The organism is Pseudomonas sp. GW821-FHT11G12 (assembly GCF_058808055.1).
The window spans coordinates 230,687-461,372 of the sequence record NZ_JBXARH010000004.1 but is presented as its reverse complement, the minus strand read 5'-3'; the positions used below and the strand labels follow the sequence as shown (position 1 = coordinate 461,372).

The 230,686-nt window shown below is 61.2% G+C and carries 193 protein-coding genes and 2 pseudogenes (1 of these 195 only partly in view); 104 read left to right on the top strand and 91 right to left on the bottom strand.

What is annotated here, in order from left to right:
• Both AC1RR7_RS16180 and AC1RR7_RS16175 read left to right on the top strand, forming a co-directional pair.
• Window positions 1-209, top strand: partial view of a chalcone isomerase family protein gene (locus tag AC1RR7_RS16180; protein WP_096822894.1) — the 3' end only. It extends 331 nt beyond the left edge of the window; only the last 209 of its 540 coding nucleotides appear in the window; the start codon falls outside the window, past its left edge; the stop codon is at window positions 207-209.
• A gap of 76 nt (window positions 210-285) precedes the next feature.
• A complete protein-coding gene (locus AC1RR7_RS16175) occupies window positions 286-1,605 on the top strand; it encodes an Nramp family divalent metal transporter (protein WP_102619580.1) in 1,320 nt (439 codons plus the stop codon).
• Here the strand turns inward: AC1RR7_RS16175 and AC1RR7_RS16170 are convergent.
• Window positions 1,602-2,495, bottom strand: a complete 894-nt coding sequence (locus AC1RR7_RS16170) for a LysR family transcriptional regulator (RefSeq protein ID WP_102619618.1) — start codon at window positions 2,493-2,495, stop codon at window positions 1,602-1,604. The genes AC1RR7_RS16175 and AC1RR7_RS16170 overlap by 4 nt on opposite strands.
• Window positions 2,496-2,609: 114 nt before the next feature.
• Here AC1RR7_RS16170 and AC1RR7_RS16165 point away from each other — a divergent pair, with 114 nt between their 5' ends.
• Window positions 2,610-3,212 carry an NADPH-dependent F420 reductase gene (locus AC1RR7_RS16165; protein ID WP_493157976.1) on the top strand — a complete coding sequence of 201 codons (603 nt, stop codon included), beginning with the start codon at window positions 2,610-2,612 and terminating at the stop codon, window positions 3,210-3,212.
• 106 nt (window positions 3,213-3,318) lie between these two features.
• Here the strand turns inward: AC1RR7_RS16165 and AC1RR7_RS16160 are convergent, their stop codons facing one another.
• From AC1RR7_RS16160 to AC1RR7_RS16150, 3 genes are read right to left on the bottom strand one after another with little or no spacing between them, the layout of a single operon-like run.
• Window positions 3,319-4,500, bottom strand: a complete 1,182-nt coding sequence (locus AC1RR7_RS16160; RefSeq protein ID WP_493066083.1) for an acetyl-CoA C-acetyltransferase — start codon at window positions 4,498-4,500, stop codon at window positions 3,319-3,321.
• Between the two features lie 11 nt (window positions 4,501-4,511).
• Window positions 4,512-5,177 (bottom strand): CoA transferase subunit B, encoded by a 666-nt coding sequence (locus AC1RR7_RS16155; RefSeq protein WP_085648845.1) that lies wholly within the window; start codon window positions 5,175-5,177, stop codon window positions 4,512-4,514.
• A 24-nt stretch (window positions 5,178-5,201) separates the two neighbouring features.
• Entirely contained in the window at window positions 5,202-5,900 is a 699-nt protein-coding gene (locus AC1RR7_RS16150; protein WP_085698663.1) for a CoA transferase subunit A, read from the bottom strand.
• Window positions 5,901-6,121: 221 nt separating this feature from the next.
• Between AC1RR7_RS16150 and AC1RR7_RS16145 the strand changes: the two genes are divergently transcribed.
• On the top strand, window positions 6,122-7,012 hold the full coding sequence (locus tag AC1RR7_RS16145; RefSeq protein ID WP_493157975.1) for a LysR family transcriptional regulator: 891 nt from the start codon (window positions 6,122-6,124) through the stop codon (window positions 7,010-7,012).
• Window positions 7,013-7,247: 235 nt separating this feature from the next.
• On the opposite strand, the gene AC1RR7_RS16140 is transcribed toward AC1RR7_RS16145, so the two are convergent.
• From AC1RR7_RS16140 to AC1RR7_RS16130, 3 genes are all read right to left on the bottom strand, one after another.
• Entirely contained in the window at window positions 7,248-8,090 is an 843-nt protein-coding gene (locus AC1RR7_RS16140) for an NAD-dependent protein deacetylase (protein WP_493157974.1), read from the bottom strand.
• Window positions 8,091-8,170: 80 nt separating this feature from the next.
• The gene (locus tag AC1RR7_RS16135) at window positions 8,171-9,217 is read right to left on the bottom strand and encodes a class I SAM-dependent methyltransferase (protein ID WP_096822889.1); all 1,047 of its coding nucleotides are present in this window, start codon (window positions 9,215-9,217) and stop codon (window positions 8,171-8,173) included.
• A 53-nt stretch (window positions 9,218-9,270) separates the two neighbouring features.
• Entirely contained in the window at window positions 9,271-9,537 is a 267-nt protein-coding gene (locus AC1RR7_RS16130; RefSeq protein WP_102619584.1) for a DUF3077 domain-containing protein, read from the bottom strand.
• Window positions 9,538-9,822: 285 nt separating this feature from the next.
• Between AC1RR7_RS16130 and AC1RR7_RS16125 the strand changes: the two genes are divergently transcribed.
• From AC1RR7_RS16125 to AC1RR7_RS16115, 3 genes are all read left to right on the top strand, one after another.
• The gene (locus AC1RR7_RS16125; protein ID WP_493157973.1) at window positions 9,823-10,356 is read left to right on the top strand and encodes a YjaZ family protein; all 534 of its coding nucleotides are present in this window, start codon (window positions 9,823-9,825) and stop codon (window positions 10,354-10,356) included.
• 360 nt (window positions 10,357-10,716) lie between these two features.
• Complete coding sequence (locus AC1RR7_RS16120; RefSeq protein WP_493157972.1) at window positions 10,717-11,556, top strand: HvfB family MNIO-type RiPP peptide maturase; 840 nt, start codon at window positions 10,717-10,719, stop codon at window positions 11,554-11,556.
• Window positions 11,549-12,298: an HvfC family RiPP maturation protein gene (locus tag AC1RR7_RS16115; RefSeq protein WP_493157971.1), complete on the top strand. Its 750-nt coding sequence runs from the start codon at window positions 11,549-11,551 to the stop codon at window positions 12,296-12,298. Before AC1RR7_RS16120 ends, AC1RR7_RS16115 begins: the two co-directional genes overlap by 8 nt.
• A 5-nt stretch (window positions 12,299-12,303) precedes the next feature.
• Here AC1RR7_RS16115 and AC1RR7_RS16110 read toward each other — a convergent pair whose 3' ends face one another.
• From AC1RR7_RS16110 to AC1RR7_RS16095, 4 genes are all read right to left on the bottom strand, one after another.
• Window positions 12,304-13,338, bottom strand: coding sequence for an NAD(P)/FAD-dependent oxidoreductase (locus AC1RR7_RS16110; protein WP_493157970.1), 1,035 nt, complete (start codon window positions 13,336-13,338; stop codon window positions 12,304-12,306).
• Complete coding sequence (locus tag AC1RR7_RS16105) at window positions 13,325-15,508, bottom strand: hypothetical protein (protein WP_493157969.1); 2,184 nt, start codon at window positions 15,506-15,508, stop codon at window positions 13,325-13,327. The genes AC1RR7_RS16110 and AC1RR7_RS16105 overlap by 14 nt, the downstream gene beginning before the upstream one ends.
• Before the next feature lie 230 nt (window positions 15,509-15,738).
• Window positions 15,739-17,046: a sensor histidine kinase gene (locus tag AC1RR7_RS16100; protein WP_192560405.1), complete on the bottom strand. Its 1,308-nt coding sequence runs from the start codon at window positions 17,044-17,046 to the stop codon at window positions 15,739-15,741.
• The gene (locus tag AC1RR7_RS16095; RefSeq protein ID WP_085708690.1) at window positions 17,043-17,783 is read right to left on the bottom strand and encodes a response regulator; all 741 of its coding nucleotides are present in this window, start codon (window positions 17,781-17,783) and stop codon (window positions 17,043-17,045) included. Before AC1RR7_RS16095 ends, AC1RR7_RS16100 begins: the two co-directional genes overlap by 4 nt.
• 294 nt (window positions 17,784-18,077) lie before the next feature.
• On the opposite strand from AC1RR7_RS16095, the gene AC1RR7_RS16090 reads away from it, so the two are divergent.
• The 3 genes from AC1RR7_RS16090 (at window position 18,078) to AC1RR7_RS16080 (ending at window position 19,960) form a co-directional block, all read left to right on the top strand.
• A complete protein-coding gene (locus AC1RR7_RS16090) occupies window positions 18,078-18,341 on the top strand; it encodes a DUF2790 domain-containing protein (protein WP_096822885.1) in 264 nt (87 codons plus the stop codon).
• A gap of 29 nt (window positions 18,342-18,370) precedes the next feature.
• Entirely contained in the window at window positions 18,371-18,667 is a 297-nt protein-coding gene (locus AC1RR7_RS16085) for a hypothetical protein (protein WP_493157968.1), read from the top strand.
• A 78-nt stretch (window positions 18,668-18,745) separates the two neighbouring features.
• Complete coding sequence (locus tag AC1RR7_RS16080) at window positions 18,746-19,960, top strand: cytochrome c biogenesis protein DipZ (RefSeq protein WP_493066090.1); 1,215 nt, start codon at window positions 18,746-18,748, stop codon at window positions 19,958-19,960.
• A gap of 18 nt (window positions 19,961-19,978) precedes the next feature.
• On the opposite strand, the gene AC1RR7_RS16075 is transcribed toward AC1RR7_RS16080, so the two are convergent.
• Entirely contained in the window at window positions 19,979-20,440 is a 462-nt protein-coding gene (locus AC1RR7_RS16075; RefSeq protein ID WP_169429817.1) for a GNAT family N-acetyltransferase, read from the bottom strand.
• 225 nt (window positions 20,441-20,665) lie between these two features.
• On the opposite strand from AC1RR7_RS16075, the gene AC1RR7_RS16070 reads away from it, so the two are divergent.
• Both AC1RR7_RS16070 and AC1RR7_RS16065 read left to right on the top strand, forming a co-directional pair.
• Window positions 20,666-20,938, top strand: a complete 273-nt coding sequence (locus tag AC1RR7_RS16070) for a DUF4242 domain-containing protein (RefSeq protein WP_102619593.1) — start codon at window positions 20,666-20,668, stop codon at window positions 20,936-20,938.
• Between the two features lie 33 nt (window positions 20,939-20,971).
• Window positions 20,972-21,784, top strand: a complete 813-nt coding sequence (locus AC1RR7_RS16065) for a class I SAM-dependent methyltransferase (RefSeq protein WP_096822880.1) — start codon at window positions 20,972-20,974, stop codon at window positions 21,782-21,784.
• 45 nt (window positions 21,785-21,829) lie between these two features.
• Here the strand turns inward: AC1RR7_RS16065 and pcsA are convergent, their stop codons facing one another.
• Window positions 21,830-22,552, bottom strand: a complete 723-nt coding sequence (gene pcsA / locus AC1RR7_RS16060) for a phosphatidylcholine synthase (RefSeq protein ID WP_102619594.1) — start codon at window positions 22,550-22,552, stop codon at window positions 21,830-21,832.
• A 259-nt stretch (window positions 22,553-22,811) separates the two neighbouring features.
• Between pcsA and AC1RR7_RS16055 the strand changes: the two genes are divergently transcribed.
• Together AC1RR7_RS16055 and ligD are read left to right on the top strand one after the other, a co-directional pair.
• The gene (locus AC1RR7_RS16055) at window positions 22,812-23,555 is read left to right on the top strand and encodes a tellurite resistance TerB family protein (RefSeq protein WP_493073456.1); all 744 of its coding nucleotides are present in this window, start codon (window positions 22,812-22,814) and stop codon (window positions 23,553-23,555) included.
• Between the two features lie 122 nt (window positions 23,556-23,677).
• Complete coding sequence (gene ligD, locus AC1RR7_RS16050; protein WP_493157967.1) at window positions 23,678-26,197, top strand: DNA ligase D; 2,520 nt, start codon at window positions 23,678-23,680, stop codon at window positions 26,195-26,197.
• Here the strand turns inward: ligD and AC1RR7_RS16045 are convergent, their stop codons facing one another.
• Window positions 26,198-26,599: a hypothetical protein gene (locus AC1RR7_RS16045; protein ID WP_273539430.1), complete on the bottom strand. Its 402-nt coding sequence runs from the start codon at window positions 26,597-26,599 to the stop codon at window positions 26,198-26,200. It lies immediately after the preceding gene.
• A gap of 96 nt (window positions 26,600-26,695) precedes the next feature.
• A complete protein-coding gene (locus AC1RR7_RS16040; protein WP_096822876.1) occupies window positions 26,696-27,010 on the bottom strand; it encodes a DUF2388 domain-containing protein in 315 nt (104 codons plus the stop codon).
• A gap of 247 nt (window positions 27,011-27,257) precedes the next feature.
• On the opposite strand from AC1RR7_RS16040, the pseudogene AC1RR7_RS16035 reads away from it, so the two are divergent.
• From AC1RR7_RS16035 to mqo, 3 genes and pseudogenes are all read left to right on the top strand, one after another.
• Window positions 27,258-28,016: pseudogene (locus AC1RR7_RS16035) on the top strand (MCP four helix bundle domain-containing protein); the annotation flags it as partial.
• Window positions 28,008-28,871 (top strand): methyl-accepting chemotaxis protein, encoded by an 864-nt coding sequence (locus AC1RR7_RS16030; RefSeq protein WP_371858598.1) that lies wholly within the window; start codon window positions 28,008-28,010, stop codon window positions 28,869-28,871. The pseudogene AC1RR7_RS16035 and the gene AC1RR7_RS16030, both read left to right, overlap by 9 nt.
• A gap of 491 nt (window positions 28,872-29,362) precedes the next feature.
• A complete protein-coding gene (mqo, locus tag AC1RR7_RS16025) occupies window positions 29,363-31,009 on the top strand; it encodes a malate dehydrogenase (quinone) (protein ID WP_096822874.1) in 1,647 nt (548 codons plus the stop codon).
• Window positions 31,010-31,076: 67 nt separating this feature from the next.
• On the opposite strand, the gene AC1RR7_RS16020 is transcribed toward mqo, so the two are convergent.
• Both AC1RR7_RS16020 and AC1RR7_RS16015 read right to left on the bottom strand, forming a co-directional pair.
• Window positions 31,077-31,505 carry a nuclear transport factor 2 family protein gene (locus tag AC1RR7_RS16020; protein WP_192560412.1) on the bottom strand — a complete coding sequence of 143 codons (429 nt, stop codon included), beginning with the start codon at window positions 31,503-31,505 and terminating at the stop codon, window positions 31,077-31,079.
• A 347-nt stretch (window positions 31,506-31,852) separates the two neighbouring features.
• On the bottom strand, window positions 31,853-32,566 hold the full coding sequence (locus AC1RR7_RS16015; protein ID WP_256580594.1) for a hypothetical protein: 714 nt from the start codon (window positions 32,564-32,566) through the stop codon (window positions 31,853-31,855).
• Between the two features lie 14 nt (window positions 32,567-32,580).
• On the opposite strand from AC1RR7_RS16015, the gene AC1RR7_RS16010 reads away from it, so the two are divergent.
• The 3 genes from AC1RR7_RS16010 (at window position 32,581) to AC1RR7_RS16000 (ending at window position 34,998) form a co-directional block, all read left to right on the top strand.
• Window positions 32,581-33,027, top strand: coding sequence for an NUDIX hydrolase (locus tag AC1RR7_RS16010; protein ID WP_493157966.1), 447 nt, complete (start codon window positions 32,581-32,583; stop codon window positions 33,025-33,027).
• 94 nt (window positions 33,028-33,121) lie between these two features.
• Window positions 33,122-34,333, top strand: coding sequence for a helix-turn-helix domain-containing protein (locus AC1RR7_RS16005; RefSeq protein ID WP_493157965.1), 1,212 nt, complete (start codon window positions 33,122-33,124; stop codon window positions 34,331-34,333).
• A 32-nt stretch (window positions 34,334-34,365) separates the two neighbouring features.
• Window positions 34,366-34,998 carry a Vgb family protein gene (locus AC1RR7_RS16000; RefSeq protein ID WP_096822869.1) on the top strand — a complete coding sequence of 211 codons (633 nt, stop codon included), beginning with the start codon at window positions 34,366-34,368 and terminating at the stop codon, window positions 34,996-34,998.
• Between the two features lie 5 nt (window positions 34,999-35,003).
• Here AC1RR7_RS16000 and AC1RR7_RS15995 read toward each other — a convergent pair whose 3' ends face one another.
• Together AC1RR7_RS15995 and AC1RR7_RS15990 are read right to left on the bottom strand one after the other, a co-directional pair.
• Complete coding sequence (locus tag AC1RR7_RS15995) at window positions 35,004-35,870, bottom strand: CAP domain-containing protein (protein WP_493157964.1); 867 nt, start codon at window positions 35,868-35,870, stop codon at window positions 35,004-35,006.
• A gap of 140 nt (window positions 35,871-36,010) precedes the next feature.
• Complete coding sequence (locus tag AC1RR7_RS15990; protein ID WP_493157963.1) at window positions 36,011-36,781, bottom strand: alpha/beta hydrolase; 771 nt, start codon at window positions 36,779-36,781, stop codon at window positions 36,011-36,013.
• Window positions 36,782-36,893: 112 nt separating this feature from the next.
• Between AC1RR7_RS15990 and AC1RR7_RS15985 the strand changes: the two genes are divergently transcribed.
• From AC1RR7_RS15985 to AC1RR7_RS15975, 3 genes are all read left to right on the top strand, one after another.
• Window positions 36,894-37,838 carry an aldo/keto reductase gene (locus tag AC1RR7_RS15985; RefSeq protein WP_273540987.1) on the top strand — a complete coding sequence of 315 codons (945 nt, stop codon included), beginning with the start codon at window positions 36,894-36,896 and terminating at the stop codon, window positions 37,836-37,838.
• A 167-nt stretch (window positions 37,839-38,005) separates the two neighbouring features.
• Window positions 38,006-38,212 (top strand): hypothetical protein, encoded by a 207-nt coding sequence (locus AC1RR7_RS15980; RefSeq protein ID WP_096822865.1) that lies wholly within the window; start codon window positions 38,006-38,008, stop codon window positions 38,210-38,212.
• A 94-nt stretch (window positions 38,213-38,306) separates the two neighbouring features.
• Window positions 38,307-39,368 carry a hypothetical protein gene (locus tag AC1RR7_RS15975; RefSeq protein ID WP_493157962.1) on the top strand — a complete coding sequence of 354 codons (1,062 nt, stop codon included), beginning with the start codon at window positions 38,307-38,309 and terminating at the stop codon, window positions 39,366-39,368.
• Window positions 39,369-39,462: 94 nt separating this feature from the next.
• Here the strand turns inward: AC1RR7_RS15975 and AC1RR7_RS15970 are convergent, their stop codons facing one another.
• Window positions 39,463-39,735, bottom strand: a complete 273-nt coding sequence (locus AC1RR7_RS15970) for a hypothetical protein (protein WP_096822863.1) — start codon at window positions 39,733-39,735, stop codon at window positions 39,463-39,465.
• A gap of 230 nt (window positions 39,736-39,965) precedes the next feature.
• On the opposite strand from AC1RR7_RS15970, the gene AC1RR7_RS15965 reads away from it, so the two are divergent.
• Window positions 39,966-41,030: a hypothetical protein gene (locus AC1RR7_RS15965; protein ID WP_096822862.1), complete on the top strand. Its 1,065-nt coding sequence runs from the start codon at window positions 39,966-39,968 to the stop codon at window positions 41,028-41,030.
• A gap of 18 nt (window positions 41,031-41,048) precedes the next feature.
• Window positions 41,049-41,402 carry a DUF1428 domain-containing protein gene (locus AC1RR7_RS15960; protein WP_096822861.1) on the top strand — a complete coding sequence of 118 codons (354 nt, stop codon included), beginning with the start codon at window positions 41,049-41,051 and terminating at the stop codon, window positions 41,400-41,402.
• A 15-nt stretch (window positions 41,403-41,417) separates the two neighbouring features.
• Here the strand turns inward: AC1RR7_RS15960 and AC1RR7_RS15955 are convergent, their stop codons facing one another.
• The gene (locus AC1RR7_RS15955; protein WP_096822860.1) at window positions 41,418-41,612 is read right to left on the bottom strand and encodes a hypothetical protein; all 195 of its coding nucleotides are present in this window, start codon (window positions 41,610-41,612) and stop codon (window positions 41,418-41,420) included.
• 107 nt (window positions 41,613-41,719) lie between these two features.
• Here AC1RR7_RS15955 and thpR point away from each other — a divergent pair, with 107 nt between their 5' ends.
• The gene (thpR, locus tag AC1RR7_RS15950) at window positions 41,720-42,259 is read left to right on the top strand and encodes an RNA 2',3'-cyclic phosphodiesterase (protein WP_493066100.1); all 540 of its coding nucleotides are present in this window, start codon (window positions 41,720-41,722) and stop codon (window positions 42,257-42,259) included.
• 177 nt (window positions 42,260-42,436) lie between these two features.
• Here the strand turns inward: thpR and AC1RR7_RS15945 are convergent, their stop codons facing one another.
• The 5 genes from AC1RR7_RS15945 to AC1RR7_RS15925 all read right to left on the bottom strand — a co-directional run bounded on the left by AC1RR7_RS15945 (window position 42,437) and on the right by AC1RR7_RS15925 (window position 47,519).
• Window positions 42,437-43,534, bottom strand: coding sequence for a polyamine ABC transporter substrate-binding protein (locus AC1RR7_RS15945; RefSeq protein ID WP_096822858.1), 1,098 nt, complete (start codon window positions 43,532-43,534; stop codon window positions 42,437-42,439).
• A gap of 69 nt (window positions 43,535-43,603) precedes the next feature.
• Window positions 43,604-44,488 (bottom strand): ABC transporter permease subunit, encoded by an 885-nt coding sequence (locus tag AC1RR7_RS15940; RefSeq protein WP_011333555.1) that lies wholly within the window; start codon window positions 44,486-44,488, stop codon window positions 43,604-43,606.
• Window positions 44,485-45,366 carry an ABC transporter permease subunit gene (locus AC1RR7_RS15935; RefSeq protein ID WP_173861331.1) on the bottom strand — a complete coding sequence of 294 codons (882 nt, stop codon included), beginning with the start codon at window positions 45,364-45,366 and terminating at the stop codon, window positions 44,485-44,487. Before AC1RR7_RS15935 ends, AC1RR7_RS15940 begins: the two co-directional genes overlap by 4 nt.
• A 29-nt stretch (window positions 45,367-45,395) precedes the next feature.
• Window positions 45,396-46,538, bottom strand: coding sequence for a polyamine ABC transporter ATP-binding protein (potA, locus tag AC1RR7_RS15930; protein ID WP_096822856.1), 1,143 nt, complete (start codon window positions 46,536-46,538; stop codon window positions 45,396-45,398).
• Between the two features lie 219 nt (window positions 46,539-46,757).
• Window positions 46,758-47,519 carry a gamma-glutamyl-gamma-aminobutyrate hydrolase family protein gene (locus AC1RR7_RS15925; protein WP_007957108.1) on the bottom strand — a complete coding sequence of 254 codons (762 nt, stop codon included), beginning with the start codon at window positions 47,517-47,519 and terminating at the stop codon, window positions 46,758-46,760.
• Window positions 47,520-47,801: 282 nt separating this feature from the next.
• Between AC1RR7_RS15925 and AC1RR7_RS15920 the strand changes: the two genes are divergently transcribed.
• The 4 genes from AC1RR7_RS15920 (at window position 47,802) to AC1RR7_RS15905 (ending at window position 52,838) form a co-directional block, all read left to right on the top strand.
• On the top strand, window positions 47,802-49,178 hold the full coding sequence (locus tag AC1RR7_RS15920; protein WP_096822855.1) for a glutamine synthetase family protein: 1,377 nt from the start codon (window positions 47,802-47,804) through the stop codon (window positions 49,176-49,178).
• A 78-nt stretch (window positions 49,179-49,256) separates the two neighbouring features.
• Window positions 49,257-50,747 carry an aldehyde dehydrogenase gene (locus AC1RR7_RS15915; RefSeq protein ID WP_273538546.1) on the top strand — a complete coding sequence of 497 codons (1,491 nt, stop codon included), beginning with the start codon at window positions 49,257-49,259 and terminating at the stop codon, window positions 50,745-50,747.
• Between the two features lie 53 nt (window positions 50,748-50,800).
• Complete coding sequence (locus tag AC1RR7_RS15910) at window positions 50,801-52,084, top strand: NAD(P)/FAD-dependent oxidoreductase (RefSeq protein ID WP_493157961.1); 1,284 nt, start codon at window positions 50,801-50,803, stop codon at window positions 52,082-52,084.
• A 205-nt stretch (window positions 52,085-52,289) separates the two neighbouring features.
• Window positions 52,290-52,838 (top strand): cupin domain-containing protein, encoded by a 549-nt coding sequence (locus tag AC1RR7_RS15905; RefSeq protein ID WP_007957093.1) that lies wholly within the window; start codon window positions 52,290-52,292, stop codon window positions 52,836-52,838.
• Between the two features lie 117 nt (window positions 52,839-52,955).
• Here the strand turns inward: AC1RR7_RS15905 and AC1RR7_RS15900 are convergent, their stop codons facing one another.
• The 3 genes from AC1RR7_RS15900 to AC1RR7_RS15890 form a co-directional block, all read right to left on the bottom strand.
• Complete coding sequence (locus AC1RR7_RS15900; RefSeq protein WP_493066102.1) at window positions 52,956-53,984, bottom strand: hypothetical protein; 1,029 nt, start codon at window positions 53,982-53,984, stop codon at window positions 52,956-52,958.
• A complete protein-coding gene (locus tag AC1RR7_RS15895; RefSeq protein WP_493066103.1) occupies window positions 53,981-55,234 on the bottom strand; it encodes a hypothetical protein in 1,254 nt (417 codons plus the stop codon). The genes AC1RR7_RS15900 and AC1RR7_RS15895 overlap by 4 nt, the downstream gene beginning before the upstream one ends.
• Window positions 55,235-55,430: 196 nt before the next feature.
• The gene (locus AC1RR7_RS15890) at window positions 55,431-55,721 is read right to left on the bottom strand and encodes a fructose-bisphosphate aldolase (protein ID WP_493066104.1); all 291 of its coding nucleotides are present in this window, start codon (window positions 55,719-55,721) and stop codon (window positions 55,431-55,433) included.
• A gap of 588 nt (window positions 55,722-56,309) precedes the next feature.
• Here AC1RR7_RS15890 and AC1RR7_RS15885 point away from each other — a divergent pair.
• The 8 genes from AC1RR7_RS15885 (at window position 56,310) to AC1RR7_RS15850 (ending at window position 61,261) form a co-directional block, all read left to right on the top strand.
• Window positions 56,310-56,735 (top strand): hypothetical protein, encoded by a 426-nt coding sequence (locus AC1RR7_RS15885; RefSeq protein ID WP_493157960.1) that lies wholly within the window; start codon window positions 56,310-56,312, stop codon window positions 56,733-56,735.
• 80 nt (window positions 56,736-56,815) lie between these two features.
• A complete protein-coding gene (locus tag AC1RR7_RS15880; protein ID WP_096820485.1) occupies window positions 56,816-57,247 on the top strand; it encodes a hypothetical protein in 432 nt (143 codons plus the stop codon).
• 57 nt (window positions 57,248-57,304) lie between these two features.
• Window positions 57,305-57,739: a hypothetical protein gene (locus AC1RR7_RS15875; protein WP_371858326.1), complete on the top strand. Its 435-nt coding sequence runs from the start codon at window positions 57,305-57,307 to the stop codon at window positions 57,737-57,739.
• A gap of 200 nt (window positions 57,740-57,939) precedes the next feature.
• Entirely contained in the window at window positions 57,940-58,329 is a 390-nt protein-coding gene (locus AC1RR7_RS15870) for a hypothetical protein (protein ID WP_493073435.1), read from the top strand.
• A gap of 15 nt (window positions 58,330-58,344) precedes the next feature.
• The gene (locus AC1RR7_RS15865; protein ID WP_493157959.1) at window positions 58,345-58,767 is read left to right on the top strand and encodes an HD domain-containing protein; all 423 of its coding nucleotides are present in this window, start codon (window positions 58,345-58,347) and stop codon (window positions 58,765-58,767) included.
• 28 nt (window positions 58,768-58,795) lie between these two features.
• Window positions 58,796-59,815, top strand: coding sequence for an AbrB family transcriptional regulator (locus tag AC1RR7_RS15860; protein WP_102621930.1), 1,020 nt, complete (start codon window positions 58,796-58,798; stop codon window positions 59,813-59,815).
• A 114-nt stretch (window positions 59,816-59,929) separates the two neighbouring features.
• The gene (locus AC1RR7_RS15855) at window positions 59,930-60,112 is read left to right on the top strand and encodes a hypothetical protein (protein WP_493157958.1); all 183 of its coding nucleotides are present in this window, start codon (window positions 59,930-59,932) and stop codon (window positions 60,110-60,112) included.
• 363 nt (window positions 60,113-60,475) lie between these two features.
• The gene (locus AC1RR7_RS15850) at window positions 60,476-61,261 is read left to right on the top strand and encodes a DeoR/GlpR family DNA-binding transcription regulator (RefSeq protein ID WP_493066109.1); all 786 of its coding nucleotides are present in this window, start codon (window positions 60,476-60,478) and stop codon (window positions 61,259-61,261) included.
• Between the two features lie 51 nt (window positions 61,262-61,312).
• On the opposite strand, the gene AC1RR7_RS15845 is transcribed toward AC1RR7_RS15850, so the two are convergent.
• From AC1RR7_RS15845 to AC1RR7_RS15810, 8 genes are all read right to left on the bottom strand, one after another.
• Window positions 61,313-62,596: an NAD(P)/FAD-dependent oxidoreductase gene (locus tag AC1RR7_RS15845; protein WP_493157957.1), complete on the bottom strand. Its 1,284-nt coding sequence runs from the start codon at window positions 62,594-62,596 to the stop codon at window positions 61,313-61,315.
• 33 nt (window positions 62,597-62,629) lie between these two features.
• Window positions 62,630-63,994, bottom strand: a complete 1,365-nt coding sequence (locus AC1RR7_RS15840) for a glutamine synthetase family protein (protein WP_096820493.1) — start codon at window positions 63,992-63,994, stop codon at window positions 62,630-62,632.
• A gap of 422 nt (window positions 63,995-64,416) precedes the next feature.
• Window positions 64,417-65,763: a chromate efflux transporter gene (chrA, locus tag AC1RR7_RS15835; RefSeq protein ID WP_493157956.1), complete on the bottom strand. Its 1,347-nt coding sequence runs from the start codon at window positions 65,761-65,763 to the stop codon at window positions 64,417-64,419.
• A 71-nt stretch (window positions 65,764-65,834) separates the two neighbouring features.
• On the bottom strand, window positions 65,835-66,296 hold the full coding sequence (moaE, locus tag AC1RR7_RS15830) for a molybdopterin synthase catalytic subunit MoaE (protein ID WP_096820495.1): 462 nt from the start codon (window positions 66,294-66,296) through the stop codon (window positions 65,835-65,837).
• Window positions 66,297-66,299: 3 nt separating this feature from the next.
• Window positions 66,300-66,551, bottom strand: a complete 252-nt coding sequence (locus AC1RR7_RS15825; RefSeq protein WP_096820496.1) for a MoaD/ThiS family protein — start codon at window positions 66,549-66,551, stop codon at window positions 66,300-66,302.
• On the bottom strand, window positions 66,548-67,033 hold the full coding sequence (gene moaC, locus AC1RR7_RS15820) for a cyclic pyranopterin monophosphate synthase MoaC (protein WP_085698780.1): 486 nt from the start codon (window positions 67,031-67,033) through the stop codon (window positions 66,548-66,550). The genes AC1RR7_RS15825 and moaC overlap by 4 nt, the downstream gene beginning before the upstream one ends.
• Complete coding sequence (gene fdhD / locus AC1RR7_RS15815) at window positions 67,030-67,872, bottom strand: formate dehydrogenase accessory sulfurtransferase FdhD (protein WP_493157955.1); 843 nt, start codon at window positions 67,870-67,872, stop codon at window positions 67,030-67,032. Before fdhD ends, moaC begins: the two co-directional genes overlap by 4 nt.
• 160 nt (window positions 67,873-68,032) lie before the next feature.
• On the bottom strand, window positions 68,033-68,932 hold the full coding sequence (locus AC1RR7_RS15810) for a LysR family transcriptional regulator (RefSeq protein WP_096820498.1): 900 nt from the start codon (window positions 68,930-68,932) through the stop codon (window positions 68,033-68,035).
• A gap of 298 nt (window positions 68,933-69,230) precedes the next feature.
• Between AC1RR7_RS15810 and moaB the strand changes: the two genes are divergently transcribed.
• Window positions 69,231-69,770 carry a molybdenum cofactor biosynthesis protein B gene (gene moaB / locus AC1RR7_RS15805; protein WP_065260324.1) on the top strand — a complete coding sequence of 180 codons (540 nt, stop codon included), beginning with the start codon at window positions 69,231-69,233 and terminating at the stop codon, window positions 69,768-69,770.
• Window positions 69,767-70,972, top strand: a complete 1,206-nt coding sequence (locus AC1RR7_RS15800) for a molybdopterin molybdotransferase MoeA (RefSeq protein WP_493157995.1) — start codon at window positions 69,767-69,769, stop codon at window positions 70,970-70,972. Before moaB ends, AC1RR7_RS15800 begins: the two co-directional genes overlap by 4 nt.
• A gap of 6 nt (window positions 70,973-70,978) precedes the next feature.
• Here the strand turns inward: AC1RR7_RS15800 and AC1RR7_RS15795 are convergent, their stop codons facing one another.
• Window positions 70,979-71,776: a MipA/OmpV family protein gene (locus AC1RR7_RS15795; RefSeq protein ID WP_493157954.1), complete on the bottom strand. Its 798-nt coding sequence runs from the start codon at window positions 71,774-71,776 to the stop codon at window positions 70,979-70,981.
• A gap of 193 nt (window positions 71,777-71,969) precedes the next feature.
• On the opposite strand from AC1RR7_RS15795, the gene AC1RR7_RS15790 reads away from it, so the two are divergent.
• From AC1RR7_RS15790 to AC1RR7_RS15780, 3 genes are all read left to right on the top strand, one after another.
• The gene (locus AC1RR7_RS15790; protein WP_102621920.1) at window positions 71,970-72,854 is read left to right on the top strand and encodes a LysR substrate-binding domain-containing protein; all 885 of its coding nucleotides are present in this window, start codon (window positions 71,970-71,972) and stop codon (window positions 72,852-72,854) included.
• A gap of 99 nt (window positions 72,855-72,953) precedes the next feature.
• On the top strand, window positions 72,954-74,069 hold the full coding sequence (gene aguA / locus AC1RR7_RS15785; RefSeq protein ID WP_493157953.1) for an agmatine deiminase: 1,116 nt from the start codon (window positions 72,954-72,956) through the stop codon (window positions 74,067-74,069).
• A gap of 2 nt (window positions 74,070-74,071) precedes the next feature.
• The gene (locus AC1RR7_RS15780) at window positions 74,072-75,169 is read left to right on the top strand and encodes an extracellular solute-binding protein (protein WP_493157952.1); all 1,098 of its coding nucleotides are present in this window, start codon (window positions 74,072-74,074) and stop codon (window positions 75,167-75,169) included.
• Window positions 75,170-75,182: 13 nt separating this feature from the next.
• Here AC1RR7_RS15780 and AC1RR7_RS15775 read toward each other — a convergent pair whose 3' ends face one another.
• The 3 genes from AC1RR7_RS15775 to AC1RR7_RS15765 are packed head-to-tail and all read right to left on the bottom strand — an operon-like array spanning window position 75,183 to window position 77,716.
• Window positions 75,183-75,809 (bottom strand): DNA-3-methyladenine glycosylase family protein, encoded by a 627-nt coding sequence (locus tag AC1RR7_RS15775; RefSeq protein WP_273537211.1) that lies wholly within the window; start codon window positions 75,807-75,809, stop codon window positions 75,183-75,185.
• A 3-nt stretch (window positions 75,810-75,812) separates the two neighbouring features.
• Entirely contained in the window at window positions 75,813-76,610 is a 798-nt protein-coding gene (locus tag AC1RR7_RS15770) for an isocitrate lyase/PEP mutase family protein (protein WP_273537212.1), read from the bottom strand.
• 23 nt (window positions 76,611-76,633) lie between these two features.
• Window positions 76,634-77,716: a methylated-DNA--[protein]-cysteine S-methyltransferase gene (locus AC1RR7_RS15765; RefSeq protein ID WP_273537213.1), complete on the bottom strand. Its 1,083-nt coding sequence runs from the start codon at window positions 77,714-77,716 to the stop codon at window positions 76,634-76,636.
• A 109-nt stretch (window positions 77,717-77,825) separates the two neighbouring features.
• Between AC1RR7_RS15765 and AC1RR7_RS15760 the strand changes: the two genes are divergently transcribed.
• Window positions 77,826-78,239 carry a VOC family protein gene (locus AC1RR7_RS15760; RefSeq protein ID WP_249490248.1) on the top strand — a complete coding sequence of 138 codons (414 nt, stop codon included), beginning with the start codon at window positions 77,826-77,828 and terminating at the stop codon, window positions 78,237-78,239.
• On the opposite strand, the gene AC1RR7_RS15755 is transcribed toward AC1RR7_RS15760, so the two are convergent.
• The gene (locus tag AC1RR7_RS15755) at window positions 78,236-78,856 is read right to left on the bottom strand and encodes a LysE family translocator (protein WP_192560445.1); all 621 of its coding nucleotides are present in this window, start codon (window positions 78,854-78,856) and stop codon (window positions 78,236-78,238) included. The genes AC1RR7_RS15760 and AC1RR7_RS15755 overlap by 4 nt on opposite strands.
• A gap of 273 nt (window positions 78,857-79,129) precedes the next feature.
• Between AC1RR7_RS15755 and AC1RR7_RS15750 the strand changes: the two genes are divergently transcribed.
• A complete protein-coding gene (locus tag AC1RR7_RS15750) occupies window positions 79,130-79,735 on the top strand; it encodes a biliverdin-producing heme oxygenase (protein WP_493066120.1) in 606 nt (201 codons plus the stop codon).
• Window positions 79,732-81,969, top strand: coding sequence for an ATP-binding protein (locus tag AC1RR7_RS15745; protein WP_493157951.1), 2,238 nt, complete (start codon window positions 79,732-79,734; stop codon window positions 81,967-81,969). Before AC1RR7_RS15750 ends, AC1RR7_RS15745 begins: the two co-directional genes overlap by 4 nt.
• Here the strand turns inward: AC1RR7_RS15745 and AC1RR7_RS15740 are convergent.
• Window positions 81,947-82,732, bottom strand: a complete 786-nt coding sequence (locus AC1RR7_RS15740) for a type 1 glutamine amidotransferase domain-containing protein (protein WP_493157950.1) — start codon at window positions 82,730-82,732, stop codon at window positions 81,947-81,949. The two genes, AC1RR7_RS15745 and AC1RR7_RS15740, sit on opposite strands and share 23 nt — an antisense overlap.
• A 142-nt stretch (window positions 82,733-82,874) precedes the next feature.
• On the opposite strand from AC1RR7_RS15740, the gene AC1RR7_RS15735 reads away from it, so the two are divergent.
• The 3 genes from AC1RR7_RS15735 to AC1RR7_RS15725 all read left to right on the top strand — a co-directional run bounded on the left by AC1RR7_RS15735 (window position 82,875) and on the right by AC1RR7_RS15725 (window position 85,664).
• Window positions 82,875-83,462: a LysE family translocator gene (locus tag AC1RR7_RS15735; RefSeq protein WP_096820512.1), complete on the top strand. Its 588-nt coding sequence runs from the start codon at window positions 82,875-82,877 to the stop codon at window positions 83,460-83,462.
• 355 nt (window positions 83,463-83,817) lie between these two features.
• Window positions 83,818-84,189, top strand: a complete 372-nt coding sequence (locus AC1RR7_RS15730; RefSeq protein ID WP_493157949.1) for a DUF6124 family protein — start codon at window positions 83,818-83,820, stop codon at window positions 84,187-84,189.
• Between the two features lie 185 nt (window positions 84,190-84,374).
• A complete protein-coding gene (locus AC1RR7_RS15725) occupies window positions 84,375-85,664 on the top strand; it encodes a YncE family protein (protein WP_493157948.1) in 1,290 nt (429 codons plus the stop codon).
• A gap of 38 nt (window positions 85,665-85,702) precedes the next feature.
• Here the strand turns inward: AC1RR7_RS15725 and AC1RR7_RS15720 are convergent, their stop codons facing one another.
• Both AC1RR7_RS15720 and AC1RR7_RS15715 read right to left on the bottom strand, forming a co-directional pair.
• Window positions 85,703-86,536 carry an AraC family ligand binding domain-containing protein gene (locus tag AC1RR7_RS15720; RefSeq protein WP_493157947.1) on the bottom strand — a complete coding sequence of 278 codons (834 nt, stop codon included), beginning with the start codon at window positions 86,534-86,536 and terminating at the stop codon, window positions 85,703-85,705.
• Window positions 86,537-86,571: 35 nt separating this feature from the next.
• Window positions 86,572-87,075 (bottom strand): VOC family protein, encoded by a 504-nt coding sequence (locus AC1RR7_RS15715; RefSeq protein WP_493157946.1) that lies wholly within the window; start codon window positions 87,073-87,075, stop codon window positions 86,572-86,574.
• Window positions 87,076-87,223: 148 nt separating this feature from the next.
• Here AC1RR7_RS15715 and AC1RR7_RS15710 point away from each other — a divergent pair, with 148 nt between their 5' ends.
• The 3 genes from AC1RR7_RS15710 (at window position 87,224) to AC1RR7_RS15700 (ending at window position 90,140) form a co-directional block, all read left to right on the top strand.
• A complete protein-coding gene (locus AC1RR7_RS15710; protein ID WP_493157945.1) occupies window positions 87,224-88,570 on the top strand; it encodes an FG-GAP repeat protein in 1,347 nt (448 codons plus the stop codon).
• A gap of 165 nt (window positions 88,571-88,735) precedes the next feature.
• Window positions 88,736-88,984, top strand: coding sequence for a transmembrane sensor/regulator PpyR (locus AC1RR7_RS15705; RefSeq protein WP_493157944.1), 249 nt, complete (start codon window positions 88,736-88,738; stop codon window positions 88,982-88,984).
• Window position 88,985: 1 nt separating this feature from the next.
• On the top strand, window positions 88,986-90,140 hold the full coding sequence (locus AC1RR7_RS15700; protein ID WP_493157943.1) for an NnrS family protein: 1,155 nt from the start codon (window positions 88,986-88,988) through the stop codon (window positions 90,138-90,140).
• A gap of 4 nt (window positions 90,141-90,144) precedes the next feature.
• Here AC1RR7_RS15700 and AC1RR7_RS15695 read toward each other — a convergent pair whose 3' ends face one another.
• Both AC1RR7_RS15695 and AC1RR7_RS15690 read right to left on the bottom strand, forming a co-directional pair.
• Window positions 90,145-90,816 carry a class I SAM-dependent methyltransferase gene (locus AC1RR7_RS15695; protein WP_493157942.1) on the bottom strand — a complete coding sequence of 224 codons (672 nt, stop codon included), beginning with the start codon at window positions 90,814-90,816 and terminating at the stop codon, window positions 90,145-90,147.
• A 37-nt stretch (window positions 90,817-90,853) separates the two neighbouring features.
• Complete coding sequence (locus AC1RR7_RS15690; protein ID WP_493157941.1) at window positions 90,854-92,002, bottom strand: GGDEF domain-containing protein; 1,149 nt, start codon at window positions 92,000-92,002, stop codon at window positions 90,854-90,856.
• Between the two features lie 109 nt (window positions 92,003-92,111).
• Between AC1RR7_RS15690 and AC1RR7_RS15685 the strand changes: the two genes are divergently transcribed.
• Window positions 92,112-92,504, top strand: coding sequence for a GFA family protein (locus AC1RR7_RS15685; RefSeq protein WP_192560457.1), 393 nt, complete (start codon window positions 92,112-92,114; stop codon window positions 92,502-92,504).
• A 38-nt stretch (window positions 92,505-92,542) separates the two neighbouring features.
• Here AC1RR7_RS15685 and AC1RR7_RS15680 read toward each other — a convergent pair whose 3' ends face one another.
• Entirely contained in the window at window positions 92,543-93,373 is an 831-nt protein-coding gene (locus AC1RR7_RS15680) for an alpha/beta fold hydrolase (RefSeq protein WP_493157940.1), read from the bottom strand.
• Window positions 93,374-93,600: 227 nt separating this feature from the next.
• On the opposite strand from AC1RR7_RS15680, the gene AC1RR7_RS15675 reads away from it, so the two are divergent.
• The 6 genes from AC1RR7_RS15675 (at window position 93,601) to AC1RR7_RS15650 (ending at window position 99,592) form a co-directional block, all read left to right on the top strand.
• Window positions 93,601-94,533 (top strand): acetoacetate decarboxylase family protein, encoded by a 933-nt coding sequence (locus tag AC1RR7_RS15675; RefSeq protein ID WP_102621899.1) that lies wholly within the window; start codon window positions 93,601-93,603, stop codon window positions 94,531-94,533.
• On the top strand, window positions 94,530-95,213 hold the full coding sequence (locus AC1RR7_RS15670) for a type 1 glutamine amidotransferase domain-containing protein (RefSeq protein ID WP_273538817.1): 684 nt from the start codon (window positions 94,530-94,532) through the stop codon (window positions 95,211-95,213). Before AC1RR7_RS15675 ends, AC1RR7_RS15670 begins: the two co-directional genes overlap by 4 nt.
• A gap of 136 nt (window positions 95,214-95,349) precedes the next feature.
• Complete coding sequence (locus AC1RR7_RS15665; RefSeq protein ID WP_085708608.1) at window positions 95,350-95,805, top strand: (2Fe-2S)-binding protein; 456 nt, start codon at window positions 95,350-95,352, stop codon at window positions 95,803-95,805.
• A 17-nt stretch (window positions 95,806-95,822) separates the two neighbouring features.
• Window positions 95,823-97,985 (top strand): xanthine dehydrogenase family protein molybdopterin-binding subunit, encoded by a 2,163-nt coding sequence (locus AC1RR7_RS15660; protein WP_493066134.1) that lies wholly within the window; start codon window positions 95,823-95,825, stop codon window positions 97,983-97,985.
• Between the two features lies 1 nt (window position 97,986).
• Window positions 97,987-98,565: a hypothetical protein gene (locus AC1RR7_RS15655; RefSeq protein WP_493066135.1), complete on the top strand. Its 579-nt coding sequence runs from the start codon at window positions 97,987-97,989 to the stop codon at window positions 98,563-98,565.
• A 61-nt stretch (window positions 98,566-98,626) separates the two neighbouring features.
• Window positions 98,627-99,592 (top strand): GGDEF domain-containing protein, encoded by a 966-nt coding sequence (locus AC1RR7_RS15650; protein WP_493066136.1) that lies wholly within the window; start codon window positions 98,627-98,629, stop codon window positions 99,590-99,592.
• Window positions 99,593-99,595: 3 nt separating this feature from the next.
• On the opposite strand, the pseudogene AC1RR7_RS15645 reads toward AC1RR7_RS15650, so the two are convergent.
• The 11 genes and pseudogenes from AC1RR7_RS15645 to gloB form a co-directional block, all read right to left on the bottom strand.
• Window positions 99,596-99,724, bottom strand: a pseudogene (locus tag AC1RR7_RS15645) (VOC family protein); the annotation flags it as partial.
• Between the two features lie 31 nt (window positions 99,725-99,755).
• On the bottom strand, window positions 99,756-100,031 hold the full coding sequence (locus AC1RR7_RS15640; RefSeq protein WP_493157939.1) for a hypothetical protein: 276 nt from the start codon (window positions 100,029-100,031) through the stop codon (window positions 99,756-99,758).
• A gap of 9 nt (window positions 100,032-100,040) precedes the next feature.
• Window positions 100,041-100,799: a hypothetical protein gene (locus AC1RR7_RS15635; RefSeq protein ID WP_102668472.1), complete on the bottom strand. Its 759-nt coding sequence runs from the start codon at window positions 100,797-100,799 to the stop codon at window positions 100,041-100,043.
• A 289-nt stretch (window positions 100,800-101,088) separates the two neighbouring features.
• Window positions 101,089-101,883: an enoyl-ACP reductase FabI gene (fabI, locus tag AC1RR7_RS15630; RefSeq protein WP_003202751.1), complete on the bottom strand. Its 795-nt coding sequence runs from the start codon at window positions 101,881-101,883 to the stop codon at window positions 101,089-101,091.
• 19 nt (window positions 101,884-101,902) lie between these two features.
• Window positions 101,903-103,513, bottom strand: coding sequence for an ABC transporter ATP-binding protein (locus tag AC1RR7_RS15625; protein ID WP_493157938.1), 1,611 nt, complete (start codon window positions 103,511-103,513; stop codon window positions 101,903-101,905).
• 1 nt (window position 103,514) lies between these two features.
• On the bottom strand, window positions 103,515-104,534 hold the full coding sequence (locus AC1RR7_RS15620) for an ABC transporter permease (RefSeq protein ID WP_102621892.1): 1,020 nt from the start codon (window positions 104,532-104,534) through the stop codon (window positions 103,515-103,517).
• 1 nt (window position 104,535) lies between these two features.
• Window positions 104,536-105,609: a microcin C ABC transporter permease YejB gene (locus AC1RR7_RS15615; protein ID WP_085708600.1), complete on the bottom strand. Its 1,074-nt coding sequence runs from the start codon at window positions 105,607-105,609 to the stop codon at window positions 104,536-104,538.
• A 4-nt stretch (window positions 105,610-105,613) separates the two neighbouring features.
• Window positions 105,614-107,455 (bottom strand): extracellular solute-binding protein, encoded by a 1,842-nt coding sequence (locus AC1RR7_RS15610; protein WP_096820531.1) that lies wholly within the window; start codon window positions 107,453-107,455, stop codon window positions 105,614-105,616.
• The gene (locus tag AC1RR7_RS15605; protein WP_493066139.1) at window positions 107,452-109,284 is read right to left on the bottom strand and encodes an extracellular solute-binding protein; all 1,833 of its coding nucleotides are present in this window, start codon (window positions 109,282-109,284) and stop codon (window positions 107,452-107,454) included. Before AC1RR7_RS15605 ends, AC1RR7_RS15610 begins: the two co-directional genes overlap by 4 nt.
• 164 nt (window positions 109,285-109,448) lie before the next feature.
• Window positions 109,449-110,918, bottom strand: a complete 1,470-nt coding sequence (locus tag AC1RR7_RS15600; RefSeq protein WP_096820533.1) for a transglycosylase SLT domain-containing protein — start codon at window positions 110,916-110,918, stop codon at window positions 109,449-109,451.
• Between the two features lie 99 nt (window positions 110,919-111,017).
• Window positions 111,018-111,785, bottom strand: coding sequence for a hydroxyacylglutathione hydrolase (gene gloB, locus AC1RR7_RS15595; protein WP_493157937.1), 768 nt, complete (start codon window positions 111,783-111,785; stop codon window positions 111,018-111,020).
• Between the two features lie 65 nt (window positions 111,786-111,850).
• Here gloB and AC1RR7_RS15590 point away from each other — a divergent pair, with 65 nt between their 5' ends.
• On the top strand, window positions 111,851-112,609 hold the full coding sequence (locus AC1RR7_RS15590) for a methyltransferase domain-containing protein (RefSeq protein WP_493157936.1): 759 nt from the start codon (window positions 111,851-111,853) through the stop codon (window positions 112,607-112,609).
• Between the two features lie 92 nt (window positions 112,610-112,701).
• On the top strand, window positions 112,702-113,163 hold the full coding sequence (gene rnhA, locus AC1RR7_RS15585; RefSeq protein WP_096820534.1) for a ribonuclease HI: 462 nt from the start codon (window positions 112,702-112,704) through the stop codon (window positions 113,161-113,163).
• On the opposite strand, the gene AC1RR7_RS15580 is transcribed toward rnhA, so the two are convergent.
• Entirely contained in the window at window positions 113,164-113,469 is a 306-nt protein-coding gene (locus AC1RR7_RS15580; RefSeq protein ID WP_493066140.1) for a DUF2388 domain-containing protein, read from the bottom strand.
• A gap of 188 nt (window positions 113,470-113,657) precedes the next feature.
• Here AC1RR7_RS15580 and dnaQ point away from each other — a divergent pair, with 188 nt between their 5' ends.
• The 3 genes from dnaQ (at window position 113,658) to AC1RR7_RS15565 (ending at window position 117,455) form a co-directional block, all read left to right on the top strand.
• Window positions 113,658-114,416 (top strand): DNA polymerase III subunit epsilon, encoded by a 759-nt coding sequence (dnaQ, locus tag AC1RR7_RS15575; RefSeq protein WP_096820536.1) that lies wholly within the window; start codon window positions 113,658-113,660, stop codon window positions 114,414-114,416.
• Window positions 114,417-114,570: 154 nt separating this feature from the next.
• The gene (locus AC1RR7_RS15570) at window positions 114,571-116,826 is read left to right on the top strand and encodes an Orn/Lys/Arg family decarboxylase (RefSeq protein WP_096820537.1); all 2,256 of its coding nucleotides are present in this window, start codon (window positions 114,571-114,573) and stop codon (window positions 116,824-116,826) included.
• A 14-nt stretch (window positions 116,827-116,840) separates the two neighbouring features.
• The gene (locus tag AC1RR7_RS15565; protein WP_102621888.1) at window positions 116,841-117,455 is read left to right on the top strand and encodes a GNAT family N-acetyltransferase; all 615 of its coding nucleotides are present in this window, start codon (window positions 116,841-116,843) and stop codon (window positions 117,453-117,455) included.
• Here the strand turns inward: AC1RR7_RS15565 and AC1RR7_RS15560 are convergent.
• Both AC1RR7_RS15560 and AC1RR7_RS15555 read right to left on the bottom strand, forming a co-directional pair.
• Complete coding sequence (locus AC1RR7_RS15560) at window positions 117,421-118,314, bottom strand: LysR substrate-binding domain-containing protein (RefSeq protein ID WP_102621887.1); 894 nt, start codon at window positions 118,312-118,314, stop codon at window positions 117,421-117,423. The two genes, AC1RR7_RS15565 and AC1RR7_RS15560, sit on opposite strands and share 35 nt — an antisense overlap.
• A gap of 85 nt (window positions 118,315-118,399) precedes the next feature.
• Entirely contained in the window at window positions 118,400-118,636 is a 237-nt protein-coding gene (locus tag AC1RR7_RS15555) for a hypothetical protein (RefSeq protein WP_085733066.1), read from the bottom strand.
• A gap of 185 nt (window positions 118,637-118,821) precedes the next feature.
• Here AC1RR7_RS15555 and AC1RR7_RS15550 point away from each other — a divergent pair, with 185 nt between their 5' ends.
• The 3 genes from AC1RR7_RS15550 (at window position 118,822) to AC1RR7_RS15540 (ending at window position 121,949) form a co-directional block, all read left to right on the top strand.
• The gene (locus AC1RR7_RS15550) at window positions 118,822-119,382 is read left to right on the top strand and encodes an NADPH-dependent FMN reductase (protein WP_096820540.1); all 561 of its coding nucleotides are present in this window, start codon (window positions 118,822-118,824) and stop codon (window positions 119,380-119,382) included.
• 114 nt (window positions 119,383-119,496) lie between these two features.
• Window positions 119,497-120,600 carry a DUF2855 family protein gene (locus AC1RR7_RS15545; RefSeq protein WP_493157935.1) on the top strand — a complete coding sequence of 368 codons (1,104 nt, stop codon included), beginning with the start codon at window positions 119,497-119,499 and terminating at the stop codon, window positions 120,598-120,600.
• A 65-nt stretch (window positions 120,601-120,665) separates the two neighbouring features.
• On the top strand, window positions 120,666-121,949 hold the full coding sequence (locus AC1RR7_RS15540) for an arsenic transporter (RefSeq protein ID WP_273536029.1): 1,284 nt from the start codon (window positions 120,666-120,668) through the stop codon (window positions 121,947-121,949).
• Here the strand turns inward: AC1RR7_RS15540 and AC1RR7_RS15535 are convergent.
• On the bottom strand, window positions 121,946-122,896 hold the full coding sequence (locus tag AC1RR7_RS15535; protein WP_493157934.1) for a DUF1853 family protein: 951 nt from the start codon (window positions 122,894-122,896) through the stop codon (window positions 121,946-121,948). The two genes, AC1RR7_RS15540 and AC1RR7_RS15535, sit on opposite strands and share 4 nt — an antisense overlap.
• A 115-nt stretch (window positions 122,897-123,011) precedes the next feature.
• Between AC1RR7_RS15535 and AC1RR7_RS15530 the strand changes: the two genes are divergently transcribed.
• The 6 genes from AC1RR7_RS15530 to pepN are packed head-to-tail and all read left to right on the top strand — an operon-like array spanning window position 123,012 to window position 129,525.
• Window positions 123,012-123,902 (top strand): NAD(+) kinase, encoded by an 891-nt coding sequence (locus AC1RR7_RS15530; RefSeq protein WP_085733063.1) that lies wholly within the window; start codon window positions 123,012-123,014, stop codon window positions 123,900-123,902.
• On the top strand, window positions 123,899-124,873 hold the full coding sequence (locus AC1RR7_RS15525) for a metallophosphoesterase (RefSeq protein ID WP_371858325.1): 975 nt from the start codon (window positions 123,899-123,901) through the stop codon (window positions 124,871-124,873). The genes AC1RR7_RS15530 and AC1RR7_RS15525 overlap by 4 nt, the downstream gene beginning before the upstream one ends.
• Window positions 124,870-125,739 carry a rhomboid family intramembrane serine protease gene (locus AC1RR7_RS15520; protein WP_102621882.1) on the top strand — a complete coding sequence of 290 codons (870 nt, stop codon included), beginning with the start codon at window positions 124,870-124,872 and terminating at the stop codon, window positions 125,737-125,739. The genes AC1RR7_RS15525 and AC1RR7_RS15520 overlap by 4 nt, the downstream gene beginning before the upstream one ends.
• Before the next feature lie 30 nt (window positions 125,740-125,769).
• Window positions 125,770-126,030, top strand: a complete 261-nt coding sequence (locus tag AC1RR7_RS15515) for a YeaC family protein (RefSeq protein WP_007956913.1) — start codon at window positions 125,770-125,772, stop codon at window positions 126,028-126,030.
• Complete coding sequence (locus AC1RR7_RS15510) at window positions 126,027-126,857, top strand: DUF2797 domain-containing protein (protein ID WP_102621881.1); 831 nt, start codon at window positions 126,027-126,029, stop codon at window positions 126,855-126,857. Before AC1RR7_RS15515 ends, AC1RR7_RS15510 begins: the two co-directional genes overlap by 4 nt.
• Before the next feature lie 10 nt (window positions 126,858-126,867).
• A complete protein-coding gene (gene pepN / locus AC1RR7_RS15505; RefSeq protein WP_493157933.1) occupies window positions 126,868-129,525 on the top strand; it encodes an aminopeptidase N in 2,658 nt (885 codons plus the stop codon).
• A gap of 66 nt (window positions 129,526-129,591) precedes the next feature.
• On the opposite strand, the gene katG is transcribed toward pepN, so the two are convergent.
• Window positions 129,592-131,865 carry a catalase/peroxidase HPI gene (gene katG, locus AC1RR7_RS15500; RefSeq protein WP_493157932.1) on the bottom strand — a complete coding sequence of 758 codons (2,274 nt, stop codon included), beginning with the start codon at window positions 131,863-131,865 and terminating at the stop codon, window positions 129,592-129,594.
• 212 nt (window positions 131,866-132,077) lie between these two features.
• Here katG and AC1RR7_RS15495 point away from each other — a divergent pair, with 212 nt between their 5' ends.
• From AC1RR7_RS15495 to AC1RR7_RS15485, 3 genes are all read left to right on the top strand, one after another.
• Window positions 132,078-133,475 carry an alkaline phosphatase D family protein gene (locus tag AC1RR7_RS15495; RefSeq protein WP_493157931.1) on the top strand — a complete coding sequence of 466 codons (1,398 nt, stop codon included), beginning with the start codon at window positions 132,078-132,080 and terminating at the stop codon, window positions 133,473-133,475.
• Window positions 133,476-133,513: 38 nt separating this feature from the next.
• Window positions 133,514-134,284, top strand: a complete 771-nt coding sequence (locus tag AC1RR7_RS15490) for a hypothetical protein (RefSeq protein ID WP_493157930.1) — start codon at window positions 133,514-133,516, stop codon at window positions 134,282-134,284.
• A 181-nt stretch (window positions 134,285-134,465) separates the two neighbouring features.
• The gene (locus AC1RR7_RS15485) at window positions 134,466-136,496 is read left to right on the top strand and encodes a TonB-dependent receptor (RefSeq protein ID WP_493066145.1); all 2,031 of its coding nucleotides are present in this window, start codon (window positions 134,466-134,468) and stop codon (window positions 136,494-136,496) included.
• A 57-nt stretch (window positions 136,497-136,553) separates the two neighbouring features.
• Here the strand turns inward: AC1RR7_RS15485 and AC1RR7_RS15480 are convergent, their stop codons facing one another.
• Window positions 136,554-138,764 (bottom strand): LTA synthase family protein, encoded by a 2,211-nt coding sequence (locus AC1RR7_RS15480; RefSeq protein WP_493157929.1) that lies wholly within the window; start codon window positions 138,762-138,764, stop codon window positions 136,554-136,556.
• A 299-nt stretch (window positions 138,765-139,063) separates the two neighbouring features.
• On the opposite strand from AC1RR7_RS15480, the gene AC1RR7_RS15475 reads away from it, so the two are divergent.
• Window positions 139,064-140,095 carry a sterol desaturase family protein gene (locus tag AC1RR7_RS15475; protein ID WP_102621875.1) on the top strand — a complete coding sequence of 344 codons (1,032 nt, stop codon included), beginning with the start codon at window positions 139,064-139,066 and terminating at the stop codon, window positions 140,093-140,095.
• Here AC1RR7_RS15475 and AC1RR7_RS15470 read toward each other — a convergent pair.
• Complete coding sequence (locus AC1RR7_RS15470) at window positions 140,076-140,519, bottom strand: GFA family protein (protein WP_102621874.1); 444 nt, start codon at window positions 140,517-140,519, stop codon at window positions 140,076-140,078. The two genes, AC1RR7_RS15475 and AC1RR7_RS15470, sit on opposite strands and share 20 nt — an antisense overlap.
• Window positions 140,520-140,646: 127 nt before the next feature.
• Here AC1RR7_RS15470 and AC1RR7_RS15465 point away from each other — a divergent pair, with 127 nt between their 5' ends.
• Both AC1RR7_RS15465 and AC1RR7_RS15460 read left to right on the top strand, forming a co-directional pair.
• A complete protein-coding gene (locus tag AC1RR7_RS15465; RefSeq protein ID WP_493157928.1) occupies window positions 140,647-141,537 on the top strand; it encodes a LysR family transcriptional regulator in 891 nt (296 codons plus the stop codon).
• Between the two features lie 103 nt (window positions 141,538-141,640).
• Entirely contained in the window at window positions 141,641-142,654 is a 1,014-nt protein-coding gene (locus AC1RR7_RS15460) for an ABC transporter substrate-binding protein (RefSeq protein WP_102621872.1), read from the top strand.
• A 60-nt stretch (window positions 142,655-142,714) separates the two neighbouring features.
• Here the strand turns inward: AC1RR7_RS15460 and AC1RR7_RS15455 are convergent, their stop codons facing one another.
• The gene (locus AC1RR7_RS15455; RefSeq protein ID WP_493157927.1) at window positions 142,715-142,912 is read right to left on the bottom strand and encodes a helix-turn-helix transcriptional regulator; all 198 of its coding nucleotides are present in this window, start codon (window positions 142,910-142,912) and stop codon (window positions 142,715-142,717) included.
• The gene (locus AC1RR7_RS15450; RefSeq protein ID WP_493157926.1) at window positions 142,909-143,283 is read right to left on the bottom strand and encodes a hypothetical protein; all 375 of its coding nucleotides are present in this window, start codon (window positions 143,281-143,283) and stop codon (window positions 142,909-142,911) included. Before AC1RR7_RS15450 ends, AC1RR7_RS15455 begins: the two co-directional genes overlap by 4 nt.
• A gap of 275 nt (window positions 143,284-143,558) precedes the next feature.
• Between AC1RR7_RS15450 and AC1RR7_RS15445 the strand changes: the two genes are divergently transcribed.
• The gene (locus AC1RR7_RS15445) at window positions 143,559-143,975 is read left to right on the top strand and encodes an organic hydroperoxide resistance protein (RefSeq protein WP_085733053.1); all 417 of its coding nucleotides are present in this window, start codon (window positions 143,559-143,561) and stop codon (window positions 143,973-143,975) included.
• 82 nt (window positions 143,976-144,057) lie between these two features.
• Here AC1RR7_RS15445 and AC1RR7_RS15440 read toward each other — a convergent pair whose 3' ends face one another.
• The 4 genes from AC1RR7_RS15440 to AC1RR7_RS15425 all read right to left on the bottom strand — a co-directional run bounded on the left by AC1RR7_RS15440 (window position 144,058) and on the right by AC1RR7_RS15425 (window position 147,568).
• Window positions 144,058-144,537, bottom strand: a complete 480-nt coding sequence (locus AC1RR7_RS15440) for a copper chaperone PCu(A)C (protein ID WP_096820559.1) — start codon at window positions 144,535-144,537, stop codon at window positions 144,058-144,060.
• Window positions 144,537-145,142, bottom strand: a complete 606-nt coding sequence (locus AC1RR7_RS15435) for an SCO family protein (protein WP_102622132.1) — start codon at window positions 145,140-145,142, stop codon at window positions 144,537-144,539. Before AC1RR7_RS15435 ends, AC1RR7_RS15440 begins: the two co-directional genes overlap by 1 nt.
• Before the next feature lie 156 nt (window positions 145,143-145,298).
• On the bottom strand, window positions 145,299-146,711 hold the full coding sequence (locus tag AC1RR7_RS15430) for an efflux transporter outer membrane subunit (protein WP_493157925.1): 1,413 nt from the start codon (window positions 146,709-146,711) through the stop codon (window positions 145,299-145,301).
• Window positions 146,712-146,773: 62 nt separating this feature from the next.
• Window positions 146,774-147,568: a helix-turn-helix transcriptional regulator gene (locus AC1RR7_RS15425; protein WP_096820562.1), complete on the bottom strand. Its 795-nt coding sequence runs from the start codon at window positions 147,566-147,568 to the stop codon at window positions 146,774-146,776.
• 492 nt (window positions 147,569-148,060) lie between these two features.
• Here AC1RR7_RS15425 and AC1RR7_RS15420 point away from each other — a divergent pair, with 492 nt between their 5' ends.
• From AC1RR7_RS15420 to AC1RR7_RS15400, 5 genes are all read left to right on the top strand, one after another.
• Complete coding sequence (locus tag AC1RR7_RS15420) at window positions 148,061-154,471, top strand: amino acid adenylation domain-containing protein (protein WP_493157924.1); 6,411 nt, start codon at window positions 148,061-148,063, stop codon at window positions 154,469-154,471.
• 184 nt (window positions 154,472-154,655) lie between these two features.
• Window positions 154,656-170,924 carry an amino acid adenylation domain-containing protein gene (locus tag AC1RR7_RS15415; RefSeq protein ID WP_493157923.1) on the top strand — a complete coding sequence of 5,423 codons (16,269 nt, stop codon included), beginning with the start codon at window positions 154,656-154,658 and terminating at the stop codon, window positions 170,922-170,924.
• Window positions 170,921-185,569, top strand: a complete 14,649-nt coding sequence (locus AC1RR7_RS15410) for an amino acid adenylation domain-containing protein (RefSeq protein WP_493157922.1) — start codon at window positions 170,921-170,923, stop codon at window positions 185,567-185,569. The genes AC1RR7_RS15415 and AC1RR7_RS15410 overlap by 4 nt, the downstream gene beginning before the upstream one ends.
• A gap of 66 nt (window positions 185,570-185,635) precedes the next feature.
• Window positions 185,636-186,784, top strand: coding sequence for a macrolide transporter subunit MacA (gene macA / locus AC1RR7_RS15405; protein ID WP_493066154.1), 1,149 nt, complete (start codon window positions 185,636-185,638; stop codon window positions 186,782-186,784).
• Between the two features lie 2 nt (window positions 186,785-186,786).
• Window positions 186,787-188,745: a MacB family efflux pump subunit gene (locus AC1RR7_RS15400; protein ID WP_273535815.1), complete on the top strand. Its 1,959-nt coding sequence runs from the start codon at window positions 186,787-186,789 to the stop codon at window positions 188,743-188,745.
• A 64-nt stretch (window positions 188,746-188,809) separates the two neighbouring features.
• Here AC1RR7_RS15400 and AC1RR7_RS15395 read toward each other — a convergent pair whose 3' ends face one another.
• The 7 genes from AC1RR7_RS15395 to AC1RR7_RS15365 all read right to left on the bottom strand — a co-directional run bounded on the left by AC1RR7_RS15395 (window position 188,810) and on the right by AC1RR7_RS15365 (window position 197,817).
• Entirely contained in the window at window positions 188,810-189,583 is a 774-nt protein-coding gene (locus AC1RR7_RS15395) for a helix-turn-helix transcriptional regulator (RefSeq protein WP_096820710.1), read from the bottom strand.
• A 924-nt stretch (window positions 189,584-190,507) separates the two neighbouring features.
• Window positions 190,508-191,740 carry a glycolate oxidase subunit GlcF gene (glcF, locus tag AC1RR7_RS15390; RefSeq protein WP_493157921.1) on the bottom strand — a complete coding sequence of 411 codons (1,233 nt, stop codon included), beginning with the start codon at window positions 191,738-191,740 and terminating at the stop codon, window positions 190,508-190,510.
• 3 nt (window positions 191,741-191,743) lie between these two features.
• Complete coding sequence (glcE, locus tag AC1RR7_RS15385; RefSeq protein WP_493157920.1) at window positions 191,744-192,808, bottom strand: glycolate oxidase subunit GlcE; 1,065 nt, start codon at window positions 192,806-192,808, stop codon at window positions 191,744-191,746.
• Window positions 192,808-194,307 (bottom strand): glycolate oxidase subunit GlcD, encoded by a 1,500-nt coding sequence (gene glcD, locus AC1RR7_RS15380; RefSeq protein WP_493157919.1) that lies wholly within the window; start codon window positions 194,305-194,307, stop codon window positions 192,808-192,810. The genes glcE and glcD overlap by 1 nt, the downstream gene beginning before the upstream one ends.
• A 53-nt stretch (window positions 194,308-194,360) precedes the next feature.
• A complete protein-coding gene (yghU, locus tag AC1RR7_RS15375; protein WP_493157918.1) occupies window positions 194,361-195,200 on the bottom strand; it encodes a glutathione-dependent disulfide-bond oxidoreductase in 840 nt (279 codons plus the stop codon).
• Window positions 195,201-195,329: 129 nt separating this feature from the next.
• Window positions 195,330-196,829 carry a glycine betaine/L-proline transporter ProP gene (proP, locus tag AC1RR7_RS15370; RefSeq protein WP_493157917.1) on the bottom strand — a complete coding sequence of 500 codons (1,500 nt, stop codon included), beginning with the start codon at window positions 196,827-196,829 and terminating at the stop codon, window positions 195,330-195,332.
• Window positions 196,830-196,971: 142 nt separating this feature from the next.
• Entirely contained in the window at window positions 196,972-197,817 is an 846-nt protein-coding gene (locus tag AC1RR7_RS15365; RefSeq protein ID WP_493157994.1) for a helix-turn-helix transcriptional regulator, read from the bottom strand.
• 94 nt (window positions 197,818-197,911) lie between these two features.
• Here AC1RR7_RS15365 and AC1RR7_RS15360 point away from each other — a divergent pair, with 94 nt between their 5' ends.
• The 3 genes from AC1RR7_RS15360 to AC1RR7_RS15350 all read left to right on the top strand — a co-directional run bounded on the left by AC1RR7_RS15360 (window position 197,912) and on the right by AC1RR7_RS15350 (window position 202,250).
• Window positions 197,912-198,868: a threonine dehydratase gene (locus tag AC1RR7_RS15360; protein WP_192560492.1), complete on the top strand. Its 957-nt coding sequence runs from the start codon at window positions 197,912-197,914 to the stop codon at window positions 198,866-198,868.
• Window positions 198,869-198,971: 103 nt separating this feature from the next.
• Entirely contained in the window at window positions 198,972-200,516 is a 1,545-nt protein-coding gene (locus AC1RR7_RS15355) for a methyltransferase regulatory domain-containing protein (protein WP_493157916.1), read from the top strand.
• Window positions 200,517-200,714: 198 nt separating this feature from the next.
• Window positions 200,715-202,250, top strand: a complete 1,536-nt coding sequence (locus AC1RR7_RS15350) for a diguanylate cyclase (protein ID WP_273535798.1) — start codon at window positions 200,715-200,717, stop codon at window positions 202,248-202,250.
• A gap of 48 nt (window positions 202,251-202,298) precedes the next feature.
• Here the strand turns inward: AC1RR7_RS15350 and AC1RR7_RS15345 are convergent, their stop codons facing one another.
• Entirely contained in the window at window positions 202,299-203,420 is a 1,122-nt protein-coding gene (locus AC1RR7_RS15345) for an alkene reductase (protein WP_493157915.1), read from the bottom strand.
• Between the two features lie 107 nt (window positions 203,421-203,527).
• Window positions 203,528-204,205, bottom strand: coding sequence for a type 1 glutamine amidotransferase domain-containing protein (locus tag AC1RR7_RS15340; protein WP_493157914.1), 678 nt, complete (start codon window positions 204,203-204,205; stop codon window positions 203,528-203,530).
• Window positions 204,206-204,416: 211 nt separating this feature from the next.
• Here AC1RR7_RS15340 and curR point away from each other — a divergent pair, with 211 nt between their 5' ends.
• Entirely contained in the window at window positions 204,417-205,001 is a 585-nt protein-coding gene (curR, locus tag AC1RR7_RS15335; protein ID WP_102622114.1) for a TetR family transcriptional repressor CurR, read from the top strand.
• Window positions 205,002-205,056: 55 nt separating this feature from the next.
• On the top strand, window positions 205,057-205,521 hold the full coding sequence (locus AC1RR7_RS15330; protein ID WP_493157913.1) for a hypothetical protein: 465 nt from the start codon (window positions 205,057-205,059) through the stop codon (window positions 205,519-205,521).
• A 20-nt stretch (window positions 205,522-205,541) separates the two neighbouring features.
• Here the strand turns inward: AC1RR7_RS15330 and AC1RR7_RS15325 are convergent, their stop codons facing one another.
• The gene (locus AC1RR7_RS15325; RefSeq protein WP_096820580.1) at window positions 205,542-206,393 is read right to left on the bottom strand and encodes a LysR substrate-binding domain-containing protein; all 852 of its coding nucleotides are present in this window, start codon (window positions 206,391-206,393) and stop codon (window positions 205,542-205,544) included.
• Window positions 206,394-206,646: 253 nt separating this feature from the next.
• On the opposite strand from AC1RR7_RS15325, the gene AC1RR7_RS15320 reads away from it, so the two are divergent.
• From AC1RR7_RS15320 to metC, 7 genes are all read left to right on the top strand, one after another.
• Window positions 206,647-207,486, top strand: a complete 840-nt coding sequence (locus AC1RR7_RS15320; RefSeq protein ID WP_273535789.1) for a transporter substrate-binding domain-containing protein — start codon at window positions 206,647-206,649, stop codon at window positions 207,484-207,486.
• A 138-nt stretch (window positions 207,487-207,624) separates the two neighbouring features.
• On the top strand, window positions 207,625-208,359 hold the full coding sequence (locus AC1RR7_RS15315) for an amino acid ABC transporter permease (protein ID WP_273535787.1): 735 nt from the start codon (window positions 207,625-207,627) through the stop codon (window positions 208,357-208,359).
• Window positions 208,349-209,137 carry an amino acid ABC transporter permease gene (locus AC1RR7_RS15310; protein WP_493157912.1) on the top strand — a complete coding sequence of 263 codons (789 nt, stop codon included), beginning with the start codon at window positions 208,349-208,351 and terminating at the stop codon, window positions 209,135-209,137. Before AC1RR7_RS15315 ends, AC1RR7_RS15310 begins: the two co-directional genes overlap by 11 nt.
• A complete protein-coding gene (locus AC1RR7_RS15305) occupies window positions 209,124-209,960 on the top strand; it encodes an amino acid ABC transporter ATP-binding protein (RefSeq protein ID WP_273535785.1) in 837 nt (278 codons plus the stop codon). The genes AC1RR7_RS15310 and AC1RR7_RS15305 overlap by 14 nt, the downstream gene beginning before the upstream one ends.
• A 15-nt stretch (window positions 209,961-209,975) precedes the next feature.
• Entirely contained in the window at window positions 209,976-210,572 is a 597-nt protein-coding gene (locus tag AC1RR7_RS15300; RefSeq protein ID WP_102622108.1) for a cysteine dioxygenase family protein, read from the top strand.
• Window positions 210,569-211,225: a glutathione S-transferase N-terminal domain-containing protein gene (locus AC1RR7_RS15295; RefSeq protein WP_273535782.1), complete on the top strand. Its 657-nt coding sequence runs from the start codon at window positions 210,569-210,571 to the stop codon at window positions 211,223-211,225. Before AC1RR7_RS15300 ends, AC1RR7_RS15295 begins: the two co-directional genes overlap by 4 nt.
• Before the next feature lie 25 nt (window positions 211,226-211,250).
• Entirely contained in the window at window positions 211,251-213,986 is a 2,736-nt protein-coding gene (gene metC, locus AC1RR7_RS15290; protein ID WP_493157911.1) for a cystathionine beta-lyase, read from the top strand.
• Here the strand turns inward: metC and AC1RR7_RS15285 are convergent.
• Window positions 213,983-215,239 (bottom strand): PucR family transcriptional regulator, encoded by a 1,257-nt coding sequence (locus AC1RR7_RS15285; protein ID WP_493157910.1) that lies wholly within the window; start codon window positions 215,237-215,239, stop codon window positions 213,983-213,985. The two genes, metC and AC1RR7_RS15285, sit on opposite strands and share 4 nt — an antisense overlap.
• Before the next feature lie 314 nt (window positions 215,240-215,553).
• Between AC1RR7_RS15285 and AC1RR7_RS15280 the strand changes: the two genes are divergently transcribed.
• The 3 genes from AC1RR7_RS15280 to AC1RR7_RS15270 are packed head-to-tail and all read left to right on the top strand — an operon-like array spanning window position 215,554 to window position 218,858.
• On the top strand, window positions 215,554-215,757 hold the full coding sequence (locus tag AC1RR7_RS15280) for a YtcA family lipoprotein (RefSeq protein WP_207267971.1): 204 nt from the start codon (window positions 215,554-215,556) through the stop codon (window positions 215,755-215,757).
• Window positions 215,758-215,766: 9 nt separating this feature from the next.
• On the top strand, window positions 215,767-216,819 hold the full coding sequence (gene mdtN / locus AC1RR7_RS15275; protein ID WP_493157909.1) for a multidrug transporter subunit MdtN: 1,053 nt from the start codon (window positions 215,767-215,769) through the stop codon (window positions 216,817-216,819).
• Window positions 216,816-218,858 (top strand): FUSC family protein, encoded by a 2,043-nt coding sequence (locus AC1RR7_RS15270; protein ID WP_493157908.1) that lies wholly within the window; start codon window positions 216,816-216,818, stop codon window positions 218,856-218,858. The genes mdtN and AC1RR7_RS15270 overlap by 4 nt, the downstream gene beginning before the upstream one ends.
• A 33-nt stretch (window positions 218,859-218,891) precedes the next feature.
• On the opposite strand, the gene AC1RR7_RS15265 is transcribed toward AC1RR7_RS15270, so the two are convergent.
• The 3 genes from AC1RR7_RS15265 to AC1RR7_RS15255 are packed head-to-tail and all read right to left on the bottom strand — an operon-like array spanning window position 218,892 to window position 221,735.
• Window positions 218,892-220,097: a methylaspartate mutase gene (locus AC1RR7_RS15265; protein WP_102622102.1), complete on the bottom strand. Its 1,206-nt coding sequence runs from the start codon at window positions 220,095-220,097 to the stop codon at window positions 218,892-218,894.
• Between the two features lie 43 nt (window positions 220,098-220,140).
• Complete coding sequence (locus AC1RR7_RS15260; RefSeq protein ID WP_273539966.1) at window positions 220,141-220,596, bottom strand: methylmalonyl-CoA mutase; 456 nt, start codon at window positions 220,594-220,596, stop codon at window positions 220,141-220,143.
• A gap of 14 nt (window positions 220,597-220,610) precedes the next feature.
• A complete protein-coding gene (locus AC1RR7_RS15255) occupies window positions 220,611-221,735 on the bottom strand; it encodes a fatty acid desaturase (protein ID WP_173861330.1) in 1,125 nt (374 codons plus the stop codon).
• A gap of 109 nt (window positions 221,736-221,844) precedes the next feature.
• On the opposite strand from AC1RR7_RS15255, the gene AC1RR7_RS15250 reads away from it, so the two are divergent.
• Window positions 221,845-222,726 (top strand): LysR family transcriptional regulator, encoded by an 882-nt coding sequence (locus AC1RR7_RS15250; protein ID WP_493157907.1) that lies wholly within the window; start codon window positions 221,845-221,847, stop codon window positions 222,724-222,726.
• 19 nt (window positions 222,727-222,745) lie between these two features.
• Here AC1RR7_RS15250 and AC1RR7_RS15245 read toward each other — a convergent pair whose 3' ends face one another.
• The 4 genes from AC1RR7_RS15245 to AC1RR7_RS15230 form a co-directional block, all read right to left on the bottom strand.
• Window positions 222,746-223,732, bottom strand: a complete 987-nt coding sequence (locus AC1RR7_RS15245) for a quinone oxidoreductase family protein (protein ID WP_493157906.1) — start codon at window positions 223,730-223,732, stop codon at window positions 222,746-222,748.
• 9 nt (window positions 223,733-223,741) lie between these two features.
• Entirely contained in the window at window positions 223,742-224,362 is a 621-nt protein-coding gene (locus tag AC1RR7_RS15240; RefSeq protein ID WP_102622098.1) for a LysE family translocator, read from the bottom strand.
• Between the two features lie 123 nt (window positions 224,363-224,485).
• Window positions 224,486-225,424: an AraC family transcriptional regulator gene (locus AC1RR7_RS15235; RefSeq protein ID WP_493157905.1), complete on the bottom strand. Its 939-nt coding sequence runs from the start codon at window positions 225,422-225,424 to the stop codon at window positions 224,486-224,488.
• Between the two features lie 21 nt (window positions 225,425-225,445).
• On the bottom strand, window positions 225,446-226,279 hold the full coding sequence (locus AC1RR7_RS15230; protein WP_493066175.1) for an oxidoreductase: 834 nt from the start codon (window positions 226,277-226,279) through the stop codon (window positions 225,446-225,448).
• Between the two features lie 189 nt (window positions 226,280-226,468).
• On the opposite strand from AC1RR7_RS15230, the gene tspO reads away from it, so the two are divergent.
• The 3 genes from tspO to AC1RR7_RS15215 all read left to right on the top strand — a co-directional run bounded on the left by tspO (window position 226,469) and on the right by AC1RR7_RS15215 (window position 228,847).
• The gene (gene tspO / locus AC1RR7_RS15225) at window positions 226,469-226,912 is read left to right on the top strand and encodes a tryptophan-rich sensory protein TspO (protein WP_493157993.1); all 444 of its coding nucleotides are present in this window, start codon (window positions 226,469-226,471) and stop codon (window positions 226,910-226,912) included.
• A gap of 10 nt (window positions 226,913-226,922) precedes the next feature.
• Window positions 226,923-227,891, top strand: coding sequence for an alpha/beta hydrolase (locus AC1RR7_RS15220; protein WP_493157904.1), 969 nt, complete (start codon window positions 226,923-226,925; stop codon window positions 227,889-227,891).
• Between the two features lie 293 nt (window positions 227,892-228,184).
• Complete coding sequence (locus AC1RR7_RS15215; RefSeq protein ID WP_493157903.1) at window positions 228,185-228,847, top strand: hypothetical protein; 663 nt, start codon at window positions 228,185-228,187, stop codon at window positions 228,845-228,847.
• Window positions 228,848-229,159: 312 nt separating this feature from the next.
• Here the strand turns inward: AC1RR7_RS15215 and AC1RR7_RS15210 are convergent, their stop codons facing one another.
• Complete coding sequence (locus AC1RR7_RS15210; protein WP_493157902.1) at window positions 229,160-230,269, bottom strand: hypothetical protein; 1,110 nt, start codon at window positions 230,267-230,269, stop codon at window positions 229,160-229,162.
• Window positions 230,270-230,686: the final 417 nt, after the last annotated feature.

Below are 230,686 nucleotides of genomic sequence, written 5' to 3'. Positions count from 1 at the left end.
TGCAGCAATCGTTCGTCGACGTTCAGGCCGGCACGCGGATTACCGGGGTGTACTTGCCGGGGCAGGGTGCACGGTTCTTCGTGGGGCAGCAGTTGCAGCACGAGATCGACGATCCGCTGTTCGCCCGGGCGTTTTTCGACATCTGGCTTGATCCCCGCACACGCAGTCCCGAGTTGCGTCAGCAATTGCTCGGCACTGCCAAACCCTGAGCGCAGCACGTCTGCTCTTGGGCACGCCGACTGAAACGTCTAAGCTGCGCCTTTCGACTTGTTTCTGGATGTGTGCGTGAAATTCAGCTTGCCCAAAATCGCCACCGCGCCGTTCTGCCCGCCGGAAGTGGCCGGCAGCGTCCCGGTGGATCCGAATGCCTCGTTCTTCAAACGCGTACTGCGCTTTGCCGGCCCGGGTTTGCTGGTGTCGATCGGCTACATGGATCCGGGCAACTGGGCCACCGCCATCGAGGCCGGTTCGCGCTTCGGTTACAGCCTGTTGTTTGTGGTGTTGCTGGCGAGTCTGGCGGGCATGGTCGTGCAATGCCTGTGTTCGCGGCTGGGCATCGCCACCGGGCGCGACTTGGCGCAACTCTCCCGCGAGCGCTACAGCACCCCGACGGCGCGGCTGCAATGGGTGCTGGCGGAAATCTCGATCATTGCCACCGACCTTGCGGAAGTGCTCGGCTGCGCGCTGGCGTTCCACCTGCTGCTGGGTTGTTCACTGACGTTCGGCATCGCTCTGACCGCATTCGATACGTTGCTCGTGCTGGCCTTGCAAAATCGCGGTTTTCGGCGGCTGGAAGCGATCATGCTGGTGCTGGTGGGCACCATCGGCGTGTGCTTTTTTGTCGAACTGTTACTGATCAAACCGTACTGGCCGGACGTCGCCCAAGGCTTCAAACCGTCGTTGTCGGCCATCAGCGATGCGGCGCCGCTGTACCTGGCCATCGGCATCCTTGGTGCGACGGTAATGCCGCACAACTTGTACCTGCACACCTCGATCGTGCAGACGCGGCTGATCGGCCAGGACCTGGCGAGCAAGCAGGATGCAGTGAACCTGGCGCGCATCGACACCATCGGTTCATTGGCGCTGGCGTTGCTGGTCAACGCGGCGATCCTGATTCTCGCGGCGGCAGCCTTCCATCAAACCGGGCACTCCGATGTGGTGGACATCCAGGACGCCTATCACTTGCTCGATCCGCTGGTGGGCGGCGCGCTGGCCAGTGTGTTGTTCGGCGTGGCGCTGCTGGCGTCGGGGCAGAGTTCGACCTTCACCGGCACCATCGCCGGGCAAGTGATCATGGAAGGCTACCTGAACCTGCGGATTCCCTGCTGGCAGCGGCGCCTCATTACCCGTGGGCTGGCACTGATTCCGGCGTTCATCGGCGTGTGGCTGATGGGCGATGGCGCGGTGGGCAAGTTGCTGGTACTGAGCCAGGTGGTGTTGAGCCTGCAACTGCCGTTTGCCCTGTATCCGTTGATCCGCATGACCAACGACAAACAGCTGATGGGGCCGTTTGTGAATCGCTTGCCGACGCGGGCTCTGGCTTGGGGACTGTTTGTGGTGATCAGCGGCGCCAATGCCTGGCTGATTCTGCAACTGGCCGCCTAGCGGCCGAAGGCATCCACCACAAAATCAATGAACACCCGGGTCTTGGCCGGCATCAAGGTGCGGCTCGGGTAGTACAGCGATATCGCCCCGGCGTCGCACTGCCAGTCGGGCAACAGCCGCACCAGTTCACCGCGCTCGATCTGCACGCTGACATCGGGCAGCACCACCATTGTTATCCCGAGTCCCAGCAGCGCAGCCTTGCGCATGGCCATTGGATCGTTGAGCACGATGTTCGGGTTGAGCAGGGCGCTGGCCTGTTCGCCGGCGCCGTTGTGCATCTGCCATTGGCGAATGCGCCCGGTGCGCAGGCCGCGCATGACAATGCCCTGGTGGTCGGCGAGGTCTGTCGGATGCCGGGGCAGGGTGCGTCCGGCCAGATACGCCGGAGAGGCCACTGCCAGTATTTCAGCGGACGCCAGTCGCCGGGAAATCACGCCGGGCGTCAGCTCGAACCCGCCACCAATCGCCACGTCATAACCCTCGGCGATCAAATCCACCTGACGATTCTCGAAGTGCCATTCGGGGCGAATCAACGGATAGCGCGCTAGAAACGCCGGCAGCAGCGGCAGCATGTGATCGATGCCGAACGTCGGCGGCAGGCTGATCTTGAGCACACCCGCCGGCTCGCCGCGCTCGGTCGCCACAGTCGCAATCGCTGCCTGCAAGGCGTCGAGGTTGCCGCCGATGCTCGCCAGAAAACCTTCACCGGCCTCGGTCAGCGACAGCTTGCGGGTCGAGCGCTGAAACAGCCGAACGCCGAGGTTGCGTTCAAGAATCGCCACGTTGCGGCTGACCGCTGCCGGTGTCAGCGCCAGCAACCGTGCGGCGGCGGAGAAGCTGCCGGTCTCGGCGCTGCGGACGAAGGATTCAAGATTGGCGAGGGTTTCCATGGTTTCGACCTGATAGCGATGCTTGAAGATCATTCAAGGCATTACCGGCTAATCAAGTGGGAATGGCAAGCGCAAGATTCGTTTCGAGTCTTACCAATCTTTCTGGAGAACACCATGAGCACTATCGGAATCATCGGCGCTGGCGCCATCGGTTCAGCGTTTGCCAAAGCCTTGTCGCGTCAGGGCATCCCGTTGGTCATCGCCAACAGTCGCGGGCCGGAGACCTTGTCCGGACTGGTCGCAGAGCTCGGCCCGACCGCCCGCGCCGTTACCCGTGAAGAAGCCGCTGCCCAGGACATCGTGCTGGTCGCAGTGAACTGGTCGAAACTGCCGACGGCGCTGGCCGGGCTGCCGGATTTCGGCGGGCGGATCGTCATCGACGCCAACAACTCGATTGAAGCGCCGTCGTTCAAACCAGTGGATTTACAGGGGCGGCCGTCCAGCGAAGTGTTCGCTGAATGGGTGCCTGGGGCGCGGGTGGTCAAGGCGTTCAACCATCTGCTGGCGCGTTTGCTGGAAGCGGATCCGGCGTCGGAGGGTGGCAAGCGCGTGTTGTTTCTGTCCGGGGATGATGCGCAGGCCAAGGCTGAAGTGGGCGCGCTGATCGATCAGCTTGGTTTCTTCGGGATCGACCTGGGCGAGTTGAGCGTGGGCGCGCGACTGGTGCAATTCCCGGGCGGGCCGTTGCCGGTGCTGAATCTGGTGAAGTTCGCCTGACGGCCGGGCAAAAAAATACCCGGTGCGACGTGAGTCGTACCGGGTTTGTTGCCAACAGGCAGTGGATGTCGTGGATCCGCCGCCCGCTGTTGAACCTCTTTTGCGCTTAAGCGCGTTCCAGCGCCAGGGCCACGCCTTGACCGCCGCCGATGCACAGGGTCGCCAGACCCTTTTTCGCATCACGCTTGATCATTTCGTGCAGCAGGGTCACCAGCACACGGCAGCCCGATGCACCGATCGGGTGACCGAGGGCGATGGCGCCGCCATTGACGTTGACCTTGTCCAGATCCCATTGCAGATCTTTGGCCACTGCCAGCGATTGTGCGGCGAAGGCTTCGTTGGCTTCGATCAGGTCGAGCTGGCCGATGCTCCAGCCGGCCTTGTCCAGGCAACGGCGGGTGGCCGACACCGGGCCGATGCCCATGATCGCCGGGTCGACGCCGGCATTGGCGTAAGCGGCGATTTTCGCCAGTACCGGCAGGCCCAGGGCCTTGGCTTTTTCGGCGCTCATCAGAATGACCGCAGCCGCGCCGTCGTTCAGCGACGAAGCGTTGCCGGCGGTGACGCTGCCGTCCTTCTTGAAGGCCGGACGCAGTTTGGCCAGGGATTCGGCGGTGGTGTCGCCGCGTGGCTGCTCGTCGACCTTGAACGCCACCGGATCGCCTTTGCGCTGCGGGATCAGGATCGGGGTGATTTCATCGACAAAACGGCCGACCTCGATGGCGGCTGCTGCTTTCTGCTGCGATGCAGCGGCGAAGGCGTCCTGCTGCTCACGGCTGATTTCGTACTTCTCGACCAGGTTTTCGGCGGTGATGCCCATGTGGTAGTCGTTGAACGCGTCCCACAGGCCATCGCTGATCATGGTGTCGACGATTTGCGCGTGACCCATGCGCAGACCGGTGCGTGCGCCCGGCATCACATAGTTGGCCAGGCTCATATTTTCCTGGCCGCCGGCGATGATCACGTCCGCATCGCCGCAACGGATCGCCTGGGCGCCGAGGTGCAGGGCCTTGAGGCCCGAGCCGCAGACCTTGTTCAGGGTCATGGCGGGTACGGCGTGGGGCAGGCCGGCCTTGATCGCCGACTGGCGCGCCGGGTTCTGGCCGGCGCCGGCGGTCAGCACCTGGCCCATGATCACTTCATCGACCTGAGCACCGTCCAGACCGGTCTGCTCAAGCAACTGGCGGATGACCGCTGCGCCCAGATCCACGGCGGAGACGGTGGCCAGCGATCCCTGGAAACTGCCGATCGCGGTACGCGTGGCGGCAACAATGACGACGTCTTGCATTTTCGAATTCCTCACTCGGCAGCGAACTGCATTTCCGGTACGTGATCCGGGACGATCAGTTTACCAGCGGTTTTGGCGACGATTTCCTCGACGCTGACGCCAGGTGCGCGTTCCTTGAGGACAAAAGCGCCATTTTCGATTTCCAGGTACGCCAGGTCAGTCAGCACGCGCTTGATGCAACCGGCGCCGGTCAGCGGCAGGCTGCATTGGCTCAGCAACTTGGACTCACCGTCCTTGGACGCGTGGGTCATGATGACGATGATGTTGTCGGCACCGGCCACCAGGTCCATCGCGCCGCCCATGCCCTTGACCAGTTTGCCGGGGATCATCCACGAGGCGATGTTGCCTTGCACGTCCACTTCGAAGGCGCCCAGCACGGTCAGGTCGACGTGGCCGCCGCGGATCATCGCGAAGGACTCGGCGGAGCTGAAGATCGATGCGCCGATACGCGCAGTCACGGTTTGTTTGCCGGCGTTGATCATGTCGGCATCGATGGTGTCTTCAGTCGGAAACGGGCCCATGCCGAGCAGGCCGTTTTCCGATTGCAGCATGACTTCCATGCCTTCGGGGATGTAGTTGGCGACCAGGGTCGGGATGCCGATGCCGAGGTTCACGTAGTAGCCGTCCTGCATTTCGCGGGCGACGCGTTGAGCCATTTGTTCGCGGGAAAGTGCCATGTTCTTGTTCTCCGTCAGCCTGGATTATTTGCGGATGGTGCGTTGTTCGATACGTTTTTCGAACGTGCCGCAAATGACCCGGTCGACGTAGATGCCGGGCGTGTGGATGTGTGCCGGATCCAGTTCGCCGGGTTCGACGATTTCTTCGACTTCGACCACGGTGATCTTGCCGGCGGTGGCGGCCAGCGGGTTGAAGTTCTGGGCGGTGTGGCGGTAGATGACGTTGCCGAAGTGGTCGGCTTTCCAGCCTTTGACGATGGCGAAGTCACCGGTGATGGACTCTTCCATCAGGTACTTGCGACCGTGGAACTCACGCACTTCCTTGCCTTCGGCGACCGGGGTGCCGACGCCGGTGGCGGTGAAAAACGCAGGGATGCCGGCACCGCCTGCGCGCATTTTTTCGGCGAGGGTGCCTTGCGGGGTCAGGACGACTTCGATGTCGCCTTTGAGCAGTTGCTCTTCGAACAGTTTGTTTTCGCCCACGTAGGAGGCGACCACTTTTCTGATCTGGCGATCGGTCAGCAGCACGCCGAGGCCGAAACCATCGACGCCGCAGTTGTTGGAGACGACGGTGAGGTCGCGGGTGCCTTTGCGCTTGATCTCGGCGATCAGGTTTTCCGGAATGCCGCACAGGCCGAAGCCGCCGGCGATCACGGTCATGCCGTCTTCAAGGCCTGCCATGGCTTCCTCGTAGGAATACACGCGCTTGTCGAAACCTGCCATATGCACCTCTTTTATTGTTTGTCGGGCGGCTGGCTAGCCGAATGGTTGGAGTGTCTCGCCGGGGGATATATTTGTTAAGTTGATTTTTAAGGTTGATTGATTGATAAAGCTCAACAATGGACTTGGTTCTCTGTTCCCACGCAGGAGCGTTGGAGCGATCAAGAAATGCTCGCCGTCGTCGGCGGGCGGATGTACAGCTTAGCCGTTGGAGCGACACGACCATGACCATCAAGCAGATGCGCGCCTTTCTCGCCGTGGCCCAGAGCCTGAGCTTTGCCGTGGCCTGTGAGCGTCTGCACCTGTCGCAATCGGCGCTGAGCCTGACCATCAAGGCGCTGGAGGAGGGGCTGGGCGGGCGTCTGTTCAGCCGCAATACGCGCAACGTGGCGCTGACCCCTGAAGGGGAATCGCTGCTGCCGCTGGCCCGGCGTCTGATCGCCGACTGGGACAACGCCGAAGACGAAATGCGCCAGCGCTTCAGCCTGCAACGGGGGCGAGTGACGCTGGCGGCGATGCCGTCGTTTGCCGGCAACCTGCTGCCGCCGATCCTCAAGACCTTCCGTGCGCGCTATCCGAACGTCAACGTGACGGTCAACGACGTGATCAACGAGCAAGTGCTGGAAATGGTCCGCGATCGTCAGGTCGAACTCGGCGTGGCGTTCGAGCCGATGCAGAACACGTCGCTGACCTTCACGCCGCTTTACAGGGATCGCTTCGTCGCGGTGGTGCCACAGGATTCGCCGCTGGCCCAGCGCACCGACATCGACTGGCAGACCTTGCTGCAGGAACCGTTCATTACCCTGCAACGACCGTCCACGGTGCGGGTAATGCTTGAGGAACACTTGCAGGCCCGGGGCATGAAACTGCCGGTGGAGTTTGAAAGCCATCAACTGGCGACGGTCGGGCGAATGGTCGCCAGCGGGCTGGGCGTCAGTGCGGTGCCGGCGTTGTGCGCCGAGCAGATGCGTGAGCTGGGCGCGCGGTGTCTCACGTTGCATGAACCGGTGGTGGAGCGGGCGATTGGGGTGTTGACTGATTCCGGGAATGAACTGTCGGCGGCGGCGCAGGCGCTTTTTGACATTCTCAAGGCTGAGGATTTGGGTCGTCTCTGAAATCCATCCCCCTCACCCCAGCCCTCTCCCGGAGGGAGAGGGAGCCGACCGAGTCGTGCTGCTTAGTACATCGACCTGCACCACCGAGTCGATTATGGATTCAGGTTCATCAACTCTTGAGTTCGACTCGATATTTCAGGTCGGTGTATCTCTAACATTCAACACGGTCAGTCCCCTCTCCCTCCGGGAGAGGGCTAGGGTGAGGGATCGCCAGCCGGACATCACTCTCACAGCATCAACCCTCCATCGCCTGAGCCAATAGCGGCAACAACGCCTCACAAGACCCCTCAATCTTCAAATCCAGCAACTCATCCGCCCGCGTCTTCCCCAGATTGATCGCTATCAGCGGCTTGCCCCGATCCGCAATCACCCGGCACAGACGAAACGCCGAATACGCCATCAACGACGAGCCGACCACCAGCATCCCGGCCGCATTTTCCGCTGCCGTCATGGCCCGAGCCGCTGTGGGCTGTGCCACGTTCTCGCCAAAAAACACCACGTCCGGCTTCATCCGTTCGCCTTCGCAATGCGGACAATGCGGCACCTGGAAACGTGCCTCGAAGGCCGGGTCGAGCAGGGTATCGCCGTCCGGCGCCTGCACGGCGTCGACGCCCGCCAGATAAGGGTTCTGCGTTTCCATCAATTGCTGAATCGAATCCCGCTCGCTGCGCAAACCGCAATCCAGGCACAACACCCGATGCAGGCTGCCGTGCAGTTCGATGACGTCGTGGCTGCCGGCCTGATCGTGCAAGGTGTCGACATTCTGGGTGATCAGGCCGCCGATCCGGCCGTGGCTTTGCAGGCTGGCCAGCGCTTCATGAGCCGCGTTCGGTTGCGCCTGACGCACACGGGGCCAGCCGAGCATCGCCCGGGCCCAGTAGCGGCGGCGTGATTCGGGCGCCGACAGAAACTCCTGATACATCATCGGCTGTCGGCCCCGGCGCACGCCGTTGGTATCGCGGTAGTCCGGGATGCCCGACGGCGTGCTGATCCCGGCGCCGGTCAGCACCACGAAATCGCCGTCGGCCATGGCCAGTTGCAGGTAATCGAGATGTTCGTGGAGGGGGCGGTCGAGCATGGTCAGCGCTCCGCAGGCTGTGAGTGCCTTGCAGGTTAGCACTGTCGGGCGCCTCTTAAAGAGGCGCCCGGTGCCGACGTTTACTTGCGAGCCTCCAGAATCAGGTTGAACGGCGTCTGCGTCGCCCGCCGGAACTGCTTGAACCCGGCTTCACTGAACACTTTGCGCAGGCGCATCTCGCCAGCCTGTGCACCGAGCCCCAGGCCCACTTCCTGGGACAGCGAGTTCGGTGTGCAAATGAACGTCGATGCTGCATAGAAAAGCCGCCCGACCGGGTTGATATTGTCGTCCAGCGTGTCGTTGGCAAAGGGCTCAACCAGCAACACCGTGCCGTCGTCCTTCAGGCAATCGTAGGCATGTCGAGCCGCGCCGACCGGGTCGCCCATGTCGTGCAGGCAGTCGAAGTAGCAGATCAGGTCGTAGTCGTCGCCGGGAAAGCTTTTCGCCGTGCCCTGGAAAAACTTCGCGCGGCTGCTGACGCCGCCTTCTTCAGCACGCTGGGTGGCAACGGTGACCGAAGGTGCGTGGTAGTCGAATCCGACGAAACGCGAGTTGGGATAGGCCTGGGCCATGATCACCGTGGAAGCGCCATGACCACAGCCGACATCGGCGACCTTGGCGCCTTCTTCGAGTTTGGCCACAACGCCCTCCAGCGCAGGCAGCCATTCGGCAATCAAGTGTCCTTTGTAGCCGGGGCGGAAGAACCGTTCAGTGCCGGTGAACATGCACGGATGGTGATCACCCCAGGGCAGGGCGCCATTGCCGCGCATGGCTTTGACCAGTTTGTCCTTGTCGTGGAAAAACGACGCCACTACGCCGAGCCCGCCGGCCACGTAGACCGGCGAATCTTCCTTGGCCAGGGCCATCGCCTGTTCTTCCGGCAGGCGGAATTTGCCGTCCAGGTGTTCCATGTAGCCGGACGCCGCGTGGGCGCTCAGCCATTCGCGGACCAGCCGGGAGTTGCAGGCGGTTTTTTCGGCGAGGGTTTCCGGGGAGATCGGTTGGCTGTCGGCCATGGCTTTGTACAAGCCAAGTTCTTCGCCGACGATGACATTGGCCAGCATCGCCGCGCCGCCCATGTCGTTGACCAGTTTGCCCATGAACTCGTTGAGTCTGGCCTCGTCCATGTCATGTGCTCCTGTTAAGGATCACAGTCCGGTGGTGTTGGGGGTCGAGGCATTCACCACCGGGCGGTGGTCGTGGAAACGGGCAGGGCGCCGATAGCGGCCTGCGTCCCCCTCGACTGGGTAATGTTTGAGTCTAGCCGCTGTTGGCGCCGGTGGGAGCGGGCTGCGTGGATTTCGAGGCTTGTATCGTTGTATGTCTCGACGGTGCGTGGATACGCTTTAACAAGGCCCAGCAGATCGGAAGCCTGCTCCAGCGCTTTTTTGACAGGGACGCCAGCGCTGAAAGAGAGGCCAGCAAGACGACGCCTGCTGAAAAGCACGATAGGCGCACTTCCTCACGCAACACGCAGATTTTGCCTACAACTTCGACGTGACTCTATCCCATATTCTTAATCGACTCGGTCGAGGCAAGGACTTTTGAGTGCTGAAGTCTTTGTTTATCTGTGAAGTCCGAAGTCACTTCCTCGCACAGGCTGATCGAATCCGCCGAGAAATCATCCCCGCTAAAAGCCATGAACTCTGTCGTCTGCCGGGTTACTCACCGATGGTGCACGCGAGCCGAAGCGCAGAAATGAAATGATGCATTGGATGCAACGGAGAGCGAATTGACCGCCTACTTTCCACCGCTGTGCATAGACGGATCAACGTACAACTTTTCTCATCTCGAACCCTTTACGTTCACGATTCAGAGTCAATTGGCGAAGCGTGATTTACGCGTGCATGTCACTTTTTCGAATCATTGTTTCAGCAAGGGATACGATCAAGACTTACATCCGGATGGGGAGCCAATCCTGCTCGACCATGCCCAGCGGCAGCGTAGCTTTTGCATGACCCGTTACCGCCTTTCACTGTCACTGCCGCCAGTGATCAAGGGATTGAATCATCCCCAGGCGAAAGTTAGTGAAACGGCGGCGATGCGAAACTGGGCGTACTCCATCATGATTGAGGATCCGAGCGGGCCCTACCATGTCTTTTTTGAGTTGCGTCGCGCTGCCGAAGAGAAGCTGCAAGATCTCAATCTGGTCGTGGAAAGCGCTTGCCACCAGACTGAAAAGCCGCCCAGGCTGTTCGGGAAAATGGGATTTATGCTGCTGTGCGGTAAGGTCTACCTTCGTCAACCGACCTCCACCAAACGCTGACACCAGAAACGAAAAAAGGCGCCAAAGGCGCCTTTTTTCGTTTCGGTAAAGCAGATCCAGACACCACTTACGAACCGCCTTGCGCGGTTACAGCTCTCGCTGCTGGGAAGCGCTCAATCTCATCTGGTCAGTCGCTTCGATGGGGGCAAAGCTAACGAAAACTGGCGGATACGTCAATGAATTAGTAACTCGTCGTTCACGAAGAAGTCAGCGGGTTCTGTATCACATTGTGTACAGGCTCGCCGCCGATACAAAACTCGCCATTTCCCGCGCATTGCCCACACAGCGGCGATACACCCACCGGTTTAACTGAGTCTGTCAGTCGCCACGCCCGGCGGCTCTTTTGCAGAGATCTTGCCCATGCAGATTCCCCAACCCACCTTGCAGGCCAGCGTCGGGCTCGGCCTGCGTCGCGGCTTGATGAAAGATCTTCAAGTCGCCCGCACCGGCGATTTCGACTTTCTCGAAGTCGCCCCGGAAAACTGGATCGGCGTCGGCGGTGCCCACGGTGCCGCGCTGCGTGAACTGGCCGAGCGTTATCCGTTGTCCTGTCACGGCTTGTCGTTGTCGCTCGGCGGGTCGGCGCCGCTGGATGTCGAATTTCTCCGGGAAGTCCGGGTGTTTCTCGATCATTACAACGTGCCGCTGTACAGCGAACACTTGAGCTATTGCAGCGACGACGGCCATCTCTATGATCTGCTGCCATTGCCGTTTACCGAAGAAGCCGTGCGCCACGTGGCTGCGCGGATTCGTCAGGCCCAGGACATCCTCGGCCGGCGTCTGGCAGTGGAAAACGTTTCCTATTACGCCGCGCCCCGGCAGGACATGGACGAGGTCACCTTCACCAACGCTGTGCTGCGCGAGGCCGATTGCGACCTGCTGCTGGACGTCAATAACGTCTTCGTCAACTCGATCAACCACGGTTTCGATCCGCAGACGTTTCTGACCGGGATCGAGTCGGGGCGAGTGGTCGGGATGCACGTGGCCGGGCATTTCGACGAGTCCGACACGCTGAAGATCGACACTCACGGCGCGTCGGTGAAACCTGTGGTCTGGTCGCTGCTGGCGGACGCCTATGCACGCTTTGGCGCCCAGCCGACCCTGCTCGAACGCGACTTCAACTTCCCGGCCTTCTCCGAGTTGGTGGCGGAGTTGCAGACCATTCGCCGCTTGCAGAATCAGGGAGGCCAACGTGGATAACCTTGAGCAGCAACAACGGGCCCTGACGCGCTACCTGCGCGATCCCGAGAACGAGACGCCCCCGGCCGCCATGAACGCGGCGCGAGTCAACGTTTATCGCGACCTGGTGTTCAACAATGTCTCGCAACTGTTGGGTGGGACCTTTCCCGTGCTGATCCGGATCATCGGCGATCAGCGCTGGCGCACCCTGATTCGCGGCTTTCTGCGGGACTACCGCGCGCAGACGCCAAAATTCGGTGAGATCGCCGAGGAGTTTGTCGGTTACCTCGCGTCGGAGCCCGCCGTGTTGAGCGCGGGCGAGTGGCCGACGTTTCTGGTGGAACTGGCGCATTACGAGTGGGTGGAAATGGTGTTGCAGCAGTCCGACGCCGAGCCATTTTCGGCAAGTGATCCCGCGTTGCTGGTGGAGCGGCCATTGCAGGTTTCGGCGCTGGCCTGGCCATTGGCGTATACGTGGCCGGTGCAAGTCCTCAGTCCGGATCATCAACCCTCTACACTACCGACCCAGCCAACCTTGTTGCTGGTGCGGCGTGCGGTGGATTTCGGTGTGAAGTTTTCCGAGCTGAGCCCGTTGGCCTGGCGGTTGTTGCAGCGCATTGGCGAGTTCCCTGCGTTGAAGGGTCGTGAGCAACTGGAAGGGCTGGCGATGGAGGCAGGGTTGCCGGGAACTGCGTCGTTCATGGACAGCGGGTTGGCGTTGTTGCGGCAGATGCATGCAGACGGTGTGCTGGGCGTGGTGTAGTCGGTTCAGCTATCGCGTAACAGCCATTCGGGTGGATGGGGATGCAGGCTGTAGAAATTGCGCAGTTGTGCCGAGTCTCGCTCGAACCACTCGTTCACCCATTGGCTGTATTGCTGGCGCGCGGCACCTTGCCATGCCGGTTGCCGGAGACAGTCGTACACGGTTTTTGCCGCCTGCATGCCCGTCATCAACGCTTTGAGTATGCCATGTGACGAGGCAGGGTCGAGCAGGCTGGCGGCATCGCCAACCATGAAATAACCTGGCCCGGCGGGCGCCGTGCAGAGGCGCCAAGTGACGTCGGCGCCGCGAATCGGAGCCGATCGTGGCAGTGTTCGCAGACGCTCGGGAATCATCTCTGGAGAGTACTTTTGCTTTTCGAAAGTCAGGCGCGCCCAGTGCAGCCGCTGCTGCTCAACCTGCGCGAGCCAGGTCCAGCCATCAGGATCGGCTGACAATCGAGGTGCCTTTTCATCGGGGGGCAGACTGCCCTCGTGATATCCGAAACAGGCCACCAACGGCGGCGAGTAGTGTCGAACTGCGATCTGTCGTTTTCGACTCAACCATCCCGGTCCACCACTGCCATCGATCAGGTAGGGAGCAAACAGCAGGCCGGCGTCGGTGTTCACGCCGATCACGCGATCGTCCCGCAGGAGTACCTGTTGCGCGCGGCACGGCTGGTACACCGTGACACCGAGAACAGCAGCCTGTTGCAGCAGCGCCGCATCCAGTTTGGCCCTGGAGATCTGAAAGCCGCGCCAGGGGCCGTAGTCATCGCCACCAAATCCGATGAACTGCAGCGGACCATTCCACTGGACCCAGTGTCCCTCGAAACGCAAGGCATGGTGGTTACACAGTTGTTCAGCCACGCCAAGCTGTTCCAGCAACGGTTCGATGCCGGGGTGCAGACTTTCTCCGGGGCGGAATCTGGGAAATCGTTGCTGCTCGATCAGCGCAACCCGCAAGCCGCGCTGCGCACAGCCGATCGCCGCCGCGCAGCCTGCGGGGCCGGCGCCGATCACCAGCACGTCAAACCGATTCAAGTGCGAGCTGCCAGGCAGCGTTGCCGTACTTGATCAGCATGACTTTGGCGCTGACCAGGAGGCTCACTTGTTCCTCGACTTCAACATCCTGCCACTTGAAATTGGCGGCCGGCTGGATCACTTTGCCGCGCCTGTACATCTGGTAGCGATGCACCCATCCGTTCAACGTCACACCGGATTGTTGCTGAGCGATGTCGAGTTCTGCATCGGGACGTTGCACCAGGAAAAAAGACAGCAATGGCCAATAGTTGCGCTGGGCAGGGTTGTCGCCGGGTCCAAGCACCGTGTAAACGCGGTACATCGAGAGTACGCGGTCCTGATACGCCTGTTGGGTGATCTGGCCGGTCAGACTCAGCGAAAACCCGTTGGCAAGGGCCGTGCCCGTGTAGTCGCTGTACTCGTAGGCGTGGTAACGGACGAAGGTCTTGCCTTGGTCGAGTATCACCTGCGGGGCAGGATGATTGTCCCAGGCCACATCACCCTGACCGGTTTCCGCATCGGTCAGCGGGATGATGGTGTGCAGGCTGTCGCGTGGCTCGAAGGTGCGGGTGGAGTCCGGTGCAACGCCTGGCCAGTAGGAACCGAGCGCGGCACAGATGCGCTTGTCTTCACAAAAGGGGCTGGCCATCTGATAACCGGCCAGCGCATTGATCCAGGTTCCGTTCGGACCTGGCAAGCGAACCCAGCCCACCTCCCAGCCTGGGCCGAAGACCCCGGCGGCAGCGTCCGGCAATGAAGACGGGCGAGGGGGCGAGGGGTGCCAGGTTCCGGGGGCCGGACGCGGTTTCGGCTTGCGCGGCAGCGCCACAATGGCCGTGATCCCGCGATCCTCAGGCGTGAAGGGCTGATCTTTCAAACTCAGGTTCGCGCAATAGCGCACATTCGATAAGGCTTCCAGCCGCGCATGCCAGATGTCGGGGCTGGAGAAGGCAGGTTCCTCTTTCACCCAGTGCAGGAGCCGGCGCGGATTGCAAAACGTAAAGTAATCCGTGGCGCCGATGACCGAATAGACAGCCTTCGAAGGCAGGTTGTCTGTCAGGGGTGGGCAGATAGCCCGGACAAAACCGTCAGCGGTGCCATCCTGATAGTGCAGTGCACGATAGCCACCTTGCTTGACCAGTTCGGCAACTCCCTCGCGATCATTCAGATCCTCGATCTGGCCATCGTCTCTCACCTTGTGCCGGCCATGGACCATGCCGCCGGTGTTGGCCGGCATCATGAAAGACAGTGGTTGTCCCTTGTAATGAGCCAGCTCGACCAGATGCGGCTTGGGCTCAGGAGAAAGAATTCCCGGTCCCAGGTCAGGCTGCGTTGCCCAACCTGCAAGGTCCTTGGTGATGATGAATGGATGCTCGGATATCTCTGGCTCTTGCCAGCCGGTGCCGCTGTGGCGCAAGTGGACATGACGGATCTTTTCGTTGATCTGGTAGTTATCCAGCGTCAGGGTCAGATCCAGCCCATGCAGGCACTCCGCTCCACTGAAGAGCTTGTGCAAGGGCACTTGGAAATCCAGCCCGTCATCCAGCCCTGACTGAAAGTCCATAGGCCCGAATCGTTGGTCATCGCCTTTCAGTTGCACCGCAAGGTAGGCGCTGTAATGCACCGGCATCACCCGAATCCCGTGGACATCATCGTCGACGAAGGGCAGGAAACACCGCAGTCGTTCGTCATAGCGGGCGCCTGCGGTGCCTGTTCGGGCGATCCCGGTGCGGGAGAAACACAGATCGGCATGCTGGCCGTGGACCGTGTCGACGGCGCAGCGGTACTCGCTGGCGAACACCGCCACCGACAGTGGTGCACCTTGAGCCTGTTGCAGCAGGTCGTTGAGCGTGGGTGGCTGGATGCCGAACACGTAGTTCAGAACCGCCTCGATTTCGGCATGGGTAGGAAAAATCCCTAGAGGCTGCCCGGTCTCGTCAGCCGTGACTTGCGGTGAAGCGAGCGCGTGGTAGAGCAGGCTTTGTGCGGGCAGGGCAGGCTCGATGGCGCGGTTGCCGTCAGGGCAAAAGTCCTCGAAACCGGTGAGCGTCCGGTCGATGATCAGTGGTTTGAGCAATTCTGCCTTCAGTGAAGGCGCCAGAATATCCAGGCCGTGCGCCAGCAACAGCGAATGCCAGCCACCTGGAGCCAATCGCTGACAGGTTCGGGTTACGGATTCGAGCAGATTCATGCGTGCTCCATGGTACGGTTGTACGAGGGGCCATCGCACATCAATCAGTTGGCGATCGCGACTGTCAGAACTTACAGTCGCGACCAACGGTGCTCATCGCGGCGGTGGAAATCAAACGATAGAGTTCGACACCGGGCAATAACAGTCGGCCATTTCCGAGAAGAATGTAGCCGTCGACTTCGCGCGATGTCATCCCGGACACCCGCAGGCCGGCGTCGCTTAAACAGCCATCACGAATGAAGCGGTAACTTCAGCTCCGCACACAACCCGCCACCGTCACGGTTGCTCAGATTCAGCGAACCACCCAGCGCCATCGCCAGTTGCTGGGCAATCGCCAGTCCCAGGCCGGTGCCACCCGTACTGCGGTTGCGCGAGTTTTCCACGCGGTAGAACGGCTCCATCACCTGCGCCAGTTCGTCTTCGGCAATGCCCGGCCCGCGATCCATGACTTTGATCGACAGTTCGGTGTGTTTGCGCTCGACGTGCAGTTCGGCAGCGCCGGCGAACTTCAGCGCGTTGTCGGTCAGGTTGACCAGCACCCGGCGCAAGGCGTGGGGACGGGTGTCGATGACGGCATCGCTCTTGCCGCTCAATTGCACTTCTTTGCCCATGTCCTGATAGTCGAACACCAGGCTGTCGAGGAATGAATCCAGATTGGTGCGCCGACTTTCTTCGGTCGAACCGTGGATGCTGCGCGCATAGGCCACGCCTTCACGCACCAGATGCTCCATCTCGCCAAGGTCGTTCCACAGTTTGTCCTTTTCCGCCGAATCGTCCATGAACTCCGCGCGCAGTTTCATACGGGTGATCGGCGTTTGCAGGTCGTGGGAAATCGCTGCCAGCAATTGCATGCGTTCCTTCAGGTACGCGGCGATGCGCGCCTGCATGGTGTTGAACGCACGGGCGGCGTAGGCCACTTCGTTCGGGCCTTTTTCGTCCAGATTGATCGGATGGGCGTTGGGGTCGAGGGTTTCCACCGCGTTGGCCAGGCGGGTGAGCGGGCGAATGGCGATGCGAACTGCCAGCCAGGTGCAGGCGATCATCAGCGCCAGTTGTCCGAGCAGCACCACGGGTAACCACGGCGACAGCGGCACCATCGAAGGTCGCACGTCGATGGTCACCGGGCTGCCGTCGCTCAGGCGCAAATGGCCTTGAAAGTGCTTTTTCGGCCCCGGAATGTCGGTGAAGGTCAACGGGTAGGCTTCGCCGATGGCATCGGTGATCGAGGTGACTGCAATCGGCACGTCGCCCGGGCCGATCGGCGTGCCCGGTTCGCCTTCGCTCAGCAGGTAACCGTAGTTGTTCCGGGCCAGGCGTTCGAGCCACATCGGGCGTTCGTCGGCGGGCAAGCGGTCGAGGATCGCGATCGAGGTCGAGACGTCGGTTTCCAGGTTGCCGAGCATGGTGTTCTTCGCGCTTTCATAGCGCTCGTAATATTGCGCACCGAACGACAGCGCCTGCGCCAGCAGCAAACCGATCAGGAAAATCAGCGACAACCGTGAGGCCAGGGTACGCGGCCAGTGCAGGGCAAACGTCATGCGGGGGCTCCGAGGATTTCTACCGGTAGCGAGAACACATAACCTTCACTGCGCACGGTCTTGATGTAGGCCGGTTCGCGGGCGTCGTCCAGCAGGCGCTGGCGCAAACGGCTGACCAGCAGATCGATGGAGCGGTCGAACAGATCGGCGTCGCGGCCCTGGGTCAGGTTGAGCAACTGATCGCGGCTCAACACCCGTTGCGGATGATCGAGGAACACCCGCAGCAAGCGATATTCCGCACCGCTCAGGGCGACCATGGTGCCGTCGGTGTCCAGCAGATGCCGGGCCGAGGTGTCGAGCTGCCAGCGACCGAACGCCAGCAAACGGCCGCTTTCGGTGACCACCAGGTTGGGCGGCAGCATCCGTGTACGGCGCAGCACCGCGTTGATCCGTGCCAGCAGTTCACGGGCGGCGAAAGGCTTGGTCAGGTAGTCGTCGGCGCCCATTTCCAGGCCGATGATGCGGTCGGTTTCGTCATTGCGGGCGGTGAGCATCAGGACCGGCGTGGCCTTGTGTTTGCCGGCGCGCAATTCGCGGCACAGCAGCAGGCCGTCATCGCCCGGCATCATGATGTCGAGCACGATCAGGTCGACGGTGTTGGCTTCCAGGAAACTGCGCATCTGCCGGCCATCGGCGACCACGGTGGTGCGCAGACCATTCTTCTTCAGGTAATTGCCAACCAGTTCGCGAATCTCGCGGTCGTCGTCGACGATGAGAATGTGATCGACATGATCCATGGAGCCAAACCTCTATCAAGGGGGGAATGTCTCGCAGTCTATAGAGCCCGCGCGGGCTCGCCTGCCTGCCTTTGTATTGCAGTGTATCTGGCGCAACGACGGATACACGGGGACGCAAAAACACGATTTTTTCAGGGTTTTGTATCGCTGTGTATCCCCCGGCGGGCGAGATACGTAGCGATTTATACCTGCCGTTTCCCGACACAGACGGGATACCTCGCGAGCTTTAAATGAGCTCCATCGAGGCACACCACAGCGCCTCGGCTCAATCAACGAAGCCTTGAGGAAATCGCCATGAACAACAAATCCGTAATCGCCGCCTGCCTGTTTGCTGCCCTGAACATCTGCACCCTGTCGGCCCGCGCCGAAGCGGTTGCCGCTCCGCAAACCTACACCTACGGCACGCATCTGGACATCCAGAAAGTGATCTCGATGAAGGAGGACAAATCGATGACCTGCGGCATCGTCGACGCCCGCATGACTTACCTCGATTCGGCCGGTCAGACCCGCGTTCTCGACTACAGCAAATTCGCCGACGGCTGCGACAACCAGAACTGATCCGCCCCCCCACTTAAAGGAAGACCGCCATGAACAACGTATCGCGTTTCCTGACCGCCATTGCCTTCTCGTTTGCTGGTGTTGCGGCGCACGCCAACAGTGCCGTCGAACAGAATAGCTGCGCCGGCAGCACCTGCTTTCAACTGAGCCCGGTGGCCAAGCAGGGCAGCGATGCCTTGATCGCCGCCGACGGCGCCAGCCACACGCCGCAAGGACAGATGGTTGCAGCGGACGGCTCCAGTCATACCCCGCAAGGCCAGACGGTGGCCGAAAACGGCGCCAGCCGAACCCCACAGAGCCAATGGCTGGAAAGCCAGACCGCTTAAGTCCCTGAGCGTGTCTGTCGGTCATCGGCAGACACCTCTTTTATCGGCAGACCGCCCATCCTTCAAGAGGTGAACCTCATGTTCCTTATCGCTTTCCTGGGCGGTCTGTTGACTGTCCTCAGCCCCTGCATCCTGCCGGTGGTGCCGTTCCTGTTTGCGGGCGTCGACCGCAGCCGTTCTTCGATCCTGCTGACCCTCGGCGGCATGGCCCTGACCTTCGCGGCGATTTCCAGCCTGGCGGTGGTCAGCAGCGAGTGGGTGATTCAGGCCAACAACACCGGTCGGCACATCGCCCTGGTGGTGATGGTGCTGTTCGCGCTGTCGCTGATTTCCGCGCGTATCGGTGACTGGTTGGCACGGCCATTTGTACTGCTGGGTAATTGTCTCGATCCGGACACCCGCCAGAAGGCCGGCCCCATGGGCTCGATCATGATCGGCGTTGCCACGGGGTTGCTGTGGGCGCCGTGTGCCGGTCCGATCCTCGGCGTGATCCTCACCGGCGCCATGCTGCAAGGTGCCAATGCGCAGACCAGCCTGTTGCTGCTGGCCTACGGTGCGGGCAGTGCGTTGTCGCTGGGGACGCTGATCTTCGCCGGTCGCGGCCTGGTCAACCGGTTGAAACCGTCGATCCCGTTCACTGGCTGGTTCCGGCGCGGGGCGGGTGTTGCGGTGTTAGCGGCAGCCGCCGTGATTTCCACCGGTGCGGATAAAACCCTGCTGGCCGGCACGTCATCCGAAGGTGTCGCCAGCGTCGAGAAAAACGTATTGGAAAATGCGCCGAAAGTGGTCGACTACTTCATCAGCAAAGTGCGGGCGGATTCGACGGCGGAGGAGCAGGGCAAAGGCGCGATGCCGTCTCTGACCGGCGCAGTGCAATGGCTGAACTCACCGGAACTGAGCGCCGAATCCCTGCGTGGCAAAGTGGTGCTGGTGGACTTCTGGACTTACGACTGCATCAACTGCCAGCACACGCTGCCATACGTGAAGGACTGGGAGAAAAAGTACGGCAAGGACGGCCTTGTGGTGATTGGCGTGCACACCCCGGAATACGGTTACGAGCGGATCATCGACAACGTCAAGGATCAGGTGAAGAAACTCGGCATCACCTACCCGGTGGCCATCGACAACAACTACGCGATCTGGCGCAACTTCGACAATCAGTACTGGCCGGCGCACTACCTGATCGACGCCAAGGGCCAGGTGCGTTACACCCACTTTGGCGAGGGGCGTTATGAAGCGCAGGAGCAGATGATTCAACAGCTGCTGAAAGAGGCCAAGGCACCTGCAGCCTGAACCGCGAACATCAATGGCTCACAGGTCGCGCACCATGAGCCATTGTTCGTTGTCCCAGGCCTGAAAACGCTCCAGCACTGTCCAGCCGCGTTTTGCGTAGTAGTCCTGTTTGTTTTGCGTATGCAGGTAGAAACGCGGCAGGCCTTGTTTCTTTGCTTGCTCGGCAATCCCTTCGATCAACTTTTCTGCCAGCCCCTGACCACGAGATTCGGGACTGACCAGCACACAGGCCAGCCAAGGCTCCAGATCCGGTCGTTGCGCAAGATCTGCACGAGCCAGCGCCGCGCCACCGAGCAAGCGCTCGCCGTCCAGTGCGATCAGGCAGCGCCAATCACCATTGGTTTGCCCTTCGGCAAATTCCCGCTGCCATTCGGCCAATGGTTGATGGGCATATTCGTAGTGAAACTGGCGGTGGATCCACTCGGCGTAAGTGTCGCTGTGCTGCATGTGGTCGGCGAGCCATTCGAGGCGCAAGGACATGGTCGGATTCCGTTCTCGGGTCGGGAGCGCATGAGAGCCGATCCGCTCGCGCATTGGCAACCCCCGGCAGTGTTTCGGGACCTTTACAAAATCCCGCCATTCATCGGCGAAAGCCCGGTTTACGGGCTCTTTAGACGATTGGAGGGGACGCCGGGCGGCCTCGGCGCGATAGTGGTGGAGCAGGGTGATGTGAACCCTGTCACACATAAGAAAAGCGAGGTTGCCATGCCGAAATTCGTGATTGAACGCGAGATTCCAGGGGCCGGAAAGCTGTCGGAGCAAGAACTCAAAGCAGTGTCGCAAACGTCCTGCAACGTGCTGCGTGAACTCGGGCCGGAGGTGCAGTGGCTGCAGAGTTACGTCACTGCCGACAAGATTTACTGCGTGTACATCGCACCCAACGAAGAGCTGGTGCGCGAACACGCCCGGCAAGGGGGATTCCCGGCCAACAGCGTGTCCCGGGTGACGACCATCATCGACCCGACGACCGCCGAGTGACGCCTGATCCAACCTGTCGTGGAGCACCTGTTCATGAGTACCCCCGTTGATCTCACTGCCCTGAAGGAACGCCAGAAAGTCGCCTGGGCCAGCGGCGACTACGCCGTGATCGGCACCACCCTGCAGATCGTCGGCGAAACCCTTGCCGAAGCCTGCGACCTGCGTTGCGACGAAGAAGTGCTGGACGTCGCCGCCGGCAATGGCAATGCCACGCTGGCGGCGGCACGCCGTGGTTGTCTGGTGACGTCCACCGACTATGTCGCGGCGCTGCTGGAACGCGGCCAGGATCGGGCGCGGGCCGAACACCTGGACGTGACCTTTCAGGTGGCCGACGCCGAAGCGCTGCCGTTCGCCGATTCCAGTTTCGATGCGGTGCTGTCGACTTTCGGTGTGATGTTCGCACCGGATCAGACCAAGGCTGCGAAGGAGTTGGCGCGCGTCTGCCGCCGTGGCGGGCGGATCGGCTTGGCCAACTGGACGCCGGAAGGCTTCGTCGGCCAGATGTTCAAGACCCTCGGCCGTCATCTGCCACCGCCACCCGGTGCCCAGCCCCCGTCGAACTGGGGCGCGGAAGCCTGGTTGCATTCGCAGTTCGATGATCGCCAGTTCCAGGTGCAGGTGACTCGTCGTCACTTCAACTTCCGCTATCGCTCGGCGGCGCATTTCATCGACATCTTCCGCCACTGGTACGGGCCGGTGCACAAGGCGTTCGCGGCGTTGCCGCCGGAGAGCGGGCAGGCGCTGGAAGGAGATCTGACGCAATTGATCGACGGGTTGAACCGGGCAGGACCGGAGTCTATGGTGGTGCCCAGTGAGTATCTGGAGGTGGTGATTACCAAACGCTGAGCACAAACCCGTGTGGGAGCGAGCCTGCTCGCTCCCGCGGGATTTCTATTTCAGGTGCGAAGCATCAAACCACTCCAACGCCGTGCGCCAGATGCAGATGCCGAGAAAGTACGCCGACGCCAGCAACCACAGGCCCATCACCAGTGGATTGATCACCGGGTGGTTGATCACCAGCGACAGACTGCACAGCAACCAGATCGCCGTCACCGCGATATTGATCGGCATGAAGCGCCGCACGCGGAACGGGTGCAGGAATTTCATCCGGGTGATAGTCAGCAAGGCCAGGCCGATCACGGTCAGGAAGGTGAGCCACGGCCCCGGGCCGATGATGTAAAGGCACAGCGCAACCACGTTCCAGGCGGCGGGGAAGCCGACGAAGTAGTTGTCCTTGCTCTTCATGTTGACGTTGCAGAAGCAGAACAGCGACGACACCAGAATCAGCGACACCGTCAGCAGCAGCGTGTAGTCGGGCAGCGGAATGTAGCGATAGATGAACAGTGCCGGAATGAATACGTAGGTCAGGTAATCGATCACCAGATCGAGGATCGATCCGTCGAAGCTCGGCAGCACCGACTGCACGTTGACCTTGCGCGCCAGCGCGCCGTCGAGGCCGTCGACGATCAGCGCCACACCCAGCCACATCAGGCAGTGGGTCGGCTGGTTTTCCAGCAGGGCGAGGGTGGCCAGAAAGGCAGTGACCACGCCAGTCGCGGTGAAACCATGGGCGCCCCAGGCCTTGAGCCTGGCGATGTGGACGGTCGATATCACAGGGGCGTTCTCCAGAAAGTGAAGCGAGCCGGGTATCACGCTTGATTGACAAGGGTGGCGGCCAACCGGGTCGGGTTTGCAGCTATCGACCGGTCGGGCCGGGATAAGGTTCACCCTTCATGAATCTTAGCTGGCCGGGAAAATTTTTCGACGCCGAAATCGCTTCCCCGCAGCAGCGTCAGCCAAACGGTGCTGGCGCAACGCGTGCGGAGGTCTATCGTTGCCTGACGCTGTTACGCCTTTGCCTGAGGACGATGTCATGAACACCAGTGATTTGCTCGAACAACTGCTGCGAGGCCAGGCCTCGGCGGGACAACAAAGTGGCGCTTCGGCCGGCGATGGCCTGGGCGGGCTCGGCGGTTTGCTGGGTGGCCTGCTGGGCGGCGGCGGTAACAGCGGCGGTGGTTCGCCTGCCGGCGGATTGGGCGGCCTGGGTGGGCTGCTCGGCGGATTGCTCGGTGGCGGAGCCTTGGGTGGCGGGGCGCTTGGCGGCGGTACGCAAAGTCGTTCCGGCGGCACCAACTACGCGGCACTGGCCTCGCTGGGCATGATGGCGTTCCAGGCGTATCAGGCCTGGCAGCGCAGTCAGGCATCGGCGGCGCCGCAACAAACGCCACAAACCGCAGACCTGTTGGCCGGCCCGCAAGTCGAGGAACACAGTCACGCGGTTCTGCGCGCACTGATCGCGGCGGCCAAGGCAGACGGCCGGATCGACGATTCGGAAAAACACCTGATCAGCAGCGAAATCGGCCGCCACACCGACGATCCGAACCTGCAGCAATGGCTCGACGCTGAAGTCGCCAAACCGCTGGATGCCAGCGAAGTCGCGCAAGCCGCCAACAACGATCCGGCGGTGGCCGCCGAAATGTATATCGCCAGCGTGATGCTGGTGGATGACCAGCAGGACGCCGAGCGCAATTACCTGGATGAACTGGCGGCGGCATTGCAGATCGACCCTCAGTTGCAGGTGCATCTGGAGCAGCAGGCCAAAGGCACAGCCTGAAACACGTCATCACCCAAGCCCCGGACGTTTCCATCCGTCCGGGGCTTTTTTATGCCGATTGAATTTTTCTCCGCCAGCGTCGCTCTTCTGCATAACAGGACCCGATTGCAGCCGGAGCCGCCATGAACAGGAACCTCGACGACTACAACCGCATGCGCGACTTCTCGGCAACCTCTGAACCGGCGGCGGTCAAGCGGCGGGGCAAGAAGGCTGATGCCGATCACGCGTTGCAGTTCTGCATCCAGAAGCACGACGCGTCGCACCTGCATTATGACTTTCGCCTGGAACTCGACGGTGCGCTCAAAAGCTGGGCGGTGCCCAAAGGCCCGTCGCTGGACCCCACGGTCAAGCGGCTGGCGGTGCATGTCGAAGACCATCCGCTGGATTACGCGACCTTCGAAGGCAATATTCCCGAGGGCCATTACGGCGCCGGGGACGTAATCGTTTGGGATCGCGGCGTGTGGATCCCGCTGGAAGACCCGCAGAAGGCCTACGCCAAGGGCAAACTCAAGTTCGAACTGCAAGGCGAGAAGCTTGGCGGGGTGTGGAATCTGGTGCGCACCCACATGCCGGGCAAGCAGGAGCAATGGTTTCTGATCAAGCATCAGGACAGCGCCGCCCGGCCGCAAAGCGATTACGACGTGCTGGTCGCCGAGCCGGACAGCGTGCTCAGCGAGCGTACCTTGGTCGACAAACCCAGGCTCGACGCCAGACAAGTCAAACCGCTCAAAAAACCAGCGCGCAAGCCGGCCTCAGGAAAACTTGTTGGCGCACACAAGGCCCGGATTCCCGCGCAGTTGAAACCGCAACTGGCCACGTTGGTGGACAGTGCGCCGGCGGGAGACTGGAGCTACGAAATCAAGTTCGACGGCTACCGGATCATGGCGCGCATCGATCATGACGACGTGCAGTTGTTCACCCGTAACGGTCATGACTGGACGCACAAACTGCCGGAGCAGGCCCGGGCACTCGCCGCGCTGGGGCTGGAATCGGCCTGGCTTGACGGTGAAATGGTCGTCGCCGACGAGGCCGGTGTTCCGGATTTTCAGGCGCTGCAGAATGCGTTCGAAGCCAACCGCAGCGCGAACATCATTTATTACCTGTTCGACCTGCCTTACCTCAACGGCGTCGATCTTCGCGAAGTACCGGTCGAAGAGCGGCGCGCGGCGCTGGCCACAGTATTGAAGGCGCACAAGGATCCACTATTGCGCTTCTCCGAAGCGTTCGACGAAACCCCGGAAGCGTTGCTCAACAGCGCCTGCCAGATGCAGATGGAAGGCCTGATCGGCAAGCGTCTCGGCTCGCCGTACGTGTCGCGGCGCAGCAGTGACTGGATCAAGCTCAAGTGCAAGCATCGTCAGGAATTCGTGATTGTCGGCTACACCGATCCGAAGGGTTCGCGCAGTGCGTTTGGTGCGTTGTTGCTGGGTCTGCACGATCGCGACAGCGGTGAATTGCGTTATGCCGGCAAGGTCGGCACCGGTTTCAATGAGGCCACGTTGAAAAACCTGCTTGCGCAGTTGAAGCCCTTGCGGGCGAAGAAGCCGGCCGTGGTCAACCCGCCGAGTGGCTTCGAGGCCCAAGGCGTGCACTGGCTGAAACCGAGCCTGTTGGCGGAAGTCGCGTTTGCCGAGATGACTCAGGACGGTTCGGTGCGCCATGCGGTGTTTCATGGCGTGCGTGAGGACAAACCGGCCCGGGACATCACTCAAGAGAGGGCCAAAACGGTGAAACAGTCTGAATCAGAACCCGGCCTGGCCAGCGGCAAGGTGCGCATCACTCACCCTGACCGGGTGATCGACGCCAGCAGCGGCACCACCAAGATGCAACTCGCCGAGTATTACGCCAGCGTCGCCGAGTGGATCCTGCCGCAACTCAAGGATCGCCCCGTGGCACTGGTGCGGGCGCCGGATGGCATTGCCGGTGAACTGTTCTTCCAGAAAAACGCCGAACACCTTGCGATCCCGGGCATCCGCACGCTGGACAAGGACGTCACCGGGCAACCGGTCATGTTGATCAACAATGCCGAAGCGCTGGTCGGCGCGGTGCAGATGAGTACCGTCGAACTGCACACCTGGAACGCCACCACGGTGGACCTGGAGAAGCCCGACCGCTTTGTTCTCGACCTCGACCCGGACCCCGCGCTGCCCTGGAAAAGCATGGTCGAAGCCACCGCCCTGACCCTGACCGTGCTGGATGAACTGGGTTTGCGGGCATTCCTCAAGACCAGCGGCGGCAAAGGCATTCATCTGGTGGTGCCGCTGATCCGCAAGCACGGTTGGGACGAGGTCAAGGATTTCAGCCATGCCATCGTCAGCCACATGGCCAAGCTGTTGCCGGAACGGTTTTCAGCAGTGTCCGGGCCGAAGAACCGGGTGGGGCGGATCTTCATCGATTACCTGCGCAACGGTCTCGGTGCCACCACCATTTGCGCCTACGCGGCGCGCACCCGCGAAGGGTTGCCGGTGTCGGTGCCGCTGTTTATCGATGAAGTGAAGGAGATCAAAGGCGCCAATCAATGGAACGTGCATAACGTCCACGAACGACTGGCGGAGGTCGGTGATGAGCCCTGGGCGGACATGAAGAAAACCCGGCAAAGCATCACGGCCGAAATGCGCAAACGGGTCGGCATGAAGAAATGATCAAGTGTCGCGCAGCAAGTCGTGGGCGTTGAGCAATTGGAAGGCGACTTCCGGATGCTTTTTCAGACCGCGGCGGATGGCGGCCGGAATGGATTGTTTTGTCTTGCGGCAGAGGCCCGGCAGTTCGTCAATCCTGATATCGATCCCGAGCATGGTCTTGACCACGTTGTCACCGGGGGCGATTTCCACGCGAATACCCAACTGCTCGAACATCCTGCCTTGCAGGCGTTCGAGATCGGCCAGGCTTTGCAGGTTTTCCAGACGATCCAGCAGGCGTTTTTCCTCCTGCCGGGTCAGCAACAGGATGCGTATATCTGCGCCAGGATTTTCCAGCAGCGGATCGCGCCCGCAGTCGCAGACACCGGGAGGGCAGGGGGAGCGGATCGGGGCGGAAATCGTCATGGCCTCCATCATAGAGGCCGTTCGACGGTTTTGCCCATGGTCGCCCGGCTGCCGTCCATCGGCAGAGTGCAAAGCTGGCGACGTCGAGCGTACGGCTTACTGCGACAAGCCTTCGTAATGAACCAGGATGGCGTTGGCCAGCTCTTCATCGCTGGCATTCAGACCGGGGTTGTCCTGGCGAACCTGTTGCAGAACCGACTCCAGATACACGCCACGAATGGCACCGCCGCTGGCGACGAAGGCGGACAGGTCGTCACGGGCCGGAATCACCATTTTGTGATCCTTGAAGGTGGAGTACAGCGACGCTGAAACACCCGCCGATGTGGCGACATCTCCCGCATCCACACGGGCGAAGGCCGATCCAAAGGGCAGGCACAGCACAAGAGACGAAACGAGTAATAAACGACGCATGACGGTGTTCCTCCAGCAGCGTAAAGCGAAAAGGAAGTTCCACATAATGTGAGAGGTGCCGCGTGGCTCGGGAGTTCCATGGGCCGGAACAAGTTGTCGGGGCTGCAAACCGAGAACTGCCGCACAGTGTTCTTTTTTACCGGATGTGACGACACACGTTGAGACGCTCTAACCCGGCGGGTTCGCGGAAATAGGCTTAACTGAAGCTTTGAAAGCGCTGTGCGGCGCGACCAGGGAGAAAATTACCGTGTCGATCAAACTGCGTTTGGTGTTGCTGATTGCGACCAGTCTGCTGACGGCGCTGATCGTGAGCCTGGTCAGTTACGTCGGCAACCAGCGGATGGCTTCGGCGGTCAGTGACAACGCGGTCAGCATGAGCGCGCTGCGCAACCACATGGAAGCCGACATGATGCACGACGCCCTGCGCGCCGACGTCTATTCGGCGATGCTCGTAGGGCTGGGCAAAAGCACCAGCACGGCGGACGAGGTGCGCAGTTCCGTCGAAGAACATGCCGCGCATTTTCGCGAGGTACTGGGCGAGAACCTGAAACTGCCGCTCGACGCCACGATCCGGGCGGCGCTGGAGCAGATCCGGCCAAGTCTCGACACTTACATCAACGCCGGCGAGCGGATTGTCGGGCTGGCGCTGGACAACCCGGACACGGCGCAACACGAACTCGGCACGTTCAGCGCCGCGTTCAGCCAGCTCGAAGAGCAGATGGCGTCCCTGAGCGAACTGATCGAAACCAATACCCGGCAGACCAGCCAGGGCACCGAAGCGGCGATCCGCAACGCCAATATCGCCCTTGGTGTCGTGTTGATTGCCAGCCTGTTGCTGCTGTTGGTGCAGGGGCGCTGGGTGATCCTGAGCATCACCGGGCCATTGAAAGCCGCCAGCCGCATTGCTGAAAGCATTGCCCATGGCAACCTCAGCGAGCCGATCGCCGAGCCTTCGGGCAAGGACGAGGCCAGCGTGCTGATCCGCACGCTGGCGACCATGCAGCGGGATCTGCGCGACATGATCGACGTGGTACGCCGCAATGCCCACGGCGTCAGCGGCATGAGCGAGCAACTGAGCCACGGCTGCCATCAGGTGGCCGACAGCAGCCAGCAGCAAAGTACCGCCGCCGGCACCATGGCCGCCGCCGCCAGCCAGATGACCGCCAGCATCGAGGAGATCACCCGCCACGCCGAACGGGCGCTGAACATGGCCAGCCAGGCCGAGTCACTGGCGAAAAACGGCGGTCAGGTGATCCATCAGGTGGTCAGCGACATGGACGACATCGCCCGTTCCGCCCAGCAATCGGCGCAGGTGATCCGCACGCTGGATCAGGAGTCCGAAGGCATCTTCAACATCATTCAGGTGATCAAGAGCATCGCCGACCAGACCAACCTGCTGGCGCTCAACGCGGCTATCGAAGCAGCCAGGGCGGGTGAACAGGGCAGGGGGTTTGCAGTGGTCGCCGATGAAGTGCGCAGCCTGGCCGCCCGCACCAGCGCTTCAACCCAGGAAATCGCCGCAATGGTCGCCCGCATCCAGAACAGCACGCGCGAAGCGGTCAGCAGCATGGAAGCAGGTGTGGCTCAGGTCGACAAGGGCATGGCGGTCACCGCCGACGTCGAACGCGCTATCCGCGAAATCCTCGAAGCTACCCTGAACACCACGCAACTGGTCAACGACATCACCCGCACCATCGGCGAACAGAGCCAGGCCAGCAACGAAATTGCCCATCAGGTTGAGATGATCGCGGGCATGTCGGAAGGCAATAGCAAAGTGATCGGCGAGACGGCGAATACGACAGATGAGTTGTCGAGCCTGGCGGGTAGGCTGGCGCAGTCGGTGGATCGGTTTCGGTTGTGAAGGTTTCTGGAGAGCGCAGTCGGGCGGTGCCGGGAACCCTATTTGTAACAAGGGAGCGTCAGGATTCTGGATTGGAAGGGGCGGTCAAACGGCTGAAAGGCTCAGGCCAGAGCCGCTGATGGGGGTCATGTTCGGCCGCTGGCAGCCGATAAGTCCTTGAACGGATAAAGACTATCGAGTCGGGAACAGACGCGCGGGTTTGTCCTGACGTGATATTCTTCGCCCCACTTGGTTTGACCTAATTCAGTCTGGCGCGCTTTTCGGCGGGCCGACCGAACCCCTGTCGCTCAAGTAGCTGAAGCCAATAATGATAAGAAGTCAGTTCAGAAGGGACATATAACTGAGGTCGACGCAGCCTGTCGGCCTTGTGTGCCCACCCGTCAAAATTGAAGTGTGCCGGAACCCGCGACGCTGGCCTGAGTGTCGCGAACAAGGGGAACTCATACGTACAACAGCGGCGGGCGGAAGGCGTTTTATCATAGGTGCAACAGATGTTTAAAAAAGTGAACACAGCCTTGCTGGGGCTGGCTTTGGCGATGGGGATGTCGTCTGCCAATGCCGAAGAAGCAAAGAAAGTCGACGTTCTGCTGATCGGCGGCGGCATCATGAGCACCACCCTGGGTGTGTGGATCAATGAGCTGGAACCGACCTGGTCGATGGAAATGGTCGAGCGCCTCGACGGCGTTGCCCTGGAGAGCTCCAACGGCTGGAACAACGCCGGTACTGGTCACTCCGCACTGGCCGAACTGAACTACACCCCGGAAGACGAGAACGGCAAAGTGTCGATCCCGAAAGCCGTCGAGATCAACGAAGCGTTCCAGGTCTCGCGTCAGTTCTGGGCCTGGCAGGTTCAGCAGGGCGTCCTGAAGGACCCTCGCTCGTTCATCAACACCACTCCGCACATGAGCTTCGTGTGGGGCGATGACAACATCAAGTTCCTGAAAAAGCGCTACGAAGCCCTGCAAGCGAGCCCGCTGTTCGCCGGCATGCAGTACTCCGAAGACCCGGCTGTGATCAAGAAGTGGGTTCCGCTGATGATGGAAGGGCGTGACCCGAACCAGAAAATCGCGGCCACCTGGAGCCCGTTGGGTACCGACATGAACTTCGGCGAAATCACCCGCCAGTTCGCCGGTTACCTGCAGACCAAGCCTAACTTCAGCATGAAGCTGTCGAGCGAAGTACAGGACATCACCAAGAACGCCGATGGCACCTGGCGCGTCAGCTACAAGAACCTGAAAGACGGCACCAAGACTGAAACCGACGCCAAGTTCGTGTTCATCGGCGCCGGCGGCGGTGCTCTGCACCTGCTGCAGAAGTCCGGTATCGAAGAAGCCAAGGAATACGCTGGCTTCCCGGTAGGCGGCTCGTTCCTGGTGACCGATAACCCGGCCATCGCCGAGCAGCACCTGGCCAAGGCCTACGGTAAGGCTTCGGTTGGCGCGCCTCCGATGTCCGTTCCGCACCTGGACACCCGTGTCCTGGACGGCAAGCGCGTCATCCTGTTTGGCCCGTTCGCAACCTTCAGCACCAAGTTCCTGAAGGAAGGTTCGTACCTGGACCTGCTGACCAGCACCACCACCCACAACATCTGGCCTATGACCAAGGTCGGCATCAAGGAATACCCGCTGGTCGAGTACCTGGCCGGTCAACTGATGCTGTCGGATGAAGACCGTCTGAACGCGCTGAAGGAATACTTCCCGAACGCCAAAGCCGAAGACTGGCGCCTGTGGCAAGCCGGCCAACGCGTGCAAATCATCAAGCGTGATGAAGCCGCTGGCGGCGTGCTGAAACTGGGCACCGAAATCGTTGCTTCGAAAGACGGCTCCATCGCCGGTCTGCTGGGCGCATCGCCAGGCGCATCGACCGCTGCACCGATCATGCTGAGCGTGCTGCAGAAAGTCTTCAAAGACAAAGTCGCTACCCCTGAGTGGCAAGCCAAGCTGCACCAGATCGTTCCAAGCTACGGCACCCAGCTGAACAACGATCCAGCCAAAGTGGCTGAAGAGTGGGCTTACACCGCCAAGATCCTGCAACTGCCAACCCCACCGGTGATTGGCCAGGCTGCAGCTCCGGCGGCAGAAGCGGCTGACAAGGCTAAAGCTCCGAAAGAAAACGCTGCACGTGACATGGCTCTGTAATTCAGACGCCTGACACACAAAGCCCACTGAACCGGCGACGGTCAGTGGGCTTTTTTGTGTCCGGGTTTCAGGCCTTGGCAGCGGCCAGATAGGCCCCCAACCGACGCCCCATTTCCTCACCCAACGCCTGCAACCCACTCAACGGCCGCACCATCACCTCGAACTCGACAATCTTCCCCTGTTCATCGAAGCGGATCATGTCGATACCCTTGAGCTCTTTCGACCCAACCTTTGCACTGAATTCCAGCACCACATTCAAACCATCAGCCGTCGCCAGTTCACGGTGGTATTTGAAGTCTTCAAACACTTCGAACACGGTGTTGAGGATCATCGCGACCACCGGCGCGCCGGGGTAGGGTGTGTGGGCCATCGGCGAACGGAATACGGCTTTGGGGTCGAGCAGGTCGGGCAGGGCTTTCAAGTTGCCGGTACGGATCATCTCGTGCCAGCGGTTCAGGGATTCGGCGGCGTTGGGGTGCAGGTTCAGCTCGGACATGGTTTCACTCCTGTATTTTTGTTGTTCTTTGCGCGGCGCCCATGACTCTAGATCAAAGCGGCGTAATGGAAACCTTCTGTACCGGTCTGAATGTCGACACATGAGTGGGCCAAATCCATCTGATCCGCTTTTTCCTGTTGAATCTGCATCTGTAACCATCTCAGCCATAGGCCCAAAATACCCTTGCCGTTCGGCCACACGCGACGAGCTTCATTCCGAAGCGCCCGGTGCGCCGGACATTCAGTATTCAGGAGGCCTTCATGGCTAAGATGGCGTTTTTCCTCGGCGGCTTTCTCGTGTTGACCATCATGATCGGCGTTCTGGCCACGATTTCTCCGGTCTGACGATCAGCAGTTGAGTACCGGCATGTAACGTTCTTCATGCTTTTTGAAATGGATCGGCGCTGTCGGGATTTTCTCTCCGTTCAGGAAGAGCTCCGGCAGCGTCAGGATGAAATCGTCCATTTCGCCGCTGCCCAGGGGTGTTCCGGGGGAATATAGATCCAGCTCTTTTTCACGCGGGTCGAAACCGGTTTTCAAGCGTTCGATGCTGACCTGGTACGACTTGCCATTGGCCAGTTGCACGGTGGCCATCGGCGAAGCCGCGCTGATCCACAGGGCCGGTTCGGGCGTGCTGTAGGCGGTTTTCCACTGTTCCGGTGTATTCAGGTTACGCATGTACGGGGGCGTATAAAGATACGCGTACAGGCGCACTTCGGTATCGGTGCTGTGATGATAATCAGGCCTTGTCGGCGTCCCCGGCAGCGCTGCATAGACCAACAGATGCACCCAATCGAGCTCTTCTGACGTGGTCGTGTAGCTCATTGCCTGGTGAGGGCCGGGGCACGTTCTGATCAGCAACGCGTTCTGACCGACAGTCGATTGCGGATTCAGGTAAGGGCCCGAGCTACAGGCCGAGAGCAGGGGTAGAAGCAGATAGCAGGCTAGACGTTTCAAATAATCGACTCCGTGATTGGCTGTATTCCCTTTCAAACCACCGCAGATTACCTGAAGCAGCGCCTCTGTTGCGTGTGATCTAATGCCGGGCTTTTCATCCAGCAAACGGACTTCACCCCATGGCAGAACCGCGTATCCGCGCACTTGCACTGTGTGTCTTTCAGCACAACGGCAAAATTCTGGTTAACCGCTTCCACGACCCGGTCGCAGACCAAACCTTCTACCGTCCCATCGGCGGTGGCATCGAATTTGGCGAAACCAGTCGCGAGGCCATCGTGCGCGAAGTGCAGGAAGAGTTGGGCCTTTCAATGAAGGACCTGTGCCTGCTCGGCACACTTGAAAGCCTCTTCGTCTACAACGGCAAACCGGGACATGAGATGGTTCAGGTGTATGACGCCCGTTTCGAAGACGCGCAGGTCTACGAGCAATTGCAGATCGTCGGTCACGAAAGCGACGGCGCCCCGTTCACCGCCAGTTGGCAAGACAACTCAAGTTTCACTGAGCAATCACCGCTGGTGCCCGTCGGTTTGCAGGCGTTGCTCAAGAACGCCGCCATCCTCGACTGAGCACGCAGTCACACGATCACCCAGACAAAACCGCATTCGGTATTAGACTCCACCCACGATCTGATACCGGAAACCGTGACATGCCGGACTCCCCATGGACTCGCTGATCAACGCTGCCGGTCGCGCACTGGCGGCGGGTGATCCGTTGGCCGCGCTGAATTTTGTGGCGCTGCGCGAAGACCCTCCGGCCCTGGCCCTGCGCGGGATCGCCATGGCCCAGCTCGGCGATATGGCGCGGGCCAAGGTATTGCTGCAGCGGGCGGTGAAAGCGTTCGGCGCCAATGAGCCGTTGTCTCGGGCACGCTGCGTGGTGGCCGAGGCCGAAGTGGCACTGGCGGCGCGGGATCTGGGCTGGCCGGTGAAGGCGCTGGAGGCGGCGCGGCGGGCCTTGCACGATCACGGCGACTGGCTCAATGCAGCGCACGCGCGCTATCTGCAGATTCGTCGGTTGCTGCTGATCGGGCAGTTGGACGACGCAGATGCGCTGCTCGCTGGACTCGATCCAGCATCGTTGCCGCCAGCCCTGCGCGCCGTTCATGAACTGATGGCTGCCGGGATCGCGTTGCGCCGGGTGCAGGCGCACAAGGCGCAAATGGCGTTGGAACGTGCGCAACGGGTGGCTCAGTCGGCTGCCATTCCGGCATTGTCGGCGGAGATCGAGCACGCTCGGCAAATCCTCGAAGCGCCCGCTGCCCGATTGATCGTTGCGGGTCAGGTGCAAGCGGTGACATTGGCGCAGGTTGAAGCGTTGTTTGCCTCGCCGACGCTGGTGGTCGATGCCTGTCGCTATAACGTTCGCGGTGCAGGAATGACGGTGGCGCTGGCCACGCGGCCGGTGCTGTTTCACCTCGTTCGGCTGCTCGCTGAAGCCTGGCCCGGGGATGTGCCCCGAGAGACACTGGTCGCCAAAGCCTTTCGATTGAAACTCGATGATGAATCCCACCGCGCCCGTTTGCGGGTCGAGATTGGCCGGTTGCGTGCAGCGCTGCAACCGCTGGCCGGAATCACTGCGACTTCCCGTGGCTATGCGCTGGTTGCACAAGACGTGGCGCTGCTGACGTTACCGCTCGAAGACAAACACGCCGCACTGCTGGCCCTGCTCGCTGACGGCGAGGCGTGGTCGAGCTCGGCACTTGCGCTCGCGCTGGGCAGCAGCCAGCGTCAGATACAACGGGCACTGGAAACGTTGGCGGCGCAAGACAAGGTCCAGGCGTTCGGTGTCGGCCGTGCGCGGCGATGGCTGACCCCGCCCGTGCCGGGTTTCGCGACGATCTTGTTACTCCCGGTGTCGTTGGGCAATGGCTAGGCTGGACTCACCCACTCAACGAGGAAGCCAGCATGAAACACGCAAACGCAGAAATCCTTCGTGAATACGGCCCGTTCGACGGCATCGACGGTGTCCACGGCGTGACCTTCGACGGTCGGCAAGTCTGGTTCGCCAGTGACGGCCAGCTCAATGCGCTGGACCCGGCCAGCGGCGAAACCGTGCGCACGATCAAGGTCGGTGCCGATGGCGGGACCGCGTTCGACGGCAAGCACCTGTTTCAGATTGCCGACCGCCGAATCCACAAGATCGACCCGGCCACCGGGCGCGTGCTCCACACCATTCCGGCCCCCGGCGACGGCGGCGATTCGGGCATGGCCTGGGCCGAGGGCACGTTGTGGGTGGGGCAGTATCGCGATCGCAAGATTCATCAGATCGATCCGGAAACCGGGAAAATCCTCCGCACCCTCGAATCAAACCGTTTTGTCACCGGCGTGACCTGGGTCGACGGTGCGCTGTGGCATGGCACCTGGGAAGGGGAAGAAAGCGAGATCCGGCGGATCGATCCAGGCAGCGGCGAGGTTCTGGAAAGCCTGACGTTGCCCGCCGGGATCGGCGTCTCCGGACTGGAGGCCGATGGCGGGGATCGCTTCTACTGCGGTGGCGGCAACAGCAGCAAGGTGCGGGCCGTGCGTCGGCCGAAGTGAGGCGCTCAAGGCGCCCCGAACAGCATCGTCCAGTACACACCGTTATCGCTGCGGGCCTCACTGGCAAAACCGGCGCCGACCTGGGTGAACATCGGGTTCATCAGGTTGGCGCAATGTCCGGGGCTGGCCAGCCAGCCGGCCATGGCCTTGCTCGGAGAACTCTGCCCGGCAGCGATGTTTTCGCCGATCTGCCGGCCACGGTAGCCGGCAGACCGGGCGCGGTCGGCTGGCATGTCGCCGTCCGGATCCTGGTGAGCGAAGTAGTTGCCGTAGGCCATGGCCTTGCTGTGACCCTGGGCGGCGGCGCCGAGGGCCGGGTTCCAGCTCAAGGGGCGGGCGGCGGCAAAGCGCTGGCGACCGCACATTCGTGGTCGGGCACGGGCGGCGTTGACCTCGGCCAGCAAGGCTTTGCCGACGCTGCGGTTATCGCCCATGCGGCTGTCGATCACCGGACGCGCCAGTACCACTTGCCATTCACTGCGGGCGCGGCTGATGCCGATGTCGGCGTACTGCGCATCCAGCAATGCGCCGCAATGTTCATTCTGCAATTGATCAAACGCCTCTTCGGCATCCTCGGCCCCGACGATCCGGATGCTGCGCACCGCGACCGCTGCATAACCGGAGGCCTTCAGTTGCTCGCGCATCCCGCCGCCGTAGCCATAGCCGATGGGCAACGCAATGTTCTGCTTCAGCGCCAGTGGCGCCAGGCGTTGTGCCGGACGCCGGTCGCAGCGTTGCGGATGGGCACGGAGGTCATTGATGGCGGCTGCCAGTTGCCGCTCTGCGCCAGCGTGGGCAGAGGGGGCGAGCAGGGGAGAAAGGATCAGCAGGCACAGCGAAACGAAGCGAGACGAACGGACGGCGTGGCGCATGGGACGCAAGGCTCTGAAAAAAGATAGCGCTGATAGGGAGTTAGCCGCGAAAGCGGCGCGAGTAGGACTGGCCTTTTTGCACTTGGTTCAGGAGGCGCCTCAGGCTTTCGCTGGTCGCCGACGAAGTGCGCAGGTTTCACTCACCGGTTCAACACATCCTTCATCCATTGCAGGTATTGCGGCCGTTCGGATATCGAGTTGTGCGCCGAGTCCTTCACCACTTTGAGCATCGCCACCCCGTCGGGGAAGCTGTGCAGCAGGCGTTCGGTGCTGGCCCGTGAAACCACCTCGTCATCGCTGGCCGCCAGCAGCAGCGTTGGCACGCTGATGTGCGCCGCATATTTGCCGGACTCGTAACGATCCTTGAGCAACCACTTCACCGGCACCCACGGGTAATGCTGGACGGCGAGTTCAACGAGGCTGTTGTAAGGCGTGACCAGAATCAGTTGCGCCACCGGCCGCTGGCTGGCCAGCCGCACCGCAACGCCGGAACCGAGGCTGCGTCCAACCAGTGCAATCTGTGGATGCCGGGCATACAGCTGATCGAACAGCGCCAGCGCATCTTCGGCGATCGCCGCTTCGGACGGGGAGCCGCCGCTGCCGCCAAACCCCCGATAGTGCAGCAGATACACCGCGTAGTCGGGAAACGCCTCGGCAAACGCCGGCAGATTGCGCGACACGTCTTCGGCATTGCCGCCGAAATAGATCAGCGCTTTCGCCCCGGAATGCTCACGAACACTGACGCGAATATCGGCGTCGGGCATCGCCAGCGTCATTCGCGATTCCGCCGTATCCATGGAACCCGACGGCGGGAAATAGATCAGCGAACGCTGAAAAACGAACAGCGCCGCGCACAGGATCAGGTACACGGCAACGATCAAGGCGACGAGCGACATCAGGATTCTGGACATTCGGCTAACTTTAACGGGGCGTGAGGGTGCTCAGTCGCAGTGTAGTTGAGCCTTCCCGAGTGACCGCCGCCGAACACAAGGCGCAACAGATCCATCAAGCAGAGACGCGAGCATGAGCCACACTGAGGGTTGTTCCCGCCGCCGCCTGCTCACGCTGGCTGCCGGGGTTTCGGCGGTTTTCACGTTTGACCGGGCGTTGGCCACTGCCACGTCGCCGAGCGCCTCAGGAGGCCAGACCATGCAGACCCGCGCCATTCCTTCCAGCTCCGAGCGGCTGCCCCTGGTCGGGCTGGGTACGTATCGCGGTTTCGATGTCGCGCCCGGCGATCCGGCCTACCGGCCCTTGGCGGCAGTGCTCGACGAGTTGTTCAGGAAGGGTGGCACGTTGATCGACAGCTCGCCGATGTATGGCCGCGCTGAAGAAACCACCGGTGAGTTGTTGTCGATCCACGAACCCCGTTCACCGGCCTTTCTGGCGACCAAGGTGTGGACGCGCGGGCGCGAGGAGGGCATCGCGCAGATGGAAAACTCCTTCCGTCTGCTGCGTACCGAGCGCATCGACCTGATGCAGATCCACAACCTGCTGGACTGGCAGACTCATCTGCCGACCCTGCGTGAATGGAAAGAGCAGGGCCGCATCCGTTACATCGGCATCACCCATTACACGCCCTCGGCGTACGAGGAAGTGGAAGCGGTACTGAAGGCCGAACAGCTCGACTTCCTGCAGATCAACTACGCCCTTGATGACCGGGGCGTGGAGAAACGCATCCTGCCGTTGTGCCGCGAGCGTGGAGTGGCGGTGATCTGCAATCGCCCGTTCGGCGGCGGCGAGCTGCTGGCACGGCTAAAGGGCAAACCGCTGCCGGGCTGGGTGTCGGATGTGCAGGTCAACAGCTGGCCGCAACTGGCGCTGAAGTTTTTGCTGTCGAACACGGCGGTCACCTGTGTGATTCCCGGCACCGGCAATCCGCGCTACATGGCCGACAACGCCGGCGCCGGGTTCGGGCCGATGTTGACCGATGCGCAGCGCCAGCAGTTGATTGCGCTGGTGGGTTAGCAGCGCTCGCGTCAGTCTTGCAGGTAGGGCGATGAACGGTCGCTGTCTCCCTGTGAATCATCGTTCGTTTCCCCGGTCGTATCTGCGGCTGCGCGCACCGCGCCACTTCGGTGTGGGTTGCGTTGACCGTTTCCGTCGTCAAGACCTTGGTTTTAGGGAAATTCTGAATGATGCGTGCAACAACGCTGCTGCTGACTGTTTCCGCCGCCGTATTGCTGGGCGGCTGTGTGGCGGACTTTGATGATGACTACCGACATGGCCGCCATTACGACCGCGATCATGGCCGTTACTACGATCATGATCGGCGTTGGGACGACCGCGATTACGATCGCCGCGACGGGCGTCGCTACCACCGTGACCGGGATGATGATTGATCAACGCTGGACAGGCAGGTTTTGACGGGATGGACGCAGTAGTGGCTATTCAGTAGCATCGCGGCTTTTCCCGGCCTTTCCCTCAAGGATGAACATGCCAGTCACTTCGCTCCTTCGCCGTTCTTCGGCGCTTTTCGGCTTGATGGTGTCCCTCTCGGGGCTTGGTGGTTGCGCACTGACGGGGACCTATCAGGACGCCACCGGGCCAGACGCTGCCAAGATGCGTTTTGTGGCCAACACTGACAATGCCACCGTCAATTACTTCGACGCCGAGCATTGCGATGGCCTGACCACTGGCATCCTGAACAATTTATTTGTCAGAGACAGTCTGCGGCGGGTAGGCATGACCGTGGCGCCTCCGGAAAAGGCCCGTGGTTATCTTGAAGTGAAATTGCCGCCCGAAAAGGAAGTGTTCCTGCAGGTCAATACCCAGGTGGGCTATGGCGTGTGTGGCGCGGTATTCGGTTTCAGACCCGAGCGCGCAATGGAGTATGAACTCACCTTCGAACTCAAGGGCAACCAATGCTTGACCTTGATGCAGCGCCTGCAACGGGTTGATGGCAAGGATGTACGTACGCCCGTCACCATCAGGCGCGATGGATTTGCCGCTTGTGAGGGCCGCAGCCCGATCTTTCCGAAACCACCCGCGCTGCTGCCCGATACGCCGGAACGCACGGCGATGATGGATCGCATCATTGCTGGCAGTACGTTCGTCCGGATGACCTCCGACACGGCCAGGGACAAGGTCGCGGGCAACTCGCCGGAAAAAATCGACTCACTGATCAGCGAGCGCAAGGCCAAGCTGGGCTTCAATCTGCCGGACGAATACTGGACGTTGTACCGCCAGAATCTTGAGGCGTTCGATCAGGATTTCGCCGCCAAGAAGACGCAGGTGATGCAACGCTCGACCGACGAATACCGCAAACGCCTGAGTAGCGCGGACGACAAGCAATTGAAGGCGTGGACAGGAACCGGCGAAGCCGCCAACCCCATGAACTCGGCGCCGGCGGAGCTGGAAAAAACCATGGTCATGTTCTATTTCCAGACCGACAGAGCGGTGACGGTCGAAACCATCAATCGCCACCTCGACCGCATGGCGAAAATGGAGCAGCAGTACGACGTCTGCTCGCGCTACGCCGATTGCTGGAAGCGTTGATAGTCCGTCTGCGCTGACAAAAAAAGCCCACTGAGCCTAATCGGCCAGTGGGCTTTTTCATGGCCGTTCCTCAAGGGAACAGCAGGTACAGCGATTAAAAATGAGCGTTCGCCCGGACGCTGGATCGCGCAGGCACGGAGGCCTCGATGTCCAGCAAATGGGTGGCGAGTATGTCGCTCAGAAAGCGGAACTGATCGTTGAGGCCCACCACTTCATTGCTGAAATGATTACTCGCGGCGGGCATCAGCAGATCTTCGAAATCTTCGTTGAACACCAGCGGCTGTGTCTTCAGCGACACCACGTGCTGGTCGTAATAGTTGTTGCCGAAGACCGGGAAACTCACGGCGAGGGTGACGGTATGACTCATGATGTGAACTCCTCGTGGTGTTTGTCTCGGATGGGTAAATCCTGCGCCAGACGCGTTTGATGCGGAAGGCAATCGTCGTAATGGTGAACATCGACGTCAGTGATGGTTGGGAAGAATGTTGAAATCGCCCGCCAGAATCGCAGCCTCCTACAACCGGACAAACGGCTGAAACCCGCACCTATACTCAAACCATTACCTCCAGATCTGATCCACAAAAGGACACCGCCACCGTGAACCTGCGTGCGCTGATCGTCGCCGCACTGATGTTGCTGGCCGGCTGCGCGACGACGGCGCGGGGCCCGGCGAGCGCGCCGCCGGTGGTGGTTTCACCGGCTACCTGGCAGCAGATCGACCGGGACATCGTTACGGCTTCCCGACAGTCCACCGAGCAGGTCAAGGTTTTCGCTCGCGGTTCAATGGAACATTGGCGCATTCGCGTCTATGAGCAAACTGAAGAAAAATTCATCCCGTGGTTCAGCAGCTACTGGACCCAGGAATGGCTGTCGATGAAGGTCAGTTGGTACACCATCAGCGCCGGCGGCGAGCAGGATGCTTCGTCCAAACGCCTGGCCGCCTATTTGCTGGAGCAGTATCAGGAGCGAGTCCTGGCGCCCGTCGCGGCGGAAATCGACCCGGACGCGATCCTCGGCCAGTCCACCGCGTTCTACGCGCAATTGATGGCGCAGCAGATGCCGGTCATCGCCCAGCGCTACGGCGTGCCCATTGCCCAGCTCAACGGGCATTTGCAGAAAATCCCCGCCATTGCCCTCGGCCCGCCGCCGGCCCGGGATGCCTCGCTGTATCAGATCGTCAGCACTGAACCGCTGAACACCTTGCCGGCCTACGCGGCGTTGATTGACAAGATCCACATCGAAGGGGGGGCCAAGGGCATCGCCTCGACCGACGCGGGCATGGCCCCGGTGGCCAAGCGTGCCAGCCAGCGCATGGAGGCGGAAATGGCACCGCGTGGTGCCGCCAGCGCGGTGGCGGCGGCGGCCGGCAAACTCGTCGGCGGATTGATCTCGGCCGGTGTGGCAGGCATCCGCGCCATCCTCCAGGCCAGTGATCGTCCCGACAGCGAAGCACTGATCCGCAGCAGTCTGGGCAACACCTTCGACAAGGCCTGGCTGAAGCTGGTGCAGAACCCGACCACCGGCGTGATGGCCGGTACGTTGCACATGGCGGCGCAGGTCGAAGGCAATCTGGGCGGGGGTGATGAACCGTCGGTCGGCTTGGGCGCCACTCCTGTCGAATGGCGGCCGCCTGAGTCGACTACTCAGCAGATCGACCCCTAAACCCGCAGGAGAACGACCATGGCTTACATCGATGTTTTTGTCGCACCCGTGCCGAACGCCAACCGCGAACAGTACAAAAAACACTGCGAAATCGCCGAGAAACTGTTCAAGGAGTACGGCGCCCTGGAGGTGGTGCAAGGCTGGGGCGATGATGTGCCGGACGGCAAGGTCACCTCATTCCCGATGGCGGTGAAACTCAAGGAAGGCGAAACCGTGTCGGCCGGTTGGCTGGTCTGGCCAGACAAAGCCACCCGCGACGCCGGCATGGGGAAAATGATGGAAGACCCGCGCATGCAACCGGACGTCAATCCGATGCCGTTCGATGGGCAGCGGATGATCTTCGGTGGCTTCAAGAACATTCTCGAATCTTGAGGCATAACTGCCGGATCACTCCGCCGACGGGGTGATCCGGCAGCCTTTGCGGTTGCGAATCTGCTCGTCCGTCGGCCGCTCGCGAACAAACTCGAAACGCGGCTCACCCTCGCTGTAATGCACCAGCCAGCCCCATTCCAGCTCGTTTTCATCCTGCCCCGGATTCGGTGGCCGAGCCCACCAGGGTTCTTTACTGAGGATCTCGCGCATGACGCCCTCCGGTTGATGGCAATCGTTGAACTATAAACCCCATGCCGAGAGTCGCCAGGAATGGCCGTGTAGAATCGACGGATCGACATCGACAAGGGAGCGGGGCCATGACGGATGACAAGCACGGCGAACAACCGTTCAAGCGGCTGTTCTTCGCCCTCGACTGCCCGCCGGCGCAGCGCAAGGCGATTGCCCAATGGCGCAGCGAACTGGGGCTTAGGACCGGTAAACCGGTGCCGGCAGACAATTTCCACCTGACGCTGCTGTTTCTCGGCGCGGTGCCGTTGGCGCAGATAGGTGAAGTCTGTGAGGCGGCGTCCAAAGTGAGTACGCCGGGCGAGGCGCTGAGGATTTCGCTGGATCGCTTGCAGGTCTGGCGCCGCGCCGGGGTGTTGTCGCTGGCACCGGAGCAGGCACCGCAGGGATTGCTGCGACTGGTGTATGCGCTGGAGCAGGCGATGTTGCCGTTTGGTTTTGAAGAGACGACGCGTGAATATCGCCCGCACCTGACGCTGGCCCGGGACTATCGGGCGACGGAACCGGAGTCCGCCACGCCGCCGGAGTTCTTCCTGCGGGCCGAGCGCTTTGCATTGTTCGAATCCCACAAGGGCCGTTACCGCGCACTGGCCGATTGGCCGCTGATCTGAGCCCACAAAAAAAGGCGCCCAAGGGCGCCTGAATTCACCTGAACCGAGGAAGCCAGGTGAGGCCGTTCAGAGCAGGGGGCAGCGGTGGTAAGGCGCTGCGTGAACGGAAACTTTCAAGGCTGATCGCTGACTGTCTGATCGTTCCCACGCGGAGCGTGGGAACGATCACGGTAAGGTTTATTTGCCGAGTTTTACGCGGGTCCAGCCCCGGGTCATGATCCGTTGTGTGGAAATCGGTTGATCCGGCACCGCATACAGCGTGGCCATCACTTCCTGCGACGGGTATGAGCCCGGGTCGTTGCGGATCGCTTCGTCCACCAGCGGTGTCGCCGCCGAGTTGGCGTTGCTGTAACCGTTGCTGTTGGTGATCTCGGCGATGATGTCCGGACGCATCAGGAAGTCCATGAACAGGTAAGCGTTCTCGACGTTCGCCGCATCGCGCGGAATGGCGACCATGTCGTAGAAGCTGCCGGCACCTTCCTTCGGAATGCTGTAGTCGATCACTACGTTGTTGCCCGATTCCACCGCGCGGGCCTTGGCCTGCAACACGTCACCGGAGTAACCGACCGCCACGCAGATGTTGCCGTTGGCCAGGTCCGAGATGTATTTCGACGAGTGGAAGTACGCCACGTTCGGGCGAATCTTCATGAACAGCGCCTCGGCTTCCTTGATGTGCGCGGTGTCCTTGTCATTCACCGGATAGCCCAGGTAGTGCAGGGCAGCCGGGATCATTTCGGTCGGCGAATCGAGGAAACTGATGCCACAAGCCTTCAGCTTCTCGGCGTTCTCCGGTTTGAACAGCAGGTCCCAGGAGTTGGTCGGCGCGTTCTTGCCGAGCACTTCCTTGACCTTGGCCGGGTTGAAGCCGATGCCGATCGAGCCCCACATGTACGGGAACGCGTGGGCGTTGTCCGGATCACTGGCGGAGGCGTTTTTCAGCAGCACCGGGTTGAGGTTTTTCCAGTTTGGCAGCTTCGACTTGTCCAGGGTCTGATAGACCCCGGCCTTGATCTGCTTGGCCAGGAAACTGTTGGACGGCACCACGATGTCGTAGCCGGATTTACCCGCGAGCAGACGCGCCTCGAGGGTTTCATTGCTGTCGAACACGTCGTAGGTCACGCGGATGCCGGTCTCGTCCTCGAACTTCTTGACGGTGTCCGGGGCGATGTAATCCGACCAGTTGTAAACGCGCAGCACCTTGTCGTTGGCCTGGGCGCCTGTGGCGATTGCGCCCAATAAGGACAGTGTCAGCAGAGTCCTGCCAAACATTTTCATCGGTGAAACTCCATTCTTTTTATTCAAAAGCTTTTAAGCAAAAGCGCAAAGCCGTAAAACGCGACGGCCCTAGGCCGTCGCTGCCACTCGTTGAGGTTGCGGTTGCTGCCACGATTCGTTGGCGGTCTGATCCATCGCTTCCTGAATCGCCCGCTTGCGGTTGGCTTCTGCCTTGCGGCCGAAGTACCAGACCAGGAAGGTCACCAGTGACACCGCCAGCAGGATCAGGCTGGCCACGGCGTTGATCTCGGGCTTAACGCCCAGACGCACGGCCGAGAACACTTCCATTGGCAGGGTGGTGGAACCAGGCCCGGAGACGAAGCTCGCCAACACCAGGTCATCCAGCGACAGGGCGAAGGACATCATGCCGCCCGCCGCCAGCGACGGCGCGATCATCGGGATGGTGATCAGGAAAAACACCTTGAACGGTTTCGCACCCAGATCCATCGCCGCCTCTTCGATCGACAGGTCCAGCTCGCGCAAGCGGGCGGAGACTACCACCGCCACATAAGCGGCACAAAACGTGGTGTGGGCGATCCAGATCGTGACGATGCCACGCTCCTGCGGCCAGCCGATCAGTTGCGCCATCGCCACGAACAGCAGCAACAGCGACAGACCGGTGATCACCTCAGGCATGACCAGCGGCGCGGTCACCAGACCACCGAACAGCGTACGACCCTTGAAGCGTGTCACGCGGGTCAGCACGAACGCGGCGAGGGTGCCCAGCGCCACGGCGGCAATCGCGGTGTAGCAGGCGATTTCCAGCGAGCGCACCACCGAGCCCATCAGTTGCGTGTTGTCGAGCAGGCCGACATACCACTTCACCGACCAGCCACCCCAGACCGTCACCAGTTTCGAGGCGTTGAACGAGTAGATCACCAGAATCAGCATCGGCAGATAGATAAACATCAGGCCGAAGATCAGCATGAACTTTGAAAATCCGAAGCGTTTCATCCCCGTGCCTCCATCTCTTTGGCCTGGCTGCGGTTGAACAGCAGAATTGGCACAATCAGGATCAACAGCATCACCACCGCCAGGGCGGACGCCACCGGCCAGTCGCGGTTATTGAAGAACTCTTGCCACAGCACGCGACCGATCATCAGGGTTTCCGGGCCACCCAGCAGTTCCGGGATCACGAACTCGCCCACCACCGGAATGAACACCAGCATGCAGCCGGCGATGATGCCGTTCTTGGCCAGCGGCACGGTGATTTTCCAGAAGTTGTTGAAGTTGCTCGAGCCCAGATCCTGCGCGGCTTCCAGCAAGCTGCCGTCGTGCTTCACCAGGTTGGCGTAGAGCGGCAGCACCATGAACGGCAGGTACGCGTAAACCACACCGATATACACGGCCGTGTTGGTGTTGAGGATCTCGATCGGGTGATCGGTGAGCCCGGTCCACATCAAAAATGCGTTGAGCAAACCGTTGTTGCTGAGGATGCCCATCCACGCGTAAACGCGGATCAGGATCGCGGTCCAGGTCGGCATCATGATCAACAGCAGCAGGACGTTTTGCGCTTCCTTGCTGGCCTTGGTGATCGCGTAAGCCATCGGGAAACCGATCACCAGGCACATCAGCGTGCTCAGCGCCGCGACCTTCAGCGAACCGAGGTACGCCGACAGGTACAGCTCGTCTTCGCCGAGCATGGTGTAGTTGCCGATGTTCAGGAACAGCTGGAATTTCTGTTCGGCGTAGGTGTAGATCTCGGTGTACGGCGGGATCGACAGCGCGGCTTCTGAGAAACTGATCTTCATCACCAGGAAGAACGGCAGCATGAAGAACAGGAACAGCCAGATGAACGGGATGCCGATAACGAACTTTCGCCCGCTGGGCACCAGGCGCAGGAATTGCTGATTGAAGGTTCTCATGAGCGCAGTACCACGCCGCTGTCGTCTTCCCACCAGACGTAGACCTTGTCGTCCCAGGTCGGACGCGCGCCACGGCGTTCGGCGTTGGCCATGAACGACTGGACGATCTTGCCGCTCGGCAACTCGACGTAGAACACCGAGTGGCCGCCGAGGTAGGCGATGTCATGCACCTTGCCTTCGGACCAGTTGTAGCGGGTCTCTGGCTTGATCGTGCTGACGAGCATTTTTTCCGGGCGGATCGCGTAGGTGATCGACTTGTCCTGCACCGAGGTGCTGACGCCATGACCGACGTAGATCTTTTGCTGCAAGTCCGGGCTGTGAATGATCGCGTGACCTTCAAGGTCCTCGACCACGGTGCCGTCAAAGGCGTTCACGTTGCCGATGAATTCGCAGACCATGCGGCTGACCGGCGCTTCATAAATGTCGACCGGGCTGCCGATCTGGGCGATCCAGCCCAGGTGCATGATCGCGATGCGCTCGGCCATGGTCATGGCCTCTTCCTGGTCGTGGGTCACCATCACGCAAGTCACGCCGACGCGCTCGATGATCTCCACCAGTTCCAGCTGCATTTGCGAGCGCAGCTTTTTATCCAGTGCGCCCATCGGTTCGTCGAGCAGCAACAGCTTCGGACGCTTGGCCAGGGAGCGGGCGAGGGCCACGCGCTGACGCTGGCCACCGGACAGTTGATGCGGGCGGCGCTTGGCGTATTGGGTCATGTGTACAAGACGCAGCATTTCTTCGACGCGGGCGTCGATTTCGCTGGTCGGCAAACGGTCCTGCTTGAGGCCGAAGGCAATGTTCTGCGCGACAGTCATGTGCGGGAACAGGGCGTAGGACTGGAACATCATGTTGATCGGCCGCTCGTACGGCGGCATGTCGGTGATGTCCACACCGTCGAGCAGAATGCGTCCTTCAGTCGGCCGTTCGAAACCGGCGAGCATGCGCAGCAGGGTCGATTTGCCCGAGCCGGAGCCGCCGAGCAGGGCGAAGATTTCGCCCTGATGGATCTCCAGGGACACGTCGTCCACAGCGGTGGTTTCGTCGAACTTCTTGGTGACTCGATCGACTTTCACCAGAACCTTTTTCGGTTGCTGATGACCTTCAAGAGCCTTCCTGTAAGTGCTGGAGGCGTTTGCCATGTGAAACTCCCAACAGGTTTCAGTCGCCGGGCCAACGCGGCCTGGCTTAAGAGTGGATTGCAGACCCGCACCGTGCGGGTTGTTCGGCGCCGCCGTCCTGGCTGCCGGGTGGTGCTTTTTGTTTTCGCGGTGTGTTGCTGATCGCGGATGACGGATGCGCAGGTGCGCAGCCGCCAATCCCGCGGGGGCAGTAAATGGTTTTGCAATCGTTGGGTGGCGTCAGCGCTGGTTGCGTCGCGCCGCACGCTGGCGGCAAGCCTCGCCGAATGCCTGGAAAATCCGCAGGTAGTTCGGGTTGTCCAGCACCTGCCATTCCGGGTGCCATTGCACGCCGAGGGCAAAGGTCGGGCTGTGCTCCACCGAGACCGCCTCGATCAGGCCATCCGGCGCCACGGCTTCGGCGCGCAGGCCGGGAGCTAGGCGGTCGATGCCCTGACTGTGAATCGAGTTGACCTGGAATTCACCCGGCAGCTCCAGCGCTTCGAACACGCCACCGGCCAGCACCGTCACGGCGTGGGCCGGGGCGTACTGCACGGCGACATCCGGGCTGTCGGCTTCGCGGTGATCGAGCATGCCCGGCAACTCATGCACCTTCTGGTGCAGGCTGCCGCCGAACGCCACGTTCATTTCCTGGAAACCCCGGCAGATGCCGAGTACCGGAACGCCCGCCGCGATGGCTGCACGTAATAAAGGAAGGGTGGTGGCATCCCGCGCCGGATCGTGATCCGTGCCGGGAGCGCTGTCCGGGCCCTGATAGTGGAAAGGTTCCACATTGGACGGCGAGCCGGTCAGCAACAGACCGTCGAGCTGACCCAGCAGGTCTTCGATTTCAGTCAGTTTGCCAAGGGATGGAATGACGACGGGCAACCCCAGCGCCGCAACGCTGACAGCGCGAACGTATTTGTCGCCGCTGATGTGGTAGGGGTGCAGGCCAATCTGTTTGACGCACGCAGTAACGCCGATCAATGGCTTGAATGCCATTTTTATTCACCTCGAAGTTTGACACTTGAACGAGCTTTTCCGGAGCTTAGCCTCGTTGATTTTAATTAACAACTCCCATGTAAAAAATTCTAAACGCCGTTCATCAAATCTTCATCAAGACCGGGGGTCTGGCGCCTGCATTGGCACGAGAGTGTTAAAAAAAGCCCGAAAAATAAACGCTGAGCGGCCATGTGTTCGCTATTGACTTCACTTTGCCGTTCGGGTTGACTGGCTCGGCGAAACAGCAGTGAACATAATAATTAACAGCTAAATAGGTGCATCATGTCGGTCCCTCTGCGTGCCGTTCAACTCAACGAAGCAAACGCATTCCTTAAGAAACATCCTGAGGTTTTGTACGTCGACCTTCTGATTGCAGACATGAACGGTGTGGTGCGCGGCAAGCGCATCGAGCGCACCAGTCTTCATAAGGTTTACGAGAAAGGCATCAACTTGCCGGCCTCGCTCTTCGCCCTCGACATCAATGGCTCCACGGTGGAAAGCACTGGCCTGGGTCTGGACATCGGCGACTCCGACCGTATCTGCTACCCGATCCCTGGCACCCTGAGCATCGAGCCTTGGCAGAAGCGCCCGACCGCACAACTGCTGATGACCATGCACGAACTGGAAGGCGAGCCGTTCTTCGCCGACCCGCGTGAAGTGTTGGCCAACGTGGTGCGCAAGTTCGACGAAATGGGCCTGACCATCTGCGCCGCGTTCGAACTCGAGTTCTACCTGATCGACCAGGACAACGTGAACGGCCGTCCGCAATCGCCGCGTTCGCCGGTTTCTGGCAAGCGTCCGGTGTCGACCCAGGTCTACCTGATCGACGACCTCGACGAATACGTCGACTGCCTGCAAGACATCCTCGAAGGCGCGAAAGAGCAGGGCATTCCTGCCGACGCCATCGTCAAGGAAAGCGCCCCGGCGCAGTTCGAAGTCAACCTGCATCACGTGTCCGACCCGATCAAGGCGTGCGACTACGCCGTCCTGCTCAAGCGTCTGGTGAAGAACATCGCCTACGACCACGAGATGGACACCACCTTCATGGCCAAGCCGTATCCGGGCCAGGCGGGCAACGGTCTGCATGTACACATTTCGATTCTGGACAAAGAAGGCAACAACATCTTCGCCAGCGAGGATCCCGAGCAGAACGCCGCGCTGCGCCACGCGATCGGCGGTGTGCTGGAGACCCTGCCTGCGCAAATGGCTTTCCTGTGCCCGAACGTCAACTCGTACCGCCGCTTCGGCGCGCAGTTCTACGTGCCGAACTCGCCGAGCTGGGGCATCGACAACCGCACCGTGGCCGTCCGTGTGCCAACGGGTTCGGCAGACGCCGTGCGCATCGAGCACCGTGTAGCCGGCGCCGACGCCAACCCGTACCTGCTGATGGCTTCCGTTCTGGCCGGTATTCACCACGGCCTGACCAACCAGATCGAGCCGGGCGCCCCGGTGGAAGGCAACAGCTACGAGCAGAACGAACAGAGCCTGCCGAACAACCTGCGCGACGCCCTGCGTGAGCTGGACGACAGCGAAGTCATGGCCCGCTACATCGACCCGACGTACATCGACGTGTTCGTCGCGTGCAAGGAAAGCGAGCTGGCCGAGTTCGAAAACTCGATCTCTGACCTTGAGTACAACTGGTATCTGCATACCGTCTGACGATCGAGCGCTCACCCCGCAAGCACCGCCGATTCCGTGGGAACGGCGGTCACCTCTTTCTCTGTGTGAGTCACCCCCATGACCATGACCCGCAACGACTGGGAACAACGCTTCCAGTCCCTGACCCTCGAATCCCGCGCCTTCATCAACGGCGAATACCGCCCGGCCATCAGCGGCGACACCTTCGAATGCCTGAGCCCCGTCGACGGCCGTTTCCTGGCCTCCGTCGCCAGCACCGATGAAGCCGACGCCAACCTGGCCGTCGAAGCCGCGCGCCAATCCTTCAACTCCGGCGTGTGGGCGAACAAGGCCCCGGCCGAGCGCAAGCGCATCCTGATCCGCTTCGCCGATCTGATCCTGCAACACCAGGAAGAACTGGCGCTGCTCGAAACCCTCGACATGGGCAAACCGATCAGCGACTCGATGAGCATCGACATCCCGGCGACCGCCAACGCGATCCGCTGGAGCGCCGAAGCGATCGACAAGATCTACGACGAAGTCGCCGCCACCCCGCACGATCAACTGGGTCTGGTGACTCGCGAGCCGTCCGGCGTGGTCGCGGCCATCGTGCCGTGGAACTTCCCGCTGATCATGGCCAGCTGGAAATTTGCTCCTGCGCTGGCGGCGGGTAACTCGTTCATCCTCAAGCCTTCGGAAAAGTCGCCGCTGACCGCGATCCGCATCGCTCAGTTGGCGCTGGATGCTGGCATCCCGAAAGGCGTGTTCAACGTCCTGCCAGGCTTCGGCCACACCGTCGGCAAGGCGCTGGCGCTGCACATGGACGTCGACGTGCTGGCCTTCACCGGCTCCACGGCGATTGCCAAGCAACTGATGATTTATGCCGGCCAAAGCAACATGAAACGCGTCTGGCTAGAAGCGGGGGGCAAGAGCCCGAACGTGGTGTTTGCCGATGCACCGGACTTGCGCGCGGCAGCACAAGCAGCGGCCGGCGCCATTGCGTTCAACCAGGGCGAAGTCTGCACCGCCGGCTCGCGCCTGCTGGTGGAGCGTTCGATCCGCGAGCAATTCATCCCGCTGCTGGTGGAAGCGCTGCAAGCGTGGAAACCGGGCCACGCCCTGGATCCGGCGACCACCGTCGGCGCCGTGGTCGATCAGCGTCAACTGGACAACGTGCTGCGCTACATCAGCATCGGTCGGGAGCAGGGCGCCGAGCTGATCGCCGGCGGCCATCGCACCCTCGAAGAGACCGGCGGCAGCTACGTCGAACCGACGATTTTCGACGGCGTGACCAACGCCATGACCATCGCCCGCGAAGAAATCTTTGGCCCGGTGCTGTCGCTGATCACCTTCGACACCGTTGAAGAAGCGCTGCACATCGCCAACGACAGCATCTTCGGCCTCGCCGCCGGGGTCTGGACCAGCAACCTGAGCAAGGCCCACACCTTCGCCCGTGGCCTGCGCGCCGGCAGCGTGTGGGTCAACCAGTACGACGGCGGCGACATGACCGCGCCATTCGGTGGCTTCAAGCAGTCGGGCAACGGTCGCGACAAATCGCTGCACGCGTTCGACAAGTACACCGAGCTGAAAGCGACCTGGATCAAGCTCTAATTCTATTTACAACGGTGGGCGCCGGTTTGGCCGGTGCCCCTCGGAGAACAATAATGAAACAACAACACGTCAACAGTTACTACGCCGCCACCCGCAACGAAGTGATCGATTTTCCGATCCTCGAAGAATCGGTGGAGTGTGATGTCTGCGTCATCGGCGCCGGCTACACCGGCCTGTCCTCGGCGCTGTTCCTGACCGAAGCCGGCTACAAGGTGACGGTGCTGGAAGCGGCGAAAGTCGGCTACGGCGCCAGCGGTCGCAACGGCGGCCAACTGGTCAACTCCTACAGCCGCGACGTCGACGTGATCGAAGAGCGCTACGGCGACAAGACCGCCGAAATCCTCGGCAGCATGATCTTCGAAGGCGCCGACATCATCCGTTCGCGCATCAAGGAATACGACATCAAGTGCGACTACCGCCCGGGCGGTATCTTCGCAGCGATGAACAAGAAGCAGCTCAACGGTCTGGCCGAGCAGAAGCGCAACTGGGAACGCTACGGCAACCGTAACCTGAAGATGCTCGACGCTGGGGACATTCGCCGTGAAGTCGGTTCCGACGCCTACGTCGGTGGTCTGCTGGACATGCAGGGCGGTCACATCCACCCGCTGAACCTGGCCCTCGGTGAAGCCGCGGCCATCGTGCGTCTGGGCGGCAAGATCTACGAGCAATCCGCTGCGGTGGAAATCAAGTACGGCGAGCCCAACATCATTCGCACCGCCAAAGGCCAGGTCCGCGCCAAGTACCTGCTGATCGCCGGTAACGCCTACCTGCCGCAAGGCCTCGACAACCGCGTGACCGCCAAGAGCATGCCGTGCGGCTCGCAGATCTGCGTCACTGAACCGTTGACCGAGAAACAGGCCCGCAGCCTGATCACCAACAACTACTGCGTCGAAGACTGCAACTACCTGCTCGACTACTACCGCCTCACCGCCGACAACCGTCTGCTCTACGGCGGCGGCGTGGTCTACGGCGCCCGTGAACCGGACGACATCGAAACCCTGATCCGCCCGAAGATCCTCAAGACCTTCCCGCAGCTCAAGGACGTGAAAATCGACTACCGCTGGACCGGCAACTTCCTGCTGACCATGTCACGCATGCCGCAATTCGGCCGCATTGAGAAAAACGCGTACTACATGCAGGGCTACAGCGGCCACGGCGTCACCTGCTCGCACCTGGCCGGCAAGCTGATCTCGGAAATGATCCGCGGCGACGCCGAACGCTTCGACGCCTTCGCCTCGCTGCCACACATGCCGATGCTCGGCGGCCGTACCTTCTCCGCGCCACTGACCGCCCTCGGCGCCGTGTATTACTCGCTGCGCGACCGTTTCGGCATCTGATTTACCTCGCCGGCGGCGCCCCCCAAAAGGGCGCTGCCGGCTTTTTCATGTGCCGTCCATCGAACCTGCTGAGCAACACCGACAAACGTGATTTAATAGCCGCCTTTCACGGTTCCGGGACACGGGAGCAACGTGATCCGCGCGACCTGCGCGGCACCTGCCACCCACCCCCATTGCCCTTAAGTCGTTCTCACATAAGGCTGTCATGGATACGGGTTCTCGACTCAAACTAGTACGCGAAAGCTACAAACTCTCCCAGCGCGAGCTGGCCCGGCGTAGCGGCGTGACCAATGCCACCATCTCCCTGATCGAACAGAATCGTGTCAGTCCTTCCGTCAGCTCACTGAAAAAGCTGCTCGAAGGCATCCCGATGTCCCTGGCCGACTTCTTCACCTTCGACCAGCCCCCGCGCGAACACCAATACGTCTTCCGCGCCAACGAACAACCCGACCTCGGCCGCCACGGCCTGCGCCTGCTGCTGATCGGCGCCTCGGTCCCCAGCCGCCAGATGCGCTTGCTGCGCGAGCAATACGCGCCGGGCGCGAGTTCGGGGGAAGAGCCGATTGTGCACTCGGAAGGTGAAGAGTGTGGGTTGGTGACGCGCGGCACCGTGGAGTTGACGGTGGACGGGCAGGTGAGCGTGTTGAGTGCGGGGGATGGGTATTATTTCCCGACCACGCTGCCGCACAAGTTCCGGAATATCGGGGCGGATGAGGCAGAGATTATTAGTGCGAATACGCCGGCTAACTTCTGATGATAGCGTGTTGGATAGGCTCGTTCAGAACTTGAGTCTCTGAAAATACTGCGTGATAGTTGATAAAGAAATGGCCGATCCAATTTGGATCGGCCATGTTGGTGCAAGTGGTGTGATTTACATTAATATTTTCTTTCGGTCCCGATCAAAAAAGTCAGCGACTATCCCCAGATAAGATTGGGCGTGAGCCGGTAAAGTTGAAGGGAGTGGGATATCTGTCATGTATCCATAGCCTTCAAATAACTTTGCGGACTCAAATAGGGAGGCAAATACTTGCGACTTTGAAAAGAATTCAGCTAATACTTCAGCTTTAACGTCAGAAGCTTGGTCGGCGAGCTCACGCTCGAGGGTTTGAGATAATCCTGGTTGTGTGACTATGCTACCTACTAAAGCAGACGCCATTTTTCCTACCTTCATCGTAAATGACTTACCAGCTGATCCATATCTAAAGCCATTGTCCAAAACCTGCTTTCTTTGGTCGTGCTCTGCTGCGACATGCTCGCGAAGAATAAAGTCTATACAGATTAGTAGGTGGGAAATTGAAATGTAGATCATTCTCCAAGCAGACGAAGAGTTTGAGTGGTTGTTGATCTCACTCATATAGTAGTCGATGTCATTCAACCAAGCGTTGGCTCCGTCAAAGTTTAGAGAGTCAAGCATCCTTGATTTGCTAGATTCGTATCTACCCCGCCAGTCACCTCCGAGCTTGCCAAGGGAATGCTTTTCAATTTCGGCAATGAGGTCCTCTTCGTTGATTCTGGCTAAATGACCTCTTTCGCTTTTGTTTAACCTGCTTAAAAATCTGCCGTCTAGAACTTTTACTTTGTGCTCAAGCCCAAAATCGCGTACGTCAGATCGGATGTCAGTAGTTGCGACCATGCTTCCGTCTAGGCCGAGAACTTGCTGCAGGCCTTTTGCCCAAAATATCCGTTCAATTGCTTGAGGCGTCTTTTTGTTTTTTATGTCGACATTCAACCGTTCGCGGCTAAATGCGGAACTCTTGCCGTAAATAAATAGGTCGATATCTGTAATGTCAAATTGATTGTATTTAAATTTGCACCCTCTTACGACGAAGTATCCGATGCTTAAGAAGTAATTCCTAATTGTTTCTTCTGCTGCTGCGCCTTTCAGGAGTTGTTGGCTCATCTGTTAAGTCCACCTGTCCTGATCTCGTTAAGTAGATTTCGAGTTTTTAATTTTACTGCCTCGGTCGAGTTTTTCCGGCAAATATCACGATTGACCTCCGGTGCTGTATATGACGTGACCTTAGCTCCTGGTAGATTGTCGACTGCTTCTCCAGTAATGTTTCCGCTCTGGATAACGGAAAGTGCTAATCGACCGACTTCAGGTTTCAACAATTTCATGCTGAACATTCCCCCATTTGCAGGGATGACTTTCACAACACCCTTGTATTCTAAAGCCTGGTAGTCATTGCCAATGGCAGTGGCTGGGCCTACAGTTCCTCCGTCAATCAGTTTTTGCATTAGTAATGATATGGCTGTAATTCTTCCGCGATAGTATGTACTTACGGTCATTCCATAAGTTAGTGATGCTACGAGTGCCTTAGCTAGATCGAGTGCATCATCTGCAATAGAACTAGTAAATTTGGAGAAGGCAGCTGGGCGCGTAACGAAAGAGCTTTTTCCGCTTTCGTTGCCAACTACGTTAACATCAAACATTCCAATTGAGTGGAGTTGAGAGAAAAGTTTTTCTCCTAGGATTTTCGTAATTGACGCCAGAGGTAAACAACCAGAAGCGTTCAGTCTTGCATTGACTTCATTCAGGTTCTGTGTTTCTGCTGCATTTAGTGTGCTAAGTACAGCATTGATTTTTCGGGCGTCTTCTCTGCGGAATAAATTCCCGTTGAAAATAAGTTTTTCAGTTGCGGATATTGCCTCTGTGTCGAAAAAGCCAATATTGCTACCAAGCTGTAATGTCGATTCAGCCTCTGTTTTTGGTATTTTGAAAGTGTCAGAAATGAAATCGATTGCTAAGGTGTTTGTAATAGGAAGGTCAGAGGTGGTTTCTGAAAGGCTTATGACTGCGTCTTCATAGCTTTCTCGGTCTGACTCATCGAATATGGTTGCGGTAAAGTTTAATACTTCTTTCCCTGTTAAACCTAAAACCTCAATTCCGCCTGTTCCCGACAAAATTAATTTTTGTCGCTCAAACTCTGCAAGAATTGCAGGGACTTCAGTTCGGGGGCTGATGTAGTTGGCTCTCGCTAGTGCGTCCAATCTCTTGTTAGAAATTTGCTCTTGGTTCTCGGCGGATATCGCGGATAAGAATTTTCCACATTTACCCGCAAATCCTATCGCGTCAAAATCTTGGTTGGTCGTCGCTTGTAGCTTTTGACCATGCTGAATGATCCACGCGCCTTTTATGTTTTTTTCCATATCCTATCCGCATCCTGTCGTATATCAGCACTCTTCAGCCACATTTCGGTGGGTGAAGATTATTCCCTCATTCGCGAGGGGTCGCGGCTAATAATTGCAGATTGCCATCGTCTGATCAATTGCGAGAAAAATGGGAGCTCGCTTCTTTGACGGAGAAGGTAAAGGTGCGGGATCCATGACTCTCTCCATGTGCCTTCTATTTCTGTTCTGCACCTAACTCTCTCCGTTCAATAACTCCAAACAAATCACTCACGTCCTGAACCATGATCCTCGCAATGGTGGTAACTGTGTTGATGTCTTGCTCTGCGTGGTCGAGGAGACGTATGCAGGCTATGAGGTCCAGGTATTTTAAAACGGCGTTGAGACGTTCGCTTAGGCAGGCGTGTAAGTCGCGTAGGGGTGCCTCTGCATCGATAAGCAGGACGGGTTGGTCTGTGGCTGGGTGGGACATGTTCACGCAGTGGCGGAGCGGTGTTTTGCTGGTCATTTGGAGCACTCTTCAGTTGGTTCAAAAGTGCCACCTTTCTGCTGCGAAACAAATGGGTGGCAGCTGTATGCGGGTTCGCAGACCGGAGAAGAGCTAAACCGGCAGACCGGAAGGTCTCCCACACACAGCCGCCATAAAATGAAACTGCGGCGAATTTTGCCACAGTTGTTATTGAGCGGTGTGCGTCACTTCTGAGGGCTGCGAAACCCTATCGCCAAATTCGTTCAGCGACAGACCCACTCTAGGCACCGATCCCCACTGCCGCAATCAGCCTGTAGGACGCAAAATCCCCACATCTGGCCAGAGAGTTCGATCACGGTCGGCGGCGTAACTGGCGTAAATCAATGGCTGCGAAGTGTATGGGGAAAATGACTCGCCAGGTTTCGACCCGCTTCGCCTCCCCGCAAGAACAAGCTCCCTCACCACGCAGGGTAATTTCCTACGCCGTTTTCAGATCAAAAAAATCATCACACATTCCCGCCCCGGAACTTTCCCCAAAACCGATGTCAATTTGATGGCGTGTCGCGACGCTCATTCATCGGCTCAAGCAGTGCCAGGCTGTTTCCTGGTCGACCAAGGAAGTGTGTGATGAGACTAGTGCTTGCGATGTTGTTGATGTTCAGCGGATACACGTTTGCCGGGTGCGCCAGCATCAGTGACAGTGATCAGCGGGCCTATTGCGAAGCCAGAGAGAAGGGCAGCAGTTGTTCGTACATCCACGACTCTGATTTGCGTTCGGCCTGTGATGCTGAAGTGAACGGTAGATCCTGCTCGTACATCGCCGACAGTGACCAACGTGACTACTGCAACGCCAAGAAGAACGGCAGCAGTTGCTCGTACATCCATAACTCGGATCTGCGCGCGGCGTGCGAGGCGGAGCTGAAGGGCTATTCCTGTTCATACATCAGCGACAGTGACCAGCGCGCCCTGTGCAATGCCAAGCAGAGTGGCAGCAGTTGCTCGTACATCAGCAATTCCGATCTACGCAACGAGTGCGAAGCCATGAAGCGCTGATTTGAGGGTGCTTCGCGAGATTCATTTAAATCGGATTAAACAGAGCCAGTCTGCTGACTGGAATACCAAGGAAGCGTGTGATGAAGAAAATACTGGCGATGTTGTTGATGTTTGCCTTTGCCGGCCATGCCTTTGCTAGCTGCATGAATATCAACGATCCGGATCAGCGCAGATATTGCGAGGCCAAGTCCGGCAGTGGCAGCTGTAACGACATCAACAATACGGACCTGCGCAGGATGTGCGATGCGGAAAAAGGCAGTGGTAGTTGCAACTCGATCAATGACGGGGATCAACGTCGTTACTGCGAGGCCAAAACCCGTGGCGGCAGTTGCAACAGCATCAACGATACGACTCTGCGCAGAATGTGCGATGCAGAAACAGGAGGCGGTAGCTGCAACTCGATCAATGACACGGATCAGCGTCTTTTCTGTGAGGCCAAAACCCGTGGTGGCAGTTGCAACAGTATCGGCAGCCAGGATCTGCGTAATCAGTGCGAAGCGATGAAGCGTTGATTGGGTGTGATTGCGTCAACCAGTGCCAGTCTGTTTACTGGTAAGCCAAGGAAGCGTGTGATGAAGAAAATACTTGCGATGCTGTTGATGTTTGCCTTCGCCGGCCATGCCTTCGCTGGCTGCTCGGGCATCAACGATCAGGATCAGCGCAGATATTGCGAAGCCAAGACTGGCAGCGGCAATTGCAGCGGGATCGGCAATCAGGATTTACGCAGGATGTGCGAGGCAGAAACTGGCCATGGCAATTGCAGCGGCATCAACGATCAGGATCAGCGCAGATATTGCGAAGCAAAGTCCGGCAGTGGTAATTGCAGCGGGATTGGCAGTCAGGATCTTCGAAGAATGTGTGAAGCAGAGACAGGAAGCGGCAATTGCAGCGGTATCGATAATCAGGACCAGCGCCGTTTCTGTGAGGCCAAAACCGGAAACGGCAATTGCAGCGGCATTGGTGATCAGGACCTGCGCCGTCAGTGTGAAGCCATGAAACATTGATCGATTGGCTTACCCCAAACGCCAAAAGGGACACCCAACGGTGTCCCTTTTTTGTGGGCGACTGAAACGGAATCCCCGGACTGCCCAGTCAAACCTTTCACTTGCCACAACCCGGCTCATCGCCAAAGGTTCCCCCCATCGGCACCACGTCGTAGACTGCGAAACAAGTTGTAACGCCTCTCCCACGGACGGAACCGCGCATGATTCAGATCGGCAGCCGCAACAACGCCCCCACGCCGCAGCACAAAACCCAGGACATCTATATCTTCAGCATCGACCTGTCCCGCCCGACAACGCCGTTCTGCTTCGAGCAATCGATCGGCGGCGGGCATGCCAATCAGGGTGGTGCGCGGTGGTTGGCGCTGGATGAGCTGGAGGCGTGGCCGGGCGAGTGGCGGGAGCATTTGAAGAAGGCCAACTGCGCCTGGGTGGCCGACTTGATGGACGCTCATCCGGCGGCGGATCAGGCTGATCTGGTTTCGCTGATCCTCCAGCAATACGCCGAGCCGGCGCAGCCAACCGGCCGTTTGCAGGCGATTGGCCGTTGGCTCAAACGCAACATTCACGTCGGCGGTCGGTACGGCGTCTAACCCGAGGAAACGCCCATGACTCAGACTCTGGAACGCGCCATCGCCATTGCCGCCACGGCCCACGCCGGGCAGGTGGACAAGGGCGGTACGCCGTACATTTTGCATCCGCTGAAAGTCATGTTGCGCATGAGCAGCCTGGAAGAGCGCATCGTCGCGGTGCTGCACGATGTGGTCGAGGACTGCGGCATCAGCCTGGAGGATTTGCGCAAGGAAGGCTTCAGCGAAGAAGTCTTGTCAGCCATCGAATCGGTGACCAAGGTGCCGGGTGAATCCTACGAGGATTTCGTCGAGCGTGCGGCGCAGAACCCGATTGGGCGGGTGGTTAAACTGGCGGATCTGGAAGAGAACAGCGACCTGTCGCGGATTGCCTCGCCGAGTTGGGAGGATCTGGAGCGGATCGAGAAATATCGGCGGGCGATCGGACGGTTGCGCGCCTGACTCAATTTGAATAGCCAGGAAGGCGACCATGAAATCCATTCTGTGTTTGTTGATCGCTGCCGGATTCGGTGCGCTGTTGCAGTTCGAGGGCGTGCCTCACGGTTTGCTGTTGGGCTCGATCCTCGTCACCGCACTTGTCGTCACCCGGTTCGGCTTCGTGCCTGCGACGCCTTATGGGCTGGGTTACATCCAGGTCACGCTGGGCATCGCTACCGGGTTGATGTTCGAAGCGTGGGACAGTGCGACCGTTTCGACGATGTTGCCAAGCCTCGGCGTGTTGCTGCTGTGCCTGACGGTGCAGGTCGCGCTGTCCGCCTGGTGGCTGGCGCGAGGGGCAGGGTGGAACCGCACGGATGCATTGCTGGCGGTGTATCCGGGGGCGCTGGCGGCGGTGTTTGATTTGCTGGAGTCGGAGAAGGCATCGAGCAAAGTCATCATCGTGCACCTGATGCGGTTGTTGCTGATCACGGTGCTGGTGAGTTTCCTGATTCCCGGGCCGGTATCGGTCGCCGTTGCCGAAGCCGATCCGCTGTCGACAGGCATGGCGTTGACCGTGCTGTCGGTGATCTTCCTCAGCGTGGTGGTCGGGCGATTGCTGCTGGCGATGGGTGTGCCGGCGCCGTTCATGTTGACGGCAATCATCATCACCGCTGTGTTCGTGAAATCGGGATGGCTGCACGGCTTTCACATGCCGGACTGGAGTTTGAATCTGGCGGCGTTGATTCTCGGGGCGCGGATCGGCTCACGGTTCCAGGGCCTCGGCTTTGCGGAACTGGCCCGTCATGGCCGCACGGCGTTGGTCTCGGTGGGTTTGATGATTCTGGTCGCAGCGGGATTCGCCGAAGTGGCGGCGCGATTGCTGGGCAGTGATGCGTTGTCGCTGTGGCTGGCGTACATGCCGGGAGCGATCGAGACCATTGCCATCGTGGCATTTGGTGGCGGGTTGAACGTGGTGTTTATCCTGACTCACCATCTGGTGCGGATGGTGGTGCTGCACTTTGCGCCGGCGTTGTTGGTGCAGGTGCGTAGAGCGCGGGAAGAGGTGTGATTTGTGCGTCGTTCACTTATTTGTGTCTTGAGGTAGGTCATGGGGTCATGGGTTCGGTGCAAATGTGATGAGCTGGTTCACAAAAACTGGTTTTGCGGGGCGGGTGTATCTCTGGTGGCTTCAGAGGATGCGCTTGATCTGCCGGATGGCCATCAAATGTCCGCCAATCAACTCGTCGACAAGCTGTTTGCAGAGTCCGACATGCTTCTCAGATGCTGGAATTGCGCTCGGATCATTTTGTTGAACGAGCGGGGCGGGGAGTTTGTCGTCAAGTTCTTCGCGCCCGAAGAAGATTGATCTGTTGTGACGTGATTGTGAGCCTGGGCTGCCTGGCAGCCGACAGGAAAACTCGAGATAAGGCAATTAGAGGTGCGCCGTAAATCCTTCACTACGTGAAGCCGGTGCCCGCGTAAATCACGCGTGCCCCAAGGCAATCGCAAACGACACGACGATCATGCACGCAAACGCAAAATTGAGATTCATGGGTGTTCATCCTGAGCCTTATTGAAGTGGTGCCATTGTGAACAGGCCCGATGCAAAGAAAAAATTCGGCTTCATGATTTCAATGATCGAAACAATTGATACCAGCCGGTTTGTGTTTGCCCGAGGCTTTGGTTAGTCTCGTTAAACCTGCAACTACAAGCACAAACAGGCATAACCATGCACGATCATTCCGTTGCCGAGCTCCCCTCCCTGCGTCGGCAGAAAATCCTTCTGATTCTCGAACGTGACGGCAAGGTCATGGCTTCCGAGTTGAGCCAACACTTTGCGGTGTCCGAAGACACCATCCGCCGCGATCTGGCCGAGCTGGACAACGCCGGGCTGGTGCAGCGGGTGCACGGTGGGGCGCTGCCGCGACCGAAGGATACCGGCAAGGATTACTTCACGCGGATCAGTGAAACCGACGAGGTGAAAACCAGCCTCGCGCAGCTGGCGGCAGGCAGGGTGAAGAATGGTCAGATCGTGTTGTTCGATTCCGGCACCACCACCTTGCAGATCGCCCGTTCGTTGCCCTCGGATATCTCGATCACGGCTGTGACCACATCACCGATGACGGCGATCACCCTGGCTGAATACAAGGGCATCAAAGTGATTCTGGCGGGCGGGCAGCTCAACCTGGCGACGATGTCGGTCAGTGGCCACGAAACGGTGCGACTGCTGCAAAGCATCAAGGCGGATGTGCTGTTTACCGGGGTTTGCGCGATTCATCCGGAAGTGGGGCTGAGCTCGCTGTATTTCGATGAAGTGCCGGTGAAACAGGCGTTGTTCGACAGTGCGGCGCAGGTGATCGCCGTGACCACGGCGGACAAGCTGGGGGCGGTGGAGCCGTTCGTGGTTGCGCCGTGCAATCGGGTGCATACGTTGATCACCGAGCGGCATCTGGCGTCGGGGAGCGCCGAGGATTACCGGCGGTTGGGGATTGAGGTGGAGCAGTTGCAGGACTGACGTTTTGGAGCGAAACAAAAGGCCCCACCGCTCGCGATGGGGCCCGTTCAATCAGCGCAGTTTTTCCAGCATCTGGTAGTACCACATGCCGGCGGCCAGCATCGGATTCCCCAGCAGATCCCCCATCGGCACCCGAATGTGCGAGCACGCGGCAAACGTGTCGAACTGCTGCATCTGCCCGGTGATCGCCCGGCTCATGATTTCGCCCATGATGTGGGTCGTGGCGATGCCGTGGCCGGAGTAGCCCTGGCAATACCAGACGTTGTCCGAAAGCTTGCCCAGTTGCGGGATGCGGTTGATGACGATGCCCATCGCGCAGCTCCACTGGTAGTCGATCTTCACCCCTTTGAGCGCCGGGAAGGTTTGTTCGATGCACGGGCGCAGTTCGCCGGCGATGTCCCGTGAGTCCTTGCCGCTGTAGTTGGCGCCGCCGCCGAACAGCAGGCGGCCATCGGCGGTGAGGCGGTAGTAATCGAGGACGAAGCGGCAGTCGTACACGGCGAGGTCTTCGGGGTTGATCTGTTTGGCCAGATTCCCCAACGGTTCGGTGGTGACGATGCCGCCCATGGCCGGGAAGATCTTGCCCTTGAGCTGGCCCGGTTCGAGCTTGTGGTAGACGTCGCCGGCCAGCAGCACTTGACTGGCGTCGATCCGGCCGTGGGCCGTGCGAACGCCCGGGCTGTCGCCGTGAATGATCTCCAGCACTTCGCTGTTTTCGAAGATCAGTGCGCCGAGGCTTTCCGCTGCCCGTGCCTCGCCGATGCACAGGTTGAGCGGGTGCAGGTGCATGTTGCGAGTGTTCTTGATCGCGCCGTGATAGAGGTCGCTTTGCAGCAGGTCGCGCACCTGGCTGCGGTCGAGCAGGCTGACCTCATCGCCCATGCCGCGACGCACGGCCTCGTCGTAGTCGCTGCGCAGTCCGGCCATGTGGCTCGGCTTGTAGGCGGCGTGCAAATGGCCGTGCTTGAGGTCGCAATCGATTCCGTATTTCTCGACCCGTTGCTGGATGATTTCGTGCCCGCGCCAGCGCAGGTGCCAGATGAAGTCGTCGACTTCATCGCCCAGCGTATTGCGCATCTGTTTGCGCATCGCGCCGTCGCCGGACAGGCTGCCGGTGACCTGGCCGCCGTTGCGCCCGGTGGCGCCCCAGCCGATCTTGTGGCTTTCGACGATGGCGACTTTCAGGCCTTTTTCGGCCAGTTCGACGGCGGTGGCGACGCCAGTGAAACCGCCGCCGATGATCACCACATCGACCTTGTGCCGACCTTGCAGGGTCGGGTAGTCGGTGTCGCGGTTGAGGGTGGCTGTGTAGTAGGAATTGCTGCGTTCAGTCATGTCGGTATCCAAGGCAAAAAGAGGAAGAACGGATCAGGCTTCGGTCAGATACCAGCGCCAGTCCTGCTCACCCACTTCGGCCATGAACTGCCGGTATTCCGCACGCTTCACTGCCAGATACACCCCGAGAAACGCCTGCCCCAGTGCATCACGCGCCCACACCGATTGTTCCAGCGCCGTGAGCGAGGTCAGCCAGTCGGTCGGCAGCAATTCTTTCGCCTGCGCATAGCCATTGCCTTGCACCGGTTCGCCCGGATCGATGTCTTCTTTTATGCCGCGATGAATGCCCGCCAGGATCGCCGCCGCTGCCAGATACGGGTTGGCATCAGCGCCGCAGATGCGGTGTTCGATGTGCCGGGTGTTGGCCGGGCCGCCAGGCACGCGCAGGCTGACGGTGCGGTTGTCGACGCCCCAGGTCGGCGCCAGTGGCGCGTAGCTGTTGGCCTGGAAGCGGCGGTAGGAGTTGGCGTTGGGGCAGAACAGCAGCAGCGAATCGAGCAAGGAGGCGAGCATCCCGCCAATCGCCGTGCGCAACAGCGGCGTGCCGGCCGGATCTTCGGAGGCAAACAGATTGCGCCCCTCGGCATCGGCGAGGCTGACGTGCATGTGCATGCCGGTTCCGGCCAGGTGATCGAACGGCTTGGCCATGAACGTCGCCTGCATCCCGTGCTTGTGCGCCACGGCTTTGACCAGCCGTTTGTAGCGCACCGCTTGATCCATCGCCTCCAGCGCATCGCCGTGTTCGAGGGTGATTTCCACCTGACCCGGCGCGTATTCCGAGATCGCCGTGCGGGCTGGAATGCCGTGCAGTTTGCAGGCGCTGTAGAGGTCGGCGAGGAATGGTTCGATCTGCTCCAGCTCGCGCAAACCGTAGACCTGCGTGTGCCTCGGTCGACCGCCGTCGGCATCCAGCGCCGGTTGCGGACGACCGTTGTGATCGCGTTTGGCGTCGAGCAGATAGAACTCCAGTTCGCAGGCCATCACCGGGTGGTAACCCTCGGCTTTCAAGCGGTCGATCACGTTGATCAGCAAGTGACGCGGGTCGGCAATGCTCGCCGGCATGCCTTGTTCCGGGTGCATGCTGACCTGCACCGCAGCGGTCGGAATCTGCCGCCACGGCAGGCGCACCAGACTGCCTTCCAGCGGGTAGGCGCGACAGTCGATGTCGCCGACATCCCACACCAGACCGGAATTTTCCACGTCCTCGCCGTGCACGGTCAGGCCGAGGATGGTGCTTGGCAGCGGGCGCCCGCTTTCGTACACGGCGAGCAGTTCTTCGCGGTGCAACAACTTGCCGCGGGGTACGCCGTTGGCGTCGAGGATGAACAGCTCGATCATATCGATGTCGGGGTTCTGATCGAGAAAGCGACGGGCGTCTTCAATGGCTGCGAATTTCATAATCAATCACTCACGATGGCGCCGCACAGGCGCGCAGATTCGGGCCGGACGCAGCTCGGCAATAGGCGCGGGCGTCCTGGCAGGGATATCGAAAAAAGAGGGGGACTGTCGCGGTTTTTAACGGCGCGATCAGACGGACAGGCAGATATCCGGCGGGCGTGCGGAGTGACGCAGCTTGGAACGGCTCAGGGCCATGGGGAGATTGACGATGCGATTCATGCGCGGCCCCTGTGAAGGAGGGCGCACAGTGCAGAGACGTTCAACGATTCTGATTGTTGTAGTGACGTGCTCATGACGCGTGTTTCCGTTGGCGGAAAACGTCGGCGGCGGGAGTGTCCCGCCATGCCGGTGTGGCTGGATAGTAAGGGGGAACTCCCGGATAAGTAAACGCCTGATTCCGGAGGGCATGACAAGCCCCGGGTTCAGCGCAACAGGTGAAACCCCAGCCCGACGAGGGCGCAAACGATCAACACCTCGATCACCCCGCGCTTGAACACAAACAGCGCGAGGGTTGCCGCCGCCGCGAGCAACAGAGAAAAGACGTCAGGTTGCCCGGCAAAACCCTGGGGCCAAAACACGTGATAGGCAAAGAAACACGCCAGATTGAGGATCACCCCGACCACGGCGGCGGTGATCGCAGTCAGCGGTGCGGTGAACTTCAGTTCGTTGTGGGTCGACTCCACCAGCGGTCCGCCGGCGAAGATGAACAGGAACGAAGGCAGAAAGGTGAACCAGGTCACCAGCGTCGCGGCCAGCGCACCGGCGGCAAACGCATGCTCCGGGCCGAACGTCGGTTGCACGTAAGCCCCTACGAACCCGACAAACGCCACCACCATGATCAGCGGCCCCGGCGTGGTCTCGCCCAGGGCCAGGCCGTCGATCATCTGCGTCGGCGTCAGCCAGCCGTAATGCCCGACCGCGCCTTGATACACATAGGGCAGCACCGCGTAAGCGCCGCCGAACGTTAGCAGTGCTGCTTTGGTGAAGAACCAGCCCATCTGCGTGAAGGTGCCGTTCCAGCCGAACAGCGCGGTCAGCAGCGCCATCGGCAGGCACCACAGCAACGCACCGACCAGCACCAGACGCAGCAGCCTCGGCAGGCTGAATCGCGCATGTTCGGGCGTTGGCGTGTCGTCATCGATCAGTGCCGGGCCGAAGGATTTTTCGCTGCCACGATGACCGCCGTGGTTGAACCGCTGCGGCGCCCAGCGTCCGCCGAAATACCCGATCAATGCCGCACCAAGCACGATCAGCGGGAACGGTACGTTGAAGGCGAAAATCGCCACGAACGCTGCTCCGGCAATCGCCCACAGCCAGCCATTCTTCAAGGCCCGCGAACCGATGCGATGGGCCGCGTGCAACACAATCGCGGTCACCGCCGGTTTGATCCCGTAAAACACCCCGGCCACCACCGGCACGTCGCCAAGCGCAATATAAATCCAGGAAAGGGCAATCAGGATCAGCAGCGACGGCAGCACAAACAGCGCCCCGGCCAGCACGCCGCCGCCCGTGCGGTGCAGCAGCCAGCCGATGTAGGTCGCCAGTTGCTGGGCCTCCGGGCCGGGCAGCAACATGCAGTAGTTGAGTGCATGCAGGAAGCGTCGCTCGGAAATCCAGCGCCGGCGCTCCACCAGTTCCTGATGCATGATCGCGATCTGCCCGGCGGGGCCGCCGAAACCGATGCAGCCGAGCTTGAGCCAGAAGGGCCAGGCCTGGCGCAGGCTGACAGGCTGGGGGCGGGGCAAATCCTCAGGGGGCGTTGTGCTCAAGTGCGGCTCCACGTTCGAATCGTCGGGAACCGCTATCTAATCAGGCTTTTGTTGCATCCGACAGTGCCCCGTCAGGCATGCGCCAGACTCCAGCGAAACGCCGCATTCTGATCACTTTCCCGCGCCTCAACCCAATGCGAGCCCTCGGGCGTGGTCTCACGCTTCCAGAACGGGGCGCGCGTCTTCAGCACATCCATGATGAACGCGCAGGCCTCAAACGCCGCATGCCGATGCTTGCTGCTGACGCCGACAAACACGATCGGCTCGCTCACCGACAGCGCGCCGACCCGATGCACGATCTCCACCGCCAGCAGCGGCCAGCGCTCGCGGGCCTGTTCGGCTATCTGTTCCAAAGCCTTCTCGGTCATGCCCGGATAGTGTTCGAGGAACAGTTCGTTAACCGTTTGGCCGACATTCAGATCACGCACGTAACCGATGAAATTCACCACCGCGCCCACCCGTGGATTGCGTGCATGCAAATCCGCAATCAACTGACCGGCATCGAAGCTTTTACGCTGGACTCGAACGCCCATGGCTCAACCTCCCGTGACCGGTGGGAAAAACGCGATCTCGTCGAAATCCTCGATGGCCTGATCCGGCTGGCAAAGCTCCTGATTCACCGCACACATCAGGTTGCCGGCGCCGAGCACTTCGCGCCACAAGTCGCCACGCTGCATCAGCATCTGCCGCACGTCCTCTACGCTGGCGAGGGCGCTGCTGGCCGGAATCTTTTCACCGCCCAGATTGAGCCGGTCACGGTAGCTGGCGAAGTAGTTGATCAGAATCATTGCGGGTTCTCCCATTGAAAATGGCCGGAGCGGCCGCCCTGTTTGCTCAGCAGACGGATGTCGCCGATGACCATCGCCCGGTCCACCGCTTTGCACATGTCGTAGATCGTCAGCGCGGCGACGCTGGCGGCGGTCAGGGCTTCGAGTTCGACGCCGGTCTGGCCGGTGAGGCGGCAGGTGCTGGTGATCTGCACGCGGTCCGGTTCGCAGGCCTTGAGTTCGACGTGGATCGAGCTGAGCAACAGCGCATGACACAGCGGAATCAACTCGTGGGTGCGCTTGGCCGCTTGAATCCCCGCGATCCGCGCCACGGCGAACACGTCACCCTTGGGGTGGCCGTTGGACTGAATCATTTGCAGGGTTTCAGGACGCATCTGCACCCAGGCCTGGGCAGTGGCTTCGCGGCGCGTCGCGGCCTTGTCGCTGACGTCGACCATGTTGGCGCGGCCCTGATCGTCGAGGTGGGTGAGGGTGTCGCTCATGGGGTTTGCTCCTGGATCGGGCTGTAGATTCGGGGGGCGTTGCGGTGCGGGACGTGGATCAGGTTCAAGCGGTGCTTGAGCGCCCAACGCACGGTCAGCGCGGTGGGGGCGGACAGGCTGACGAGGGTGCCAAGACGGGCGCGCACGGCTTTGTGAATCAATTCAAGACTGCAACGGCTGGTGACCACGACGAAGCCCTGACGCGCATCGAGGTTTTCGAATTGCAGGGCGCCGATCAACTTGTCGAGGGCGTTGTGGCGGCCGATGTCTTCGCGGCACAGCAGCGCTTCGCCGTCGGCGTCGAAGTACAACGCTGCGTGCAGGGCGCCGCTGCTGCGGGCCAGTTGCTGGGCTTGTTCGATGCGTTGGCGGATGCCCTCGAAATGCGCGGCCGGTGGCAACGGTGTCGGCGTCAGGATCTCCAGTTGCGGCAGCGCTTGCTCCAGGGCTTCTACGCCGCAGAGGCCACAACCGCTGGTGCCCGCCATCTGCCGGCGATGATCCTTCAGGGCCCAGAACGCGCGGCTGGAAATCTGCACGTCGGCCTGGCAGGCCTGGTCAAAGTGAGTCAGACGGATGTCGTGGATATCGTCGAGGCTGTCGACGATGGCGTTGCTCAGACTGAAGCCGCGAATGAAGTCCTCGATGTTGCCCGGCGAGACCATCATCACGGCCTGATTCAAGCCGTTGTAGCTGATAGCCAACGCGATCTCCGCCGCCAGCGCCGCGTGGGACACAGGCGCGTCGTCGAGGTATTCGCGGTAAGCCACTGGCGAAGGTTGTGGCGCGGGGGCGTTGGCGTCGCCCGGTTCGATGAGTTGTTCAACTTGGCACAGCATCTTGAAAGTCCCCGAAGCGCTGAAGTGAGTTCAGGCTACGGGGCAGCGAAAAGTGCGTCCAATCGCTTGTTCCGATGCAGTGATTGGATTGGTCGATCACTGCTGGCGAAGTTGAAAGCGTTGCACCGAAGTGCAACGTTTCAGGCTACTTGAGGGGGTGTTAAACGGCAGGCGCCTCGATCCCGAACATCTTGCGCGCCTCGGCAAAACACTTTTCGGCAATCGCCGAGCGCGGTTCGGTCTTGCGCATCACCAGCCCCAGCGGCGCGAGTACGCTGGCATCCGGCAGGTTGATGAAGGCCAGGTGTTCGATCGGCTCTTGCAGACCACTGTCCAGCGGCATGATCGAGCAGCAGAAACCCTGGTGAATCGCCTGCAACAGTTGATAGGTCGAGTCGCTTTCCATGATCGGCTGCGGGTTGAGGCCGCGACTGCGGAAACTCAGGTCGATGGATTTGCGGTAATGCATGCCGGTGGTGATCATCCCCAGCGGCAGTTCGGCGGCGTCTTCCCAGCTCATTTCCGGGCCTTCGAAATGGAAGTGGCGGGTGTCGTAGAGCAGGCCGACGCGGGTTTCTCCGATCTCGAAGAAATCGAAGTAGTTCGGGTTGACGTGATCCAGATAACACACGCCCAGGTCCAGCTGATTGTTGCCCAGGCCTTCGATGATTTCGTTGGAACTCAGCGACGATAGGCTGTATTTCAGCTCCGGATAGATCGCGGACAAACCCTGAATGTAATTGACCGGATTGAAGTTGCTCAGCGGCACCAGCCCCAGGCGCAGACTGCCGACCAGTTGCCCGCGGCAGGCGGCGGCTTCGGCGAACAACCCGTCGTGGGCGGCCAGCAGCGTGCGGGCCCAGGCCAGTACGCGTTCGCCGGCCTGGGTGAAACCTTCGAAGCGCTGGCCGCGATTGACCAGCACCAGATCCAGCTCGTCTTCCAGATTACGCAGGCGCATCGACAGGGTCGGCTGGGTGATGTGGCAACGCGCGGCGGCCTGGCCGAAGTGACGGGTTTCGTCCAGCGCGATCAGGAACTTGAGTTGTTTGATGTCCACGATGGCACCTGCTCGATTGAGAATTTTGATTGAGTATTGACGCAGATGCGTACGGCGCACGGAAAGCGCAGGGGGTGACGATCCCATTGATCGCGTTTTACGTCCAATCGGAAGCGTTGAAGAGGCTATCGAGGGTTTCGATGACGGCCGGTTTCATTGGCGCGAACGGTAGTCGACGTTCGTGGAAAAATGACCGATAGAGCGGGTCGATAATGCGGTTGGTTAGAGTGATTAGACAGTCTTCATAAGTGGCACTTAGGCTCTGGCCCAATTGAATTGGCGAATGCCGGAGAGTGCCATGAGTGTTAAAGCGGATGCCCTGTTTGTTCCCTTGAATATTGCCGTGCTGACGGTCAGCGATACCCGCGATTACGCCAGCGATACTTCCGGCCAGTTGTTGGTCAGCCGTCTGTTGGAGGCTGGCCACACGTTGAGCGAACGCAACCTGCTCAAGGACGACCTGTACAAGATCCGCGCCCAGGTCGCGCACTGGATTGCCGACGACAACATCCAGGTGGTCCTGATCACTGGCGGCACCGGTTTCACCGGGCGCGACAGCACCCCGGAAGCGGTGGCGTGCCTGCTGGACAAACAGATCGACGGTTTCGGCGAACTGTTCCGCGCCATCTCGATTCTCGACATCGGCACCTCGACCGTACAAAGCCGCGCGCTGGCGGGCCTGTCCAACGGCACGCTGGTGTGCTGCCTGCCGGGCTCCACCGGCGCATGCCGCACGGCGTGGGAAGGCATCCTCGCCGAGCAACTGGATAACCGCCATCGTCCATGCAACTTCGTCCCGCACCTCAAGCCGGTGCAAGCCTGCGGGCCACGCGGATGAGCAAGACTGCATTGATGCCGGTCGAGGACGCCCTCGACCAACTGTTGGCGATGGCCAATGAACAACGCCTGCCGGACAGCGAATCAGTGCCGCTCAATGAGGCACGCGGGCGAGTATTGGCCAGCGATCTGGTCGCCACCCTCGATCTGCCGCCGTGGCCGAACAGTGCCATGGACGGTTACGCCTTGAACCTCGCCGATCTGCACCGTCAGCCGTTGAATGTTTCGCAACGGGTCTACGCCGGGTTGGCGCCGGACGCCTTGCTGCCCGGTACCTGCGCGCGGATCTTCACCGGCGCACCGCTGCCTCCCGGCGCCAATTGCGTGGAGATGCAGGAAAACGTCGAAGTGCTGGAGGACGGCCGGGTGCGGTTTCTGCAACCGCTGAAGGTCGGCCAGAACATCCGTGCCCAGGGCCAGGAGAACCGCGTTGGCGATACTTTGCTGCGCGCCGGTAAACGCCTTGGCCCGTTCGAACTGGCGGTGGCTGCGGGGCAGGGCATGACCCATTTGCCGCTGGTGCGCCGACCGCGTGTGGCGCTGCTGTCGACCGGTGATGAGCTGGTGGAACCGGGCCAGCCGTTGCGTCCCGGCAGCATCTACAACAGCAATCGCACCTTGCTCGATCACTGGTTACGCGAACTGGGTTGCGAGGTGATCGACGCGGGTATCCTGCCGGATCGTCCGGCGCAGACCCGACTCAAACTTGAGCAATTGCAGGTGGCCGCTGACCTGATTCTGACCACCGGTGGCGTGTCTGCCGGCGATGCCGATTGCCTCGGCCAGGTGCTGCGCGACAGCGGCAAGCCGCTGTTGTGGAAGCTCGCGATCAAGCCCGGCAAACCGTTGACGGTTGGCCATTTCGGCACGGTGCCGGTGATCGGTCTGCCAGGCAATCCGACCTCGGCGCTGGTGACGTTCGGCCTGTTGGCGCGCCCGTACCTGCTGCGCATTCAAGGCGTGGAAGAAGTGATGCCGCTGAGTTTCACCGTCAATGCCGGGTTCGACTGGCCGAAACCCGGCAGTCGCCGCGAGTACCTGCGGGTGCGTCTGGAGGGCGGGCAGGCGGCGCTGTATCCGAACCAGAGTTCCGGGGTTCTGCTCGGCGCGACCTGGGCCGACGGGCTGGTGGAAATTCCGGAGAACAGCACCTTGCGAATGGGTGATCCACTGCGTTTCATTCCGTTCAGCGAGCTGTTCTGAGCACGATCAAAAGGTGTAGGCCACTTGCCCGGCGAGGGAGGTCTGCAGCCGACGTTCGACAATCGGGCTGTCGGCCGCCTCGTGGTTCAGGTATTGCACCGCCAGCACTGTCGAGACGCTCCATTGTTTGTCCAGAGGCAACGACCACGTCAGGTCCGCGCCGCGACTGATCAACCCGGCGCGGGCCTTGTACGCCCGGAACTGGCTGCGCGAGGCCTGCGCATCGCTGACGCCGTACCAGGTACGCATGTAGTTGCTGTCGCCAAACTGGCTGTTCAGACCGCCGACCACTTTGCCGAAACGCCCTTCGTAGAACGGCGCGCTGATGCTCAGCTTGAGGCGGTTCCAGGCCGAACCGGTGTCGTGGTCATCGTCATCCCTTTCCAGCGCATGCTCGAAGCTCGCGCCGAGAATGATCGGGCCCATGTGATACGTCCCGTCAAGCCCGATCACCGGGCGCGATTTGATCGAGCCCATGCCGTTGAGCTCGTCCGAGCCTTTGAATCCGGTCTTGCGATCCTTGCGCACGTCGCTGGCACCGACGTAGACGCTGAGCCCGAAATCCTCTTCATCGAAACCCCAGCCCAGGCCTCGGCTAGTGTCGAGGAACACGCCGTAGGGGCTGACGATTTCGACACCCACCAATGGCGCCACCACCCGCTCATCGCTGCCGCTGTAGCGCGGCGCACTGGCAGCCCCGGCGCGCAGCGTGGTGTGCCAGTCTTCGGCACGCAGCGAGTCGCCGGGCAGCAGCAGGCAAAGGGAGGTCAGGGACAGCGAGAACGTACGCAACGAAACCGGCATGGGGCACCCGAGGGAAATGTGGATGCGCCATGCTAGGCGGGGGCTGGCCGGCAATCTTTGGCAGCTTTGTCGGGAAACTGTCAAAGACTGTGAAGGCGGCTACCGGCTCAATCCCGGCCGAACGATAACGCGGTGCAACTGGACGCCCGCGAAAAGCCCGGTCAGCATGGGCGAAAAAAAGGGACCCAAACCCATGCGCCGACTACCTTCCCTGGCCGCCCTGCGAACCTTCGAATGCGCCGCCCGCCACGCGCATTTCGGCCGGGCCGCAGCCGAGCTGTGCGTCACCGACAGCGCCGTCAGCCATCAGATCCGTCAGCTCGAAGAACAACTGGGCGTGTCGCTGTTCATCCGCGAGGGCCGGCAGATTCGCCCGACCATCGCCGCCGGGCGCCTGATGCAGAGCCTGCAACAAGCCTTCGAACTGATCGGCGATGCCTGCGACGAATTGCGCGATCCGTCATCGCTTGCCGTTTTGCGGCTGGCGGTCACGGCGGAGCTGGCGCAGAAGTGGCTGATGAACCGTCTCACCGATTTCTACGCGCGTTATCCGCACATCACTTTGCACCTCTACGAGCAACCAATCGACGCCACGGCGCCCGGCGAGGACATCGACCTGGCGATCACCTACGGCACCGGCCCGGTGGACAGCAGCGCGTATTTCGTCCGTCCGTTGCCGGCGTTGCAGTTCTTCCCGGTGTGCAGCCCCGGCCTGTTCAACCAGGGCAACCTGAAAACCCCGAAGGACCTGGCCCGGCATTGCCTGTTGCACGACGATCAGGACGGCAAGACCTGGACCGCGTGGCTGACCAGCCATGCCGGCGATTTGCGCCCGGAGCGCCAGTTGTATTTCGCCCATGCCGGGCTGGCGCTGGAAGCGGCGGCGCAAGGGCAGGGCGTGGCGATGGGCGACAACCTCACCGCGCAGGAGGATTTGCAGAGCGGGCGTCTGGTGCGACCGTTCACCTCCAGCATGACCGCGCTGGGCCAATACGCGCTGGTCTGCGAGCGGGTGCGGCTGGAGCGTCCGGCGGTGGCGCAGATGCTGGAATGGTTCAACGATCAACTGGCGGATTGATGAGTTGAATTCAACTGTTCCGAAATAATCATCGTTGGCGAGCCGACCGCTCGCGACCGTAGCCTGAGGTCATTCCCATCCCGATGACGAGGTTTGACCATGGCACGTTTGCTCGACACCACCCCGAAACTCGACGGCTTCCGTCTGCCCGGCGAATTCGAAGCCAAGTCCGGTTGCTGGCTCGGCTGGCCGGAGCGCACCGACGTCTGGCGCAATGGTGCGAAACCGGCACAGAAAGTCTGGGTGCAGATCGTCACCGCGATCTCCCACAGCGAACCGGTGACGGTCTGCGCTTCGGCGGCGCAGTTCGCCACCGCTCGGCGCCAATTGCCGCCGCAAGTGCGGGTGGTGGAGATGACCTGCAACGACACCTGGTTCCGCGACAGCGGCCCGTGCTTCGTGGTCAACGACCAGAGCGGTGAAGTGCGTGGCGTGGACTTCGAATTCAACGCCTACGGCGGCCTCGATGGCGGCCTCTACTACCCGTGGGACAAGGACGATCAGATCGCCAGCAAAATCCTCGAAATTGAACGCTTCGACCGTTATCGCGCACCGTTGATTGCCGAACTCGGCGGCATTCAGAGCGACGGCCAGGGCAGCATCCTGACCACTGAGCAATGCCTGCTCAATCGCAATCGCAACCAGCATCTGGGCAAGAACGAAGTGACCCGTCGGCTGACCGATTACCTCGGTGCCGAACAAGTGATCTGGCTGCCGCGCGGTTGCAAATTCGACGAAACCGACGGCCATGTCGACGACCTCGCGTGCTTCGTGCGCCCCGGCGAAGTGGTGCTGCAATGGACCGACAACCGTGACGATCCGCAATGGGAAATCTATCAGGAGGCCTACGACATCCTGCGCAGCACCCGCGACAGCCGTGGCCGCGAGCTGATCGTGCACAAGCTGCCGCAACCGGACGTGCTGGAGTGGACCGCCGAAGAAGCCGAAGGCCTCGATCAGCAGGACAGCACCCACACCCGTCAGGCCGGCACCAAGATCTGTGCGTCGTACATCAACTACTACGCTGGCAACAGCTCGATCGTGGTGCCGTTGTTCGGTGATCGCAACGATCAGGTGGCGCTGGCGACCCTCGCCGAACTGTTCCCGCAGCACAAGATCGTCGGTATCGAAAACTCCCGGGAAATCCTGCTCGGTGGCGGCAACGTCGCGTGCATCACCATGCCGCAATACGCCGGCCAGAAAAAAGGAGTCTGACCATGGGCCTGCACAAACTGAGTAAAGCGTTATTGCTGGTGCTTGCACCCCTGTGTGTGCAGGCTGCCGAGACGGCGAAACCGGTGGTCAATCTGTATATCTGGGGCGAGTACCTGGCCCCGGACACCCTGAAGAATTTCGAGGCAAAAACCGGGATTCAGGTGGTCGCCGATCACTTCGATTCACTGGAAACCGTCGAAACCAAACTGCTCACCGGCCGCAGCGGCTACGACCTGGTGCTGACCGCCGGCCAGCACCTGTCGAGAGCCATCGAGAGCGGCGCGATCCAGACTTTAAACAAACAGCAGCTCCCGCACTTTGCCGGGGTTGGGGACGAATTCCGTCAGCACATGGCGGTGTTCGATCCGGGCAACCGCTACGCCGGGATCTACGCCTGGGGCACCACCGGCGTCGGGTATCAGGAGGAGGCCGTGAAGCAGCGGCTGCCGGAGGCGCCACGGGACAGTTGGGCGATGCTGTTCGATCCGGTGGTGGTGTCGAAATTCGCCGATTGCGGGGTGAGCCTGCTCAACGATCCGAACGAAGTGTTCGCCGCGGTCATGAAGTACATGGGCCTGGACATCAACCGCCAGAGCCTGGATGACCTGAAACTCGCCGAGCAGCAACTGGCGAAGATCCGTCCGTACATTCGCTACTTCGACAACGACCTGAACATCAGCGACCTGGCCAACGGCAACACCTGCGTGGCGATGTCGTGGAACGGCAACGTTGCGATTGCGGCGGGGCAGGCCGAGGCGGCACACAAACCATTCAAGTTGAATTACCGGATTCCGAAGGAGGGCACGCTGATCTGGTTCGACGCCATGGTCATTCCCAAGGATGCACCGCACCCCGAGGCCGGATTGGCTCTGATGGATTACCTGATGACGCCTGAGGTGATCGCGCCGATCACTGACACCATTCACTACGCCAACGCGATTACGGCGGCGGACGGGTTGATCGATCCGGCGATTCGAAATGATCCGGGGACGTATCCGCCTGAGGCGGTGAGGGCTTCGTTGTATAGCAAGAATGATAATGGGAAGGTGTTTAACCGGGCTTTGGTGAGGGCGTTCAGTCGGTTGAAATCGGGCCTTTGAAAGCCGCCCTCACTTACGGTGAGGGCACTTTTGGCACCCGCCACAAATACCACGCCGCCACCGTGCGAAATGGACGCCACCCCAACCCGATCTCAATCATCTGCTTGCGCGTCGGCTGCACCTCCAGCCCCTTCAGCCGGCGATATCCTTCGCGTACGCCAAAGTCATCCGCCGGCAAAATATCCGGCCGCTCCAGGCTATAAATCAGCAACATTTCGACAGTCCAGCGACCAACCCCACGCAAGCTGACCAGACGCTCGATCAACGTCTCATCCTCCATCGCCAGCGCAGTCGAGTAATCCGGCACCACGCCGTCCAGGGTCGCTTGGGCAATCCCCTGAATCGTCGCAATCTTGCCTGCCGAAAACCCGCAACCGCGCAACCGATCGAAGTCTGTCGCCAGAATCTGCTCCGGACGCGGAAAGGTCTGCCCGGGAAACAACCCCACCAACCGCCCGACAATCGCATCGCCCGCCTTGGCATGCAGTTGCTGATAGGCAATCGCCCGCACCAGCGATTCATAGGGATCGCGCGCCGGGTGCGGCTGATGCAGGCAAGGGCCGACCGCAGCGATGTGGCGCTGCCAGTCGGCGTCGAGGCTGGCCAGAAACTCGCTGGCCGGTTGGTAGGGATCGGGCATGGCTTACTTCAGCAGACCGTTGACTTCGCCGTAGGTGAAGGCCTTGAGGTCATGGGTATCGAGCTTGCCGCTGGCGAGGAAACTTTTCACCAGTGAGCCCATGGCGCCGTACATGAACTCGGCGATCCCGGAACCCGCGCTCAAGCGGCGCACGCCGAGGGTGACCAACTCTTCGGGGGAGGGCAGGCAAGCGAAGCCGAGAACGTTGACCGGCAACGTCGTGCCTTTGCAGATGGCTTCGATTTCATAGGCGGAAGTCACCCCGGCGGCAAACAGTCCATCCGCCCCGGCTGCCTGATACAGCGCCGCGCGGTGCAGGGTTTCGGCGACGCGATCCTCGGCTGGCACCAGACTTTTGAGGTAAACATCGGTGCGGGCATTGATAAACAGCTTCACATCGCGCTTGTCGGCGACTTGTCGTGCCACTTCGATCTTGCGCGCCAGCAGTTCCGGCGTGCCGTTGCCGTCTTCGATATTGATCCCGACCGCACCCGCTGCGACAACCGCATCGATCACTTCGGCGACCCGGTCGAGGTCATCGGAGTAACCGGCCTCGATGTCCACACTCAACGGCACCTTGATGACACGGGCAATCGACTCCACGGTGCTGATCAAGCGCTCCAGCGGCAAGGTGTTGCCATCCGGGTAACCGTGGGCCCAGGCCACCGCGGCGCTGCTGGTGGCGACGGCCTTGCCGCCGAGTTGCTCGACCAGTCGCGCGCCCGTGGCGTCGGCAACGTTGGTCAGGATCAGCAGGCCATCGTGGTGCAACTGGTGAAACTGTGTGTCGAGCGCGTTCATCAAGATCCCTTCTTGTCGGTTTGTCAGAAAGCCAGCGGTTGCGTGAGCTGCACAGCGGCGTTTTCCAGCCTGAGCAGAAACGCCTTGCGCGGTTGCCCACCACCATAGCCGGTCAGCGAGCCGTCCGCACCGATCACCCGATGGCACGGCACCACGATCGACAGCCGATTGTGCCCGTTGGCGAGCCCCACCGCGCGACTGGCGCCGGGTTTGCCCAGCCGTGCGGCGATGCTGCCGTAAGTGCTGGTGTGGCCGTAGGGGATTTGCCGCAGTTCGGCCCAGACCTGACGGGCAAACTCACTGCCGGGCAGGTGCAGCGGCACGCTGAACTCGCTCAGCTTGCCGGCGAAGTACAGCGCCAGTTCGTTTTCGATCTGCTGCAAATGGGCGTTGTGTCCCGGCGCGACCACGTAGCCGTAGCGGTTTTGCAATTCTTCGACTTCGCGGGTCAGCGCCGGGCGGTCGAGAAACTCCAGCAACACCAACCCGCGTCGCTCGGCCATGGCGATCATTGGCCCCAGCGGCGTGGTCAGGCGGGTGAACAGCAGCGGTTCGCTGGCTGCCGCGCGTCCTGGTGTGATGTGGAATGACTTCTGAAACGCATCACGAAAACCGCTGAGGGATTCATAACCGGAGTCGAATGCCGCGTGGTCGATGGACGTGCCTTGCTTGATCCCGCCCAACGCCATGCCGAGCCGGCGGGTGCGCAGCCACGCATGAAAGGTCATGCCGAAATGCTGCTTGAACCAGCGCCGCAGCTTCAGCGGTTCGATGCCCTCGGCGAGCAATTGCGCATCGCTCCAGCGCAGCTCCGGATCGGCGTCGACGGCTTTCAACAGCCGTTGCACCCAGTCCGGGGCGATGGCTGCAGCGTCCAGCGGTTTGCAGCGCAAGCAGGCGCGGTAACCGGCGGACAGGCAGTCGTCAGCGTGGGCGAAGAACTCGACGTTTTCCGGTTTCGGCTTGCGCGCCGTGCAGGTCGGGCGGCAAAAGATCCCGGTGGTTTTCACGGCCGTGAAGAACACGCCTTCATAGGCAGTGTCGCTTGCGAGCATGGCGCGAACCATTTCGGCGTGAGGGGGCAGGGCAGTGGTCTGTATGTTCATGGGCCGAGGATAAAACCAGTTATTCGATGGCTCCACCGAAAAATCGACAATGAATTTTCGGGCGGCTGCACTACAGTGATCGGGTCGCTACAACTCGGGAATTGCCTGTATGCCACCGTTCACGATTCAACACATCGATCACATCGTGCTGCGCGTTGCGGATCTGCAACGCAGCATTGATTTCTACGACCGGGTCTTCGGTGCCGAAGTGGTCAAGCGCAACGAAAAATTCGGTCTGGTACACCTGCGCGCCGGCACGTCGATGATCGATCTGGTCGACCTCGACGGGGAAATCGGCCGCAAGGGCGGCGCCGCTGCCGGCAGCGAACGGCGCAATGTCGATCATTTCTGCCTGCGCATCGAGCCGTTCGATGAAGCGGCGCTGGTCAGCCACCTGCAATCCTGCGGCCTGACCGTCGACAAGGCCGCCACCCGTTTCGGCGCCGAGGGCTACGGCCTGTCGCTGTACTGCTTCGATCCGGACGGCAATCAGGTCGAGCTCAAAGGCCCGTCCGAAGCTTAGGCCCGTTTGGCCATCAGCAACACCGAAGCCGCCGCCGACAACAGCCCCGCGCAGCAACGGTTGAAGATTCGTTTGCCGCGCGGCTCGGCGAACCAGCGGCGCATGTGCAGACCCATGTAGGCGTAGGCGCTGATGGCGATCCATTCCAGCAGCAGGAACAGCACGCCCAGCAGCATGAACTGCGGAGTGATGGCGCGATTCGGGTCGACGAATTGCGGCAGGAACGCGGTGAAGATGAGGATTGCCTTGGGATTGCCTGCGGCCACCAGGAATTCCTGACGTGCCAGGGCCAGAAGCCCACTTGCCGGCGCAGTAACGGCGTCTTCTGCAGCCGGATTCGCTCGCCACAGCTGCCACGCCAGATACAACAGATACCCCGCGCCGACAATCTTGATCCCATAGAACAGCAACTCAGACGTTTGCAGCACCACCGCCAGCCCCGCCGCCGCGAGGGCGATCATCCCGGCAAACGCCAGCAACCGACCGACACCCGCCACACAGGCGCGACGATAGCCGTAACGGGTGGCGTTGCTGACCGACAGCAGGTTGTTCGGGCCGGGTGCCATGTTCAAGGCGAAACAGGCGGGCAGAAACAGGGATAGGGTGGCGAGATCCATGGCGTGGGCTCCGGTGGCGGGATGGCTATTTTTATCATGCTGGCGGCGGGCCGGAACCGTACAGTCAGGCTGCGGAGTCGCGGTACAGCGATTGCCGGGCGCGAATCCGTTCGAACTTTCTGCCGCCCCGCCAACTCTGAATTCGTCACAGGGTGATGGAATCGGCAGAAAAACCCATCAACCGGTCAGAAAACGCCTTGGCCGTGTAAGCTTTCGCGCCACGCTATTCCATTCCCCCATGGCCCCAGGCGGCCCACTGTACGAGCGACCTACATGCAAGCAAAGGCCCGCGAGGTTCATGTACCACCGGTGTTGCAGGATCTGCGCGCCGGCACGGCCGAACTGCACATTGCTCTGGAAAAACGCCTTCCTTTCTTCACCGACACCCTTGATCTGCAAGCCTTCGAGCGACTGATGCGCGCCTACTACGGCTTCTATCAGCCACTGGAAAGTGCATTGCAGGACAGCGGCGAGATCCCTGCCGATTTCGATCTGGTTTCGCGCCTCAAGACGCCGACCCTGCAACGCGATCTGCAAGCGTTGGGCGCGAACGGCGGAGAGTTTTCGCTCTGCCGCCAGTTGCCCGCCATCGATTCCGCCGCCGCGTGCCTGGGCGTGCTGTACGTGCTGGAAGGCGCGACCCTCGGCGGGCAGATCCTGCGTCGGGAGATCGCCGCGCGACTGGGCCTGGGCGCGGACAACGGCGCAGCGTTTCTGGACATCTACGGCGCTGCCACCGGTCGGCGCTGGCGCGACTTCATCGAATACCTGGGCAGTCGCTCGATGGACGCCGTCGAGCGTGAAGCCGTTGTGACGGCCGCCCACACCACATTTAGCTGTTTCGAGCGCTGGCTCGAAAGCCAGGAGGTTCTGGTATGACCCCGCAAGACAAAGAAGCCTTTGAAGAGTTGCTGGCCAATTGCGCCGACGAGCCGATCCGCTTTCCCGGCGCGATCCAGCCTCACGGGTTGCTGCTGACCCTGAGCGAGCCGGACCTTTCGATCATTCAGATCAGCGCCAACGTCGAGACTTTGCTGGCGCGCCCGGCACAAGAACTGATTGGCCAGCCACTGCAAAGCCTGATCGGCGATGCCCATGCCGCGCAGGTTCGCGAAGCCTTGCAGCAACCGGCCTTGTCCGACGCGCCGCCGCTGCACTTTCGCCTTAATGGCACGGCGTTCGAAGGCTTGTTGCACCGGCATCAGGACGTGCTGATTCTGGAGCTGGAAATCCACGTCGAAAACTTCCAGCCGCGCAACGTCGCCGGCACCGAAACCCACCTGGGGCGGATGCTCGCGCGCCTGCAAAAGGCCCAGAGCCTGCAAGCGCTGTACGACATCAGCGTCAAGGAAATCCAGGCCATGACCGGTTACGACCGGGTGCTGATCTATCGCTTCGAGGAGGAGGGGCACGGTCAGGTCATCGCCGAAGCGTCCGATCCGTCGATGGAAGTCTTCAACGGATTATTCTTTCCCGCGTCCGACATCCCCGAGCAGGCCCGCGAGCTGTACCGCACCAACTGGCTGCGGATCATTCCGAACGCCGACTACCAACCGGTGCCGCTGCTGCCCAAGTTGCGCCCGGACACCCAGACCCCGCTGGACCTGAGCTTCGCCACACTGCGCAGCGTGTCGCCGATCCACTGCCAGTACATGAAGAACATGGGCGTGCTGTCCTCGATGAGCATTTCCCTGCTCAAGGGCGACCGGCTCTGGGGCCTGATCAGTTGCGGCAACCGTCAGCCGCTGCACGTACCCCATGAGTTGCGCACGGCCTGCCAGACCATCGGCCAGGTGCTGTCGCTACAGATCAGCGCGATGGAAGCGCTGGAAGTCAGCCGTCAGCGCGAAGAAAAGGTTGATGCGCTGGCGTTGCTCAATCAAGCGATGATCGATTCGCCGCAGAACGTCTTCGATGGCCTGGCCAACCAGCCACAAGTCCTGATGGCGCTGGCCAATGCCGGCGGTATTGCGATCATCGAAGACAAGCAATTGCACCGTTACGGCAACTGCCCGGAGCCGGAAGCGATTCGTGCGCTGCACAAGTGGCTGCAGGAGCGCGGCGAGCCGGTGTTTGCCAGTCATCACCTGGCCAGCGTCTATCCGCCGGCCGCGCAGTATCAGCAGGTCGCCAGCGGTGTGCTCGCCATGAGCCTGCCCAAGCCGGTGGACAACGGGGTGCTGTGGTTCCGCCCGGAAGTCAAAGAGAACATCAGCTGGAGCGGTGACCCGCGCAAGCCGCTGGACCTGGAAAACTCCGACGCGGGCCTGCGTCTGCGACCGCGTACTTCGTTCGAAATCTGGAAGGTCGAGATGGCCGGGATTTCCACCAAGTGGAGCCACGGCGATCTGTTCGCTGCCAACGACCTGCGTCGCTCGGCGCTGGAAAATGATCTGGCCCGTCAGGTGCGCCGCGAGCAGGAAGCGGTGCGCGCCCGTGATGAGCTTGTCGCTGTGGTTTCCCACGATCTGCGCAACCCGATGACCGTGATCTCGATGCTGTGCGGCATGATGCAGAAGGCTTTCAGCTCAGACGGGCCGCACACTTCGCGACGCATATCGACCGCCATCGACACCATGCAACAAGCCGCCGGGCGCATGAACACGTTGCTGGAAGACTTGCTCGACACCTCGAAAATCGACGCCGGGCGCTACACCATCGCGCCGCAGAAACTCGACGTTGCGCAGATGTTCGAAGAAGCCCAATCACTGCTCGCGCCACTGGCGCTGGACAAGGACATCAGCATTTCGTTCGAGGCCGATCCCGATCTGAGCATCCATGCCGATCCTGAGCGACTGTTTCAGGTGCTGTCGAATCTGGTCGGCAACGCGATCAAGTTCACCCCGCGCCTGGGCACGGTCGATGTGTTTGCCAAATCGGTCGGCGACGACATCGTCTTTACGGTGCGCGACAGCGGCGAAGGCATTCCCAAGGATCACTTGCCGCACGTGTTCGACCGTTACTGGACGGTGAAGGAAGGCAACCCGACCGGCACCGGGCTGGGCCTGTACATCACGCAGGGCATCGTCGAGGCCCATGGCGGGCGGATTGTTGCCGAGAGCGAGCCGGGGCAGGGCAGCGAATTCCGCTTCACCGTGCCACGTCTGGACTGAGTACCGGCTCGCGTCGGGTGGCCTGCAACAGGGCCACCCATTCGGCGGCGAATCGATGGCAATCGCCGGGCCAGCGCGCCGTCAGCAATCGGCCGTCGCGCACCACAAATCCCGCGTGGGGTGACTGCGCGCAGTCTCGCTTGGCGATGAGTGGGCCGCGTATGAAATCGGCCTTGCTGGCCAGTGCGGTTTTCACTTCTGCCTCGACGGTCTGCTTGTAGGTGCGGTAGTAGCGCCCCAGCCAGAACGAGGTCATCAGCCACGCCGGCAGCTCCATGGTTGCCGCGAGCAACGCGGTGACCTTGCGCCCGAACAACACCGAGCGCCCGGTTTCGGGGTCGAGCGTCCGGGCCAGCAGCAACACGCCATGACACACCGCTGCCACGGGTTTTTCAGCCTTGAAAAATTGCAGGGCGATCTGCTGGGCGTGCTTGGATTCCAGCAGCGTGCGCATCCCCTTGGCATGACCGCCGGGAATCAATAAACCGTCGAACCGGGTCGTGTCGACATCGGCATACGCCAGCGGCTGGCGAAACGCTTCGGATTCGATCATCTGCGTATAACTGTCGAGGTCGGCCTTGCGCGTCATCAGCATCGAACTCAGCAGACCGAACCCGATGTCCACCAGTCGCGGGTCGGCGTGGGCGGGCAAGCCTTGCGGCGTGGCAAAACGCACCTCGATGCCCGCGTTGCGCAATGCCTGCCAGGGCACGCTGCTTTCGGTGGGGTCGTAATCGGCGGCGGGCAGCAGAATCAGAATCATCGAGGGCAGACTTCCAGTCGAGAGTGGTCGCAGAGCTACAGCGTAGTGGGTCTACGGACGCGGGGGTAATTTCGTTCAATACCGCTGAGTCGTGTGCTGGCTACTGTGGGCGCCTTGTTCCTCGATCTGAAGCAGGTGTGCGATGAGTCTGATTGTGTCGATGGCGGCGTTTGCCCTGGTCGCGTCCATTACCCCGGGGCCGGTGAATATCGTGGCGTTGAGTTCGGGTGCGCAGTTCGGTTTTCGTGCCAGCCAACGGCATGTGGCGGGGGCGACGCTGGGGTTTGTGTTGTTGCTGGTGTTGATGGGGCTGGGATTGCATGAAGTGCTTACGCTGTGGCCGTCGCTGACCCGCGTGGTGCAACTGGCCGGGGTGGCGTTTCTGTTGTTCATGGCCTGGAAACTGGCCACCGATAACGGTCAGTTGAATACGGGAGAATCGGGCAGGGCGCCGTCGATGCTCTACGGCGCGGTGATGCAATGGCTCAATCCCAAGGCGTGGCTGGCCTGCGTGGCGGGGATGGGCGCGTTTGTCGCTGATGGCGAGGCGCGGCTGGTGTGGCAGTTTGCAGCGGTGTATCTGGTGATCTGTTATCTGTCGGTGGGTTGCTGGGTGTATGCCGGGACGTTTCTGCGCGGCTATCTGGGCAACCCGGCGGGGATGCGTTTGTTCAACCGGGTGATGGCTTTGCTGCTGGCGGTGAGTGCGGGGTATCTGTTGCTGCCGTAAGCGTGGCAGGCGCTGGGTTTAAAGGTGTTTAAGGATGCGTCCGGCAAGCCACAACACCTTGCGCCATTGCCTACGCATCCGCCAGAATCCGCCGGCTTGTGGGCCTTGGGGCCGGGTTTTATCGTGTGTCGGTCGCTGACGAATCAGCGACCGGACTTGACCGTCCGACTCAATCAAGGCGCCAGCGTGCCGTTTTCGTTCAGCTTTCATGGCTGTTCGTTTTATGGCGGTTGTGCGCGGGATACCTTCGGGTATGCCGGGTTCCTTGATTCCCGGTCGGTCAACCCGCGTACAGCTGCCACCTGTTTCGATTGACCGCGAACGGTTGCAGCTCCGCCTATCAAGGAGCTTCACCATGATCAAACCAACGCCAAACCCGCCTGAAACCGACCCGACCTCGCCCTACGAAACCCTCGACTCCAAGAAATTCCACGAAGCCGCCGACCGCGCCCTCGATCATTACCTCAATCCGTTCCACCCCAGAAAACCGCTGCTCAAACCCAACACCCGCTACCTCATCGCCCCCGGCATCGCGAACGAAGAACTACTGGCCGACGCCTGCGAAACCCTGACCTCGGCCAAAACCATGGCCAGCGATTTTGCCGGGATGATCGAGGCGCCGCAGCGGCATGTGCTGTTGGGCATCGGGCAGCTGATCATGCTGGCGGAACTGGCGGTGAACCGGGTGCTGGATAATCTGGAGGTGACGGCGGATTCGGCAGTTTGATCCGCTAAAAAAAGAACGGCCTGCGGGCCGTTTTTCCATGTAGAAAACGGGTGTGAATCAATCATGACCACTCGTCGCTACTGTCAGAGTTGACAGTAGCGACGCTCCGACCGTTTGGCGCTGGATGGTGTATTCCCGCTGCAACTTGCAGTGATTGCCGCTGAATCAGCGAAGGAGCGTTGTCCATGAGTACCTTGATTCCCAAGTTCACCTATTGCACGACGCTGGGTGGAACCCCCATTCAGAATCCCGGTAATGCACCTGCTGCCGGGGTCCGGATCGGTGCAAAAGACGGCCCGTCTCTCGGGCCTTATGTGATCACCGACAATGGTGTGCCCGTGAGTACGGGTAAAACGTATGACTTCTACGGCGTGTTCGATGATCAGATTCTCAATCTGGCTCCCGGGCCGCACAATCTCGAGTTGCGGGAAAACCCGAGCTTGCCGGCGACGGACGTGTGGAGGCTGACAGTAGCCTCGACCGGTGGGCCACTGGGGCCTATCGCGCTAAGCCCTGTAGTGACCGGTCTGACCATTAGTGCGGATGGTACGAAGGTTTACGTCACCGGCGCAGGAATGGTTCAGGTCATCGATACCGCCACTTCGACCCTGACCAACCTGATCCCCATTAAAGAGCAAACTGTCTCGTGGGAAATAGCGCTCAATCAAGACGCGACCCGTGCATTCACGTGCAGTGGGAATAATGCGTTGTTGGTCATTGATACCGCCAGTTCAACGGTACTGCGCAGCATTCCCGCTGCCGGGCATCCCATCGGTGTGGTGCTGAGTAAAGACGGCTATCGTGCTTATGTCTCTACCTGGCAAACCAACACGGTGGTGGTTGTTGATCTGCTTAACCTGGTGCCCATCAAGGTCATTCCGGTGGGCCCGTATCCAAGGGGCATCGACATTTCTCCTGACGGCAGGTGGGTTTACGTTGCCAACTTCGGCAACGGCCCTGGCTGGTCCATTTCGGTCATTGATACGCTGACATTGTCGGTTGTCAGGACCGTGCCCATGCCCGTGGCTGCTTATGGGGTTGCGGTCAGCCCGGACGGCAATAGCATCTATGTCTGTGGTGGCAACAATAACGGTGAAGGGTTTGTTGTGCAGTTCAGTACCCAGACATGGACGCAAGTCAGGGCGATTCGAGTCATTGGTGGTCCTAGAGGGATTGTGCTGAACCATGCAGGCACCCAAGCGTATTGCTGCGACAGTGCGACCAATACGGTTAGCGTTATCGACACGGCGTCAGGGCAGGTCGTCGCGACGATTCCTGTAGGACAGGGGCCGTTGGAAATTGCGATCAGCGCGGATGATTCACGAGCCTTCGTTACGTGTGTCTATGACAACACGGTGTGGGTCATCTCGCTGCTACCAGGACCATCGGGATTCAGCGTATTCACCGCACAGCAGCTGGCTGCTGCGAGTGTGAGCGCCGCATCACGGCCGCCGATTCCCGGGGATGCCTACTGATCGGGCAAGAAAAAACGGCCTTCGGGCCGTTTTTGCTTTCACCCCCGATACTGCCCCGGCGTCGCCGCCAGATGCTGTTTGAACGCTCGCTGAAAATGCGCCTGGTCAGCAAACCCGGCCTCCAGCGCCACATCCGCAATCAATTGCCCGCGTCGCAAACACTCGCGAGCGAACTGGATGCGCTGGTTAACCAAAAACGCATGGGGTGTCATGCCGAAGTGCAGTTTGAAGGCGCGAATCAGGTACGACGGTGACAGCTCGGCAGCGACGCAGATGTCGTCGAGGCTGAGCAGGTCGGTGCAGTGCTGGCGGATGAAGTCGGCGGCGCGTTCGAGTTTGAAGTTCGGTTCGCGAAGCGGTGGTTCAATCGGGTTCAGGCGCAGTTGCAGGTCGCTGAAGAACTCCACCGCTGCGCTTTGTTTGCGCAGCACGTCTTGCTGCTCGTCGACCAATATCGCGTACAGCGCATTCAAGTCGCGAAACAGGCGAGCATCATTCAAGTGGGTATCGGAAAATCGCCGAAACTCAAGTTCCGCGCAGAAGCCCAACTGATGCTGCAAATCCGTCAGCCACGGCGTTTCCACATACAACATCAAGTACGACCACGGCTGATCGTCGATCGGATTACACGCGTGCACGTCCCCCGGGTTCATCAGCACCACGGTGCCGGCCGCCACTTCGAACGATGACTGCTCATGCACATAGGTGCTGCGCCCGGCGGTGATCGCGCCGATGGAAAAATGCGCGTGGGAGTGCCGTGAGTAGCAGACCTCACGCCCATCGGCGATGGCCCGCGCTTCGATGAAGGGCAGGGCGTCGTCGCGCCAGAAGCGCGGGGCTTGTTCGGGGTTCTTGGCGGCAGCGTGTTTCATCGTTGGAGTTCTCGGCAGGCCAGTGCCCGAGTGTATTAGCTCTGGCCGGCGAAGGCTCGTTCGAGTTCGGCGATGTCGAGTTTTTTCATCCCGAACATGGCTTGCATCGCCCGTTGGGCCTTGGTCTGGTCGGCGTCGGTCATCATGTGCATGAAGGCCACCGGCACGATCTGCCACGACACGCCGAACTTGTCCTTGAGCCAGCCGCACTGTTGGGCTTCCACTGGGCCGCCGGCAGACAGGTTGCCCCAGAAGTGGTCGACCTCTTCCTGGGTCTGGCAATTGACTTGAAACGACACCGCTTCATTGAATTTGAACACCGGCCCGCCATTGAGCCCGGTGAAGGTGTGGCCGTCGAGTTCGAAACTGACGGTCATCACCGAGCCTTCCGGGCGGCCGTGGAATTCCTGGCCGACCTTGCTGTAGTGGGTGAGGGCGGTGATTTTCGAATGATCGAAGATCGAGCAGTAGAACTTGGCCGCCGCCTCGGCCTGATCGTCGAACCACAGGCACGGGGTCAGCTTCTGAAAGCGTTGCATGGCAGTCATCCTCGGCAGGTTAGACACGCTGGATTAATAGCGTAGTCAGTCCGAAGCGGGTCGTAGGCGCCATAGATCGACAAGTGCGCCCAAAAACGTTTGTCGTTAGACTTGCCGCCCCGATTTTGCCGCAAGGACGCTCTGCATCATGGTTGCCTCTCGTACATGGGTTTTTTTCTGCCTGTTTGCCGCCGCGTCGGCCAGTGCCGAACCGTTGAGCTGTCAGCTCTCGGATCCGGCAAACAGGTACAGCGTCGATGTGACCATCGAGCATCCACCGACGCAGAACTTCGAGCCGGTGGCGGCGCAAGTCATCCTGCGCGACAAGTCCAATGGCGAAGTGTTGCAACGAATCGACACGGCAGATGCCGTCGACCTGGTTCCGCCCAACGATTCAGCCAAGGCCTTGCGATGCGACGAGCAACGTCTGGTGGTGTTTGGCGACTTCAATTTCGATGGACACCAGGATCTGGCGATCCGCAACGGTAACGACGGTGGCTACGGCGCGGCGTCCTACGACGTCTATCTGTTTGATCCCTCGAGCCCGGTGCTGGTGCCGAACAAGGCATTGTCGGCGCTGACTCGCGAACCGTATCTGGGATTGTTCGAAGTCGATGCCGCCGCTCGCCGGCTGGTCACTCACGCGAAAAGCGGTTGCTGCTGGCGCCAGAGCCGTACCTGGCAGGTGCAGAGCAATTCGCCGGTCAAGGTGACCGAAACCATCGAGGTGGCACAGCGGCCGTCCGAAGGCAGCCCGCTGATGCCGGCGGGTTACACCGACGTCACGCAGCGGGAATTGAAGGACGGCAAATGGCTGGAGCAGCGTCGCCTTGAAGGGCCAGTAGGTGAAGCGCCGGTGATGCTGCGGGGCAAGCTTGACGGCAAGATCGCATTCGAGCTGTGGTGGCAGATGCTGGGTGGCGTCTACATTGGCGAGGTTCGTTACACGAAAACGGGAAATGGCCAACCGATCCGGCTGGTGGGCGAGACCTACGATGACGGAGCCGTGTTGCTGCATGAGCTGGATGCCCAGGGCCGTGTCACCGGCGACTGGTACGTGGCAGGTGAGCCTGATGAGCACGGCTTTCAGGGCGGAACATGGCACGACGGCGACAAGTCTCTGATCTTCGAAGCGCGACCGACGGCGTTCCGGGTTGCACCGCAAAAGTTTCAGACGCCCGCGGGCGAACAGCGTGAAGGACGTTACGTGATGATGGCGTCGGATGAGCGATCGGCGTGGCTGACGATCAAAATCGTGCCGGCCACCGAGAAGGGCGCGGGTGAGCAGGCGTTGATCCAGATGGCCGTGACGCAACCGGGCAAACCACCCCGTCAGGAGAACCGGCAGTGGCCGTTGCAGGCGGGCAATCTGGTGATTGGTCAGGATCAGATCGCCGAGCCGCTCTATCGTTTGCGACTGCTCGACGGAGCGGTGCAAGTGGAGGGTGCCGGTGAGTTCTCTGATTTCAGAGGGGCTTATGCAAAGCAACCCTGAAGGCGATTGTTGTCTTTATGACAAATATTGAAGTCAATATGACTCTTTTATGGTCGAGTCATATTGACTTCTTATGGATTATCTAGCTGATTTATAACGATAAAAAAGCTGGCACAAGAGTTGATATATCAATCGTACAAACTGATCCGCTCAGGAGTACGAAACATGTTCACTGTCTTCGAGAATCCGCTGAACGTTCTGCACCTGTCGAGCAAAGTGCTCGTTGCCGGCCTGGTCATGTTGCTGGCCGGAATCTACAGCGCTTATCTGTATCAGGGCCCTATGCCAATTGCGTTGCTGGTGGGGATGCATGCCATGACCATCGTCGGCCCGACGCTGATCAAGATTGGCTATGTGATGCGCCTGCTGTCGCAGTATCGGTTGGGCCGGTCCCCAGCCCTGGCGGTGGCCTGAGATGCGCAGACTCGCGGCGGCGCCAGTGTTCAGCCTGGGCTTTCGGCCGCTGTTTCTGGCCGGGGCCGGATTCGCCGCTCTGGCGGTGCTGATCTGGGGTCTGTGGCTTTACGGCCACTGGTTCGATCTGCAACCGGCAAGCGGCATGCTCGCCTGGCATCGGCATGAGATGCCGTTCGGTTTCGCGGCCGCAATCGTTGCCGGGTTTCTGCTGACGGCGGTGCCCAACTGGACCGGGACTCCCGGCGTGCGCGGCGGGGCGTTGATCGCTTTGGTGTCGGTCTGGCTGCTCGGGCGAGTGGCCTGGTGGCTGCCGTTGCCGACAGGGATGATCCTTGCGCTGCAATGGGGGTTTCTGCCGCTGCAGGCGGTGATGCTGGCGCGGGATCTGATCGCCGCGCGCAAACGCGACAACTACCCGATTGTGCTGGTGCTCGCGCTGATGGCGGGTTGTCAGGCACTGACCTTGATTGGCCTGTTCAACGATGACACCGGTTTGCAGCGCCAAGGCGTGCTGGGCGCGTTGTGGCTGATTGCGGCGCTGATGACTGTGATCGGCGGACGGGTGATTCCGTTCTTCATCCAGCGAGGCCTGAACCGTCCGCCGGCGCCGGCCGCCCATCCGTTGCCCACGCGGTTGCTGTTGATTGGCAGTCTGCTGACGGCGATCACGTTTGCGGCGGGTCTTAACGATGTGCCCCGGCCGTGGCTGGCAGCACTGTTTGCGCTCACCGGCAGTTTGCAAATACTGCGGCTGATCCGCTGGCATGATCGCGGGATCTGGCGCGTGCCGCTGCTCTGGTCGTTGTACCTGGCTTACGGCTGGATGGCATTGGCAACCTGGGCCATGGCGGCGTGGCATCTGGGGCTGCTTGGCCAGCAAAGCCTGGCGACCCATGCACTGGCGGTCGGCGGCGTGGGCGGGTTGATTCTGGCGATGATTGCGCGGGTCAGCCTCGGTCACACTGGCCGGTTGTTGCAGCCACCGAAAGCCGTGGTGCTGGGTTTTGCGCTGGTGCTGATCGCGGCGGGTTGTCGGGTGTTGCTGGTGCCGTTTTCGAGTCTTGGCCTCGGCTTGTCTGTGGTGCTCTGGTGTGCGGCTTTTATTCTGTTCTTACGGCATTACACCGGGATTCTGCTCAAGCCAAGGCTGTAGCGTTTCATCCGCGGCGCTCGGCTATCATCAACAACGACTGTGGCACAGGGCTTTGCGGATGTTGTGGCTCGCGCAGACTGCTCAACTGAAATCCGGCCATGTCCAGCGCATTCAGCCAACTGGACAAGGTGCGGAAATACCACGGCATCGGTCGCCATTGGCCCTTGAATCCATCGAAGGTTTCCTCCCGCCAGCCATCCTGATAATCACCCGCTGCCACCGACCACGGATGCAGCGTCTGGATCACCAGCGCACCGCCGGGCACGAGCAGGGTGTTCATGGCGGCGAGCAGCGGGATGATGTCCTGATGCAGCAGGGAAAAGTTGGCGCAGATCAGGTCGTAGTCGCGGCCGATGTCGACTTTCGTTTCTACCAAATCTTCATAGCTGGCGACCTGTACCGGTGAAGATCCTGCCGCTTGCGCAGCCTCGATCAGCGTCGCATCACCGTCCACGCCGACCGCTTCAATCCCGCGCTCCACCAGCGCCCGCAACAGCCAGCCTTCGCCGCATCCCAGATCGAGCACGCGCTCGGGTTGGCGCCCCATGATTGCCAGCAGAATGGCCTGATCGGTGACCTGCCGACGGCTCTCGATAGCGCCGCTGCGTACGGCTTCGGTCCAGGCCCGGGCGTTGTGGTGCCAGCTCTGGAGGAGGGTGGATTCAGGCGTGGACATGGCGAACTCCGAGGATGCGGGTGCAGGCAAGGATAGGTCAGGTGTAGTCGGCCAGACGAATCCGGTTGCGACCGCCACGCTTGGATTCGTAGAGCGCGCTGTCGCCCTGTTCGATCAGTGCCGTGAGGCTGGCCGGCGGCTGATCGAACACCTTGGCGCCGATGCTCAGGGTGACCGCTTCCGGGGTGACGTAGGTCTGCGAAGTCATCTGCTGAAACTGCTCACGCAACGCACTGCCCAGCACCATGATCTGTTCGTGGGACGCATCGCCCAGCAGCATCACGAATTCGTCACCGCCCAGCCTTGCCGCCAGTGCGCCTTTGGGCAGCGCCGCGCGGATCATTTCGCTGAGGGCGATGAGCAGCCGATCGCCGGCGGCATGGCCGTACAGGTCGTTGATCAGTTTGAAGTTGTCGATGTCGATCAGCAGCAGGGCGCCGGGGCGGGCGCTGGAGACCTGATCGAGCAGGCGCGGCGCGCGGACTTCGAGGGCGCGGCGGTTGTACAGCGCGGTCAGCGGATCCCGGGCGGCCAGTTCGGCGATCTGCTTTTCCCGGCGGTAGCGCTCGGTGCCGGTCATCGACAGCGCGATCAGCATGATCGCCATCGCGCCTTCGACCAGAGAAATCTGAATGATCTCGCCGCGCAGCGACGCCAGATCGATCAGCGTGCCCGGAATCACCGCGATGATCGCCTTGGTGAAATAGAACGCGCCGTGGATCAGCAGTACATAGCGCAGTTGCACCGCACCGATGCTCAACGACTTGCCGTGAGGGCGCAGCAACAGGCTGGCCCGCAGCATCAACAGCGCAATCAGCAGCGAGTTGGCCATCAGCATGATCTTCGACCACGACGGATCTTCCGGTAACAGAAGCAACGACAGCCAGAGCAGGAACATCAAGTACCAGGCCCGCGACAACTGTCGCTGAGTAAACCGTGCAACGCCCAACAGAAACAGCCAGTGCGCAACCACCAGCAGGCCGTTGGCGAACCAGATGCCGATCAGCGGATAGCCGTTGGCGCGCAGCAGGGCCAGGCTCGAACCGACGGTGATGGTGGCGAAACCGGCGCTCCAGAACAGCAGGGAAGGTTCGCGGATGCTGCGCCATTCGACCGCCAGATACAGGGCGGCCGCCGCGGCCAGGGCGGTGGAAATGGTGAGCATCGTGAGGGGATCGAGCGCCATGAACGAACGGGTCTGCCTGGATAGTGGTATTGGGCCACGATTGTAAGCGTTCGCCCATTGGGCTGCTATTTTCACTCACCGGTTATTCCATTTTCAGGCGAGGTGTTCCATGGACCGGTTTACTGGCGGTTGTCTGTGCGGCGAGGTGCGGATCGAGGCGTCGGGGCGACCTTACCGTGTCGGGATTTGTCACTGCCTCGATTGCCGTAAGCACCATGGGGCGCTGTTTCATGCATCGGCGATCTTTCCCGAGGATGCGGTGGCGATCAGCGGCGAAACCCGGGACTATGCCGGGCGACATTTCTGCCCGCGCTGCGGGTCGTCGGTGTTCGGCCGCAGCGGCGATGAAGTCGAGGTGAATCTGGGCGCGCTGGATGCGCCCGATCAATTGCAGCCGACTTACGAACTCTGGACGGTGCGTCGCGAGTCGTGGCTGCCGGCGTTTCCATTGGCCAGACACTATGTGGGTAATCGCGAGGCAACGGGGAGAACCGAAGAGTAGCCGGGGGCAGGTATCGCACCTGACCCCGGCCAATAAAATCAGCCGCGAATAAAGGCCAGCAGATCCGCGTTGATCGTTGGCGCTTCTGTGGTCGGCATCCCGTGAGGGAAGCCCGGATAAATCTTCAGCGTGCTGTTCTTCAGCAATTTCGCTGACAGCACACCGGCGTTTTCATAGGGCACGATCTGGTCGTCATCGCCGTGCATCACCAGCACCGGGATCGAGATGCTTTTCAGGTCGGCGGTGAAGTCGGTCTGCGAGAAAGCAACGATCCCGTCGTAGTGCGCCTTGGCGCCGCCCATCATCCCTTGGCGCCACCAGTTCAGGACTACGGCCTCCGAAGGCTTGGCCCCGGGCCGGTTGTAGCCATAGAACGGGCCGGCCGGCACATCGTGATAGAACTGCGAACGATTGGCCGCCAATTGGGCCTGAAGATCGTCGAACACCGACTTTGGCAGGCCGCCCGGATTACTTTCGGTTTTCACCATCAGCGGCGGCACCGCGCTGATGATTGCGGCTTTGGAGACCCGATCCTCGCCATGCCGTGCGATGTAATGAATCACTTCGCCGCCACCGGTGGAGTGGCCGACATGCACGGCTTTCTGCGTCCCCAGATGATTGACCACCGCCGCCACATCGTCGGCGTAGTGATCCATGTCGTGACCGTCCCAGACCTGGCTCGAACGACCGTGACCTCGTCGGTCATGGGCCACGACCCGGAAGCCCTGGGCGAGGAAGAACAGCATCTGCGCATCCCAGTCGTCCGCGCTGAGCGGCCAGCCGTGGTGGAAGTGGATCACCTGGGCGTCTTTCGGGCCCCAGTCCTTGTAGAAGATCTCGACGCCGTCTTTCGTTGTGACATAGCCCATGTTCGCTACTCCTGAAGAATGCGGAACGGAAACGTGAAGGGGTGAAGACAAGCGTTATGAACTCTAGGATTGAAGTGCACTTTAAGGTCAAGCAAGTTCCGAACGGTCATCGCTGGCGTGAATGGTGGGTCATAGCCGTTGTGCGCTTGACCTTAAAGTTTGGTTGAACCTTAGAGTGGCGCTGACCGGCCACCTGCCGGGCTACTCATCGAGAAAGGTCAGCGAACATGAGCAAGCGCTTTACAGAAGTCGAATTCGGATCGCACAAGGTCGAGGTGCTGGAGGGCGGCTACTACGACCGTTTTCGTATGAACCCCAATCTCGACGAAGTGGCCCGGGACAAGGCCGCCGGCAACATCGACTTCTTCCGGCGCATTCCCAAGCAGCAGGTCGCTTCGAGAGTCGGCCCGACCTGGGCGCCGAACTTCTATTACCGATCCGGCAGTGTGCAGTTGCTGTTCCTCGCACCGCTGGACCGTCTGCGCGCTACCTTGCCGGCGCCGCTTGAACCGCTGCGGGCATTTCCCGGTTATGGGCTGGTGGCGCTGACATTTTTCTCCTACTCGGTTTGCGACAACGATCCGTACGACGAAGTCTCCGTGGCGATTGTCGTGCGCCGCCCCGGCGCCCGTGGCTCCCACGCGCTGGAACTGATGGGCGCCATGCGCCGGCGTAGCTTCACTGCCCATGTGCTGGCGCTGCCGGTGAACACCGAAATCGCCCGGGTGCGCGGCGTGCACGGCTATCAACTGCCCAAGTGGCGCGCCGACATCAACGTGAACATCGGCACCAGCGTCAGCGCCCGTATTGACGGGCCCAAGGGTCTGCCGGACCTGATCCTGAAAGTGCCGCTGCCGACCCTGAAAAACGTTACGCCGCAATCACGCATGAGCACCGCCACCATGATTCATCAGGTCGATGGTCTGTGGCATCAGAGCGTGGTGCAGGGCAACACACTATCCTTTGCCCAACGCCTGTTTCCCCGCGATGTGCAGCTGGATCGCAACGGCGGCCCGCTGAGCCAGTTGCTCGATGGCCTCGGGGCTTCGCGGATCCTGCGCCTGGACGTGATCAAGGACGCCCAGATCGTGCTCAACCTGCCGGTGCCGCTGACGGCGTTCGGTCAGGTCGGTGTCACCCCAAGAGAGGCTGCCAAATGACACGTCGAATCCTGCACGTCGTGACCAATGTCGCCCACTATGTTGACCCGACCGAACTCACCGGGCTATGGCTCGGGGAGTTGACCCATGCCTGGCAGGTGTTCGCGGAAAAAGGCTTCGAGCAGCGACTGGTCAGCCCCAGGGGCGGGTGGAGTCCACTGGAGCCTCGGGCACTGAAGTGGCCGATGCTCGACCGCTCGGCCAAGGCCTGGCTGAACGATCCGGCGAGCATGGCGCTGCTGGCGAACACCGCCAGCCCGGAGCAGATCGACAGCGCGGATTTCGACGCCATCTATTTCACCGGCGGGCACGCGGTGATGTGGGACTTTCCCGACGACCCCGGCCTGCAACGGCTGACCCGGGAGATCTTCGAACGCGGCGGGATCGTTTCGTCGGTCTGCCATGGTTATTGCGGGTTGCTCAATACGCGGTTGTCGGACGGCAGCCTGCTGGTGGCGGGGCGCAAGGTCACCGGTTACTCGTGGATGGAAGAAGTGCTGGCCGGTGTCGCGAAAAAAGTGCCGTACGACTCGGAGCAACAGATGAAGGATCGCGGGGCGCGCTACGAAAAGGCGTTTCTGCCATTCACCTCGAATGTGGTGACCGACGGCAAACTGGTGACCGGACAGAACCCGCAATCGGCCAAAGCCACGGCGCAACAAGTCGCCGCGATGCTGTAGATCCATGACCGGTGGTCGCGGCGGCTGGTCGTCGGGGCAAAATGCGCTTAGCTGAAAGGGATAAGCCGAGGCGTGCACGGCATCGAATGCTGTCGCAACGCCCCTTCAGAACACCGTGAGTCTGAGGAAATCCCCGATGCTGACCTTGAACATCAATGGCAAGGATCAGGAGCTCGATGTCCCCGCGGACATGCCGTTGCTCTGGGTTCTGCGCGACGTCGCGCACCTGACAGGCACCAAGTTCGGTTGCGGCATGGCCCAGTGCGGGGCCTGCACCGTGCACGTCGATGGCGCGCCGCTGCGTTCCTGCATCACGCCGGCCACCGCGGTCGCCCATGGCCAGAAAATCCTTACCATCGAAGGCCTGTCGACTGACGGCTCGCACCCGGTGCAACAGGCCTGGGCCGAGCTGGACGTGGTGCAATGCGGCTACTGTCAGTCCGGGCAGATCATGTCCGCCGCCGCGTTGCTGGCGAAAATCCCCAAACCCACCGACAGCGATATCGATCAGGCGCTCTCCGGCAACATCTGCCGTTGCGGCACGTATCCAAGAATCCGCGCAGCGGTCAAACGTGCCGCCGACATTGGCTGAGCGAGGGGAGGTGAGTGATGAACAGTCCTGTATCCCGTCGCGGATTTCTCAAGGGCAGTGCCGTGCTTGGCGGTGGTCTCGTCGTGGCTTTCGTGGTGCCCGGTGGCAACCGGTTTGCCACAGCGGCGGAAAATGAAGGCAAGGCATTTGCGCCGAACGCGTTCCTGCGGATTGCGCCGGACAACAGCGTCACCGTGCTGCTCGGCCATTCGGAAATGGGCCAGGGCATCTGGACCGGCCTGACCATGCTGATCGCCGAAGAGTTGGACGCCGACTGGTCGAAGATCCGCGTCGAGCACTCGCCGGCCTCGGCTGCCGATTACGGCATGCCGGCGTTTGGCGGGATGCAGATCACTGGCGGTTCGACCTCGACCTGGATGGAATTCGACCGTTACCGACTCGCAGGCGCTACGGCGCGGCAGATGCTGATCGAGGCGGCGGCCAAGCGTTTCAACGTGGCACCGTCGACGATCCGCACCGAGTCCGGCGTGGTGATTGCCGGTGACAAGCGCGCCACCTACGGCGAGCTGGCGGACGCCGCCGGGCAACTGCCGGTGCCGGATCCGAAGTCGATTACCTTCAAGGAAGCCAAGGACTGGAAAGTCATCGGTAAACCCACCAAACGCCTCGACACCCCGGAGAAAATCACCGGCCGCGCCAAGTTCGGCATGGACGTGCAGTTCGACGGATTGATGACTGCCATGGTTGCCCGGCCTCCGGTGTTCGGCGCCAGCGTCAAATCCTTCGAAGGCGCGCAGGCGCTGGCCGTTCCCGGCGTGCACAAAGTGGTGCAGGTGCCGACCGGCGTGGCGGTGATCGCCGATCATTACTGGGCGGCGAAACTGGGGCGCGATGCGCTGAAGGTTGATTGGGATCTGGGGCCGCACGCGGATCTCAGCAGCGAAAAACTGCTGGAGAGTTTCCGCAAACTGGCCGCCACACCGGGCATTTCCGCCAGTCAGGCCGGCGATGCCAAGGGCAGCTTTGGCAAAGCAGCGAAGAAAATCGATGTCGAGTACAGCGTGCCTTATCTGGCTCATGCGCCGATGGAACCGCTGAACTGTACGGTGAAGATCAGCGCCGACAAGTGCGAGATCTGGACCGGCACCCAGTTTCAGACGCTGGACCAAATGGTCGCCGGCAAGATCACCGGGCTGAAACCGGAGCAGGTGGAGATCCATACCGAATTCCTCGGCGGTGGTTTCGGTCGGCGGGCCAACCCGACTTCGGACTTTGTCGCCGAAGCGGTGCAGGTGGCGAAGGCCGCCGCGATGCCGGTGAAAACCGTGTGGTCGCGGGAGGATGATATCCGCGGCGGTTATTACCGTTCGGCGTTTTTGCATCGGGCCAGGATTGGGCTGGGAGCCGATGGCATGCCGCTGGCGTGGCAGCATGTGCTGGTCGGGCAGTCGATCATGGCCGGCACCATGCTGGAAAAAACCATGGTCAAGAACGGCGTCGATCAGACGTCGGTCGAGGGTGTGTCTGACAGTCCGTACATTACAGGCCTCGCCAATCATCAGGTCGATCTGCATTCGCCAACCACCGGGATCAACGTGTTGTGGCTGCGCTCCGTGGGTCATAGCCACACGGCGTTTGTCATGGAATCGCTGATCGATGAAATGGCCGCGGCGGCGGGCAAGGACCCGGTGGAGTACCGGCGAACCTTGCTCAAGGATCACGCCCGGCACCTCGGCGTCTTGAATCTGGCGGTGGAAAAGGCCAACTGGAAAGCGCCGCTGCCCGACGGCCATGCGCTGGGCGTGGCGGTGCACGAGTCGTTCGGCAGCTACGTCGCGCAAGTTGCCGAGGTGTCCCAGGACAACCTGAAGATCCGCGTGCACCGGGTGGTGTGTGCGGTGGATTGCGGGATTGCGGTCAACCCGCAGAGCATCGCGGCGCAGATGGAATCGTGCATCACCTTCGGCCTGGGCATGGCGTTGCACAGCAAGCTGACGCTCAAGGACGGACACGTCGTGCAGTCGAACTATCACGACTATCAAGTGCTGCGCCTGAACGAGATGCCGGTGGTCGAAGTGCACATCGTGCCGAGCACGGACAAGCCCGGCGGCATCGGCGAGGCCGGTGTGCCGCCGACTGCACCAGCGGTGGCCAACGCGGTGTTCGCCCTGACCGGGCAGCGCCTGCGGGAACTGCCGCTGCAACTGTCGGGGGTGTGAGATGAAACGACATCTGTTGTTGGGCGCTGTGATGCTGGTCGGGCTGGGCGGCTATGCATCGGATCTGTTCGCCGACGATCAGGAGGCCTTGAAAGCCTTCGGCACGGTGCAGAAAGTGTTCCAGAGCCCGCGCTGCCAGAACTGCCACATTCCTGGCGATTCGCCGTTGCAGTTCGACGCCGGCACGCCCCACGCGATGAACGTGGTGCGCGGCATGGACGGCAAGGGCGCCGCTGGTTTGCCGTGTGCCACCTGCCACGCCGAAGCCAATCCGCCGGCCAGTTATGGCCCCCACGCGCCACCGGGTGCCCCGCACTGGAGCCTGCCGCCGGCCTCGCACAAGATGGCCTGGATCGGCCTGCCGCCGGATCGCTTGTGCGCGATGATCAAGGACCGCAGCAGCAACGGCGACCGGGACTTCGCCGCGCTGATCAAGCACGTCAGCGAGGACAAACTGGTGCTCTGGGGCTGGAATCCCGGGCCGGGGCGGCAACCGGTGCCGGTGCCCCACGACATCTTCGTCAGTCAGTTCAAGCTCTGGGCGGACGCGGGTGGGCCGTGTCCGGTGGCCGGCGGATGAGCATTTGAGTCATTGCCAATCAGGGCTACGCTGAAGGTCACTGATAACAAGGGAGTGTGTGATGCTGGTGCCAGGCAAACCCGTCAATGAAGCGGCTCGAGTGCAAGCGCTGTATGGATTGAACCTGCTCGATTCCGCCCCCGAAGAACGCTTCGACCGTCTGACCCGTCTGGCCAGGCGATTGTTTAATGTACCGATCGCGCTGGTGACGCTGGTGGACAAGGATCGGCAGTGGTTCAAGTCCTGCGTAGGCCTGGACGCGACAGAAACCCCACGGGACGTTTCGTTCTGCGGCCATGCGATTCTCAAGGATGAATTGCTGCTGGTGCCGGATGCCCGTCAGGACGTGCGTTTTCACGACAATCCTTTGGTGATCGGCGACCCGAATATCCGCTTCTACGCCGGTTATCCGCTGACCGTGCCCAACGGCAACAAGATGGGCACCTTGTGCCTGATCGACACCCGCCCCCGCGAACTCGACGACGAAGAACGCGCCTTGCTGCGCGATCTGGCCGGCATGGCGGAGCAGGAGCTGATGGCCGTGCAGATGGCGAGCATGGACGAGCTGACGCTGTTGTCCAACCGACGCGGGTTCATGATGCTGGCCCAGCATGCGCTGGATGCCTGCGCACGGATGGGCAAGCCCGCGACACTGCTGTTTTTCGACCTCAACGACTTCAAGCAGATCAACGACCTCTACGGTCATGCCGAGGGCGACAGCGCGCTCAAGACCTTCGCTGATGTGTTGCGCATTGCCTTCCGCGAAAGCGACGTGGTGGGGCGGTTGGGCGGCGATGAGTTCGTGGCGTTGCTGACCGGTTCCAGCCACATCGAAACCACGGCGATCATGGCACGGCTCAAGGAAATCCTCGAAGAGCGCAATGCCACGTTGCATCGGGGTTATGCGATTCGCTTCAGTGTCGGGCAGATCGAGTACGACCCACGGCGGCATGACACCGTGGATAAGCTGCTGGCGGATGCGGATGGGGCGATGTATGCCCACAAGCAAGCCCTGAAGCGAATCTGACGCTTATTTGGCAAACAACTGCCCGATGTCCTTGAACGCCTTGAACTCCAGGGCGTTCCCGCAGGGGTCGAACAAAAACATCGTGGCCTGTTCGCCCACCAGTCCCTGAAAGCGAATCCCCTGCTCGATCACAGCCGCGTGTTATTTCAAGTAGAAGAGGCTATTAGTTGCCTGCTATTAGAATTACTTTTTTATGGCAAACGCTGCACTCAGTAGCTATTCCGTGAATCCTGTCTTGCGTTGTTATTATTTCTGTAGGTATGAACCCTTCCTCGTCAATGGTGGGTTCTTTTGTTATTCGCGCAAACAAATCAAAAACTTTGGAGGCTATTGATAAGATTTGATCCTCCGTCAAGATGGCGTGGAGTTCGTCGGTCTCAATGTGTTCCAGCGTTCTTTCTAGTTCTGTGGCGAGCAAGCTTTTAGTGATGGGTTTCATGGTGTTTACTCACAGTAGCTTTAGCCATTCGGAAATGACTGTGCTTGAATTTAGTAAGTCTTCATATTTTTTCAGTAATGCCGGAGCTCTGGGTTCTCCTGATACGACTTTTGCCCTCAGTGTGTTAACTGCACTTTCAAGTGAAGCCATGAATTTTTTGATGGGCATATGAAGCCCCAATGTTTTAACCATGGCGTTGTTTATTATTCCTTTTTGGGTGCCGAATGTGGCAATGCCATCAATCCAGTTTCTGAAATATTCAATGTTTGTGAAACCGGCTACATCGGTGTTCATGGGGTTGTTCAACGTCACTAGCGCTGAGCGCATTCTCGTAAAATCTACTTGATATTGTTTCCAGAACTCGACTGTGAGCCTGTTGGCTTCGAGCGTTTTTGCATGTTTGTATTGTTGGTATGCGATGACACAGGCGATAACGGCGATACCCCATGCAGCAATGCCAATCAGTGCGGCCAGCAATGAAATTGTGTCGGTTGTCGACATGCCAAATAATGAAAAATCAGACGAGCGATCACGCGTGGGTGAATCACAGTTTGCTATGACTTTGTTTTTGTAAAATAACTGCCCTATTGTAACGGTCGTAGGGTCGCTGTCTTTTAGTGTCTCACTGTCAGGTTTTATATGAAAATGTTGATTGGAAGAAGTTGGTTTTTTGAAGGCATTGACAGGGCAGGTTTCAGCGACGGCTGTCGTAGAGGATTGCGCGAGCAGGAGAGCGATCAATAAAGTTGCGCGTAAATAAGTGGTCATTTTTAGGCGTGCTCATTCAGTGATAGGCGCAGACCTTGGAAGCTATCTCGAAATAATAGTCGATGATTTGTGCGATGCGTGATGCGAAATACGGAATAACCTTTATGAAGAAGTGGTATTTGATCTGAAGGATAAACATTTATCGTATCTGCCAGTTTTTTTGAATTGTGCAGATCGATATTCGTGAGGGCTGACTCTCGTTATCGCTGGAGAAAAGTGCAGCGTTGCCTGGAATCGCAGGCATGAAAAAGCCCGCCAATTGGCGGGCTTTTTATCGGCAGCGCGAAGATTACTCTTCGATGTTGCCCATGGCGGTGGTGTTGAAGCCGCCGTCCACGTACATGATTTCACCGCTGATGCCTGACGCCAGGTCGGAGCACAGGAAGGCGCCGGCGTTGCCGACTTCTTCGATGGTGACGTTGCGACGCAGCGGGGTTTGCGCTTCGTTGGCGGCCAGCATCTTGCGGAAGTTCTTGATGCCCGAAGCTGCCAGAGTGCGGATCGGACCGGCCGATACGCAGTTGACGCGGGTGCCGTCCGGGCCCAGGGAGCCGGCCAGGTAACGGACGCCGGCTTCCAGCGAAGCCTTGGCCATGCCCATCACGTTGTAGTTAGGCATGGTGCGCTCGGCGCCCAGGTACGACAGGGTCAGCAGGCTGCCGTTGCGGCCTTTCATCATTTCGCGACCGGCCTTGGCCAGGGCCACGAAGCTGTAGGCGCTGATGTCGTGAGCGATGCGGAAACCTTCGCGGGTGGTGGCTTCGGTGAAGTCGCCGTCCAGTTGGTCGCCCGGTGCGAAGCCGACGGAGTGCACGATGCAGTCCAGGCCGTCCCACTTCTTGCTCAGTTCTTCGAAGACCTTGGCGATTTCTTCATCGCTGGCCACGTCGCACGGGAAGCACAGCTCAGGGCTCGAGCCCCAGCCCTGTGCGAATTCTTCGACACGACCTTTCAGTTTGTCGTTCTGATAAGTGAAGGCAAGCTCAGCGCCCTCGCGATGCATGGCGGCAGCGATGCCGGATGCGATGGACAGCTTGCTGGCGACACCGACGATCAGTACGCGCTTACCGGCGAGAAAACCCATGTGTTGCTCCTCTTTCAGGTTATTGCGCAGTGGCTGGTGCCAGAAAAGCGGCTTCCAGCAACTGCTGTGTATACGGATGTTGGGGGGCGGCAAAGATTGCTTGCGCGTCTCCCTGTTCGACCACTTGGCCATGCTTGACCACCATCAGCTGGTGGCTCAGCGCTTTCACAACAGCCAGATCATGGCTGATGAACAAATACGTCAGGTTGTACTTGGCTTGCAGTGAACGCAACAGCTCCACCACTTGCCGCTGCACCGTCCGGTCGAGCGCCGAAGTCGGCTCGTCCAGCAGGATCAGCGCCGGTTTGAGCACCAGGGCCCGGGCAATGGCGATACGCTGCCGCTGCCCACCGGAAAATTCATGGGGGTAGCGGTGCCGGGTTTCCGGATCCAGACCTACCTCCTTCAATGCCGCAATAATCGCCGCTTCCTGCTCGGCGGCGGTGCCCATCCTGTGAATCCGCAGGCCTTCGCCAACGATGTCGCTCACGCACATCCGCGGGCTCAGGCTGCCAAACGGGTCCTGAAACACCACCTGCATCTCCCGACGCAACGGGCGAACCTCGTTCTGCGTCAGGCAGTCTAGCTGCTTGCCTTCAAAACGGATCGCGCCTTTGCTGCCGATCAACCGCAAGATCGCCAGACCCAGGGTGGACTTGCCGGAACCGCTTTCTCCCACGATCCCCAGGGTCTGACCCTGAGGCAGGCTGAAATTGATGCCGTCCACTGCCTTGACGTGATCCACCGTGCGCTTGAGCAGGCCTTTCTTGATCGGGAACCAGACTTTCAAGTCCTCGACCTGCAACAGCGGCGCCCCGATTTTATTGCTCGCCGGGCCTCCGCTGGGCTCCGCCGCCAGCAGCTCCCGAGTGTACGGATGCTGCGGAGAACGGAACAGTTCTTCGCACGATGCCTGTTCGACGATGCAACCGCGCTGCATGACACATACGCGATGCGCAATTCTTCGCACCAGGTTCAAATCGTGACTGATCAGTAGCAGCGCCATGCCCAATCGAGCCTGCAATTCCTTGAGCAGGTCGAGGATTTTCAGCTGAACGGTCACGTCCAGCGCGGTGGTCGGTTCGTCGGCGATCAGCAGTTCCGGCTCGTTGGCCAGGGCCATGGCGATCATCACCCGCTGGCGCTGACCGCCGGACAATTCGTGGGGCAGGGCCTTGAGGCGCTTGTGCGGCTCGGGGATGCCGACCATCTCCAGCAATTCCAGGGTGCGCTTGGTCGCGACCTTGCCGGTCAGGCCCTTGTGGATGCCGAGCACTTCGTTGATCTGCTTTTCGATCGAGTGCAGCGGGTTGAGCGAGGTCATTGGCTCCTGGAAGATCATCGCGATCCGGTTGCCGCGGATGTGGCGGATGGTCTTTTCGCTCAGTTCCAGCAGGTTTTGCCCGGAATAGGTGATGCTGCCGGCCGGATGGCGAGCCAGCGGGTAGGGCAGCAGGCGCAGGATCGAGTGCGCCGTCACCGACTTGCCCGAGCCGGACTCGCCGACCAAGGCCAGGGTTTCGCCACGCTTGATGTCGAAGCTGACGCCTTCGACCACCCGGTGCGAGCGTTCGCCCGTGCCGAATTCGACGGCGAGGTCGCGCACTTCGATCAGATTGTCCTGATTCATTTCACTTCCTCGGGTCGAAGGCATCGCGAGCGGACTCGCCGATAAACACCAGCAGGCTCAACATCAGTGCCAGCACCGCAAACGCGCTCATCCCCAGCCACGGCGCCTGCAGGTTCGATTTGCCCTGGGCCACCAGTTCACCCAGCGACGGACTGCCGGCCGGCAAGCCGAAGCCGAGGAAGTCCAGCGCGGTGAGGGTGCCGATGGCGCCGGTCAGGATGAACGGCATGAAGGTCATGGTCGAGACCATGGCGTTGGGCAGAATGTGGCGGAACATGATTGCGCCGTTCTGCATCCCCAGCGCCCGGGCCGCACGCACGTATTCAAGGTTGCGCCCGCGCAGGAACTCGGCGCGGACCACGTCCACCAGGCTCATCCACGAAAACAGCAGCATGATCCCCAGCAGCCACCAGAAATTCGGCTGGACGAAACTGGCGAGAATGATCAGCAGGTACAGCACCGGCAAGCCCGACCAGATCTCCAGAAAACGCTGGCCGGCCAGATCGACCCAGCCGCCATAGAAACCCTGCAAGGCCCCGGCGATCACACCGATGATCGAACTGAGCACGGTCAGTGTCAGGGCAAACAGCACCGAAATCCGGAAACCGTAGATCACCCGCGCCAACACGTCGCGGCCTTGATCGTCGGTGCCCAGCAGGTTGTCCGCTGACGGCGGGGCAGGGGCCGGGACTTTCAGGTCGTAGTTGATGCTCTGGTAGCTGAACGGAATCGGTGCCCACAGCACCCACGCGTCCTTGGCCTTGAGCAGTTCGCGGATGTACGGGCTCTTGTAGTTGGCCTCCAGCGGGAATTCGCCGCCGAAGGTGGTTTCCGGGTAACGCTTGACCGCCGGGAAGTACCAGTTGTTGTCGTAGTGCACCACCAGCGGCTTGTCGTTGGCGATCAGTTCGGCGCCGAGGCTCAGGCCGAACAGGATCAGGAACAGCCACAGCGACCACCAGCCACGCTTGTTGGCCTTGAACAGTTCGAAGCGCCGGCGGTTGAGAGGGGACAGGTTCATCTCAATGCTCCCGGCTGGCGAAGTCGATGCGCGGATCGACCAGGGTGTAGGTGAGGTCGCCGATCAGTTTCACCACCAGCCCCAGCAGGGTGAAGATGAACAGGGTGCCGAACACCACCGGGTAATCGCGGTTGATCGCCGCCTCGAAACTCATCAGGCCGAGGCCGTCGAGGGAGAAGATCACTTCCACCAGCAGGGAGCCTGTGAAGAAGATGCCAATGAACGCCGACGGGAACCCGGCGATCACCAGCAGCATCGCGTTGCGGAACACATGACCGTAGAGCACGCGGTGACGGGTCAGGCCCTTGGCCTTGGCGGTGACCACGTACTGCTTGTTGATTTCGTCGAGGAAGCTGTTTTTGGTCAGCAGGGTCATGGTCGCGAAGTTGCCGATTACCAGCGCGGTCACCGGCAGCGCCAGGTGCCAGAAGTAATCGAGGACCTTGCCGCCCAGGCTCAGTTCGTCGAAGTTGTTCGAGGTCAGGCCGCGTAAAGGAAACCAGTCCAGATAACTGCCACCGGCAAACACCACGATCAACAGGATCGCAAACAGAAACGCCGGAATCGCATAACCGACGATGATCGCCGAACTGGTCCAGACGTCGAAATGGCTGCCGTGTCGCGTGGCCTTGGCGATCCCCAGCGGGATCGACACCAGGTACATGATCAGCGTGCTCCACAGCCCGAGCGAGATCGATACCGGCATCTTCTCCTTGATCAGGTCGATGACCTTGGCGTCGCGGAAGAAGCTGTCGCCGAAATCCAGTCGGGCGTAGTTCTTGACCATGATCCACAGACGTTCCGGCGCCGACTTGTCGAAACCGTACATGTGCTCGATTTCCTTGATCAGCGCCGGGTCCAGGCCTTGCGCGCCGCGATAGGCCGAGCCGGCCACCGAGACTTCAGCGCCGCCGCCAGCGATACGACTAGTGGCGCCTTCGAAGCCTTCAAGCTTGGCGATCATCTGTTCCACCGGCCCGCCGGGCGCGGCCTGGATGATCACGAAGTTGATCAGCAGAATGCCGAACAGGGTCGGGATGATCAGCAACAGTCGCCGAAAAATATACGCCAGCATCTGATTACTCCGTGCCCACAGGGTCGGCTTGCAGTTGGGTTTGCACTTCTACCGCAGGTTTCGTGTCGGGTTTGACCCACCAGGTGTTAATGCCGATGTCGTACTTGGGGGAGACTTTCGGGTGGCCGATGTGGTTCCAGTACGCCACGCGCCAGCTCTTGATGTGCCAGTTGGGGATCACGTAGTAACCCCATTGCAGCACGCGGTCGAGAGCGCGGGCGTGGGCCACCAGGCTTTTGCGCGAATCGGCGTTGATCAGGTTCTCGACCAGATGATCGACCACCGGGTCCTTCAGGCCCATCGAGTTACGGCTGCTCGGCTTGTCGGCGGCGGCGCTCATCCAGAATTCGCGCTGCTCGTTGCCCGGCGAGTTGGACTGCGGAAAGCTGCCGACGATCATGTCGAAGTCCCGCGAACGCACGCGGTTGACGTATTGCGAGACGTCGACGCGGCGGATCACCAGATCGATGCCCAGGTCCGCGAGGTTGCGTTTGAACGGCAGCAACACCCGCTCGAATTCGGTCTGGGCCAGCAGGAATTCGATGACCACCGGTTTGCCGGTGGCGTCGACCATTTTGTCGTCGACGATCTTCCAGCCGGCCTCTTGCAGCAACTGATAGGCCTCGCGTTGCTGCAGGCGAATCATGCCGCTGGCGTCGGTCTTCGGGTTTTCGAAGGCTTCGCTGAACACCTGCGCCGGGAGCTGGCGGCGGAACGGATCGAGGATCGCCAGTTGATCGGCGTCCGGCAGGCCGGTGGCGGCCATTTCCGAGTTCTCGAAGTAGCTGCGGGTGCGCACGTAGGCGCTGTTGAACAGTTGCTTGTTGGTCCATTCGAAGTCGAGCAACAGACCCAGTGCCTGACGCACGCGAACGTCCTGGAACACCGGGCGACGCAGGTTGAAGACGAAGCCTTGCATGCCGGTCGGGTTGCCGTTGGGGATCAGTTCCTTGACCAGTCGGCCCTCGGTGACGGCCGGGATGTTGTAGGCGTTGGCCCAGTTTTTCGCGGTCATTTCCAGCCAGTAGTCGAACTGCCCGGCTTTCAGCGCTTCCAGCGCGACGGTGTTGTCGCGGTAATAGTCGGTGGTCAGCACGTCGAAGTTGTAGAACCCGCGATTGACCGGCAGGTCCTTGCCCCAATAATCCTTGACCCGCTCGTAACGCACCGAGCGTCCCGCCTTCACTTCGGCGACCTTGTACGGGCCGCTGCCCAGCGGGATTTCCAGATTGCCCTTGTTGAAGTCGCGACTGGCCCACCAGTGTTTCGGCAGCACCGGCAACTGGCCAAGGATCAGCGGCAGCTCGCGATTGTTGTTGTGTTTGAACTTGAACAGCACCGTGAGCGGGTCTTCGGCGACGGCTTCTTCGACATCGCTGTAGTAACCGCGAAACATCGGCGAGCCTTCCTTGGTCAGGGTCTCGAAGCTGAACACCACGTCTTCGGCGCGCACCGGGTGGCCGTCGTGGAAGCGCGCTTCGGGGCGCAGGTAGAAGCGCACCCAACTGTTGTCCGGGGCCTTTTCGATCTTGCTGGCGACCAGGCCGTATTCGGTGAACGGCTCGTCGAGGCTGTGCTTGGTCAGAGTGTCGTAGATCTGCCCGACATCGTCCGCCGGCACGCCTTTGCTGATGAATGGATTGAGGCTGTCGAAGCCGCCAAACCCGGCCTGACGGAAGATCCCGCCCTTGGGAGCGTCGGCGTTCACGTAATCGAAGTGCTTGAAGTCGGCGGGGTATTTCGGCGGCTCGTTGTACAGCGTCACGGCGTGTTGCGGGGCGGCACAGGCCAGCCCGGCGAACAACAGGCCGCAAGCCTGCACGAGCAGGGTGCGAACGGCGTTCATTGACCTTTCTCCGAAGATTTCAGCCACCACGCGCTCAGGCCCAGGGTGTAGGGCGGCGTGCTGACGAAGGCGAACCGGTTGCGGTACGCCAGACGGTGATAATTGAGGTACCAGTTGGGAATGCTGTAGTGCTGCCAGAGCAGCACGCGGTCCAGCGCCTTGCCGGCGGCGACCTGTTCGTCGCGGGTGCGGGCGGCGAGCAATTGCTCAAGCAGATGATCGACCACCGGGTTGGCGATGCCCGCGTAATTCTTGCTGCCCTTGACCCCGACCTGGCTGGAATGGAAGTACTGCCACTGTTCCAGACCCGGGCTGAGGGTCTGGTTGAGGGTCATCAGGATCATGTCGAAATCGAACTGATCCAGGCGTTGTTTGTACTGGGCGCGGTCCACCGTGCGCAGGCGTGCGTCGATGCCGATGCTGTTGAGGTTTTCAATGTACGGCTGGAGGATCCGCTCAAGGTTCGGATTGACCAGCAGCAGTTCGAAACTCAGCGGTTGGCCGGCAGCGTTCTGCAAGCGCTGGCCATTGAGCTTCCAGCCGGCCTCGGCCAGCAATGCGAGGGCCTTGCGCATGGTTTCGCGGGGAATGCCGCGCCCGTCGGTCTGCGGCAGCGTGAACGGCTCGGTGAACAGTCGGGCCGGCAGTTGATCCTTGTACGGTTTGAGCATCAGCCATTCGTGACCAACCGGCAGACCGCTGGCGCTGAATTCGCTGTTGGGGTAGTAACTGGTGGTGCGCTTGTAGGCGTCGCTGAACAGCGCGCGGTTGGTCCATTCGAAGTCGAACATCAGGCCCAGGGCTTCGCGGGTCTTGACGTCCGAGAAGGTGGCTCGCCGGGTGTTCATGAACAGACCCTGGCTCTGGGTCGGGATCTGGTGCGGGATCTGCGCCTTGATCACGTCGCCACGACGGATCGCCGGGAAGTTGTAGCCGTTGGCCCAGTTCTTCGCCTGATGCTCGATGTAGATGTCGAACTCACCGGCCTTAAAGGCTTCGAAGGCCACGTCGCTGTCGCGGTAGAACTCGACTTCCATGCGATCGAAGTTGTACTTGCCGCGATTGACCGGCAAGTCCTTGCCCCAGTAATCCTTGACCCGCTCGAACACCAGTTGCCGCCCCGGCGTCACCGAGGTGATGCGGTACGGTCCGCTGCCCAGCGGCGGTTCGAACGTGGTGGCCTTGAAGTCGCGGCCCTTCCAGTAATGCTGGGGCAGCACCGGCAACTCGCCCAGACGCAGGATCAGCAGCGGATTGCCCGAGCGTTTCATCACGAAACGAATGCGCTGCGGGTTGAGGATGTCGACCCGCAACACTTCCTGAAGGGCGGTGCGATACAGCGGGTGACCTTCCTTGAGCAACAGGCGATAGGAGAACGCCACGTCGTAGGCGGTGATCGGCGTGCCATCGTGGAAACGCGCTTCCGGGCGCAGGTTGAACACCACCCAGCTGCGGTCTTCGCTGTATTCCACCGATTGAGCGATCAGGCCATAGCTGGAGGCCGGCTCATCGCCGGACGGCGAATACTGGCCGGTGCCGACCATCAGCGGCTCGTTCAGCTCGTTGATGCCGTATTGCAGGAAATTCGGGGTGGTGACCGGGCTGGTGCCCTTGAAGGTGTAGGGATTCAGCGTATCGAAGGTGCCAAACGCCATCACCCGCAAGGTGCCGCCCTTGGGCGCTTGCGGGTTGACCCAGTCGAAGTGGGTAAATCTGGCCGGGTACTTGAGCGTGCCGAACTGCGCATAACCGTGACTTTCGGTGATCGTCGCGCTGACGGGGGAGCTCAAGGCCAGGCTGATCAGGAGCAGGAGGAGGGGACGCTTCAAGTCAGATCCGATCCAGGCGGCTTGGGCTTTGTGGGCCGTACAGTAACAGCTTGTATGGACAGGAAAAAGACAGGGGGTTAATGCGCGCTTAATTGTGGGAGTCGCTGGCGGCGAAGGCAAAAAATGACAGGCAAAAAAAGCCCCTGAAATTCAGGGGCTCTTTATCAGTGCGGCTGGTAGACCGTGAGCATCTGCCCAGGCTTGAGCGCCTTGCCGGCGCCCGGGTTCCAGCGCTTGAGATGCTGCATCTCGACGTTGAAACGCTTGGCCACCACGTACAGCGTGTCGCCTTGCTTGACCTTGTATTGGGTCTGTTTCTGGTTGTCGGTCTTGCTGCTGGTCTTGCTGTTGGCGGCCAGCACCGTGTTGATGCGTCCACCGCTGGTGTTGCGGGCCGGCGTGCGCTTGGTGGTGTCCTGCATGACCAGGGTCTGGCCGACCTTGAGGTTTTTGCCGGTCATCTTGTTCCAGCGTTGCAGGTCCTTGACGTCGACCTTGTTGGCCTTGGCGATGGACGCGAGGTTGTCACCACGCTTGACCCGGTAGGCACGCTTGAGCTTGGCGACTTCGGTCGGATCGGCGCCTTCGAAGACCGGTTTCAGCGATCGAGGGCTGATCAGTTCTTCAGGACGCATGGTCTGCAGGCTGGCGGTCAGCAGCTGCGCCTTCGAGGTCGGCACCAGCAGGTGCTGCGGGCCGTCGATGGTGGTGCGCTGCTTGAAGGCCGGGTTGAGCTGGAACAGCTCGTCTTCGTCGATGTTGGCCACTGCGGCGACCTTGGACAGGTCCATGCGCTGGTTGATTTCGACGACCTGGAAATACGGTTCGTTGGCGATCGGGTTGAGGTTCACCCCGTAGGCTTCCGGCGACAGCACCACTTGCGACAGCGCCAGCAGTTTCGGCACGTAGGCCTGGGTTTCTGCCGGCAGCGGCAGGTTCCAGTAGTCGGTCGGAAGACCCAGTCGCTCGTTGCGTTCGATGGCGCGGCTGACCGTGCCTTCGCCGGCGTTGTAGGCCGCCAGGGCCAGCAGCCAGTCACCGTTGAACATGTCGTGCAGACGGGTCAGGTAGTCCATCGCTGCCGTGGTCGAGGCGGTGATGTCACGACGGCCGTCGTAGAAACGGGTCTGGCGCAGGTTGTAGTAACGCCCGGTGGAAGGGATGAATTGCCAGAGACCCACAGCATCGGCCCGGGAATAGGCCATCGGGTTGTAGGCGCTTTCAATCACTGGCAACAGCGCCAGTTCCAGCGGCATGTTGCGTTCTTCGAGGCGCTCGACAATGTAGTGAATGTAGAGGCTGCCGCGTTCGCCGGCGTTCTCGAGAAAGGAGGGGTTACTGGCGAACCACAGGCGCTGTTGCTCGATGCGCGGGTTCACGCCCAGGCCTTCCTGAAGCTGGAAACCACCGCGCATGCGTTCCCAGATGTCCTGGGGCACCTGCGGGCTGGGCTTCTCGGACAACCAGATGGGCTTCTGCTTGGCTCGCGCAGCAATGTTCGGCGTATGGGTCGCTTCAGTCTGCGGAGCATGGCTGGAACAGCCCGCCAGCGTGGCGGACACAGCCACCGCGATGGCTTGCGCCAGGCGGGTCAATGCGTCTGAATTGACGGACTTACGTATGGATGACGACATTGGCTGGAAGTAAGTTCCGGGCAAAAATGTCGGGGGATTCTAGAAAGCGCACCCCCTGCGGTCAACCATTCAGAGTTTTTGTACCAAGTGGTGAACGGCTTAGAACTTATCTTTCCAAGCCCGCAGAGCCGCAAAAACCTCACTCGGAGCCCGGTTTTGAGCGCCATTCCGTTCGTCCACTTTTTGTTTAACTAATGTTTCACCGGTACGCAAAAACGGGTTTGTGAGCTTTTCCAGGGCCAGGGTCGAGGGCAGGGTCATGACGCCGTTCTGCCGTTGCTGGGTGACTTTTTCCAGACGGGCGGCAATGTTCGGGTTGCCCGGTTCCACGGCGGCGGCAAACTTCAGGTTGCTCAGGGTGTATTCGTGGGTGCAGTAGATCAGCGTGTCCTCGGGCAGCGACGCCAGACGACCGAGCGAGTGGTGCATCTGCTCCGGCGTGCCTTCGAACAACCGGCCGCAACCGGCGGCGAACAGGGTGTCGCCGCAGAACAGCAGGCCGTGGTGGTAATAGGCGATGTGCCCCAGGGTATGGCCGGGAACGGCGTAGACATCGAAATCCCAGCCGAGCACACGAACCTTGTCGTTGTCCTTGAGGGCTACGTCTCGCCCCGGAATGCTTTCGCTGGCCGGACCGTAGACCGTGGCATCGGTTGCCTTCTTCAGCGTTTCGACGCCGCCGACATGATCATGGTGATGATGAGTGATCAGAATATCGGCGAGCACCCAGCCCGGATGCGCAGCGAGCCATGCCTGCACAGGGGCGGCATCCCCCGGATCGACCACCGCGCAACGCTGGGTGGCATGATCCTGTAACAACCAGATGTAGTTGTCGGTGAAGGCGGGCAGGGCACTGATCTGTATCATCTTCGGATTCGCCAAGCAGGTAACATTGGCGCATCTTAGAGGTTCCTGGCGTGTTGGAGAATGCAATGATCGATAAAGCGTTCGCTCAGGCCGATCCTGACTGGCTCGCCCTGATCGGTGCGGCCCGTGAGTGGCTGTCCGGCCCCCTCGGGCAATTTCTGCTGGACGAAGAGCGCCGCATGCTCGAAGACGAGCTCGGCCGGTTCTTCGGCGGCTATCTGGTGCATTACGGCCCGTCCGCCGAAGCGCCGCCGTCGGCGCCGCAGGTGCAGCGTAACGTGCGGCTTGGCGCGCCATTGCCCGGTGTCGAGATCGTCTGCGAGGAACAGGCCTGGCCGTTGAGCGAGCACGCCGCCGACGTGGTGGTGTTGCAGCATGGCCTGGATTTCTGCCTGTCGCCCCACGGTTTGTTACGTGAAGCTGCCAGCAGCGTGCGCCCCGGCGGGCATTTGCTGATCGTCGGCATCAACCCCTGGAGCACCTGGGGTCTGCGCCATGTGTTCGCTCATGACGCCTTGCATCAGGCGCGCTGCATCTCGCCGTCACGGGTCGCCGACTGGCTCAACCTGCTGGGCTTCGCGCTGGAGAAACGCCGCTTCGGGTGCTATCGTCCGCCGCTCGCGTCACCCAAGTGGCAGGCCCGTCTGGCCGGCTGGGAACGCAAGGCCGGCGACTGGCAACTGTCGGGCGGCGGCTTCTATCTGCTGGTTGCGCGCAAGATCGTGGTCGGCCTGCGTCCGGTGCGCCAGGAGCGCCGCGAGCCGATGGGCAAGCTGATTCCGCTGCCGATGGCCAAGGTCAATCGCCGCCGTATCGAACCGTAAACCTTCTTTTATTTGTGGCCGGGCTTGTCCCGGCCTCGGCCATCGTCGATCCGTGATCGACGGGGCAACGCATTTTTTCTGGATAGATTGGCATGAGCGAAAGCGTCGATAGCGTAGAACTGTTCACTGACGGCGCCTGCAAGGGCAATCCCGGCCCCGGCGGCTGGGGCGCCTTGCTGGTGTGCAAGGGCGTCGAAAAGGAACTGTGGGGCGGCGAAGCCAACACCACCAACAACCGCATGGAACTGCTCGGTGCGATTCGCGGCCTGGAAGCCCTCAAGCGTCCGTGCGAAGTACTGCTGGTGACCGACTCGCAATACGTGATGAAAGGCATCAACGAGTGGATGGCCAACTGGAAGAAGCGCGGCTGGAAAACCGCCGCCAAAGAGCCGGTGAAAAACGCCGACCTGTGGAAAGAGCTGGACGAGCAGGTCAACCGCCACAAAGTCACCTGGAAATGGGTGCGCGGCCACATCGGTCACCACGGCAACGAACGCGCCGACCAGTTGGCCAACCGTGGTGTGGATGAGATTCGCGGCTACAAGCAGGACTGATCAGAGCATCAAAATGGCGCCGGCCAGTTGCAGGTCGGTGGCGGGCAGTTCCGGCAACAGGCTGCGAATCCGCTGGAACGCCGCTTCCATTTGCGCGCCGCGAATGTCCCCGTTGCTGGCAACAAACGCTGCTGCGTCATCCTTGGCGGCCAGCACGATTTTGTCGTCCTTGAACGAACCGCTGGTGCCTTTGCTGGAGCTGAGCGTAAGGCTCAGGGTGATGTCGGTGCTGATGACGAAGCTTGTGGCCTGGGCGTCGGCCATCAGCAAACAGCCGCCGAGCAGTAAAATCCGTGCAGTCTTCATGAAGTGCCTGAGTCCGTGAGAAACAAGCCGCGCACGCTAACAAGCCGGTTTGCCCCAGACTTTATGAACATTGCTAATGATTGTTAAAAACTGCATGAGCGCCGATCAACTGGCGGTGGGCGACGCGCCCCAAGGGCGTGTTAACATCGCCGTTTTTGCACGATTGACCCGTTGAGAGCTGAACACTGATGGCCACCAGATCCGTTGTACTCGATACCGAAACCACCGGCATGCCGGTGACCGATGGTCACCGGATCATTGAAATCGGTTGCGTCGAGCTGATCGGTCGGCGCCTGACGGGCCGGCACTTTCACGTTTACCTGCAACCGGACCGCGAGAGTGACGAAGGCGCGATCGGCGTCCATGGCATCACCAACGAATTTCTGGTCGGCAAGCCGCGTTTTGCCGAAGTGGCCGATGAGTTCTTCGAGTTCATCAACGGCGCGCAACTGATCATCCATAACGCGGCGTTCGACGTTGGCTTCATCAACAATGAATTCGCGCTGATGGGTCAGCAGGATCGTGCCGATATCACGCAACACTGCTCGATCCTCGACACCCTGATGATGGCCCGGGAACGTCACCCGGGTCAGCGCAACAGCCTCGATGCCCTGTGCAAACGCTACGGCGTCGACAACTCCGGCCGTGAGCTGCACGGCGCATTGCTCGACTCGGAGATTCTCGCCGACGTCTACCTGACCATGACCGGTGGCCAGACCAGCCTGTCGTTGGCTGGCAATGCGTCCGACGGCAACGGGACCGGCAACGGTGCGGATAACTCCGCCACCGAAATCCGCCGTTTGCCGGCGGATCGTCAGCCGGGGCGGATCATTCGCGCCACCGAAGCCGAGCTGGCCGAACACCAGGTGCGCCTGGAAATCATCGCCAAGTCGGCCGGCGCCCCGGCGCTGTGGACTCAGCTGCTGGAAGCCGAAGCTCAGGCGTAAAGCACAAAGGATCGTCCGAACGCTCTGGCCGCGTTCGGACGATCCTTTGTTTTTGGCAGTACTGACAACTGGCCACCCTCGCCACATCCGCTCCGACCCTCTACCCTGAGGACATTGGCAGATCACTCTCCGCCGCCTCAGGACACTGAGCCCCATGTACAAAGATCTGAAGTTCCCGGTGTTGATCGTCCACCGCGACATCAAGGCCGATACGGTTGCCGGCGAACGCATTCGCGGCATCGCCCATGAACTGGAGCAGGAAGGTTTCAGCATCGTTTCGGCCACGGATTACACCGAGGGCCGGCTGGTGGCATCGACTCATCATGGTCTGGCGTGCATGTTGATCGCCGCCGAAGACGCGAGCACCAATTCCCATTTGTTGCAGAACATGGCCGAACTGATCGGTCTGGCCCGGGTGCGGGCGCCGGACTTGCCGATCTTCGCGCTCGGTGAGCAGGTCACTTTGGAGAACGCCCCGGCCGATGCCATGGCCGAGCTCAATCAGTTGCGCGGCATTCTCTATCTGTTCGAAGACACGGTGCCGTTTCTCGCCCGCCAGGTGGCGCGGGCAGCGCGCAAGTATCTGGACGGGCTGTTGCCACCGTTCTTCAAGGCCTTGGTGCAGCACACGGCCGATTCCAATTATTCGTGGCACACCCCGGGCCATGGCGGCGGCGTTGCGTATCACAAGAGTCCGGTGGGGCAGGCGTTTCATCAGTTCTTCGGGGAAAACACCCTGCGTTCGGACTTGTCGGTGTCGGTGCCGGAGCTGGGTTCGCTGCTCGATCACACCGGGCCGTTGGCCGAGGCAGAAGCAAGGGCTGCGCGCAATTTCGGCGCCGATCACACCTTTTTCGTGATCAATGGCACCTCGACCGCCAACAAGATCGTCTGGCATTCCATGGTCGGGCGCGACGATCTGGTGCTGGTGGATCGCAACTGCCACAAGTCGGTGTTGCACGCGATCATCATGACCGGGGCGATTCCGCTGTACCTGTGCCCGGAGCGCAACGAGCTGGGGATCATCGGCCCGATTCCGCTGAGCGAATTCAGCCGCGAATCGATCCAGGCCAAGATCGACGCAAGCCCGCTGACCAAGGGCCGCGAGCCGAAAGTCAAACTGGCGGTGGTCACCAACTCCACCTATGACGGCCTGTGTTACAACGCCGAACTGATCAAGCAGAGCCTGGGCAACAGCGTCGAAGTCCTGCACTTCGACGAAGCCTGGTACGCCTACGCGGCATTTCACGAATTCTTTGCCGGACGCTACGGCATGGCCACCTCGCGCAGCGCCGACAGTCCGCTGGTGTTCACCACCCATTCCACACACAAACTGTTGGCAGCGTTTAGCCAGGCTTCGATGATTCATGTGCAGGACGGTGGGGCGCGGCAGCTGGATCGCGACCGGTTCAACGAAGCGTTCATGATGCACATCTCGACGTCGCCGCAGTACAGCATCATCGCCTCGCTGGACGTGGCCTCGGCCATGATGGAAGGCCCGGCCGGTCGTTCGCTGCTTCAGGAAACCTTCGATGAAGCCCTGAGCTTTCGCCGGGCGCTGGCCAATCTGCGTGGGCACATCGACGCCAACGACTGGTGGTTCTCGATCTGGCAGCCGCCGGGTGTCGAGGGCATCGATCGGGTGCAGACCGAAGACTGGCTGCTGAAACCCGAAGCGGACTGGCACGGCTTCGGCGAGGTCAGCGATGACTACGTGCTGCTCGATCCGATCAAGGTCACCCTGGTGATGCCAGGCCTGACCGCTGGCGGCGCGCTGAGCGACAAGGGGATTCCGGCGGCGGTGGTCAGCCGTTTCCTCTGGGAGCGCGGGCTGGTGGTGGAGAAAACCGGGCTGTATTCGTTCCTCGTGCTGTTCTCGATGGGTATCACCAAGGGCAAGTGGAGCACGCTGTTGACCGAACTGCTGGAGTTCAAGCGCAGCTACGACGCCAACGTCAGCCTCGACACCTGCCTGAAGTGTGTCGCCCAGGAAGCCCCGGCGCGCTATCGCGGCATGGGCCTGCGCGATCTGTGTGATCAGCTCCACGCCTGTTACCGCAGCAACGCCACCGCCAAACACCTTAAACGCATGTACACCGTGCTGCCGGAAATCGCCATGAAACCGGCCCATGCCTACGATCAACTGGTGCGCGGCGAAGTCGAGGCGGTGCCGATCGATGAGCTGGATGGCCGGGTTGCGGCGGTGATGCTGGTGCCGTATCCGCCGGGAATTCCGTTGATCATGCCCGGCGAACGTTTTACCGAATCCACTCGGTCGATCATCGATTACCTGAAATTTGCCCGCACGTTCGATGCGAGTTTTCCGGGATTTGTGGTCGATGTGCACGGACTGCAACACGAAGATGAGGGCAATGGACGGCACTACACCGTCGATTGCGTCAAGGAATGAGGGCGTTTCCCAGTATGCAACCGGTCATGAATCCAAAATACCCAGGGCTGTCGGTGCGCGTCGCCGACGATGGCTTTGCCGCTTATATCTGGGGCAGTGATTTCAGTTTTGAGGTCGCGGCCTATGGCGCAGCCGAAATCGGCAAACCCGTCGCGCAGTGGGGCGTGACGCCCATCGTGCCGTATCGCAAATGCTACGGCATCGATCCCGAGGAGTTCAGCAGTTTTCGCGATGCCGCCGACAGTGCGATTTTCATGGCGTATCTGGAAGATCAGCCAGTGGGGCATCTGGTGATCAGCACCAACTGGAACGGTTTTGCTCACATCGATGAACTGGCGGTGCATGCGCCGGCTCGGCGTCACGGTGTGGCCAAGGCATTGCTGGATGTGGCGCAGTTCTGGAGCCGCAAGAAAAAACTGCCGGGGATCATGCTTGAAACCCAGAACAACAACCTTGGTGCCTGTCGTTTATATGAGCGTTGCGGTTATGTGGTCGGTGGCATCGACCATTTGCGTTATCGCGGGATCGACCCGAACACCGCCGAAGTGGCGTTGTTCTGGTATCGAATATTCGATAATCCGCTGGAAAACCTGGTCAGCTCGCCAGCATCGCCGCGGCTTGTTCCGTGACAATGCCGAGCAGGGTCTGGACGGATGTTGGCGGCGTTGCGTGTTTGAAGGTCAGCGCGTAGAGGCTGATCGGCACTGCGGGTGACAGCGGGCAGACATCGAGGCCACCAGCGCGGGCACCCAGTGCGGTGAACGGGTCGACGATGGCCAGGCCTTCACCGGCCTCGACCATGCTGCGCATCATCTGATGGGTCTGCACCCGGGTCTGAATGCTCGGCGCCGGGCGCAAGGCCTGGAGCTTGTGCTCCAGCGCCGGGCTCAACGGGTCCTGGCCTTCGAGGCCGACCATCGCCTGGCCTGCCAGGTCCTGCAGCGAAATGTACTTCTGCTTCGGTTGCAGCCAGCCGTGGGGCGCGAGCAATTGCAGCTTGCCTTGCGCCAGCACCTGGCAATCGATATCGGGGTGTTCAGGGTCGTGCAGGCTCAGGCCCAGATCGCTCTCGCGCAGCAACAGGCTGCGAACGATGTGGCGGGTGGGCTCGCTGAGCAGGGTGCAGGGGACGTCCGGAAGTCGTCGGCGCAATGCGGCGAGGCTTTGCGGCAACAGCTGCTGTGCCAGCGGCGGGGTGCCGATGATTCGCAGAGGCGGGGCGAGGTATTGTTTGAGGCTGCTGGCCAGCCGTTGCACTGGCTCCAGCGCGTCATAGATGTGGGCGATTTCGACTTGCAGCGCACGGGCTTCGGCCGTGGCCTGAAGCCGTCCGCGTACGCTGGCGAACAGCATGAACCCCAGCTGACTCTCGGCTTCGCGCAACCGCTCCTCGACGTCGCCCGTCGGCAATTGCAGCCATTCGGCGGCGGTGCCCACGTGACCCGTCTGTAAAAGCGCCTGAATCACCTCGATATGACGTAAACGCATGCGTGAAGTCCATGTCCGGCCGTTGGGGTCAGTGGCTGAATCCTACCCCAACTCGGCGCGGATGACTTCTGCTCATAACAATCGGTTATGAAGCGACAGTCGGCTCTGGTTCGCGAATCAACGTGATGCCCGACTGAACCAGCAGGAACTCGTTGTCATCGACTTTGTTGACGCGATCGCCAATCGCCAGTTTGTAGGTTGTAACGGGCTCCATGCCGGTGAAACCGTCTGCCGACGGGTTGGATTCCTGGAACTCATGCACGGAATAAACGCGGCCTTCCGCATCTCTTGCATGGAACTGACCGACGAGTACTGCTGCCATCTGCTTAGAACCTCTGGAGATAAAACGCTTGATTTGCGGCTTGGTAGACCGTCATCGAGCTCGGTAAGTTTTCCTACAGGAAAAAAATAATCCGGACGCGGGAAATATCCCTCGTCGTCTGGTGGAATCGTCGCCGGATAATCTATAACTACAGGCTCCTCCCACGGACAGTCGAGAGTCTTCACATGAGCAATGTCTATAACGTCGCTGTAGTCGTCGGCAGCCTGCGCAAAGCCTCGATCAATCGCAAGGTCGCCCTGGCGCTGGCGGAACTGGCGCCGGCCAACCTCAAGCTGAACATTGTCGAAATTGGCGATCTGCCACTCTATAACGAAGACATCGACGGCGATTCACCGCCGGCAGCCTACAGCACTTTCCGTCAAAAAGTGGGTTCATCCGACGCGGTGCTGTTTGTCACACCGGAGTACAACCGTTCGGTGCCGGCACCGTTGAAGAACGCGATTGACGTCGGCTCGCGGCCTTATGGCAAGAGTGTCTGGGGCGGCAAGCCGGGCGCAGTGATCAGTGTTTCGCCAGGTGCCATTGGCGGTTTTGGCGCCAACCAGCATTTGCGCCAGTCCTTCGTTTTCCTCAACGTGCCGTGCATGCAGCAGCCGGAAGCCTACCTGGGCGGTGCCGGCACCGCGTTCGATGAAGCGGGCAAGTTGAACGAGTCGGTCAAACCGTTCCTGCAAAGTTTCATCAACGCCTATGGGCAGTTTGTGGAACAGCACAAGAAAGTCTGAAGCGTTCAATTCCGCCCCAGGCCATGATCGGTCACGCCTCGATGGTGTTTGCATCGGGGCGTATGGCCCGTGACGTTTGCGCCCCCGCCACTCTACGCAGCAGGAATCCGAGCGATGCAAAGTCCGATCACTGTCACGCGACTGGTGACCCGTAAAAGTGCACTCGACCAGAGCCGAATCGAGCAGGAACCGCGCAGTTCAGTGGCGGCGGACGGCGAGGTGATCCTGAAAGTCGACCGTTGCGCCCTGACCACCAACAATATTTCCTACGCTGCATATGGCGATTCGATGCACTACTGGGCGTTCTTTCCGACAGGACTGGCTGAATGGGGCCACATTCCAGCCTGGGGTTTCGCCGATGTGATTGCTTCCAGCGTCGAAGGCGTGGCGGTCGGCGAGCGTTTTTATGGTTACTTGCCGCTGGCCAGTCATCTGTGGGTGCGCCCCGAGCGGGTCACCGGGCGTGGTTTCCATGACGGCACGGAGCACCGGCAGACGCTGAGCTCGGTTTACAACCAATACACCCGCTGCAGCAAAGATACGTATTACCGTCCGGCAACGGAAAACCTGCAGATTCTGCTCAAACCGCTGTTCTTGACGTCGTTGATGTTGGCGGATTTCCTTCAGGACAATCGGTTCTTCGGCGCAAGCCGTGTGGTGTTTTCCAGTGCTTCGAGCAAAACCGCCTACGGAACGGCGGTGTGTCTGACCGGCCATCCGACGCTCGAGTGTGTGGCGTTGACGTCGGCCGGTAACAAGGCCTTCGTCGAAAATCTGGGCTGCTATGGCCGGACGCTGTCTTACACAGATTTGTCGGAGCTGGCCAATGATCGACCGACGCTTTATGTGGATTTTTCCGGCGACCCGGGTTTGCGCGAGCGGGTGCATCAGCATTTCACCGGTCACCTCGTCTACAGCTGTTTTGTTGGCTCATCGCACACCACCGATGAAGCAGAACTGGGCGCCGTCGAAGGGCTGCGACCGGTGTTTTTCTTTGCTCCGATCCAGATTCGCAAGCGCAGCGTCGAATGGGGAGCGGAGCGCGTGAACCGGTACGTCGGCGAAGGTTTGCAGCGGTTTTATCGCCAGGTCAGCGCACCGACTGACCCTCTGTTGCAGGTCGTGGAGAGTTACGGCCTTGAGGCAGCACAGAGCGTGATTTCTCGTCTGTTTCATGGTCATATCGCACCGGTGGAGGGGCACGTGATTCGACTGTGAGTTGACGGACGGGCAGGGTGCGCTTCCTCGATACCCATTCTGCCCCTGATCGAAGGTCGCTCTGCATGCTCACGGCTTCACTGATTTTCCTGCTGACCATCACCCTGGTGATCTGGCAACCCAAAGGCCTCGGGGTCGGCTGGAGTGCTACGTTCGGCGCGATTCTGGCGCTGATCTTCGGTGTAGTGCACCTGAGCGATATTCCGTTGGTGTGGCAAATCATCTGGAACGCCACCGGCACTTTCGTGGCGCTGATCATCATCAGCCTGCTGCTCGACGAAGCGGGGTTCTTTGCCTGGGCTGCGTTGCACGTGGCGCGGTGGGGGCGGGGCAGCGGGCGCAAGCTGTTTGCCTTCATGGTGTTGCTCGGTGCGCTGGTATCGGCACTGTTCGCCAATGACGGCGCGGCGCTGATCCTCACGCCCATCGTGATTTCCATGCTGCTGGCGCTGCGGTTTTCCCCGGCGGCGACCCTGGCGTTCGTCATGGGCGCCGGTTTTATCGCCGACACCGCGAGCCTGCCGCTGGTGGTGTCGAACCTGGTCAACATCGTCTCGGCGGACTTTTTTCACATCGGTTTCAATCGCTATGCGGCGGTGATGGTGCCGGTGAACTTCGTCAGCGTCGCGGCCACGCTGGCGGTGTTGTTGTGGTTTTTCCGCCGCGACATTCCGGCAGCCTACGATCCCGAACAGCTTGAGCACCCGGAGACGGCCATTCACGACAAGGCCACGTTCTACGCCGGTTGGGCGGTGTTGCTGATTTTGCTGGTGGGCTGTTTTGCCCTGGAGCCGCTGGGCATTCCGATCAGTGCGATTTCGGCCGTGTGCGCGGCATTGCTGCTGGGCATCGCCGCTCGCGGGCACAAGATTTCCACGCGCAAGGTGATGAAAGAGGCACCGTGGCAGATCGTGATTTTCTCGCTGGGCATGTATTTGGTGGTCTACGGACTGCGCAACGCCGGGCTCACGGATCATCTGGCCGGCTGGCTGGATGTCTTTGCCGGGTACGGCGTGTGGGGCGCAGCCATGGGCACTGGTGTGCTGACGGCGTTGTTGTCGTCGATCATGAACAACCTGCCGACGGTGCTGATCGGGCTGTTGTCGATTGATGCCAGCCAGGCGACCGGTGTCGTGAAAGAGGCGATGATCTACGCCAACGTGATCGGCAGCGACCTGGGGCCGAAGATCACCCCGATCGGCAGTCTGGCGACCTTGCTCTGGCTGCATGTGCTGGAGCGCAAGGACATCCGGATCGGCTGGGGGTATTACTTCAGGGTCGGGATTGTGCTGACGGTGCCGGTGTTGCTGGTGACGCTGGCCGCGCTGGCGCTGCGACTGAGCGTCTAACTCTGCCCGGGCACGTTCGGCCACAGATCCGAAACCAGAAACAGCCGTTCGGCCTCTTCCCAGTCACCCCGGGCATTTTCGGTCAAGCGCACCATCAACTGCGCCGGGGCCAGCGGTTCGAGTTCATCGAGCCAGGCCTGCAAATGCTCGTGGCTCCAGGTCTGATCCGCCGGGTAATGCGCCGGCGCCAGCCACGCATGGCGGGGCAGAGGTTGCCAGCGTCCGGCCGGGCGCTGGGCGACAAATGCCGGCCAATCCTTTTGATGCAACCAGCTGCCGCGCAGGTGCTGCGGATGGGCGCCGCTCGGTGGTTCGGATTGCCCGGGCCATGGATACAGCAGATAACCGCCCAGCCACAACTGCGCACTGAACGTTCCGACATCCAGCGTCGCCAGCGCTTCGCGGCTTTCCGGGCGGGCGGAGATCGGCAACTGGTGTTCGCTCAGGTGGGCCAGTTTGCGGTCCAGGCGATCATGGCAACCCGGGCCGAGCCACTGCGCCGGATCACGGCCGTCACCGTTCTGCGGGCCGAGGTAGAGTTTTATCGCCAACTCCAGGTGATGCACGCCGTCGCGGTCGCGCAGCAGCATGTCGAGTTCGCCGAGGGTGTGGCCCTCGCGACGGATCGGCAGGTTGGCGGCGATCAGTTCGATCCCCGGCGCATGCTCGACGGCAAACTGCCAGAGCCGTTCGTAATACAGGCCCAGACGCCGGGTGCGGGCCTGGGACAGCCAATGGAGCAGGCCGTAGCTGTCGCGGTCGAGTTCATGCAGCCAATGCGCGAGCCGTTCGGGATCGCGCACCCAATCGCTCCCGGCCAGCGGGTGGCGTTGCGGCCACGGTGTGGCGGCGAGCATCGGCGGGGCGAGGATCACCCACGCCAGATCGCGCACCTCAGGGTGACGCAATTGGTGGGGCAACTGGAGCAAATCGGGAAATAGGATCATCTTGCGAGCATAGCCTCAAACACGGTCGCCCCCTCGGGGCTGAAAGGATTTTGTCTATCCGGCGCTTTCGCCCATAATCGTCGTTTTCGCCGTTGCAGCCCCCCGCAGGAGTCCCATGGAGCAATTTCGTAATATCGGCATCATCGGTCGCCTGGGCAGTTCCCAGGTGCTGGATACCGTCCGCCGACTGAAACGGTTTCTGCTCGATCGTCACCTGCATGTGATCCTCGAAGACACGATCGCCGAAGTCCTGCCCGGTCATGGCCTGCAAACTTCCTCGCGCAAGATGCTCGGCGAAGTCTGTGACATGGTCATCGTCGTCGGCGGTGACGGCAGCCTGCTCGGCGCCGCCCGGGCGCTGGCCAAACACAATATTCCGGTGCTGGGCATCAACCGTGGCAGCCTTGGCTTTCTGACCGATATACGTCCCGATGAGCTGGAAGTCGAAGTCGCCAAGGTGCTCGACGGCCATTATCTGGTGGAAAACCGCTTCCTGCTGCAAGCCGAAGTCCGCCGCCACGGCGAAGCCATCGGCCAGGGCGACGCGCTGAACGACGTGGTGCTGCACCCCGGCAAGTCGACGCGAATGATCGAATTCGAGCTGTACATCGACGGGCAGTTCGTCTGCAGCCAGAAAGCCGACGGCCTGATCGTCGCCACGCCGACCGGTTCCACGGCGTATGCGCTGTCGGCCGGTGGCCCGATCATGCATCCCAAGCTCGACGCCATTGTGATCGTGCCGATGTATCCCCATATGTTGTCCAGCAGGCCGATTGTGGTCGATGGCAACAGTGAGCTGAAAATCGTCGTGTCCAAAGATATGCAGATTTACCCGCAAGTTTCCTGTGACGGGCAGAACCACTTCACCTGCGCGCCGGGCGACACCATCACTGTCAGCAAGAAAGCGCAGAAGCTGCGGCTGATCCATCCGCTCGACCACAACTATTACGAAGTGTGCCGTACCAAGCTCGGCTGGGGCAGCCGCTTGGGGGGTGGAGGCGAGTGATGCTCGATCCCGCGCGTGGTTACGATCTGATCGGTGACGTGCACGGTTGCGCTCTGACCCTTGAGCACCTGCTCGACCGGCTCGGCTATCACAAACAGGCAGGCGTCTGGCGGCACCCCTCGCGTATGGCGGTGTTCGTCGGCGACATCATCGACCGCGGCCCGCGGATTCGCGAGGCGCTGCACATCGTCCACGACATGGTCGAGGCCGGTCAGGCGCTGTGCATCATGGGCAACCACGAGTTCAACGCGCTGGGCTGGAGCACGCCGGCGCCTCCGGGCAGCGGCAAGCAGTTCGTGCGTGAACACACGCCGCGCCATGCTCGTCTGCTGCACGAAACTCTGACCCAGTTCGAAGACCATCCTGGCGACTGGCACGACTTCCAGCAGTGGTTCTACAAACTGCCGCTGTTCGTCGACGCCGGACGCTTCCGGGTCGTGCATGCCTGCTGGGATGCCGGCCTGATCGAGCCGTTGCGCGCGCTGTTCCCCGATGGCTGCATCGATGAACACTTCCTCCAGGCGTCGGCCGTGCCGGGCAGTTTCGCCTGCACCGTGTTCGATCGCCTGCTGCGCGGCACCGACATGCGCCTGCCCGATGGCCTGACCATGACCAGCGGCGACGGCCTGGTGCGTTCGTTCTTCCGCACCAAGTTCTGGGAAGACGACCCGCAAACCTACGGCGACATCGTGTTCCAGCCCGACGCCTTGCCGGAACCGGTGGCGCAGAAGCCGTTGACCTCCAGCGAAAAGAATTCCCTGCTGCGCTACGGCGTCGATGAGCCGTTGCTGTTCGTCGGCCACTACTGGCGCAGCGGCAAACCGGCGCCGATCCGCCCGAACCTCGCGTGCCTGGATTACAGCGCCGTGCTCTACGGCAAACTGGTGGCTTACCGTCTGGATCAGGAAACCCGCCTTGATCCGCATAAATTTGTCTGGGTCGATGTCGAGCGGCCGGAGGTGCTGCGATGAGCGCGGTAGCGGTATTGCGTCTGCCATTGGCGGCGGACCTGAGCGGTTTCGTCAAACTGCTGCAACGGATGCAGGTGCCTCACCGCGTCAGCGAAGAGTCGGGCGAGCAAGTGCTGTGGGTGCCGTCGGAAATCAGCGACGACGTGCGTTCACTGTACGAGCGCTTCCCGGCAGGTGACCCGGAGCAGCAACTGGATATTCCGGTAGCGCCGACGTTCAAGCGTCCGAGCTTCGCCGAACAACTGAAACACGCCAAGGCCACCGGGTTCATTCTGTTGTTGAGCCTGCTGGTCGGCGGCCTGACGTATCTGGGCGACAACCTCGACACGATGCGCTGGCTGACCTTCCTCGATTTCCGTGTAATCGGCGACTACATCCACTTCACGCCATTGGCCGACAGCCTGGCGGCGGGGCAGTGGTGGCGTCTGTTCACGCCGATGCTGATTCACTTCGGCATCCTGCACCTGGCCATGAACGGCATGTGGTACTGGGAACTGGGGCGGCGCATCGAGTCGCGTCAGGGCAGCGTCAACCTGATCGGCCTGACGTTGCTGTTCAGCCTGGTGTCGAACTATGCGCAATTTGCGTGGAGCGGCCCGAGCCTGTTCGGCGGTCTGTCCGGCGTACTTTACGGGTTGCTCGGTCACTGCTGGATCTTCCAGTTGCTGGCGCCGAACCCGGCCTATCGCCTGCCGCGCGGCGTGCTGGTGATGATGCTGGTGTGGTTGCTGGTGTGCATGTCCGGGCTGATCTCGATGATCGGCTTCGGCGAAATCGCCAACGCCGCCCACGTCGGCGGGTTACTCATCGGATGCTTCACCGGTTTGTTGGGCGGTTTGTATAACCGCCGTAAACTGGCCGCCTGAATTTTTTGGATAAAGAGCACGGAGACCCTGATGTCCTCTTTTAACGACCTGATCAAGAACATCACCCCGGATATCTACCAGAGCCTGAAACTGGCCGTAGAGATCGGCAAATGGTCCGACGGCGGCAAACTCACCGCCGAGCAGCGTGAACTGTCGTTGCAGGCGATGATCGCCTGGGAAATGCAGAACCTGCCCGAGGAAGAACGCACCGGTTACATGGGCCCGCAGGAGTGCGCGTCGAAGTCGATCGAAGTGCCGAACATCCTGTTCAAGTCGGACGCCATCCATTGATCGAGATTGGCCGCGGTGCAATCAGCAAAATGTCGGCGCGCCTGGACGGGCCGAACGTGCAATACGCGTTTCGTCTGGATGACGTCGAGGTGCCGGTCAACCCGTTGATCGGCACGACGGTGCGTCTGGAATATCTGGGGGCGATTCACTGCACCCATTGCGGGCGCAAGACCAAGACCAGTTTCAGTCAGGGTTATTGCTACCCGTGCATGACCAAACTGGCCCAGTGCGACGTGTGCATCATGAGTCCGGAGCGCTGCCACTTTGACGCCGGCACCTGCCGGGAACCGGAGTGGGGCGAGAAGTTCTGCATGACCGACCACGTCGTCTACCTGGCCAATTCGTCGGGGATCAAGGTCGGCATCACCCGCGCCACCCAGCTGCCGACCCGCTGGCTCGATCAGGGTGCCAGTCAGGCGCTGCCGATCATGCGCGTCGCCACGCGGCAGCAGTCCGGTTTCGTCGAAGACCTGTTCCGCAGTCAGGTGGCCGACAAGACCAACTGGCGCGCCTTGCTCAAGGGCGACGCGGCGGCGGTGGATCTAGCGCAGGTGCGCGATCAACTGTTCGACAGCTGCGCCGAAGGTCTGCAAGGCTTGCAGGAGCGTTTCGGTCTGCAGGCGATTCAGCCGGTGACCGACGTCGAGCCGCTGGAAATCCGTTACCCGGTCGAGCAGTACCCGGCCAAGATCGTCAGCTTCAACCTGGACAAGAACCCGATTGCCGAAGGCACGCTGTTGGGGATCAAGGGTCAGTACCTGATCTTCGACACCGGCGTGATCAACATTCGCAAGTACACGGCCTATCAGCTCGCCGTGCATCAATAAGGACTTCAGCATGCGCACCGAACAACCGAAGATGATTTACCTGAAGGACTATCAGGCGCCCGAGTACCTGATCGATGAAACACACCTGACCTTCGAGTTGTTCGAGGACCACAGTCTGGTCCACGCGCAACTGGTGATGCGCCGCAACCCGGCCCGTGGCCCGGGCCTGCCGCCGCTGGTGCTCGATGGCCAGCAGCTGGAGTTGCTCTCGGTGACCCTGGCAGACCAGGAACTGAGCGCTGACGATTACCAACTGACCGAGAACCACCTGACCCTGCAGCCGGCCAGCGAAACCTTCACGGTCGACACCAGCGTCAGGATCCACCCGGAAACCAACACCGCACTGGAAGGCCTGTACAAGTCCGGCACGATGTTCTGCACCCAGTGCGAGGCCGAAGGTTTCCGCAAGATCACCTATTACCTCGACCGCCCGGACGTGATGAGCAAGTTCACCACCACCGTGGTCGCCGAGCAGCACAGCTATCCGGTGCTGCTGTCCAACGGCAACCCGATCGCCAGCGGTCCCGGCGAAGACGGCCGGCACTGGGCGACCTGGGAAGACCCGTTCATGAAACCGGCGTACCTGTTCGCGCTGGTGGCCGGTGACTTGTGGTGCGTTGAAGACAGCTTCACCACCATGACCGAGCGCAACGTGGCGCTGCGCATCTATGTCGAGCCGGAAAACATCGACAAGTGCCAGCACGCCATGAACAGCCTGAAGAAGTCGATGCGCTGGGACGAAGAGGTCTACGGTCGCGAGTACGATCTGGACATCTTCATGATCGTCGCCGTGAACGACTTCAACATGGGCGCGATGGAGAACAAGGGCCTCAACATCTTCAACTCCAGCGCCGTGCTGGCCCGTGCCGAAACCGCCACTGACGCCGCGCACCAGCGGGTCGAGGCGATCGTCGCCCACGAATACTTCCACAACTGGTCGGGCAACCGCGTGACCTGCCGCGACTGGTTCCAGCTGTCACTCAAGGAAGGCTTCACGGTGTTCCGCGACGCCGGTTTCTCCTCCGACATGAACTCGGCCACGGTCAAGCGCATTCAGGACGTGGCGTACCTGCGTACCCACCAGTTCGCCGAAGATGCAGGTCCCATGGCCCACGCCGTACGCCCGGACAGCTTCATCGAGATTTCCAACTTCTACACCCTGACCGTGTACGAAAAAGGCTCGGAAGTGGTCGGCATGATCCACACTCTGCTGGGCGCCGAAGGCTTCCGCAAGGGCAGCGATCTGTACTTTGAACGCCACGACGGCCAGGCCGTGACCTGCGACGACTTCATCAAGGCCATGGAAGATGCCAACGGCGTCGACCTGACCCAGTTCAAGCGCTGGTACAGCCAGGCCGGTACGCCGCGTCTGGCGGTGAGCGAGTCGTACGATGCCGCCGCGAAAACCTACAGCCTGACCTTCCGTCAGAGCTGCCCGGAAACCCCGGACAAGGTTGAAAAGCTGCCGTTCGTGATCCCGGTGGAACTGGGTCTGCTCGACAGCAAGGGCAATGAAATCGCCCTGCGTCTGGCTGGTGAAGCCTCGGCCCAAGGCACTACCCGAGTGATCTCGGTAACCGAAGCCGAGCAGACTTTCACCTTCGTCGACATCGCCGAACAGCCGCTGCCGTCCTTGCTGCGTGGTTTCTCGGCGCCGGTGAAACTGAGCTTCCCGTACAACCGCGACCAGTTGATGTTCCTGATGCAGCACGACAGCGACGGTTTCAACCGCTGGGATGCCGGTCAGCAACTGTCGGTGCAGGTGCTGCAAGAGTTGATCGGCCAACAGCAGAAGGGCGAAAGCCTGGTGCTCGATCCACGTCTGATTTCCGCTCTGCGCACTGTGCTGGCTGACCAGACGCTGGATCAGGCGATGGTCGCGGAAATGCTCTCGCTGCCAAGCGAGGCGTACCTGACAGAAATCAGCGAAACCGCTGATGTCGAGGCGATCCACACCGCTCGCGAATTTGCTCGTCAGCAACTGGCGGACAACCTGTTTGAAGCCCTGTGGCAGCGTTATCAGGCCAACCGCGAGCTGTCGAAAAAGACCCCGTACGTGGCCGAAGCCGAGCATTTCGCCCGTCGCGCGCTGCAGAACATCGCGCTGTCGTACCTGATGCTCAGCGGGAAGCCAGAAGTGCTGGCGGCAACACTGGAACAGTTCGACGCCTGTGACAACATGACCGAGCGCCTCACCGCGCTGGCGGTGCTGGTCAACTCGCCGTTCGAAGACGAGAAGGCCAAGGCGCTGGCCAGTTTCGCCGAGCACTTCAAGGACAACCCGCTGGTCATGGATCAATGGTTCAGCGTGCAGGCCGGCAGCACCTTGCCGGGCGGTCTGGCACGGGTCAAAGCCCTGATGCAGCACCCGGCGTTCAACATCAAGAACCCGAACAAGGTGCGTGCACTGGTCGGTGCCTTCGCCGGGCAGAACCTGATCAACTTCCACGCGGCGGATGGTTCGGGCTATCGCTTCCTCGCGGATCTGGTGATCGAGCTGAACGGCTTCAACCCGCAGATCGCTTCGCGCCAATTGGCGCCGTTGACTCGCTGGCGCAAGTACGACGGCGCTCGTCAGGCGTTGATGAAGGCGGAGCTGGAGCGGATTCTGGCGTCGGGTCAGTTGTCCAGCGATGTGTACGAGGTGGTCAGCAAAAGCCTTGCCTGAAGTCTTTTCAGGGCAATAAAAAACGCCGCTCAATGAGCGGCGTTTTTGTGGGTGGGTAAAAAGCCCTTATGGGCGCAGATCAAACCGATCCAGGTCCATCACTTTCGCCCACGCGGCAACGAAGTCGTTGACGAACTGTTCCTTCGCATCGGAACTGGCATACACCTCCGCCAGTGCGCGCAGTACCGCGTTGGAACCGAACACCAGATCGACCCGGGTTGCCGTCCATTTCACGCCGCCGGTCTTGCGATCACGACCTTCGAACTCATCCGCCGCCTTGGACGTCGGTTTCCACTCCACGCCCATGTCCAGCAGGTTGCGGAAGAAGTCGTTGGTCAGGGTGCCGGGTTTGTCGGTGAACACCCCGTGCTTCGTCTTGCCGACGTTGGTGTCCAGCACGCGCAGGCCACCGACCAGTACCGTCAGTTCCGGCGCCGAGAGCGTCAGCAGCTGTGCCTTGTCGATCAGCAAGGCTTCGGCCGGCACACGGTAAGTGTTGGCGGCGTAGTTGCGGAAGCCGTCGGTGTGCGGTTCAAGGAAGCCGAACGACTCGACGTCGGTCTGCTCCTGAGTCGCATCGGTACGGCCGGGCGAGAAGGGCACCGTGACCGAATGGCCGGCGTTTTTCGCCGCCTGTTCGACCCCGGCATTGCCGGCCAGCACGATCAGGTCCGCCAGCGAGACTTTCTTGCCTGACGCCCCGGTGTTGAACTCGTTCTGAATGCTTTCGAGGGCTTTGAGCACCTTGTCCAGTTGTTCGGGTTGGTTGGCCTGCCAGAAGCGTTGCGGTGCCAGACGCAGACGTCCGCCGTTGGCGCCGCCGCGTTTGTCCGAACCACGGAAGGTGGACGCGGACGCCCAGGCGGTGGAGACCAGTTCCGAAACGGACAGCCCCGACGCCAGCACTTTGCCTTTCAGTGCCCTGATATCGCTGTCGTCGACCAGTGGATGGTTGGCCTCGGGGATCGGGTCTTGCCACAGCAACTCTTCCTGTGGCATTTCCGGGCCGAGATAGCGTGACAGCGGGCCCATATCGCGGTGGATCAGCTTGTACCAGGCGCGGGCGAAGGCGTCGGCCAGTTGATCGGGATTGGCCAGGAAGCGCCGTGAGATCTTCTCGTAGGCCGGGTCGAAGCGCAGAGCCAGGTCGGAGGTGAGCATGGTCGGGTCGATGCGCTTGTTCGGGTCATGAGCATGGGGAATGGTGCCGGCCCCGGCGCCGTTTTTCGGTTTCCACTGGTGGGCGCCGGCCGGGCTCTTGGTCAGTTCCCACTCGAAGCCGAACAGGTTTTCCAGGTAGTTGTTGCTCCATTGGGTCGGGGTGGTGGTCCAGGTCACTTCCAGGCCGCTGGTGATGGTGTCGCCACCCTTACCGGTGCCGAAGGTGCTTTTCCAGCCCAGGCCTTGTTCCTCCAGGCCGGCGGCTTCCGGTTCCGGCCCGACGTTATCGGCAGGGCCGGCACCGTGGGTCTTGCCGAAGGCGTGGCCGCCGGCGATCAGGGCGACGGTTTCTTCGTCGTTCATGGCCATGCGGGCGAAGGTTTCGCGGATGTCTCGGGCCGAGGCCACCGGATCGGGATTGCCCTCGGGGCCTTCCGGGTTCACGTAGATCAGGCCCATCTGCACGGCGGCGAGCGGGTTTTCCAGATTGCGTTCGCCCTGGTTGGTGCGGCTCTGTTCATGGCCGTGCTCGGCGGGTTCGGCGACGAGGGTGCCGTCGCCCGGATCCTGCATGGCTTCGGGGTGTTTGCCGTAACGGGTGTCACCGCCCAGCCATTTGTTTTCCGAACCCCAGTAGACGTCTTCGTCCGGCTCCCACACATCGGGCCGGCCGCCGGAGAAACCGAAGGTCTTGAAGCCCATGGATTCCAGCGCGACGTTACCGGTGAGGACGATCAGGTCGGCCCAGGAAATGTTGCGGCCATATTTCTGTTTGATCGGCCACAGCAGGCGCCGGGCCTTGTCGAGGCTGACGTTGTCCGGCCAGCTGTTGAGCGGGGCGAAGCGTTGCTGGCCGGAGCCGGCGCCGCCACGGCCGTCAGCGGTACGATAGGTGCCGGCGCTGTGCCAGGCCATGCGGATGAAGAGCGGGCCGTAGTGGCCGAAGTCGGCAGGCCACCAGTCCTGGGAGTCGGTCATCAGCGCCGTCAGATCGCGTTTCAGGGCCTGGAAATCCAGGCTTTTGAAAGCCTTGGCGTAGTCGAAGTCCTGGCCCAGCGGATCGGAGGCGGGCGAGTGCTGACTCAGGATTTTCAGGTTCAGTTGATTCGGCCACCAATCGCGGTTCGTCGTGCCACCGCCGGCGGCGTGATTGAACGGGCATTTCGATTCATTTGCCATGTTCGGGTCCTTATCAGGTCTTCTGCGGCCGGCTCGTGCCGACTTCGGATTAGTAAGGCTAGACCCGACTGGGAATGTCAGCTAATAGGCCGACTATTGGTGCCTGATAGGCAAAGTCTTTTAACGGTTGCTTCGAGGGATTTGCTACTACGCTGATATCAGCAAGACGCAGCGCGGTTCGGGACACCCGACGTGATGACCAGGAGGTTCGCATGATGCTCTCTGCCCGTCCTTTGATTGGCCCACCGGGGATATTCCGGGTCTGGGTGGGTGCCTTTGGCGTAATCAATCCGCCGGTTCCCCGATTCACCATCGACGGTACGCCGGCTGCGACGGTGGGCCCGGCGGTTTTCTTCGAGGTGCGCGACAAACAGCGCCAGGCCGGTTCCGGCAACAGTCCAGCCAATCATCAGGGCGTTTTCGAGCTGCAATCGCCGGGGCCCGGGGATCATGTGGTGGTTGTCAGCCTGGCGGGAGAAACGTCGTCCGTTCGCTTGCGGGAGATGCCCGCCCAGGTGACTGAACCGTTTGCCGGCGGTTTCACAATGCTGCTGGCCTCCTGTTATTACCAGAAGAACGACAAAGGCGCGCTCGCCAGCCTGCAATCGCGCCTCAAATCGCGCCCGGACATGGTGTTGCTGGCCGGCGATCAGGTGTACCTGGATTTGCCGCTTCACGAAGACCTTCCGGGAAACGAACCGGCGCTCTCGCGGATGCTGGGCGACAAGTACGCTAAGCACTGGCTCTCGAGGGAAAAGCAGATCAACGGGCTGGACCCGCTGTTGCAACTGGCGCCCACGGCCTGCATTCCCGACGATCACGAATACTGGAACAACGCGCCGCATTTCTCGCCCTGGCTGCCTTGCACCTATACCGCGCAGAGCCGGCAGATGCTCGCCAGTGCCGGGCGCAATCTGTATGAGGACTTTCAACTGGGCGGTGACCCCGCATCCCATCAGGGCGCGCAGCGAATCGAGGTCGATCCGCTGCGCATGATTCTGCTCGACACCCGTTCGGATCGCGATCCGGGCGGGGCTTACGATGGCCGGTACGGTTTGATGAGCAAGGCCACCGAAGACGATCTGGTGCAGTGGCAAAACGACCTGCTGAACGATCACCGCGCCGGCAAACTGACCATTGGCGTACTGGCCGCCGGACAGACGCTGTTTTCCAAGGCGCCGCCCTGGTACTCCGAGTGGGCGGATTCGGATCTGCAGAGCTACGCGCAGTTCGGCATCATCCTTCGGGTGCTGCGCACGGTCTGCGAGGCGGGCATCCCGGTGGTGTTTCTCAGTGGCGATGTGCATTACAGCACCATCTCCAGGGCAACCTGGACCAAGACCGGACAGGAATGCCTGTTTGAAGTGGTCAGCTCGCCGGTTTGCCAGATCGATGGACCGCCGACCAAGGCCGACCCACCGGTTACGGATCTGGACGCCAAACGCTTCCAGACGAAATGGGTCGACCATTACTCAGGCAACGTCGTCCTGACGATCAACTTTTTGCGGGGAGGTGGCAGTGTCGACATGAACATCACCTTGTACCCGCTGGATGGCGGCAACCTGTCGCCTCGCGCTCTGGAGACGATTCGTCTCACCCCTCGGCATTGACCACGTTTTGCACAGGTTCGACTCAAGAGGTAAAAACCATGTTGAAAAATCGCAGTGGAAGCGGACGCAACCCGGAGATCGTCGAGCAGGAGCGCCGCCGGAGTGAGAGTAACGATGAGTGGCTGGAGCGTGCGTTCAAGGACCTCGGCCAGCCGGATCTGAAGAAAACCACCTTGCTCGTGCTGGCCGGGGGCAAGGATCAACTGGCCACGCGGGTGCGCATTGCCCAGTCGGCCCTGCGTAATGACCGGTTGCCGTCCTATTGGTCCGACTGCTTTCTGCTCAAGATCAAGGATGACGGCTTGTCAGGCGCCAAGGTCTTTCACGTGCCTTTGATCCAGCCGGCCAGACCGTTCGCGACCGAGCGCAACGGTGTGGTGGAGGAAGATCTGGCGTTTCTGTCGAACAAGGACGAATGGCCGAATCTGGCGTTGCTGGCGTTTCCGGTCGATCAGCGCGACGTGGTGTCGAAGCTGAAAAGGTTCATGATCGATCGCAACAGCCTCGATGCCCTGGAGCACATTCTCAAATGGCTGGCGTATGCCTGGGGTGTTTCGCGAACCCCCAATCCGGTGCACGAAGACATGGGATTCCCCTCGGCGTGCATGCTGGAGGTGGCGTTTTCCGCCGCTCAACTTGACCTGACGCCGGGCCTGGCTTCAAAGGTTTCCTGCCCCGAAGCGATCTGGAGCACGGCCTGTTACTGGCAGAAATACTACGAGCAGAGTCGCGGCGCGGTGCCCTTGGGACGGTACGTGATCGGGCACACCTACGACATCGATGACGGCAGACCGAAACGGGGGAAATGACCGGGCGCTCCTTTGGAAGACCCGTGCTTGAGCGGTTGTTGTAAGCATTGAGGCAAGAATCGTGATGGTCATTGGAAATGTTATTGTATAACATAAAAATGATTTCATCTGATCGATGTCACTGACCTGTCCGTGTGGCAGTGGCATCGATCCTTACTTTTCTGCCTTACGGAATTTAGAAATGCCTTCCCGTTTTCCCTCTTTCCAGCCAAGCCTGTTGGCGTCTGCGTTGCTGATCGCATTGCCCGCATTCGCCGCCGAACCCCTCGAACTGCAACCGCAAGTCATCACCGGCAATCCGCTGGGCAGCCAGAGCCTGGCTTCGCCCTCGACGGTGTTGAGCGGCGATGAGCTGACGCTGCAGCAGAAGGGCAGCCTGGGCGAAACCCTGAACAAACAGCCGGGCGTGTCGTCGTCCTACTTCGGGCCGGGCGCCAGTCGCCCGATCATTCGCGGGCAGGACGGCGACCGCATTCGCATTCTGCGCAACGGCGTCGGCGCGCTCGACGCCTCGTCGCTGTCCTACGACCACGCCGTGCCGCTGGACCCGGTCAACGTCGAACGCATCGAAATCGTCCGTGGCCCGGCCGCGTTGCTCTACGGCGGTAGCGCGATTGGCGGGGTGGTCAACACCTTCGACAACCGCATCCCGACCGAAGCCATCGACGGCATCCACGGCGCCGGCGAGCTGCGCTACGGCGGCGCCGACACCACCCGCAGCAGTGCGGGGAAACTCGAGGCCGGCAACGGCCAGTTCGCCTTGCACCTGGACGCCAGCGCCCGCGAGTTCAATGACCTGAAAATCCCCGGCTACGCCAAAAGCAGCCGCGAACGGGCGGGCGACGATGGCGATTCCAGCAAACATCGCCTGGCCAACAGCGACGGTCGTCAGGACGGCGGCGCGGTGGGCGGGTCTTACACTTGGGACGACGGTTATGCGGGGCTGTCGTACAGCAATTACGACTCCAATTACGGCTCACCGGCCGAAGACGACGTGCGGATTCGCATGCAGCAGGAGCACTACGCGTTCGCCTCGGAAATCCGCAACCTCGACGGCCCGTTCAGCTCGGTCAAGTTCGACGCCGGTTACACCGATTACCAGCACCGTGAAATTGAAGGCGGCGAGGTCGGCACCACGTTCAAGAACAAGGGCTACGAAGCGCGGGTCGAAGCCCGGCATCAGCCGTTGGGGCCGTTCAACGGGGTGATCGGCGCGCAGGTCAGTCGCAATGAATTCTCGGCGCTGGGCGAAGAAGCCTTCGTGCCGCAGACCGACACCAACGCCGGTGCACTGTTCGTTCTGGAAGAGCTGCAAGCCACGGATCGTCTGCTGTTCACCCTCGGCGGACGCCTGGAGCACACCACGGTCGACCCGGACGCCAAAGGCAACGAGCGTTTCGTCAATGCCGACCGCTCCAGCAGTTTCACCGCCGGCAGCCTGTCGTCCGGCGCGGTGTACACACTGACGCCGATCTGGTCGGTCGCCGCCACGCTGGGCTACACCGAACGGGCGCCGACGTTCTACGAGTTGTACGCCAACGGCGCCCACGTCGCGACCGGTACGTATGAAGTCGGGGATGCGGGCCTGTCGAAGGAAAAAGCCGTCTCCAGCGATCTGGCGCTGCGTTTTGACAATGGCACGCACAAGGGCAGCGTGGGCGTGTTCTACAGCCACTTCTCCAATTACATCGGCTTGCTCGGCACCGGCCGCACGCTCAATGACGAAGGGGAAGAGGACGCGGGCGGAATTCCCGAATACGCCTATTCCGGTGTCCGTGCGCGCTTCAGCGGTATCGAGGCCCAGGATCGCTGGCAGCTCGGCGAGAGCGCCTACGGCAAGTTCGCGCTGGAATTGTCGGGCGACTACACCCGCGCCAAGAACCTCGACAACGGTCAGGATCTGCCGCGCATTGCGCCGCTGCGGTTGAACACCGGTCTGCTCTGGGAGCTGGATCGCTGGCAGGCGCGGATCGATGTGGAGCACGCCAGCGCTCAGCATCGGGTGCCGGACAATGAAAGCAGCACCGATGGCTACACCACGCTGGGTGCGAATGTGGGGTATCACTTTGATGTCGGCCAGAGCAAATGGCTGGCCTTCGTCAATGCCGAGAACCTGACCAACCAGACTGTGCGCTACGCCAGCTCGATCCTGCGCGACATTGCGCCGGCAGAAGGGCGAAGCATTCAGGTCGGCCTGCGCACCACGTTCTGATCGTTCCCCGCGATCTTGCGCCAGCGTCCCGCGAATCGCGCGACGCTGGCGTCGACATCAGCTCGACTGAGCGGTGTCGTCTTCCGGGAGTTCCTCCCGCAGATCCTGTTGCCCCGGCAGCTCGGTGATCACGCTGAAGTCCGTGACCTCCACCGCCCCCAGCCCATAACCCAGCAAATGGAACGAGAAGGCCTTGCGCGGTTGCGGGTTGTCGAAGCTGAAATCCATTTCCAGCGGCTGCTCCGCCGTTGCGACCATTTCCGAAGGCAGGCCGAGTTGCACGTCCTGTTCGAACTCCTTGGCCTTGAGCTGGATGTACGCCGCCTGCTGCGGATCCATCGAGCGCACGGTCAGACGCACGCGGGTGTGCGAGCCCTTGGGCATTTCCAGGTATTGCGCGCCGATCAGGTTGTCGGCCCAGTCATCCTTGATCTGCGCTTGCAGCGGGATGATGTTGTCGCTGCCAAACTGATAGCGCTGGTTCAGCGGGGTGCGCAGCAGCGACAGGTCCAGCGCATCGGCGCGGGCCGCAATCTGACGCGCATTCTGGCCGCTGGCATTGCCCTTGAATGTCGCGCTTTCGGCGATGAAACCTTCGCTGGCGTAAGCGCGGCAACGTCGCGGCATGTCGCATTCGGTCAGGATGCCGTGGCCGTCGTGGTAGCGCAGCTTGCCGTTGGTGAACGACATGATTTCGCGACCGGTGTCGTAGTCGCGAAACAGCGAGCGGCCACTGAGTGCTGCCGGGACCGGCAGATCAAAGTAATCGAGGATCGATGCGCTCAAATCGACATGCCCGTAGACCCCGGCGTTCAGGTGCGGCAACTGGGCCTGCTCCGGTGCCAGGGTCAGGTTGAATCCCCAGGACGACGCCAGGCGCACGCCATCGATGCCATGGGATTCGTCCGACGTGATCACCACCAGCGTGTCTTTCAGCACGCCCTGACGTTCGAGGCCGCTGAGGAACTGGTCCAGGGCGTCGTCCAGATAGCCGACGGCTGCCTGCTTCGGCGTGTCGTAGCGTTGCAGGTATTCATCCGGCGCGGAGTAGGGCTGATGGGTGCCGACGGTCAGCAGGGTCAGCATCCATGGTTTTTTCTGTTTCTTCAGTTGGCCGACGTAACCCAGCGCGCCCTCGAAGAAGGCCTTGTCGTCCTTGCCCCAGGGGAATTCCAGGTAGTTGGCGTTGGTGAACCACTCAAGGCCATGGGTCGCATCGAAGCCGATGTGCGGCATGATCTTGTCTTTGGCCATGAAGCGCAGGCCGGCGCCTTGCAGGTAGTGAGTGCTGAAGCCGTTCTGGCGCAACTGAGCCGGCAGGCAGGCCTGGTTGCGTTCGTTCTGGGTCAGCATTTCCACGCCTTTGGGCGTGCCGTTGTTCAGCTTGTCGTAATCGCCGCAGAGCATGGCGTACAAGCCGCGAATGGTCTGGTGCGTGTGCAGCACGTAGTCCGGCGTGTTCATGCCGCGCTCGGCCCAGCGGCTGAGCTTGGGCATCAGGTCTTCCTGATAATGGCTGCCGATGGCCTCGCGATTGGCGCGGATGTAGGCGCCGGGAATGCCCTCGACGGTGACGATCAGGACATTGCGCGCCTGACCTTTGGCTGCCAGTAACGAGTGACCATTCAGGTCGAGGTCGGTGAGTCCGGCCATCGAGGGCGCTGGTGCTTCGCTGCCACCTTCCAGCCATTCCTCGGCCTGCATTTGTGCGTCGGCGACCTGCGCGGCGAGCAACTGATGCGGCAGGTTGTACAGGCGCCATGGGTCGGCGTCGCTCGGCGAAAGGTTTTGTGCGCCCCAATGGGCGGCGAACAGCAACACCGGTGCCGTCCACGCCGCGCGGGGCAGGGCCGGGGCGGGAGTCGCGCGGTTTGCCCACTGCGTCGCCAGCCACAGCAGCAGGGCCAGCAGCAATGCGCCGGCCACCGCCGGGTGGGCAAAACCGCCGCCGGTGGAGTTCTCCACGAATTGCGGGTCGATCAGGTAGTGCAGGTCCTGGGGATTGGGCAGGCGCCCGACCGCGCTGACCAGTTCTGCCGTCGCCACCGCCAGCAAGCCCCAGAACACCAGCACCGGCAACCCCAGCCACCACGGCCGGCGATGCAGCAGGACCACCAGCAGGCTGCCGATGGCCAGGTCCGAAAGATAGCCGAACAGGATCGACCAGCCGAGTGCCGCACGCAGGCACACCGGTACGATCAGTACCAGAAAAACCAGAGAGAGAAGACGGGCGTCGGGGTGCCGAAGCCGTTGAAAAAGAGCGCTCACAAAAAAGACCTTCCAGCCATCAAACCGTCATAAAAGTGTGCGCGATGATACCAAGGGTGGGCTGTCTGATCGCCCTTTTAAACGCGAAGCTGATCCGCTGTCGAACGGCTGTGCGATCACGGCGAAATGCCTGAGGCCCAGACCTGCGTTCATGTCAGGGGTGGCGGAAGGCTTTTTCCGGCGTACCGGAGCAGGGGATTAATTGTTTCAGGCTGTTTATTACGCCTTTGATCCCTTTCAGCTGCATTTGCGAAACGTTGCGATTTACAATGCCCGACCTCTGATGGAGACCAGCCTCCGTGGATGTCCTCACGCAACTCAACGCTTATCTGCACCGACTGCTGATTGAACCGGTCGCCGAGCAGTTCTTCAGCCTGTTCGATCTGAACGGTCGCATTGGCGTGGCGTTTATCTTCACGTCCTATTGCGTGGCCTATGGTCTGTTCCGCTACAGAAAATCCCGAGGCCTGACCGAGGCCCCCACCTTCTGGCAGTTCCTTGGCGGCGGTCGCGTGCATGGGCATCGCTCGGCGTGGCTGGATTATCGCTACTACTTCATCAAGGGCATTCTGCGGGTCGCGCTGGTGTTGCCGGTCGTGGCGCTGGTCGATCCGCATATCCTGCGCTCAGGCGACTACGTGCAGTTTTTCACCCGACTCTGGGGCGCCCGCGAGCAGGTCTCGGATCATCCGTCGATCGCGTTGTTGTACGGCCTCGGCGTATTTGTGTTCAGGGACTTCCTGCACTACTGGATTCACCGCGCCTTTCATTCCCGTTTTCTGTGGGAATTTCATAAGGTCCATCATTCGGCACCGGTGCTGGTGCCGGCCACCGCCAGCCGCATTCACATCGTCGAATCGATCTTCGAACGAGTCGTCATCACCGCCGGCCTTGGCGCTTTTGCCGGCGTGGTCTGGTATGCCTGTGGCGGGGAGGTCAGCCGCTACACGCTATTCGGCGTAACGTGGCTGGCACTGATCATCAACAGCCTGGGGGCCAATCTGCGGCACAGCCATGTCTGGCTGTCGTTCGGGCCGAAGGTCGAACACGTGCTCAACAGCCCAGCCCAGCACCAGATCCACCACAGCGACGCACCGCGACATTTCAACAAGAACTTCGCGATCAACCTGTCGCTGTGGGACTGGATGTTCGGCACGTTGTACGTCACCACTTCAAAACCCGAAGTCTTGCGCTTCGGCACGGGCGAGCAAGACCGCACACGTTATCTGACGGTGTACAGCCTGATCGTCACGCCGTTTGTGGACACCGCGAAACGCTTGTCGTCGAACGCCGACGGGCTCAGAACCTGGTTCAACCAGCGTACGCCATGAGGGCTTCGCCGAAGGCCTGCGGGGTCGGGCTTTGCGGCCAGCTTGGCAGCCCCTCGGGCAGCGTCAGCCAAGGTTGTTTGTGACTGACCCAGATGTGTGCCATCGGTTGCAGTGAGCGGCTTTCATCGAGCGTGCCGGCGCGCAGAACGCTCATCCCCGGTGCGGCCGTGGTGGTGTTGCACAGACGCGTATGGCAGACACTGCACAGCTGATGTTCGGCGTGTTGCCCATTGAGATCGTAGGCATAAGTGGCCAACGGTCCGGTCAGCGTCAGGGCGTCGGTGGGCAGCAGGGCATGCAGTGCAAAGGCACTGCCGCTCCAGGTCTGGCAATCCGTGCAATGGCAGGCGTAGATGGCCGGCGGCACTTCGGTGTTCAACTGATAACGGACGGCACTGCAGCGACATTGGCCGGTGAGTGTCATGGGCAAGGCTCCTTCAACTGCGGGTTCGATGCCGGGCGCAAGGCCCGTGCGGTATGCTCGCGCAGCATGCCGCAGACCCCGGTGAATGAACATCGGCCAAAACTGCCCAACCGCTCACAGGAAATGTATGAACGCTCCACAACTTCATTGGGAAACCCAGCGCGCCTTTCTCGCGGTACTGCGCACCGGCAGTCTGTCGGGCGCCGCGCGCTTGCTGGGCATTGCCCAGGCCACGGCACGGCGGCGGATCGAGGCGCTGGAGCAGAGTGTCGGCGTCAGCCTGTTCATTCGCTCACCCTCGGGGCTGTTGCCGACCGAGACTGCCAGGGAGTTGATCGGTCACGTCGAAACCATGGCCCTGGCCGCCAATGCTTTCAACCGCGCCGCTTCCGCTGACGTGGCGCAAACCAGCGGCACCGTGCGCCTGACCTCCGGCAAGCTGTTGGGCGTCGAGATCCTGCCGCCGATGTTGCGCCGCCTGCGTCAGCAACACCCGCAATTGGCGCTGGAATTGAACGTGTCGAATCGTCTGCAAACCCTCTCACAGCAGGAGGCCGACGTAGCCGTGCGCATCCGCCGTCCGACCGAAGCTTCGGTGGTGGCGCGCAAGGTCGGCGATCTGCACGTGGGCCTCTACGCCACACCCGAATTGCTGGCGGAGCAGGGCGTGCCTGAAACGGTTGAGGACTTGCGCCGGTTTCCGCTGATCGGCCCGGATCGTCATGGGGGCGAGATCGAGTTTCTATGTGCGCGCGGCTTCGATTGCTCGGCAGAGCACACGGTCATCCGCACCGATGATCATCTGGCGCAATGGGCGGCGTTGCGCGCGGGTCTGGGGATTGGCGTGAGTTTTCGGCAACTGGCCCAGCGACATGGACTGGTGCGAGTCCTGCCCGGTCAGGTGGACTTTACGGTGGATGTGTGGATTGCAATGCATCAGGACATGCGCCGGGTGCAACGGGTTTCAGCGGTGTTCGATGGCTTGGGAGCGGACTTGCAGGTTTTTCTGGAAGCCTGATTTTCAGATGATATCAATATGCGATAACGGTATTTAAATTTCGTTTTTTATAGCGATAGAGTCCGGCCTCACAGATTTCCCAGAAAATCACTGCGAGGTTGTCATGGCCCTACCGTTCAAACGTTCTGCACTGACGCTGCTGGCGGCTTCGTTGGCTGGCGCTCTGCTCGGCAACACTGCTCAAGCCGAAGGCAAGATCAGCATCGCCCAGCAATTCGGTATCGGTTATCTGATTCTGGATGTGGTGCGCGATCAGCACCTGATCGAGAAGCACGGCAAGGCTCAGGGGCTGGACATCAAGGTCGACTGGAACAGCATTTCCGGCGCTACCGCCATGAACGAAGCGCTACTGACCGGATCGCTGGATGTGGTCTCGGCCGGCGTGCCACCGATGCTCACTGTGTGGGATCGCACCAAGGGCAAACAGAACGTCAAGGCCATCGCTTCGCTGGGCTCGATGCCCAACTACCTGCTGACCAATAACCCGAACGTGAAAACCCTCAAGGACTTCAGCGACAAGGATCGCATCGCCGTGCCGGCGGCGGGCGTGGGTTTCCAGTCCCGCACGCTGCAGATCGAAACGGCCAAAGAATTCGGTAATGACCAATACAAGAAATTCGACGACATCTCCGTCAGCCTGCCGCACCCGGATGCCACGGCCGCGTTGATCGCCGGCGGCTCGGAAATCAACGCACATTTCTCCAGTCCGCCATTCCAGTACCAGGCGTTGCAGAATCCCAACGTGCATAAAGTGCTGAGTTCCTACGATGTGCTCGGCGGCCAGGCCACCTTCAACGTGCTGTACACCACGGAAAAATTCCACGACGAAAACCCGAAAACCTACAGGGCGTTCTACGACGCACTGGTCGAGGCCGAGCAGATCATCAAGGCCGACAAGCCTGCGGCCGCACAAGCTTACATTCGTGTTGAACAGTCGAAGTTGCCGTTGGCGCTGGTGGAGAAAATCGTTACCGATCCGGAAATCGATTTCACCGTGGTACCGCAACGCACCTACATATATGCAGAGAAGTTGCAGGAGCTGGGTGTGCTGAAAAACAAGGCGGACAGCTGGAAGGATTATTTCTTTGAAGAGGCGCATGGCGGGGCGGGGAGTTGAACAGTCGTCATTTGTGAACAGTCCGCCCGGCAGCCTGTGCTGACGGGCGGACTTTTCGTATCAACTCACCGAGTCATCAAAGATGCTCTCAATCGGTATCTCGAACGCCCGGGCAATCTGGAACGCCAAAGGCAGGCTCGGGTCGTAGCGTTCGTTTTCAATCGCATTGATGGTCTGGCGCGAAACGTTCAGACGTTCGGCCAGATCCACCTGTGACCATTTGCGCTCGGCGCGCAGTTCCTTGAGGCGGTTCTTCATTGGTAGCGGCGCCGGGCGATGCGCAGGCCGATCATCCACATTGCGCCCATCACCGGCCAGACCCACAACCACGGGATATGCGGGGCGCCCACCGTTTCCAGAAAACCGTAAGTGAAGGTCAGCAGGGCCGATGCGGCGAATGCAAAGCCGAGAGCTTCGAACTGGATACGCAGATACATTTCGTCGAGACGTCGCATGTCGCGTACGACCGTCCAGCAGAACAAGCCGACCGGAATCATCGGCATCAGCACGATGACGCCGCGCAGGTAAGCGTTGGCATGCGCCAGATAAATCAGCGCGGATTGCGATGCCAGCAGCACCACTGCGTACAGGACCATTGCAGCGGTCATCTCTCGGTTGAATCGGTTCATGTCCAAACTCCTATGTAAAAGACGCTTTACATAGTCGCTTAAGATATTTCCGATGTAAAGCATGCTTTCCATGAGGTCGAGGTGAGGAGGCTGGATTCCAGCAATGGTTTTTTGCCGAGGTCGTCGACGGTCTGGGTGCCCGCACGTCCGCCGGCCAGGTGAGCGACAAACCCGCGTCTATAGTGAGAGGGCTGTGTGAAACGGGTGGCGCACCTCAAGGCTGCGACGGGAGGCGCCGAGTGAACAATCTGCTGTTATTCATTCAGGAGATCGCCATGAGCCAGATCGAAAAAGTCCTCTACACCGCAAAGACCCACACCACCGGCGGACGTGACGGAGCGTCGCGCAGTTCCGACGGGATTCTCGATGTCAAATTGTCGTCCCCCGGCACCAACGGCGGAGGGACCAATCCGGAACAACTGTTCGCTGCCGGCTGGTCGGCGTGCTTCATCGGCGCGATGAAAGCGGTGGCGGGGCAACAGAAAATCAGCCTGCCAGCGGACCTGGCGGTGGATGCCGAAGTAGACCTGGGCACCAACTCGGGAGGGTATCTGTTGCAGGCACGTCTCAATGTGAGCCTGCCGGGCATGGAACGCGGCGCGGCGCAGCAACTGGTGGATGCGGCGCATCAGGTGTGCCCGTACTCCAAGGCCACGCGCAACAATATCGAAGTCGAGTTGAAACTGGTCTGACATCCAGATGCAAACGGGGCGGCATGATCGTCGATCATGCCGCCCCGTTTGTTTTTGAAGCCGTAAAACTGTCAGTCAGCGATCAATGCATCTTGCTGTGATCGTGGCCTTCCATGTTGGTCAGCGAGCGCACCGGCGCCTGGACTTCGATGGCTTGTTTCTCGCCCTTGGCGTTTTCGACGGTCAGGGTCAGCGGCACGTTGTCGCCTTCCTTCAGTTGACCGTTCAGGCCCATCAGCATCACGTGGTAGCCGTTCGGATCGAACTTCACAGCCTTGCCGGCCGGCAGGTCGACCGAGTTGACCGGGCCCATGCTCATCACGTCGTTCTTCATGGTCATTTCGTGAATCTGCACATCCTTGGCCACCGGCGATGCAACGCTGAGCAGCTTGCTGTCGCTGTCGGCGGTGACGGTCATGAACGCGCCGCTGGCCGACTGGTTTGGCACGGTTGCACGGACCCAGGCGTCATCGACCTTGGTCTGCGCCGAAACCTGGAAAGCCAGGCCCAGCAGGGACAGGCCCAGAGCAGCACGTTTGATGTTGTTCAGAAAAGGGTTCATCAGCAGACCTCCATGACGGTAAGCAAGTCTTCCGTACACTCTTGTGCAGAAAGCGATTGGGACAGACCCACGCGCAGGTTGCCGCGGGTGTCGTAGACATAACTGGTAGACGTGTGCGACAGGGTGTAGGTGTCGCCGGCAGGGACTTTTTCGTAGAAGACGTCGAATTCCTTGGCGGTGGCCTTGGTTTCCTCAAGGGTGCCGTACAGGGCGACGAAGCTCGGGTCGAAGGTCTTGACGTAGGCGTCGAGGATTTGCGGCGTGTCGCGTTCCGGGTCGAGGGTGATGAACACCACTTGCAGGATGTCGCCATCCTTGCCCATCAGCTTCTTGATTTTTGCCGCGCGGGCCAGTGTCGTCGGGCAGACGGCCGGGCACTGGGTGAAACCGAAGAAGATCATCGGCATCAGGCCGCGAAAGCTCGACAGCGTCACGGTGTTGCCTTCAGTGTCCTTGAGCTTGAAGGTGCGTCCGAGGATCTTGTCACTCAGATCCTTGCCGTACTTGTACGACAGTTGGCCACGGGTGTCGCAGCCGGCGAGCAGGCCCAGACCGAGCACGCCCATTCCCGCAAGCACCTTGCGGCGAGTCAACAAAGCCGTCATCTAATACCGCCCTTTGCAGCCCGCCGGTCAGCAAGACAGGCGGGGGGTTAACCGTAAAAGCGGCGCATGATACCAAAATGAACCGCCAGGTCGGTTTTTGATCACCAACCAATGTCGGATCGGGCGACAAAAGGTGTAAGAAAAAATGACCTGCGGTTATTGCGGAGACGATTCAACCGGACTCCAGCTGCCGCCCAGCGCGGTGTACAGGTTCACTTGCGCCACCAGTTGCGCCAATCGGTCAGTGATCAAGCCTTGCTGGGAGCTGAACAGCGAACGCTGGGCATCGAGGAACGTCAGGCTGCTGTCGACGCCGGTCTGATAGCGGTGCTGCGCCATGTCGTAATAGTCCTGGGTCGCCTGCACCAGATCACGCTGGGCCTGGAGTTGTTGCTGGTAGGTCTGGCGCGCCGCGAGTCCGTCGGACACTTCCTGGAAGGCGGTCTGAATGGTCTTTTCGTACTCGGCGACGCTGATGTCCTTCTGCAATTTCGCGTAATCCAGACTGGCGCGCAGGCTGCCGGCATTGAAGATCGGCAGGTTGATCTGCGGCTGGAACGTCCAGGCGCCGGAACCGCCCTTGAACAGCCCCGACAGGTCGCGACTGGAAGTGCCGGCGTTGGCGGTCAGGCTGACACTGGGAAAGAACGCCGCCCGGGCCGCGCCGATATTGGCATTGGCCGCCTTGAGCTTGTATTCGGCCTGGAGAATGTCCGGCCGGCGCTGCAGCAGATCCGACGGCAACCCGGCCGGTACTTGCGCCACCAGATCACTGTCCAGCGGACGTGCCGGCAGAGTTTCAGGAACCGGTGCGCCGACCAGCAGTGTCAGGCTGTTCAAGTCCTGGGCGACCTGGCGTTGATAGCGGGCGAGGCTGGCGCGGGTGCTGTCGACGCTGGTCTGCGCCTGGATCTGATCCAGCGCCGAGGACTTGCCGGCCTCGCGGTTGCGCGTGGTCAGGCGCAGGCTTTTCTCGTCGGCGGCGAGGGTTTCTCGGGCCAGGGCCAGCAACTCCTGGTCGGCGCGCCAGGTCAGGTAGGCATTGGCGACATTCGCCACCAGGCTCAGTTGCGCACTGCGCCGGGCTTCTTCGGTGGCCAGCCAGCTCATCAACGCCTGATCGCTGAGGCTGCGCACCCGGCCGAAGAAATCCAGTTCGTAGGCGCTGATGCCAAGGTTGGCGGAGTAGGTCGACGTGATCGCCGCTTTGGTTTTGGTCACGCTCGCCGGCACCCGCTGGCGCAGTTCGTTGGCATTAGCCGAGACCGCCGGCAGCAGATCGGCGCGCTGAATGCGGTACTTCGCCTGGAACGCCTCGACGTTCAGCGCGGCGACCCGCAAGTCGCGGTTATTGATCAGCGCGCTCTCAATCAACTGTTGCAACGCCGGGTCATTGAACAATCCGCGCCAGTCCTCGACCGCGCTGGTGGCCTGGGTTGGCGCAGGGTAGGCGGGGCCTTTCGGATACTGCGCCGCACTGGGCGACGCGGGCTGCTGGTAGTCGGGAACCAGCGAGCAGCCGCCCATCAGCAACGCCATGGACAGCAGGGAGATCGGCAACCTGGACATCAAACAGCCTCGTTCACGAATGAGAGCGGGCGCCGGGCGCCCATGATGAGAGAAACGCCGGATCAGGCCCCGGCCATCCATTTCGCCAGACCGTGACGACCACTGACCCCGAGCTTGGCGGCCGCGCGCTTGAGGTAGGTCTCGACCGAGCTGTTCTTGACCCGCAACCGCTCGGCCATCTGCGGCACGGTGCCGCCGGTCAGCAAGCCCAGGCAGACTTCCTTCTCGCGCACTGACAGGGTGATGTCGCCCAGCGCCAGGCGTTCGTCGAACACCTGTTGCAACGGTGTCTGCTCCTGATCGGCCTGGAGCGGGCGCGGTTGTCGGGCGACGATTTGCCGACGGATCTGCGCGTGACGCTCGATCAACGGCAGCAGGGTGTCGGACAGGCTTTTGAGAAACGACAGTTCCGGCAGGGAAAACACCCGGTGCGTGTGAGGGCGACAGAACGAGATGACACAGCGGCGGTTGGAGGTGCGTGACACCAGATTGCACTGATGGACGCTGCGGTGCGGGTGTCGTTGCTGCAGCGAAGCTTTGAGTTGAATCAGCAGCGAGTCATTCATCTCGATCATCTTCTGCAACAGCGGATGATCGTCCTGGCATTGCAGGGGATCCGGGGGCGGGAAGGTATCCGGCAAACCGGCGCTGCCCAATGCCTTGATCTCGACCACGCTGGCCTCGCGCTCGTCGAGTGTCCATTCGCTGAGATCCACCCGGTTGACCGGTACCAGGGTGTCGACCAACTGAAACATGTTCGTGGCGAAACGCTCGTTCCCCGTGCTGGCGATCAACTCGCCCAGCTGCCAATAGAAGTGCGGGTTGTCCATGTTGCGAAGACTGCCGGTCAGATTCATATCCTTGTCATCCTTGATTTAAAGCCATTGCCGAATCGTCTGCCGTGCATGCACCTGTGAAGCCGCCACCCAATCATTTCTCCTTGAAATCGATCTGGAGCGGGATTTAAGCCTATGCATTTGTCCTACGTCTGTAGGGGAAAACGGGGACACAAAGTGCCACTATTTCCGGATTAATGGCGCCACGTTTCTGTCAGTCCTAGGGTGACAAGCCTGTAGGACGTGACTGTACGGTCTAGCGGAAACCCCGAAAACCGGGGTTCAGAGCGCCGTTTCCCAGCATTGCGAAGTCGTAGTCAGCGCAGGTGGATGGCGATTGTCCTACAGGATTTTCAGTCATTTCTTTCCGAACTTTTGGTGGGATGGCCGGCCAGTCGAGGCCTGTCAGCCCGCAGGGCAGGGCAAAGAGGGGGGAGTTGTCCGGGTTTCACGTGTCATGCGGGTTTCGGGGCCGATGCTTGAATACGCGCCAAATCACATGAGACGGATCTTATGAACCAATTTGCTGCCGATGCGGCGGACGGTCTGTCCGCGATTTCCGAGGCCTTCCCGCTGACTGCCGCCCAGAGCGACATCTGGCTCGATCAACTGCGTCAGGGGGATTCACCGCTGTACAACATCGGCGGCTACGTCGAGCTGACCGGCCCACTGGATCCGGCGCTGATGCAGGCGGCTCTGGAAGGTCTCGTGGCCCGGCACGACGCCATGCGCACGATTCTGTTGCCGGGCGCCGGCCAGCACGGCTTGCCCCTGCAGCGCTTTGCGCAGTCCTTGCCGGCCCCGATGCCGATCCATGACGTTTGCGCGCAGCCCGATCCACAGTCCGCGGCGCGCAGGCTGATTCAGGAACGCATCGAGCAGCCGTTCACGCTGGACGGCGGGCCGTTGTTCCGGTTTCTTCTGATCCGTCTCGATGCCGATCATCATTGGCTGTCGATCCTCGCCCATCACCTGATTGTCGACGGCTGGGGTTTCGGCGAGATGCTCAAGTCGCTGGACGAGATCTATAACGCGCTGGCGCTTGGGCAACAGCCGCCGGACTCGGCACCGTCCTATGTTGATTTCATCCATGACGATGCGCGTTATTACGAGTCGGCACGCTATACCCACGACCGGACGTACTGGCTGGACAAGTACCGCAACCTTCCCGAGCCGTTATTGCTGCCCCGATATCAGGAACGCTTTGCCGGTGCCCCGGCCCCGACCCGGATTTTCTCTCAGGCTTTTCCTGCACGGCTGCACGAACGCATGAAACACGTGGCCCGCGAATACGGCGGGTCGGCGTTCCATGTGTTGCTGGCAGCCTTGCACGTGTATTTCAGTCGCACCGCCCAACGTGACGAATGGGTGGTGGGGGTGCCGCTGCTCAACCGTTCCGGTGCCCGGTTCAAGTCCACGCTCGGGCTGTTCACTCAGGTCAGCGCAGTGCGGATGGGGTTTGGCCGGGCGTTGTCGTTCGGTCAGTTGATCACGGCGATCCGCGACGAATTGAAGCGCGATTTCCGTCATCAGCGTTTTCCGCTGAGCGAAATGAATCGTGCATTGGGCCTGCTGCGCGAGGATCGCTCCCAACTGTTCGAACTGACGGTGTCCTACGAGCAGGATGTTCACGAGTACCGCTACGGCGAGGCTCAGGCGCGGGTCATCAAGGTCTCGAACCATGAGGAGGGCACGCCGCTGGCGGTGCATTTGCTCAGCACCCTCAACAACGACAAAGACAGTTTGTACATGGTCTACAACGAAGCCTATTTTGGCGCCGATGAGATCGAAGCGCTGTCCGGGCGCCTGTTGCTGGTGCTGGAACAGGGCCTGGAGAATGTTGACCTGGCGCTGGATGATTTCAATCTGAGCCTGCCAGTCGAATCGGCGTTGCTGCAGCAGTGGAATGACACGCGCGCGGATTACCCCAACGAGTTGACCATCCATCAGCGCATCGAAGCGCAAGCGGCGGCGCGGCCAGAGGCGGTGGCCGCAGAGTTTCAGGGACAACGGCTGACCTATGCCGAGCTGAACCGAAAGGCCAACGCCCTGGCCCATCACTTGATCGGGCTCGGTGTACGGCCCGATGACCGCGTGGCGCTGGTTGCCCGCCGAGGGCTGGACACGCTGGTCGCGCTGCTGGCGATCCTCAAATCCGGCGCCGGTTACGTGCCGGTTGATCCGGCCCATCCTGCGGAGCGCTTGAGCTATTTATTGAGCGACAGCGCTCCGGTCGTCGTCTTGACCCAGCGCGATCTGCGCGAACGGCTGCCGGTGCTGAATGTGCCAGTGATCGACATTGACGCGCGCATCTGGCCGGTCAACGATCTCAACCCCGAGGTCTCGGGCCTGACCACCGCGCATCTGGCCTACGTGATCTACACCTCCGGTTCCACCGGCCAGCCCAAAGGCGTGATGGTCGAACATCGCACGCTTTCAAATCTGGTCGACTGGCACTGCTCAGCCTTCGATCTGTGCACCGGTCGCCACACCTCGAGCCTCGCCGGCTTCGGTTTCGACGCCATGGCCTGGGAAGTCTGGCCCGCGCTGTGTGGCGGTGCAACCCTGCACCTGGCGCCGTCCCGCGACGGGGGCGAAGACATCGACGCGCTGCTCGACTGGTGGCGTGCGCAACCGCTGGACGTGAGTTTCCTGCCGACCCCGATTGCCGAATACGCGTTCAGTCGCCACCTTGAACACCCGACCCTGCGCACGCTGCTGATCGGCGGTGATCGCCTGCGCCAGTTCAATCGCGAGCAGACGTTCGCGGTGATCAACAACTATGGCCCGACCGAGGCCACCGTGGTCGCCACCTCGGGCCGAATCGAACCGGGTCGGACGCTGCACATCGGCAAACCCGTGAGCAATGCCACGACCTATCTGCTGGATGACCGACAGCGTCCGGTGCCGATTGGTGTGGCCGGTGAGCTGTACGTTGGTGGCGCCGGGGTGGCGCGGGGTTACTTCAACCGTCCGGAGTTGACTGCCGAGCGCTTTCTCGACGATCCATTCAGCAACCAGCCAAACGCGCGGATGTACCGCACCGGCGACCTCGCACGCTGGCGCCCGGACGGCAACATCGAATACCTGGGCCGCAACGACGATCAGGTGAAAATCCGTGGCGTGCGCATTGAACCCGGTGAAATCGAAGCCGCATTGAGCAGCCATGAATCCGTGCGCGATGCGGTGGTGCAGGTGCGCGACGGGCAGTTACTGGCCTGGTTCACCGAACGCCAGCCGCTGGACATCACGCAACTGCATGCCCATCTGCAAACCCGTCTGCCGAGTGCGATGCTGCCTTCGGCCTACGTGCGCCTGGCGGTGCTGCCCCTGACGGCCAACGGCAAGCTGGATCGCCAGGCGTTGCCGGCACCGGGACCTGAGGCGTTGATCCGCCGCGAATATGAAGCCCCGCAAGGTGACGTCGAAATCCTCCTGGCGCAGATCTGGGCCGAGGTGCTGCAAGTCGAAAAGGTTGGGCGTCACGATCACTTCTTCGAACTGGGCGGGCACTCGTTGCTGGCGGTCAACCTGATCGAGCGCATGCGTCAGCTCGGCATGAGCAGTGATGTGCGCGTGTTGTTCGGCCAGCCGACTTTGGCGGCACTGGCCGCGTCGGTGGGCACTGGCCGCGAGGTCGAAGTGCCGGCCAACCGCATTCCGCCGGGCTGCACGCAAATCACGCCGGACCTGTTGCCGTTGGTAGAACTGGATCAGACCACTCTCGACCGGATCATCGCCACGGTGCCGGGTGGGGCGGCCAACGTGCAGGACATTTATCCGCTGGCGCCGTTGCAGGAAGGCATCCTTTATCACCACATCACCGCCGCGCAGGGTGATCCGTACCTGCTGCAATCGCAGCTGGCGTTCGACAGCGTCGAGAGGGTCGAGGCCTATGCGGCCGCGTTGCGTCAGGTCATGGCGCGGCACGATATCCTGCGCACCGCCGTGGTCTGGGAAGGTTTGACCACGCCGGTGCAAGTGGTCTGGCGCGAAGCCGAACTGCCGGTGCAGGAAATCACCCTCGATCCGGCCGAGGGCGATGTCCTCGAACAATTGCACGCGCGCTTCGATGCCCGGCGTTATCGCATCGACGTCAGTCAGGCCCCGCTGATCCGGCTGATGTATGCCCGCGACCCGGCCCACGGGCGGATCGTCGCGATTCTGTTGTTCCACCACCTGGCGCTGGATCACATCGCGCTGGAAGTCTTGCGTCATGAAATGCGCGCCAACCTGTTGGGGCAGGGCGAACCGTTGCCGCCGTCGGTGCCGTACCGCAATTACGTGGCGCAGACACGACTGGGCGTCAGCGAACAGGAACACGAAGCGTTTTTCCGCGAGATGCTCGCCGACATCGACGAGCCGACCCTGCCTTTCGGTTTGCAGGACGTGCAGGGCGACGGTCGCGGCATCGACGAAGCCGTGCGAACGCTTGCGCCTGAACTGGACCGGCGCTTGCGCCTTCAGGCGCGGCAGGCGGGTGTCAGCGTGGCCAGCCTGATTCACCTGGCCTGGGCGCAGGTGCTGGCGGCGACGTCGGGGCAGGAACATGTGGTGTTCGGCACAGTGTTTATGGGCCGTATGCAGGGCGGTGAAGGCGCGGACCGCGCGCTGGGGGTGTTCATCAACACCTTGCCATTGCGGGTGGACATGGACCGGGGCGCGCGCGATGCGGTGCTGCTCACCCACGCCCGACTGACCGACTTGCTCGGGCACGAACATGCGTCACTGGCGCTGGCCCAGCGTTGCAGCGGGGTCGCGTCACCGGCACCGCTGTTCAGTGCGTTGCTCAACTATCGACATACTGACCTTGAGGCGCAGGAAGCGGCGTCGGACCAAGCCTGGCAAGGCATCCAGACCCTGGAGAACGAAGAACGCACCAACTACCCGATGACCTTGAGTGTCGATGATCTGGGCAGTGCCTTGCAGATCACCACGCGGACCCTGATCAGCATCGGCGCCCAGCGCATCGGCGACTATGTGCAGACTGCGTTGCAGACGCTGGTGGATGCCCTGGAGCAGACACCACAACAACCGCTGAATCGCTTGCCGATTCTGCCGGCGGCGGAGCTTGAGCAGCTGCTGGTCGGGTTCAATGCCAGCGAAGTCGATTGCCCGCTCGATCAGCCGCTTCAGGTGCTGTTCGAACAGCAGGCGCAACGCAGCCCCGACGCCATTGCCTTGCAGGCCGGGGATCAACAGCTGACGTATCGCCAATTGAACGAGCAGGCTAACCGTCTGGCGCATCATCTACGCGAGCACGGCGTGCAGCCCGATTCTCGGGTGGCGATCTGCGTCGAACGCAGTCTGGATCTGATAATCGGTCTGCTCGGCATTCTCAAGGCCGGCGGTGCGTATGTGCCGCTGGACCCGGACTATCCGCTGGAACGCCTGCATTACATGTTGCAGGACAGCGCGCCGGTGGCGGTGCTGGTGCACGAAGCCACCCGCCATCTGCTGGGCGATCCGGGCGTGCCGGTCATCGATTTCGACCGTTGCACCTGGCAGGACGCGTCGGCCGATAACCTGCACGTACCGGGGTTGAGCGCTGCGAACCTGGCCTACATGATCTACACCTCCGGCTCCACCGGCACGCCGAAGGGCGTGATGATCGAGCACCGAAGCGCCTGCAACATGGTGCACTGGGGCTCGCAGATCAGCCCGCCGACCGAGCATGGCGCGCTGTTGCAGAAGGCGCCGTTCAGCTTCGACAGTTCGGTGTGGGAGATCTTCTGGCCGCTGTGTTCCGGCCTGCGGCTGGTGCTGGCGCGTCCCGACGGCAACCGCGATTCGGCGTATGTGACCCAGGTGATTCGCGAACGACAGATCACCGTGGTCAAGTTCGTGCCAGCGCTGCTGCAACAGTTCATCGAACAGGACGATGTCAGCCAGTGCACCAGCCTGACCGACGTGCTCAACGGTGGCGGCGAACTGACCGCCGCACTGGCCCGGCGTGTCCGCGAGCGCCTGCCATGGGTGCGTCTGCATAACGTCTACGGGCCGACCGAAACCACGGTCGACAGCACCGGCTGGACGCTTGAACCCGATCAATCGGTACCAGAGGCCGTAGTGCCGATCGGCAAGGCCCTGAGCAACACCCGGCTCTATGTGCTGGACGCCCACGATCAACCGGTGCCATTCGGCGTCAGCGGTCACCTGCACATCGGCGGGGTCGGGGTCGCGCGGGGGTATCTGGGGTTGCCGGACATGCAGGCCGAGCGCTTCATCGACAGCCCGTTCGTGGCCGGTGATCGCCTGTACCGCACCGGCGATCTGGTGCGCTACCGAGCGGATGGCAATCTCGAGTTCCTTGGGCGCAACGACTTCCAGGTCAAGCTGCGTGGCCTGCGTCTGGAACCGGGGGAAATCGAAGCGCGGCTGATCGAGCATCCAGCGGTGCGTGAAGCGGTGGTGCTGGTGCGGGACGAGCGGCTGGTGGCGTATTTCACCGTGCGTGAAGGATTCGACGCGCCCAGCATCGAAACCTTGCGCGCCCATGTGCTTGAGCGCTTGCCGGAGTACATGGCGCCGGGCGCTTACGTGAAGCTCGATGCGTTGCCCCTGACCCCCAACGACAAGGTCGATCGCAAGGCCTTGCCGGCACCGGGGGCAGAAGCGGTGCTCAGTCGTCGTTACGAGGCGCCCGAAGGGGAGGTCGAGATCAGGCTGGCGCAGATCTGGGCCGAGGTGCTGCAACTGGAGCAGGTCGGTCGCAACGACCACTTCTTCGAACTCGGCGGGCATTCGTTGCTGGCGGTCAGTCTGGTGGCGCGCATGCGTCAGGCCGGGCTGCACGTCGATGCCCGGACGCTGTTCAGCCAGCCGACCCTGGCTGCGCTGGCGGCTCAGACTTCGGCGCAGTCAACGCAGGTGGAAGTCCCTCAAACCACCATACCGACGCTCAATCGCAAACGCCGGCTCTGAGCGACATCGGCGCCGATTCGCGGTTCCCGCGGATCGGCGCCATGACTGGCCGGTCACGAGTCTTGTCCCCGCTTCCCATGTCAGACACCCAAGCCCCGATGTTTTAGCTTTTCCGGGCTGCGCGTGGCCGCACGGATTCGCCGCTGCGCGCTCCTTTTTCCAGAATTTACAGCAGGTTACCCCCATGCAATTTCGCGAGCTGATGGCTGTTATTTCCACCCATGCGATCCGCCTTCAACAGGACGATGAAGACCTGGTCATTCTGGGCAACGACGACGCGCTGGACGACGCGTTGTGGGACAGCCTCGCCAAGCACAAGGCGCAATTGCTGGAACTGGTGGCGAGCCACGGCGGCGACTGGTCGAGCCCGGCGCTGCGCATCACCCCGGACATGCTGCCGCTGGTGAAACTGGATCAGCCGGCCATCGACCGCATCGTCGCCACTGTGCCGGGTGGCGTGGCGAATGTGCAGGACATCTATCCGCTGGCGCCGCTGCAGGAAGGCATGCTGTATCTGCACCTCGCGGCCGGCGAAGGTGATCTGTATGTGCAACAGGCGCAGTTCACCTTCGACAATCACCAGCGCCTCGACGCATTTGCCCAGGCGTTGCAATGGGTGATCGACCGTCACGACATTCTGCGTACCTCGTTTGTCTGGGAACGCCTGGACGAGCCGGTGCAAGTGGTCTGGCGCCAGGCACCGCTGGTCTGCGAAGAGGTGCAGCTCGACACCTCCACGGATGTGTTCAGCCAGTTGCAGGCGCGCTACGACGCCCGTCACTTGCGCCTCGATCTGCAACAGGCGCCGCTGCTGCGTCTGGTGTACGCACGGGATCCGGCGCAGGGGCGGATCGTTGCGTTGTTGCTGTTCCATCACATGATCATCGACCACATTGCGCTGGACGTGGTGCGCCGCGAAATCCAGGCCTGGCTGCAAGGGCAGACTGAGCTGGTGGCGCCGGCGGTGCCGTTTCGCAATCACCTGGCGCGGGCGCGCATGGCCCTCGATGAACAGGCCCACGAAACGTTCTTCCGCGAGATGCTCGGCGATATCGACGAACCGACATTGCCGTGGGGCCTGCAGGATGTTCACGGCGGCGGACAGGATTTCGAAGACGCACAGCTCAGACTCTCTGACGATTTGAACCTGCGACTGCGCACGCAAGCGCGGCAACTCGGCGTGAGCGTGGCGAGCCTGATGCACCTGGCGCTGGCGCGGGTGTTGGGCCAGTTGTCCGGGCGCACCTCGGTGGTGTTCGGCACCGTGTTGCTGGGGCGGATGGAGGCGGGTGACGGCGGCGAGCAGGCGTTGGGCATGTTCATCAACACCTTGCCGCTGCGGGTCGATGTCGGCGCACAAAGCGTCTACGACGGCGTGCTTGCCACGCATCGACGGTTGAGCGCCTTGCTTGCCCACGAACAGGCGTCGCTGGCATTGGCCCAGCGTTGCAGCGCGTTGAGCACGCAGACACCGCTGTTCAGCGCCATGCTCAATTACCGTCACAGTGCTGTCGGTGATGTCGCCGAGGTGATCGAACTGGCCCCCGGCGTCCAGGTCCTGAGTGGCAAGGAACCGACCAACTACCCGCTGACCTTGAGCGTCGATGATCTGGGCAGTGGTTTCCGGTTGTCCGCCATCGCCCCGACCGGCATTGGCGCCGAACGCGTCTGCGGCTATGTGCAAACCGCACTCGACGCCTTGCTGGACGCTCTGGAACAGTCGCCCGAGACGCTGATCAACCAGTTGCCGATTTTGCCGGAGCAGGAGCGTCAGCAATTGCTGGTGGGCTTCAATGACAGCCGCGTCGAGTTCGATCTGGAACAGACCGTTCATGGCCTGTTCGAGGCTCAGGTCGAGCGCACGCGGCAAGCCATTGCGTTGCAGGCCGATGAGCTGTCACTGACGTACTTTGAGCTTAATGCGCGGGCCAATCGCCTGGCTCACCGATTGCGTGAGCTGGGTGTCGGGCCGGACACGCCGGTGGCGATCTGCGTCGAACGCGGGTCTGAACTGGTGATCGGCCTGCTGGGCATTCTCAAGGCCGGTGGCGCTTACGTGCCGCTGGATCCGGCCTACCCGGCGGAACGTTTGAACTACATGCTCAAGGACAGCGCCCCGGTGGCGGTGCTGGCGCACGGCGCGACCCGGGCGATGTTCGAGGCGGGCGGCGTGCCGTTGCTCGATTTCGATCAGGATCACTGGCAGGACTACCCCGATCACAATCCTCAGGTGCCGGGCCTGAACGCTTCGAACCTGGCCTACGTGATCTACACCTCGGGTTCCACCGGCACGCCGAAAGGGGTGATGGTCGAGCACCGTGGCCTGGGCAATCTGCTTCATTGGAGTTCGCAGGTGTGCCCGCCCGTGGCGGACGGCGCCCTGTTGCAGAAAACCCCTTACAGTTTCGACGCTTCGGTCTGGGAGCTGTTCTGGCCGCTGACGGCCGGCCTGCGACTGGTGCTGGCACGTCCCGATGCGCACTTCGAACCAGCGTATCTGACGCAAGTAGTGCGCGAGCAGCGCATCAGCGTGATCCAGTTCGTCCCGGCGTTGCTGCAACAGTTCCTCGACGTGGAAGACGTCAGCCAATGCACCAGCCTCACGGATGTTTTCTGTGGTGGCGGCGAGCTGACGCCAGCGTTGGCCCGTCAGGTACGCGAGTGTCTGCCGCAGGTGCGGTTGCACAACGTCTACGGCCCGACTGAAACCACGGTCGACAGCACGGTGTGGACGCTGGAGCCGTCGATGCCCGTGCCGGAAGCGCTGTTGCCCATCGGCCGACCGGTCAGCAACACCCGTTTGTATATTCTCGATGAACAGTTGCAGCCGCTACCGCTGGGTGTGGCCGGTGAGCTCTACATTGGCGGCGTGCAGGTGGCGCGCGGCTACTTGAACCTTGCATCGCTCACCGCCGAGCGTTTCCTCGACGATCCGTTCAGCGATCAACCGAATGCGCGGCTGTACCGCACCGGCGACCTGTGCCGCTATCGGGCGGATGGCAACCTTGAATACCTCGGTCGCAACGACGATCAGGTGAAGATTCGCGGCTTGCGTATCGAGCTCGGGGAAATCCAGGCACGGCTGATTCAACTCGATACCGTACTCGCCGCCGAAGTACTGGTGCGCGAAGACGTGGCCGGCGATCCACGGCTGGTGGCGTACTACACCGGTGAGCCGCTGGACATCGGCGAACTGCGCGGCCATCTGCTGGAGCAGTTGCCGGATTACATGGTGCCGACGGCGTTCGTCCATCTCGACGCCATGCCCCTGAGCCCCAACGGCAAACTCGACCGCAAGGCCTTGCCGGCCCCGGATCAGAGCGTCCAGTTGCTGCGCGGGTATGAGGCGCCGGTCGGCGATGTGGAATACCGCATCGCCGAGATCTGGCAGACCCTGCTGAACGTCGAACAGGTCGGGCGGCATGACAATTTCTTCGAACTGGGCGGCCACTCTTTGCTGGCGGTGAAACTGGTCGAGCGCATGCGCCAGCAGGAATTGAACTGCGATGTGCGGGTGCTGTTCGGCCGGCCAACCGTGGCGGGGCTGGTGGCAACCCTGGGCGCTTCGTCCAGCGTTCAAGTGCCGGTCAATCGCATCACCCCTGACTGCCAATACATCACGCCAGACATGCTGCCCCTGGCCTCACTCGATCAGGCCGGCATCGACCGGGTGCTGGAAAACGTCCCCGGTGGCGTCGCCAACGTGCAGGACATCTATGCGCTGGCGCCGTTGCAGGCGGGGATTCTGTATCACCACATGGCCGCGACTGCCGGTGATCCTTACGTGTTGCAGGCGCAATTCGTGTTTGACGGGATCAAGTCGATCAAGGCGTTTGTGCGCGCCGTCAACGTGGTGATCGCGCGGCACGACATCCTGCGTTCAAGCGTGGTCTGGGAAGGTCTCGAAGAGCCGGTGCAAGTGGTCTGGCGGGCGGCGCCGCTGGCGCTTGAACGAGTCGATGCCTACCCGCAGGACGGCGACGTGCTGCAACAAATGCAGGCGCGTTTCGACCCGCGTCACTATCGTCTGAATCTGGGCCGCGCACCGATGATGCGCTTTGCCTACACCGAGGATCCGCAGCAACAACGCTGGGTCGGCATTCTGTTGATGCACCACTTGATGCTCGATCACACCGCGCTGGAAGTGCTGGTGAGCGAGATGAACAGCGTGCTGCACGGTCACGCCGCCGAACTGGCGACTCCGGTGCAGTACCGCAACTATGTGGCACAGGCACGGCTCGGCGCGGATGCCGAGGCGCACGAAGGGTTTTTCCGCGACATGCTCGGCGACATCGATGAGCCGACTCTGGCGTTCGGCGTGCAGGACGTGCATGGCGACGGCAGCACGGTGGTCGACAGCCAACTCACGCTGGACACCGCGCTGGCCTTGCGTCTGCGCGAGCAGGCACGCCGGCTCGGCATCAGCGTGGCGAGTCTGGCGCACCAGGCCTGGGCGCAGGTACTGGCGCAGCTTAGCGGCCGGGATGAGGTGGTGTTCGGCACGGTACTGCTGGGCCGGATGCAGGGCGGCGAGGGCGCCGACCGGGCGTTGGGACTGTTCATCAACACCTTGCCGCTGCGCGTCAGCGTGACCGCCACGGCGGTACGCGACAGCGTGCTCGCCACCCATGAACGGCTGGCGCAGTTGCTCGCGCATGAACAAGCGTCACTGGCGCTGGCCCAGCGTTGCAGCGGGGTTTCGGGGGCGTTGCCGCTGTTCGGCACGTTGCTCAACTATCGCCACAGCGCACCGCAGGCTGCCGGCTTGACTCTGGACGGCATTGAATTGCTCAGCTCCCGCGAGCGCAGCAACTATCCGCTGGTAGTCAGCGTCGATGACCTTGGCGAAGGTTTGCGTCTGAGTGTGCAAGCGGTGCCGGGTATCGATGGTGCGCGGGTCTGCGAGTACATCAACATTGCCTTCGACAGTCTGGTGCAGGCGCTGGAGCAGACGCCGCAACTGGGTGTTGATCAGTTGTCGATTCTGCCGTCGGATGAGCGTCGGGAGTTGCTGGTCGGTTTCAATGACACCCAGCGGGATTACCCGTCGGGTTCGACGGTTCATGGTCTGTTCGAGCAGCAAGTGAAACTGCATCCGCAAGCCGTGGCGGCGGTTCATGGACACACCGCGTTGACTTATGAAGGGCTGAATCAACGGGCCAACCGACTGGCCCACCATCTGATCGGGCAGGGCGTACAGCCGGGCGACCATGTGGCGATCTTGCTGCCGCGTTCGCTGGAGTTGTTGGTCGCGCAACTGGCCATCGGCAAATGCGCGGCGGCTTATGTGCCGCTGGACATCAACGCCCCGGCCGAGCGTCAGGCGTTCATGGTTGAAGACTGCGGGGCGAAAGCGCTGCTGACCTTGAGCACTGAAACGGTTGATTACGCGGTGCGCCGGATCGATCTGGATCCGCTGCCGTTGGACGCGCAACCGACGCATAACCCGGACCTGCCGCAGTCGTTCGAATCCCTGGCCTACATCATGTACACCTCCGGTTCCACCGGCACGCCGAAGGGTGTGATGGTGCCGCACCGGGCGATTGGCCGGTTGGTGATCAACAACGGTTACGCCGATTTCAACCCGCAGGACCGCGTGGCATTTGCGTCCAACCCGGCATTCGACGCCAGCACCATGGACGTCTGGGGGCCGCTGCTCAACGGCGGGCGAGTGGTGGTCATTGATCACGCGACCTTGCTCGATCCGCACGCATTCGGACAGGGATTGGCGACTTCGGGCGCCACGATCCTGTTCGTCACCACCGCGCTGTTCAACCAGTATGTGCAGCTGATTCCCGAGGCGCTGAAGGGGCTGCGCATCGTGCTCTGCGGTGGCGAACGCGCCGACCCGGCCGCCTTCCGCCGCTTGCTGGCCGAGGCGCCGGATCTGCGCATCGTTCACTGCTACGGCCCGACCGAAACCACCACCTATGCCACGACGTTTGAAGTGCGCGAAGTGGCAGAAGATGCCGACAGCGTGCCGATTGGCGGCCCGATCTCCAACACCCAGGTCTATGTACTCGATGCCCGTCAGCAACCCGTGCCGATGGGCGTGACCGGCGAGTTGTACATCGGCGGCCAGGGCGTGGCGCTGGGCTATCTGAATCGCCCGGACCTGACCGCCGAAAAATTCCTGCAAGACCCGTTCAGCGAGCAACCGGGCGCGTTGCTGTACCGCACCGGCGACCTCGCACGCTGGCTCGCGCCGGGGCAACTGGAGTGCATCGGTCGTAACGACGATCAGGTGAAAATCCGTGGTTTCCGCATCGAACTGGGGGAAATCGAAAACCGCCTGCTGAACTGCGAAGGGGTCAAGGAAGCCATCGTGCTGGCCCGTCAGGACGGCCAGGAGCCGCTGCGTCTGGTGGCGTATTTCACCGCCGAAGAGGGCATCGACAGCGCCAGCCTGCGCGAACAATTACAAGCACGTCTGCCGGAATACATGGTGCCGTCGGCCTGGGTGCAACTCGACGTCTTGCCGCTGAACAACAACGGCAAGGTCGACCGCAAAGCCTTGCCGCTGCCGGATCAGAGCGCCTGGCTCAGCCAGGCATACGAAGCCCCGCAAGGCCCGGTGGAAACCGCGTTGGCGCAGATCTGGGCCGATGTCCTGAAGCTGGAAAAGGTCGGTCGCCACGACAACTTCTTTGAACTGGGTGGCCATTCATTGCTGGCGGTGAGCCTGATCGAGCGCCTGCGCCGGATCGGCCTGAGCACCGACGTGCGCCTGCTCTTCAGCCAACCCACTCTGGCTGCACTGGCTGCGGCGGTGGGCAGCGGTCGCGAAATCGAAGTGCCGGCCAATCGCATTCCTGCTGATTGCACCCACATCACCCCGGACTTGCTGAGCCTGACCGAGCTGGATCAGGCCAGCATCGACCGGATCGTCGCCACCGTACCGGGCGGTGCTGCCAATGTGCAGGAAATCTACCCGCTGGCGCCGTTGCAGGAAGGCATCCTTTATCACCACTTGAGTGCTGAGCAGGGCGACCCGTACCTGCTGCAATCGCGGCTGGCCTTCGACAGTGTCGAGCGTCTGCGCACCTTCACCGACACCTTGCAGCAGGTCGTCGCCCGCCACGACATCCTGCGTACCAGCGTTGTCCACGAAGGCCTGGCGATTCCTCATCAAGTGGTGTGGCGCCACGCCGAACTGGTGGTGCAACACGTAACGCTGGACCCGGTGCAGGGCGACATTCTCGAACAGTTGCACGAGCGCTTCGATGCCCGTCACTACCGCCTCGACATCAGCCAGGCACCGCTGCTGCGCATGGTGTATGCCGAGGATCCGAAACAGCAGCGCGTGGTGGCGATCCTGCTGTCCCATCACCTGATCCTCGATCACACCGCGCTGGAAGTGATCGTTGAAGAAATGCGCGATGTGATGTTCGGTGAGATCGACCACCTTTCGGCGCCGATCCCCTATCGCAACTACGTCGCCCAGGCACGCCTGGGGCTCGGCGAACAGGAGCATGAAACGTTCTTCCGCGAGATGCTCGGTGACATCGACGAGCCGACGCTGCCGCTAGGACTGCGGGATGTGCAGGGCGACGGTCACGGCGTCGAGGAAGCGCTGCAACCGGTGGCTGCCGAACTCAACGGGCGCCTGCGTGAACAGGCGCGGCAACTGGGCGTGAGCGCGGCCAGCCTGATGCACCTGGCCTGGGCGCAAGTGCTGGGCGTGCTGTCGAACCGGCGCGACGTGGTGTTCGGCACGGTGATGATGGGGCGGATGCAGGGTGGCGACGGTGCCGACCGGGCGTTGGGGGTGTTCATCAACACCTTGCCGCTGCGCATCGATGTCGGCGCCAGCGCGCGCGACGGGGTCAAGGCGACCCACGCACGACTGACTGCGCTGCTGGGGCATGAACACGCCTCGCTGGCCCTGGCCCAGCGTTGCAGTGGTGTCGCGGCGTCGTCGCCGTTGTTCAGTGCCTTGTTCAACTACCGCCACAGTGCCCCCGCGCAGCCGTCGCAGCACGGGCAGGGTATCTGGGAAGGCGTGCAGAAACTCGGTGGTGAAGAGCGCACCAACTATCCGCTGACCCTGAGCGTGGACGATCTGGGCGAAGGGTTTGCCTTGTCGGTTCTGGCGGTCAGCCAGATCGGCGCGCAACGGATTTGCAGTTACATGCACACGGCGCTGGAACAACTGGTGCAAGCGCTGGAGCAGACGCCGCAAAAGCCGCTGAACCGTTTGCCGATCCTTTCGACCGTGGAACTGGAACGTCTGGTCGACGGCTTCAATCCACCGGTCACGGCCTATCCCCGTGGCGCAACGATTCACGCAATGGTCGAGGTTCAGGCCGAGCGCAATCCGCAGGCCCTCGCGGTGATTCAAGGTGCGCAACAGCTGACCTACGGTCAGCTCAATCAGCGCGCCAACCAACTGGCCCATCATTTGATCGGCCTCGGCGTGCAACCGGACGACCGCGTTGCGCTCTGCGTGCGTCGCGGCCCGCAAATGCTGGTCGGGATGCTGGCGATTCTCAAGGCCGGCGCCGGTTATGTACCGGTGGATCCGGCGCATCCGATGGAACGCATCGCCTACCTGTTGCAGGACAGCGATCCGGTGGCCGTGCTCGCACAGGCTTCGACCCGGGAGCTGCTGGGCATGATGCCGGTGATCGATCTGGACAGCGACGCCTGGCAACACCTGCCCGACAGCAACCCGAAACTGCCGTACCTGACTCCGGCGCACCTGGCCTACGTGATCTACACCTCGGGCTCCACTGGCCAGCCAAAAGGGGTGATGGTCGAACACGCCACCCTGGAAAACCTCGTGCACTGGCACGCCGAAGCCTTCGACCTGCGTGCCGGCAACCACACCGCCAGCGTTGCCGGTTTCGGTTTCGATGCCATGGCCTGGGAAGTCTGGCCAGCGCTGTGCGTCGGTGCGACCCTGCACCTGCCGCCGGAATCGGTGAGCAATGAGCATCTGGACGAACTGCTCGACTGGTGGCGAGCGCAGCCGTTGCAAGTCAGCTTCCTGCCGACTCCGGTGGCCGAATACGCCTTCAGTCGCGAGCTGCAACACCCGACCCTGCGCACCTTGCTGATCGGTGGTGACAAACTGCGTCAGTTCAATCGTGCGCAGACCTTCGCGGTGATCAACAACTACGGCCCGACCGAGGCCACGGTGGTCGCGACCTCCGGGCCAGTGGAGGTCGGTCAGCCGCTGCACATCGGCCGGCCAATGGCCAACGCTCGCATCTATCTGCTTGATGACCAGCAACGTCCGGTGCCGGTAGGTGTCACGGGCGAGTTGTATGTGGCCGGCGCCGGTGTGGCCCGGGGTTACCTGAACCGTCCCGATCTGACCGTCGAACGCTTCCTCGCCGACCCGTTCAGCGACCAGCCGCAGGCACGGATGTACCGTACCGGTGACCTCGCACGCTGGTTGGCGGACGGCAACATCGAATACCTGGGCCGCAACGACGATCAGGTAAAACTGCGCGGCGTGCGGGTTGAGCTGGGGGAAATCGAAGCTGCGCTGGCCAGTCATCCGGCGGTGCAGGACGCGGTGGCGCTGGTGCGCGACGGGCAGTTGCTGGTGTGGTTCACCGAGCGTGCGCCGACCCATATCGAAGCCCTGCGCAATCATCTGCAAACGCTTCTGCCGCAAGCCTTGATCCCGGCGGCTTACGTGCGACTCGACGCCTTGCCGCTGACCGCCAACGGCAAACTCGACCGCAAGGCCTTGCCGGAACCGGATCAGAACGCCTGGCTCAGTCGTGAATACGAAGCCCCGCAAGGCCCGGTGGAGACTGCGTTGGCGCAGATCTGGGCCGATGTCCTGAAGCTGGAAAAAGTCGGTCGCCACGACAACTTCTTCGAACTGGGCGGCCATTCGCTGCTGGCGGTGAGCCTGATCGAACGCCTGCGTCAGATCGGCTTGAACACCGACGTGCGCGTGTTGTTCAGTCAACCGACGCTCGCAGCCTTGGCTGCTGTGGTGGGCAGTGGTCGCGAAATCGAAGTGCCGGCCAATCGCATTCCCGTAGGCGGCACTCACATCACTCCGGACCTGCTGAGCCTGGCCGAACTGGATCAGCCGAGCATCGACCGGATCGTTGCCACGGTGCCGGGCGGCGCCGTGAACGTGCAGGACATTTATCCGCTGGCGCCGTTGCAGGAAGGCATCCTTTATCACCACTTGAGCGCCGAACAGGGTGACCCGTACCTGCTGCAATCGCGGCTGGCCTTCGACAGCGTCGAGCGGGTCGAGAGCTTCGCGACGGCGTTGCGTCAGGTCATGGCGCGCCACGACATCTTGCGCACGGCGGTGATCTGGCAGGAACTGGCCGAACCGATGCAAGTGGTGTGGCGTCAGGTTGAGCTGCCGGTGCAGGAGATCGTGCTCGATCCGGCGGATGGCGACGTCCTCGAGCAGTTGCACGAGCGTTTCGATGCCCGTCACTACCGCCTCGACATCAGTCAGGCACCCTTGCTGCGTCTGGTGTATGCCCGTGATCCGGCTCACGACCGGGTGGTCGCGATGTTGCTGTTCCACCATGTCGTGATGGATCACACCGCGCTGGACGTGGTGCAGCACGAAATGCTCGCCTGCCTGCAAGGGCGCGAAGCCTCGCTGGGTGCGGCCGTGCCTTACCGCAACTACGTGGCGCAGGCGCGGCTGGGTGTCAGCGAGCAGGAGCACGAAGCGTTCTTCCGCGACATGCTCGGCGACATCGACGAGCCGACCCTGCCGTTCGGCTTGCAGGATGTACAAGGTGACGGTCGCGACATCGAGGAAACGCAACAGGCCCTGACCGCCGCCACCGGTCAGCGTCTGCGCAGCCTCGCGCGGCAACTGGGCATCAGCGTGGCCAGCCTGTTCCACCTCGCGTGGGCGCAGGTGCTGGCGGCGACGTCCGGGCAGGAGCGCGTGGTGTTCGGCACGGTGCTGATGGGCCGGATGCAGGGCGGCGAGGGGGCCGACCGGGCGTTGGGGATGTTCATCAACACCTTGCCGCTGCGGGTCGATCTGGGAGCAACCCCAGTGCGCGAAGGGGCTCGGGCAACACATGCGCGTCTCAGTACGCTGCTCGGCCACGAGCACGCGTCACTGGCGCTGGCCCAGCGTTGCAGCGGTGTGGCTGCGCCATCGCCACTGTTCAGTTCGATGCTCAACTACCGCCACAGCGCCGACGAGGCGCAACAGCAAAACGTGCGTCAGGCCTGGCAAGGCATCGAGACCCTGAGCAGCGAAGAACGCACCAACTATCCGCTGAGCCTGGGCGTCGATGATCTGGGCAACGGTTTCGTACTCACTGCCATGACCCCGGCGAACATCGGTTCGCAGCGTATCTGTGACTACATGCAGACCGCGCTGGAGAAACTCGCGGATGCCCTGGAACAAGCCCCGGATCAGCCGCTGAATCGCTTGTCGATCCTTGAAGGCGCAGAGCGTCAGCAGGTGCTGTACGACCTCAACGTTACCGGCACCGCAGACGATCTGCAGCAAACCGTTCACGGATTGTTCGAGGCGCAAGTACAACGCACGCCGCAAGCCATCGCGTTGCAGGCCGGTGAACGGCAACTGACCTACGCCGAACTCAACACACAGGCCAACCGTCTGGCCCATCACCTGAGCGAACTGGGCGTGGGGCCGGATGCGCGGGTGGCGATCTGCGTCGAGCGCGGGCTGGAACTGATGGTCGGTCTGCTCGGCATCCTCAAGGCTGGCGGCGCCTATGTGCCGCTGGACCCGGCGTACCCGGCGGAGCGTCTGGATTACATGCTCAAGGACAGCGCGCCGGTGGCCGTGCTGGTCCATGGGGCGACTCGTGAGTTGCTGGGCGAGAGCACTGCGCTGGTGATCGATCTGGATCAGGATCACTGGAAGTTCAACCCGGATGACAACCCGCAAGTGCCGGGCCTGAGCGCTTCGAACCTGGCCTACGTGATCTATACCTCCGGTTCGACCGGTGCGCCGAAGGGCGTGATGGTCGAGCATCGCGGCGTGGGCAATCTGTTGCACTGGAGTTCGCAACTGTGTCCTGCCGTGACGGACGGCGCCCTGTTGCAGAAAACCCCGTTCAGTTTCGATGCCTCGGTCTGGGAGCTGTTCTGGCCATTGAGCGCCGGGCTGCGTCTGGTGCTGGCGCGTCCTGACGGGCACCGCGAGCCGTCGTATCTGGCGCAGGTGATTCGCGAGCAGCGGATCAGCGTGATCCAGTTCGTGCCGGTGCTGTTGCAACAGTTCCTTGAGCAGGACGATGTCAGCCAGTGCAGCAGCCTCACCGATGTGTTCTGTGGCGGCGGCGACCTGACGCCAGCGCTGGCTCGTCTGGTTCGTGAGCGTTTGCCGCAGGTGCGTTTGCACAACGTCTACGGCCCGACCGAGGCGACGGTCGACAGCACGGTGTGGACGCTGGAACCGTCGATGTCGGTGCCGCACAGCGCGTTGCCGATCGGACGGCCGATCAACAACACTCGTCTCTATGTACTCGACGTCGCCGAACGGCCGGTGCCGATGGGCGTCATCGGTCAATTGTTCATTGGCGGCGCCGGGGTTGCGCGGGGTTATCTGGGGTTACCGCAGTTGATGGCTGAACGGTTTATCCCGAGCCCGTTCGTGGCCGGCGATCGGTTGTACGCCACGGGCGACCTGGTGCGCTACCGCGCCGATGGCCAGCTCGAATTCATCGGGCGCAACGACTTCCAGGTCAAACTGCGTGGCCTGCGCCTGGAGTTGGGTGAAATCGAAGCGCAACTGCTCAGCCATCCAGCCCTGCGTGAAGCCGTGGTGCTGGTGCGTGAAGAACGTCTGGTGGCGTACTTCACCTGGCACGCCGAGGCCGGGCAACCGGGGATCGAGGCATTGCGCGAACACTTGCTCGCACGCCTGCCGGACTACATGGTGCCGTCGGCATTCGTCGCGCTCGATGGCCTGCCGCTGAGCCCGAACGGCAAGGTGGATCGCAAGGCGCTGCCGGCCCCCGGTGCCGAGTCGGTGCTGGTGCGTGAATACGAGCCTCCCGTCGGTGAGACCGAAATCGCCCTGGCTAAGTTGTGGGCCGAGGTGCTGAAGGTCGAGCGCGTCGGGCGCCACGATCACTTCTTTGAACTGGGCGGGCACTCGCTGCTGGCGGTGAGCCTGATCGAGCGCATGCGCCAGATCGGGCTGAGCACCGATGTGCGCGTGCTGTTCAGTCAACCCACCCTGGCCGCGCTGGCTGCCGCCGTGGGCAGCGGGCGGGAAATCGAAGTGCCGGCCAACCGCATCGCAGCCAATTGCACCCGCATCACCCCGGACATGCTGACGCTGGTGACACTGGATCAGGCCGCCATCGAGCGCGTCGTGTTCAGCGTGCCGGGTGGCGCTGCCAACGTGCAGGACATCTATCCGCTGGCGCCGCTGCAGGAAGGCATTCTTTACCACCACTTGAGTGCGGGAGAAGGCGATCCCTACCTGCTGCAGTCGCGACTGGCGTTCGACAGCCTTGAACGTTTGCAGTGTTTCCGTGCGGCGTTGCAACACGTCATCGACCGCCATGACGTTCTGCGCACGGGTGTGGTGTGGGAAGGCTTGAGCGTGCCGGTGCAGGTCGTGTGGCGCCAGGCTGAACTGGTGGTGCAGGAGGCCATACTCGATCCAGCGGCCGGCGACATCCTTGAACAACTGCACACCCGGTTCGATGCCCGGCATTACCGCCTCGACATCGCCCAGGCACCGTTGCTGCGACTGGTGTACGCCCGCGATCCGGCACACGGCCGGGTGGTGGCGATGCTGCTGTTCCATCACATCGTGCTCGACCACACCGCGCTGGAAGTGGTGCGCCATGAAATGCAGGCGCACCTGCGCGGGGCGGATGAGCCGTTGCCGGCGGCGGTGCCGTACCGCAACTACGTGGCGCAGGCGCGTCTGGGCGTCACGGAGCAGGAGCATGAGGCATTTTTCCGCGACATGCTCGGCGACATCGACGAGCCGACCCTGCCGTTCAGCTTGCGCGATGTACGCGGCGACGGACGCGGCATCGAGGAAGTGCAGCAGGCGCTCGACAACGGCCTGAACCTGCGCCTGCGCAGTCAGGCGCGGCAGATGGGCATCAGCGTGGCCAGCCTGTTCCACCTTGCGTGGGCCCAGGTATTGGCGGCGACCTCCGGGCAGGACAATGTGGTGTTCGGCACGGTGTTGATGGGCCGGATGCAGGGCGGCCAGGGCGCCGACCGTGCGCTGGGCATGTTCATCAACACCTTGCCGTTGCGGGTCGATCTGGGCGAGACCCCGGTGCGCGAGGCGGTCAAGGCGACGCATCAGCGTCTCACCGCACTGTTGGGGCATGAGCATGCTTCGCTGGCACTGGCACAGCGTTGCAGCGGGATTGCGGCGCCGTCGCCGTTGTTCAGCGCGATGCTCAACTATCGACACAGCCACGGTTCAGAGTATTCGGACAGTGTGGTTCAGGCTTGGCAGGGCATCGAGACCCTGAGCAGTGAAGAGCGCACCAACTATCCACTGAGCCTGAACGTCGATGACCTGGGCAACGGTTTCTCGCTGATTGCCATGGTGCCGGCGGACATTGGCGCGCAGCGGATTTGCGGTTACATGCAAACGGCGTTGTTGGCATTGGTGGAGGCGCTGGAACAGGCACCGACGCAGGCAATGAATCGCTTGCTGATTCTTGAGGGAGCAGAGCGGCAGCGGCTGTTGTTCGACTTCAACGCTACCGATGTTGGTTATGACCTTCAGCAAAGCATCCACGGTTTGTTCGAGGCGCAGGTCTTGCGCACGCCGCAGGCTGTGGCGGTGCTCTCAGGCGAACAGCGGCTGAGCTATGCCGAGCTGAACGCTCGGGCCAACCGTTTGGCGCATCACTTGCGCGGACTGGGCGTTGGCCCGGATGCGCGGGTGGCGATCTGCGTCGAGCGGGGGCTGGAAATGGTGGTCGGGCTGCTGGCGATTCTGAAGGCCGGTGGCGGTTATGTGCCGCTGGATCCGGCGTATCCGCTGGAGCGTCTGGCTTACATGCTGGAGGACAGCGCGCCGTCGGCGGTGCTGGTGCAGGGTTCGACCCGCGAACTGTTGGGTGAAGTGGCGGTGCCGGTGGTCGATCTGGATCATGACACCTGGCAGTCGTTGTCAGCCGATAACCCTTCCGTCGATGATCTGACCCCGCAGCATACGGTGTATGTGATCTACACCTCGGGCTCCACCGGTCAGCCGAAAGGCGTGATCAACGAGCATTCCGGGGTGGTTAACCGCTTGCTGTGGATGCAGGACGCTTATCGTCTGACGGCTGAAGATTCAGTGCTGCAAAAGACTCCGTTCAGCTTCGACGTGTCGGTCTGGGAATTCTTCTGGCCGTTGATGACCGGCGCCCGACTGGTGATGGCGCGTCCGGGCGGCCACAAGGATCCGCTGTATCTGAGCGAAGTGATCGAGCGCGAACGCATCACCACGCTGCACTTCGTGCCGTCGATGCTCGACGTGTTCCTCGCTCACGGTGACACCGCACGTTGCAACGGTTTGCGTCAGGTGATGTGCAGCGGTGAAGCGTTGCCAGGCAGTCTGGTACGGCGCTTCAAGCAGCAATTGCCGAACAGTGGTTTGCACAACCTGTACGGCCCGACCGAAGCGGCCGTGGACGTCACGGCGTGGGATTGCGCCGGGCCCATCGACATCACGCCGGACAACACGCCGATCGGCAAACCGATCGCCAACACGCGCATGTACATCCTCGATGCCCAGCAACAACCGGTGCCGCAAAGCGTGGTCGGCGAGCTGTACATCGGCGGCGTGCAAGTGGCGCGGGGTTACCTGAACCGTCCTGACCTCAGCGCCGAACGTTTCCTTCAGGATCCATTTCAGCCGAACGGCCGGATGTACCGTACCGGCGACGTCGCCCGTTATCTGGCCGACGGCAACATCGAATACCTGGGTCGCAACGACGATCAGGTGAAGATCCGTGGCCTGCGCATCGAACTGGGCGAAATCCAGTCACGCCTGACCGACATCGGTGGCGTTCAAGAAGCAGCGGTGCTGGCCCGAGAAGATGTGCCGGGAGACAAACGCCTGGTGGCCTATTACACCGGCGCACGACTGGAAATCGACGTGCTGCGCGGTCACTTGCTCGAGCACCTGCCGGATTACATGGTGCCGGCGGTATTCGTGCACCTGGATGCGCTGCCACTGAGCCCCAACGGCAAACTCGACCGCAAGGCACTGCCGGCACCCGATCAAGCGTCTGTGATCACTCGCGAATACGAAGCCCCGGTCGGCGAAGTGGAAATTCTCCTCGCCGGGCTCTGGGCCGAATTGCTCAACGTGGAACGGGTAGGGCGGCACGACAACTTTTTTGAACTGGGCGGACACTCATTGCTGGCGGTCAGTCTGATCGGCCGGTTACGTCAGGAAGGCATGGAAGCCGAAGTCAGGGCGTTGTTCGAACAACCGACCCTGGCCGGTTACGCCGCAATTACGGAAAGAATGGAGATCGTCCTGTGAACGTGATCGAACTGTTGGCAACACTCAAGGCTAAAGACATCCAGTTAGCGGTCACCAACGACCAGTTGCGCGTACAGGGCAACAAACAGGCGCTGAGCGATCCGGCGGTGCTGGCGCTGTTGCGCGAGCACAAACCGGCGCTGATCGAACTGATCAAGGCCGGGCAATATTCAGCGACCAAGAGCGGTCAGGTCGACGTGCCGGCCAACGGCATTGCACCCGGCACCACGCGCATCACCCCGGCGATGCTGACCCTGGCCGAACTCGATCAGGCGGCCATCGACCGTCTGGTCGACGACGTGCCGGGCGGCGCGGCCAATGTGCAGGATATCTATCCGCTGGCGCCGTTGCAGGAAGGCATTCTTTACCACCATGTCAGCGCCACCCAGGGTGATCCCTACGTAATGCAGGCGCATTTCGCCTTTGCCGATCGCGGTCGCTTGAATGACTTCGTTCAGGCTTTGCAGGCCGTGATCGATCGCCACGACATCCTCCGTACGGCGGTGGTGTGGGATGGACTGGATACGCCGCAGCAAGTGGTCTGGCGCCAGGCCGAATTGCCGGTAGAAGAGATCGATGCCGAAGGCGATGCGCTGGCGTATTTGCACGAGCGTTTCGACGCCCGGGAATTCCGCATGGACGTGAGCCGGGCGCCGATGATGCGTCTGGCCCATGCGTGGGACGACGCCGGGCAGCGAGTCGTTGCGACGCTGCTGTTCCATCACATGGCGCTGGATCACTCGGCACTCGATGTGGTGCGCCATGAGATGCGTGCGTTCCTCACGGGGCAGGGCAGTCTGCTGGGGCGGCCGGTCGCGTTTCGTGATTACGTGGCGCAGGCACGGCTGGGTGTCAGCGAAACCGAGCACGAGGCGTTCTTTCGCGACATGCTCGGCGATATCGACGAGCCGACCTTGCCGTTCGGCTTGCAGGATGTGCAGGGTGACGGCCACGGCATCACCGAGCTGAGCGTACCGGTCGAACCGGCCTTGGGCCTGCGCCTGCGGGGGCAGGCGCGGCAGCTCGGGGTGAGCGCGGCCAGTCTGTTCCACCTGGCCTGGGCGCAGGTGCTGGCCACGCTTGCCGGCAAGCAACGCGTGGTGTTCGGCACAGTGTTGATGGGGCGCCTGCAAGGTGCCGAAGCCACCGACCGGGCGCTGGGCATTTTCATCAACACTTTACCGGTGCGGGTGGACGTCGATACTCAGAGCGTACGCAACGCCGTGCAGGCGACCCACGCGCGCCTGACCACCTTGATGCGCCATGAACACGCGCCGCTGGCGCTGGCCCAGCGCTGCAGCAGCGTGGCTGCGCCGACGCCGCTGTTCAGCGCCTTGCTCAATTATCGCCACAGCCATAGCGCGGCATCGGCGAGTGCACAAACCCTGTCCGCATGGGAAGGCATCACCACCCTGCACTCGGAAGAGCGCACCAATTATCCGCTGACCCTGAGTATCGACGACCTGGGCGACGCCTTCAGCCTAACCTTGCTCGCCACCACTGAGGTTGATCCGCAACGGGTGTGCGATTACATGCTCGGTGCCCTGAACGGTCTGGTGTCCGCGCTGGAACAGGCACCGGACTCGCCGATCAGCCAGGTGCCGATCCTGCCGGACGCCGAGCGCGAGCAGATCCTGCGCGGCTTCAACGCCACCCGGGCCGATTACCTGCAAGGGCTGACCATTCACCAGCGTTTCGAGGCGCAAGTCATCGAGCGGCCGGAAGCGGTGGCGGCGGTGTTCCTCGGTGAACAAGTGACCTATGCCGAGCTGAACCAGCACGCCAATGCACTGGCCCATCATCTGATCAGCCTGGGCGTTCGCCCCGATGATCGCGTGGCCATCGTCGCCCGCCGAGGGTTGGATACGCTGGCCGGGCTGCTGGCGATTCTCAAGGCCGGGGCCGGCTACGTACCGGTTGACCCGGCGCATCCCGCCGAACGCTTGAGCTATCTGCTCAGCGACAGCGCCCCGGTGGTGGTGCTGACCCAGAGCGATCTGCGTGATCGACTGCCGACGCTGGACGTCCCGGTGATCGACCTCGACCGCCGTACCTGGCCACTGAGTCTGGCCCTCGATCCGCAGGTGCCGGGGCTGACCACAGAGCATCTGGCCTACGTGATCTACACCTCGGGCTCGACCGGTCTGCCCAAGGGCGTGATGGTCGAACACCGCACCCTGTCCAACCTCGTCGACTGGCATTGCGGCGCGTTCGATCTGTGCGCCGGCCGCCACACTTCAAGCCTTGCCGGGTTCGGCTTCGACGCCATGGCCTGGGAAGTCTGGCCGGCGCTGTGTGCCGGTGCGACCCTGCATCTGGCCCCGGCCCGCGACGGCAACGAAGACATCGATGCCTTGCTCGATTGGTGGCGCGCGCAGCCGCTGGATGTGAGCTTTTTGCCAACGCCAGTGGCCGAATACGCCTTCAGTCAAAACCTCGAACACCCGACCTTGCGCACGCTGCTGATCGGCGGGGATCGCTTGCGGCAGTTCAGCCGTCACCAGCATTTCGACGTGATCAACAACTACGGCCCGACTGAAGCCACGGTGGTGGCGACCTCGGGCAAGATCGAGGCCGGGCAGACGCTGCACATCGGTCGGCCGGTGAGCAATGCCACGGTCTATCTGCTGGATGAGCAGCAACGTCCGGTGCCCATCGGGGTAGCGGGGGAGTTGTATGTCGGTGGCGCCGGGGTTGCCCGGGGTTATCTGAACCGTCCCGAGTTGACGGCCGAACGCTTTCTCGACGATCCATTCAACAGCGGGCGCATGTACCGCACCGGTGACCTGGCGCGCTGGCAGGACGACGGCACCCTCGAATACCTGGGACGCAACGATGATCAGGTGAAAATTCGCGGCGTGCGCATTGAACTGGGCGAGATTGAAACCCGGCTCAACCAGCTCCCCGGTATCCAGGAAGCGGTATTGCTGGCCCGCGAAGATGAACCCGGTCAGCCGCGCCTCGTCGCCTATTACACCGAACAGGCTCAGGTCGAACCGCAACCGGTGGCTGAGCTGCGCGCCTGCCTGCTGGCGCAATTGCCCGAGTACATGGTGCCGTCGGCGTTCGTGCGACTGGATGCGCTGCCGCTGACCGCCAACGGCAAAGTCGACCGTAAAGCCTTGCCGGCGCCGGACCGCGCGGCGCTGTTCACCCGTCATTACGAAGCACCGCAAGGCGAACTGGAAACCGCGTTGGCGCGGATCTGGGGCGAAGTGCTGCAGGTCGAACGTGTCGGGCGGCGGGACCACTTCTTCGAGCTGGGTGGCCACTCGCTGTTGGCAATGCGCATGGTGTCTCAGGTTCGCCAACGCCTGGGCGTCGAGCTGGCGATTAGCGAACTGTTTGCCAATGCCGAGCTGTCAGCGGTCGCAGAAGTGCTGGCCCAGGCCGGGCGCAGTTCGCAACCGGCGATGGTGCCGGTGCCTCGTGACGGCGCGCTGCCGCTGTCGTTCGCCCAGCAACGGTTGTGGTTTCTGGCGCGTATGGAAGGAGTCAACACGGCCTACAACATTCCGTTGGGCCTGTGCTTGCGCGGTGATCTCGAGGAGGCGGCGCTGCAACAGGCACTGGCCCGGATCGTCGACCGCCACGAAACCCTGCGCAGCCGTTTTGTCCCGCACAACGATGAGGTGCAGGTGATGATCGCGCCGGTCGACAGCGGCATGCTGCTGCGGGTCGAGGATCTGCGTCAGCATCCACACGCCGACGAAGCCTTGCAGGCGTTGATCCGTGAACAGGCCTCGACCCCGTTCGATTTGCAGAACGATCCGTTGATTCGCGGGCGTCTGGTCCGGCTGGCCGACGATCACCATGTGTTGCTGCTGACCTTGCACCACATCATCTCCGATGGCTGGTCGATGGGCGTGCTGACCCGTGAACTGATGGCGCTGTATCAGGCTTACAGCCATGGCGAGGCCGATCCGCTGCCGCCATTGGCGCTGCAATACGCCGACTACGCGACCTGGCAACGGCGCTGGTTGAGCGGTGAAGTGCTGCAGCGTCAGAGCGATTACTGGCAGCAGAATCTGGCGGGGGCCCCGACCTTGCTGGTGCTGCCGACCGACCGTCCGCGTCCGGCGCAACAGGATTACACCGGCAGCAGCGTCGAGTTCCGGCTCGGCGAACCGCTGAGCGCCGGGCTCAAGGCGCTGAGCCAGCGGCACGGCGTGACGATGTACATGACGATGGTGAGCGCCTGGGCTCTGTTGCTCAGTCGCTTGTCCGGCCAGTCCGACGTGGTGGTGGGTTCGCCGATTGCCAACCGTGGCCGCGCGGAAATCGAAGGGCTGATCGGGTTGTTCATCAATACCCTGGCCCTGCGGATCGATACATCCGGCGGGCTCAGCGTCGAGGCGTTGCTGGCCCGGGTCAAGGCGTGCACGCTGCAAGCCCAGGCCCATCAGGATCTGCCCTTCGAGCAGGTGGTGGAAGTCACCCGGCCGGCGCGCAGTCTTTCCCACAGTCCGTTGTTCCAGACCACCCTGAGCTGGGAAAACAGCGTGGGGCCGGATCTGGCGCTGGGTGATCTGGCGCTGGAACGCGTGGGCGGTCCGGCTCAGTTTGCCAAGTTCGACCTGTCGCTGACCCTGGGTGAAACCCGCAGCGGAATTCGCGGAGCGCTGGAATACGCCACGGCGTTGTTCGATGAGTCGACGATCCAGCGTTATGTCGGCTACTTCGAGCAACTGCTGCATGCGATGGTCACCAACGATCAGGCGGAGCTGGAACAGCTCGATATGGTTCAGGCCCACGAGCGTGAACAGTTGCTCGTCACGTTCAACGACACGCACACGGCGTTTGTGTCGGGGCTGACCATTGCGCAGCGATTCGAGGCGCAAGTGATCGAACGGCCCGAGGCGGTTGCGGCGGTCTGTCAGGGGCAGGCGTTGACCTTTGCCGAGCTGAACCGTCAGGCCAACACTCTGGCTCATCACCTGATCGGGCTGGGCGTTCGCCCTGATGATCGCATGGCCATCATCGCCCGGCGCGGGCTGGAAACGCTGGTCGGGCTGGTGGCCATTCTCAAGGCCGGCGCCGGTTATGTGCCGGTGGATCCGGCGCACCCGGCGGAGCGTTTGCACTATCTGCTGAGCGACAGTGCGCCCGTGGCGGTGCTGTGCCTGAGTGATTTGCGTGAACGCTTGCCGGCGCTTGATGTACCGGTGATCGATCTGGATTTGCGTACCTGGCCGGACAACGAGACCGGTAATCCGCAGGTGCCTGGCATGACCAGCGAACACCTGGCCTACGTCATCTACACCTCGGGCTCCACCGGTTTGCCCAAGGGCGTGATGGTCGAACACCACACACTGAGCAACCTCGTCGATTGGCATTGCAAGGCTTTCGACCTGTGCGCCGGGCGTCACACGTCGAGCCTTGCCGGTTTCGGCTTCGACGCCATGGCTTGGGAAGTCTGGCCGGCCCTGTGTGCCGGCGCGACCCTGCACCTGGCGCCGGCCCGCGACGGCAGCGAAGACGTGGATGCGTTGCTCGACTGGTGGCGCGCGCAGCCGCTGGACGTGAGCTTCTTGCCGACACCGGTGGCCGAATACGCCTTCAGCCAGAACCTCGAACATCCGACCCTGCGAACACTGCTGATTGGCGGCGACCGTCTGCGTCAGTTCAATCGTCAGCAGTCGTTCGATGTGGTCAACAACTACGGCCCGACCGAGGCCACGGTGGTCGCCACCTCGGGCATTGTCGAGGCGGGGCAGGCGCTGCACATCGGCAAACCGATCGCCAACGCGACGGTGTACCTGCTCGATGAACAGCAGCGCCCGGTACCTGTCGGCGTGGCGGCGGAGCTGTATGTGGGTGGCGCCGGTGTGGCCCGGGGCTACCTGAATCGTGCGGATCTGACCGAAGAACGCTTCCTGCGTGACCCGTTCAACCACGGCCGGATGTACCGCACGGGTGACCTGGCGCGCTGGCGCGCCGACGGTTCCATCGAGTACCTGGGGCGCAACGACGATCAGGTGAAAATCCGCGGAGTGCGTGTCGAACTGGGCGAAATCGAAACCCGCCTGAATCAGTTGCTCGGCATCCAGGAGGCGGTGCTGGTGGCCCGCGAAGACGAGCCCGGCCAGGTGCGGCTGGTGGCGTATTTCACCGAGCAGGCACAGGTCGAGCCGTTGGCCGTGGCCGAACTGCGGGCGCACCTGTTGACCCAGTTGCCGGAATACATGGTGCCGGCGGCCTTCGTCAGACTCGACGCGCTGCCGCTGACCGCCAACGGCAAGGTTGACCGCAAGGCCTTGCCAATGCCGGATCGCAGCGCCTTGTTCACCCGTGAATATCAAGCACCGCAAGGTGAACTGGAAACCACCCTGGCGCAGATCTGGGCCGACGTGCTGCAAGTTGAGCAGGTCGGACGTCAGGATCACTTTTTCGAGCTGGGCGGTCATTCGTTGCTGGCGATGCGCATGCTGTCTCAGGTGCGCCAGCGGCTGGGGGTGGAACTGACGCTCGCTGAGCTGTTCGCCAATGCCGAACTGTCAGCGGTCGCCGAGGTGCTGGCCCAGGCCGGGCGCTGCACGCAACCGCCGATCATGCCGGCGCCGCGGGACGGCGCGCTGCCGTTGTCGTTCGCTCAACAACGGTTGTGGTTCATGGCGCAACTGGAAGGCGCCAACACCGCCTACAACATTCCCCTCGGCCTGCGCCTGCGCGGTCGCCTCGACGAAACCGCCCTGCAACGAGCACTGGCGCGGATCGTTGAACGTCACGAAACCCTGCGCAGCCGCTTCGCCCAGTTCAACGATGAAGCCCAGGTGCTGATCGCGCCGCTCGACAGCGGTGTGCTGCTGCGGGTCGAAGATTTGCGCCACCACCCGCAAGCCGACGACGCCTTGCTCGCGCTGATTCAGGGTGAAGCCTCGGGGCCGTTCGATTTGCAGGACGACCCGTTGATTCGCGGGCGTCTGGTGCGACTCGCCGATGATCATCATGTGTTGCTGCTGACCCTGCACCACATCATCTCCGATGGCTGGTCGATGGGCGTCCTGACCCGCGAATTGATGGCGCTGTATCAGGCGTTCAGCCATGGCGAGGCCGATCCGCTGCCGCCGTTGGCGTTGCAATACACCGATTACGCCGTGTGGCAGCGCCGCTGGTTGAGCGGTGAAGTCTTGCAGCGTCAGAGCGATTTCTGGCAGCAGACCCTGGCCGGTGCGCCGGCCTTGCTGATGTTGCCGACCGACCGTCCACGCCCGGCCCAGCAGGATTACGCTGGCAGCAGTGTCGACATCCGGCTGGATGAGCGTTTGAGCGCCGGGCTCAAGGCGCTGTGCCAACGCCACGGCGTGACGCCTTACATGGCGGTGATGAGTGCGTGGGCGATGTTGCTCGGTCGCTTGTCCGGCCAATCGGACGTAGTGATCGGGTCGCCCGTCGCCAACCGCAACCGGGCGGAAATCGAAGGGCTGATCGGATTGTTCGTCAACACGCTTGCGCTGCGCATCGATACTTCGGGTGCGCTCAGCGTCGAAGCGTTGCTGGCGCGAGTCAAGGCGTGCACGCTTGAGGCGCAGGCCCATCAGGACCTGCCGTTCGAACAGGTGGTGGAAATCACCCGGCCGGTGCGCAGCCTGTCACACAGCCCGTTGTTCCAGACATTGTTGAGCTGGGACAGTGGCAGCGGTGCGACGCTGGCTCTCGGTGACCTGACGCTGGAAGGCGTGGCCGAGCCGAGCCATTTCGCCAAGTTCGACCTGTCGCTGACGTTGGGCGAGGCCCAAGGTGTGATCCGGGGTTCGCTGGAATACGCCACGGCGTTGTTCGATGAGTCGACGATCCAGCGTTATGCCGGTTACTTGCAGCAGTTGTTGCAGGCCATGGTCAGCAACGATCAGGCGTTGCTGGAGCAGGTCGATGTGCTGGCGGAGGATGAGCGTCGGCACTTGCTGCATGACTTCAATGCCACTGACGTTGATTACGATCTGGAGCAGAGCATCCACGGTCTGTTCGAAGCGCAGGTCTTGCGCACGCCGCAGGCTGTGGCGGTGCTCTCAGGCGAACAGCGGCTGAGCTATGCCGAGCTGAACGCTCGGGCCAACCGTTTGGCGCATCACTTGCGCGGCTTGGGTGTTGGCCCGGATGCGCGGGTGGCGATCTGCGTCGAGCGCGGGCTGGAAATGGTGGTCGGGTTGCTGGCGATTCTGAAGGCCGGCGGCGGTTATGTGCCGCTGGATCCGGCGTATCCGCTGGAACGTCTGGCTTACATGCTGGAGGACAGCGCACCGTTGGCAGTGCTGGTGCAGGGTTCGACTCGCGGGTTGTTGGGTGAGGTCGCGGTGCCGGTGGTCGATCTGGATCGCAACACCTGGCAATCGTTGTCGGCGGATAACTTGTCCGTCGACGGACTGACTCCGCAACACACGGCCTATGTGATCTACACCTCCGGTTCCACCGGCCAGCCGAAAGGCGTGATCAACGAGCACAGCGGGGTGGTCAACCGCTTGCTGTGGATGCAGGACGCCTATCGCCTGACGGCTGAGGATTCTGTACTTCAGAAAACCCCGTTCAGCTTCGACGTGTCGGTCTGGGAGTTCTTTTGGCCACTGATGACCGGCGCCCGACTGGTGATGGCGCGTCCGGGCGGTCACAAGGATCCGCTCTATCTGAGTGAAGTGATCGAGCGCGAGCAGATCACTACGCTGCACTTCGTACCGTCGATGCTCGACGTGTTCCTCGCCCATGGCGAGACCGCGCGTTGCCACGGTTTGCGTCAGGTGATGTGCAGCGGTGAAGCGTTGCCGGGCAGTCTGGTACGGCGCTTCAAGCAGCAATTGCCGAACAGTGGTTTGCACAACCTGTACGGCCCGACCGAAGCGGCAGTGGACGTTACCGCATGGGATTGCGCCGGGCCGTTGGAGCTAACGCCAGACAACACGCCCATCGGCAAACCGATCGCCAACACCCATATGTACATCCTCGATGCCCAGCAGCAACCGGTGCCGCAAGGCGTGGTCGGCGAGTTGTACATCGGGGGTGTGCAAGTGGCTCGCGGTTATCTGAACCGGCCCGAGTTGAGCGCCGAGCGTTTCCTGAACGATCCATTCCAGCCGAACGGCAGGATGTACCGCACCGGCGACGTCGCCCGTTATCTGGCCGATGGCAACATCGAATACCTGGGCCGCAACGACGATCAGGTGAAGATCCGTGGCCTGCGCATCGAACTCGGTGAAATCCAGTCTCGCCTGACCGACATCGGCGGTGTGCAGGAAGCGGCGGTGCTGGCCCGCGAAGACGTGCCGGGAGACAAGCGCCTTGTCGCCTACTACACCGGCGCACGTCTGGAAATCGACCTGCTGCGCAGTCAACTGCTGGAGCACCTGCCGGATTACATGGTGCCCGCAGTGTTCGTGCATCTGGAGGCGTTGCCGCTGAGTCCCAACGGCAAACTCGACCGCAAGGCATTGCCCGCGCCGGATCAGAGTGCAGTCATTGCCCGCGAATACGAAGCGCCTGTCGGCGAGGTGGAAATTCTCCTCGCAGGGTTGTGGGCCGAACTGCTCAAGGTGGAGCGAGTAGGGCGCCACGACAACTTCTTCGAACTGGGCGGACACTCGCTGATGGCAGTCAACCTGGTGGCGCGGATGCGCCACGTCGGGCTGACGGCTGATGTGCGTGTGCTGTTCAGCCAGCCGACGCTCGCCGCACTGGCCGCCGCGGTCGGCGATGAGACGGAGAGCGAAATCCCGGCCAACCGGATTGCACCGGACTGCAAACACATCACCCCGGACATGCTGCCACTGGTTGCACTGGATCAGCCCGCCATCGACCGCATTGTCGCCAGCATTCCCGGCGGCGCAGCGAACGTGCAGGACATTTATCCGTTGGCGCCGTTGCAGGCCGGCATTCTGTTCCATCACTTGTCGGCACCCCAGGGCGATCCGTATGTGTTGCAGGCGCAGTTCGCCTTTGCCAATGAGTCACGCCTGAGGGTGTTCGCCGAAGCCTTGCAGGCCGTGATCGAGCGCCATGACATCCTGCGCACGTCGCTGTTCTGGGACGGTCTGCAAGAGCCGGTGCAAGTGGTCTGGCGTCAGGCGTCGCTGGTGTGTGAAACGGTGGAGCTGGATGCTGGCGAAACTGATGCACTCGATCAGTTGCGCAGTCGGTTCGATACCCGGCAATACCGCATGGCCGTCACACAGGCGCCATTGATGCGGGTGGTGCACGGCTGGGACGCGGTCAATCGGCGCGTGGTGGCGCTGCTGCTGTTCCATCACCTGGTCATGGACCACATTGCGCTCGAGGTTCTGCGCCACGAGATGCAGGCAGTCCTGCTCGGCCAGGTGCGGCAACTGGCCGAACCGGTGCCTTATCGCACCTATGTCGCCCGTACTCGCTCGGGGCTGAGCGAAGAGGAACATGAGACGTTCTTCCGTGACATGCTCGGCGATATCGACGAACCGACCCTGCCGTATGGCCAGAGTTCTGTCGCGGACAGCGGTAACGGGCATGCGCAGCGGCTGCTGAACACCGCGCTGAGCCAGCGGGTCAGGGCCAAGGCCAGGCGCCTGGGCATCAGCGCCGCCAGCCTGATGCACCTGGCCTGGGCCAGTGTGCTGGGACAACTGTCGGGGCGTGAAAACGTGGTGTTCGGCACTGTCATGCTCGGCCGGTTGCACGGCGGTGAAGGTGCCGAACGGGCGCTGGGCGTGTTCATCAACACGCTGCCGCTGCGCATCGATCTGGACGGGCAATCGGTGAAAGAAGCGGCGCTGGCAACCCATCAGCGCTTGAACCGCTTGCTGCATCACGAACACGCGCCGCTGGCGCTGGTGCAACGTTGCAGCGCCATGGCCCCGGGGTCGCCGCTGTTCAATGCGTTGTTCAATTACCGCCACAGTGGCGGCGGGGGTACGCCGTCCGACGAAGTCGTGGCGGCATGGCAGGGCATGCAGTTGCTCAATGCCGAAGAACACAGCAACTATCGCCTGAGCCTGAGCGTCGATGACCTGGGCGAAGACTTCAGCCTGACCGCGTTGACCACGTCCGGGATCGACGCCGAGCGGATCTGCGACTACATGGATCTTGCGGTCGACAGCTTGTTGCAGGCGCTGGAGCGGACGCCGCAACTGGGCATCGATCAGTTGTCGATCCTGCCGCGGGATGAGCGGCGGCAACTGCTGGTCGAGTTCAACGCCACTCAACGGGATTACCCGGCGACGTTGACGGTTCATCGTCTGTTCGAACAGCAGGTGACGAAGCATCCGCAAGCGGTGGCAGCCGTGCATGGTGCGCTATCGCTGAGCTACTTTGAGTTGAATGAGCGGGCCAATCGCCTGGCCCATCACTTGATCGGCCAAGGTGTGCAACCGGGCGATCACGTGGCGATCCTGCTGCCACGCTCGCTGGATCTGCTGATCGCGCAACTGGCCATCGGCAAGTGCGCGGCGGCGTATGTGCCGCTGGACATTAATGCCCCGGCCGAGCGTCAGGCGTTCATGGTCGAGGACTGCGGGGCGAAAGCGCTGCTGACTTTCAGCACTGAAACGGTTGATTACGCCTTACGCCGGATCGATCTGGATGTGCTGAAGCTTGATGCGCAACCGACGCACAACCCGGATCTGCCGCAGTCCTCGGAATCGCTGGCCTACATCATGTACACCTCCGGCTCCACCGGCACGCCGAAAGGAGTGATGGTGCCGCACCGGGCGATCGGTCGACTGGTGATCAACAACGGTTATGCGGATTTCAATGCGCAGGACTGTGTGGCGTTTGCCTCCAACCCGGCGTTCGACGCCAGCACCATGGATGTCTGGGGGCCGCTGCTCAATGGCGGGCGAGTGGTGGTAATCGATCACGCGACCTTGCTCGATCCACAAGCCTTTGGACGTGAACTGGCCAACACCGGTGCGACGATCCTGTTCGTCACCACCGCACTGTTCAACCAGTACGTGCAACTGATCCCCGAGGCCCTCAAAGGCCTGCGCATGGTCTTGTGCGGTGGCGAACGCGCCGATCCGGCGGCCTTCCGCCGCTTGCTCGCCGAGGCGCCGGACCTGCGCATCGTTCACTGCTACGGCCCGACCGAAACCACCACCTACGCCACAACCTTCGAAGTTCGCGAAGTGGCAGAAACCGCCGACAGCGTGCCGATTGGCGGCCCGATCTCCAACACTCAAGTGTATGTACTCGATGCTCGTCAGCAACCGGTACCGATGGGCGTCACCGGCGAGTTGTACATCGGCGGGCAAGGCGTGGCGTTGGGTTACCTCAATCGCCCGGACCTGACCGCCGAGAAATTCCTGCAAGACCCGTTCGGCGATCAACCGGGCGCGTTGCTGTACCGCACCGGCGACCTCGCACGCTGGCTCGCACCGGGGCAACTGGAATGTATCGGTCGTAACGACGATCAGGTGAAGATTCGCGGCTTCCGTATCGAACTGGGGGAAATCGAAAATCGTCTGTTGAACTGTGAAGGAGTGAAGGAGGCCATTGTGTTGGCCCGTCAGGACGGCCAGGAACCGCTGCGTCTAGTCGCGTACTTCACAGTTGAAGAGGGCATCAACAGCGCCAGCCTGCGCGGTCAATTGCAAGCACGTCTGCCGGAATACATGGTGCCGTCGGCCTGGGTGCAACTCGACGTCTTGCCGCTGAACAACAACGGCAAGGTCGACCGCAAGGCGTTGCCAGTTCCGGCGCAGGACGCACTGCTCAGTCGTACCTATGAAGCCCCGGCCAATCCGCAGGAGGAAACCCTCGCTCAGTTGTGGGCCGAGGTATTGCAGGTCGAACAGGTCGGTCGTCACGACAACTTCTTCGAGCTGGGCGGGCATTCGTTGCTGGCGATTCGTCTGGTCAACCTGATGCAACAGAACGGCCTGGAGGTGACGCTGGCCGAGCTGTTCCAGCACGCCAGCATCGAGTCGCTCGGCACGTTGCTCAGCCAGCGCACAGGCGCAGAGCAACAGGATGACGGGCTGGTCGTGGTGCGTGCCGGTGGCGCAGACACGCCGTTGTTCCTGATGCATGAGTTCAGCGGGATGGACGCTTACTTCCCGGCGCTGGGCCTGCATATCGAGGGCGATTTCCCGATCTACGGGCTGCCGGGCATTCCGTTCGGCAAGGCACCGCTGCGCACCATGGAATGCCTGGCGGCGCGCATGGTGGAGATCATCCGTTCGGTGCAGCCGCAAGGGCCTTATCGTCTGGCCGGCTGGTCGTTCGGCGGGGTGCTGGCCTATGAAGTGGCGATGCAGTTGCTCGGTATGGATGAGGCAGTGTCCTTCGTCGGTCTGATTGACAGTTTCGTGCCGCGCCTGACCGATCAGGGCAAGGCGCGCTGGAGCGACGAGCATGCGCACAAGCGCCAGCTGTTGCAGCACTGCACGATGTACCGCGCCTCTCTTGGAAACGCGGGACAAGCCGCACTGGCGCATCTGGCGGTGTTGCAGACCGAGCTGGAGCAGATTGACTTCCAGTCGCTGTTGCAGCGCTGCCGGGAGGAGCAATTGCTGCATCCGGACATGGCCGCTGCCGCGCCTCAAGACCTCTGGCATTACCTCGACCGCGAGGTCGCCCACGGGCATGCACTGGCGCATTACCGGATCAATCCATTGGGCTTGCCGCTGCACTTGTTCCGGGCGCAGGAGCATCCGACGGAGCTGTCCCGACGGCACCCGACCCTGGGCTGGTCGGATGAAGTTCCGGCCACGCTCCTGCATTGCATCGACGTGCCGGGCGATCACCAAAGCATGATGCAGGCGCCGCATGTGCATGTGCTCGGTCAGGCGCTCAGCCAGGCGTTGCAGGCGTCGGCGACGGTCGAATCCCGGGCGTATCAGCCGTTGTTGACGATCCAGACCGGCTACACCGGGCACGCGCCGATCTTCTGTGTGCCGGGGGCTGGTGACAGTGTCACCGGGTTCATCCACCTGACTGAGGCGCTGGGGCCGGAGTGGCCGATTTACGGGCTGCAACCCCGAGGCCTAGACGGCGCGACCGTGCCGCACAGTCGGGTCGAAAGCGCTGCCACGTTTTACGTGCGGGCGCTTGAGCAACTGTACCCGCAAGGGCCGGTGCATCTGATCGGGCATTCGTTCGGTGGCTGGGTGGCGTACGCCATGGCGGCGCAGTTGCAGGCTGCGGGGCGCGAGGTGGCGTCCCTGACCCTGATCGACAGCGAATCGCCGGGCGGCAACAGCGTGGTGGGCAAGCCTTACACCACCACGGCAGCGCTGCTGCGACTGATCGAGTCGCTGCAACTGTCCAGCGGCAAGTCTTTGGGCATTGATGCGCTGGCCTTCGCCGAAGCTGACGACACCACGCAAATGCGCCTGCTGCATGACGGGATGGTGCACGCGGGTGTGCTGTCTGAACGTGCGTCAACCGATGCGATGCAGGGCCCGGTGCGCACGTTCGCCACCGCGCTGCGCACGGTCTATCGACCGGCTCTGGCCTACACCGGGCCGGTGCGTCTGGCGCTGGTGGACGATCCGACGCTGGACGCCTCGGGCAACCAGCGCGAACAGGTTGCAATGCTCGAAGGCTGGCAGCGCGAGGCCAGGGATCTGGCGGTGTGGTACGGCCCTGGCAACCACTTCACGATTCTCAAGGCGCCCAACGTCTTCAGTCTCGCGGCGTGGTGGCATGACGGGTTGACGGTGGCGGCTGGCCAAGTGTTGTCCTGATTGAAGTCTTTATCCTGGAACCCGGCCGCTGGCCGGGCTCAACCCTGAACGGAATTGTGGTCATTTATGGAACAGTCGAAGTTGCGCAAAGTCGGTCTGGGAATCGCGTTGACGCTGGTGGCCGGGTTGGTCTTCTACACGGTGCAGGCACCGGCCGAAGCACCGCAATACCTGACCGCCACGGTCGAACGCGGTGACATTGAAAACGCGGTGCTCGCCACCGGTCTGCTGGAGGGCATCAAACAGGTGGACGTCGGTGCCCAGGTCTCGGGGCAGTTGAAGTCGCTCAAGGTCAAGGTCGGCGACAAGGTCAAGAAAGGCCAGTGGCTGGCGGAAATCGACCCGTTGGTGCTGCAGAACACCCTGCGTCAGGCTCAGGTCGACGAGGAAAACCTGCAAGCCCAGCGCCGGGCGACACAGGCTCAGCTCCGGCAGACCAAGGCGATCTACGAGCGCTATCAGAACCTGCAGGAGGACGCCTCTATCTCGCGGCAGGATTTTGAAACCGCGCAATCGAACTACGAAGTGCAGCAAGCCAATCTGTTGTCGCTGGATGCGCAGATCAAGAGCGCGCATATCCAGATCGACACGGCCAAGGTCAACCTGGCCTACACGCGGATCATCGCGCCCATCGACGGCGATGTGGTGGGCATCGTGACTCAGGAAGGCCAGACTGTGATTGCCAACCAACTGGCGCCGATCCTGCTGAAGCTGGCGGATCTGGACACCATGACCGTCAAGGCTCAGGTGTCGGAGGCGGATGTCATTCACATCGCGCCGGGGCAGGAGGTTTATTTCACCATTCTGGGCGAGGACAAACGTTATTACGGCAAGCTGCGCGGCACTGAACCCGCGCCGCAGAACTTCCTCGAAACCCCGCCCGCCGGCACGCCGAAACAGAACACGGCGGTGTTCTACAACGCGCTGTTCGAGGTGCCGAACCCTGATCACCGCTTGCGCATTTCCATGACGGCCCAGGTGCGGGTGGTGCTCGACACCGCCAAATCGGTGTTGACGATTCCGGTGGCCGCGTTGGGCCCGCGCAACAACGATGGCAGTTTTCCGGTGCGGGTGCTGGACGCCAAGGGCCAGGCGCAGTCGCGCAATGTGCAGACCGGGATCAACAACAACGTCAAGGTGCAGGTCAACGGTGGTCTGGCCGAAGGCGACCGGGTGGTGATCGGTGATCCGGTGTCGAAAGTGGCAGGGGCATGAGCATGACCGAACCTCTGCTGCAACTGACCGGCATCAGCCGCAGTTTCACCGCGGGCGACCGTGAATTTCTGGCGCTGAAGAACATCGACCTGACGATCAATGCCGGGGAAATGGTGGCGATCATCGGTGCCTCGGGCTCCGGCAAATCAACCCTGATGAACCTCCTCGGCTGCCTCGACTACGCCACGGCCGGCAGCTACAAGATCAACGGCCGGGAAACCCGTGATCTGGACAATCAGGCGCTGGCCGAACTGCGCCGCGACTATTTCGGCTTCATCTTCCAGCGCTACCACCTGCTGCCGCATCTGAGTGCGATGCACAACGTCGAAATGCCGGCAATATACGCCGGCACACCGGAACCGCAGCGTCATGCCCGGGCCCGTGAGCTGCTGGCACGGCTGGGGCTGGAAGGGCACCTGACTCATCGTCCGAGCCAACTGTCGGGCGGTCAGCAGCAGCGCGTCAGTATCGCCCGGGCCTTGATGAACGGCGGCGAAGTGATCCTCGCCGATGAACCGACCGGCGCACTCGACACCACCAGCGGCAAAGAGGTGATGCGTATTCTGCTGGAGCTGCACGCCGCCGGGCACACGGTGATTCTGGTGACCCACGACCCCAAGGTCGCGGCCAACGCCGAGCGCATCATCGAAGTCAGCGACGGCGAAATCCTCAGCGACCGCCGCAACGAGCGCGACACCACGGCGCTGACCAATGAGGACGCAGTGCCGCCCAAGTCCACGGCGGCGCGGCGTCTGGTGGCCAGCCTCGGGTTGTTCAAGGAAGCGTTCAACATGGCCTGGGTCGCGCTGATCTCCCATCGGATGCGCACCTTGCTGACCATGCTCGGGATCGTCATCGGCATCACCTCGGTGGTGTCGATTTCGGCCATCGGCGAAGGGGCCAAGCGCTATGTCTTGAAAGACATCCAGGCCATCGGCAGCAACACCATCGATATCTATTCCGGCACCAGTTTCGGCGACAGCCGCTCGGCGGCCATCGAAACCCTGGTGCCGGCGGATGTGACGGCGCTCAATCAGCTCTACTACGTCGACAGTGCCACGCCGGTGGTCGGGCGCAATCTGTTGCTGCGTTACCGCAATATCGACCTCGATGCGCAGGTCAACGGCGTCAGCGATCTGTACTTCCAGGTGCGCGGGATCAAGATGGAGTCGGGCATCCCGTTCAGCGAAAGCGATGCAAGGCGTCAGGCGCAAGTGGTGGTGATCGATCACAACACCCGCCATCGATTGTTCGGCGAAGGGGTTGATCCGCTGGGGCAGGTGATCCTGATCGGTAACCTGCCGTGCACCGTGATCGGTGTGGCGGCGGAGAACAAGAACATCTTCTCGTCGAGCAAGTCGCTCAACGTCTGGGTGCCCTATGAAACCGCAGCCGGACGGCTGCTGGGCCAGCGTTATCTGGACAGCATCAGTGTGCGGATCAAGGACGGTCAACCGAGCAAAGTGGTAGAGGACAACGTCAACAAGCTGATGCTGCAACGCCACGGCACCAAGGACTTCTTCACCAATAACCTCGACAGCGTGATGCAGACTGTACAGAAAACCAGCCGCTCTCTGGCCTTGTTGCTGTCGCTGATTGCGGTGATTTCACTGGTCGTGGGCGGCATCGGCGTGATGAACATCATGCTGGTGTCGGTCACCGAGCGTACCCGTGAAATCGGCATCCGCATGGCGGTCGGGGCGCGGCAGTCGGACATTCGCCAGCAGTTTCTGGTGGAGGCGGTGATGGTCTGCCTGCTGGGTGGCGCCATCGGTATCTCGTTGAGTTACGCCATCGGCCATCTGTTTTCGCTGTTCATCAAGGAGTGGGAAATGGTGTTCTCGATGACTTCGGTGCTCACCGCTGTGCTTTGCTCGACCCTGATCGGCATCGTGTTCGGCTTCGTGCCGGCGCGCAATGCGTCGCGGCTCGATCCGATCGAGGCGTTGGCCCGGGATTGAAACGGGCGCAAAAAAAAACGCCGTCCTTTGCAGGAGGGCGGTTTCGTTACAGGCGTGTGAACCGTCAGGCCGCGTTCGACGGGCCGCAGGCTGCGGGGCAGTCCTTTGGCGAGTACATCCAGCGCATCAGCGAGTGACGGCCGCTGATACCCAGTTTGATCGCGGCGCGTTTGAGGTAGCTCTCCACGGTGTTGACCTTCAGTTGCAACTGCTCGGCCAGTTCTGGCGCGGTGCGCCCGGCGAGCAGGCCGACACACACTTCCATCTCGCGGTTCGACAGGCTCAGCCCCAGTTGCTCCACGCGCTCGCAAAAGCGCAGGCGCAGGGTTTCCAGGCCCAGCAGGGTTGAGTCCGATTGCTCCTGAGATTGTCCCTGGGCGTCAGTGTTCGCCGGTTGCAGGGCGTTGATGTGTTTCTCGACCATCGGCAGTAGCACCGGAGAAATGTCCTGCAACAAACTGCGCTCGTGGGCGGAAAAGCGTTTTGACGGGCCGCACCGGTAAACCGATATCACATAGCGGTAACCGTCCTTGCGCCGGGTCAGATGCAATTGCGAGGCGTCGGTGACCGTCGAGGGTTCGGGAGTGGGCAATTCATTGGCACTCGGCAGAGTGCTCAACTCGGAATACACCGTTTCAGCCAGCAAGGAGGCTTCCTTGACGCATTCGGGCTCACTGCGCGGCTGTGCGCGTCCGACCGGTTCCACGCGCATCTGCCGGATGTGCGTGGCGTCCACCGCCAGTTGGGTCAGGATCAGGTCGTGCAGCATCCGTGGGAAATGTCGGCTGCCAGTGCTGGCGATGACCTTGCCAATGTGAGGAAACAGCTGTGAGTTCATGTCGTTCATCCATGAGTTGCAGTGTGGTACTCGTGTTCCTGAACCACCGGAAAACAGCTCCATGCCCGGCGACAGCGAATCAGGAAATTGGATCCTATCCTAGTACAACGTTTCAGCGACGGTTTAATGAAGGGGCTATTAGCTCATAACTGACGGTGAGGGGGATGTCGGGATGACAGGTGTCAGCGAAATGCCTTACAGCTGAGTAGGGATGTTTTTATAAAAATCCTACAAGTGACAGTATTTAAAAACAAAAAAAGCCCGTTTCAGCCGAAGCAAAAACGGGCTTTTTCCCTCATAGACAACCGTTACTTCAGGTTGTCAAAGTGGTCTCGCAGGAACTCGTAAAAGCGAAACGCTTGAAACGATCTCCATACGAGGCTCAGCGTACGCAGCAAAAGCTTCATACGTTTTGGCCTCCAGGTCGGGGGCCAAACCTCCAGCGCACTTACCGGACCATGTGTGCCTTCGGACATGCACGTCAATGTTGTCCATGAGGCGGCCGGTTGTGATCCCTCCGAGCCATCATTCCGGCACGGGTGCAAAACCGTGTCGAAGGGCATGAAACCGTTATGGTTCCAGCCAAACCTCACGGATGCACTGGCGAGTGAGCGTCGGCATATTAACTTGTCTTGTGGCGTGATTCTGAGGATCCCGGGCAAAGACTTGATGAGTTTTGTAATTCGTTATTTCTGTCAGTATGTTTTTGTGGGTTAAAGACTTGCCAGGGTTGACCTTGGCTTCACATAACGTCATTCAACACTCACAAAATCACGTTGCAACGAGTACCAAAGATTAATAGTATTCCCGCACGTCAGTGTTGTCCGTGAGACACCAGGCCCCAGCCGCAAACTGAGGTCTACCGAAAAACCGCCCCGCAAAGGCGGTTTTTTTTCGCCTATCGTTTGCCCCCCGCCAGCAATCCTACGCCTCGCTCACCAAGGGCAACCCTGCATCCACCAGCTCGATCCAGTGCTTGACCGGCGTGCGTCCCGCGCCGTCGAGGTGGGTCTGGCAGCCGATATTGGCGGTGGCGATGATGTCCGGATGGTCGCTTTCCAGGGCGTTGAGCTTTTGGTCGCGCAGTTGCCGGGCCAGCGTCGGTTGGGTTATCGAATAGGTGCCCGCCGAGCCGCAGCACAGATGGGCGTCCGGCACGGTCGTGAGGTTGAAGCCCAATCGGGTCAGCACCGACTCCACCGCGCCGCCGAGTTTCTGTGCGTGTTGCAAGGTACAGGGGCAGTGGAAAGCCAAGCGCTGATCGGCATGAATACCTAGGGACTCGAGCGGTTCCTCACGCAACACTTCCACCAGATCTTTCGCCAGCGCACTCACGGTTTTCGCCTTTTCGGCATAGGCCGGATCGGTGCACAGCAAGTGTCCGTAATCCTTGATGAACGCGCCGCAACCGCTGGCGGTCTGCACGATGGCTTCGGCGCCTTGTTCGATGGCCGGCCACCACGCATCGATGTTCTGGCGGGCGCGGTCAAGTCCGGTGGCCTGGGCGTCGAGGTGATAGTCCACGGCGCCACAACAGCCGGCCTTTCGCGCCGGTGTAATGCTGATCCCCAATCGATCCAGCACCCGTGCTGCCGCCGCGTTGGTATTGGGCGACAAACCCGGTTGCACGCAGCCTTCGAGCATCAGCATCTGGCGGGCATGCCGGGTTACCGGGCGGGGTGCGATTGTAGAGGTGCTGTGCGGCAATTTGGCTTGCAGGGTATCAGGCAGCAGCACACGGAAGATCTGGCCAGCGCTGACCAGTCCTTTGAACAGTCCGGGATTCGGTGCCACACCACGCAAACCTGCCCGCAACACACGTTGACCAATGGGTCGCGGCACGGCCGCATCAACCACGGCGCGGCCGATGTCGAGCAGGTTGTGATAGTCCACACCCGAGGGGCAGGTGGTTTCGCAATTGCGGCAGGACAGGCAACGATCCAGGTGCAGTTGGGTCTTGCGGGTGACTTCGTTGCCTTCCAGCACCTGTTTGATCAGGTAGATGCGACCCCGTGGGCCGTCGAGTTCATCGCCGAGCAACTGATAGGTCGGGCAGGTCGCGTTGCAGAAGCCGCAATGCACGCAAGTGCGCAGGATGCTTTCGGCTTCTTCGGCGCGAGGCAGTTGCCGGGCTTCTTCGCTGAGAGTGGTTTGCATGGCTCAAAGCTCCGCGTACAGGCGACCGGGGTTGAAGATGCCCTGAGGGTCAAGTTGCTGCTTGAGGCGGCGGTGATAGTGCAGAAGGGCGGGCGGCAGCGGATGGAAAGGCGCGTCGATCAAACCATGGCTGTAGCAGGTCGCATGCCCGCCAACAGCCGAAACCACCTTGCGAATCAGTGCCGCCTCGGCTCCTGATTTGAGCCAACGCTGGGCGCCGCCCCAGTCGAGCATTTGTACACCGGCCAAGGCCAGCGGCGGGGTGTTGTTCGGCACCGACAGGCGCCACAGGGGCTGGTCTTCATCAAAAAAATCCAGGCGCTGTTCATTCAGATCTGACCAATAAGCGCCATCGAGCATTTCACCACCGAGGCGATCACGGGCTGCGGCCACGGAGCCTTCGCCACCCTCCAGACGCAAGTGCAGATGCTGCCCATCGTGGCAGGCGGCGCTGATCGGCAACGGCTGTTGGCCCCATTCAGCCAGGCGCTGCAAGGCCCGCTCGCTGTCCATTTCCAGGCTGATGCTCAGGCACTCACGCGGTTTGGGCAGGACCTTGAGCGAGACTTCGGTAATCACCCCCAGCGAGCCGTAACTGCCGGCCATCAGCCGCGACAGGTCATAACCGGCGACGTTTTTCATGACTTCACCGCCAAAGCGCAGATGCTTGCCGTGGCCGGTGATGATCCGCGTGCCGAGTACGAAATCCCGCACCGACCCCGACCACGGGCGCCGTGGGCCTGACAGTCCGCTGGCGATCATCCCGCCCACCGTCGCGTCGTCGGCGAAGGCCGGTGGTTCGCACGGCAACATCTGTTGTGAAGCATCCAGCACCGCCAGCAGTTCGGCCAGTGGAGTGCCGCAACGCGCGGTGATCACCAGTTCGGTCGGGTCGTAGCTGACGATGCCGCGATGGGTGCGGGTGTCGAGGATTTCTCCGGCAACGATACGCCCCAGAAACGCCTTGCTGTTGGCGCCCTGAATCCGCAGTGGCGTGGCGTCCTGCAATGCCTGATTGACCTGATCGAGCAGCGCGATGCTGTCGTCGATATCCTTTTCTCGGACCATCAGAAACGCTCCAGCTCGGGGAAGGGCAATTGTCCGGCGTGAATATGCATGGCGCCGAACTCGGCGCAGCGGTGCAGGGTCGGAATGTTCTTGCCCGGATTGAGCAGACCGCCGGGGTCGAACGCGGCTTTGACGGCGTGGAACAGGGTCAACTCGTCGTTGTTGAACTGCGCGCACATCTGGTTGATTTTCTCCCGGCCCACGCCGTGCTCGCCGGTGATGCTGCCGCCGACCTTCACGCACAACTCAAGGATTTTGCCTCCCAGGGTTTCGGCGCGTTCGAGCTCGCCGGGTTGATTGGCGTCGAACAGAATCAACGGATGCATGTTGCCGTCGCCGGCATGGAACACGTTGGCCACCCGCAAGCCGTATTCGGCGGACAACTGCGCAATGGCTTGCAGCACGCCGGGCAGTTCGCGGCGCGGGATGGTACCGTCCATGCAGTAATAGTCCGGCGACAAGCGCCCCACGGCCGGGAAGGCATTCTTGCGTCCGGCCCAGAAACGCACGCGCTCGGCCTCGTCCCTGGCCTGACGCACTTCGGTCGCGCCGGCGTTTTCCAGCACCTGGCGGACGCGGATGCAGTCATCGTGGACGTCGGCTTCGACGCCATCGAGTTCACAGAGCAAAATGGCTTCGGCGTCCACCGGGTAGCCGGCGTGGATGAAGTCCTCGGCGGCGCGGATGGCCAGGTTGTCCATCATTTCCAGGCCTCCGGGAATGATCCCGGCGGCGATGATGTCAGCCACGGCGCGGCCGGCGTTTTCCACGGAATCGAATGCGGCCAGCAAGACTTTGGCTGTCTGAGGTTTGGGCAGCAGTTTGACCGTGACTTCAGTGATAACGCCCAGCAGGCCTTCGGAACCGGTGAACAGCGCCAGCAAGTCGAAACCGGGGGAATCGAGCGCATCGGAGCCGAGCGTGAGGTGTTCGCCCTCGACGGTCAGGATCTCGACCTTGAGCAGGTTGTGCACGGTCAGGCCGTACTTGAGGCAATGCACCCCGCCAGCATTTTCCGCCACATTGCCGCCTATGGAGCAGGCGATCTGCGAGGACGGATCCGGCGCGTAATACAGACCGAACGGAGCGGCGGCCTGGGAAATCGCCAGATTGCGAACGCCGGGCTGAACGCGTGCCGTGCGGGCGGCGGGGTCGATGTGCAGGATGTTGTTGAAGCGCGCCATCACCAGCAGCACGCCTTTCTCCAGAGGCAACGCCCCGCCGGATAACCCGGTGCCTGCACCCCGGGCCACCACCGGCACGTTTCTCTCATGACAGATTCGCAAAACACCCTGCACCTCATCGAGATGCCGGGGCAGGACCACCAGCAACGGCGCGGTGCGGTAGGCGGACAAACCGTCACATTCGTACGGTGCGAGATCCTCGCGCTGATGCAGGACTTCCAGCGTCGGCCACTGGCTGTGCAGTGCCTGCAATAGCGCCGCTTTGTCGACGTCCGGCAGGACGCCGTCGACCTGCTCGTCGTAGAGAATGTTCATGAACGATGGGTGCCCCTTGGTTTTTGTTATCGGGTGCGGGTTGCGTGGGTTGCTCAGCCCAGATCAGCAGCCTCATGTCGTTCCGGCACCTGGCTCGCCTCATCGCCCCAGGTACGGTTGACGCGTTGCCCACGGATGACCGCAGGCCGGTTGGCGATCTCCTCGGCCCAGCGCTGGACATGAGTGTATTCATGAGCCGACAGGAACTCGGCCGCCCCGTACACATTGTTGCGCACCAGTTGCCCGTACCACGGCCAGACCGCGATGTCGGCGATGGTGTAGTTGTCACCGGCAAGGTAAGGGTTTTCAGCCAGGCGCCGGTCGAGCACATCGAGCTGGCGCTTGGTTTCCATGGTAAAGCGGTTGATCGGGTATTCGAGCTTGTCCGGCGCATAGGCATAAAAATGCCCGAAACCACCACCCAGGTAGGGCGCCGAGCCCATTTGCCAGAACAGCCAGTTCAGGGTTTCAGTGCGACCGGCGATGTCGGTGGGCAGGAAGGTGCCGAATTTTTCGGCGAGGTAAAGCAGGATCGAGCCGGACTCGAAAACCCGGATGGCCGGCTCCACGCCACGATCCAGCAGCGCCGGGATTTTGGAGTTCGGGTTGATCTCGACAAAGCCGCTGGAAAATTGATCGCCTTCGCCGATGCGGATCAACCAGGCGTCGTATTCGGCCCCGGTGTGCCCCAGCGCCAGCAACTCTTCGAGCAGGATGGTGACCTTGACGCCGTTGGGCGTGGCCAGCGAATACAGCTGCAACGGGTGCTTGCCGACGGGCAATGCCTTGTCGTGGGTCGGCCCGGCAATCGGGCGATTGATGTTGGCGAACTGGCCGCCGGACGGCGCGCGGTGTGTCCAGACCTTGGGTGGTACGTAAGGCGTTTTGCTCATGAAGCGAACCTCATCGTCAGCTGCTGAATGGGCGTGAGCCGGCAGAAAAAACGACCGGCTCCTGACGAACAGAACACCACAGAAGGGCGTTTGAATTCCACCCTGTTGCCCGATCAACGCCTTATATCGTTATTCGATTCGCGGATGCTGCTGCGCCAGATGCTCGCGTTTGGCTTGCAGTTCGGCGATCTCGGCGTCGATGTCTTCGATCTTCTGTTCGATGTTGTCGTGGTGCTCCTGCAACAGCTCCCGCGCTTCCTCTATGTCGGAAGCCGCCGGTGCCGCGCCTCGCAGGGGTTTGTTCGCGGTTTCTTTCATCGTCAGCCCGGTCATCAGTCCGATCACGGCAGTCACCATCAGATAGTAGGCGGGCATGTACAGATTCTGCGTACCTTCCACCAGCCAGGCCACGACGGTCGGGGTCAGGCCGGCGATCAGTACCGAGACGTTGAACGCCCCGGCCAGCGCGCTGTAACGGATGTGGGTCGGGAACATCGCTGGCAGCGTCGAGGCCATGACGCCAATGAAGAAATTGAGCAGCACGGCCAGTATCAGCAATCCGGAAAAGATCAGGCCGATCTTGCCGCTGTTGATCAGCATGAACGCTGGAATCGCGAGGATGAACAGACCGACACTGCCGCAGATGATGAAGGGACGACGGCCGATCTTGTCGCTGATGAAGCCGATCGCAGGCTGAACGAACAGCATGCCGACCATGATCGCGATGATGATCAGCACCCCGCGGTTTTCACTGTAGTGCAGGTTGTGCGACAGGTAACTCGGCATGTAGGTGAGCAGCATGTAGTAGGTGACATTGGTCGCCGTCACCACGCCGATGCAAGTCATCAGGCTGCGCCAGTGCTTGGTCGCGACCTCCTTGAACGACACTTTCGGGCCGCTGGCCAGACCTTCGCGGTCGCCTTGTTCAAGCTTCTCGACGTGTTGCTGGAACGCCGGGGTTTCTTCGAGCGCGTGGCGCAGGTAGAGCCCGATCATGCCCAGCGGGAGGGCGAGGAAGAAGGGCAGTCGCCAGCCCCACTCCTGGAATTTTTCTTCGCCAATGATCGTGGAAATCAACACCACCACACCCGCGCCGAGGACAAAACCGGCGATGGAGCCGAAGTCCAGCCAGCTGCCGAGGAACCCGCGTTTGCGATCCGGTGCATATTCGGCAACGAAGATCGAGGCGCCGGTGTATTCGCCGCCGACCGAAAACCCTTGAGCCATTTTCGCCAGCAGCAGAAGGATCGGTGCCCAGATGCCGATCGAGGCATAGGACGGAATCAACCCGATGGCAAAGGTGCTCAGCGACATGATCACGATGGTCGCCGCCAGGACTTTCTGTCGTCCGTACTTGTCACCCAGTGCGCCGAAGAACAGGCCGCCCAGCGGCCGGATCAGGAACGGCACCGAGAAGGTCGCCAGTGCAGCGATCATCTGCACACCGGGATCGGCACCGGGGAAAAACACCTTGCCGAGCACATAGGCAACGAAGCCATAGACGCCGAAGTCGAACCACTCCATCGCATTGCCCAGCGCGGCGGCCGTAATGGCTTTGCGCATCTTGGCGTCGTCGACAATGGTGATGTCTTTCAGCCTGATCGGGCTGACGCTTTCCTTTGATTCCATGGGATTCACTCTGCATCTGATCTGTCTTTATGCAAACCGGTAAGCCCGGAGAGGCTTGGGCCAGAGCGGTTTGCCGTGCCCGATGCCATCTCCTTGATGGCACGGCTTCTTTCAGATCAGATACAAGTGGACACGAAAAAATTCACCACTGATTTCGTTTTTTGCCGATGAAAGAATTGTGACGCGATCCTGTGCGCAATTGCGCCGGACTCACGCCAAGTCGCTGCTTGAACGCACTGGTCATGTGTGCCTGAGAGTTGAAGCCGCAGGCGAGGGCGATCTCCGAAAGGCTGGCCTTTGAATCACGCATCAATGCCCGGGCCCGGGCCAGGCGGCGGTCGATCAGGTAACTATGGGGGCTTTTGCCGGTGGCCTGCTTGAAGGCACGAATGAAATAGCCTTCGGACAATTCCAGCAGTTGCGCCATGGTTTGAAGGCCGAGCGGGCCGTCGAGGCCGGCGTCGATGAACTCGTCGAGCAGGCGCATTCGGCGGCCGGTCATCGAGCCTTGGGGCGACGGCGTGTCTTTGCCTTCGGCGCGCTCGGCCAAGGCGAGCGCCCAGGTTTCCCAGTCATCGTCCACTGAGGCATTCAACAACGCACGGCGCATTCGCGAGGCGAGGTCAATGGCCTGCGGATCGATGCGATTGTTGAACGCCTGCTCACCTGCCAGCGCGATGCCGTCGGTGCGGACCACCCGCAGGTATTCGCCGCCCATGGGTGACTCGGACATCACATCACAGCCGACGGGTACGAACGCCAGACCATTGGGCATGGCATCGAAGGGGCGCACCCGGTCGCTGCCGATGGCATGTACGCCGCGCTGGCTGTCGAAGGCAAAACCGATAGCTGACTGCGCCGCCACATAGCGCGTCGCGTAGGCGGCGCCGGGCAGCAATTCGATCGCCCACGGGCCGGCCTCGATACGACGCACCGGTTCTGGAACGACGGCTGGCTGCTGGCGGTTTCGATGGCTCATGAGCGCCATAGTAGTGAAGTGCGGACGCAAAAGTCAGGTCAGTTTTTTGAAAGCCGACGTGATGTGCCTGTGCCTAGACTGAGTGACGCCCAAGGAGATTTCCATGCACACATTCACTCGCGAAGACATCGAACACGCTGCCCGCCAGGTTTACCAGGTGATGCCGGCCACCGCTCAGTATCGCTGGCCGTTGCTGGCCGAGCGGCTGGGCTGCACGGTGTGGGTCAAACATGAAAACCACACGCCGACCGGCGCGTTCAAGGTGCGCGGCGGCATCACCTTCATGCACTGGCTGCGGCGTGAACATCCCAATGTCAAAGGCATTGTCTCTGCGACGCGCGGCAATCACGGCCAAAGCCTGGCGCTGGCGGCGCAAGCGGTAGGGCTGAAGGCATTGATTGTGGTGCCGCAGGGCAATTCGCTGGAGAAGAACAATGCCATGCGCGGCTTTGGCGGCGAAGTGGTCGAGTATGGGCGTGATTTCGATGAGGCCCGTGAGGAAGCAGCACGTCTGGCGCTGGAACACGGGCTCTATCTGGTACCGCCATTCCACACCGAACTGGTCAAGGGCGTGGCGACCTACGCGCTGGAACTGTTCAGTGCGGCGCCGGATCTGCACACCGTCTACGTGCCGATCGGTTGCGGCTCGGGCATTTGTGGCGTGATCGCCGCGCGTGATGCGCTGGGTCTGGACACCCAGGTGGTGGGCGTGGTGTCCACGGAAGCGGCCGCCGCCAAGCTGTCCTTCGAGGCGAAAACGATCTGCGAGACCGCCTCCGCCAATACCTTTGCCGACGGCCTGGCCGTACGCAAACCGATTGCTGAAGCGTTCGATATCTACGGCGCCGGCGCAACAAGGATCGTCGCAGTCAGCGAGGACGAAATCGCCGAGGCCATGCGCGTGTATTACACCGACACCCACAACCTCGCCGAAGGTGCTGGTGCCGCCGCGTTGGCGGCACTCATTCAGGAACGGGAAAGGATGCAGGGCAAAAAGGTCGGGGTGATCCTGTCGGGCGGGAACATCGACCGGTCGGTGTATGCGCGGGTGATTGGTTGACCAATGACGGCTGGCTGCGTGGCACGGTTTTTCCGCTTGTGATTGGTCCTGACTACCCCTTATAAGATCGGCTTTCACTTTCGATATGAAAAGGGTGTCACGCATGAGCAATGCCTGGAACGAAGGTTATTTCACGGACGAGGGCTACACCTACGGGTATAGCCGGGAGATCAATCCGGTTTTCCAGCGTTATTGTTTGTTGCTGCGTGGTTTTGCCACGCTGGAGAGTACCGACGGTTATCACTGCGAATTGGGTTTTGGCCAGGGTGTCTCGATCAACATCCATGCGGCAGGCAATCCGGGAGGCTACGTCGGCACGGATTTCCATCCCGGGCAGGCAGCCCATGCCATTGCGCTGGCAACCGACTGGGGCAGTGATGCCCGGCTGTATGACGACAGCTTCGAGCAACTGCTGGCTCGCCATGACCTGCCACAGTTCGACAGCATCAGCCTGCACGGCATCTGGACCTGGGTCAGTCGTGACAATCACAAGTTGATCGTCGAGTTTGTCCGTCGTCATCTCAAGCCGGGCGGTCATGTGTACATCAGCTACAACTGCTTCCCGGGCTGGTCGCCGCTGGCGCCACTGCGTCAGTTGTTCAGCCTGCATGACCGCTTTGCCACGCAAACTTCTGCTCGCCCGGATCAGCGGATCGACGCCGCGCTGCAATTCTCCGAAGCCCTGCTGGCTGCCAACCCCAACTATGCCAACTCGGCGCCGAATCTGGACGCCAAGCTCCAGAGTATCAAAGGCCAGAATCGCCAGTACGTCGCCCATGAGTATTTCAACCGTGACTGGAATTGCATGTACTTCACCGACGTGGTCGATGCCCTGACACCTGCCAAACTCGACTACGCCACAACCGCCGTGCCGCTGGACTCGGTGGACCCGCTCAACCTGAGCGCCGAAGGCATGGACTTTCTGGAAGGCATCGAGCATCCGATCATGCGCGAGCAAGCGCGTGATTACTTCGTCAACCAGAACTTCCGCCGGGACCTTTACATCCGCGGCGCGAACAAGCTGTCCACCAGCGAGCACCGCGAACGCATGCTCAGTACCCGCTTTGCCCTGTTGCAACTGGCCGACAGCGTAGCGGGCAGCGTCACGGGGCCCGCAGGCTCAGCCACGTTGCAGGCGGAAATTTACGGCCCGGTGCTGGATGCGCTGGCGGACGACGCGTATGTACCGAAAACCTTGCGCCACTTGCTGGAAGCGTCGCCTTCATTGAGTTATGGCGATCTGGTGCAGGCGATCAACGTGTTGATCGGTATGGGCGCCGTGGCGCCATGCCAGAGCGAAGCGGCCGAGAAACTGGTGCAGACAAACTGCAATACCCTCAATCTGCAACTGTGCAGACGCTCGCTGTTCGATCACAAGATCCAGGTCCTGGCCAGTCCGGTGACCGGTGGTGGCGTGACGGTCAGTCGCTTCCAGCAACTGTTCCTGATATCGATCAAACAAGGCAAAAAGCATCCGGCCGAGTGGGCGCTTCTGGCGTGGGGCATCATCGGCGGCCAGGGTGAAGGCCTGCTCAAGGACGGCAAGGCCCTCACGACTGCCGAAGAAAACATTGCCGAACTGACCGAGCAGGCCGAGGCATTTGCCGAGCAATCGCTGGTCATTCTCAAGGCCCTGAAAATCGTCTAGCGGCAAAAAAGTCTTTTGGGGTCCGGTTTTTTCATCGAACCGGCCGATCAGCGAACAGTTCATCGAGGGCCTGACACGCCGTTGCTGCGCCTTCGATGGACTGCTTGTATCCTGCGCGGCCCGGGACATACGGTCGCTGTTGTTGCCCCGGTCCGACAACGGCCGTGACGGAAAACGGACTTTCCAAAAGGTACTGATGTGAAGCGTGATACCCACCTCGTGATGCTGTTGCTGTTGATGATCGGCTGCTCCCTGGCGTCGCTGACCATCTGGAAGGTGCTGGGCTCTCGGGAGCGCGCACTGGACGAGGTGAACGTCCACGGGTTGAACCTGACCCAGGCGCTGGCGACCTATTCCGAAGGCATCGTCCGACAGAGCTCGCTGCTCTTGCTCGGGCTCGTCGAGCGTCTGGAAACCGAGGGCAGCGGCCCCGCGCAGATCGAACGGTTGAATGCGCTGGTCAACCGTCAGCAGCCGCTGATGCCGCAGCTCAGTGGCATCACCGTTTACGATAATCGCGGCCACTGGCTGATGTCCTCCAACCGACCGATTCCGGCCGGGGTCAACAGCAGTGACCGGGACTATTTCATCCATCACCGTGACGATCCTTCCCGCGAGCCCTTCATCGGCCCGCCCATCCGTAGCCGCTCGAATCAGGAGTGGGTGATTACTGTCAGCCGCCGCTTCAATGACGCGCGCGGAGAGTTCGCCGGCGTGGTGGCGGTCACCCTGGGGGTCGAGAACTTTCTGCGACTGTTCGGCAAGCTCGATGTGGGGCAGGAAGGCGCCATCGGTCTGTCCTACACCGACGGTACGTTGCTGGTGCGATATCCCTTCCGCGAACAGGACATGGGGCGCAATTTCTCCAAGTCGCCCATATATGCGAAGTACCTGGTGGACCAATCGGTGGGCACCGCTTCCTTCACGTCCAGCCTCGACGGGGTGGAGCGGCTCTACGCGTTTCGCAAGAGTGAAAAGCTGCCGCTGATCACCACGGTCGCGCTCGGCAAGCGCGAAGCATTGGCGGCGTGGCGACTGGAGGCGCTGCTGTCGATCGTGGTGGTCGCATCGTTGCTGGGGCTCACTGGCGTGATCGGCTGGTTTCTCATTCTCGATATACGTCGGCGGACTCAGGTGGAAGGGGAGTTGCGGCTCACTCAACAGCAGTTGCTCGGATCAAACCGGCAGCTGGAGTTGCTGGCGATGAAGGATGCGCTGACCGGCCTCGCCAATCGCCGCTGTTTCGATGAGACATTGGCCATGGAAGCGCGCCGGGCTCAGCGGGACGGGGTTTCGCTGGCCTTGCTGATGATCGATATCGACTACTTCAAGCTGTTCAACGATTCCCAGGGGCATGTTGCCGGCGACGCCTGCCTGCAACGGGTGGGGAAAGTGCTTGAGGCCTGTGTGCGGCGACCGTCGGATCTGGTGGCGCGCTATGGCGGGGAAGAGATGGCGATCATCATGCCCGACACCGATGGCGAGGGGGCGGCGGTCGTGGCGCAACTGATTCTGGAGCGACTGACGCAAGCGCACATTGCTCATCCGGCGAGCCCGTTCGGTCGGGTGACGGTCAGTATCGGCGTCACCGCGGCGGCCGGTCCCGAACTGGCAGTGGTACAAGCGCTGATCGAGACGGCAGATCAGGCGCTGTACCAGGCGAAGACCACAGGGCGAAACCGGATGGCAAGGAAAGCTCCCGGCGACAGTTCCCGTTCACCACTGCCAGTGTGAGCGGTGCTGAACGGGCGGGCGTTGCGCCTTACCGATAATCGGCAGTCATCACGCGTACTCGGGGTAGTCCACATACCCTTCGGCATGACCACCGTAGACCGTGGTCGGATTCAGTGAATTCAGCGGCCAGTCATTGGCGATGCGCGCAGGCAGGTCCGGGTTGGCCATGAACGGACGGCCGAAGGCCACGAAATCCGCCAGCCCGGAATCCAACAACTGCGCACCGGATTCTGCGGTGTAACGGCCGGCGTAAATGATCGCGCCGCTGAAGGTGTCGCGCACTGCCTGGCGGAACGTGAGTGGCATCGCCGGGGCATCGTCCCAGTCGGCTTCGGCGATGGACAGATAGGCAATGCCCACGTCCTGCAGCACCTTGATCGCTTCGATGTAAGTGGTGTGCGGATCTTCCTCGACCATGCCCAGGTAGGTACGCGCTTCGTCGGTGGTGGTGAACAGCGGGGCGAAACGCACACCGACTTTTTCACGACCGATGCACTCGGCAACACCGGACACCACTTCACGCAAAAAGCGCAGGCGATTGTGCAGCGAGCCTCCGTACTGGTCGGTACGCAGATTACTGTGGGCCGAGATGAACTGGTTCACCAGATAGCCGTTGGCGCAGTGCAGTTCGATCCCGTCGAAACCTGCTTCCATCGCATTGCGTGCGGCCTGAATGTACAGCTGAACCAGTTCCTGCACTTCATCGGTGGTCAGTGCGCGCGGGGCGGACGGTGGCACCAGCGCGCCGGCGCCGGGCGCGGTTTCGATGAATACGCTGACCCGGTCGGTGGCCACCGCAGAGGCCGAAACCGGTGCGGCACCGTCGGGTTGCAGAGCTGTGTGGGACACGCGCCCCACATGCCAGAGCTGGGCGAAGATCACGCCGTCTCTGGCATGGACTGCCTCGGTGACCTCGCGCCATCCGGCGATCTGCTCAGGGGAATGAATGCCCGGCGTCCACGCGTAACCCTGGCCCCGGGGTTCGATCTGGGTGCCCTCGGTCACCAGCAGACCGGCGCCCGCGCGCTGCTGGTAATACTCGGCCATCAACTCATTGGCAACGTTGCCCGGCTGTGTGCTGCGCTGGCGGGTGAGGGGCGGCAGGACAATGCGGTTTTTCAGGGTGTGACGACCCAAAGTGGCGGGTTTGAAGAAACTGCTGTGATTCATGGATGTGCCTTGATCGGGATTTATTAGACCAGTCGACTAGTTGTCGGGCCAAAAAAAGACGCCGTGCAACACGCGCACGGCGTCCGGATTGATGACGGCTGAAAGCGTCAGCCGAGCAGCTTCAACAGTTTCTCGGCGACAGCGGCGGAGCTGGCAGGGTTCTGGCCAGTGACCAGTTCCCCATCGGCCACCACGTGCACTTGCCAGTCAGCCACTTTGGAATACCGCGCGCCGAGACGCTGGAACTCGTCTTCGACCAGGAACGGCACCACATCCGTCAGGCCGACCGCCGCTTCTTCAGAGTTGGTGAAGCCGGTGACGTCACGATCCTTGACCAAGGGTTTGCCCTCGGCGCCGAGCACATGCCGCAGCACACCCGGGGCATGGCAAACGAAACCATGAGGCTTGTTGCTGCGGGCGAAGGCTTCGATCAGGGCGATGGAATGCTTGTCTTCGGCCAGATCCCAAAGCGGGCCGTGGCCACCTGGATAAAACACTGCATCGAAATCTTCGGCGCTGACTTCGGCCAGGCGCCCGGTGTTTGCCAGCGCCTGTTGCGCCGCCGAATCCTTGCGGAAGCGGTCGGTTTCGGCGGTCTGGGCGTCAGGTTCGTCGCTTTTGGGATCAAGCGGTGGCTGGCCGCCGGCAGGGGAAACCAGCGTGATATCGGCGCCGGCGTCCTTGAAGGCGTAGTAGGGCGCGGCGAACTCTTCGAGCCAGAAGCCGGTTTTCTTGCCGGTATTGCCGAGTTGATCGTGGGAAGTCAGAACCATCAAGATTTTCATAGAGCACCTTGGGTGGGTCGGGTGTCGTGGCTGTGCGAGGAATTCGCACGCAATCAACACCGGGGAGAAGGTTGGTCGGGGCGCAGCATAGTTTCCAATTAGACCAGTCGTCTAGTAATTTTTTATCCGCATGTTTTTCATGGACCGGTGTGGCAAACTCCCGTTCCTTCGAGTTAAACGACTGGTCTATTGCCTGGTAATCTGCGCCCCGATGAAACCGACCTACGATGACACCCGCCAACACCTGCTCGACACCGGCCACCGGATGATGGCCGAAAAGGGCTTCACCAGTGTCGGCCTGAACGAGATCCTGCAGACCGCCGGTGTGCCCAAGGGCTCGTTCTATCACTACTTCAAATCCAAAGAGCTGTACGGCCAGGCGTTGCTCGAGGACTACTTTGTCTGTTACCTCGCCGACATGGAGCGGCGCCTGACGCTGCCCGATCTGAATGCCCGCGAGCGACTGATGGATTACTGGCAGGGCTGGCAGGATCGCTGCACGCTGGAAGGGCACGGCGACGAGTGCCTGGTGGTGAAGCTCAGTGCCGAGGTGGCCGATCTGTCCGAGGCCATGCGCCTCACCTTGCGCGATGGCGCCGAGCGAGTGGTGGCTCGCATCACCACTTGCATCGAGCAGGGCCAGGCCGATCAATGCCTGCCCGACGGCGATGCCCGGCAACTGGCGGAAACCCTGTATCAGCTTTGGCTGGGTGCCAGCCTTTTGAACAAGTTGCAACGGACGGGACAATCGTTGGCTACATCGATGGCGACCACGAAGCGACTTCTGGGCGTTTGAGCGGCATGTGATTACAAGCGATGAATGAACAACGGTTCAGTCTCTGGAGTTGACGATGGCGTTCTCCACCACGCTGTGGGAATGGTATGGGCAAGATGAACACAAACGCGTTCTCTCGGTTTGCGAAGCCATTGAGGGCCTGACAGTCCTGGCATCGAGCGCTGATGTGCAGCGAAATACGATCCCGGATTGCCCGGCCTGTGAGGTGTGGTCAGCGTCAATGTTGCCGGTCAATGAGGTGCTCACAGTGTGTGGCAGCGCGATGCCTCGTGACGTTCGGGCTCAACTTCAGCAGGTTTGGGCGTTATGTGACTCGCTGCCGGAAACGGCTTTTCTCTGCCATGACCAGGAAATTTTTTACCGTATCGAATGGCAAGCCATCCGGCATGCCGCCGCGCAGGCGCTGGAATTGATCGAAGTGGTGAAACTGACGCCCTACCTGGATGAGTTGATGTCGTATTGCAGCGATGCTGTGCGCGGACTGAAGGGGCGCGACCGGGGAACGCCTTTCGAATATTGAGTTGACCACGCCTTCCACGCTCAAAGGCCACGACTGTTTCTGATCAGCTCATATGCTCGCCTGACCAGTGGGTTTACGGTGTTCGGCCGGATCCACAAGTGATAAGTCACATCCGGCAGCCTCGGCAAGCCATCGGTTTCCCCCAGAACCCGCATGTCCGGGCCAAGCATTTCCATGCTGCGCGGGGTGACCCCCAATCCTGCGCGAGTGGCAGCCTTGATGCCAATCAGGTTCGACGCCAGATACGCCTGGCGCCAGGCAATGTTGGCACGCTCCAACGCCTCAAGTGCGTAGCGCCTGTAGATGCTCGGCTCATCCACCAAAATCAGCGGCAGAGGTTCGCCGGGGTTGTGGATGTATTGCGCCGAACAGATCCACCACACCGGCGAAGTACGCAGGGCGAAGCCTTCGAGGGTCGGGTCTTCGCGGGTGGAAATCACCATGTCGACTTTGCCCCGGTGCAGATCGTCCATCAGAAACGGGCTGCGCCCGACATCGATTTCCAGGCGCAGGCGTGGTGCCGAGCGGGCGATGTGGCTGAGGATCGGCGGCAGAATGGTATCGGCGATGTCGTGGGGTGAACCGATGCGCAACACACCACTCAAGCTGCTTTCGCGCAGAGAACTCAATGCGTCGTCGTTGAGCGACAGCATCTGTCGCGCGTGCCGCAACAACTGCAAGCCGGGTTCGGTGAGGTGTTTTTGGCGGCCACGTTTCTCGAACAGACTGACCCCGACCTGTTGCTCCAGCCGCTGTATATGCTGGGTGACGGACGCTTGCGTGCGCGCCAGGTGCACGCCGGCTTCGGCAAAACTGTGGTGATCGACCACGGCTATGAAAGTGCGCAGCAGTTCGAGATCCAGCGTCGACATGGTTCTGTTCCAAGCGTTTTTTTACATCAGCAGTGTAAACATAATCATAAAGAATCGTTATGTGTTGCTGCTGGTTTTGTTGGAGGGTAAGTCAAAATACCCAGTAAAACAGCTGGTTTGCGAGTTCTTCGCTCGTTTGATGTTCTGCAAGTTATAACGATATTAGATCTTTGCATTTCCGTTGGTACACCGCGAAACCTACGATGCCCCCTGTCAGGTCGGAAGACGCCGATCATTCAAAAAGGGGAAGTCCATGTTGCCCAAGCACACGTTTGTAAAACGCCTATTGCCTGTGATGTTGGGTGCCGTGGTTTCCATGGCGGGGGGCGCAGCCCAGGCTGACGCGACACTGGACAAGATCGAGCAACGCCACGTACTGGCGGTCGGCGTGCTGCTCTCAGGTGGCCCCTTCGGCAGTATCGATCCCGCCACTCAGCAGCCGCGCGGCCTCAATGTGGAACTGGCGCAAGAACTGGGCAAGCAGCTCGGCGCAGAGGTGCAGTTGGTGCCGGTGCTGCCGGCCAACCGCGTGCAATTTCTGCAACAGGGCAAGGTTGACGTGCTGATCGCCAACATGGAATGGACCGCCGAGCGCGGCGAGATTCTCGGCTTCGTGCCGACACCGTTCTACCGTGTGGGCGGCACGGCCGCCGTGCTCAAGGACAGCAAGATCACTCGCTGGGAAGACCTAAAAGGCCAACCGGTGTGCACGTCCCAGGGCAGCAGTTACGTCAAACCGCTGACTGAATTGGGCGCCGAACTGAAAGCGTTCAAAAGCTCTTCCGAATCCTTGCTGGCGCTGCGTGGCAATAACTGCGTGGCGGCGGTGCATGACGCCACGCTGATCAACCCGCTGATCGCCGACAATGCCGAATGGCAGGGCTATCGTGCCCTTGCCCCGGAACTCAATCCGGCGCCGTCGGTGATCTGGACCCGTCGCGGTGAAAGCGACACCCAGGCCCGGCTTGATCCGATCATCAAGCAACTGCACCGCAGTGGCTGGCTGATCGAGGCCCAGACCCGCAACCACATCACGCCCGCGTCTCCTGCGCTGGTCGAACTGCAAAAACAGTTTCAAGCCAACGGCGCCTGACTTTCCTTTTTATCGATTTCCCGCAACCGTCGTCCTGGACGACGGTTGCCTGAGGCCGGCTAGCATGAATCATTATTTTCTCTCTAAAGACCTGATCAACGCGTCAGTGCAGCAGGTCGTTCGCACGCGGAGCGAACCATGACTCACTGGCTTGAGCTTTTCGTCCACTGGACCGCCGGGCTGGGCCTCAACTACAGCTTTGTGCTCGATGCCTATCAGCGCGGATCTCTCGGGCAAGGTGCGCTGACCACCGTGCTGCTGTGCGTATTCACCATCATTGGCAGCTTGCTGGCGGGCGTCGGACTGGCGGCGATGCTCACGTCAGGCAAACCCTGGCTGGCGACACCGGCCCGAATCTTTGTCGAAGTCACCCGCAACACGCCGACACTGGTACAGCTGTATTGCGCCTTCCTGGTGCTGAACATGCTGCTGACCCAGGCCGTCGGTGCGGCGAATCCGCTGACGCCATTTGCCTGGGTGGTGATCGTGATTTCCCTGCACAAGGGGGCATTTCATGCCGAAGCCCTGCGTGCCGGCATCGAAGCGGTGCCGACCGTGACGCTGGAAGCGGCCAGCTCACTGGCCTTCAGCAGTCGGCAGTTGCTGTGGAATGTGCAGTTGCCGCTGGCCCTGCGTTTTGCCCTGCCATCGCTGATCAACAACCTGATCGATCTGGTGAAGATGACCGCCGTGGCCTCGGCCATCGCTGTGGGCGACATCACCTACGCAGCGATCATGATCTGGACCCAGAGCGACAATGTGCTGGAGTTGATGATCCTGATCCTGAGCTTTTTCGGCCTGCTGAGTTTTATCGTCAATTGCGTGGGGCGCTACCTGGAAGCGCGCCTGAGGATGCCCGGTTATGGCCATTGAATCGTCCGTCAGCGTGATGACGACCTTGCCGCGCAAGCACCTCGGCAAGCTGTTGGCGCTGATTTTCCTGGGTTTGGCGTTGCTGTATTTCGGTGCGCAAAGCCCGGTGCTCAAGACCTTGGTGCAGTGGTCGCCGGCGCTGGCTGCGGGGTTCGCCCGGAATATTCTGATCAGCCTGGTCGCCATCGCGCTGGGGTCGCTGCTGGGGTTGTTGGTGGGTGCGCTGGCCCTGTCGCCGTTGCGCTTGACGCGTCTGCCGGCGCAGATCTGGGTGCAGGTGTTCCGTAATGCGCCGTGGCTGGTGCTGATCTATTTCACCACTTATGTGTTCCCGTTCGAGATTCACGTCGCCGGCGTTTACCTGCCGTTTCCGGACTGGGTCAAGGTCACCATCGGCCTCGCGCTGCCGGCCAGCGCCAACATCGCGGAAATCTTCCGCGGTGCCGTGGCGTCGATCCCGGCCACCCAATGGGAGGCGGCGCGTTCACTGGCGTTCACCCGTGGGCAGATTTTCCGCTCGATCATCCTGCCACAGTGCTTCAAACGCATGCTGCCGCCGTGGATGAACCTGTACGCGGTGATCACCATGGGCACGGCGCTGGCTTCGCTGGTGGGCGTGCATGACGTGATCGACACCGCGCAGATCGCCAGCAACACCGTGAACATGACCGGGTTTACCGTGGTGATTTACCTGAGCCTGCTGGTGTTGTTCTTCGCCTATTGCTACCCGATTTCCCGACTCACCCGACGCCTGGAGCGACGTTATGCCTTCTATTGAAACCGTCGGCGAGCCGCTGGTCAGCCTGCGGGATTTGCACCTGTCGTTCAGCGGCAACCCGGTGCTCAAGGGTATCGACCTGGACGTGCATCGCGGTCAGGCGGTGTCGATCATCGGCCCGTCCGGCTCCGGCAAGTCGACCATCCTGCGCTGCATCACCGGCCTGTTGCAGCCCCAGCGTGGCAGCATCCGTGTCGGCTCGACCGAGGTGCACACGCTGACGCAGGAAACCCAGCGCATCGAGTTGCGCAAGCGCGTGGGGTTTGTGTTTCAGCAGTACAACCTGTTCCCGCATCTGTCGGTGCTGGAGAACCTGGTCGTGGCGCCGCGCAAGGTGCTGGGCCGCAACCGGGTCGACGCCGAAAAGGACGCACGCGCCTTGCTGGCCAAAGTGCGTCTGGAGCACAAGGCCGATGCCTATCCCGGGCAGTTGTCCGGCGGCCAGCAACAGCGCGTGGCGATTGCCCGGGCATTGGCGATGCGCCCGGAGCTGATTCTGTTCGATGAAGTGACTTCGGCCCTCGACCCGGAAACGGTCGGCGAAGTGTTGACGGTGATTCGCGAACTGACCGAGGAGGGTATGACCTGCGTATTGGTGACTCATGAAATGCGTTTCGCCGAAGAAATCAGCGACGTCGTCTATTTCACCGAGAACGGCGTCATCGTCGAGCACGGCAGTGCCGAGCAGATCTTCCAGAACCCCGTTAGTGAACGCACCCAGACCTTTTTGCGGCATGCCTTGGGCGATCCGGGTCGTCGCCCGGCGCTCGCCAACGATCCCTACCTGCTGAGCAATCTGAGCCGTTACAGCCTGTCCGTCTGAACCGAGGAGATATCCATGAGTACCGTGAACCGCGCCGACGTCATCGAGGACTTCCTGAAGAAAGTCCGCGTCATCCATCAACGGGGCGTCGACCGCACTGCGCTGAAGGAGATCGTGACGTTGCTCGAAGCGCTTGCCGAGCGCCGCGATCTGTTCAATTTCGACGAATTTCCCGCACCGGTGCCGGGGCAGGGCAGCACCGCATTCCGCTACCGTCTCAACGACGATGGCGACACACCGACGCTGTACCTCAACTCGCTGCTGCCGGGTAAAAGCACCATCCCCCACAACCATGAAACCTGGGCGATCATCAGTGCTATCGAGGGCCAGGAAATCAATTACGTCTACGCCCGCAGCGACGAGGGCCGCGAGCCGGGTTTCACCACCTTGCATCTGGAACGGGAAGTCATCGTGCAGCCCGGTACCTCGATCTCGTTCCTGGGTGAGGACCTGCACGGCATCCGTGTCGACGGCGACCAGCCGACCCTGCATTTCCACCTGTACGGTTTGCCGCTGGAGTCCCTCAACGGTCGCTACGGCGTCGAGGCGGACGGGCGCATTCTCAATTACAACGCCTCGCAAATGGCCCCGTCGATCAAGGCCTACGCATGATCGACCTGTATTACTGGCCGACTGGCAATGGCCTGAAAATCGCCATTCTTCTGGAAGAACTCGGGCTGGAGTACCGCGTACTGCCGGTCAATATCCGCGAGGGTGAGCAGAAGTGGCCGGCGTTCCAGCGCATCAGCGCCAATGGGCGGATTCCGGCGATTGTCGATCACGCGCCTCACGGTCTGGGCGAGCCACTGAGCCTGTTCGAGTCCGGCGCGATCCTCAACTACCTGGCTGACAAGGCCGGGCAATTCCTGCCGCCGCCGGGCACCGCCGCACGCCAAAAAGTCCAGGAGTGGCTGTTCTGGCAAGTGGGACATGTGACGCCGTACCTGAGCCAGTTGCAGCTGTTCAAGGAAAAGGCGCCACAACCTCAGCCGTTTGCCCTCGACCTGCTCAGCGGCGAAGCGACGCGACTGTATGGCGTGCTGGAGACGCGGTTGTCTGAAGTGCCGTATGTGGCGGGGGAGTATTCCGTCGCCGACATGGCGATCTTTCCGTGGATTCAGCCGCTGCGTCAGGGCCAGGACCTGGCGCATTTTCCGCAGATCAGTGCCTGGCGCGAGCGACTCAAACAGCGTCCGGCCATCCAGCGCGCCTATGCCAAGGGCCGGGACATCGCGGTCAACGAGCGCTCCCTGGCGCTTCAATAATTCATCTTCAAAAAGCGGAACCTCCATGAGCCAGACCGTATCCCCGCAGCAGTTGCAGCAATGGCTGTTCGACGGGCAGGAAATTGCCCTGTTTGATGTGCGCGAGCACGGCCAGTATGGCGAAGCGCATCTGTTTTTCGGGGTGAACCTGCCCTTCAGTCGACTGGAACTCGAGGCGGCACGCTTGGCGCCGAATCCGCATGTGCGGCTGGTGATCTACGACCAGGATGGCGGTAGTCTGGCGACCCGTTGTATGCAGGTGCTGCAGGGGTTGGGCTATGACAACGTGCACTGGCTCGCCGGGGGCGCCGACGGCTGGGAAGCAGCAGGTTATCAGCTGTTCGCCGGCGTACACGTGCCGTCCAAGGCGTTCGGTGAATTGGTCGAGGAGGCCAGTCACACGCCGCATGTCACGGCGCAGCAACTGGCCGAATGGCAGGCCCGGGGCGTGCCGCTGATGATGCTCGACGGTCGGCCGTTCGAGGAATACCGCAAGATGACCATCCCCGGTGCCATCTGCTGCCCGAACGGGGAACTGGGCTATCGCATCCATGACCTGATTCCGGACGACAGCACGCCGATCGTGGTCAACTGCGCCGGGCGAACCCGCAGCATTATCGGCGCCCAGACGCTGATCAATCTGGGGCTGAAGAACCCGGTCTACGCGTTGGAAAACGGTACTCAGGGCTGGTATCTGGAGGACTTTCGACTGGAGCACGGCAGTGCCCGGCGCTATGCCGATGAAGTGTCCGCCAAGGGGCTGGAAGCCCGGCGTCTGGCGGCCGCCCGGCTGGCGGACAAGGCCGGAGTGAAAACCGTAGCGGCTGACGAAGTCCGGCGTTGGGCCGATGACGCAGGGCGCAGTCTGTTCCTGTGTGATGTGCGCACGGCCGAGGAATTTGCCGAGGGCACTCTGCCGGGGGCGCAGCACACGCCGGGTGGGCAGCTCGTTCAATCCACCGATTTGTACATTGGTGTGCGCCGGGCGCGGGTGGTGCTATTCGACAGCGACGGCGTGCGCGCGCCGATCGTTGCCAGTTGGCTGCGGCAGTTGGGACATGAGGCTTATGTGCTGGCGGGTGGGACGGGCAGTGGCCTGGTGTTGTCCGGCACGGGCGTCGATACGCCCGCAGCATTGCCTCTGATCACGGCCCGGGCTCTGGCCGACGCACTCAAGGACGAGGCGGTCGTGCTGGTGGATCTGCGCCCGAGCATGGACTATCGCAAGGGGCATGTGGCGGGTTCGCGCTGGTCGATCCGCCCGTTGCTCGCCGATGCCGTGGCCGGGGAGACAAGGCCATTGGTGTTATTGGCGGATGATCCGGCGCTGGCGTCCATCGCCGCTCTGGAATTGCCTGCGGTTCAACGCGCTGGCGTGCGCTTGCTGGACGGCGGACTGTCGGCGTGGCAAGCGGCGGGCGGCGCGGTGCAGGAGGAGGGCAGCAGTCCGGCAGATCAGGATTGCATCGACTTCCTGTTTTTCACCCATGACCGTCATTCCGGGAACAAGGACGCGGCACGGCAATACCTGGCCTGGGAAATCGGCCTGCTGGCGCAGATGAGTCGCGAGGAAATCGCCAGCCTCAAGCCGCTGAAAACACCGGGTGATGCACAGGTACGCACCCGGCTGATTCATTCGGCCCGCACCGAAAACGGCAGCGGTGCACGCTCGGTCAATGTCCCGGTCACCCGCCTGAGCACCGTGTTGTTCGACAACCTGGCGCAGATGCGTGACGCCCGTCAGCGTCGCGACACTGAACGTGTCTTGAGCTACGGCGCCCGGGGCAATCCCACGGCGTTTGCCCTTGAGGACCTGGTCACGGAACTGGAAGGCGGCTATCGCACGCGTCTGTTCAGCACCGGGCTGGCGGCGGTGGCGCAGACGTTCCTGGCCTATCTGCGCCCCGGCGATCATCTACTGATTACTGAAGCGGTCTATGCGCCCGTGCGGCGACTGGCCGCTGAGCTTCTGGAACCGTTCGGCATTCAGGTCGATTACTTCCAGGCCGACGGCAGCACTCTGCCGGGTTTGCTCAAGGCCAACACCCGAATGGTCTACACCGAAGTGCCGGGATCGCTGCTCTACGAACTCTGCGACTTGCCGGCGATAGCGAGCCTTTGCCAACCCCGCAACATCCTGCTGGCCGTGGACAACACCTGGGGTTCGGGTTACCTGTACCGGCCGCTGGCGCTGGGCGCGGACATTTCCATCATGGCGCTGACCAAATACCTGAGCGGCCACAGCGACGTGGTCATGGGCAGCGTCTGCACCCGCGAGGACGTCTGGCAACCCTTGGCGTCCATGAGCGATGCAATGGGTGTCACGGTCAGCCCTGACGACGCGTATCTGGTGCTGCGCGGTGCACGCACCCTGGCATCACGCCTGGAGGTTCATGAACGCCAGGCGCTGGAGATCGCTCACTGGTTGCAGGCGCACCCGGCGGTGAAACGGGTTTTCCATCCGGCGCTGGCCGAGCATCCCGGGCATGCGCTGTGGCAACGGGATTTCACCGGGAGCAACGGGCTGTTGTCGTTCGAGCTGCATCACGCCGGGGCTGATCAACTGGAGCGATTCATCGATTCGCTGCAACTGTTCGGGCTGGGCGCGTCGTGGGGCGGGTACGAGAGCCTGATCACGGTGACCGATGCGCTGGACAGTCGTGGCGCAGGTTCAGTGTTGCGGCTGCACATCGGGCTGGAGGATGTCGAGGCGTTGATCGAGGATCTGCAGCGCGGGTTTGCCGCTTGTCGTGAACGCTAGTCCTCGCGCACCTTGCTGATCGAGAACCGGCGCAACTTCAGCGCCGTGTCCAGTCGGCTGACCCAGTTGATGTCATTGAGATCCGCGCCCAGCAGGTTCTCGATGCGTCCCGTCCGGTAATTGAGGGTGTTCGGGTGGATGCCGAGGGTCTTGGCGGTCTGGGCGCGGTGACGGCCACTTGAGAAGAACGCCTCCAGCGTCAGCAGGAGGTCGGGTTCATGGCTGAGTTGCTCGATGAGCGAAATCAGGTACCTGAGGGTGTTGTCATGGCTGCGCACGCTGTCTTCGATCAGCACGCTGGAATAGCGTCTGACGAGTTGTTCGGCCCCGTTGAAAGGGAAGAGGTCGATCGCCTTGATCGCTTCTTCTGCCGTGCTGATCCAGCCGGCGATACCTTGATTCAACAGACCGATACCCACGCCCCGCAGTTGGGGCAGGAGCGCGGGCAGTGACGCAGCGCTTTCGGCCATTCGCTGGTCGCATTGGGTCAGGGTTTCGCCTTTGATGCCCGGCAGCCAGATCACCAGTTTGTCCCGGTACCAGACGCGGATCAGCTCCTTGACGGGAATCTTCAGGTGCCGGGAAACCTGCAGGGTCAGGCGGTCGAATTCGTCTTCGCGCTGCAACGGCTGGACAGGGCGCAAGGGCAGTTCCAGTGCGAGCGCCACGCGGGGCGTGCTGGCGTCCAGGCCGAGTGCCGACAGGGTGTCCTCAAATCCCTCGGTATCCTGCGGCGAATGCAGCAGGAAGTGATAAAGGCGTTGGTGCAGGTGTTCCCTCCAGCGGACTTTCTGAATCTGTTCTTCCAGATACGCCTGGACCACTTCTTCGGCGATATCGTCGAAGAAGTCGAACATGTAGCCGGAAATCTGCAACAACAACTCTTTGCTTAATGCATCGTCGTCTCTGGCGAGTTCCAGGTAGCCGCTCCAGATTTCACGCACCCCCAGACTGAAGCCGCGCATCAGCGATTGCAGGGGCACGCCCTGATGGACCCGCCTGCAACCGATTTCCTTCAGCGTACGGCGCGTGTCCTGCGACAGACCCTCGCCGGTCAGCAGTGTTTCGCACCACAGGCGCGCGGTGTAGCTCAGGGAGTTTTCCAGATCCTTGCGGGCTTCTGGCGTGAGGTCCTTGTAGCCCGCCATCCGGTTGAGCTGGCTGTTGATCTTCGCGGTGAGCAGGGAAGGGGTGTTCGCAAACTCGCGGGTGATCGTTGCAAGTCGAGCGCTGAGGGTGGGGATTGGCGTCACTGTGTTCACCTTTTTGCGCCTGGAAGTGTCGATTTCACTCGCCGGCGAGTGTCTGTGCGCGCTCTATACTCTTACGTTCACCAAGCCAGTTCAACAACGCTTTCAGCCCGGTTTTCCGGTTGTTTACTGTCACAACGAAGTTATGTTTTTTTCCAATATCGGGGCCGTGGACGGATCGGTAAGGTGCGCAGGTCAATTCCTTGCCCAGAGGTTCCGGTTTGCGTCAGTCGTCACTTGCGGAGGTAGGCATGCCTTCATTCAATCCCGTCAGGCTGGCACTGATACCTGTCGTTCTACTGCTCAGTGGATGCTCCATGTCCCCCTCGCTTGTACTGTTCGGTGCGGCTTTTCCTGACTGGCTGTTCTGCATTGTCGGCGGCGTTCTGGCGACCACGGCAATCCACGTGATACTGGGCAGATATTCGCTGCGCGAACGCATTTCTCCTCTGGCACTGAGTTACCCGGCACTGACCGGACTCCTGGCGATGCTGTTGTGGCTCGTCGTCTTCCACGGATGAATGCCCGCCATGAATAAAACCACCGAAAAAACGCATTCAAGCCGTGTGCCGACGCTGCTGATCGTTCTGGCCGCTTTTCTGGTGCTGGGTTATGTGCTCTGGCAAACCGAAACCCGGCCGAGTACCGATGATGCCTATGTGTACGCCGACACCATCGATGTCGTTCCGGAAGTGAACGGCCGGATTGTCGAGATGCCGGTGCGCGACAACCAGTTGGTCAAGCAGGGCGATCTGTTGATCCGCATCGACGCACGTCCGTATCAGGATGCGCTGGATCAGGCCAGGGCGCGGCTGGTTACGCTGAATCATCAGATCGGTTTGACCCAGCGCAGTGTGAATGCCCAACAATACGAGGCGGCATCGGCTGTGGCGTCGGTCGAGCGGGCGCGGGCGCAGGCCACGCAATCGAACGACACCCTTCAGCGTCTGGAGAAGTTGCTCGCCAAGGGTTATGTGTCCGTGGAAGCGGTGGATCAGGCGCGAACGGCCCAGCGTTCGACGGCTGCCGAACTCAACGCCTCCCGATTGCAGGCGCAACGAGCCGGGGCTGCCGTCAGTGGTGTGGATGCGCTGGTGGCGCAGCGGGCCGAGGTCGAAGCGCAGATTTCCCTGGCCGAACTGAGCCTGGAGTTCACCGAGGTTCGCGCACCTTTCGACGGGCGAATCGCGTCCTTGCGCACCACCGTCGGCCAGTTCGCCTCGGCCTACAAACCGATTTTCACGCTGATCGATACGCGCCACTGGTACGTGGTGGCGAACTTTCGCGAGACCGATCTGAAAGGCATCAAGGCTGGCACGTCCGCCACGCTTTATCTGTTGGGCGACACCGGCAAGCGGTTTCAGGGGCGGGTCGACTCGCTCAGTTTCGGTGTGTTGCCGGATGACGGCGGGACCGTCATCGAAGGCCTGCCGCGCGTCCAGCGCACCATCAACTGGGTCAGGGTTTCGCAACGCTTTCCGGTGAAGATCTCGGTGCAAGACCCCGACCCGGAGCTGTTTCGCATCGGCGCCTCTGCCGTCGCGGTACTGCGCCCTGACGAACCGGCCAAGACCGGTCAATGAAACGCTCGGCGGAAGACAGGAACAGGGGCAGCCTGGAGCGCCTGTATCGGTTTCTGGTCGATGAACTTCAGCCGTACCCTGGCCGTGTGAACCTGTTGCTGCGCACGCTGCTGGGCAGTGCGCTGGTGATCATCATTTCGATGACCCTGCAGGTTCCGTTGCTGGCGCTATCGTTGATCGTGGTCTTCTACGTGACGCAGACCAATGTGGTGCTGACCCGCATGGTCGGGATGCTGTTCCTGGTCGGCGCAACACTGGCCATCGGCTTGACCATCCTGCTTCTGAAGTTCACCTACGGATACCCGCTCCTGAGAATTTTCGGCGCGAGCATGCTGTTTTTCTGTAGTGCCTATCTGATCCGGGTCACCCGGATCGGTGTTGTGTTTTTCGTGGTCGGCATTGTGGTGATCTATGCCCAGACCTTCGTCGACCTGACCGATCAGGCCGAGGCCGTTTTGCGTCTGGTGCTGTGGGTGTGGGTGGCGGTCAGTTACGCCATCGGCCTGACGCTGTTGGTCAATACGCTGCTGTTGCCGGCGGAGCCTGTCAGGCAACTGGAGAATCATCTGCGATCGCAGTTGTTGATCGTTGCCCGGTGTCTGAGCGGCGAGCAGAGCGGTGCGGCGCTGGGTGCCGCCGCGATTCAGCGCAGCGTGTTGGCCGCGCAGCAACTGTTGAGGTTCGCCTGCATGAGGGACGCCGGTTATCGCAGCCAACAAGTCGCTCACCTGGCGCGCATCAGCAGTATTTCCCGACTGTTGACGTTGGCCGCTCAATTGCCGGCGCCCACAGCGAACGCTCTGGCCAACGAATTATTGCGACAGGCAGTGCTTGATCTGGAGGCTTCTCTGGGCACGGGACAGGCACCCGAAGGGATGTCCGTTCTTGATCAGATCGATACGAGAGGATTGCCCGGCGTTTACGAGGAAATACGCCTGGAGTTGCTGTCTTTTCTGAATGTGGAGAAGGCTGATAACCCTCAAGGCACCAAGGCTCAGAGCGCGCCGATGTGGGTGCCGGATGCGTTCGAAAACCCGGTGTACATGCAGTTTGCCGTCAAGACGCTGCTGGCGGCGTCGCTTTGTTACCTGTTCTACATGGGCACGGACTGGCAAGGCATCCACACCATCATGCTGACCTGCCTGATCGTCGCTCAGCCCAGCCTCGGCGCGACCGGGATGCGTGCGACGTTGCGTGTCGGTGGTGCGCTGGTGGGCAGTGCCTTGGCTTTGGCGATGGTGATTCTGGTGGTTCCGCACATCGACGGGATCGTCGGCCTGTTGTTCATGTCATTGCCGGTGATTGCGCTGGGTTCCTGGATCGCCGCCGGCTCCGAGCGAATCAGCTACGCCGGTGTGCAGATCGTGTTCACTTTCGCGTTGGCGTTGCTGGAGCAATTCGAGCCCAGCACCAATTTGACGGAGATTCGTGATCGCGTGATCGGTGTGCTGTTGGGGGTCGGGATTTCCCTGTTGATTCACGCCTTTCTGTGGCCCGAGGCAGAGGGTGAAGCGTTGCGTCAGCGATTGGCGAAGCTGATGGACCGACTGGCAGACTCGTTGAAAACCCGACGAACAGCTGACGAGGCGCCCCGTGATTTGCGGGTATGGAATGAGTTGGCCGACAGCCAGGCGATGTTGGCCAGGGTGGCGCTGGAACCTGGCTGGCAGGTCGCCGAGAGTCATCAGGAAGTGCTGGTTTTTCGTATGCAGGAATTGCTGGTGCGGCTTCGCACCATCGCCATGGCAATCGATGCGCTACAAGTTGAATTGACTCACGATCAGTCGGAAGGCGAGGCCTGGCTGGCATCGCTCGAACTGTGCAACGAGACCGCCGCCGTGCTCGATGACTATGCACAACAGTTGAAAGGTCAGGGTGGTTTTGTTGTCGCGAGAGGGACGCTTGCACGCTTGCATGCTTATGCAATGGCAAGACTTCAGGACGACACCTTGAGAGCGCGCTTTGTCGATTTGCTGGCGAGCGTCGATGACTTGCCTTCAAGCGGTCCGGGATTGGGGGTAGGGCTGCCCGCCGAATAAGGCGAACAGCCTCCCATTAACGTAGACGGTTACTCAAAGTACGCCGTCATAGGTACGGATGTTTTGTCGCAGCGCCGCGAGGAAAGAGAACGCGTTCTCCACGCGCTCGCCTTCGAAGCCGTGATAGTAGTTCTGCGGAGTCAGCACGGTGCCGGCGCTGCGCTTGTTATCCGGGTGGAGGCAGTAGGGGATCGACAGGAATCCACTGTCGAAGGCACTGAGGATGGCTTCGGACAGATTGGTATCGCGCTTCAACGTCCCCTCGATCAGCCGTTTTGCGGCCCCCAGAATGCGCGCGTGTTCCTGCGCATCGAACGGGATATCCGGCAGAACGCCGTCGGTGTGCAGGCAATAATCCGCGTATTCCAGGGCCGCGATGTTCTCCTCGATCCGGGGAATCCGCCGTGATTCCACCGGCGTCTTGATGATGACCCTTTGCACGCCTGTCGCGCGGATCATGCCCAGCGCATCGCCGGTGATTCGGCAGAAGCCACCCAGGGTCCGGGGGAAGAACCCCATGAACACATAGCCGACAAAGTGATAACTGCCCGGTGCGAAGTACTCGGCCGCCAGCTGTTGCAGCGCCGTCACTGCGGCGCGGTCCTGTACCGGCGAGGTGCCCTGGGCATAGGAGAAGGACAAGGTCTTGATCCCGTGGGAGCGCAAGAAGAGCCCTTCAAGGATGTTGAGTGCAACCAGAATGACCGGGTCGCACATCTGCCCCATCATGCAGCCGGCAAAGCTTTCGATATGACTCTGCTCTACGCCCTGGGCCAGCACCTGGCAGGATTTCTCCCAGTGGCCGAAGGCTTCGCGCAGCGGTGTGCGGCTGTAAGGCAGGCAATAAGAGATCGGTCCGCCTTCGGTGGTGGCCAGGCCGATCTCGACCATGCGCTGGAAAATGTGCAGCGGGTTGGGCGAGCCATGGCGAATCTGCACCGGCAGTCGGTAGCGGTCGTGAATCTGACCGAGCATGGTACGGGTCTGTGCCGGTGGATGGTTGACGATCGGGTAGCCATTGAGCATGGAAGCCGTATCGATGGCCCGTTGTGCCGCCTCAAGGTTGTTCACCCGTGTGAATGCATCAAGGGTGATGGTGCAAACGGTGTTTGCCCGGCTTGCCGCTGTGGCCTCCAGACCCGCCTGCATGCGGGCCGGGTCACTGAAACCCATGCGCGGCTGAAGTACCGGGCCGCGTGCGTCGAACTGCTCAAGGACATGCGTGTTGAAGTCGATCATCCTGGCAAACCTTTATCTGGACCTGAGGGGGCGGTGTCGCGGGTCATCGAGCGACCCGTTTTTCCAGGTGATGCGTCGGATAAAGCTGCGCTGTCACCAGCTCCTGAAAGGCATCGAAGCTGTTCGCGACGCTGTCGTCGAACACTTCATCAAAGCCTGCCGTCCTGAGGGTTTCGCTGTGCCGGGCGATGGTCTGCGGATCGTTTTCGGTGCAGATCTTGCCACCGATATACAGCCCTTCCGAGTGATCGGTCTCGGCACGAATGCGCCGGGCGAGTTCGGCGCCCTCAAGGTAGCCGTGGCCGTTGACCGTGCTGACCACAACGATTGCGCTACCGTTGCGATTGAGCCGCGAGACCACCTCATCCATCGGGGTGTTGGGCCCCAGGTTTTCGACCTTGTAGCCAAGGTCGTTGAGCAGGAACTCCATGAACACCAGATTCCAGCTGTGAGAGTCCGAAGGTACGGTGGTGAGCAGTGCGGTTTGTTTGAACGTCATCGTTAAAGTCCCTTTTAAGTTGCATTCCTGGCTGCGTAATACGGGAGTGCCCGTTGAAAGTTGCGAAAGTTCGTCGTGACCGCGTTGATGTATCCCCAGTTCTCCCCGTAGTTGGTCGGGAAGGGTTTTGAGCCTTCGATCCTGTCGCGCTCGCGGGCGGTGATGTAGTTCGGCCACTCCTTGGATCGCGGGCGGCGGTGGTGGAAGTCGTGGCACGGCGTATCACCGACCATTACAAACAGGCGAATGAACAAGTGGAACGCGAGCATCTTGATCAGCCACAGGCCGATATGGGCGTAGCGTCGAACGGTGCCTGCGCCGTCGGGGATGTGCAGTTCTTCGCCGATGAACACCGCTGTCGTGCTTTCGCAGATGAAGTCGATGCCGCGTCGCTCCAGGACATCCACGCTTGGCCAGGTGTGTTCGGCGGCGAGGCGGAAGGTGGTGCTGATGTGGTAACCCGCGAAGACCGGCACGACCCAGGCCATCATGAACAGATCGAAATGGCCCAAAACGATCGACAACAGCGCAAGGCTCGCCCAGAACAGGAGGGTCAGTGCCGAGACGCGTCGGTTTGGCGCCGTTGCGGAGGCCTTCAGTCGCCCCCAGAACGAGCGCAGGATGGCGAGCGGGGAAAACGCCGTGGACACCAGTTTGGTCCACATGGTGGTGATGCTGTCGGACGGCTTCAGCCCTACCACGCTTTGCAGGTAGGAGAGGGTGTCGTCATCGTCGGTCAGCAGGGTTTTGGAGCTGTGATGCAGCGTGTGCTCATGCTTGTACGTATCGAAAGGCTTGAGCATCAGGGCGCCGGAAATGATCCGGCCCACGGTCAGGTTCTTCTCGCGTGATTCAAAGACCATGTCGTGAGCGCAGTTGTGGCAGATCATCACTTGCATCTGCTTGATGCCCCCGGTCGCCACGACGAAGCCCAGCAGCCAGAGTGCAACGTTGCCGTGCAGGTAACCGATGCCGGCCAGCAGCGTGCCGGAGGCTATTAATCCCGCCGACACAAGGATATGGTGCATCGGTTTCAGGACGCGGACCCGATCGAGGTCTTCGGGCAGAGGTTTGGCCGTCAGCCAGCTCAAGAACGGCTGCATGAACCCTGGAAGGGCGCGCATTGAATTACGTATCATCCATGTTTCCTCTGGGTTTTGCTCCGTGCAAAAACTCTAACGTGGCCTCGAATTATTTCGAATAGAAATAGGTGGGGATCGATTTTCCATTTTTGGGTATGTCATCAACATGGACTGGGATGATCTGAAGGTTTTTGTCTTCGTCGCCAAATCGAACAACGTGACCGAGGCCGGAGTTTCGCTCAAGGTCTCGGCCTCGACGGTATCGCGCAAGATCGCCGCGCTCGAGGAATCGCTCGGCACTGTGCTGTTCTCGAAGAAGACCAATGGCTATTTCCTCACGGAGGCGGGCCGCACGTTGCTGCCACTGGCACTGGAAACCGAGGAACGCTTCAAACTGATGGAGCGGCAGATGTCGCAACCGGGGGACCGGATGGCGGGGCAGGTGCGGATCGATTGTCCTGAACTGATGGGCACGCACCTGATCATTCCGGGGCTTTCCGCATTCCGTGATCAGCATCCGGAAATCAGCTTCGATTTCATCAACTCGGCGGTGTCCTCCAAACTCACGCAAAGCCACAGCGACATCATTGTCCGGTTGCGCAGGCCCGATAACGGCAACTTCACCATGCGCCGGGTGGGCACGCTGATGCAGGGGCTGTTCTGTTCCCAGGGATATGCCGCAACCCATGGGCTGCCCACGGAGCCCGGCGACTTGAAGGATCACAACCTGATCGGCTGGACCGAGGAGATGGCTTACATGCCGCTGGCGCAGTGGCTGAGTGAAGTCAGTGGTGACCAGAAGCTCTGGATGCGTGTGTCCAACCTCAACGCTCAGCTGAAAGCGGTCGAGGCCAACCTTGGCATCGCTGCGTTGCCGGCCTATGTCGGCCACCAGTCCGGTTTGCTGCAGGTGTTGCCCGACCGGCCGTCACGCACCTCGGATATCTGGTTGCTGCGCAATCAGGCGACGCAGGGCGTCAGTCGTGTCGATCGAGTGGTGGAGTATCTGACGGAGCTGTTTCACAGCAAAACGGCCGAAATTCACTGACGGCTGTTTTGCTGCGAGGTCAGGGGACCAGGATCAGCGAGCCCCGGGTTTCCCGGTCTTGCATCATGCGATGGGCTTCAGCGGCCATGGCCAGCGGCAGGCGCGTTATCCGAGGGGCCTGGATCGAACCGTCGGACAGGGCCAGCAGCACACGCGAGGCAGCGTCGGCGAGTTCGGCGTCCTGGCCGATGTAGTGCTTCAAGGAGGGCCGGGTGACATGCAATGAGCCCAATTGCCCAAGCCGTGACAGGTTGAACCCGGTCACATCGCCCGAGGCATTGCCAAACAGCACGAGATGACCGCGCTGGCGCAAACTGACCAGCGACAGCTCCACGGTGTCGTGCCCGACAGAATCGAACACCACATGAGCACCCTTGCCCTCGGTCAATTCACGAATGGATGCTGCTGCGCCCGGGGCGCCCGCGTCGAGAGCGGCAATGCATCCGGCCTCCAGCACTTGTTTGCGCTTGGCTTCGGTCGACGTGAGGCCGATGACGCGCATGCCTCGAGCGACCAGCCAGCGGGTGGCAATGCTGCCCACGCCTCCGGCAGCGGCGTGCCAGACAACATAATCGTCAGGCTTGAGCGGGACGCAACGATGAGTCAGGTATTCGGCCGTCAACCCCTTGAACATCAACGCCGCGACGACCTCGGCGGGTGCATCATCGGGCAGGCGAATGGCACGTGCGGCCGGAAGGATTGCGTGGCTGGCGTAACTCCCGGTCGAGTTGTCGACGAACGCAACCCGGTCACCGGGGGCGAAGCCTTTTACCTGGGCTCCACATTCGACTACGCGACCGGCACCTTCCATGCCCAGCCCCCTGGGAAACGGCGAACCGTCCTCCAGAGCACCACTGCGACGGTGCAGGTCGATGAAGTTCACCCCCGCCGCTTCGATGGCAACCGTGATCTCCTCGGGGCCTGCGGCGCGCAGTCGATATTCGCGTAATTCGAGGACGTCCGGTTGACCTGGTGTGGCGAAGACGATCCCGTGTGCATGGGTCATAGGTACTCCTTACAGTGGGCCGATACGCAGGAAAATCCAGACCGCCACGGCGATCAGCATCAGACCGAACGCGGCGTTCTGGAACACCAGTAATCTGGGGCGTGACTGGATCAGTTTCTGCACGGTCGAGCCCAGCGAGACCCAGATGACATGCGAGAAGAAATTCAGCGAGATCAGCGCGGCGCTCAGGATCAGCACGACACTGCTGCTGGTTTCACCGGAGGGCATGAAGGTCGAGAACATCACCAGCAACATCACGATGCCCTGAACATTGCCCAGTTGCACAACGATCCCGTCCTTGAATTGCAGGTGCATGGCCTTGTCGCTGGGCGCCTTGAGCGGGCGACGCAACAGCCGGATGCCCAGGTACAGAATGTAGAAACTGCCGACGACTTGCAGAACCCAGACCAGCGTCGGGCTGTTCATGAGCGTGTGATAAAGGCCCAGTCCGACCAGCACGGCGATCAGGAAGTAAGTGATATCCAGGCCGGCAATGAACCGGACCGAGCGGCGCACACCGCTTTGCGCACCCGAGGTCGCCACCATCAGATTGCCAGGGCCTGCACTGAGGGTCAGCGGCACCATGGTTGATAGCCAGAGCAACCAGTTGATGCTGAAAATTTCTTGCATGTTGTCTTCCTTAATCGCGATGCGAACTGAACTGCAGCCAGTCTAATTCGCGGTCGCTTATAAGGTTATAGCGAAGAGCGCAAGGCGGTTTCCCAGAAATGGGGGAAGCGCGGGAGAGGGCGATCAATGCGACGAAACATACTCCGAGGGTGTAGTCGGCGCAGGCAAGGCATAGGTTGCTTTCATCCACTCGATCTCCGCCTGCGGCGTCCTGCCGAAAAAGCGTTTGAACTCGCGACTGAACTGCGAGGCGCTTTCATAACCCACGTTGAACGCCGCTGCCGAAGCGGTCATGGCATTGCGCAGCATCAGCAGTCGCGCCTGGTGCAGTCGCGTCGACTTCAAGTACTGCATCGGCGAGGTGTCCGTCACGCTGCGAAAGTGCAGGTGAAAGTTGGGCACGCTCATTCGGGCTTCGTGAGCGAGTTGCTCGACGTCCAGGCGCTCCTGATAGCTGCTGTGGATCTTGCGGATCGCCCGAGTCACCTTGCCGAAATGCCCCTGTCGATTAAGCGCAGCACGCATCGATCCGCCTTGTTCACCCGTCAGAATGCGGTAGTAGATTTCCCGCATCAGCGATGGCCCCAGTATCTGCGCGTCCCCCGGGATACTCATCGCTTCGAGAAAACGCAATGTCGACGCACGGAGCCTGTCGTCCATCGGCGAGGCGTACATGCCCTTGGGTTGCGCGTCGCTTGGGCCGTGAAGGTCATCCACTTGCTGCATCAACTCGCTGGCCAGCTGGAAGTCGAGGTGCATGTAGATCGCAAGCATCGGCTCGGCCTCGGTCGCATCGGTTTCCATGGTGAAGGGGATCGGCACGGACACCACCAGATAATGCTGGGCGTCGTAAACGTAGACGTCATCGCCCAGATAACCGCGTTTCTGGCCCTGACAAAGGATCACGATGCCCGGGTCGTACAGCACCGGTGTGCGGGTCAGCGGCCGGTTCGCGCGCAGGAAGCGGACACCTTCAAGCGCACTGAGGTTGTAGCCCTCGACCGGTGCGAGCGTTTCCATGAGCTGCACCATGCGCGAGGTGCCTGCGTCGGCCTGCTTCATTGCTTCCCCTCTATTGCCCGCTCAATGGTCGGTGGAGCGAGTCAACGCTTCCCACTGATCGATCTCGCCGGCGGCGTGTTTGAGCTTTTCACGCACCAGGCGCAACGCGTCACTTCCCAGGAGCACGTGCGCCGGTGGTGTCGGGCTGGCGATGATCTGCAACATCGCCTGGGCGGCTTTTTGCGGATCACCGAGCTGCTTGCCGCTCTTTTCTTCTCGCGCCTTGCGCACCGGATCGAAACTGGCGTCGTAGTCGGCAATGCTGCGCGGTGTGCGCTGCATCGAGCGACCGGCCCAGTCGGTTCGAAATGAACCCGGTGCAACGGCGGTCACGAAGATATTGAAGGGCGTCAGCTCTTTGCTCAGCGTATCGGAGATGCCTTCGAGCGCAAACTTGCTGCCGCAGTAGTAGGCGATGCCCGGCATCGTGATCGTGCCGCCCATCGAGGTGATATTGATGATGTGGCCCGCACGCCGCTTGCGAAAGAAGGGCAGGAACGCCTTGATCACGGCAACGGCGCCGAACACGTTCACGTCGAACTGGCGGCGCATGTCTTCCAGCGGTGACTCTTCGAAGATGCCTTCATGGCCGTAACCGGCGTTGTTGATCAACACATCGACCGGCCCATGAGTCGCTTCAACTTCGGCAATGACGCCGTCGATCCGGTCGAAGTCCGTGACATCCAGCATCACCCCGTAAGCGTTATCCACGGAGAGCGACTGAAAGGCGTGCAAGTCGGCTTCCTTGCGCACGGTCCCGATGACGCGATGGCCAGCCGCGAGTGCTTCCTTGGCCAGCGCGTGGCCGAAGCCGCTGCTGACGCCGGTAATGAAAAGGGTCTTGGTGGTGGACATGACGGGCTCCGGTGAATGGGGTTTCTGCTCATGGTATCCATCGCAGAAACGCCCACCTATGTCGGTTTGTCTTTGAGCATTGCCTATTCCTATCAACGAGGCGAGATGACGGTTGATGAACTTTTTGCATGGCTCCGGGCATCCAAGCAGGAACAGACCCAAAGCGCTGATATCAGCCAAGGACAGACGATGACTTTTCTGATTTTCCTGTTGGCCTGCGGTGCGGCAGCGAGCACCGGGATGATTTTCCAACCGGGTCCATGGTACGAATCGCTGAACAAGCCACGCTTTACACCGCCCCACTGGGTGTTTCCCGTTGCCTGGACAACGATCTACCTGTTGCTCGCGTGGGTCGGTTATCGTCTGACCCTGACGCCCGGCAGTGAAACGGTACTCGCCTTATGGGCGGCGCAAATTGCATTGAACACCTTGTGGACACCGGTGTTCTTCGGCGCCCATCGCATCTTCGCCGGTATGCTGATCATCACGCTGCTGTGGCTGGTGGTCGCGGCGATGGTGGTGTTGGCATTGCGCCTGGATGTGATTACCGGTTTGATTCTGTTCCCTTATCTGGCATGGCTGTGTGTCGCGGCGGCGTTGAATTTTTCCATTCTGCGCAACAACCGCGAATAAATAGGACGAAATGAAGACATCAATGGACTGGCCCGCAGACGATAACGAGTTGGCGCAATTACGCGCTTTCAACAAGAAGCTTGCCCGGCTGCCGCGCTTTCGCATCCGTAATCGCATCACGCCGCGAGTGATTCAAATGCTGTTACGCCTCAGCCAATTGGGCGGCGCGAGAAAGTTGTTCAAGCACGGGCTCGAGGCAGAACGCAAAGTGGTGGGCGTCGACGGCGCTTCAGTGCCAGTGCGGATCATTCGGCCAAAGACAAAGGCCAAAGGCGTGGTATTGGATTTTCATGGCGGCGGCTGGGTCATCGGCAATGCGCAAATGAACGATCACCTCAACATCGGCATGGTGAACGCCTGCGACGTGGCAGTGGTCTCCGTCGATTATCGGCTTGTGGTCTCGACGCCGATTGAAGGCGTGATGCAAGACTGCCTCACGGCGGCTCGCTGGCTGCTGAGCGATGACTGCCACGAGTTTGCGAACCTGCCCGTCATCGTCGTGGGCGAGTCGGCCGGCGGCCACCTCGCCGCCGCAACCCTGCTGCAACTCAAACAATGGCCGGAGCTGCTCAAACGGGTGAGCGGGGCGCTGCTGTACTACGGCGTCTACGACCTGACCGGGACCCCCAGCGTACGCAACGCCGGACCCGACACCTTGCTGCTGGATGGGCCGGGGATGGTTGAAGCGCTGCAAATGCTCACGCCGGGATTGAGCGATGAAGAACGCCGGCAGGCGCCGTTGTCTCCGTTGTACGGCGACTTCACCGGGTTTCCGCCGGCGTTGATGTTTGCTGCGGAACTGGACCCGCTCAGGGATGACACGCTTGAGTTGGCTGAGCGTTGGGGTAGGGAGGCGGAGGTTGAAGTGCATCTGTTGCCGGAAACGGCGCATGGGGTGATTCATTTTCCGTTGGGGTTGGCGGGGAGGGTGGTTGGGTATAGTCGGGAGTGGGTTGGGGGGCGGGTTGATGAGGGGTGAGTGTTGGGGAAATGATTTGCTGCTGACTGGTGGGTTTTATGGAGGGCTGTTTTCGGCCAGAAACGAAAGTTAAAGCAGGTAAAATATCCATCGCCTTTCAGACTCACCCAAGAGCTAGCGCGACGTTAGTACGGAGATGTACTATTGCAGGCACGCGCACATCGGCGCGTGCTGCCCACCTACGGCCCACCTGGTTCGCCGGGACGATGAAGTTTCACCTTTGCGTAGATTCCATAGTTGGCGGAATTCGGCAGTGGGCACTGGATAGATCCGCTTCAAGTTTTGGAGCTCGCATGGACCACCCTCATCTTACCGCGACCGCTGTCGAGAAACTCAAACACGCAGCAAAGTCTCATCGCAACACCTCTGGTTGCCCTTTAGCTACCGCGCTCGACCACGTTGCTGCGCAGGCAGGCTATTCGAACTGGAAGCGTGTCACCGAACTCGCCACTAAGCCCCCTATTTTAGATAGCCACTTGTTGCCGGCCAGTCACCGTCACCTGCTTACTTGGGTGGTGGCTAAGGGCAGCACGCGGCACAAGCAAGTGGATACAGTTTCTGAGCTCTGCGAGGCGTTATGTGGCGCGACCCCAGTTTTCATTCGTCAGGCCTGCGAAAGCGCTACCCCGGAAAATCCTTGCTTTTGCCAACTGGACCCGTTCGCCACCGCAATGCTGGCTGGAGTTGCAGTAGACATCGGAGATAAGTACGACTCGTGGAATTACTTGTTCAATGCCAGCGAGCCAGCGCGCGAATACCCTGCTTGGCAAAAGCACGTGGTCGTCGGCCTAGGGACTTCGGGCCATTACCCCAACGAGCATCTAACAACGCGGGACAATGATGATCGGAGCAATACGCTGAATCCCAACAACTCTGCGCATAAAGCGACGACCAACAACCGGTCCTCGCAGATGAACCCCAACAACACGAAGTATCTGGGCCACAAGAGTGACTAGTCTAGCTCCAAACGTTGTTTCGATAGCAGGGGAAGCTTTGGGGGGGCGCTTATTGGCCGACGGTATTCGATATAGACAAGGGGGCAGCTTGATGTAACGACCGATTCTGGCCGACTGCAGCCTGTGGCGACAGGCATTTATCGGCCAGGAGCGGTAAGTCCCGAAGGGTTGCCTTCGACCCAAAGCCGCCCCTGGCAGATCCTACAGCCCCTCTAATTCAGTTTGCCATTCTCTAAAAACGGTCCACGGCCACTTGTGGCGGGTGGTGAGTGGCCACAAGCAATGGCCCATTGTAGGCGTTGCTCTTAGTGATCAGGGAATTGGAGGTCTGCTCGAGCTTAAGTTGATCTCTAGTTCAGGATAAGTTTGTCTGCGTATAAATAGGTCTACTTGGTAATAACCAGGATACAGATTGCCGAGAGCAACGTCAGTCTCATCATAAAAGGGAAAGTATTCGATCTCATCCCAATCTTCTCTGAATGGCACATATGTCTCAAATGCGCCACTAGGGAATTTGTTCTTTGTAGCTATAATATGATTGGCAGCCCTAATTAGCTCATAATGTAACTTTTGAAGGACGCCCTTTCGATATGATATGTATTTATATCTGCGGCCGTATTCCAGGTGAGAGCAGCTGACCCAGTATGTGTATATATCATCTTTGTAGTGCTTGTTTTCGTGTACGAAGTAGATTGTCAGCAAGTCACGACAAACCAAGTTGAAATTTGATATCGCGCTCAGGAGCTGGGCGGCGCTCCAGACATCTTTATAATCTTTAACGACTCTGTCTACCTTAGCTAAGTATGACTGAAGCCTACCAGCAAAAAACTCCGAAATCTTGACATCTACGTCATAAAAAGGTAGCTCGCAGCAGTAGCGCACTAGGCTCTTGACGGGCATTTCCTCACGCCAAAAACCGTAAAGCTGCGCTACAGAGTCCTTATGTGACAGGAACATCCAAGGATAGTACTTCCTAAGAAGATCTTCATGATTGGATAGTTTTTCGAGAATATCCCGCCATCCCATGACGACCACCCGAAATAATCCTTCTGCCTCATGCTTTTCTGTCAGTTGCCTAGCATATTTTTCCACAGCTGCATCTTTAGGGCCAGAAGTCGCCATTATAAATAGGCTGAGGCTTGGCTCAAAAGTTTTTGCTTTATTGACTTCTTCTTCTAGTTCTGTGGTTGAGACCAATTTGTTTAAATAGTTATCCTTCCCTTTGCACTGCACTCCACAATTTTCTCCGGAGTTGGAACGGTCTTTGCCGGAAATGTCAACTCCATTTTGATTTTGGCCACTTCTGCCATTTTTCTGAGTGTTTTGGTCATTCCAAATTTTCGCCCATAAATCGCAGCAGAGGCTTTCAAAATCTTGCCAGTTAGATGGTGGGGGAAGTTGAGTTGATGATATATCGTTCACATTGGGCGTCCTTGTTACTAACAACTGCCATATTGAGAGGCTTCTTCTCAAAGTGCCATTGTTGCTAAATTTGCTCAAGCTCTTTCTCTGGCATCCGCGCTGAGGCGTGCTTTGGCAAGGCAATTACCGGGGGACCGCTTTAGCCTGGACTCAATGCGTTCAGGGCACAGCTTCCTAACCCGTACAGAGGAGCGGCCATCCGTGTTGCAAGCGCCAGTTCCTTCTCGCCCCATTGAAGTGCTGCCCTAAACACTCTCGAATGCCAAGCGATTGGCCTGAAATCCCGTGACAGAAAAGGGGGCTCAGAAAGGGGGCCGCGGACACGTCTGAAACGCTTGGCCAACGATCGAGCCGCAGACAGCTGCAATGGCAAGGCGCTGACGATGCTGGTCGTCGAATTGTGCCAGGAGGAGTTAC

Bases quoted from the DNA above. Each gene is read 5' to 3' on its own strand.
- AC1RR7_RS15695 (WP_493157942.1), bottom strand. From the start codon at position 90,816: ATGTCCACGCCTGAATCCACCCTCCTCCAGAGCTGGCACCACAACGCC.
- glcE (WP_493157920.1), bottom strand. From the start codon at position 192,808: ATGGTCCGAGAAAAGGATATCGACGACAGCATCGCGCTGCTCGATCAG.
- tspO (WP_493157993.1), top strand. From the start codon at position 226,469: ATGACTTTTCTGATTTTCCTGTTGGCCTGCGGTGCGGCAGCGAGCACC.
- AC1RR7_RS15280 (WP_207267971.1), top strand. From the start codon at position 215,554: ATGTCCCCCTCGCTTGTACTGTTCGGTGCGGCTTTTCCTGACTGGCTG.
- fabI (WP_003202751.1), bottom strand. From the start codon at position 101,883: ATGGGTTTTCTCGCCGGTAAGCGCGTACTGATCGTCGGTGTCGCCAGC.
- AC1RR7_RS15750 (WP_493066120.1), top strand. From the start codon at position 79,130: ATGCAAGCAAAGGCCCGCGAGGTTCATGTACCACCGGTGTTGCAGGAT.
- AC1RR7_RS16045 (WP_273539430.1), bottom strand. From the start codon at position 26,599: ATGACGATTTCCGCCCCGATCCGCTCCCCCTGCCCTCCCGGTGTCTGC.
- AC1RR7_RS15615 (WP_085708600.1), bottom strand. From the start codon at position 105,609: ATGCTGGCGTATATTTTTCGGCGACTGTTGCTGATCATCCCGACCCTG.
- AC1RR7_RS16120 (WP_493157972.1), top strand. From the start codon at position 10,717: ATGCAGATTCCCCAACCCACCTTGCAGGCCAGCGTCGGGCTCGGCCTG.
- AC1RR7_RS16030 (WP_371858598.1), top strand. From the start codon at position 28,008: ATGCAGCGGGATCTGCGCGACATGATCGACGTGGTACGCCGCAATGCC.
- AC1RR7_RS15845 (WP_493157957.1), bottom strand. From the start codon at position 62,596: ATGACTGAACGCAGCAATTCCTACTACACAGCCACCCTCAACCGCGAC.
- AC1RR7_RS15660 (WP_493066134.1), top strand. From the start codon at position 95,823: ATGAACAGTCCTGTATCCCGTCGCGGATTTCTCAAGGGCAGTGCCGTG.
- AC1RR7_RS15670 (WP_273538817.1), top strand. From the start codon at position 94,530: ATGACACGTCGAATCCTGCACGTCGTGACCAATGTCGCCCACTATGTT.
- AC1RR7_RS15725 (WP_493157948.1), top strand. From the start codon at position 84,375: ATGAGTACCTTGATTCCCAAGTTCACCTATTGCACGACGCTGGGTGGA.
- AC1RR7_RS15360 (WP_192560492.1), top strand. From the start codon at position 197,912: ATGCACACATTCACTCGCGAAGACATCGAACACGCTGCCCGCCAGGTT.
- AC1RR7_RS15740 (WP_493157950.1), bottom strand. From the start codon at position 82,732: ATGATTCTGATTCTGCTGCCCGCCGCCGATTACGACCCCACCGAAAGC.
- AC1RR7_RS15860 (WP_102621930.1), top strand. From the start codon at position 58,796: ATGAAATCCATTCTGTGTTTGTTGATCGCTGCCGGATTCGGTGCGCTG.
- AC1RR7_RS16065 (WP_096822880.1), top strand. From the start codon at position 20,972: ATGAGTACCCCCGTTGATCTCACTGCCCTGAAGGAACGCCAGAAAGTC.
- AC1RR7_RS15985 (WP_273540987.1), top strand. From the start codon at position 36,894: ATGAGCCACACTGAGGGTTGTTCCCGCCGCCGCCTGCTCACGCTGGCT.
- pepN (WP_493157933.1), top strand. From the start codon at position 126,868: ATGCGCACCGAACAACCGAAGATGATTTACCTGAAGGACTATCAGGCG.
- AC1RR7_RS15765 (WP_273537213.1), bottom strand. From the start codon at position 77,716: ATGAACATACAGACCACTGCCCTGCCCCCTCACGCCGAAATGGTTCGC.
- AC1RR7_RS16155 (WP_085648845.1), bottom strand. From the start codon at position 5,177: ATGGCACTTTCCCGCGAACAAATGGCTCAACGCGTCGCCCGCGAAATG.
- AC1RR7_RS15440 (WP_096820559.1), bottom strand. From the start codon at position 144,537: ATGAACCCTTTTCTGAACAACATCAAACGTGCTGCTCTGGGCCTGTCC.
- yghU (WP_493157918.1), bottom strand. From the start codon at position 195,200: ATGAGCAAAACGCCTTACGTACCACCCAAGGTCTGGACACACCGCGCG.
- AC1RR7_RS15445 (WP_085733053.1), top strand. From the start codon at position 143,559: ATGAGCCAGATCGAAAAAGTCCTCTACACCGCAAAGACCCACACCACC.
- curR (WP_102622114.1), top strand. From the start codon at position 204,417: ATGAAACCGACCTACGATGACACCCGCCAACACCTGCTCGACACCGGC.
- AC1RR7_RS15825 (WP_096820496.1), bottom strand. From the start codon at position 66,551: ATGATTCTGATCAACTACTTCGCCAGCTACCGTGACCGGCTCAATCTG.
- AC1RR7_RS15565 (WP_102621888.1), top strand. From the start codon at position 116,841: ATGCAACCGGTCATGAATCCAAAATACCCAGGGCTGTCGGTGCGCGTC.
- AC1RR7_RS15675 (WP_102621899.1), top strand. From the start codon at position 93,601: ATGAGCAAGCGCTTTACAGAAGTCGAATTCGGATCGCACAAGGTCGAG.
- AC1RR7_RS15260 (WP_273539966.1), bottom strand. From the start codon at position 220,596: ATGACGTTCAAACAAACCGCACTGCTCACCACCGTACCTTCGGACTCT.
- AC1RR7_RS15400 (WP_273535815.1), top strand. From the start codon at position 186,787: ATGACCGAACCTCTGCTGCAACTGACCGGCATCAGCCGCAGTTTCACC.
- AC1RR7_RS15900 (WP_493066102.1), bottom strand. From the start codon at position 53,984: ATGAGCCAACAACTCCTGAAAGGCGCAGCAGCAGAAGAAACAATTAGG.
- AC1RR7_RS16055 (WP_493073456.1), top strand. From the start codon at position 22,812: ATGAACACCAGTGATTTGCTCGAACAACTGCTGCGAGGCCAGGCCTCG.
- AC1RR7_RS15580 (WP_493066140.1), bottom strand. From the start codon at position 113,469: ATGAAGACTGCACGGATTTTACTGCTCGGCGGCTGTTTGCTGATGGCC.
- AC1RR7_RS15555 (WP_085733066.1), bottom strand. From the start codon at position 118,636: ATGGCAGCAGTACTCGTCGGTCAGTTCCATGCAAGAGATGCGGAAGGC.
- AC1RR7_RS15300 (WP_102622108.1), top strand. From the start codon at position 209,976: ATGAGTACCGTGAACCGCGCCGACGTCATCGAGGACTTCCTGAAGAAA.
- AC1RR7_RS16090 (WP_096822885.1), top strand. From the start codon at position 18,078: ATGAACAACAAATCCGTAATCGCCGCCTGCCTGTTTGCTGCCCTGAAC.
- AC1RR7_RS15710 (WP_493157945.1), top strand. From the start codon at position 87,224: ATGGTTGCCTCTCGTACATGGGTTTTTTTCTGCCTGTTTGCCGCCGCG.
- AC1RR7_RS16165 (WP_493157976.1), top strand. From the start codon at position 2,610: ATGAGCACTATCGGAATCATCGGCGCTGGCGCCATCGGTTCAGCGTTT.
- AC1RR7_RS15770 (WP_273537212.1), bottom strand. From the start codon at position 76,610: ATGAACGCGCTCGACACACAGTTTCACCAGTTGCACCACGATGGCCTG.
- AC1RR7_RS15255 (WP_173861330.1), bottom strand. From the start codon at position 221,735: ATGATACGTAATTCAATGCGCGCCCTTCCAGGGTTCATGCAGCCGTTC.
- AC1RR7_RS15345 (WP_493157915.1), bottom strand. From the start codon at position 203,420: ATGAATCACAGCAGTTTCTTCAAACCCGCCACTTTGGGTCGTCACACC.
- AC1RR7_RS16010 (WP_493157966.1), top strand. From the start codon at position 32,581: ATGGCAGAACCGCGTATCCGCGCACTTGCACTGTGTGTCTTTCAGCAC.
- proP (WP_493157917.1), bottom strand. From the start codon at position 196,829: ATGGAATCAAAGGAAAGCGTCAGCCCGATCAGGCTGAAAGACATCACC.
- AC1RR7_RS16070 (WP_102619593.1), top strand. From the start codon at position 20,666: ATGCCGAAATTCGTGATTGAACGCGAGATTCCAGGGGCCGGAAAGCTG.
- AC1RR7_RS15980 (WP_096822865.1), top strand. From the start codon at position 38,006: ATGATGCGTGCAACAACGCTGCTGCTGACTGTTTCCGCCGCCGTATTG.
- mdtN (WP_493157909.1), top strand. From the start codon at position 215,767: ATGAATAAAACCACCGAAAAAACGCATTCAAGCCGTGTGCCGACGCTG.
- AC1RR7_RS15975 (WP_493157962.1), top strand. From the start codon at position 38,307: ATGCCAGTCACTTCGCTCCTTCGCCGTTCTTCGGCGCTTTTCGGCTTG.
- AC1RR7_RS15715 (WP_493157946.1), bottom strand. From the start codon at position 87,075: ATGCAACGCTTTCAGAAGCTGACCCCGTGCCTGTGGTTCGACGATCAG.
- AC1RR7_RS15690 (WP_493157941.1), bottom strand. From the start codon at position 92,002: ATGGCGCTCGATCCCCTCACGATGCTCACCATTTCCACCGCCCTGGCC.
- AC1RR7_RS16100 (WP_192560405.1), bottom strand. From the start codon at position 17,046: ATGACGTTTGCCCTGCACTGGCCGCGTACCCTGGCCTCACGGTTGTCG.
- AC1RR7_RS16140 (WP_493157974.1), bottom strand. From the start codon at position 8,090: ATGCTCGACCGCCCCCTCCACGAACATCTCGATTACCTGCAACTGGCC.
- glcF (WP_493157921.1), bottom strand. From the start codon at position 191,740: ATGCAAACCACTCTCAGCGAAGAAGCCCGGCAACTGCCTCGCGCCGAA.
- AC1RR7_RS15895 (WP_493066103.1), bottom strand. From the start codon at position 55,234: ATGGAAAAAAACATAAAAGGCGCGTGGATCATTCAGCATGGTCAAAAG.
- AC1RR7_RS15800 (WP_493157995.1), top strand. From the start codon at position 69,767: ATGAGCAAGACTGCATTGATGCCGGTCGAGGACGCCCTCGACCAACTG.
- AC1RR7_RS16145 (WP_493157975.1), top strand. From the start codon at position 6,122: ATGACCATCAAGCAGATGCGCGCCTTTCTCGCCGTGGCCCAGAGCCTG.
- AC1RR7_RS15310 (WP_493157912.1), top strand. From the start codon at position 208,349: ATGGCCATTGAATCGTCCGTCAGCGTGATGACGACCTTGCCGCGCAAG.
- AC1RR7_RS15955 (WP_096822860.1), bottom strand. From the start codon at position 41,612: ATGCGCGAGATCCTCAGTAAAGAACCCTGGTGGGCTCGGCCACCGAAT.
- AC1RR7_RS15570 (WP_096820537.1), top strand. From the start codon at position 114,571: ATGTACAAAGATCTGAAGTTCCCGGTGTTGATCGTCCACCGCGACATC.
- AC1RR7_RS15990 (WP_493157963.1), bottom strand. From the start codon at position 36,781: ATGTCCAGAATCCTGATGTCGCTCGTCGCCTTGATCGTTGCCGTGTAC.
- AC1RR7_RS15520 (WP_102621882.1), top strand. From the start codon at position 124,870: ATGAGCGCGGTAGCGGTATTGCGTCTGCCATTGGCGGCGGACCTGAGC.
- AC1RR7_RS15745 (WP_493157951.1), top strand. From the start codon at position 79,732: ATGACCCCGCAAGACAAAGAAGCCTTTGAAGAGTTGCTGGCCAATTGC.
- AC1RR7_RS15925 (WP_007957108.1), bottom strand. From the start codon at position 47,519: ATGGCATTCAAGCCATTGATCGGCGTTACTGCGTGCGTCAAACAGATT.
- dnaQ (WP_096820536.1), top strand. From the start codon at position 113,658: ATGGCCACCAGATCCGTTGTACTCGATACCGAAACCACCGGCATGCCG.
- AC1RR7_RS15430 (WP_493157925.1), bottom strand. From the start codon at position 146,711: ATGTCCAGGTTGCCGATCTCCCTGCTGTCCATGGCGTTGCTGATGGGC.
- AC1RR7_RS15730 (WP_493157949.1), top strand. From the start codon at position 83,818: ATGATCAAACCAACGCCAAACCCGCCTGAAACCGACCCGACCTCGCCC.
- AC1RR7_RS15465 (WP_493157928.1), top strand. From the start codon at position 140,647: ATGAACGCTCCACAACTTCATTGGGAAACCCAGCGCGCCTTTCTCGCG.
- AC1RR7_RS15515 (WP_007956913.1), top strand. From the start codon at position 125,770: ATGTCCTCTTTTAACGACCTGATCAAGAACATCACCCCGGATATCTAC.
- AC1RR7_RS16005 (WP_493157965.1), top strand. From the start codon at position 33,122: ATGGACTCGCTGATCAACGCTGCCGGTCGCGCACTGGCGGCGGGTGAT.
- AC1RR7_RS15590 (WP_493157936.1), top strand. From the start codon at position 111,851: ATGATCGATAAAGCGTTCGCTCAGGCCGATCCTGACTGGCTCGCCCTG.
- AC1RR7_RS15450 (WP_493157926.1), bottom strand. From the start codon at position 143,283: ATGAACCGATTCAACCGAGAGATGACCGCTGCAATGGTCCTGTACGCA.
- AC1RR7_RS15365 (WP_493157994.1), bottom strand. From the start codon at position 197,817: ATGGCGCTCATGAGCCATCGAAACCGCCAGCAGCCAGCCGTCGTTCCA.
- AC1RR7_RS15220 (WP_493157904.1), top strand. From the start codon at position 226,923: ATGAAGACATCAATGGACTGGCCCGCAGACGATAACGAGTTGGCGCAA.
- macA (WP_493066154.1), top strand. From the start codon at position 185,636: ATGGAACAGTCGAAGTTGCGCAAAGTCGGTCTGGGAATCGCGTTGACG.
- AC1RR7_RS15355 (WP_493157916.1), top strand. From the start codon at position 198,972: ATGAGCAATGCCTGGAACGAAGGTTATTTCACGGACGAGGGCTACACC.
- AC1RR7_RS15760 (WP_249490248.1), top strand. From the start codon at position 77,826: ATGCCACCGTTCACGATTCAACACATCGATCACATCGTGCTGCGCGTT.
- AC1RR7_RS15850 (WP_493066109.1), top strand. From the start codon at position 60,476: ATGCACGATCATTCCGTTGCCGAGCTCCCCTCCCTGCGTCGGCAGAAA.
- AC1RR7_RS15315 (WP_273535787.1), top strand. From the start codon at position 207,625: ATGACTCACTGGCTTGAGCTTTTCGTCCACTGGACCGCCGGGCTGGGC.
- AC1RR7_RS15230 (WP_493066175.1), bottom strand. From the start codon at position 226,279: ATGTCCACCACCAAGACCCTTTTCATTACCGGCGTCAGCAGCGGCTTC.
- AC1RR7_RS15865 (WP_493157959.1), top strand. From the start codon at position 58,345: ATGACTCAGACTCTGGAACGCGCCATCGCCATTGCCGCCACGGCCCAC.
- AC1RR7_RS15460 (WP_102621872.1), top strand. From the start codon at position 141,641: ATGGCCCTACCGTTCAAACGTTCTGCACTGACGCTGCTGGCGGCTTCG.
- AC1RR7_RS15960 (WP_096822861.1), top strand. From the start codon at position 41,049: ATGGCTTACATCGATGTTTTTGTCGCACCCGTGCCGAACGCCAACCGC.
- AC1RR7_RS15885 (WP_493157960.1), top strand. From the start codon at position 56,310: ATGAGACTAGTGCTTGCGATGTTGTTGATGTTCAGCGGATACACGTTT.
- AC1RR7_RS15495 (WP_493157931.1), top strand. From the start codon at position 132,078: ATGATGCTCTCTGCCCGTCCTTTGATTGGCCCACCGGGGATATTCCGG.
- AC1RR7_RS15780 (WP_493157952.1), top strand. From the start codon at position 74,072: ATGGGCCTGCACAAACTGAGTAAAGCGTTATTGCTGGTGCTTGCACCC.
- AC1RR7_RS15635 (WP_102668472.1), bottom strand. From the start codon at position 100,799: ATGACCACTTATTTACGCGCAACTTTATTGATCGCTCTCCTGCTCGCG.
- ligD (WP_493157967.1), top strand. From the start codon at position 23,678: ATGAACAGGAACCTCGACGACTACAACCGCATGCGCGACTTCTCGGCA.
- AC1RR7_RS15720 (WP_493157947.1), bottom strand. From the start codon at position 86,536: ATGAAACACGCTGCCGCCAAGAACCCCGAACAAGCCCCGCGCTTCTGG.
- AC1RR7_RS16095 (WP_085708690.1), bottom strand. From the start codon at position 17,783: ATGGATCATGTCGATCACATTCTCATCGTCGACGACGACCGCGAGATT.
- AC1RR7_RS15540 (WP_273536029.1), top strand. From the start codon at position 120,666: ATGCTCACGGCTTCACTGATTTTCCTGCTGACCATCACCCTGGTGATC.
- AC1RR7_RS15940 (WP_011333555.1), bottom strand. From the start codon at position 44,488: ATGAAACGCTTCGGATTTTCAAAGTTCATGCTGATCTTCGGCCTGATG.
- AC1RR7_RS16160 (WP_493066083.1), bottom strand. From the start codon at position 4,500: ATGCAAGACGTCGTCATTGTTGCCGCCACGCGTACCGCGATCGGCAGT.
- AC1RR7_RS15250 (WP_493157907.1), top strand. From the start codon at position 221,845: ATGGACTGGGATGATCTGAAGGTTTTTGTCTTCGTCGCCAAATCGAAC.
- AC1RR7_RS16085 (WP_493157968.1), top strand. From the start codon at position 18,371: ATGAACAACGTATCGCGTTTCCTGACCGCCATTGCCTTCTCGTTTGCT.
- AC1RR7_RS15905 (WP_007957093.1), top strand. From the start codon at position 52,290: ATGGATACGGGTTCTCGACTCAAACTAGTACGCGAAAGCTACAAACTC.
- AC1RR7_RS15650 (WP_493066136.1), top strand. From the start codon at position 98,627: ATGCTGGTGCCAGGCAAACCCGTCAATGAAGCGGCTCGAGTGCAAGCG.
- AC1RR7_RS15870 (WP_493073435.1), top strand. From the start codon at position 57,940: ATGATTCAGATCGGCAGCCGCAACAACGCCCCCACGCCGCAGCACAAA.
- aguA (WP_493157953.1), top strand. From the start codon at position 72,954: ATGGCACGTTTGCTCGACACCACCCCGAAACTCGACGGCTTCCGTCTG.
- AC1RR7_RS15915 (WP_273538546.1), top strand. From the start codon at position 49,257: ATGACCATGACCCGCAACGACTGGGAACAACGCTTCCAGTCCCTGACC.
- AC1RR7_RS15415 (WP_493157923.1), top strand. From the start codon at position 154,656: ATGCAATTTCGCGAGCTGATGGCTGTTATTTCCACCCATGCGATCCGC.
- AC1RR7_RS15270 (WP_493157908.1), top strand. From the start codon at position 216,816: ATGAAACGCTCGGCGGAAGACAGGAACAGGGGCAGCCTGGAGCGCCTG.
- AC1RR7_RS15600 (WP_096820533.1), bottom strand. From the start codon at position 110,918: ATGTCGTCATCCATACGTAAGTCCGTCAATTCAGACGCATTGACCCGC.
- AC1RR7_RS15340 (WP_493157914.1), bottom strand. From the start codon at position 204,205: ATGAAAATCTTGATGGTTCTGACTTCCCACGATCAACTCGGCAATACC.
- AC1RR7_RS15395 (WP_096820710.1), bottom strand. From the start codon at position 189,583: ATGAACTCACAGCTGTTTCCTCACATTGGCAAGGTCATCGCCAGCACT.
- moaC (WP_085698780.1), bottom strand. From the start codon at position 67,033: ATGAGCGACACCCTCACCCACCTCGACGATCAGGGCCGCGCCAACATG.
- AC1RR7_RS15305 (WP_273535785.1), top strand. From the start codon at position 209,124: ATGCCTTCTATTGAAACCGTCGGCGAGCCGCTGGTCAGCCTGCGGGAT.
- AC1RR7_RS15620 (WP_102621892.1), bottom strand. From the start codon at position 104,534: ATGAACCTGTCCCCTCTCAACCGCCGGCGCTTCGAACTGTTCAAGGCC.
- AC1RR7_RS15995 (WP_493157964.1), bottom strand. From the start codon at position 35,870: ATGCGCCACGCCGTCCGTTCGTCTCGCTTCGTTTCGCTGTGCCTGCTG.
- AC1RR7_RS15680 (WP_493157940.1), bottom strand. From the start codon at position 93,373: ATGGGCTATGTCACAACGAAAGACGGCGTCGAGATCTTCTACAAGGAC.
- metC (WP_493157911.1), top strand. From the start codon at position 211,251: ATGAGCCAGACCGTATCCCCGCAGCAGTTGCAGCAATGGCTGTTCGAC.
- AC1RR7_RS15970 (WP_096822863.1), bottom strand. From the start codon at position 39,735: ATGAGTCATACCGTCACCCTCGCCGTGAGTTTCCCGGTCTTCGGCAAC.
- AC1RR7_RS15640 (WP_493157939.1), bottom strand. From the start codon at position 100,031: ATGAAACCCATCACTAAAAGCTTGCTCGCCACAGAACTAGAAAGAACG.
- AC1RR7_RS15700 (WP_493157943.1), top strand. From the start codon at position 88,986: ATGCGCAGACTCGCGGCGGCGCCAGTGTTCAGCCTGGGCTTTCGGCCG.
- AC1RR7_RS15880 (WP_096820485.1), top strand. From the start codon at position 56,816: ATGAAGAAAATACTGGCGATGTTGTTGATGTTTGCCTTTGCCGGCCAT.
- AC1RR7_RS15455 (WP_493157927.1), bottom strand. From the start codon at position 142,912: ATGAAGAACCGCCTCAAGGAACTGCGCGCCGAGCGCAAATGGTCACAG.
- AC1RR7_RS15535 (WP_493157934.1), bottom strand. From the start codon at position 122,896: ATGATCCTATTTCCCGATTTGCTCCAGTTGCCCCACCAATTGCGTCAC.
- AC1RR7_RS15435 (WP_102622132.1), bottom strand. From the start codon at position 145,142: ATGACGGCTTTGTTGACTCGCCGCAAGGTGCTTGCGGGAATGGGCGTG.
- mqo (WP_096822874.1), top strand. From the start codon at position 29,363: ATGTTTAAAAAAGTGAACACAGCCTTGCTGGGGCTGGCTTTGGCGATG.
- AC1RR7_RS15295 (WP_273535782.1), top strand. From the start codon at position 210,569: ATGATCGACCTGTATTACTGGCCGACTGGCAATGGCCTGAAAATCGCC.
- AC1RR7_RS15625 (WP_493157938.1), bottom strand. From the start codon at position 103,513: ATGAATCAGGACAATCTGATCGAAGTGCGCGACCTCGCCGTCGAATTC.
- moaE (WP_096820495.1), bottom strand. From the start codon at position 66,296: ATGGGCGTTCGAGTCCAGCGTAAAAGCTTCGATGCCGGTCAGTTGATT.
- AC1RR7_RS15235 (WP_493157905.1), bottom strand. From the start codon at position 225,424: ATGAAGCAGGCCGACGCAGGCACCTCGCGCATGGTGCAGCTCATGGAA.
- AC1RR7_RS15775 (WP_273537211.1), bottom strand. From the start codon at position 75,809: ATGCCCGATCCCTACCAACCGGCCAGCGAGTTTCTGGCCAGCCTCGAC.
- katG (WP_493157932.1), bottom strand. From the start codon at position 131,865: ATGGCAAATGAATCGAAATGCCCGTTCAATCACGCCGCCGGCGGTGGC.
- AC1RR7_RS15245 (WP_493157906.1), bottom strand. From the start codon at position 223,732: ATGACCCATGCACACGGGATCGTCTTCGCCACACCAGGTCAACCGGAC.
- AC1RR7_RS15215 (WP_493157903.1), top strand. From the start codon at position 228,185: ATGGACCACCCTCATCTTACCGCGACCGCTGTCGAGAAACTCAAACAC.
- AC1RR7_RS16105 (WP_493157969.1), bottom strand. From the start codon at position 15,508: ATGAATCTGCTCGAATCCGTAACCCGAACCTGTCAGCGATTGGCTCCA.
- AC1RR7_RS15685 (WP_192560457.1), top strand. From the start codon at position 92,112: ATGGACCGGTTTACTGGCGGTTGTCTGTGCGGCGAGGTGCGGATCGAG.
- AC1RR7_RS16150 (WP_085698663.1), bottom strand. From the start codon at position 5,900: ATGGCAGGTTTCGACAAGCGCGTGTATTCCTACGAGGAAGCCATGGCA.
- AC1RR7_RS15485 (WP_493066145.1), top strand. From the start codon at position 134,466: ATGCCTTCCCGTTTTCCCTCTTTCCAGCCAAGCCTGTTGGCGTCTGCG.
- potA (WP_096822856.1), bottom strand. From the start codon at position 46,538: ATGGCAAACGCCTCCAGCACTTACAGGAAGGCTCTTGAAGGTCATCAG.
- AC1RR7_RS15755 (WP_192560445.1), bottom strand. From the start codon at position 78,856: ATGGATCTCGCCACCCTATCCCTGTTTCTGCCCGCCTGTTTCGCCTTG.
- AC1RR7_RS15330 (WP_493157913.1), top strand. From the start codon at position 205,057: ATGGCGTTCTCCACCACGCTGTGGGAATGGTATGGGCAAGATGAACAC.
- AC1RR7_RS15705 (WP_493157944.1), top strand. From the start codon at position 88,736: ATGTTCACTGTCTTCGAGAATCCGCTGAACGTTCTGCACCTGTCGAGC.
- AC1RR7_RS15545 (WP_493157935.1), top strand. From the start codon at position 119,497: ATGCAAAGTCCGATCACTGTCACGCGACTGGTGACCCGTAAAAGTGCA.
- AC1RR7_RS15920 (WP_096822855.1), top strand. From the start codon at position 47,802: ATGTCGGTCCCTCTGCGTGCCGTTCAACTCAACGAAGCAAACGCATTC.
- AC1RR7_RS15325 (WP_096820580.1), bottom strand. From the start codon at position 206,393: ATGTCGACGCTGGATCTCGAACTGCTGCGCACTTTCATAGCCGTGGTC.
- gloB (WP_493157937.1), bottom strand. From the start codon at position 111,785: ATGATACAGATCAGTGCCCTGCCCGCCTTCACCGACAACTACATCTGG.
- AC1RR7_RS15320 (WP_273535789.1), top strand. From the start codon at position 206,647: ATGTTGCCCAAGCACACGTTTGTAAAACGCCTATTGCCTGTGATGTTG.
- AC1RR7_RS15795 (WP_493157954.1), bottom strand. From the start codon at position 71,776: ATGCCGGTTTCGTTGCGTACGTTCTCGCTGTCCCTGACCTCCCTTTGC.
- AC1RR7_RS15240 (WP_102622098.1), bottom strand. From the start codon at position 224,362: ATGCAAGAAATTTTCAGCATCAACTGGTTGCTCTGGCTATCAACCATG.
- AC1RR7_RS16020 (WP_192560412.1), bottom strand. From the start codon at position 31,505: ATGTCCGAGCTGAACCTGCACCCCAACGCCGCCGAATCCCTGAACCGC.
- AC1RR7_RS15265 (WP_102622102.1), bottom strand. From the start codon at position 220,097: ATGATCGACTTCAACACGCATGTCCTTGAGCAGTTCGACGCACGCGGC.
- AC1RR7_RS15420 (WP_493157924.1), top strand. From the start codon at position 148,061: ATGAACCAATTTGCTGCCGATGCGGCGGACGGTCTGTCCGCGATTTCC.
- AC1RR7_RS15425 (WP_096820562.1), bottom strand. From the start codon at position 147,568: ATGAATCTGACCGGCAGTCTTCGCAACATGGACAACCCGCACTTCTAT.
- glcD (WP_493157919.1), bottom strand. From the start codon at position 194,307: ATGAACATTCTCTACGACGAGCAGGTCGACGGCGTCCTGCCGGACGTC.
- moaB (WP_065260324.1), top strand. From the start codon at position 69,231: ATGAGTGTTAAAGCGGATGCCCTGTTTGTTCCCTTGAATATTGCCGTG.
- AC1RR7_RS15945 (WP_096822858.1), bottom strand. From the start codon at position 43,534: ATGAAAATGTTTGGCAGGACTCTGCTGACACTGTCCTTATTGGGCGCA.
- AC1RR7_RS15530 (WP_085733063.1), top strand. From the start codon at position 123,012: ATGGAGCAATTTCGTAATATCGGCATCATCGGTCGCCTGGGCAGTTCC.
- thpR (WP_493066100.1), top strand. From the start codon at position 41,720: ATGACGGATGACAAGCACGGCGAACAACCGTTCAAGCGGCTGTTCTTC.
- AC1RR7_RS15735 (WP_096820512.1), top strand. From the start codon at position 82,875: ATGAGTCTGATTGTGTCGATGGCGGCGTTTGCCCTGGTCGCGTCCATT.
- AC1RR7_RS15840 (WP_096820493.1), bottom strand. From the start codon at position 63,994: ATGAAATTCGCAGCCATTGAAGACGCCCGTCGCTTTCTCGATCAGAAC.
- AC1RR7_RS15610 (WP_096820531.1), bottom strand. From the start codon at position 107,455: ATGAACGCCGTTCGCACCCTGCTCGTGCAGGCTTGCGGCCTGTTGTTC.
- AC1RR7_RS16040 (WP_096822876.1), bottom strand. From the start codon at position 27,010: ATGCGTCGTTTATTACTCGTTTCGTCTCTTGTGCTGTGCCTGCCCTTT.
- AC1RR7_RS15790 (WP_102621920.1), top strand. From the start codon at position 71,970: ATGCGCCGACTACCTTCCCTGGCCGCCCTGCGAACCTTCGAATGCGCC.
- AC1RR7_RS16170 (WP_102619618.1), bottom strand. From the start codon at position 2,495: ATGGAAACCCTCGCCAATCTTGAATCCTTCGTCCGCAGCGCCGAGACC.
- AC1RR7_RS16075 (WP_169429817.1), bottom strand. From the start codon at position 20,440: ATGTCCTTGCGCCTCGAATGGCTCGCCGACCACATGCAGCACAGCGAC.
- AC1RR7_RS15665 (WP_085708608.1), top strand. From the start codon at position 95,350: ATGCTGACCTTGAACATCAATGGCAAGGATCAGGAGCTCGATGTCCCC.
- AC1RR7_RS15655 (WP_493066135.1), top strand. From the start codon at position 97,987: ATGAAACGACATCTGTTGTTGGGCGCTGTGATGCTGGTCGGGCTGGGC.
- AC1RR7_RS16000 (WP_096822869.1), top strand. From the start codon at position 34,366: ATGAAACACGCAAACGCAGAAATCCTTCGTGAATACGGCCCGTTCGAC.
- AC1RR7_RS15490 (WP_493157930.1), top strand. From the start codon at position 133,514: ATGTTGAAAAATCGCAGTGGAAGCGGACGCAACCCGGAGATCGTCGAG.
- fdhD (WP_493157955.1), bottom strand. From the start codon at position 67,872: ATGCTGTGCCAAGTTGAACAACTCATCGAACCGGGCGACGCCAACGCC.
- AC1RR7_RS15890 (WP_493066104.1), bottom strand. From the start codon at position 55,721: ATGACCAGCAAAACACCGCTCCGCCACTGCGTGAACATGTCCCACCCA.
- AC1RR7_RS15910 (WP_493157961.1), top strand. From the start codon at position 50,801: ATGAAACAACAACACGTCAACAGTTACTACGCCGCCACCCGCAACGAA.
- AC1RR7_RS15550 (WP_096820540.1), top strand. From the start codon at position 118,822: ATGAGCAATGTCTATAACGTCGCTGTAGTCGTCGGCAGCCTGCGCAAA.
- rnhA (WP_096820534.1), top strand. From the start codon at position 112,702: ATGAGCGAAAGCGTCGATAGCGTAGAACTGTTCACTGACGGCGCCTGC.
- AC1RR7_RS16135 (WP_096822889.1), bottom strand. From the start codon at position 9,217: ATGGACGAGGCCAGACTCAACGAGTTCATGGGCAAACTGGTCAACGAC.
- AC1RR7_RS16080 (WP_493066090.1), top strand. From the start codon at position 18,746: ATGTTCCTTATCGCTTTCCTGGGCGGTCTGTTGACTGTCCTCAGCCCC.
- AC1RR7_RS15560 (WP_102621887.1), bottom strand. From the start codon at position 118,314: ATGCGTTTACGTCATATCGAGGTGATTCAGGCGCTTTTACAGACGGGT.
- AC1RR7_RS15470 (WP_102621874.1), bottom strand. From the start codon at position 140,519: ATGACACTCACCGGCCAATGTCGCTGCAGTGCCGTCCGTTATCAGTTG.